Annotated in this window: 148 protein-coding genes, 1 tRNA gene and 2 pseudogenes (1 of these 151 cut by a window edge); 60 read left to right on the plus strand and 91 right to left on the minus strand. The window is 70.3% G+C overall.

The window, feature by feature from the left end:
- From ACFW9O_RS15185 to ACFW9O_RS15235, 11 genes and pseudogenes are all read right to left on the minus strand, one after another.
- A protein-coding gene (locus ACFW9O_RS15185) for an aKG-HExxH-type peptide beta-hydroxylase (protein WP_384609313.1) crosses the window boundary here: on the minus strand, nucleotides 1-1,040 show its 5' portion. The gene continues 34 nt to the left of window position 1, outside the view; the window shows 1,040 of its 1,074 coding nt (coding positions 1-1,040); it begins with the start codon at nucleotides 1,038-1,040; its stop codon lies beyond the left edge, outside the window.
- A complete protein-coding gene (locus tag ACFW9O_RS15190) occupies nucleotides 1,037-2,284 on the minus strand; it encodes an FxsB family cyclophane-forming radical SAM/SPASM peptide maturase (RefSeq protein WP_384609316.1) in 1,248 nt (415 codons plus the stop codon). The genes ACFW9O_RS15185 and ACFW9O_RS15190 overlap by 4 nt, the downstream gene beginning before the upstream one ends.
- Nucleotides 2,281-2,499, minus strand: coding sequence for an FxSxx-COOH cyclophane-containing RiPP peptide (gene fxsA, locus ACFW9O_RS15195; protein WP_351172670.1), 219 nt, complete (start codon nucleotides 2,497-2,499; stop codon nucleotides 2,281-2,283). Before fxsA ends, ACFW9O_RS15190 begins: the two co-directional genes overlap by 4 nt.
- Before the next feature lie 379 nt (nucleotides 2,500-2,878).
- Nucleotides 2,879-3,457, minus strand: coding sequence for a hypothetical protein (locus tag ACFW9O_RS15200; protein WP_384609320.1), 579 nt, complete (start codon nucleotides 3,455-3,457; stop codon nucleotides 2,879-2,881).
- A 202-nt stretch (nucleotides 3,458-3,659) separates the two neighbouring features.
- Nucleotides 3,660-4,874 carry an MFS transporter gene (locus ACFW9O_RS15205; RefSeq protein ID WP_384609322.1) on the minus strand — a complete coding sequence of 405 codons (1,215 nt, stop codon included), beginning with the start codon at nucleotides 4,872-4,874 and terminating at the stop codon, nucleotides 3,660-3,662.
- Nucleotides 4,875-4,881: 7 nt separating this feature from the next.
- Entirely contained in the window at nucleotides 4,882-5,343 is a 462-nt protein-coding gene (locus ACFW9O_RS15210; RefSeq protein WP_384609325.1) for an ArsI/CadI family heavy metal resistance metalloenzyme, read from the minus strand.
- 33 nt (nucleotides 5,344-5,376) lie between these two features.
- Complete coding sequence (locus tag ACFW9O_RS15215; protein ID WP_384609327.1) at nucleotides 5,377-6,753, minus strand: NAD(P)-binding domain-containing protein; 1,377 nt, start codon at nucleotides 6,751-6,753, stop codon at nucleotides 5,377-5,379.
- 180 nt (nucleotides 6,754-6,933) lie between these two features.
- Nucleotides 6,934-7,176, minus strand: a pseudogene (locus tag ACFW9O_RS15220) (pyridine nucleotide-disulfide oxidoreductase); the annotation flags it as partial.
- Entirely contained in the window at nucleotides 7,143-7,328 is a 186-nt protein-coding gene (locus ACFW9O_RS15225) for an FAD-dependent oxidoreductase (protein WP_384609330.1), read from the minus strand. The gene ACFW9O_RS15225 and the pseudogene ACFW9O_RS15220, both read right to left, overlap by 34 nt.
- On the minus strand, nucleotides 7,325-8,404 hold the full coding sequence (gene arsB / locus ACFW9O_RS15230) for an ACR3 family arsenite efflux transporter (RefSeq protein WP_384609332.1): 1,080 nt from the start codon (nucleotides 8,402-8,404) through the stop codon (nucleotides 7,325-7,327). The genes ACFW9O_RS15225 and arsB overlap by 4 nt, the downstream gene beginning before the upstream one ends.
- Nucleotides 8,401-8,709 (minus strand): ArsR/SmtB family transcription factor, encoded by a 309-nt coding sequence (locus tag ACFW9O_RS15235; RefSeq protein ID WP_384609334.1) that lies wholly within the window; start codon nucleotides 8,707-8,709, stop codon nucleotides 8,401-8,403. Before ACFW9O_RS15235 ends, arsB begins: the two co-directional genes overlap by 4 nt.
- 89 nt (nucleotides 8,710-8,798) lie before the next feature.
- Here ACFW9O_RS15235 and ACFW9O_RS15240 point away from each other — a divergent pair, with 89 nt between their 5' ends.
- The 3 genes from ACFW9O_RS15240 to ACFW9O_RS15250 all read left to right on the plus strand — a co-directional run bounded on the left by ACFW9O_RS15240 (nucleotide 8,799) and on the right by ACFW9O_RS15250 (nucleotide 10,642).
- A complete protein-coding gene (locus tag ACFW9O_RS15240; protein WP_351172687.1) occupies nucleotides 8,799-9,212 on the plus strand; it encodes an arsenate reductase ArsC in 414 nt (137 codons plus the stop codon).
- A gap of 592 nt (nucleotides 9,213-9,804) precedes the next feature.
- Nucleotides 9,805-9,877, plus strand: a tRNA-Arg gene (locus ACFW9O_RS15245).
- Between the two features lie 345 nt (nucleotides 9,878-10,222).
- Nucleotides 10,223-10,642 (plus strand): hypothetical protein, encoded by a 420-nt coding sequence (locus ACFW9O_RS15250; RefSeq protein ID WP_384609336.1) that lies wholly within the window; start codon nucleotides 10,223-10,225, stop codon nucleotides 10,640-10,642.
- Between the two features lie 323 nt (nucleotides 10,643-10,965).
- Here the strand turns inward: ACFW9O_RS15250 and ACFW9O_RS15255 are convergent.
- The 5 genes and pseudogenes from ACFW9O_RS15255 to ACFW9O_RS15275 all read right to left on the minus strand — a co-directional run.
- Nucleotides 10,966-11,145: pseudogene (locus ACFW9O_RS15255) on the minus strand (plasmid transfer protein); the annotation flags it as partial.
- Between the two features lie 67 nt (nucleotides 11,146-11,212).
- Entirely contained in the window at nucleotides 11,213-13,501 is a 2,289-nt protein-coding gene (locus ACFW9O_RS15260) for a rhamnogalacturonan lyase (RefSeq protein WP_384609339.1), read from the minus strand.
- Between the two features lie 304 nt (nucleotides 13,502-13,805).
- Nucleotides 13,806-14,216, minus strand: coding sequence for a hypothetical protein (locus ACFW9O_RS15265; protein ID WP_384609342.1), 411 nt, complete (start codon nucleotides 14,214-14,216; stop codon nucleotides 13,806-13,808).
- Nucleotides 14,217-14,425: 209 nt separating this feature from the next.
- Nucleotides 14,426-15,184 (minus strand): GAP family protein, encoded by a 759-nt coding sequence (locus ACFW9O_RS15270; RefSeq protein WP_384609345.1) that lies wholly within the window; start codon nucleotides 15,182-15,184, stop codon nucleotides 14,426-14,428.
- Nucleotides 15,185-15,338: 154 nt separating this feature from the next.
- A complete protein-coding gene (locus ACFW9O_RS15275) occupies nucleotides 15,339-15,635 on the minus strand; it encodes a hypothetical protein (protein ID WP_384609347.1) in 297 nt (98 codons plus the stop codon).
- 226 nt (nucleotides 15,636-15,861) lie between these two features.
- Between ACFW9O_RS15275 and ACFW9O_RS15280 the strand changes: the two genes are divergently transcribed.
- Together ACFW9O_RS15280 and ACFW9O_RS15285 are read left to right on the plus strand one after the other, a co-directional pair.
- Complete coding sequence (locus ACFW9O_RS15280) at nucleotides 15,862-16,215, plus strand: hypothetical protein (RefSeq protein ID WP_384609349.1); 354 nt, start codon at nucleotides 15,862-15,864, stop codon at nucleotides 16,213-16,215.
- Nucleotides 16,216-16,350: 135 nt separating this feature from the next.
- A complete protein-coding gene (locus ACFW9O_RS15285) occupies nucleotides 16,351-17,694 on the plus strand; it encodes a lipase family protein (protein ID WP_384609350.1) in 1,344 nt (447 codons plus the stop codon).
- A gap of 52 nt (nucleotides 17,695-17,746) precedes the next feature.
- On the opposite strand, the gene ACFW9O_RS15290 is transcribed toward ACFW9O_RS15285, so the two are convergent.
- Nucleotides 17,747-18,205, minus strand: coding sequence for a hypothetical protein (locus ACFW9O_RS15290; RefSeq protein ID WP_384609353.1), 459 nt, complete (start codon nucleotides 18,203-18,205; stop codon nucleotides 17,747-17,749).
- Here ACFW9O_RS15290 and ACFW9O_RS15295 point away from each other — a divergent pair.
- Nucleotides 18,198-18,425: a hypothetical protein gene (locus ACFW9O_RS15295; protein WP_384609355.1), complete on the plus strand. Its 228-nt coding sequence runs from the start codon at nucleotides 18,198-18,200 to the stop codon at nucleotides 18,423-18,425. The two genes, ACFW9O_RS15290 and ACFW9O_RS15295, sit on opposite strands and share 8 nt — an antisense overlap.
- A 294-nt stretch (nucleotides 18,426-18,719) precedes the next feature.
- Here the strand turns inward: ACFW9O_RS15295 and ACFW9O_RS15300 are convergent, their stop codons facing one another.
- The gene (locus ACFW9O_RS15300) at nucleotides 18,720-19,253 is read right to left on the minus strand and encodes a GNAT family N-acetyltransferase (RefSeq protein WP_384609357.1); all 534 of its coding nucleotides are present in this window, start codon (nucleotides 19,251-19,253) and stop codon (nucleotides 18,720-18,722) included.
- On the opposite strand from ACFW9O_RS15300, the gene ACFW9O_RS15305 reads away from it, so the two are divergent.
- Together ACFW9O_RS15305 and ACFW9O_RS15310 are read left to right on the plus strand one after the other, a co-directional pair.
- Complete coding sequence (locus tag ACFW9O_RS15305; RefSeq protein WP_384609359.1) at nucleotides 19,252-19,851, plus strand: helix-turn-helix domain-containing protein; 600 nt, start codon at nucleotides 19,252-19,254, stop codon at nucleotides 19,849-19,851. The two genes, ACFW9O_RS15300 and ACFW9O_RS15305, sit on opposite strands and share 2 nt — an antisense overlap.
- The gene (locus ACFW9O_RS15310) at nucleotides 19,848-21,125 is read left to right on the plus strand and encodes an MFS transporter (RefSeq protein WP_384609360.1); all 1,278 of its coding nucleotides are present in this window, start codon (nucleotides 19,848-19,850) and stop codon (nucleotides 21,123-21,125) included. The genes ACFW9O_RS15305 and ACFW9O_RS15310 overlap by 4 nt, the downstream gene beginning before the upstream one ends.
- Before the next feature lie 12 nt (nucleotides 21,126-21,137).
- On the opposite strand, the gene ACFW9O_RS15315 is transcribed toward ACFW9O_RS15310, so the two are convergent.
- On the minus strand, nucleotides 21,138-21,578 hold the full coding sequence (locus ACFW9O_RS15315) for a hypothetical protein (protein WP_384609363.1): 441 nt from the start codon (nucleotides 21,576-21,578) through the stop codon (nucleotides 21,138-21,140).
- A gap of 136 nt (nucleotides 21,579-21,714) precedes the next feature.
- Nucleotides 21,715-22,056, minus strand: coding sequence for a hypothetical protein (locus ACFW9O_RS15320; protein ID WP_384609365.1), 342 nt, complete (start codon nucleotides 22,054-22,056; stop codon nucleotides 21,715-21,717).
- 88 nt (nucleotides 22,057-22,144) lie between these two features.
- On the opposite strand from ACFW9O_RS15320, the gene ACFW9O_RS15325 reads away from it, so the two are divergent.
- Entirely contained in the window at nucleotides 22,145-25,054 is a 2,910-nt protein-coding gene (locus tag ACFW9O_RS15325; RefSeq protein WP_384609368.1) for a BTAD domain-containing putative transcriptional regulator, read from the plus strand.
- Between the two features lie 30 nt (nucleotides 25,055-25,084).
- Here ACFW9O_RS15325 and ACFW9O_RS15330 read toward each other — a convergent pair whose 3' ends face one another.
- Nucleotides 25,085-25,447: a DoxX family protein gene (locus tag ACFW9O_RS15330; RefSeq protein ID WP_384609371.1), complete on the minus strand. Its 363-nt coding sequence runs from the start codon at nucleotides 25,445-25,447 to the stop codon at nucleotides 25,085-25,087.
- A gap of 105 nt (nucleotides 25,448-25,552) precedes the next feature.
- Between ACFW9O_RS15330 and ACFW9O_RS15335 the strand changes: the two genes are divergently transcribed.
- Entirely contained in the window at nucleotides 25,553-25,930 is a 378-nt protein-coding gene (locus ACFW9O_RS15335) for a winged helix-turn-helix transcriptional regulator (protein ID WP_384609374.1), read from the plus strand.
- 56 nt (nucleotides 25,931-25,986) lie between these two features.
- Here the strand turns inward: ACFW9O_RS15335 and ACFW9O_RS15340 are convergent, their stop codons facing one another.
- On the minus strand, nucleotides 25,987-26,421 hold the full coding sequence (locus ACFW9O_RS15340; RefSeq protein ID WP_351176885.1) for a hypothetical protein: 435 nt from the start codon (nucleotides 26,419-26,421) through the stop codon (nucleotides 25,987-25,989).
- Between the two features lie 256 nt (nucleotides 26,422-26,677).
- Between ACFW9O_RS15340 and ACFW9O_RS15345 the strand changes: the two genes are divergently transcribed.
- Both ACFW9O_RS15345 and ACFW9O_RS15350 read left to right on the plus strand, forming a co-directional pair.
- Entirely contained in the window at nucleotides 26,678-27,178 is a 501-nt protein-coding gene (locus tag ACFW9O_RS15345; RefSeq protein WP_384609377.1) for a GNAT family N-acetyltransferase, read from the plus strand.
- A gap of 166 nt (nucleotides 27,179-27,344) precedes the next feature.
- The gene (locus tag ACFW9O_RS15350; protein WP_384609380.1) at nucleotides 27,345-28,094 is read left to right on the plus strand and encodes an ATP-grasp domain-containing protein; all 750 of its coding nucleotides are present in this window, start codon (nucleotides 27,345-27,347) and stop codon (nucleotides 28,092-28,094) included.
- Nucleotides 28,095-28,112: 18 nt separating this feature from the next.
- On the opposite strand, the gene ACFW9O_RS15355 is transcribed toward ACFW9O_RS15350, so the two are convergent.
- The 3 genes from ACFW9O_RS15355 to ACFW9O_RS15365 form a co-directional block, all read right to left on the minus strand.
- Entirely contained in the window at nucleotides 28,113-29,000 is an 888-nt protein-coding gene (locus ACFW9O_RS15355) for an adhesin (protein ID WP_384609382.1), read from the minus strand.
- A gap of 130 nt (nucleotides 29,001-29,130) precedes the next feature.
- Nucleotides 29,131-30,954 carry an MFS transporter gene (locus ACFW9O_RS15360; RefSeq protein WP_384609385.1) on the minus strand — a complete coding sequence of 608 codons (1,824 nt, stop codon included), beginning with the start codon at nucleotides 30,952-30,954 and terminating at the stop codon, nucleotides 29,131-29,133.
- A gap of 221 nt (nucleotides 30,955-31,175) precedes the next feature.
- Nucleotides 31,176-34,013, minus strand: coding sequence for a D-alanyl-D-alanine carboxypeptidase (locus tag ACFW9O_RS15365; RefSeq protein ID WP_384609388.1), 2,838 nt, complete (start codon nucleotides 34,011-34,013; stop codon nucleotides 31,176-31,178).
- 164 nt (nucleotides 34,014-34,177) lie between these two features.
- Here ACFW9O_RS15365 and ACFW9O_RS15370 point away from each other — a divergent pair, with 164 nt between their 5' ends.
- From ACFW9O_RS15370 to ACFW9O_RS15385, 4 genes are all read left to right on the plus strand, one after another.
- A complete protein-coding gene (locus ACFW9O_RS15370; protein ID WP_351176867.1) occupies nucleotides 34,178-34,891 on the plus strand; it encodes a GPP34 family phosphoprotein in 714 nt (237 codons plus the stop codon).
- 218 nt (nucleotides 34,892-35,109) lie between these two features.
- On the plus strand, nucleotides 35,110-35,967 hold the full coding sequence (locus ACFW9O_RS15375) for a helix-turn-helix domain-containing protein (RefSeq protein ID WP_384609390.1): 858 nt from the start codon (nucleotides 35,110-35,112) through the stop codon (nucleotides 35,965-35,967).
- A 258-nt stretch (nucleotides 35,968-36,225) separates the two neighbouring features.
- Complete coding sequence (locus ACFW9O_RS15380; RefSeq protein WP_351176861.1) at nucleotides 36,226-36,432, plus strand: DUF397 domain-containing protein; 207 nt, start codon at nucleotides 36,226-36,228, stop codon at nucleotides 36,430-36,432.
- A gap of 579 nt (nucleotides 36,433-37,011) precedes the next feature.
- Nucleotides 37,012-38,595, plus strand: a complete 1,584-nt coding sequence (locus ACFW9O_RS15385; RefSeq protein WP_384609392.1) for a sodium:solute symporter family protein — start codon at nucleotides 37,012-37,014, stop codon at nucleotides 38,593-38,595.
- 97 nt (nucleotides 38,596-38,692) lie between these two features.
- Here the strand turns inward: ACFW9O_RS15385 and ACFW9O_RS15390 are convergent, their stop codons facing one another.
- On the minus strand, nucleotides 38,693-39,808 hold the full coding sequence (locus ACFW9O_RS15390; protein WP_351176855.1) for an ADP-ribosylglycohydrolase family protein: 1,116 nt from the start codon (nucleotides 39,806-39,808) through the stop codon (nucleotides 38,693-38,695).
- Nucleotides 39,809-39,939: 131 nt separating this feature from the next.
- Nucleotides 39,940-40,413, minus strand: a complete 474-nt coding sequence (locus ACFW9O_RS15395; protein ID WP_384609395.1) for a carboxymuconolactone decarboxylase family protein — start codon at nucleotides 40,411-40,413, stop codon at nucleotides 39,940-39,942.
- 201 nt (nucleotides 40,414-40,614) lie between these two features.
- Between ACFW9O_RS15395 and ACFW9O_RS15400 the strand changes: the two genes are divergently transcribed.
- Nucleotides 40,615-41,550: an SDR family oxidoreductase gene (locus ACFW9O_RS15400; protein ID WP_384609398.1), complete on the plus strand. Its 936-nt coding sequence runs from the start codon at nucleotides 40,615-40,617 to the stop codon at nucleotides 41,548-41,550.
- A 25-nt stretch (nucleotides 41,551-41,575) separates the two neighbouring features.
- Here ACFW9O_RS15400 and ACFW9O_RS15405 read toward each other — a convergent pair whose 3' ends face one another.
- Complete coding sequence (locus tag ACFW9O_RS15405; RefSeq protein WP_384609401.1) at nucleotides 41,576-44,158, minus strand: bifunctional FO biosynthesis protein CofGH; 2,583 nt, start codon at nucleotides 44,156-44,158, stop codon at nucleotides 41,576-41,578.
- A 120-nt stretch (nucleotides 44,159-44,278) separates the two neighbouring features.
- On the opposite strand from ACFW9O_RS15405, the gene ACFW9O_RS15410 reads away from it, so the two are divergent.
- Both ACFW9O_RS15410 and ACFW9O_RS15415 read left to right on the plus strand, forming a co-directional pair.
- Nucleotides 44,279-44,968, plus strand: a complete 690-nt coding sequence (locus tag ACFW9O_RS15410) for an HAD family hydrolase (RefSeq protein WP_384609650.1) — start codon at nucleotides 44,279-44,281, stop codon at nucleotides 44,966-44,968.
- 155 nt (nucleotides 44,969-45,123) lie between these two features.
- A complete protein-coding gene (locus ACFW9O_RS15415; protein WP_384609403.1) occupies nucleotides 45,124-46,329 on the plus strand; it encodes a hypothetical protein in 1,206 nt (401 codons plus the stop codon).
- A 49-nt stretch (nucleotides 46,330-46,378) separates the two neighbouring features.
- Here the strand turns inward: ACFW9O_RS15415 and ACFW9O_RS15420 are convergent, their stop codons facing one another.
- Nucleotides 46,379-47,863 (minus strand): peptidoglycan D,D-transpeptidase FtsI family protein, encoded by a 1,485-nt coding sequence (locus ACFW9O_RS15420; protein ID WP_384609406.1) that lies wholly within the window; start codon nucleotides 47,861-47,863, stop codon nucleotides 46,379-46,381.
- A 175-nt stretch (nucleotides 47,864-48,038) separates the two neighbouring features.
- On the minus strand, nucleotides 48,039-48,884 hold the full coding sequence (locus tag ACFW9O_RS15425; RefSeq protein ID WP_384609409.1) for an LLM class F420-dependent oxidoreductase: 846 nt from the start codon (nucleotides 48,882-48,884) through the stop codon (nucleotides 48,039-48,041).
- A gap of 211 nt (nucleotides 48,885-49,095) precedes the next feature.
- Between ACFW9O_RS15425 and ACFW9O_RS15430 the strand changes: the two genes are divergently transcribed.
- Nucleotides 49,096-50,631, plus strand: coding sequence for a CehA/McbA family metallohydrolase (locus ACFW9O_RS15430; protein WP_384609412.1), 1,536 nt, complete (start codon nucleotides 49,096-49,098; stop codon nucleotides 50,629-50,631).
- 102 nt (nucleotides 50,632-50,733) lie between these two features.
- Nucleotides 50,734-51,465 (plus strand): siderophore-interacting protein, encoded by a 732-nt coding sequence (locus ACFW9O_RS15435; RefSeq protein ID WP_384609414.1) that lies wholly within the window; start codon nucleotides 50,734-50,736, stop codon nucleotides 51,463-51,465.
- Nucleotides 51,466-51,560: 95 nt separating this feature from the next.
- On the opposite strand, the gene ACFW9O_RS15440 is transcribed toward ACFW9O_RS15435, so the two are convergent.
- Complete coding sequence (locus ACFW9O_RS15440) at nucleotides 51,561-53,483, minus strand: AMP-dependent synthetase/ligase (protein WP_384609416.1); 1,923 nt, start codon at nucleotides 53,481-53,483, stop codon at nucleotides 51,561-51,563.
- Nucleotides 53,484-53,623: 140 nt separating this feature from the next.
- On the minus strand, nucleotides 53,624-54,901 hold the full coding sequence (locus tag ACFW9O_RS15445) for an acetyl-CoA C-acetyltransferase (RefSeq protein ID WP_384609418.1): 1,278 nt from the start codon (nucleotides 54,899-54,901) through the stop codon (nucleotides 53,624-53,626).
- A gap of 75 nt (nucleotides 54,902-54,976) precedes the next feature.
- On the opposite strand from ACFW9O_RS15445, the gene ACFW9O_RS15450 reads away from it, so the two are divergent.
- Both ACFW9O_RS15450 and ACFW9O_RS15455 read left to right on the plus strand, forming a co-directional pair.
- Nucleotides 54,977-56,296 carry a 3-oxoacyl-ACP reductase gene (locus ACFW9O_RS15450; protein ID WP_384609421.1) on the plus strand — a complete coding sequence of 440 codons (1,320 nt, stop codon included), beginning with the start codon at nucleotides 54,977-54,979 and terminating at the stop codon, nucleotides 56,294-56,296.
- A 4-nt stretch (nucleotides 56,297-56,300) separates the two neighbouring features.
- A complete protein-coding gene (locus ACFW9O_RS15455; protein WP_384609424.1) occupies nucleotides 56,301-57,152 on the plus strand; it encodes a MaoC family dehydratase in 852 nt (283 codons plus the stop codon).
- Here ACFW9O_RS15455 and ACFW9O_RS15460 read toward each other — a convergent pair.
- Nucleotides 57,149-57,763, minus strand: coding sequence for a TetR/AcrR family transcriptional regulator (locus ACFW9O_RS15460; RefSeq protein ID WP_351168602.1), 615 nt, complete (start codon nucleotides 57,761-57,763; stop codon nucleotides 57,149-57,151). The genes ACFW9O_RS15455 and ACFW9O_RS15460 overlap by 4 nt on opposite strands.
- A gap of 233 nt (nucleotides 57,764-57,996) precedes the next feature.
- Here ACFW9O_RS15460 and ACFW9O_RS15465 point away from each other — a divergent pair, with 233 nt between their 5' ends.
- Both ACFW9O_RS15465 and ACFW9O_RS15470 read left to right on the plus strand, forming a co-directional pair.
- The gene (locus ACFW9O_RS15465) at nucleotides 57,997-59,199 is read left to right on the plus strand and encodes an alpha/beta hydrolase family protein (RefSeq protein WP_384609427.1); all 1,203 of its coding nucleotides are present in this window, start codon (nucleotides 57,997-57,999) and stop codon (nucleotides 59,197-59,199) included.
- A 163-nt stretch (nucleotides 59,200-59,362) separates the two neighbouring features.
- On the plus strand, nucleotides 59,363-60,790 hold the full coding sequence (locus tag ACFW9O_RS15470) for a recombinase family protein (protein WP_384609429.1): 1,428 nt from the start codon (nucleotides 59,363-59,365) through the stop codon (nucleotides 60,788-60,790).
- Nucleotides 60,791-60,867: 77 nt separating this feature from the next.
- Here the strand turns inward: ACFW9O_RS15470 and ACFW9O_RS15475 are convergent, their stop codons facing one another.
- The 5 genes from ACFW9O_RS15475 to ACFW9O_RS15495 form a co-directional block, all read right to left on the minus strand.
- Nucleotides 60,868-62,223: a dicarboxylate/amino acid:cation symporter gene (locus ACFW9O_RS15475; protein WP_384609431.1), complete on the minus strand. Its 1,356-nt coding sequence runs from the start codon at nucleotides 62,221-62,223 to the stop codon at nucleotides 60,868-60,870.
- A 435-nt stretch (nucleotides 62,224-62,658) separates the two neighbouring features.
- The gene (locus tag ACFW9O_RS15480; RefSeq protein WP_351168508.1) at nucleotides 62,659-62,955 is read right to left on the minus strand and encodes a DUF4229 domain-containing protein; all 297 of its coding nucleotides are present in this window, start codon (nucleotides 62,953-62,955) and stop codon (nucleotides 62,659-62,661) included.
- A 93-nt stretch (nucleotides 62,956-63,048) separates the two neighbouring features.
- Nucleotides 63,049-63,627 carry a GNAT family N-acetyltransferase gene (locus ACFW9O_RS15485; RefSeq protein WP_384609434.1) on the minus strand — a complete coding sequence of 193 codons (579 nt, stop codon included), beginning with the start codon at nucleotides 63,625-63,627 and terminating at the stop codon, nucleotides 63,049-63,051.
- A gap of 146 nt (nucleotides 63,628-63,773) precedes the next feature.
- Nucleotides 63,774-64,937 (minus strand): aminofutalosine synthase MqnE, encoded by a 1,164-nt coding sequence (mqnE, locus tag ACFW9O_RS15490; protein WP_351168512.1) that lies wholly within the window; start codon nucleotides 64,935-64,937, stop codon nucleotides 63,774-63,776.
- A gap of 52 nt (nucleotides 64,938-64,989) precedes the next feature.
- A complete protein-coding gene (locus ACFW9O_RS15495) occupies nucleotides 64,990-65,445 on the minus strand; it encodes an Lrp/AsnC family transcriptional regulator (protein ID WP_329209980.1) in 456 nt (151 codons plus the stop codon).
- Between the two features lie 121 nt (nucleotides 65,446-65,566).
- Between ACFW9O_RS15495 and ACFW9O_RS15500 the strand changes: the two genes are divergently transcribed.
- Nucleotides 65,567-65,713, plus strand: a complete 147-nt coding sequence (locus ACFW9O_RS15500) for a hypothetical protein (protein WP_329215560.1) — start codon at nucleotides 65,567-65,569, stop codon at nucleotides 65,711-65,713.
- Between the two features lie 4 nt (nucleotides 65,714-65,717).
- Here the strand turns inward: ACFW9O_RS15500 and ACFW9O_RS15505 are convergent, their stop codons facing one another.
- Complete coding sequence (locus ACFW9O_RS15505) at nucleotides 65,718-66,398, minus strand: UbiX family flavin prenyltransferase (RefSeq protein ID WP_384609437.1); 681 nt, start codon at nucleotides 66,396-66,398, stop codon at nucleotides 65,718-65,720.
- A gap of 114 nt (nucleotides 66,399-66,512) precedes the next feature.
- On the opposite strand from ACFW9O_RS15505, the gene ACFW9O_RS15510 reads away from it, so the two are divergent.
- Complete coding sequence (locus ACFW9O_RS15510) at nucleotides 66,513-67,109, plus strand: rhomboid family intramembrane serine protease (protein WP_351168517.1); 597 nt, start codon at nucleotides 66,513-66,515, stop codon at nucleotides 67,107-67,109.
- Here ACFW9O_RS15510 and mqnP read toward each other — a convergent pair.
- Both mqnP and ACFW9O_RS15520 read right to left on the minus strand, forming a co-directional pair.
- Nucleotides 67,099-68,004 carry a menaquinone biosynthesis prenyltransferase MqnP gene (gene mqnP / locus ACFW9O_RS15515; RefSeq protein WP_384609440.1) on the minus strand — a complete coding sequence of 302 codons (906 nt, stop codon included), beginning with the start codon at nucleotides 68,002-68,004 and terminating at the stop codon, nucleotides 67,099-67,101. The two genes, ACFW9O_RS15510 and mqnP, sit on opposite strands and share 11 nt — an antisense overlap.
- Nucleotides 68,001-69,458, minus strand: a complete 1,458-nt coding sequence (locus ACFW9O_RS15520) for a menaquinone biosynthesis decarboxylase (protein ID WP_351168521.1) — start codon at nucleotides 69,456-69,458, stop codon at nucleotides 68,001-68,003. Before ACFW9O_RS15520 ends, mqnP begins: the two co-directional genes overlap by 4 nt.
- 89 nt (nucleotides 69,459-69,547) lie before the next feature.
- On the opposite strand from ACFW9O_RS15520, the gene ACFW9O_RS15525 reads away from it, so the two are divergent.
- Nucleotides 69,548-69,943, plus strand: a complete 396-nt coding sequence (locus ACFW9O_RS15525; RefSeq protein ID WP_384609443.1) for a PLD nuclease N-terminal domain-containing protein — start codon at nucleotides 69,548-69,550, stop codon at nucleotides 69,941-69,943.
- Here the strand turns inward: ACFW9O_RS15525 and ACFW9O_RS15530 are convergent.
- Nucleotides 69,938-70,378, minus strand: a complete 441-nt coding sequence (locus ACFW9O_RS15530) for a MarR family winged helix-turn-helix transcriptional regulator (RefSeq protein WP_384609446.1) — start codon at nucleotides 70,376-70,378, stop codon at nucleotides 69,938-69,940. The two genes, ACFW9O_RS15525 and ACFW9O_RS15530, sit on opposite strands and share 6 nt — an antisense overlap.
- A gap of 170 nt (nucleotides 70,379-70,548) precedes the next feature.
- On the opposite strand from ACFW9O_RS15530, the gene ACFW9O_RS15535 reads away from it, so the two are divergent.
- The 3 genes from ACFW9O_RS15535 to ACFW9O_RS15545 are packed head-to-tail and all read left to right on the plus strand — an operon-like array spanning nucleotide 70,549 to nucleotide 73,003.
- Nucleotides 70,549-71,244, plus strand: coding sequence for a type 1 glutamine amidotransferase domain-containing protein (locus ACFW9O_RS15535; RefSeq protein ID WP_384609449.1), 696 nt, complete (start codon nucleotides 70,549-70,551; stop codon nucleotides 71,242-71,244).
- Entirely contained in the window at nucleotides 71,241-72,557 is a 1,317-nt protein-coding gene (locus ACFW9O_RS15540; protein WP_384609452.1) for an aldehyde dehydrogenase family protein, read from the plus strand. The genes ACFW9O_RS15535 and ACFW9O_RS15540 overlap by 4 nt, the downstream gene beginning before the upstream one ends.
- Nucleotides 72,554-73,003 (plus strand): nucleoside deaminase, encoded by a 450-nt coding sequence (locus ACFW9O_RS15545; RefSeq protein ID WP_384609455.1) that lies wholly within the window; start codon nucleotides 72,554-72,556, stop codon nucleotides 73,001-73,003. The genes ACFW9O_RS15540 and ACFW9O_RS15545 overlap by 4 nt, the downstream gene beginning before the upstream one ends.
- Before the next feature lie 53 nt (nucleotides 73,004-73,056).
- On the opposite strand, the gene ccsB is transcribed toward ACFW9O_RS15545, so the two are convergent.
- From ccsB to hemL, 7 genes are all read right to left on the minus strand, one after another.
- Nucleotides 73,057-74,139 carry a c-type cytochrome biogenesis protein CcsB gene (gene ccsB, locus ACFW9O_RS15550; protein WP_384609456.1) on the minus strand — a complete coding sequence of 361 codons (1,083 nt, stop codon included), beginning with the start codon at nucleotides 74,137-74,139 and terminating at the stop codon, nucleotides 73,057-73,059.
- Entirely contained in the window at nucleotides 74,136-75,830 is a 1,695-nt protein-coding gene (locus ACFW9O_RS15555; protein ID WP_384609458.1) for a cytochrome c biogenesis protein ResB, read from the minus strand. The genes ccsB and ACFW9O_RS15555 overlap by 4 nt, the downstream gene beginning before the upstream one ends.
- Before the next feature lie 4 nt (nucleotides 75,831-75,834).
- On the minus strand, nucleotides 75,835-76,572 hold the full coding sequence (locus tag ACFW9O_RS15560) for a cytochrome c biogenesis CcdA family protein (protein ID WP_384609652.1): 738 nt from the start codon (nucleotides 76,570-76,572) through the stop codon (nucleotides 75,835-75,837).
- 31 nt (nucleotides 76,573-76,603) lie between these two features.
- On the minus strand, nucleotides 76,604-77,209 hold the full coding sequence (locus tag ACFW9O_RS15565; protein WP_351168538.1) for a TlpA disulfide reductase family protein: 606 nt from the start codon (nucleotides 77,207-77,209) through the stop codon (nucleotides 76,604-76,606).
- Between the two features lie 67 nt (nucleotides 77,210-77,276).
- Nucleotides 77,277-78,533, minus strand: coding sequence for a hypothetical protein (locus tag ACFW9O_RS15570; RefSeq protein ID WP_384609461.1), 1,257 nt, complete (start codon nucleotides 78,531-78,533; stop codon nucleotides 77,277-77,279).
- A gap of 175 nt (nucleotides 78,534-78,708) precedes the next feature.
- Nucleotides 78,709-79,404: a histidine phosphatase family protein gene (locus ACFW9O_RS15575; protein ID WP_351168542.1), complete on the minus strand. Its 696-nt coding sequence runs from the start codon at nucleotides 79,402-79,404 to the stop codon at nucleotides 78,709-78,711.
- Complete coding sequence (hemL, locus tag ACFW9O_RS15580; protein WP_384609464.1) at nucleotides 79,401-80,708, minus strand: glutamate-1-semialdehyde 2,1-aminomutase; 1,308 nt, start codon at nucleotides 80,706-80,708, stop codon at nucleotides 79,401-79,403. Before hemL ends, ACFW9O_RS15575 begins: the two co-directional genes overlap by 4 nt.
- 295 nt (nucleotides 80,709-81,003) lie before the next feature.
- On the opposite strand from hemL, the gene ACFW9O_RS15585 reads away from it, so the two are divergent.
- From ACFW9O_RS15585 to ACFW9O_RS15605, 5 genes are all read left to right on the plus strand, one after another.
- Nucleotides 81,004-81,588 (plus strand): hypothetical protein, encoded by a 585-nt coding sequence (locus tag ACFW9O_RS15585; protein ID WP_351168546.1) that lies wholly within the window; start codon nucleotides 81,004-81,006, stop codon nucleotides 81,586-81,588.
- A gap of 384 nt (nucleotides 81,589-81,972) precedes the next feature.
- Nucleotides 81,973-82,329: an ArsR/SmtB family transcription factor gene (locus ACFW9O_RS15590; protein ID WP_384609467.1), complete on the plus strand. Its 357-nt coding sequence runs from the start codon at nucleotides 81,973-81,975 to the stop codon at nucleotides 82,327-82,329.
- On the plus strand, nucleotides 82,326-82,583 hold the full coding sequence (locus ACFW9O_RS15595) for a hypothetical protein (RefSeq protein ID WP_351168550.1): 258 nt from the start codon (nucleotides 82,326-82,328) through the stop codon (nucleotides 82,581-82,583). Before ACFW9O_RS15590 ends, ACFW9O_RS15595 begins: the two co-directional genes overlap by 4 nt.
- Nucleotides 82,584-82,806: 223 nt before the next feature.
- Nucleotides 82,807-84,927: an MMPL family transporter gene (locus ACFW9O_RS15600; protein WP_384609470.1), complete on the plus strand. Its 2,121-nt coding sequence runs from the start codon at nucleotides 82,807-82,809 to the stop codon at nucleotides 84,925-84,927.
- A 76-nt stretch (nucleotides 84,928-85,003) separates the two neighbouring features.
- Nucleotides 85,004-85,363: an ArsR/SmtB family transcription factor gene (locus ACFW9O_RS15605; RefSeq protein WP_384609472.1), complete on the plus strand. Its 360-nt coding sequence runs from the start codon at nucleotides 85,004-85,006 to the stop codon at nucleotides 85,361-85,363.
- A gap of 4 nt (nucleotides 85,364-85,367) precedes the next feature.
- Here the strand turns inward: ACFW9O_RS15605 and ACFW9O_RS15610 are convergent, their stop codons facing one another.
- Nucleotides 85,368-86,870: a SulP family inorganic anion transporter gene (locus ACFW9O_RS15610; RefSeq protein ID WP_351168556.1), complete on the minus strand. Its 1,503-nt coding sequence runs from the start codon at nucleotides 86,868-86,870 to the stop codon at nucleotides 85,368-85,370.
- Nucleotides 86,871-87,762: 892 nt separating this feature from the next.
- Here ACFW9O_RS15610 and ACFW9O_RS15615 point away from each other — a divergent pair.
- A complete protein-coding gene (locus tag ACFW9O_RS15615) occupies nucleotides 87,763-88,026 on the plus strand; it encodes a hypothetical protein (protein ID WP_384609473.1) in 264 nt (87 codons plus the stop codon).
- Between the two features lie 28 nt (nucleotides 88,027-88,054).
- Here the strand turns inward: ACFW9O_RS15615 and ACFW9O_RS15620 are convergent, their stop codons facing one another.
- On the minus strand, nucleotides 88,055-88,627 hold the full coding sequence (locus ACFW9O_RS15620) for a TIGR03086 family metal-binding protein (protein ID WP_384609475.1): 573 nt from the start codon (nucleotides 88,625-88,627) through the stop codon (nucleotides 88,055-88,057).
- A gap of 83 nt (nucleotides 88,628-88,710) precedes the next feature.
- Here ACFW9O_RS15620 and ACFW9O_RS15625 point away from each other — a divergent pair, with 83 nt between their 5' ends.
- The 3 genes from ACFW9O_RS15625 (at nucleotide 88,711) to ACFW9O_RS15635 (ending at nucleotide 91,025) form a co-directional block, all read left to right on the plus strand.
- Nucleotides 88,711-89,523 (plus strand): DUF6597 domain-containing transcriptional factor, encoded by an 813-nt coding sequence (locus tag ACFW9O_RS15625; protein WP_384609477.1) that lies wholly within the window; start codon nucleotides 88,711-88,713, stop codon nucleotides 89,521-89,523.
- Nucleotides 89,524-89,564: 41 nt separating this feature from the next.
- Nucleotides 89,565-90,134, plus strand: a complete 570-nt coding sequence (locus ACFW9O_RS15630; RefSeq protein WP_384609480.1) for a GNAT family N-acetyltransferase — start codon at nucleotides 89,565-89,567, stop codon at nucleotides 90,132-90,134.
- A 141-nt stretch (nucleotides 90,135-90,275) separates the two neighbouring features.
- The gene (locus ACFW9O_RS15635; RefSeq protein WP_384609483.1) at nucleotides 90,276-91,025 is read left to right on the plus strand and encodes a Mut7-C RNAse domain-containing protein; all 750 of its coding nucleotides are present in this window, start codon (nucleotides 90,276-90,278) and stop codon (nucleotides 91,023-91,025) included.
- Between the two features lie 81 nt (nucleotides 91,026-91,106).
- Here ACFW9O_RS15635 and ACFW9O_RS15640 read toward each other — a convergent pair whose 3' ends face one another.
- Nucleotides 91,107-91,682 carry a TetR family transcriptional regulator gene (locus ACFW9O_RS15640; protein WP_384609486.1) on the minus strand — a complete coding sequence of 192 codons (576 nt, stop codon included), beginning with the start codon at nucleotides 91,680-91,682 and terminating at the stop codon, nucleotides 91,107-91,109.
- A 106-nt stretch (nucleotides 91,683-91,788) separates the two neighbouring features.
- Here ACFW9O_RS15640 and ACFW9O_RS15645 point away from each other — a divergent pair, with 106 nt between their 5' ends.
- The 3 genes from ACFW9O_RS15645 to ACFW9O_RS15655 all read left to right on the plus strand — a co-directional run bounded on the left by ACFW9O_RS15645 (nucleotide 91,789) and on the right by ACFW9O_RS15655 (nucleotide 94,518).
- Nucleotides 91,789-93,255: an FAD-dependent oxidoreductase gene (locus ACFW9O_RS15645; protein WP_384609489.1), complete on the plus strand. Its 1,467-nt coding sequence runs from the start codon at nucleotides 91,789-91,791 to the stop codon at nucleotides 93,253-93,255.
- 106 nt (nucleotides 93,256-93,361) lie between these two features.
- Nucleotides 93,362-93,697 (plus strand): YnfA family protein, encoded by a 336-nt coding sequence (locus tag ACFW9O_RS15650; protein ID WP_351168574.1) that lies wholly within the window; start codon nucleotides 93,362-93,364, stop codon nucleotides 93,695-93,697.
- 62 nt (nucleotides 93,698-93,759) lie between these two features.
- A complete protein-coding gene (locus tag ACFW9O_RS15655; protein ID WP_351168576.1) occupies nucleotides 93,760-94,518 on the plus strand; it encodes an SDR family oxidoreductase in 759 nt (252 codons plus the stop codon).
- Between the two features lie 114 nt (nucleotides 94,519-94,632).
- Here ACFW9O_RS15655 and ACFW9O_RS15660 read toward each other — a convergent pair whose 3' ends face one another.
- Nucleotides 94,633-95,826, minus strand: coding sequence for an RtcB family protein (locus ACFW9O_RS15660; protein ID WP_384609493.1), 1,194 nt, complete (start codon nucleotides 95,824-95,826; stop codon nucleotides 94,633-94,635).
- 173 nt (nucleotides 95,827-95,999) lie between these two features.
- On the opposite strand from ACFW9O_RS15660, the gene ACFW9O_RS15665 reads away from it, so the two are divergent.
- The 3 genes from ACFW9O_RS15665 (at nucleotide 96,000) to ACFW9O_RS15675 (ending at nucleotide 99,365) form a co-directional block, all read left to right on the plus strand.
- The gene (locus ACFW9O_RS15665; protein WP_384609496.1) at nucleotides 96,000-96,809 is read left to right on the plus strand and encodes a DUF3558 domain-containing protein; all 810 of its coding nucleotides are present in this window, start codon (nucleotides 96,000-96,002) and stop codon (nucleotides 96,807-96,809) included.
- A 182-nt stretch (nucleotides 96,810-96,991) separates the two neighbouring features.
- On the plus strand, nucleotides 96,992-97,813 hold the full coding sequence (locus ACFW9O_RS15670) for a DUF3558 domain-containing protein (protein ID WP_384609499.1): 822 nt from the start codon (nucleotides 96,992-96,994) through the stop codon (nucleotides 97,811-97,813).
- A 199-nt stretch (nucleotides 97,814-98,012) separates the two neighbouring features.
- The gene (locus ACFW9O_RS15675) at nucleotides 98,013-99,365 is read left to right on the plus strand and encodes a DUF2637 domain-containing protein (RefSeq protein ID WP_384609501.1); all 1,353 of its coding nucleotides are present in this window, start codon (nucleotides 98,013-98,015) and stop codon (nucleotides 99,363-99,365) included.
- 66 nt (nucleotides 99,366-99,431) lie between these two features.
- On the opposite strand, the gene lysS is transcribed toward ACFW9O_RS15675, so the two are convergent.
- On the minus strand, nucleotides 99,432-101,183 hold the full coding sequence (gene lysS, locus ACFW9O_RS15680) for a lysine--tRNA ligase (RefSeq protein WP_351168586.1): 1,752 nt from the start codon (nucleotides 101,181-101,183) through the stop codon (nucleotides 99,432-99,434).
- A gap of 147 nt (nucleotides 101,184-101,330) precedes the next feature.
- On the opposite strand from lysS, the gene argS reads away from it, so the two are divergent.
- The 4 genes from argS (at nucleotide 101,331) to ACFW9O_RS15700 (ending at nucleotide 108,301) form a co-directional block, all read left to right on the plus strand.
- Nucleotides 101,331-103,100 (plus strand): arginine--tRNA ligase, encoded by a 1,770-nt coding sequence (gene argS / locus ACFW9O_RS15685; protein WP_384609505.1) that lies wholly within the window; start codon nucleotides 101,331-101,333, stop codon nucleotides 103,098-103,100.
- A 763-nt stretch (nucleotides 103,101-103,863) separates the two neighbouring features.
- Nucleotides 103,864-106,860, plus strand: a complete 2,997-nt coding sequence (locus ACFW9O_RS15690) for a BTAD domain-containing putative transcriptional regulator (protein ID WP_384609508.1) — start codon at nucleotides 103,864-103,866, stop codon at nucleotides 106,858-106,860.
- A 181-nt stretch (nucleotides 106,861-107,041) separates the two neighbouring features.
- The gene (locus ACFW9O_RS15695) at nucleotides 107,042-107,224 is read left to right on the plus strand and encodes a hypothetical protein (RefSeq protein WP_351168592.1); all 183 of its coding nucleotides are present in this window, start codon (nucleotides 107,042-107,044) and stop codon (nucleotides 107,222-107,224) included.
- Nucleotides 107,225-107,452: 228 nt separating this feature from the next.
- A complete protein-coding gene (locus tag ACFW9O_RS15700) occupies nucleotides 107,453-108,301 on the plus strand; it encodes a 4'-phosphopantetheinyl transferase family protein (protein WP_384609511.1) in 849 nt (282 codons plus the stop codon).
- 61 nt (nucleotides 108,302-108,362) lie between these two features.
- On the opposite strand, the gene ACFW9O_RS15705 is transcribed toward ACFW9O_RS15700, so the two are convergent.
- From ACFW9O_RS15705 to fabG, 18 genes are all read right to left on the minus strand, one after another.
- Nucleotides 108,363-110,231: a BTAD domain-containing putative transcriptional regulator gene (locus tag ACFW9O_RS15705; RefSeq protein ID WP_384609514.1), complete on the minus strand. Its 1,869-nt coding sequence runs from the start codon at nucleotides 110,229-110,231 to the stop codon at nucleotides 108,363-108,365.
- A gap of 209 nt (nucleotides 110,232-110,440) precedes the next feature.
- Complete coding sequence (locus ACFW9O_RS15710) at nucleotides 110,441-113,287, minus strand: amino acid adenylation domain-containing protein (protein ID WP_384609517.1); 2,847 nt, start codon at nucleotides 113,285-113,287, stop codon at nucleotides 110,441-110,443.
- A complete protein-coding gene (locus ACFW9O_RS15715) occupies nucleotides 113,284-124,215 on the minus strand; it encodes an amino acid adenylation domain-containing protein (protein ID WP_384609520.1) in 10,932 nt (3,643 codons plus the stop codon). Before ACFW9O_RS15715 ends, ACFW9O_RS15710 begins: the two co-directional genes overlap by 4 nt.
- A gap of 85 nt (nucleotides 124,216-124,300) precedes the next feature.
- A complete protein-coding gene (locus ACFW9O_RS15720; RefSeq protein WP_329209918.1) occupies nucleotides 124,301-124,516 on the minus strand; it encodes an MbtH family NRPS accessory protein in 216 nt (71 codons plus the stop codon).
- Between the two features lie 219 nt (nucleotides 124,517-124,735).
- Entirely contained in the window at nucleotides 124,736-127,225 is a 2,490-nt protein-coding gene (locus ACFW9O_RS15725) for an ABC transporter permease (RefSeq protein WP_384609523.1), read from the minus strand.
- Entirely contained in the window at nucleotides 127,222-128,001 is a 780-nt protein-coding gene (locus ACFW9O_RS15730) for an ABC transporter ATP-binding protein (RefSeq protein ID WP_384609526.1), read from the minus strand. Before ACFW9O_RS15730 ends, ACFW9O_RS15725 begins: the two co-directional genes overlap by 4 nt.
- Nucleotides 127,994-129,352: an MFS transporter gene (locus ACFW9O_RS15735; RefSeq protein ID WP_384609529.1), complete on the minus strand. Its 1,359-nt coding sequence runs from the start codon at nucleotides 129,350-129,352 to the stop codon at nucleotides 127,994-127,996. Before ACFW9O_RS15735 ends, ACFW9O_RS15730 begins: the two co-directional genes overlap by 8 nt.
- Nucleotides 129,349-130,266: an ornithine carbamoyltransferase gene (locus tag ACFW9O_RS15740; RefSeq protein WP_351171565.1), complete on the minus strand. Its 918-nt coding sequence runs from the start codon at nucleotides 130,264-130,266 to the stop codon at nucleotides 129,349-129,351. The genes ACFW9O_RS15735 and ACFW9O_RS15740 overlap by 4 nt, the downstream gene beginning before the upstream one ends.
- A 25-nt stretch (nucleotides 130,267-130,291) precedes the next feature.
- On the minus strand, nucleotides 130,292-135,160 hold the full coding sequence (locus tag ACFW9O_RS15745; protein WP_384609532.1) for an amino acid adenylation domain-containing protein: 4,869 nt from the start codon (nucleotides 135,158-135,160) through the stop codon (nucleotides 130,292-130,294).
- Between the two features lie 65 nt (nucleotides 135,161-135,225).
- Nucleotides 135,226-136,227, minus strand: a complete 1,002-nt coding sequence (gene sbnB, locus ACFW9O_RS15750; protein WP_384609535.1) for a 2,3-diaminopropionate biosynthesis protein SbnB — start codon at nucleotides 136,225-136,227, stop codon at nucleotides 135,226-135,228.
- Nucleotides 136,221-137,234 (minus strand): 2,3-diaminopropionate biosynthesis protein SbnA, encoded by a 1,014-nt coding sequence (gene sbnA / locus ACFW9O_RS15755; protein ID WP_351171574.1) that lies wholly within the window; start codon nucleotides 137,232-137,234, stop codon nucleotides 136,221-136,223. Before sbnA ends, sbnB begins: the two co-directional genes overlap by 7 nt.
- Nucleotides 137,231-138,628: a condensation domain-containing protein gene (locus ACFW9O_RS15760; RefSeq protein ID WP_384609538.1), complete on the minus strand. Its 1,398-nt coding sequence runs from the start codon at nucleotides 138,626-138,628 to the stop codon at nucleotides 137,231-137,233. The genes sbnA and ACFW9O_RS15760 overlap by 4 nt, the downstream gene beginning before the upstream one ends.
- Nucleotides 138,629-138,631: 3 nt before the next feature.
- Nucleotides 138,632-138,877 (minus strand): phosphopantetheine-binding protein, encoded by a 246-nt coding sequence (locus ACFW9O_RS15765; RefSeq protein ID WP_329209902.1) that lies wholly within the window; start codon nucleotides 138,875-138,877, stop codon nucleotides 138,632-138,634.
- An 83-nt stretch (nucleotides 138,878-138,960) separates the two neighbouring features.
- Nucleotides 138,961-139,923, minus strand: coding sequence for a beta-ketoacyl-ACP synthase III (locus tag ACFW9O_RS15770; protein WP_384609541.1), 963 nt, complete (start codon nucleotides 139,921-139,923; stop codon nucleotides 138,961-138,963).
- A 40-nt stretch (nucleotides 139,924-139,963) separates the two neighbouring features.
- The gene (locus ACFW9O_RS15775) at nucleotides 139,964-140,878 is read right to left on the minus strand and encodes a TauD/TfdA family dioxygenase (RefSeq protein ID WP_329215254.1); all 915 of its coding nucleotides are present in this window, start codon (nucleotides 140,876-140,878) and stop codon (nucleotides 139,964-139,966) included.
- Nucleotides 140,879-140,990: 112 nt separating this feature from the next.
- Entirely contained in the window at nucleotides 140,991-141,926 is a 936-nt protein-coding gene (locus tag ACFW9O_RS15780) for a TauD/TfdA family dioxygenase (protein WP_384609545.1), read from the minus strand.
- Between the two features lie 37 nt (nucleotides 141,927-141,963).
- Entirely contained in the window at nucleotides 141,964-142,731 is a 768-nt protein-coding gene (locus ACFW9O_RS15785; protein WP_384609548.1) for a thioesterase II family protein, read from the minus strand.
- A complete protein-coding gene (fabG, locus tag ACFW9O_RS15790) occupies nucleotides 142,728-143,474 on the minus strand; it encodes a 3-oxoacyl-[acyl-carrier-protein] reductase (protein ID WP_329209894.1) in 747 nt (248 codons plus the stop codon). Before fabG ends, ACFW9O_RS15785 begins: the two co-directional genes overlap by 4 nt.
- Before the next feature lie 152 nt (nucleotides 143,475-143,626).
- Between fabG and ACFW9O_RS15795 the strand changes: the two genes are divergently transcribed.
- A complete protein-coding gene (locus ACFW9O_RS15795; RefSeq protein ID WP_384609655.1) occupies nucleotides 143,627-144,289 on the plus strand; it encodes a 4'-phosphopantetheinyl transferase in 663 nt (220 codons plus the stop codon).
- A gap of 41 nt (nucleotides 144,290-144,330) precedes the next feature.
- Here ACFW9O_RS15795 and ACFW9O_RS15800 read toward each other — a convergent pair whose 3' ends face one another.
- Both ACFW9O_RS15800 and ACFW9O_RS15805 read right to left on the minus strand, forming a co-directional pair.
- A complete protein-coding gene (locus ACFW9O_RS15800) occupies nucleotides 144,331-145,524 on the minus strand; it encodes a phosphatidylserine/phosphatidylglycerophosphate/cardiolipin synthase family protein (RefSeq protein ID WP_384609552.1) in 1,194 nt (397 codons plus the stop codon).
- Nucleotides 145,525-145,581: 57 nt separating this feature from the next.
- Nucleotides 145,582-146,934 carry a helix-turn-helix domain-containing protein gene (locus ACFW9O_RS15805; protein ID WP_384609555.1) on the minus strand — a complete coding sequence of 451 codons (1,353 nt, stop codon included), beginning with the start codon at nucleotides 146,932-146,934 and terminating at the stop codon, nucleotides 145,582-145,584.
- Between the two features lie 339 nt (nucleotides 146,935-147,273).
- On the opposite strand from ACFW9O_RS15805, the gene ACFW9O_RS15810 reads away from it, so the two are divergent.
- On the plus strand, nucleotides 147,274-148,014 hold the full coding sequence (locus tag ACFW9O_RS15810; protein WP_384609558.1) for a DUF4232 domain-containing protein: 741 nt from the start codon (nucleotides 147,274-147,276) through the stop codon (nucleotides 148,012-148,014).
- 75 nt (nucleotides 148,015-148,089) lie between these two features.
- Nucleotides 148,090-148,845: a DUF4253 domain-containing protein gene (locus ACFW9O_RS15815; protein WP_384609561.1), complete on the plus strand. Its 756-nt coding sequence runs from the start codon at nucleotides 148,090-148,092 to the stop codon at nucleotides 148,843-148,845.
- Nucleotides 148,846-148,876: 31 nt separating this feature from the next.
- On the opposite strand, the gene ACFW9O_RS15820 is transcribed toward ACFW9O_RS15815, so the two are convergent.
- On the minus strand, nucleotides 148,877-149,164 hold the full coding sequence (locus ACFW9O_RS15820; protein WP_384609564.1) for a hypothetical protein: 288 nt from the start codon (nucleotides 149,162-149,164) through the stop codon (nucleotides 148,877-148,879).
- A gap of 31 nt (nucleotides 149,165-149,195) precedes the next feature.
- Nucleotides 149,196-149,516 carry a hypothetical protein gene (locus ACFW9O_RS15825; RefSeq protein ID WP_384609567.1) on the minus strand — a complete coding sequence of 107 codons (321 nt, stop codon included), beginning with the start codon at nucleotides 149,514-149,516 and terminating at the stop codon, nucleotides 149,196-149,198.
- A gap of 125 nt (nucleotides 149,517-149,641) precedes the next feature.
- Between ACFW9O_RS15825 and ACFW9O_RS15830 the strand changes: the two genes are divergently transcribed.
- From ACFW9O_RS15830 to ACFW9O_RS15845, 4 genes are all read left to right on the plus strand, one after another.
- Nucleotides 149,642-150,013, plus strand: coding sequence for a hypothetical protein (locus ACFW9O_RS15830; protein ID WP_384609570.1), 372 nt, complete (start codon nucleotides 149,642-149,644; stop codon nucleotides 150,011-150,013).
- 148 nt (nucleotides 150,014-150,161) lie between these two features.
- Nucleotides 150,162-150,998, plus strand: a complete 837-nt coding sequence (locus tag ACFW9O_RS15835) for a CPBP family intramembrane glutamic endopeptidase (protein ID WP_384609572.1) — start codon at nucleotides 150,162-150,164, stop codon at nucleotides 150,996-150,998.
- The gene (locus ACFW9O_RS15840; protein ID WP_384609575.1) at nucleotides 150,995-152,155 is read left to right on the plus strand and encodes a sensor histidine kinase; all 1,161 of its coding nucleotides are present in this window, start codon (nucleotides 150,995-150,997) and stop codon (nucleotides 152,153-152,155) included. Before ACFW9O_RS15835 ends, ACFW9O_RS15840 begins: the two co-directional genes overlap by 4 nt.
- On the plus strand, nucleotides 152,152-152,811 hold the full coding sequence (locus tag ACFW9O_RS15845; RefSeq protein ID WP_384609578.1) for a response regulator: 660 nt from the start codon (nucleotides 152,152-152,154) through the stop codon (nucleotides 152,809-152,811). The genes ACFW9O_RS15840 and ACFW9O_RS15845 overlap by 4 nt, the downstream gene beginning before the upstream one ends.
- A gap of 92 nt (nucleotides 152,812-152,903) precedes the next feature.
- On the opposite strand, the gene ACFW9O_RS15850 is transcribed toward ACFW9O_RS15845, so the two are convergent.
- The 7 genes from ACFW9O_RS15850 to ACFW9O_RS15880 form a co-directional block, all read right to left on the minus strand.
- A complete protein-coding gene (locus ACFW9O_RS15850; RefSeq protein WP_384609580.1) occupies nucleotides 152,904-153,860 on the minus strand; it encodes a MarR family transcriptional regulator in 957 nt (318 codons plus the stop codon).
- 399 nt (nucleotides 153,861-154,259) lie between these two features.
- Complete coding sequence (gene hemB, locus ACFW9O_RS15855; RefSeq protein ID WP_384609583.1) at nucleotides 154,260-155,255, minus strand: porphobilinogen synthase; 996 nt, start codon at nucleotides 155,253-155,255, stop codon at nucleotides 154,260-154,262.
- 113 nt (nucleotides 155,256-155,368) lie between these two features.
- The gene (locus ACFW9O_RS15860) at nucleotides 155,369-157,036 is read right to left on the minus strand and encodes a bifunctional uroporphyrinogen-III C-methyltransferase/uroporphyrinogen-III synthase (RefSeq protein ID WP_329209874.1); all 1,668 of its coding nucleotides are present in this window, start codon (nucleotides 157,034-157,036) and stop codon (nucleotides 155,369-155,371) included.
- Complete coding sequence (gene hemC, locus ACFW9O_RS15865; protein WP_351171627.1) at nucleotides 157,033-158,019, minus strand: hydroxymethylbilane synthase; 987 nt, start codon at nucleotides 158,017-158,019, stop codon at nucleotides 157,033-157,035. Before hemC ends, ACFW9O_RS15860 begins: the two co-directional genes overlap by 4 nt.
- Nucleotides 158,016-159,509, minus strand: coding sequence for a glutamyl-tRNA reductase (locus ACFW9O_RS15870; protein ID WP_351171630.1), 1,494 nt, complete (start codon nucleotides 159,507-159,509; stop codon nucleotides 158,016-158,018). The genes hemC and ACFW9O_RS15870 overlap by 4 nt, the downstream gene beginning before the upstream one ends.
- On the minus strand, nucleotides 159,506-160,279 hold the full coding sequence (locus tag ACFW9O_RS15875; RefSeq protein WP_351171633.1) for a redox-sensing transcriptional repressor Rex: 774 nt from the start codon (nucleotides 160,277-160,279) through the stop codon (nucleotides 159,506-159,508). The genes ACFW9O_RS15870 and ACFW9O_RS15875 overlap by 4 nt, the downstream gene beginning before the upstream one ends.
- 272 nt (nucleotides 160,280-160,551) lie before the next feature.
- On the minus strand, nucleotides 160,552-160,827 hold the full coding sequence (locus ACFW9O_RS15880; RefSeq protein WP_384609588.1) for a glutaredoxin family protein: 276 nt from the start codon (nucleotides 160,825-160,827) through the stop codon (nucleotides 160,552-160,554).
- Nucleotides 160,828-160,953: 126 nt separating this feature from the next.
- On the opposite strand from ACFW9O_RS15880, the gene ACFW9O_RS15885 reads away from it, so the two are divergent.
- The 3 genes from ACFW9O_RS15885 (at nucleotide 160,954) to ACFW9O_RS15895 (ending at nucleotide 164,541) form a co-directional block, all read left to right on the plus strand.
- Nucleotides 160,954-161,916 carry an HAD-IB family hydrolase gene (locus ACFW9O_RS15885; protein WP_351171639.1) on the plus strand — a complete coding sequence of 321 codons (963 nt, stop codon included), beginning with the start codon at nucleotides 160,954-160,956 and terminating at the stop codon, nucleotides 161,914-161,916.
- A 424-nt stretch (nucleotides 161,917-162,340) separates the two neighbouring features.
- Nucleotides 162,341-163,117 carry an ECF subfamily RNA polymerase sigma factor, BldN family gene (locus ACFW9O_RS15890; protein ID WP_351171642.1) on the plus strand — a complete coding sequence of 259 codons (777 nt, stop codon included), beginning with the start codon at nucleotides 162,341-162,343 and terminating at the stop codon, nucleotides 163,115-163,117.
- 233 nt (nucleotides 163,118-163,350) lie between these two features.
- A complete protein-coding gene (locus ACFW9O_RS15895) occupies nucleotides 163,351-164,541 on the plus strand; it encodes a DUF5667 domain-containing protein (protein ID WP_384609592.1) in 1,191 nt (396 codons plus the stop codon).
- A gap of 71 nt (nucleotides 164,542-164,612) precedes the next feature.
- Here ACFW9O_RS15895 and ACFW9O_RS15900 read toward each other — a convergent pair whose 3' ends face one another.
- The 8 genes from ACFW9O_RS15900 to ACFW9O_RS15935 all read right to left on the minus strand — a co-directional run bounded on the left by ACFW9O_RS15900 (nucleotide 164,613) and on the right by ACFW9O_RS15935 (nucleotide 171,414).
- A complete protein-coding gene (locus ACFW9O_RS15900) occupies nucleotides 164,613-165,662 on the minus strand; it encodes a lysophospholipid acyltransferase family protein (RefSeq protein ID WP_384609595.1) in 1,050 nt (349 codons plus the stop codon).
- A gap of 16 nt (nucleotides 165,663-165,678) precedes the next feature.
- The gene (locus tag ACFW9O_RS15905) at nucleotides 165,679-166,761 is read right to left on the minus strand and encodes an NAD-dependent epimerase/dehydratase family protein (protein WP_351181499.1); all 1,083 of its coding nucleotides are present in this window, start codon (nucleotides 166,759-166,761) and stop codon (nucleotides 165,679-165,681) included.
- 179 nt (nucleotides 166,762-166,940) lie between these two features.
- Nucleotides 166,941-167,039: a 30S ribosomal protein bS22 gene (locus tag ACFW9O_RS15910; RefSeq protein WP_003948845.1), complete on the minus strand. Its 99-nt coding sequence runs from the start codon at nucleotides 167,037-167,039 to the stop codon at nucleotides 166,941-166,943.
- Nucleotides 167,040-167,149: 110 nt separating this feature from the next.
- Nucleotides 167,150-167,362, minus strand: a complete 213-nt coding sequence (locus tag ACFW9O_RS15915) for a helix-turn-helix domain-containing protein (RefSeq protein ID WP_014046653.1) — start codon at nucleotides 167,360-167,362, stop codon at nucleotides 167,150-167,152.
- A gap of 128 nt (nucleotides 167,363-167,490) precedes the next feature.
- Nucleotides 167,491-168,306, minus strand: a complete 816-nt coding sequence (locus tag ACFW9O_RS15920) for a phosphatase (RefSeq protein WP_384609598.1) — start codon at nucleotides 168,304-168,306, stop codon at nucleotides 167,491-167,493.
- 76 nt (nucleotides 168,307-168,382) lie between these two features.
- Complete coding sequence (locus tag ACFW9O_RS15925; RefSeq protein WP_384609601.1) at nucleotides 168,383-169,555, minus strand: acetoin utilization protein AcuC; 1,173 nt, start codon at nucleotides 169,553-169,555, stop codon at nucleotides 168,383-168,385.
- Nucleotides 169,524-170,723, minus strand: a complete 1,200-nt coding sequence (locus ACFW9O_RS15930) for an MFS transporter (RefSeq protein ID WP_384609604.1) — start codon at nucleotides 170,721-170,723, stop codon at nucleotides 169,524-169,526. Before ACFW9O_RS15930 ends, ACFW9O_RS15925 begins: the two co-directional genes overlap by 32 nt.
- A 43-nt stretch (nucleotides 170,724-170,766) precedes the next feature.
- Nucleotides 170,767-171,414: an HAD family hydrolase gene (locus ACFW9O_RS15935; RefSeq protein WP_384609607.1), complete on the minus strand. Its 648-nt coding sequence runs from the start codon at nucleotides 171,412-171,414 to the stop codon at nucleotides 170,767-170,769.
- Nucleotides 171,415-171,527 lie beyond the last annotated feature (113 nt).

A 171,527-nucleotide genomic window follows, 5' to 3' on the forward strand; every position in this document is an offset into this window, starting at 1 on the left:
CGGCTCAACTCCTCGACGAACTGCTTTCCTTCGTCGTTGAGTTCACCGCTGTCCAGCAGGGTCCGCGCGGCGCCGGCGGTCCGCTCCCGCCAGTGGCTGTACTGGCCGTCGGCGTAACTCCGGGTCAGCGGCCCGGGCCAGTACCCCCTGCCCCGTTCCACGCGCCAGAAGTCCGACACCCCCAGATGCGCGTACGTCCCCTGAAGCAGGGCGCCCGCAGGGCGCGGATCCGTGCGCCAGGGCGCGTGGTAGCGCGCCCCCGAGTCCGGCCCGTGCAGCGGTACGAGATCGAGCAGCGCGCCCAACTGGATGTGCAGGAACTCATGGACCAGCGCGAGCGCGAGCCTCTCGGCATCGGCGGGCAGGGACACGCCCACCGCACCGTATCCGCGTCGCACCACCGACGACACCGCCGTGCCGTCGGGCTTCGGCAGGAGCGGCACCAGGGTGGACACCCCGGCGCCGACGGCCTCCGCGTGCCAGGGATGCCGCTCGACCAGCAACTGCCACGCATCGGTCAGCAGTTCCTCCCAGCGGCGCACCGCTGCGCCGTCGAGGGGCCCCGGCACCGGGTCACCGTGCGCCTCCCGGTACGGCCCGCGGTCGTCGATCCGCACCGTGAGACAGCGCCCCCGCGACTCCACCTGGAGGACCGGGCCGCCCGGATCCAGCAGCCGGGCCAGCCCGGCCGGCGCAGGATCCACCTCGCCGCCGCCGGTATCCCCGTACAGCGCGCGCAGCGCACCGGCCGCCCACAGGTCCAGATAGGGATGCAGGAGCACCGACTCCCATCGCTCCGTGGACTCCTGGCGCAACTCCTCGATCCGGTCGTACGTCTCCGCCAGCCGCATCTGCCGCACCACGCGCGGCGCACGCTCCTGCGCGATCCGGCGCACCGCACTCAGCAGCAGCCTGCGCTTGCTCAGCTGTCCGGCCCGCAGCACGGCCACGGCAGAGGCCCCGCCCCGCCCCCGGGCCAGCGCCAGGAAGGTGTCGCGCGGAATCAGATGCCGGGCAGGCGCGGCCTCCGGCCCCTTCACCGGGCCGCCGAACCGGCCGGGCGGCGCTCCCTCAGCCCGGCCAGATCGTGCTCCAGCCTGCGCCGGATGTGCCCGATCAGGGCGGCCATGTCCGCGCAGTAGACCGTCGGATGAGCGAACGGATCACCGGGCCCATGACTGGTGTACCGGTGGGCGTACAGCCCTCCGCCGCAGACCGCCACCAGCGGGCAGGAGGCACAGACGGGCGACAGCTGCGGACCACGGAAGGCCGGATGCGCCTCGGCCACGGCGAACGGATCACGGAACACGTCCAGCGGGGTGGCCGCCGCACCGTCGTACGACACCTTCAGACTGTCGGCCAGTTCCAGCGAGCCGTCCGTCTCCACGACGACGAGGTCCAGCGGACCGTTGCCCACCATCTCGCTGCTCGCCCGGCCGCCCAGCAGCAGCATGATCAGCTCCTCGAAGAGCCGGATTCCGGTCTCACGCCGGGGCGCCCCGTACCAGCGGTCGAAGACGGCACACAGCCAGTCGGCGTACGGGGTCGCCTCCGGACCGCCCTGCGCCCCGTCCCGCGGACGGCCTCTCGGACCGGGCGGCCTGCCCGGAGGAACGCGCCGTGCCGCAAGGCCCGGCGGGGGAACGTCCCATGTGCCGTGCGGGAGCAGGAGATCCATCCGCGGCGGCGAGAACTCGAGCAGCGCCTCGTAGGTCTCCACGGGGTCGGCGTCGAGGTCGATGGTGCACAGGACCCCGCTGAAGAGCTCCCGGTCCGCCCCGTCCCCGAGGATGCGCAGCGCCCGGGCGACGGCCCCGTAACTGCCTCGTCCGTCGGCGAACTTCCTGTACCGGTCATGGCCCGCGGCCGTCCCGTCGAGGCTGACCCCGACGCGCACGCCGTACCGGCGCAGCACCCTCAGCAGCTCCGGGTCCTGGCCCAGCAGCACCCCGTTGGTCTGCATCCCCCAGGCGACCTCGCCGGTGCCCTCCAGCGCGTCGCGCAGGATCTTCAGCGTCCCGTCGAGATGCCGGTGCCCGACGAGCAGGGGCTCACCGCCGTGCAGGATCACCGAGATCGGCCCACCGGACCGTTCCGCCCCGGTCCCGTCCCCCGGCGACCTCCGGTAGTCGGCGATCCGGGTGGCCACCTGCCGCACGGTGGAGTGTTCCATCCGCCGCGCCTTCGTCCGCCAGCTCTGATCAGCGGCCTCGTACACGTAACAATATGTGCATGCCAAGTTGCATCGCGTATGCAACTTGAGGAGGAACTGGCGGAACGTCATGACCGCTCGCGGGTCCGCTCCCGTTTCCCGGCCGCAGGGTCGAGCGCCGATGTGAACGCGGACACCGGCTCGCTGGAGGGGGTGAGCACTTCTTCCCTGAGCCGCGACACCATGTCGGCGAATACGGTGTCCGGCAGCTCGGCCAGCTCCGCGTCACTCAGCCCGCTGACATCTGCCAGGACCGAGACCAGCGGGGCGGAATTGATTGACTTCATGCTCCCCTGCCATCGCTTTTCGCGCGAATATAACACAGCGTCAGTGATCGTTTACGCGTACCGGCCCGTCCCCCGGCCTCACCCCGGGGCACCCGCCACGGACGGCCCAACACCGTTACACCCAGACCTCGCTGACCAGCCTCGGCCCGTGCGCACACCCATTCAGCAGCCCCACGGAATCGGCCTCGCTCCGGGCGCGGCGGACAACCGGAGAGAGGGACCCAAGGGCTCTTTTATGGTTATTTCTTTCGATCCGGTCAAATCATTCAACAGAGGACGGGATCCAAAGGCTTTACGTCTCACGCATTACCGGAAATAGACGGACCCTGCTTTCCTTCCGCCCGATCCGCAGACACGGGAGCGCACACCGAAGCGGTCTTCAGCTGCCCAGGCGCTCCTGCCCGCTGCCCCCGCAGTGCGAGCAGTCCATTCCGAGACCACACTCGGCACACCGCCTGCCGTCCACGAAGCCCAGGCCCCCGCATTCGCCGCATGTCCCCCAGCCGTCGCACATGCGGCACAGCCGGTATCCGGGCGCCGTCGCCTGAGGCGTGGCCGCGCGCGGCGGACGTATCCAGCGGTCGTGGAACCACACCGTGGGCGCCTCGCCCCACAGGACCGGCCCGCCGACCGGCCGGCTGAAGAGACCCGCCTCGAAGCCGTCGCGCCGCGCCTTCAGCGAGAGTCCCCCGGGGCGCGCACCGGCGTCGAAGGGGCACCAGCCTGCTGCGGCCATGGCGTCGGAGGCGGCGGCAGCACGGGAAGCCCCCGCAACGGTCAAAGCCACCGAGAACTGCCTTCCCATCGCCCCGCGGGTGGTGCGCCGCTCCTGGATCCGCTCCTCGACCACCGGATCCACCCCGGGCGCGACGACGGCCGCGAGGGCCCTCAACTCGTTCCGCAGCCAGTTCTTGGAGCGTTCGAACTCCTCGGCCGCACCCTCGATTTCCTCGCTCAAGGCCTCCTCCGCCTCTCTGTGCGACTCGGAGCACCCATAGCTTGACTAAGCGTCAATGGATAGACAGATATTGCCACTTGGTGCGAGGTCGGGTGCCGCGGCGGAGGGGTTCGACCCCATCGGGAACAGCAGGCCGGAGCCCCGCAGCCTGCATCCGGAAGTGCGGCGCGTGGGCGCCGGGTTCGAGTCCCCTCGCGCTCCGTCAGCGGTGCGAGGGGCGGAGCCCCGATGCCGCGGCCAGAACGGCCGCAAGGGCGGAGCCGACGGCAAGGGCGAGGAAGAGCTTGCTGTGGCCGCCCAGCGAGCCGGCCAGTGCGGCCCCGGCCCAGGGAGCGAGGGCCCCGGCCACTGTGGCGGGAGCGGACAGCAGGCCGGACAGACGACCGTAGTCGGCGGTGCCCCAGCGGTCGGCGACGGCGGTGGCCTGGAGCAGGGTGAGATTGCCGCGTACGACTCCGGCCAACACGGCGAGCAGGATCAGCAGCGGGATCGGACCGGTGACGACGGCGAGTGCCGCCGTGGTCGCGCCGCCCGCAGCGATCAGGATCGCGGTGCGGGTGGTGACACCGGTTCGGCGGGCGAGCGTGGCGTAGAGCGTGCGCCCCAGGGTCTGGCCCGCTCCGCCGAGACCCAGTGCCCATGCCGCCGTTGTCGGGTCCGCGCCGCGTTCGGTCAGCAGCGGGACCAGCCCGAAGACCACTGCGTACAGGGCGAAGCCGGAGAGGGTGAAGGCAAGCATGAGGAGGAGGAAGGAGCGGCTGCGGGCGATCGGCGTGCGGGTGGTCGTGAGCTCGGCTCGCGGGGCGGGGGGCCAGGGTGCGCGCAGGGCCAGGGCGTGGGCAGGGATGGTTACGGCGGCGAGGATCACAGCGAGCACGACGTAGGTGGTGCGCCAGCTGAGGTGATCGGCCAGTGCGGCTGTGAGAGGGGCGAACACCGTGCTCGCCAGACCGCCGGCGAGGGTGACGATCGTCAGGGCTCGGATGCGGTCCGGGCCCCACCAGCGGGTCAGCGCCGCGAAGGCGGGCTGGTAGAAGGTGGCGGCCATGGCGATGCCGGCCATGAGCCAGCCGGCCGTGAACACGTAGAGGTTGGGGGCCACGGCGATGACCAGTACTGCGGCGACTGCGAGCAGCGAGCCGGCCGTCATCACGGCGCGGGGGCCTCGGCGGTCGAGGATGCGGCCGACGGGTATCCCGGCGACGGCGGAGATCAGCAGCGCTGCGGAGAACGCGGCGGTAGCGGCGCTCGTGGACCAGTCGGTGTCCGCGGTCAGGTGCGGGAGCAGGACGGGGAAGGCGTAGTAGACGACGCCCCAGCCGGTGATCTGGGTGGCGCACAGGGCGGGGAGAGCGGCGCGAGGCCGCGACCGGTCCCCGGTTCCGGTCGCGGCCTCGCGGGTGTGGAGGTCGGGCATCTTCGGGTCAGCAGCAGCCCGAAGCGGTGGCGCCTTCGCTCACGCGGGCGTCGGCACTATCCGTGCCGCAGCAGGTGCTGCCTTGCTGCTTGGCCAGGGAGTCGGCGTCGGCCTTGACGACGTACACCTCCCAGGGTTCCTGGCCGGGGCCGTGGACCCAGACCTTGTCCTGGAGGGCGTAGCAACAGGTCGTGTCGTGTTCCTCTGCCGTGGCCAGACCTGCATCGGACAGGCGGGCCGTGGCAGCGAGCACGGCTTCGGTTGTGTCGACCTCGACACCGAGGTGGTCCATGCGGGTGTCCTCTCCCGCCTTCCCTTCGATCAGGACGAGCTTGAGCGGGGGCTCAGCGATGGCGAAGTTGGCGTAGCCGTCGCGGAGTTTGGCCGGCTCGGTGCCGAAGAGCTTGGTGTAGAAGGCGATGGACGCGGCAAGGTCGGGGACGCGGAGGGCGAGTTGTACGCGTGACATGGGGTGCCTCCTGCTGTGTGGGTGGGTGAGGGCTCAGCAGCCGCCGGAACTCACCGGGGCTCCTACGCCGATCTGCAGGGTGGTCGGGGTGGCGCAGCAGCCGCCGCCCTCCTCGGGCTCGGCCGCACCGGGATCGTCGAACAGGCCTGCGCCGCCGCAGACTCCGGTCTCGGGGAGCGTGAGCTCGACGCGTTCCGCCGCCTCCTGGTCCCCGGCGAGCGCGGCCGCGATGGAGCGGACCTGCTCGTAACCGGTCATGGCGAGGAACGTCGGCGCCCGGCCGTAGCTCTTCATGCCGACGAGATAGACGTCCTTCTCCGGATGGGAGAGCTCGTTGACGCCGTGCGGGTAGACGGTGCCGCAGGAGTGGACGTTGGGGTCGATCAGCGGGGCCAGTTCGACCGGAGCCTGGAGACGGTCGTCGAGACCGAGACGGAGCTCTTGGACGAAGGACAGGTCGGGGCGGAAGCCGGTGAGGACGATGACCTCGTCGACCGGGTCGAGACGGCGGCCGTCTTCGGCCACGAGCACCAGGTGCTCGCCGCTCCGCTCGACCGCTGTGGTGCGGAAACCGGTGACTGCGTCGGCGTAACCGTCGTCCACGGCGGCCTTGGCAGCGAGGCCCAGCGCACCGCGGGCGGGGAGCTGGTCGGCTTCGCCGCCGCCGAAGGTGGAGCCGCTTATGCCGCGCCGCAGGACCCACACGGCGTGCGTGTCCGGGACGTCCCTGGCCAGGTCTGCCAGGTAGGCGAGGGCGGTGAACGCGGAGGCGCCGGAACCGATGACGGCGGTGCGCCTGCCTGCGTAGCGGGCGCGTACGGACGGATCCCTGAGATCGGGGACGCGGTAGGAGACGCGGTCGGAAGCCGTGCGCTCGCCGAGGGCAGGCAGGCCGTCGCCGCCGATGGGGCTGGGTGTGGACCAGGTGCCGGAGGCGTCGATGACGGCTCGGGCGGTGATCCGTTCCTCGGTCCCGTCGGTGTTGAGGATGTGCACGGTGAAGGGCTGCTGCTCACGGTCGGCATCCACGACCCGGTCGCGGCCGAGGCGGGACACACCGGTGACGCGGGCGCCGAAGCGGACCGTGTCGCCCAGGGTCTCGGCCAGCGGCTGCAGGTACTGCTCCGCCCAGTCGCCGCCGGTGGGGTAGGTGGCGCCGTCCGGCCTCACCCAGCCGGTGGGGGCGAGAAGCTTCTCGGCTGCCGGGTCGACGAGCTCGGCCCAGGTCGAGAAGAGGCGTACGTGGCTCCATGCCCGGACCGCGCTGCCCGCACCGTCTCCGGCCTCCAGGACCAATGCTTCGATGCCCCGCTCGGCGAGGTGGGCTGCGGCGGCCAGGCCGATCGGGCCGGCACCGATCACCACGGTGGGCAGGTCGTTGGTGGGCACCCCATGGATCGGCGCAGTCACGATGGCTCCCGTTGTTTCGATGTCTGTCGATCTCTTGTGCCACCAGGATGGCACCTGTTTCGATGAACGTCAACATAGACATGTATCGAATTAAAGAGGTACTGGAAGCCTCGGGCTCGTTGCCCGGCCTGCCCGCCGGGGAGACCGGGGGCGACACCCGCACCGCGACGAGGTGGTCGCCCACCCGAGCGGGTGGAGGCGGGGTTCGTCCGTGGCCCGGGTGCCGGTGGTGGGGATGTGGCCACGGAGCCCGCGCAGTCCGAGGGGCGCGAGGTGGGAGAGGGCGGGCCGGAAACCGGTGCACCAGATGATCGCGTCCGTGTCCGCCCGGGTGCCGTCGGCCCATTCGACACCGGTCGCGGTGACTCGGGTGAACATGGGGGAGGCTTTCAGCCGTCCGGCGTCGCGGGTCTCCCGTACGGGCGCAGCGCGTCCCAGGTGTGCCGCCAGGCGCCGCCAGATGTGGCCCGGGCGTCAAGAATGGCGAAGTCCACGCCGAGGCGGCGCAAGTGGTGACCGGCGGCGAGCCCTGACCGACCGCCGCCGATCACCACCACATCCACGTCAGGGGTCACGACGTGGCGAACCTCCGCCGCCAGGCAAGCGACACGTACACGAGGGCGATCAGCACCGGGACCTCGATCAGCGGGCCGACGACGCCGGACAGGGCCTGCCCGGAGGTCACGCCGAAGGTGGCGATGGCGACGGCGATCGCCAACTCGAAGTTGTTGCCGGCTGCGGTGAAGGCGAGGGTCGTGGTGCGCTCGTAGTTCAGGCCGATCGTCTTGCCGAGCAGGAAGGTGCCGAACCACATCACCGCGAAGTAGACCAACAGCGGCAACGCGATGCGGACGACGTCCAGCGGCTGCGAGGTGATGGTCTTCCCCTGCAGTGCGAACAGGACGACGATCGTGAACAGCAGGCCGTACAGCGCCCAGGGACCGATCTTCGGCAGGAAGGTGCTCTCGTAGGACTCACGGCCGAGCTTCTTCTCGCCGATGCGGCGGGTCAGAAAGCCGGCGAGTAGGGGCACGCCGAGGAAGATGACGACGTTCAGTGCGATCTTCCACATGGAGATGTCCAGGGACTCCCCGTCGCCGAGACCGAGCCAGCCGGGCAGCAGGTCGAGGTAGAACCAGCCGAGCACACCGAACGCGATGACCTGGAAGACGGAGTTCAGCGCCACCAGCACGGCCGCCGCCTCGCGGTCCCCGCAGGCCAGGTCGTTCCAGATGATGACCATGGCGATGCAGCGCGCCAGGCCGACGATGATCAATCCCGTGCGGTACTCGGGCAGGTCCGCGAGGAAGATCCACGCGAGGGCGAACATCACGGCCGGGCCCAGGACCCAGTTGATGACCAGCGAGGAGATCATCAGCCGGCGGTCGCCGGTGACGGCGTCGAGGCGGTCGTAGCGGACCTTGGCGAGGACCGGGTACATCATGATCAGCAGACCGACGGCGATCGGCAGCGAGATGCCGCCGATCTCGACCCTTGCCAGGGCGTCGTTCAGGCCCGGGATCAGCCGGCCGAGACCGAGGCCGAGGCCCATGGCGATCAGGATCCAGACGGCGAGGAAGCGGTCGAGCGTCGACAACCTGGCGACGACCGAGGGGTCCTCGGTCGTCGCAGCTGATTCGGTACGGGTCACGGACAGGCCCTCTTGTTCTCTGCGGCGGTGCGCGCGGTGGCGGCCAGCGCGGCGAACTGGTCTGCGAGCTGCGTGATGACGTCGGGGCGCAGCTTGTAGTAGGTGAAGCGTCCGCACGGCTCGGTCTCCACGATCCCCGCCTCACGCAGCACTCTCAGATGGTTCGAGAGGTTGGTCTGCTTGGCACCGGTCTCCTCCACGAGGTGGGTGGTGCACAGCGTCTCGCGGGCGAGCAGGGTCACGATCTGGAGCCGCAGGGGGTCGCCCAGAACTCGGATCAGTTCAGTGTCGACTGACGTCATCATGTACTGATACTTTCACATCAGTGGTTGCTGATACCACCGGATGCTGATGCGAGTCGGTTCCGACCCGAAACGAAGCAAGCGAGACTCCGATGCCCGACAAGCCCTCAGTGCTGTTCGTCTGCGTCCACAACGCAGGCCGTTCCCAGATGGCCGCCGCATGGCTGAACCACCTGGCCGGGGACCGCGTCGAGGTCCGCTCGGCCGGATCCGCCCCCGCCGGCTCCGTGAACGCGGCAGCCGTCGAAGCGATGCGTGAGGTCGGCATCGACATGTCCGCAGAGACCCCCAAGATCCTGACCGTGGACGCGGTGAGGGAGTCGGACGTCTGCATCACGATGGGCTGCGGCGACACCTGCCCCGTCTTCCCCGGCAAGCGCTACCTGGACTGGAAGCTGGACGACCCGGCCGGCCAGGGCGTCGAAGCCGTGCGACCCATCCGCGACGAGATCAAGAAGCTCGTCGAAGGACTCATCGAAGAGATCGCCCCGGAGGCTGTGAAGTGACCGCTGAGAACGAGATCCGCAACCGGACGTTCGGCGGCGCCAAGCCGAAGGCCGCCATCGTGCGCGACCTCGAGACGTTCATCGGCGACTGATCCGCCGGTCACCACCCGTCCACCGAACAGAATCCGAATGCCGGACGAACAGATTGCGAAGGCCGGAGCCTTGGCGCACGGGGTGCGGAAGTCCACCTCGACGAAGTCGAGCTCCATCGCGAAGCACCTGAGGCAGATCCCGCCAGACACCCACGCCGGCGCCGCCTCAGAGGGCTTCCGCCAAGGCCGCGAATCCCAGCACTCCCGCAGCGGCCGGAGCCACCACCACAAGACAGTCCCCGCCTCCGGGGCGAACACGGCCCCGCTGATCCACATCGGCGACATCTGGCTGAGCCACCCTGCCGCACAAGCCAAGATCGCCCATCCGCTCGCAGCCCGAGCCGGCGCTCACCTCTCTCCGCCCTCGGACCGGACGCCACCCGCTACACTGACCGCGGTGGCTGCGCCTTCACAGGCCGCGCCACCGCGACTGTCGCTGATCAAGCCTGAGCGTCCGCCTGTCCGGGCAGACTTTCGGACACGTTTTCCGACAGATCCCCGCCTTCGTAGCTCAGGGGATAGAGCACCGCTCTCCTAAAGCGGGTGTCGCAGGTTCGAATCCTGCCGGGGGCACAAGCGAAAAGACCCCGGACCGATCATGGTCCGGGGTCTTTGACATCCACGTCTGACATCAACGGCGGCGGTCAGTCACGGCCGGGCCGCCTCTTGAGCAGCCTGTCCTGGCTGATGGCTTCGCGCTGGGTGTCCTGGACAACGTGGAACTAGCAGGTGACGTAGCACCAGGTCAGCCGCGTGGTGCGTACCAGGTCTTCCAAACTGGTGCTCTAAAACCTGTGCACCGAGTAAGGGCCAGCGGGGCCGAGAGCGGTATCGTCTTCGCCGCCGCCTCCAGAAAGCGACGCCCGCCGACAACGCTCCCGCACGCTCACAGGCACAGCAGTAGCCGGAAGGTTCTCCATGATGAACGCTTTCGATGAGTACCTCATGGACTGGGAGTTCGGGGAAGAGTGGCGCCCCGTCGTTGAGCGGCTTGGAGCGCGTTGCACGACCTGGCCGAGGGCGGCGCCGGAGCCGGATGACTTCTGCGTCGACTTCCCCGTCGACGTACTTTGGCGCGACGGCCTGCTCGTGTGGGTTGATCTCGTCGACCCGGTACGCAACGTCGTCGACTGCTGCCTGGGCGGCCAGTTCGACCGGACGGGCCTCCGGTGCGGGACCCTGAACCCACACAACCCGGGGGATCATCTGGACTGCCACTTCATGCGCCCGGGCGACATGGGTTCACTCAAGGCCCTTGCCGACGAGTTCGTCGACTGGATCACCCGTGAGACCGAGCTTTGGCGGAGGAATCATCCAGTGCTCCCAGAGTCGGCCTGATCGTGCCGTCACCATGCTGAGGTGGACAGGCGTGCCCTCCAGAGCTGACATCAACAGTGGTGCACGACGGCGGAAGTCGGCATGCGCCGATGGAGGTCTACCGTGTGCATAGGGGCCTGACAGGCGCCCGGGGATCGAACTCCCAAAGCGGGTGTCGCAGGTTCGAATCCTGCCGGGGGCACAGCGCCAAGGGCCAGTGCCGGAGGCTTGATCCTCTCGAACTGGCCCTTTCGCATGCCCCGTCTCTGCCACACACGTGCCACTACGCCCCGACGTCCCTCCGTTGTTTGCGGATCATCGCCCCCAGCCGATCAGCGGTCGCTTGGCATCTTCACCCGGCGGAGCACGTCGTACCCGGTTATGGGGAGTTCGACGAAGCCGGGCTTGATCTCTACGACGTGGAGGGAGTGGACGCCCGAAACGTGCCGAAGCCGTTCCGAGGCTGCGGCAGCGTCGGCGGGTTCCAGGCCGCCGTACAGTGGCGCGCTCCACCCGGACGCCATGAACCACGCCCGCTCCACGCCAGTACGTTCCTCACGTCGGCTCCACCGGAGCCGCCGTACCGCCGGTTCAGCGCCGTCGACCCGGCAGCGGGACCTCGGACCAGTCGGTGTCCGAGGCCAGGTAGAAGCCCGGATACGCCGGCTGGTTGTACGCGGTCTGCTGCCGCGCCACCTCGGCGCGGTACTGGGCGTCGTGCATCAGCGTGTACATCTTGTGCCCGGTGACCTCGGTGCTGAGATACATCCTGATCGCCGAGCTGTCCGCCGTGCGCACCAGCATCTCCTCACGCCAGTCGCCGAGGACGTCGGCCACCAGCGAGGGGTTGCCCTTGGTGCCGTTGTTGGTCCTGGTGTCCGTGGCGGTCAGCACGGTGCCGCGCTGCCAGTCGTTCACCGTCGGCGTGGCATCGCCCGAGCCGTCGACCAGCTGGGTGGTCAGATCGCCCGCCCACCTGATGCTCATGTTGGTGCCGGGGGTGGCCGTTCCGATCGCATCTCCGGCCGCGGTCCACAGCCCGGAGCCGTCCGAGCCGCCCGGCATCGAGGCCCAGGTCTCAAGACCCGGGTGACTCGGGTCCACATCGCCGACCATGCCGCGCCCGGTGTCCCTGCCGCTGTACGCGCCGTACAGCACCTCGCCGGTCGCGGCGTCGCGCAGCGCGTAGCCGTAGGGCGCCCAGGTGCCGCCCTCGTGCACGGTGTAGATCTCCATGCCGGGGCGATCGGGGTCGATGTCGGTCACGTGCATGGCGTCGCCGTGGCCGAGGCGTGCGTTCTGGCCGGGGGCCGAGCTCTGGGGCGGCATCGTGTCGAAGGAGCTGTAGAGCAAGCTGCCGTCGTCATCGATGGCGGCCGAGCCGTAGACGATCTCCTGGCGGCCGTCGCCGTCCACGTCGGCGGCGCTGAGGGAGTGGAAGCCCTGGGTGGTGAGGGTGCCGAACTCCGGGTCCGTGCCGTCGACGCCATGGGGTGAGTCGTTGAACGGGTTGGACATCGGGGCGAAGCCGCTGTCCACGTCCCAGTCCTTGCGCAGGCTGCGGCCGTCCCAGCGGTAAGCGATCATGGTGGTGCGGGTGTAGTAGCCGCGGGCGAACACCGCGGAGGGGTGCCGGCCGTCGAGGTAGGCGACACCGGACAGGAAACGGTCGACCCGGTTGCCGGGCTCGATCCGGCTCATGGCGTAGTCGCCCCACATCAGCCCGTCGTCGTGCCGTCCGGGCTCGTAGCGGACGGTGTCCAGTTCGCGGCCTGTGGCGCCGTCGAAGACGGTCAGGTACTCGGGCCCGTCAAGGATGAACCCCTCGAAGGCGCGCAGATTGTTCCTGGTGCTGCGGCTGGGCGCGTAGACATCGATGAAGTGGTCGGCCAGCGCCTCGGCGTCCGTCTGGGAGAGCGGGTAGGCGTAACGGTCCTCGATGCCGAACGCCGACTCCAGGGTCGAGGGCCAGTTACCGGCGACAACCTCGGGGTGCTCGTGCCAACCGCGGAACATTTCGACCAGGTGGTCGTAGTAACCGGCCGCGCTCAGGCGGTAGTCGTCGGTGTGCCCGTACCCGGCCCTGACGTCGGCGCGGGGCATGGTGATGTACCGCTCGGAGGCGACGCTGCCGTCCTCGCGGTAGCGGATGCTCTTGGTGCCGGGGGCGGTCTTGAACATCATCTCCGAGCGGCCGTCGCCGTCGAAGTCGTAGACCAGGAACTGGGTGTAGTGGGCGCCCGCCCGGATGTTGGGTCCCAGGTCGATACGGTTCAGGAGCGTGCCGTCGAGGCGGTAGGTGTCGATATAGGTACGGCCGGTGTACCCGACCTGGGAGACGTCCTTCGCGTTGGACGGGTCCCACTTGACGACGTACTCGTACTGGCCGTCGCCATCCACATCGCCGACGCTCATGTCGTTGGCGGAGTAGGTGTACGCCTCGCCCGCGGGCGTGACGCCGTCGGCGGGCTTGCGCAGCGGCAGGTCGTAGTACCCGTCGCCCCACGGCGAGACCGGGTCGCTGCGCCGGGCGTCCCGGCCGTCGACGATGGCGGCGACGCGGTACTCGGCGGAGGAAGTGCCTTCCCGGTCAAGGTAGTTGGTGCTGTCGGTAACGGTCGCTACGGGCCTGCCGTCACGGTAGACGCGGAAGTCGGCGCCGGCCAGACCGGTGTCGGTGTGCCCGGTGGCCTCCGGGCCGAGCAGCCGCCAGCTCAGGAACACTCCCTCGCCGCTGGAGACGGCGACCAGTCCCCGGTCCAGCCGCTCCAGCTGTGCGCCCTTTGCCCCCTGCCCGGGCTGGCCTGCCTGCGCGTCGACTCCCATGCCGACGGCCAGCACCCCCGTCAGCAGCGCGACTGCCCATCTCCGTGTCTTCATCGACAGCCTTCTTCCGCTGGGGGGATGGGTGTTGATTCGTTTCATTGAGACGTTTCAATGCGGGCCAGGCGCGACAGTACGAGGGCACCTGGCACCCGTCAAGACTTCGACCGCGATCGGGGGCCACCGACACCTCGGAGTCACCGAACAGCCCGGGGCACGCCCTTCCGGGCAGCAACTGACCCGGTTCGCCGGCCGGGCCCCACATGAAAACGGCCCCCGACCGATTCACCTGGTCAGGGGCCGTTCATCTGCGGCGGGTGCGGGAGTTGGACCCACGGTCACATCGCTGCGACGACGGTTTTCAAGAGCGCTGCCGAGTTGAGTCGGCCCTTTTCTTCACGGAGGCGATCACGGCGGTGGCGACGCCGGTCACCACGAGGCTCCCCATCATGATCATCAATACGCCGACCATGAAGAGGCCGCTGGAGTCGTCCGACCAGTCGTAAGCGGCGGCAACGGTCAGGCCGAGTGGGACACCGAGCACGGCGCCTGCGAGGTAGCGCCGGGATGCCGCCCAGTACACCGGTGCCAGCAGAGTCAGCACCAGCCCGATCACCTGCCACGCCTCGTACGGGCCGGTCTCCGAACCATCAGGGTGCACGTCGCGGTGCTGGTCCCAGCCCAGCCAGGCGGCCCACACCGCTAGCGTCATCACGGCCAGCACGAGGATCGCTGTCAGCTGGGGAACGAGTTTCAGAGGTCGTTGTGCCATGACTCAATCGTTCCGGCTCACCCTGGAACCGGCCAGAGTCCACGTACTCACCTCCGCTTGAGTCATTCGCCCCCGGATCACACGTTCCCCGTGCCACGACCGCGCCAGATCGGTCGGGGGGTTCACGGGGAACTGCGGCTGCTCGACCTTCGTGGGGCTTCCCTGAGGTGGGGTTTCCCTGAGGTGGGGCCGTCCTGTGATGCGAGGCCTCACCGACCGAGTCCGGTGAGGCCGTCGCCGAGGATGTTGGCGCCCAGCAGGAGAAGCACCATCGCGGTGATCACGGCGCTGTTCGTGATCATGAATTGCCTGACACCGTCCAGGAACGACTCCGCTCGCCGTCCGCCCGCGAGATGGATGATGACAGCGCCGAGGACAGTGCAGGAGCCGACGAGAACGAAAACGGTGACGGCCACGGCGAGATCGCCGTTCTGAGCCCCCGCTTCGACGATCGACGTGGCGGCCGAGGCGGTCAGGACGATGTTCTTCGGGTTGGCGCCCGACAGCAGCGCACCCAGGAACAGCGCCCGCAGGGCCGAGACGTCATCGAGTGACGCCATCCAGCGTGGCTTGGCGGCCTCGTTGCCGGCACGCGGACGCTGCCACCATGTGCGCGCCCCCAGCACGATGAGGGCCACTCCGGCGAGTACCCGTCCCCAGTCCGCGATCGCTGACGACGGACTTTCGGGGTCGTCGGCTCCACCGAACACGACCACGACGAGCGTTGCCACGATCCCGAGCCCGGCGATCCATCCGGCCGTGAACAGCAAGCCGTTGCGTCTGCCCTGTGGGCCGGCCAGGATCAGTACGATCCCGATCAGGGGGAAGGGGCTGAGCGCGACCGCCAGCGCCGCCGGCAGGACGGCTCCAATTGCCTGGATCAGCACCGGTTCCCCTTCCAGACTCCACGGCCGGGGCGCTGCGGAGTCCCCTTCCCGGGACGGCACCGAGCGCACCATCGGCGGCATGCCCGGCACTTTGCACCTGGAGCATCCCGATGGTGCCCCGGCAGGGGCTGCCATGCCTCCCGATCTCGTCAAAATCACCCGACCGTGGATCGGGGCGCCACCCAAACCCGTCGACAGGTGACGTCACCACTGCTGCTCACCGAGCACCACCGGCCTACCCCTGAATCGGCAGGTCCGGATGCGTGAACACAAAGATCATGTACGCGACCGCCGCCGCCGTCCCTACCGTCGCGAGCGCCAAGCCGATCAAGGGCTCGGCACGGCCGACGCCCTCACGGGAGGCGGCTCGCCACTCGATGAATCCCCGGACAACGCCTGTCAGACCCATGGGCAGGGCAAACGCCCACACCATCATCCAGAAGGGGCAGCAGAACCAGCACGCAACGGACGCTCCGCCGAAAACGACGGCCAGTCTCGCCCTGCCGCCAGTCACATCATCAGTCCGGGTCACGCGCTGATCAAAGCAGCACAGGTGTGCAGATCAACAACCACCCCGACCATTGGCTCACCCGTCCTGAACAGCGCATCAACGGCGGCGAACGGCGGCACCGAGCGACGGCTACAGCCCAGGTGCCCACGATGGCCCTCGGCGCCCCAACACCGACTCGCGCCGCCGCTCGCCCCTCGACGGGTGCACGTCGCCGGCCGCCGACCAGCCGCCTGGCAGGGTGTTCGCCATGGACCACGCTCTGCAGACCCTGGGCCACGAGTTCCGTTCCGAGCCCGGAAGCTTCCTCCTGGGGTTGCGAAGTGATCTGGCCTGGAACCGAGTTGCCTTCTCCGAGCTGGATAGGGCCATGCGCACCGTCTGCGAAGCCGTGCAGGGGACCGAGGAGCTTCCCCGATGGCTGGCGGAGGGTTTCTACCACGTCGCCACGGACGTCCCTTCGTGGACGGCCCACCCCGACTTCCCCAGGCCGGAGCCGGCGGACTGCTACGCCGCGTGCAACGAACGGCTCACGGACCTGGCGGACTGGTTCTTCCGCGGGGAGCACTTCTACCTGGAGCCGCACACCTGGCCGGAGCTGTAGAGAACCGGGCGCGGCGGCCCCTCCGGTGCGGGACCTGAAAACTCTGCTGACGCGCCTATGTACAGGCGATGTTTACCACCAGTAACTTACTGCGGAGTAATAACACCTGTCCTGCTGCACGCATCGGGGGAAGTCATGAACCGGATCACCGTCAGCCTGTTGGCCACCGCCGCCGTCACCGCCCTCACCGTCGGTACGGCACCGGCCGCGACGGCCGCGCCCACCGCGGGTGAACAGGTGAACGCCACGGCGTCCGACCCGTTCTACCGCTACGACGGCAGCAAGCCGCTGTCCTCGTACCGGCCCGGCGACGTGCTGAAGAAGCGCACGCTGGACTACCACATCGTCGGCATTCCGACGCCGGTGAAGGCCATCCAGCTGCTCTACCGCTCGACGGACGCCCAGGGCCGGCCCTCGGCAAACGTGACCACGGTGGTCCGCGGGCACCGCAGCGACGGCAGCAAGGCAGTGTCGTACCAGTCGTTCTACGACTCCCTCGACCCGGAGGACGGGCCCTCCCGCGCCATCGCCGGGGACGTCTCCCTCGGCGGAATCATCGCCAACGTCGAGACCATCGTTCTGGCGCCGCTGCTTCTCCGGGGCTATGACGTCGTCATCCCGGACACCGAGGGGCAGAGCGCCGACTTCGCGGCCGGTCCGGGATACGGGACGAACACGCTCGACTCGATCCGCGCGAGCACGCGCGCCGAGGGGACCGGCCTGAACAGCACCACACGGTTCGGCCTGTTCGGCTACTCCGGCGGGGCCATCGCCACCAACTGGGCGGCGGCCCTGGCCCCCGAGTACGCGCCGGAGGTGAACCGGCAGTTGGTCGGCTTCACCGAGGGCGGGCTGCTCGTCGATCCGGCGCACAATCTGAAGTACGTCGACGGCGCCCTGGCATGGAACGGCGTGATCCCGATGGCGGTCATCGGCGTCACCCGCTCGTACGGCATCGACATCAAGCCCTACCTCAGCGAAAAGGGCCTCAAGGTCTACGACGAGCTCGAGTACGGCTCGATCGTCGATGCGCTGGGCCGCTACCCGGGGATGACCTGGAAGGACATGACGAAGCCGGAGTACAAGGACCCCAACTCCATTCCTGCCTTCGTCGAGGCGGTCAACAAGATCAACCTCGGTCAGGCCGCCACCCCGACCGTCCCCGGGCTCATCGGGCAGGGGAACGCGGGCGTCCTCGAGGGAACGTTCAACAAACCGGTCGGCATCGGCACCGGTGACGGTGTCATGGTCGCCGGCGACGTGCGGGCGCTGGCCCGGCAGTACTGCGCCACCGGCAACAAGTCGATCAAGTACGAGCAGTACAACCTGCTCAGCCACGTCGGTTCCATGCTGTACTGGGCGCCGCGCGCGATGACCTGGCTGAACGACCGCTTCGCGGGCAGGACCGCCCCCACCAGTTGCGGCAGGATTCCCGCGGGCAACTCGCTGGAGCCGGAGATCCCGACCGTCACGAAGTGACCGGCCGGGCCGCCGGAGCGCGGCCCCGCCTTCCTCGGCCCGGCTGCCGCGATCAGCCCCGGCGCGTGGTGTGGGGAATGCTGAACGACGCGGGGCGTACCCGGTGGAGCGGTGCTCCCTCGGGTGCGCCGGTGTCGATCAGGCTCACCATCAACGGGGTACTTCCGGTCGGTCCGGCGCCCAGTGCGCGCAGGCGGTACCGCTCGGTTCGCACGGTGTCCCGGGCCAGGGCGAATCCGCCGGTGTACGAGCCGTAGGGCAGGGCGTCGTTGGCGATCCGCAGCTCCTCGCGACGCCACGTCCCTGTCGTCCGGTCCCAACGCTCCAGCGTGAATCCGTCCTGCGGAGGGCGTTCGGCGGCCGGGGTTCCGTCCACCAGGACCTCCATCTGGAAGACCAGCCGCAGGTGGCTGTACGCACGGCTGTTGCCGTTGCGGAGGGTGAACGTCAGCTCTTGGGGCGCTCCGCCGCGCACGAGGCCGATGCTGCCGCCGGGCGTGGCCATGGACATGGAGAGCAACGTCGGCACGGGGGCCGCCGTGGCAGCCGCGGGCGCCGGACCCGGCGAGGTGGGCGCGCCGGTGGCCGTCCGCCCGGCACTCGGCGAAGAGGGCGCCGAAGGATGGGGGGAGCCGCTTCGCTCCGGGGTCGAGGAGGAATCCGGCGACGAGGAACCAGGGGCGGCAGCCGTCGCCGCGGCGGGTCCGGAACGGCTTCGCGAGGCGTCCTGATCGTCGCAGCCGGTGGCCGCGACGGCCAGCAGGGCCGCGGTGGTCAGGCCTGTGATGACGCCGCGTCCGAGCCCCATGCCGTCTCCCCCTGAAGTGCGCTCTCGAGTTGCGTCGCGAACCTAGCCCGGGCAGGCCGCTTCGCAGGAGAGGGAACGGGTAACGATCGTGCTCCGGTGGTCAACGGGGTACGCCGGGTGGCGAACCGTCCCACGTCCGTCCGCGGACCGGTCCTGCGCTTGGTACGGGGCGAGGGCCGACTCCGGGGGGCGAGGGCCGGCTGCGCCGTCGCCCTCGTCAGAATTCGGCATCAGGGTTCAGGGGCAGCCGCATGATCGTCAGGTCGAGCCATCGCCCGAACTTGATTCCGGCTTCCCGCACCGTGCCGACATGCTGGAACCCGAACCGTTCGTGCAGCCGGACCGACGCGGTGTTGCCGGCCTCGATATCCGCGATCATGACGCGATGGCCCGCCGCACGCGCCGAGGCGATGAGAGCGGTCATCAGCGCGGTGCCGACGCCGAGCCCGTGCCGGCCCTCGCGAACGTAGACCGAGTCCTCCACGGTATGGAGGAATCCGTCGAGTTCCCGCCACTGGCTGTAGACGGCGAATCCGGCGACTTCTCCGCCCACTTCGGCGACCACCGCCGAGCCGCGCTCCAGGTGGACGGCGAGCCAGGCGGCGCCCTCGGCGGGGGACTGCGGGGTCTGGGTCCACAGGGCCGTCGAGTGCTCGATCGCATGATTGCGGATGGCGAGGACGGCCTCCGCGTCGCCGGAGTACGCCGGTCGGACCACCGCCGCCCGAGTGGTTTCGTATATTGGATTCATGTCCAACATGATAGACAGCCATCCTCTGGTGGGCCTGATCGCTGCCCGCGTCCGCACGGAACGGGACCGCCGCCGGTGGACCCTCGCCCAGCTCGCGGAAGCCTCCGGCGTCTCCCAGGCCATGATCAGCAGGATCGAGCGCGGCGAGAGCAGCCCCACCGCCGTCGTGCTCGGCAAGCTGTCCGCCGCCTTCCGGCTCAGCGTCTCCTCCCTGCTCGCCCTCGCCGAAGGAGCCACCGACGGGGCAGCAGGCGAACCCGCGGGGCTGCGCCGCGCGGCCGACGCGGCCGAGTGGCGCGATCCCGACACCGGTTACCGGCGCCGTCAGATCACCGGACCGCACTTCCCCACGGAGATCGTCGAGATCCGCCTGCCCGTCGGCGCCCGGGTGCCGTATCCGGCGGCGGCCTTCGCGTTCGTCCGTCAGGTCGTCTGGGTGCTCGACGGACACCTGACCTTCCACGAGGGCGACACCGTGCACGAACTCGGCACGGGCGACACGATCGAACTGGGCGAGCCCGCCCCCTGCGTCTTCGCCAACGACAGCGGCTCCGAGTGCCGTTACGCCGTCGTCCTCACCCGGGACCAACGGCCGTGACCGGCGGGATACGCCGCGGACCAACCGCCCTGGCCGACGGAACACTCTCGGGGCCGGCGGGCGTACCCGCCGGGATGAGCCGGGGCCGCACGTTCCTTCTCGCCGCGATCGCCGGGACGGCAATCGCGAACAACTACGCCATCCAGCCCGCACTCACCGACGTCGCCGCCCGGCTCGGCGTCCCGCTCTCCGTGATCGGCCTCGTGCCCACCGCCGCACTCATCGGCTGTACGAGCGGATTCGCGCTGCTGCTCCCCCTGGCCGACCGCCTCGCCCCCAACCGCCTGATCGCCGGCCAGCTCACCGCTCTGGCCACCGCCCTCGTCGTGGCCGCGACCACCACCGGCGCGGGCGTGCTCCTGGCCGCCTACGTGTTCGTCGGAGCCGCGGCCGGCGTCGCGGCGCAGGCCGGCAGCATCGTCGGCCGCCACGCCCGGCCCGAACGCCGCGCCGCCGCCGTGGCCACCGTGGCCGCCGGTATGTCGGCCGGCATCCTGCTCAGCCGACTGGCCGGAGGCACGCTCGCCGACGTACTCGGATGGCGGCGGATGCTGCTCGTCTTCGCCGCCCTCGCCCTGCTCGGCGCGCTCGCCGCCTGGATGCTCCTCCCGTCCGGGCGGCCACCGCTGCGCCACGGATACCTGGCCGTCCTCGGCTCGCTCCCCCGCCTGCTGCGGCTCCAACCCGACCTGCGCCGCGCCGTGGCCGCCGGCGGCCTGTGGTACTTCGCCTTCAACCTCGTCTGGGTCACTCTCGTCCTCGCCCTCGGCCGGCCTCCCCACTCGCTGACCTCCACCGACATCGGGATGTACAGCCTGGCGGGCGCCCTCGGCTTCGCCGTTCTCCCGCTCACCGGGAGGCTCGCCGACCGCTACACCCCCGGCATGGTGATCATCGCGGGCATGCTGGTCGCCGCGGCCGGGACCGCCCTGCTCGCCACGGGCCTGGACACCCCGCCGGTCACCGCGCTCGGACTCGCCCTCTTCGACGCCGGCTGCTTCGCCGCCCAGGCGGCCAACCAGAGCCGTGTCATGGCCATCGACCCCGAACGCAGCGGCAGCCTCAGCAGCGTCTACCTGGTGCTCTACTTCATCGTCGGAGCCATCGGTACGGCGCTGGCCGCGCCCCTGCTCGAAGCCATCGGCTGGCAGGGCACCTCGCTCACCGCTCTCGCCGTCCTGCTCGCCGCCGCCCTCGTCGGGCACACCGGGATCCGTCGGACCCACCGTGACGCGCCACGCGCCGCCGCGGTCGGTCCCGAGCACGGGCGCTGAACGCCGGCACACTCAGGGGCGGTGAGTCTCCCACCAGCGGGTCAACTCCCCCACTCGACCGACGAAACGGCGGTCGAGGAAGGACATCGGGGCCGGCAGGGTCAGGCGTTCGCCGGTGACCAGGGAGATGTGCACCGACGTCACCCCGAAGGTGCGGCGGACGTCGATGCCCGAGACATCCGCCCAGCTGATGCGGCGCTCCTGTCGGCCGAAGGGCGCGAAGGTCACCAGGTGCCCGGGGGTGAGCCGTACGCCGGTGGGACGGGCCAGGACCAGGGCACCGAGGACGCCCGCCCCGGCCGCGTACGCGCAGTCGCGCAGTTCCGCGGCCGTCATCGGGTCGGCCGTCCACCGCAGGCCCAGGAAGAGCAGGCCCGTCGCCAGGGCCATTCCCAGGACGAGCGGCACAGCCATCTGCGCGGTGCCGACCCGGAATTCAACGCCTTGCTCCATGCGCCGCACGCGACCTCGCACCCTTCTTCGATCACTTCACCGGCGACCACCCTCTCCCTCATGACGGTGGCCGGTAAGTGGCTGAGAGGTCACGCTTTCCGCCGATGGGTCGCAGCTCTGCCCAAGGGCCTCCCGGTCAGGGACGGACCGGCCGGGCAGGCACGGGGATGTGCCCCGCCGGGCGCTCCGCGCGGAGCACGGCGCGGGCCGCCGCGAGGATCTCCTCGTCCGTCTCCACGCCGGAACCTGCCAGCACCTGGAGCAGCCGGGTCCGCCACACATCGGGGTCCGTCTCGTACGCGTCCAGCACCCGTACGCCGTAGCCGCCCCCGCCCAGTCCCCCGGCCCCGGCCAGCCTCCGGCGGACCGACTCCCTCAGCCCGGCGTAGAGGTCGTGGACGGTTCCGCGGGCAGAGCCCGTGAGCCCTGCCGCCGCCCCTGTCGCGAACGCGGTGGCCACCAACTCCACTTCCGTCACTGGGACTCCCCCTTCAGTTGTGCGGGTTGTGCGATCTCGTACACGCCACCATGGCCGGAGGTGCTGCAATGCTGATGAAATTCCGATGATGTACGGGAGCGGAGGCTTCGCGGTGGACGGGGGAACTCCTCAGGGGCTCCGGGTCGGCCTGCTCGGGCCGCTCCTGGCCTGGCGGGGCGGAACACCGGTGGACCTGGGGCCGGTCCGGCGCCAGGCCGTATTCGCCGCGCTGGTGCTGCGTGTGGACACCCGGGTGAGCCACGAGCAGTTGCTCGACGACCTGTGGGACGGGCAGGTGCCGGGGTCCGGACACAAAGTTCTGCCGAGCCACGTCCACCCGCTGCGCAAGGCGCTCGACGTGACGGGCACCGGACCGGCGGAATCGGTGATCCGCAGCGGCAAGGGCTGGTACAGCTTCGGCGGCGACGGGGTCCGGCTCGATGTGACCGAGCTGGACGAACGGGCCGGCGGGGCACGGCGGGCGAAGGTGTCCGGCGACTTGGGCACCGCGATGGACGGGTACTCCGAGGCGCTCTCCCTGTTCCGTGGCGAGCCCCTGACCGGCCTGCCGGGACAGCGCGCGCAGGCGGAGCGCCGGCGGCTCCTGGAGCGACGGCTCTCGCTCCGGCTGGAGAGACTCGAGTGCCTGGTGCTGCTGGGCCGGTCCGCCGAGGCGCTGGACGAACTCGCCGCACTGTCCACGTCCGACCCTCTCAACGAGTCGGTACTGGCCCTGCGTATGCGCGCCCTGTACGGAAGCGGGCGCCAGGCGGAGGCCCTGAACTCCTTCCAGGGCATGCGGGGGCGCCTGCGCGACGAACTCGGCGTCGATCCCGGCGAGGAACTGCGCCGGATGTACGACGCGGTGCTGCACCAGGACGACGAACGCCTCCTCGGTCCGGCCACGGGCCGTGCCACCGCTCCCGCGGTCCGGCCCCCGTTCCGCCGCACGGTGAACGACCTGCCGGGTGACGCCGGCCACCTGATCGGCCGGGAGGCGGCGCTGGAACAGCTGATCGCGCCCGCTCCGCCCGGATCCGTATCGATCATGACGGTGGACGGTACGGCCGGGGTCGGCAAGACCGCGCTCGTCGTACGCGCGGCCCGTGAGCTCAGCGACCGGTACCCGGACGGCTGTCTGTTCGTGGACCTGCGCGCGCACAGCACACAGCGGCGGCAGGTGCCGGAACGAGCACTGCAACGCCTGCTGCGCTCGCTCGGCGCGGCCACGGGCGAACTGCCGGACGACCTCGAAGAACTCACCGCTGTCTGGCGCGCGACGACCAGCCCGCTGCGGCTGCTGCTCGTGCTGGACGACGCCCTGGACGCCGACCAGATACGGCCCCTGCTGCCCGCGGGAGCGGGAAGCAGGGTGCTGGTGGCCGGCCGACGGCGGCTGGCCGAACTGGACGCCGACCGCCGGGTCACCCTGGAACCCCTGGAGAGCGGGGACGCCGTCTCCCTGCTCACGCACATCATCGGAGAGGACCGTACGAGCAGCGAACCGGAGGCGACGCGTCAGCTGGTCGGGCTGTGCGACGGGCTGCCGCTGGCCCTGCGCATCGCCGGGTCGCGGCTGCAGAACCGCGGCGCGTGGACGGTGGAATACCTGGTGAGCCGCATGGCCGGCGACGAGGACCGGCTCGGCGAACTGAGCGTCGGCGACCGCAGCGTGGAGACCGCCTTCCGCCTGTCGTACGACCAGCTCGCACCCGAGCAGCAGCGCGGGTTCCGCGCCCTGGGCATGGCGCCGACGGTCGAGTTCGACGTGCTGACGGCGGCGACCATGCTCGACGGTCCGTCGCACGACACCGAGCGGATCCTGGAAAGCCTCGTCGATACGAGCCTCCTGCAGCATTCCCGTCCGGGGCGCTACCGGTTGCACGACCTGGTCCGCGTGCACGCGCGACGCCTCGCGGAAGGCGCGCCCGCCGAGGCCGCCGCCGCACGCAGGGCCGCGCTCCGCCTCTTCCTGGACGCCGCCAGGATCACGAGCGACTTCGGACCGGCCGGATTCCCCACCGGACCCGAGCCCGCCGACCCACCGTTCAAGAACTGGCAGGACGCGGAGCATTGGCTGGACGCGGCCGGTGGGGAGCTGGCCGACGTCGTCGGACACGCCGCGGCCCTCGGTGAGGCCGACCACGCCTGCTGGATCGCCGAGGCCCTGGTCGACTACTTCGTACGGCAGGGCCGCTACCACGAGAGCCAGACGGTCCTGGAGATCGCCCTCACGCACGCGGACGAGGCCACGGACGGGCGGATGGCCACCGCGCTGCGGAACTGCCTGGGCTACACCGGGGTGTACCAGCGCCGGTACCGGCGGGCCCGCACCAGCATCACCGAGGCACTGGACCTCAGCCGGCACCGCGGCGACCCGTTCGAGGAGGCCCGGGCCCTCGCCGCGCTGGGGGCCGTCGACCTGAGCGTGGGAGAGGACGACAGGGCGATTCGCCATCTCACGAGGGCGGTTGACCTGGCCCGGACGCTGCGCAACGACTGGATCGCCTCGATAGCACTCGTCACCCTCGGCCTCGCCCACCAGTTCCGGCGACGCAACGAGGAGGCGCTGGCCTGCTTCGCCGACGCCCACGCGCACGCCGAGAGGGACGGCAGGCCGCGCGTCCTCGGCAGGACCCTGACCTGCGCCGCCGACGTCCACCTCCGCCTCGGCCACTACGGTGAGGCCAGGAGCCGGTTCCGTCAGGCGGTCGAACTGGGTGAGCAGGTCGGGGACGTCTTCCTCTGCGCACGCAGCCTGACCCGGCTGGGCACGGCGGAGCGGGGTGAGGGAAACCCGGGCGCGGCCGTAGCGCTCCACCACCAGGCCCTGCTTCAGCACCAGTTGCTGTCCCCGCTCACCGACCCCAGTTACCACTGGCTGGAGATGGACATCCGCAGCCGTCTCGGCCACGCCTACCTGGCCACGGGCCGCGTACCGGAGGCGCGCCGGCAGTTCCAGGCCGTGCTCGACGTGCACGAATCCCGCTCGCCGTAGCGCTGAACGTACGCCGGGCGACCGGGACCCTCACCAGGTCGTGGCGAGCCACGCGGCCACGCCGGCCAGCACGATGAGGGCGACGTTGAGACCGGTTTCCCTGACCTCGCCCCGTGACAGGTGCAGACCCGTCGCCAGTACCTGCAGCACGAGGAAACCGAGCGCGGCCACGACGGCGAGGACCGGCGCGATCCCCGTGAGCGGTGGCAGCACGAGGCCGGCGGCACCCAGGATCTCGACGACTCCGATGATCCGGACCAGCCGCATCGGGACCGTGTCCACCCAGCCCATCATGGGCGCGAGCTGCTCCTTGCGCTGCGCGACCTTCTTGCCGCCCGCGTACAGGTAGAAGACTCCCAGCAACCCGGCGACGATCCAGTAGGCGATCTCCATGTTCGTCCTCCGTCATGGTTACGACTTGTAAGCAACCACATGATCGGTGACTATGGAAAGCCTTACAAAAGGCACACCGGTGTGCGTTGCGAACAGGGGCCGCCGATGTCGAAGTACCGCAACAGCTGCCTCATCCGCGGCGACGGCGGCCGCGCCGTCCGAGGCATCCTGGACCGCATCGGCGACAAGTGGACCCTGCTGGTGGTGGCCACACTCGACGGTGAACGCATGCGCTTCACCGAGCTCCAGCAGCGGATCCCGGGCATCTCGCAGCGCATGCTCACCCGCACGGTCCGGCACCTCGAGCGCGACGGCCTCGTCACCCGCACAGCGTTCCCCGAGGTCCCGCCGCGCGTCGAGTACGAGCTCACCGCGAGGGGTCGCACCCTGATCGAACCCGCGGTGAAGCTGGCCGAGTGGGCCGTCGACAACAACCCCGGCATCGAGCTGAGCCAGGCGGACTACGACTCGGAACATCCCTGAGCCGCCACTCCGCCCGGCCGCCGACCCGATCCGGGAAGACCCGTTCCGGGGAGAGGTCAGCCTGCCAGGGGCAGGGCCGCCGCTATCGCGTTCCGTTCCTTGCGCCCGGCCAGCGGAAAGACGATCTTCAAGCCTTGCTCGTCGTCCGGCGAGGACACGACGAAGGACGAGTTGAGCAGCCGCTCCTTGATCTCCGAGCGGACGAGACCGGCGCGCGGAATCGTCATCAGGTGCTCCTCGGGCCGGGCGAACGTCGGGTTCGCCCGGAAGACGAAGAGACGACGGTCGGTCATCACCAGGTACATGGGGACCGGTACCGGGATCACGGCCATGCCACCGCCGCTCATGATCACCGAGGCCGCCGCGAACGCCGCTGTGCGGCGCACGGAGACCGAACTCAGGTTCACGATGGACGTCACCTCGACCCGCTCCTCGGGCTCGAGCATGGGGTCGACGGCGGCCAGCAGCAGCCGGCGGCGCTTTCCGTTCACGGGTGTACTCCTACGAGGTTGGATGCCTGGGCCCGGACGGGACACTCCTCCCGCCGGGGTTTCGGCAGCCCCGCCCCGGACACCACCGCGGGTCCCGGAGCCCGGCGATCAGCCGTCGGCCGGACCATCTCGCGAGGCCCGGCCGGCGTGAGCTGTCGGCACACCCTGGCACACGCGTTCCCACGACCTCCACGGGCACCCCGTGACGGCCCCGTACACCGCACCGACCTGGGCCTGGTCCTGCGATGCTGGTTCCATGACTGACCGAGGCGAGATCGCCATCGTTCCGTGGCCCGGCCGGGGCCCGTCCGCGGAGGACGGACTGTCCGGGCTGCTGGCGGCTTACCACCTGCGCACCGAGGAGGAGAAGGGCGAGGCCGTTCCCGACGTGGGAGCGCTGCCGGACCGCTACCGAGCGGAGGTCCTGGATCCGCGGACCGCGTTCGCGAACGATGCCGTGCTGGTGGCACTGAGCGGGGCAGAAGCGGTGGGCTGCCTGGTGGTGACTGCCCCCTTCGAGGAGCGGTCCGAGGTCAAGCGGCTCTGGACCGCGCCGTCCTTCCGGGGCCGAGGCGTCGCTTCGGAGCTGATCGGTGCCGCGCTCGCGCGATGTGCGCAGGACGGCGTGAGTACGGTGGGGCTGTCCGTGTGGAAGTGGCGGACGGACGCCGTCGCCCTGTACGAGCGGCTCGGCTTCGCCGTCACCGAGTCCTGGGACGAGCGGGGCGATCTGGTGTGCATGGAGCGCGCAGTCTGAGTGCTCACGCGGTCCGGTCGCCGGGCAGTGCGGGCCGAGAGCCACCCGGACGACGCCCGCGGGTACGCCCCGGGAGCACCTCCGCAGACGGCGAAACGCGGTGCGGCGGCGTGCTGCGGCGAAATCCGGTGGGGCACACGGGTCCGCTGCTGAATGATCGGTGCCCATGACCCTCGTGCTCCCTCCCCGTCTCACCGCCTCGGCACGGACCCTCGGCGACACCGCCCGGCGGCGCGGCCTGCCGACCGTGCAGCTGCCGGACTTCGACGTGCCCGAGGAACTGCGCGGCGGGGGCGCCCATCTGCATGCCGGACCGTCCTTCGCCGACGCCGTGGCACCCGCGCTGGGCATCGCGCCGCTGGAGGCCCCCGCCGACTGGCTGGCCCGGCTGCCCGTCGCGTTCACCCGGCGTGAGGTCCGGGCCGTGCCCATCCGTGAGGCGTACGGGCTGCGCCGCCCCGCGTTCGTCAAGTCGCCGAACGACAAGAGCATTCCGGCCCTGGTGTACACGGACGAATCCCGGCTGCCCGGGCCGGACGCGGTCGATCCCGGGACCGTGGTGCTGGTGAGCGATGTCATCGTGTTCGCCGCCGAGTACCGCCTGTACGTGCTCGACGGCCACGTGGTCTGCGGAAGCCGGTACGCCGAGGGCGGCCGGTTCCGCCCGGCTCCCCTGCCGGCCGGGGCGCTCGCGTTCGGCGCCGACCTGCTCGCCGCCGTCGGACACACCCTGCCGTCCGCGATCGTCGTCGACGCCGGCACCACCGACGCCGGCCGGTGGGCCGTCATCGAGGCCAACGCGGCGTGGGCCAGCGGCTGTTACGCCTCCGATCCGGACCGCGCCCTGGACGTCGTCCTCCGGGCCGCCGGCCCGGTCGGCCAACTCACCGAACGGGACCGCGCGTTCGTTCGCTGACCCGCACGGCCGCCCGGCTCAGCGGCACGAGGCCTTCACCTGAGCCGCCGCGTGGTGCGCGCCCACCAGGTCCGTGTCGCCCCAGTCCCGGCCCCGGTCGATCAGCTGGACGGCGAAGGTGTCGCCCTTCACCGGGTAGCTCTTCACGTCGACCGGCTCACCCCGGTGCTCCGGCTGGCGCACGGCGAAGCCCGTATAGGCGGAGTCCGCGTCGCCGGGGTCGGAGAGAACCCGGTACACGCTGGGGTTCCCCGCCACATCGTTGTCGCGGACGCTCGTCGGCACGAAAACGGTCAGCGTGCACTCGCTGAAGCCCTCACCCAGATACCAGGACCAGACCGCGCTGCCGCCCCGGTCCTCGGACGGACTGCCGGACATCGGGACCGCGCTGAACCGGCCGTCGCACGAACCGTCCCTGAAACCACCCGACTCGACGGTGTACCAGCCCGCGTCACCGTTCTCGAAGCGGCCGTGCTCGGCGTAGTCGCCCGTCGTGCAGCCGGGGCCGGCCCACGCCGTGTAGCGGTACCCGCCCGCCTCCGCGGGACTGCTCGGGTTACCCGCGGGCCCCGAGGGTTCCGGGAAGCCCGGAGAACTCGGGGATTCCGTCCCAGGGGTGTCCGGGCTCTCCTCGCCTCCCGGACCGATCCGGGTCGGAGCACCGCCGCCGATCGGAGCAGGTACGGCGCCGGCCCGGCCCGCGGCCTCGGGGCGTCCTGCTCCGTCCCCCGAGGCGAGCAGCGACACGGCGGTGGCCAGGCTCCCGGCCGCGACCACAACTCCGGCCGCCAGCAGGACTTTTCGCCTCCGGGGCAGGGTGGAGACCCGGCCCATCAGGGTCTCTTGGGCGATCCAGGAACCGCTCCCGGCCGAACGCGCCACCGAACCGCACCGGGGACAGACCATCCCCGGCAACGGGCCTATGTGTTCGCCCCCGCAATGTTGGCACCTCATGGCAGCACACCTTGCCAGTGCGGCGCCCGCAGAGGGAGAGTTCCCGCACTATTTGCTCGACCGGGGACCGGGCGCGAGCCCGTCAGCGCAGTTCCTCCGGACACGGCGTACCCGGCTTCAACTGGTACGGCGCGGCGAGCCGGTAGACCCCGGGCCGGGGCGCGAGCAGCTCCGTCCACTCGTCGCCGTCCGGGTCCTCCTCCACCTTGATCAGGCAGCCGTGCGCGTTGGTGAAGTCCTTCGGGGCTTCATCGTCCTGCTCCGAACGCTGCTTGGAGGCCGCCGTCTCCTGCGGACGCTCCACGCCCTTGCCCTCGTCGTCCACGACGGCGAGCCAGCGCGAGTACGGAATCCGGATCAGTACCCGGCCCGCCGACTTCACCCGGATCGTCAGCTCGTCGTCGCCGGCCCGTTCCACCGTCGCGGGCGGATCCGCGAGCGGCACCGGGTCCAGGACCCGGAACAGTTTCCAGTTGGCGTCGCTCCAGACCGCCTTCAGATACGGCTGGCCCTTCTGGACGAGCTCCGCCTCCTGCAGCGCCCCGCTGGAGTCCGGCTTCCCCGTCGGCAGCACGACGTAGTGCACGGCCCAGCGGTCGAGCCACTCCCGGTAGTTCACGGCGTTCAGGGTGTCGTCGTAGAAGAGCGGGTTGCGCTCCATGTCGGCCTGCCGGATCCAGCCGCGGGCCAGGTTCACGTACGGCGCGAGCGCCGACGCCTCCCGGTGGCTGCTGGCGGGTACCACTTCGACCCGGCCCCGCTCCGCCCCGGCCTTCTGGAGCTGGTTGATCAGAGGGGCGAGCTCGCGGTTCCAGGACGCGGTCGGAGCCGTGCGGACGATGTCGTCGACGCCCTTGAAACCGATCCAGAAGTTCAGGCCCGCGAAGGCGATGACCAGCGCGTACCAACGGCGGGTGCGCGGCGCCGTGTACGGCAGGGCGGCGAGCAGCACGACACCGGCGAACAGCATCGCCATGCGCGACACGTTCGAGCCGATCTGCGAGTCGATCACGAACGTCAGCAGCGTGCCGACGCCGTACACCGCGGCGGCCGTGCGCACGGTGGACCAGTCCCGGGGCACGAGGAGGAACACCAGGACGGCGAAGACGAACGGCAGGGACAGCGTCCCGATCGACATCGGCTGCGTACCCGAGAAGGGGAACATCCACGCGGACAGGACCACGACCACGACGGGAGGCAGACCGATCGCGTACGCCCCGGGGCGCCGCTTGTTCAGGAAGAGTGCCGCGGCGACCACGCCGAGGAAGAGCCCGGCGACCGGGCTGCCGGCCGTCGCCAGGGCGGCGAGCGGCGCGGCGGCGACTGCCTTCGCCCACCGCCTGTACCGCCACCGGTACGGCCAGCAGAAGACCGCGGCGACCGCACCGAGGGCGAACATCATGCCGAGCCCGAAGGTCACCCGACCGCTCAGGGCGTTGCACAGGTACGCGAACGCACCGGCGAGCGCGCACGCGAGGGGGTTACGGACGACAGGCACCCGGACCAGGATCAGCGCGGTGAGCGCCGAGGAGACCGTACCGGCGATCATCATCGTCGTCCGGACGCCGAGCACCGACATCAGATAGGGCGACACCACGCTGTACGAGACGGGGTGGACGCCCCCGTACCAGGCGAGGTTGTACGCAGTGCCGGGGTGGCGGCCCACGAACTCCGCCCAGGCGTCCTGGGCGGCGATGTCGCCGCCGCTGTTCGCGAAGAAGAAGAACCACAGCAGGTGCACGGCGGCTGCGACCGCGGTCGTCAGCAGGACCGGATGGCGCAGGAGGCGGTCCCGCAGGGACGTGTCGGACCCGTCCTGCCGGCCGTCGCGCGGCGCCGGAATCCGGACCCGTAGATTTCCGGCAGCCGTACTGTCGTTCGCCCGCGTCGGCTCAGCCGTCGTCACTGCGACTCTCCCCGTCCTCGCCCGGGCCTGCCGAACCGTCGATGTACCGCACGGGCCTCGTTCGTACCCGGAGGGACGCGTCCCGGCGCCCGACCGTTGCTTCCGGGACGCTAGCACGCACGTTTTTCTCCGCGCTGCCCCATTTCCTGCCCCGCACCTCCTGCTCCGTGCCCCTGCCCGCCGCTGTGCGCGGCAGGGCAGGGACACGGGCAGGACCGCCGTCAGGTGATCCGGGTCAGCCTGTCGCCGAAGGCCGGTTCCGTCGTCCCGCTCTGGAGCGCGACGGGGGCCGAGACCTTCCCCGGGCCGGTACCGACCGTCAGTTCACCGACGACCGTGCCCGCCTTCGCCACGTGCGGGAGCGTTTCCCCGCCGTCACCGAGGTCGAGCTCCACCTGGAGCCCGCCCCAGCCGACCGCCTTCAGGTCCTTGGTGGAGACCACCGGTGTCCTCCCGCCGAGCCCGTCGTCGACGTAGCCGACGACCTGGCCCTTCTTGACGACGGTGGCGGAGTCGACGCCCTTCTGCGCGGCCTGGATCAGGCCGAGGCTGCTCTGTATGGCGCGCTGCAGTTTGGCGTCCAGCGTGCCGTCGACGTCCGCGCCCATCACCGCGCCGATGATCCGCCGGCTCTTCCCGTCGATGACCGTGTCCGCGGTCCAGATGAGGTTGCCGCCGGCCGGGGTGGAGGAACCGGTCTTGATGCCGCTGACACCGGGTTCCAGCAGGATGTTGTTGTTGTTGTAGATGGTCTTGCCGATGCCCGGGATCTCGGCCTGGGGCATGTTCACGATCTCGCGGAAGACGTCGTACTGCAGGACCGCCTTGGCCAGCTTGAGCTGGTCGGCGGGTGTGGACTCGGTCGAGGACTCGAGACCGCTCGGGTCCGTGTACGTCGACTTCGTCATCCCCAGGTCCTCGGCCGCCGCGTTCATCTTGTCGACGAAGGCCTCCACCGTCGTGGCGTCCCAGCGGGCGAGCAGCCGCGCCACGTTGTTCCCGGAGGGGATCATCAGGAGTTGGAGCATCTGACGCTCCGTGTACTTCTGCCCCTCCTGGATGGGCGCCGTCGACTCGTCGGGGCGGTTGGCCTCCTCGCCCGCCTTCTTGTCGACCTCGATCTGCTCACCGTCCTGCTTGCCGGTGATCGGGTGCTCCTTGAGGATCACGTACGCCGTCATGATCTTCGCGACGCTCGCGATCGGGGCGGTCTTCTCCGTGCCGTACGAGCCGATCGTGCCGACGCCCTCGACCTCGACGACGCCCTGGCCCTCTTCCGGCCACGGCATCTCCAGCTTGTCGCCGCCGAAGGTGTACGTGGGGTCGGCGGAAAGCGTCAGCGTGGGCTCGGGAAGGGGACGCACCGCCTGCGCGATCGCAAAGACGATCACGACGAGCAGCAGCAGCGGCGTCCAGATCTTGACCCGCCGGACCGCCGTGCGGACCGGGGTCTGCGGGGGCGGCGGGGTGTTCGTCAGCTCGGCGAGCAGGTCGAGCGGCGGCAGGGGCGGCATGGGCTGCTGCCGGGTGCGCTCGGCCTCGGTGAGCCCGGGAACGGCGCCGCCGGTTGGCCGGCCTGGCTCCGTCGTGCGGCCCGGGGCGAGGTCCGGGGTGACCGTGGGGCCGATGCGGGGCGCCGACGCGGACGCATCGGGCCGGCGGGGGGCGGGCGCCGGCGGCGGGCCCGCGTCGTCCGACCGCAACGGTACGAATTTGCTGGTCCGCTCGGCGGGGGCCTCGGGGGCGTCCCGCCGGGTGTCCCGGGGGAGCTTCAGCGCGGTCGTCGGCTGGTCGACCCGGCCGGGCCGCAGCGCCTTGAAGGCGGTGGTCGGCTGATCGATTCCTCGCTTGTCCTCGGCGGGCTCCGCCGGAACGGCCGCGTCCTCGGACTCGGCCTTCTCGCCCTGCTTCGCCTTCTCGGGGGTCTCGGCCTTCTCCGAGGTCTCGGCCTTCGCGGGGGTGGCCTCCTCGCGGGTCCTGGGCACGCGGGGCGCGTCGGAGGCCGCGCCGGTGTCCGCCGCCTCGTCCGTGTCCGACCCGGTCACAGCCTGGGACGCTTCGCCCGATGCGGGCTCGGCGTCCTGCTCGGGCGCGGAGTCGCCGGACTCGGAGTCCTCAGGTGCGGAGTCCTCGGGCGCGGAGTCCTCGGGCGCCGAGTCCTCGTCGCCGCCGCTCGCGACCCACGCCGCGACGGCGGCGCGCAGCCGCGCGTCGTTCGGCTCGGCCGCGGCGGAGGACTCGGAGGTGGTCCCACCAGCGGTTCCTGAGGCGGCGTCGGCGCCAGCCTCCGCGCGGGACTCCGGCTCGGCGTCGGACCCGGAAGCGGCTTCGGCTTCCGCTTCGGCTTCCGCTTCGCCTTCGGTTTCCGCTTCGGCTTCGGTTTCGGCTTCGGAGCGGGGTTCCTGCGCAGGTTCGGAGTCGGACGGGTCGGTCGGCGCCTCCGACCCGGCACCGCTGCCCGAACCGGCCTCGGCGGCCGGCGCGGAATCGGCGTCGGAGCCCTCGTCGTCCGAGGACCCGGCGTCGGCGTCGGCGTCGGTGTCGGAACCCTCAGGCGTGGGTTCGATCTCGGCAGCAGCGGCCTCGTCCGTCCCGGAGGGCACAGACGCCCCGTCCGGCCCGCCAGCCTCCTCGACCGCCTCGCGGGGCTCGGAGTCCTCCACAGGGGCCTTCACGCCCTCCACAGAGCCCGCTGAGCCCTCTGCGGCCCCGGAGTCGGAGCCGTCGGAGTCCTGAGCATCCGTTCCGGCCGCGTCCGTCTCGCTTTCGGTAACTGCCGGAGCAGCCGCAGACGCGTCCGCAGACACATCGCCGGACGCACCGCCGGACGCATCGGCCGGATCGTCGGCAGCGTCCGCGGAAAACGGCGCACGGAAGACCGCTGTCGCGGTGTCCGTCGCGGTGTCCGTCGTACTCCCGGTCTCCGCCGGAGCGTCCGGTTCGCGGAACACGGCGAGACGCGGATCGCGTCCCTCAGCCGTCCCCGACGACTTCCGCTGCTCCGAATTGTCGGGGGACTCGCCCGCCACCGATGCCTCCTCCATGCGCCGCGGGGACATGCCCGCACTGTCCGAACCATCTACCAGTGTCCTGTGTGAACCCTTGGCTGGGCCGCTAGACGAGAACGACATACCTAACGGTTCCCTCACAAAGCACCCAGGCGCCCTCGACAGACCAATGTGAGAGGGGTCACCCTGTCATTCATCCACGCGGGGAGGCATGGATGGGCAGGAGCCGCAGAACAATTCCGGAGGAGCTTCTGTTGCTCGCTCTGGACCCGACCACGGGTACCACAGCGCAGCCGCAGTCGCTCGACCTCGGCCTGGCCGGGGCACAGCTAGTAGAGCTGGCTCTGGCAGGACGGATAGCCCCTGACGGGGATCGTATCGCCGTGGTGATGCCACGGCCGACAGGAGATCCGACTCTGGACTCCGCACTGGAACTGCTGCGCCGTCGCGGCAGCCCGGTCCGGGCCGTCCACTGGATCGGCGGACCCCGACTGGGGCTTCGCCAGATCTACCTCGCTCATCTGGAGCGGTGCGGCATGGTGCATGCCGTGGCGGGCCAGATGTGCGGAGTGCTGCCGACGACTCGCTACCAGGCGACGGACACGGCAATAAGCCGGGACATCAGAAACCGGCTGGACAGTGCGATCCGCACCGGCGTACCGCCGGACCCGCGGACCGCGGCGCTCGCCGCGCTGGCCCATGCGGTCGGACTCGGCAAGCACCTGTACCCCGGGAACGAGGGGCGCTCTTCGCGCTCCCGGCTCCGGGACCTGATCAGACACGACCCGATGGGCGGCCTCGTGGCGCATGCCGTGATGGACGTCCAGAACGGCGTGGCCGTACAGCCGCGCCGTAATCAGCAAGCGGCAGGCGTGCCGTTGCAGCCGCAAGCGCGTCGCGGCAGCATGGCGCACACCTCCGTGCACTGACCGCGCGGAGCATCTCGCGGAGAATCGAATACCGCCGCACCGACGTCCCCACAGACCCGGTTCGGGAGCCGCACCACGCGCGGGGCAGCCGGATCCACCGGCTGCCCCGCGCGCTTGTGTGTGGCCGTTTTCCAGCGCGCCCACGGCCAGGGGTGGCAATCTGCTGAGCAGTAGATACGCACAGCTACAAGAGCTGCATAGCCGGAGGTGCCGTTTCCGTGCCGACCAACGTCAATCCCACCGTCAGGCGACGCCGGTTGGGCCAGGAATTGCGCCGCCTTCGCGAGATCAAGGGCATGACGGCCGAGGAGGTCGCGGAGAGGCTGCTGGTCTCCCAGTCGAAGATCAGCCGCCTGGAGAACGGCCGCCGTTCGATCAGCCAGCGCGATGTCCGGGACCTCTGCGGCGTGTACGAGGTCGAGGACCACCGGATCGTCGACTCGCTCATGCAGATGGCCAAGGACTCCCGCCAGCAGGGCTGGTGGCACGCGTTCGGCGACATCCCGTACAGCGTCTACATCGGCCTGGAGACGGACGCCGAATCGCTCCGGGTGTACGAGCCCCAGGTCGTCCCCGGCCTGCTGCAGACCAGGCAGTACGCAGAGGCGCTGATCACCGGAGCGCTCCCCGAGGCGCCGCCGACCGACATCGAGAAGCGGGTCAACGTCCGGGCCAGGCGCCAGGACCGCATCAACGCTCCCGAACACCCCCTGAGGCTGTGGGCGGTGATCGACGAGTCGGCGCTGCGCCGGCTGGTCGGCGGCAAGCAGGTGATGATCGAGCAGCTCGAGCACCTCATCGAACAGTCTCAACTCCCGCACGTGACCGTACAGGTGCTGCCGTTCGAAATGGGAGCACATCCGGGCATCAACGGGCAGTACGCCATTCTGGAATTCCCGGACGCCGCGGACTCCAGCGTGGTGTACATCGAAGGCGTCACCAGCGACCTGTATCTGGAGAAAGCGAATGACGTGCAGCGATACAGCGTCATGTACGAGCATTTGCGGGCCCAGGCACTGAATGTGGAGCAGACCCGCCAATTCATCAGCGGCATTGCCAAGGAGTACACCGGCTGAACAACCATCGGGGCCCCGCCGGGGACCCATCGAAATCAGACACGGCCATGAAGTCTGATTTGCGAGAAATGCAGGGATGTAAGGGAGGCGGCGGCGGGAATATACACCGCCACCGCCTCACCCCGGAAGACCTGCATGGAATATGCCATCCGGTCGAGTGAACGGCCGCGCCACTCAGCGATGTTGGCGAGTAGCGTCGATCACGCCAACAGGAACGAAGTTGGTGTCCCTCACACAACTCTCTGAACCGGAGTGAACATGGCTATTCTTCAGGGTGCTACGGAAATGTGGACAAAGTCGTCGTACTCCGGCGGCAACGGAGCATGCGTCGAGGTCAAGTCCCCCGTCGCGCGGGCCATTGCCGTACGCGACTCGAAGGCCCCCGAGGGCCCTTCGCTCACCTTCGTCCCCGGCGCGTGGAACGCATTCGTGCGCGATGTGGCAGAGGGTGCCGTCGGCGCCTGACCGGCGTCGGACCGGCGCCTGCGCCGGTCGCCGCGCACCACTGACAGGAGCCCTCTCGACTGGTCCGCCGTCCTGGCCGAGGGGGCTCGGCCCGCTCGACGCCTCGACCCGCTCCACATCGCGACCTGCTGGAACATCTCGGCCGCCCCCACGTTCGCGCGGCCGATCGGTGTCAAGCACGTCAGCACTCGAAGGCCTCCGACACGCAAGACCTTCAGCGCTTCGGACCCCGGTTCTTCAGCTCTCCTCCTTCTCCGGCCGCACGGGACCCGCATCCCGTGCGGTCGTTCTGCGTTCTCTGCGCTCCTGCTTCGTTCCTGTCTCTGCACAGCCTGACGAAGTGCCCGCTCATCGTGTGGCCGCTGTCACGTTCACTACAACGCCCCGCAAGGTCAAGAACGAGTAAAATCGTTCGCCTTACTGATCCGCGTTCACATCCCTGATCACGAAAAACCTTGACCGAGGACCCGAACAGGCGGTTCAATCCCCAAAGTCCCCGTTCCCGCACGGGGGCCCCGCTGAACGGCCGTACTGACGAAGTGCGTTCCCGTTCACAAGGCGGACCCCTGGAGGGGGCACATGAACAGTCTCGACTGGGCCGTGCTCATCGGATACTTCGGTGTGATGGTCGCGATCGGACTCTGGTCGCACAAGCGCGTGGACAATGTCAGCGACTTCTTCACGGCCGGCGGCAAGATGCCGTGGTGGCTGTCGGGCATCTCGCACCACATGTCCGGCTACAGCGCGGTGATGTTCACCGGCTACGCCGGCATCGCGTATCAGTACGGTGTCACGTCCTTCGTGACCTGGTCGCTGCCGATCGCCATCGGCATCGGCATCGGCGCGAAGCTCTTCGCACCGCGGCTCAACCGGCTGCGCTCGCGGCTGCATGTCGCATCGCCGCTCGAATACCTGAAGAACCGCTACAACGTCCAGACCCAGCAGGCCCTGGCCTGGTCCGGTCTGCTGCTGAAGATCGTGGACGTCGGAGCCAAGTGGGCGGCCATCGCCACGCTGCTCTCGGTCTTCACGGGTATCTCCCTGACCCAGGGCATCTTCATCACCGGCGCCATCACGGCCGTCTACTGCACGGTCGGCGGACTGTGGGCCGACGCGCTCACCGAGCTCGGGCAGTTCATCATCCAGCTGTTCGCCGGTATCGCCATGCTGGTGATCGTCATGAACGAGCTGGGCGGCTTCAGCTCCCTGTGGACGGTCTGGGACAAGCTGCCCGAGGGGCACACCGACCCGACGGCCGGCCCGTACACCACGACCTTCCTGCTGGCGTACCTGTTCATCAAGACCTTCGAGTACAACGGCGGCATGTGGAACCAGGCCCAGCGCTACATGGCCACGGACTCCGCACGCTCCGCGACCCGTTCGGCACGTCTGTCCGCGATCCTGTGGCTGGTCTGGCCGGTCATCCTGTTCTTCCCGATGTGGGTGGCACCGCTGCTCGTCGAGGCCAAGAAGCCCGACGCCTCGGACAGTTACGCCCTGATGACCGAGCAGCTGCTGCCGCACGGTCTGCTCGGCCTGGTCGTCGTCGGCTTCTTCTCGCACACGATGGCCATGTGCTCCTCCGACGCCAACGCGATCTCGGCGGTCTTCACCCGGGACATCGCGCCGGTCTTCTCCAAGGCGGCCCGCACCTGGAGCAATCGCAGCGGTCTGCTGGCCGCGCGGCTGTCCACGCTCGCCTTCCTCGGCCTGTCGATGGCGCTGGCGACGCAGATCAACTCGCCGACGTTCAAGGACATCATCTCGGTCGTCATCAAGTGGGTCGCCGGTCTGATGGGCCCGATCGCCATCCCGTTCATGCTGGGCCTGCTGCGCAGGTTCCGCAGGTCGGGGCCGACGGCGGCGCTCACGAGCTGGGCAGCCGGTCTGCTCGCCTTCTACCTCACCAACTACAACTTCGACGGCTCGGTGAAGACCGACGTCGCCCTGCAGTACCAGGTGGCGCTGCCGCTGGCGATCTCACTGGTGCTCTACATCGTCATCGGGTTCATCAAGCCCGAGGACACCCCTGAGCGCGACGCGCTCATCGAGATGATCAACACGGATGGCGGGGGCCCGGACGGCGAAGCCGGCGCAGTCGCGGTTCCGGCGCAGAAGACGGGTCCGGACGGCACGGCGGTCCCGGAGGCTGTGAAGGACTGACCGTCGTCCCGGCAGGGACGCACGAACGGTGGGCGGGCGCGGCGGCGTCCGCCCACTGCTGTCCGCCCGCAGCTGTCGGCGCTTCCTCCCGCTTCCCTCAGTCCCGCGGGTAGCGGCTCAGCCAGCCGGGAGCGACAGCGGTCGGACTGTGCAGGGCGGGCCCCTGCGTCATCTCCATCGCGAAGTCGTCGGCGAGCTCCAGCACGGTCGAGCGCCCCTCGAGTTCGGCCAGCCAGGCCGGCGGCAGCGCCGTCTCGCCGTGCAGCGCCCCGAGAAGGGCCCCGCAGACGGCCCCGGTGGCCGCGGACGGCCCGGAGTGGTTCACGGCGAGGCGCAGCCCGTGCCGCACGTCCTCGCCGACCAGCGCGCAGTACAGCGCCACGGCGAGGACCTCCTCCGCGGAGTCCGTGTCGCCCAGCGCCTCGATGAGGGCGGGCCCGGGAATGCCCTGCCGTACGGATCCGAGGGCCTGCCGCAGGGCTTCCGTGACCTGCTCGTTGCCCGGCCGGTCGGCGAGCAGCGCGAGCGCGTGCTGGACCGAACCGTCCAGGGTCTCGCCGCGCGCCAGGCCGTGCACCAGGACGGCGAGGGCTCCGGCGGCCAGCTGGGCGGTGGCATGGCCGTGGGTCTGGGCAGCGCACTCGACGGCCAGTTGGAGGACGAGATGCGACTCCCACCCCACGAGCAGCCCGAAGGGCGCGGAGCGGGTGAGGGCGGCCGAGTCTCGGGCCGCGGGGTTCTTGGGCACGGCGAGCGTGCCCATGGTGCTGTCGCCGAGACCGACGAGGCACTCCCGGGTGGGTGCGCGGCGGGTGTACAGCCACTCCTCCCGGGCGAGCCATCCGTTGTCCTTGCGGCGTTCGTCGGGTCCCCAGGCGCTCTGCGTGGCCGCCCAGCGCAGATGCGCGCGGTGCACGTCGGTGGGCGGGTGCCAGGCACCGGTGTCACGTCGGACCTGGGCGCGTATCAGCCCGTCGACGGTGAAGAGGGTGAGCTGCGTGACGGCGGTGACTGCCCCGCGCCTGCCGTGCGCGGGGACGAAGTCCACGACGCCGTCGACACCGTGGGCGGCACGGATCTGTTCCAGGGTGAGCCCGGCGACACCCGCCCCGAGCGCGTCGCCGACGGCACCTCCGAGCAGCGCCCCGCGCACCCGGCTGCGGAAGTCCTGCTGCTCCGCACGGCCCCAGACAGCTGTGGTCCCTGTGCTCACCGTGCCCCTTCCCATCCGTTCACCGGCGTGCGACTGCGCAAGCACTGTAATCGAACTGGAAGAGCTGGTTCAGGGCCGGAACGGTATGTGCGGAGAGTGCGGCGCCGGCCGGCGGCGCCGCACTGTCCGGGTTATCCGAACTGCCCGGGCTGGTAGTCACCGGCGGGCTGCTGGACCATGACGTTGATGCGGTTGTAGGCGTTGATGACGGCGACCAGGGACACCAGGGCGGTGAGCTGCGCCTCGTCGTAGTGCTTGGCGGCGTTCGCCCATGCCTCGTCCGTGACGCCTCCGGCCGCGTCGGCGATGCGGGTGCCCTGCTCCGCCAGCTCCAGGGCGGCGCGCTCGGCGTCGGTGAACACCGTGGCCTCCCGCCACGCCGCGACGAGGTGGAGCCGCGTCGGGGTCTCCCCCGCGTGCGCCGCGTCCTTGGTGTGCATGTCGGTGCAGAACCCGCAGCCGTTGATCTGGCTGGCGCGGATCTTCACCAGTTCCTGCGTCGTGGCCGGCAGCGGCGAGTCCGCGACCACCTTTCCCGCCGAGTTGATGTGCTTCAGGAACGTGGCCACGTCCGGGTTGCCGAAGAGGTTCAGTCGAGCGTTCATCGTGTCCTCCTGCGCTGTTGCTGATGTCTGCACCTCTGTGACGGATTCAGCCCGGCGGGATGTGACACGCCCGGATGTGATGCCGGACACCGAAGAAACAGGACACAAGGCGTCGGGTTTCACGTCGAGCATGGTTTCACCGGCCGTCGACGACGGACCCGGACCGGGCCGTACAGGCAGATCAGGACCTCAAGGGGATTCATGTCCGACACATCGACCACATCGGAACCGCCGCTCCGAGGGAAGATCGCCCTGGTCGCAGGGGCCACCCGGGGCGCCGGGCGCGGCATCGCGGTCCAGCTCGGCGCGGCAGGTGCGACCGTCTACGTCACCGGCCGCACGACTCGGGAGAGGCACTCGGAGTACGACAGGCCGGAGACGATCGAGGACACCGCGGAGCTCGTCACCGCGGCGGGCGGAACCGGCATCGCCGTGCCGACCGATCACCTGGTGCCCGAGCAGGTCCGTGCGCTGGCCGGGCGCATCGACGCCGAACAGGGGCGGATCGACGTGCTCGTCAACGATGTCTGGGGCGGCGAGCGGCTGTTCGCGTTCGACAAGCCGGTCTGGGAACACGACCTCGACGACGGACTGCGCCTGCTCCGGCTGGGCGTGGAGACCCACGCGATCACCAGCCATTTCGTGCTGCCCCTGCTGGTGCGGCAGCCGGGCGGGCTCGTGGTCGAGATGACCGACGGGACAGCCGAGTACAACGCGGCGAACTACCGCAACTCCTACTTCTACGACCTGGTCAAGAACAGCGTGCTGCGTACGGCGTTCGTGCTCGCCCACGAGCTGGGACCGCATGGCGGGACGGCGGTGGCCCTCACCCCGGGCTGGCTCCGCTCGGAGATGATGCTCGACACCTTCGGCGTGGCCGAGGAGAACTGGCGCGACGCGCTGGGCGACGTGCCGCATTTCTGCGTCTCGGAGAGCCCGGCGTACGTCGGGCGCGCGGTCGCGGCCCTGGCCGGTGACGCCGGCCTCGCCCGCCGGAACGGACAGTCGCTGTCGAGCGGGCAGCTCGCCCGGGAGTACGGCTTCACCGACCTCGACGGGTCCCGCCCCGACTGCTGGCGCTATCTGGTCGAGGTCGTCGACGCGGGCAGGCCGGCCGACGCGACGGGGTACCGGTGACGCCCGTACGCCGGCCGGCAGAGCCTCAGCCCTCCAGCACCGGCAGAAGTTCGGGCAGGTGCCCGTCCGACGCCGCCGCGGCCCGGACGCGCTCCTCGGGCACCTCGCCGTACAGCGTCGTACGCGGCTTCGCCGGCCGCCCCGCGAGGTCGGCGATGGCGACGAGGTCCTGGACGGACCGGTACGAGCCGTAACCGGAGCCCGCCATCCGGGAGATGGTCTCCTCCATCAGCGTGCCGCCGAGGTCGTTGGCCCCCGAGCGCAGCATCTCGGCCGCGCCCTCGGTGCCGAGCTTCACCCAGCTGGTCTGGATGTTGGTGATGTGCGGGTGGAGGAGCAGGCGGGCCATCGCCGTGACGGCCCGGTTGTCACGGTCGGTGGGACCGGGGCGGGCGATCCCGGCCAGGTAGACCGGGGCGTTGGTGTGGATGAAGGGCAGCGTCACGAACTCGGTGAACCCGCCGGTCTCCTGCTGGAGGCGGGCGAGCGTACGGAGGTGGCCGAGCCAGTGCCTGGGCTGGTCGACGTGCCCGTACATCATGGTCGAGGACGACCGCAGCCCGACCTCGTGGGCGGTCCTGATGACGTCCAGCCAGGTGGCGGTCGGCAGCTTGCCCTTGGTGAGGATCCAGCGGACCTCGTCGTCGAGGATCTCGGCCGCGGTGCCGGGGATCGAGCCGAGTCCGGCCTCCTTGGCCGCGAGCAGCCAGTCGCGGATGGACATGCCGGTGCGGGTCGCGCCGTTCACGACCTCCATCGGCGAGAACGCGTGGACGTGCATACCGGGGACGCGCTCCCGTACGGCCCGCGCGATGTCGAAGTACGCGGTGCCCGGCAGGTCCGGGTGGATCCCGCCCTGCATGCACACCTCGACCGCGCCGACGTCCCAGGCCTGTGCGGCACGGTCGGCCACCTGGTCCAGGGAGAGGGTGTACGCGTCGGCGTCCGTACGCCGCTGCGCGAAGGCGCAGAAACGGCAGCCGGTGTAGCAGACGTTGGTGAAGTTGATGTTCCTCGTGACGATGTACGTGACGTCGTCGCCGACCACGTCACGGCGCAGCGTGTCCGCGATCCGGCACAGCTCGTCCAGCGCCGGCCCGTCCGCGTGGAGCAGGGCGAGCGCCTGGTCGTCGGTGAGCTTCGTCGGGTCGTCGGCGGCCTGGCCGAGCGCCTGGCGCACGTCGGCGTCGATGCGGGACGGGACCATGCCGGGGGCGGCGGCCTCCCGGAGCGCCTCCCAGTCCCCGTACACCTCGTCGAAGTCGTCACGCCGGTCGCCGGTGCGGCCCTCGGTGTCGATGGTGCGGTGCAGGTCGGTGCGGCCGGAGGCGTTGAAGCCCTCGTCGGGCTCCTGCCAGGGCAGCCCGGCGGGAATCACCCCTTCCTTCGCCAGCCCGGTCTCGGGGTCGGCGAGCGCCCGTACGTGCGGGACGAGGCGGGGGTCGAGCCAGGGCTCGCCCCGCTGGATGAACTCCGGGTAGATCGTGAGACGTTCACGCAATTGAAATCCGGACTCGGCGGTACGGGCGGCGAGTTCGTCGATGTGCGGCCAGGGCCGCTCCGGGTTCACATGGTCGGGCGTGAGCGGTGACACGCCGCCCCAGTCGTCGATGCCCGCGCCGATCAGCAGGGCGTACTCGGCGTCGACGAGGTTCGGCGGGGCCTGGATGCGGGCGGAGGGGCCCAGGATGTGGCGGGCGACGGCGATCGCCGCGGCCAGCTCCTCCAGTTCCGCGTCCGGCATCCCGCGCATCGCGGTGTCCGGCTTCGCGCGGAAGTTCTGGACGATGACTTCCTGGATGCCGTGATAGGCGCGGGCCGTCCTGCGCAGCTCGAACAGGGAGTCGGCGCGCTCCTCGTACGACTCGCCGATCCCGATCAGGATGCCGGTGGTGAACGGGACGTTGGAGCGTCCGGCGTCCTCCAGTACCCGCAGCCGGACGGCCGGCTCCTTGTCCGGGGACCCGTGGTGCGGGCCGCCCTTCTCGGACCACAGCCGGGTCGCCGTCGTCTCCAGCATCATGCCCATGGACGGCGCGACGGGCTTGAGCCGCTGCAGATCGGTCCAGGTCAGCACCCCGGGGTTGAGGTGCGGCAGCAGCCCCGTCTCCTCCAGCACCCGGATCGCCATGGCGCGGACGTAGGCCAGGGTGTCGTCGTACCCCTCGGCCTCCAGCCACTCCCGCGCCTCGGGCCAGCGGTCCTCCGGCCGGTCCCCGAGCGTGAACAGTGCTTCCTTGCAGCCCATTTCGGCACCCTTGCGGGCGATGTCGAGAACCTCGTCCGGCGACAGGAACATCCCGTGGCCGGCGCGCTTGAGCTTGCCGGGCACGGTGACGAAGGTGCAGTAGTGGCAGGTGTCGCGGCAGAGCCGGGTCAGCGGGATGAAGACCTTGCGGGAGTACGTGATCACTCCCGGGCGGCCCGCGGCGTCGAGCCCCGCGTCCCTCACCCGGGCCGCCGACGCGGCGAGATCCGTGAGGTCGTCCCCCCGCGCCTGGAGCAGTACGGCGGCCTCGGCCATGTCGAGGGCGACTCCGTCGCGGGCGCGGCGGAGGGCGCGCCGCATGGCGTTGGTGGTCGGGCGTCCGAGCTGGGGATCGGTCATGAACCGAGCATACGAGCGACGTACCCCGCCCGGATCAGGGCCTCGGTCCGCAGCAACCGTCCGGCCCCTCCTGGCGCCTTGACCGTTATGCCGTACTTGCCCCGTAGGGTCGGTCCGGTGATGGAAACGATCGTCTTCGACATCGGCGAAACCCTCGTCCGCGACGACCGCCACTGGGCCTCCTGGGCCAACTGGCTCGGCGTCCCGCCGCACACCGTCAGCGCACTGGTCGGCGCCGCGGTCGTGCAGGGCCGCGACAGTTCGGACGCGCTGCGCATCCTGCGCCCCGACATGGATGTCACCGAGGCCTACCACGCCCGCGCGGCAGCCGGCCGCGGCGAGCACCTGGACGAGACGGACCTCTACCCCGACGTCCGCCCGGCCCTGGCGGAACTGCGCGCGCTCGGCCTACGGATCGTGATCGCCGGGAACCGGAGCGTCCGGGCCGGGGAGCTGCTGCGCGCCCTGGACCTTCCCGCGGACCTGGTCGTCACATCGGAGGAATGGGGTGCGGCCAAACCGGACCGGGAGTTCTTCGAGCGCGTACTGGAGGTCTCGGAAGCGGCCCCGCACGCCACCCTGTACGTCGGCGACCACCCGGCCGAAGACCTGTTCCCGGCCAAGGCCGCGGGCCTGCGGGCGGCGCACATCCGCCGGGGCGCGTACGGGCACTGGTGGGCGGACCACCCCGACGTGACGGAGACGGCCGACTGGTGCGTCAACGCGCTGACGGACCTGCCGGCACTCGTGAACGCGGCACCGTCCGGCACGGCGCCCCGCATCGGAACCGGCCTCCGCTCGGTCCCGTGAGCGGAGCCTGAGCGGCCGGCCCCGCCACGTGCCGAGGACGCGGGACAGCCCGCGGTCCAAGCCCTCACCGGCCGTGATCACCGCGTGATCACCACCCCGTAACCTCCAACCCGCCAGGGGATTGACGGGGTGTGCGATCAAGGCGGGGGCAGTACATGACATACCGGCGCGCAGCAGTACCGGCACTGGTCGGAGGGCTGCTGCTCACAGCCCTCCTGTGGTGGGCGGGGGCGAGCGTGAACGCCCTGCACCTGGCGGGTACCACCGAGGTGCTCGGCGGCCGGGCGGCCGCCGAACTCGAACACTGGCTCGCCCCCTGGTCGTACGACGCTCCGGACTCGCTCCGGTTCGGCATCGGGGTGTCAGGTGGGACCGGGGACGCGGCCGGTACCGACGGCAGCCGCTACCTCTCGCTGTACACGACCTCCATGCAGATACGGTTCGGCGCCCTCCTCGCCGTCTTCGTTCCCGGGGCGCTGCTCCTCGTCCGCAGGCTGCCCCCGGTGCGCGGCCGGACGACGGCCGCGTTCCTCGCGGTGTGGGCCTGGGGCCTGGTGGCCGGAATGCTGGCGGCGACCGTCTCCGCACCGTGGTCGATCGCCTCGCGGGGGCACGGCAGTTACCGCTTCCTGCCCCAGCTGGCTTCCTCGAGCTCGTACGGGCAGCAGATCACGGTGCTGGCCGCGCTCGTCGCGGCGGCGGGGACCGTGCTCGCGGCACGGATCACCACCAAGGGCGCCGGACCGCTGCCGTTGAGGCAGGTTCCGGCCCGCGCTGCCCGCCTGGCCGCCACCGTCGGCACCGCCGTGGTCGCGCTGTCCCTGCTGGTCCTCTCGTACCAGCCCGTCGCCGCGGCCGTCCAGACGGTCTCCCTGTCCGGTCGGCTGCTCGCCGAACCGGGCGAGTTCCTCCGCACCTGGCTGCTGCTCGGCGGCTGGGCGGGCCCGGCGGGCGCCCCGCTCGGCGACTGGTTCCTGTACCGCGTCGCGGACGCGCTGCTGCTCGCCGTGGTGTGGTGGGCGCTTCGGAAGCTTCCCGTGCTGCTCGCCCCCGCCACCGTTCCGGCGATGGCGGTCGGCGCGGTCTGCGCGACCGTGATCGGACTGCTGGCGAGACAACTGCTGCAGATGGCGCTGACCGGTGCGGACTCGGGCATGCGCTGGGGGCTGGTGCAGTTGTCCGGCGGCCTCGGCGGCGGCGTCCCGGCCGCCCTGACCTGGGGGCTGGTGGCCGGCCTCCTGACCGCCCTGACACTGCGGCTGGCGGGCGGTGGCGCCGAGGCCGACAACGGCTCGGGCCCCGCCGCCCTGCCGGACCCGCCCACCACGGCCCCCACGCTGCCGGACCGGTCCGCCGGATGACGTCGGCCCCCGCCCGGCGACGTGCCGGGCGGGGGCCGAAGGGTCCGGTCTACTTGCCGAGGACCGCCTTCATCACGTCCCGCGCGATCGGGCCGCCCAGGCCGCCGCCCGAGATGTCCTCGCGGGAGATGTCCATCGCCGTCGGGTCGATGAAGACGGCGACCGCCACCGACTGGCCGTCGGGCTTCTTGCCGTACGAGACGAACCAGCCGTACGGCACCTCCTTGGTCACATCGTCACCGCGCTGCGCCGTACCGGTCTTGCCGCCCACCGTCACACCGTCGATCAGCGCGCGCTTCGCGCTGCCCTCACGGGCGGTGAACTCCATCATCTCCTGGACCTTCTTCGCCGTGTCCTCGGAGACCGCCTGGCTCTTGAGCTTCGGCTCGTGCTTCTCCAGCGTGGACACGTCCGGGCCGCGCAGTTCGTCGACGATGTACGGCTGCATCAGCTTGCCGTCGTTGGCGAGGGCGGCGGTCACCATCGCCATCTGCATCGGGGTGCTGGTCAGGCTGCCCTGGCCCATGCCGGTCAGGGCCGTGCCCGGCTTGTCGAGCTCCGCGGGGTAGAGGCTCTTCGTGGCGAGCATGTCGCCGAAGTCCTCGGAGTAGACGTCGGAGTTGAAGCCGAACTTCTCCGCCGTCTCCCGCATCCTGTCGTCGCCCAGTTCGGAAGCGGCGTCGAGGAAGACGTTGTTGCAGGAGAACTGCATGGCCGTCTTGAACGAGGCCTTGTTGCAGGTACGGTCGCCCGCCTCGCTGCTGATCGTGTTCGAGGAGAGCGGAAGCTTGTACGGGGAAGCCGCGTCGGTCGCCGCGTCCACGTCCGTGACGACGCCGTGCTCCAGGGCGGCCGCGGCCGTGAGGATCTTGAACGTGGAGCCGGGCGGGAAGGTCTCGCGCAGCGGGCGGTTGGCCAGCGGCTTGCTCTTGGCGTCGACGAGCGACTGGAACGTGTCGCCCTCCTTGAAGGAGTTGCCGGCGAAGACCGAGGGATCGTACGAGGGGGTCGAGACCAGGGCGAGCACCTTGCCCGTCGCCGGGTCGAGAGCGACGACCGCACCCCGCGCGTCGAGGTCGGTGAGGCCCTTGTACGCGGCCTTCTGCGCCTTCGGGTCGATGGTCGTGATCACATCACCGCCGCGCCGCTCCTCGCCCGTGAGGATGTCCTTGGCGTTCGAGAAGGCGAAGCGCTCGTCCTGGCCGCTGAGCACGCTGTCGTACGTCTTCTCCAGCAGGGACATGCCCTGTGCCTGGGAGGCGTAGCCGGTGACCGGGGCGTACATCGCACCGTCCTTGAAGGTGCGCTGGTACTTGAAGTCGGTCCCGGAGACCTCCTTCGAGCCCGTGATCGCCTCGCCGTTCACGATGATGTCGCCCCGCGGAGTCGCGAACTGGGTGATCTTGACCCGGCGGTTGTGCTCGTGGGTGGCGAGCTCCTCGCTCTTGGCGAACTGCAGCCAGTTGGTCCGGATCAGCAGGGCGAGCATCAGCAGCCCGCAGAAGATGGCTATGTGCCGCAACGGCCTGTTCATCGTGCTCCCGCTCCCCGGCAGCCGAGCACACACGCACACGGGCCGCACCATCGATGTCCGTTGGTGAAAGATGCAACTTTAGCGTCGGTGGTTGCATCCGAAGATCGCCACCGGACGATCCCGGCCACCTGATCGCCCGGCTACCCGGCCTCCCGGCTGCTCGGCTGTCGGGCCGTCAGAGATACGCGGCGTACGCGTCCAGTGCCCGCAGAACCTCCGCCTCCCCCGCCGGTGGCAGCTGCAGCACGACCTCCTCGACGCCCAGGTCCGCGTAGTGCGCCAGCTTCCCCGGGCTGGGCACCACCGCGTACGGCACCACCTGGAGCTGCTTCGGATCGCGTCCGGCCGACTCCCACGCCGCGCGCAGCTGCGGTACGGACTCCGAGAGGCCGCGCCCGCCGATCGGCAGCCAGCCGTCCGCGTCGCCGGCGATCTGCGCGAACAGTTTCGGTCCCGCCGCGCCGCCGATCAGGGTGCGCGGGCCGTTCACCGGGCCGCGCGGCTTCCGTACCGGTTTCGGATACGCGTGGCTCGCCCTCACCGACGCGAACTCCCCTTCGTACGCCGTCGGTTCGTCGGCCCACAGGGCGCGCATCAGCGCCATCCGGTCGCTCGCCAGCGCCCGCCGTGTCGACCAGGCGACCCCGTGGTCCGCGGCCTCCTCCACATTCCAGCCGAAGCCGATGCCGAGCGTGAACCTGCCATCGGAGAGGTGGTCGAGCGTCGCCGCCTGCTTCGCCAGGACGATCGGGTCGTGCTGGGCGATCAGGGTGATGCCGGTGCCGAGGGACAGGCGCTCCGTGACCGCCGCCGCCTGGCCCAGGGCGACGAACGGGTCGAGGGTGCGGCCGTACTCGGGCGGGAGCTCGCCGCCCGCCGGGTACGGGGTGTCCCTGCTCACCGGGATGTGCGTGTGTTCGGGCAGGTACAGCCCGGCGAACCCGCGCTGCTCCAGCTCCCGCGCGAGCCGTACGGGCGTGATCGTCTCGTCGGTGAGGAAGATCGTTGTCGCGATCCGCATGCGCGGACACCTCCGTCGTCGTCCGGTGACGGCACCAAGGTATGCGGTCGCGTGCCGTCGGGTGCGCGAAGCGGCGCTTCCGGTCGCACCCCGGGTCGTGCGGCTTCGCGAAGGCCGTTCCCCCTCTTGCGTTTCCCCGGAGTTCACGGCCTCATACGAGAGTTCGAGTACGTCACCCTCGTCACTCACGACACCCTGGGGAGCCACTCGTATGACCGGATCGATAGCCAGGCGCGGCCTTCTCGTCGGGACTGCCGCCACCGCTCTAACGTTGGGCCCTGTGAGCTTCGCCGACGCAGCCCCCACGCCCGCGCCCGGGAACGCGAACGGGGACGCGAACGGGGACGGCCCGGTCACGGCGGTGCGGACCGTGCGCGGCACCCTGCCCGCCGGATGCCCCGACTTCGTCCACCTCCCCGTCGAAGTGCCGCGCGGGGTACGGGAGATCGCCGTCTCGTACACGTACGTGAAGACGCCCGTACCGGCCGGCACCCAGGGCAACGCCCTCGACATCGGGATCTTCGACGAGCGCGGCACCGAGCTGGGCGGGCGCGGCTTCCGCGGATGGTCCGGCGGGGCGCGCGGCAGCTTCTTCATCCGGGCCGAGGAAGCGACACCCGGCTACATCCCGGGGCCGGTACGGGCCGGGACCTGGCACATCGCACTGGGCCCGTACACCGTCGCCCCGGAGGGCCTCCCGTACGAGGTGACCGTCACCCTGACCTTCGGGCCCACCGGCACCACCCCCGAGCCCGTCTACCCGCCCGAGCGCGCGAAGGGGCGCGGCAGGGCCTGGTACCGGGGCGACTGCCATCTGCACTCCGTCCACTCCGACGGCAGGCGTACCCCGGCGGACATCGCTGCCGCCGCGCGTGCCGCCGGGCTCGACTTCATCAACAGCAGCGAGCACAACACCCACTCCGCGCACAGCGCCTGGCAGGGGCTGTGGGGTGACGACCTGCTGATCCTGACGGGCGAGGAGGTCACCACCCGCAACGGGCACGTCGTGGCGCTCGCCACCGACCCGGGCACGTTCGTCGACTGGCGCTACCGGGCGCGCGACAACCGCTTCGGGCACTTCGCGAAGGCCGTGCGACGGGCCGGCGGCCTGGTCGTGCCCGCGCATCCGCACGCCACCTGCATCGGCTGCCACTGGAAGTTCGGCTTCGGCGAGGCGGACGCGGTGGAGGTGTGGAACGGCCCGTACACGCCGGAGGACGAGATCGCGCTCGCCGAGTGGGACAACTCCCTCGTCGCGGCCGTCCGCGCGTCGAAGCCGTGGATCCCGGCCATGGGCAACAGCGACGCCCACCGCGAGCCGGACAAGGTCGGCCTGCCGCAGACCGTCGTCCTGGCCGACGAGCTGTCGCGGAAGGCGATCACCGCGGGCATCCGGGCGGGCCGCTCGTACATCGCCGAGTCGTCCGCCGTCTCACTCGCGTTCGGCGTGTCGGGCGGGCGCGGTCTGCATGCCGGGATCGGTGAGCGGCTGCCGGCCGAGGACGACGCGCCCGTCACCGTACGGCTGGAGGTCACCGGTGCGCTGGGGTGCACGGCGCACATCGTCACGGACCAGGGCACGCTGTTCACGGCCGCGCTGCCGGAATCCGGGTCGGGCACGGTCGAATGGCGCACCACTCCCTCGTACGCGGCCTACGTACGGGCCGAGGTGCGGCACCCGGCATCGGTGCCGGGGCTGCCGGGAGCACTGGCGGCGCTCACCAACCCGGTGTTCCTGGGCCGTTAGCCCGCTTCCGCGACCGCCCCTCTCGGTGCGGCACCACTCCCCGGAGCCGATAATTTAGGTTAGCCTAACCTCAATTATTCTTCGGGTGAGAGGGGCACGGTCGTGGGTCATGGCTGGGAGGGCGTCGTCCTCAAGCTTTTCCGGGGGCGTGACTTCACGTTCACCGTCACCGGGACCGAACAGGTCACCGAGAACTTCCGGCGGGTGCACCTGACCGACGGCGGCCTGCTCGAAGCGACGGGCGGCGCGCACCCGACGATGTGGGTCAGGATCTGGTTCGAGCACGACGGCAGACCCCACCAGCGCGCCTACACCCTCGTCGACCCCGACCGGGAGGCCGGGACGTTCAGCCTGGAGTTCGCCCTCCACGACGGGGCCGCGAGCACCTGGGCCCGGACCGTCCAGCCGGGCGACACGGTCGACGCCACCCTTCAGGGCACCGGCTTCACCCTGCCCGAACCGCGGCCCGCCCGGCTCTTCGTGATCGGCGACGCCGCCTCGCTGCCCGCGGTCAACTCCCTGCTGGACGCGGTCCCGGAGACACCGGCGACGATCTGGTTCGAGAACGCGCACGCCGCCGACGAGAAGCTCCCCCTGCGCCTGGACCCGGCCCGCCACACCCTGCACACGGTCCCGCGGCGCGACGCGGGCAAGCACCTGGTCGCCGAGGTGAAAGCCGCCCTGCCGGACCTGCTCGGCGACGACGCCTCGGACGCCTACCTCTGGATCGCCTGCGACACGGCGACGACCCGGGCCCTGTCCTCGTACGCCCGCAAGGAGCTCGGCCTCGCCAAGGACCGGGTGAACGCACTGGGCTACTGGCGCGCCGCCTGAGACGCGGTGGCGGGTGACCGCTTCGGCCGTGCCGGCCCGGCACGGAAGCCAGGGCGACCCCAACCGGGGCCGCCCTCACACGCGTTGACCGGCATCTACCTGCGGTACAGGTCCTCGATCTCCGCATCGAAGTCACGGGTGATCGCGTCCCGCTTCAGCTTCAGGGACGGGGTGAGGTGGCCGCTCTCCTCGGTGAAGTCCCTCGGCAGGACCGTGAACTTGCGGATCGACTCGGCACGCGAGACGAGCCGGTTGGCCTCGTCGACCGCGCGCTGCAGCGCCGCGCGCAGCTCCTCGTCGTCGACGAGTTCACGCATCGGCACGTCGACCTTCTTGCGCATCCGGCGCCAGTGCGCGAGCCCGTCCGGCTCCAGGGTGATCAGTGCCGTGACGAACGGACGGTTGTCGCCGACCACCAGACACTGGCCGACCAGCGGATGGGCGCGCAGCCAGTCCTCCAGCGGAGCCGGAATGACGTTCTTGCCGCCGGACGTGATGATGATGTCCTTTTTGCGGCCGGTGATCGTGAGGTAGCCGTCCTCGTCCAGTGCGCCGAGGTCACCGGTCGGGAACCAGTTGCCCTCCTCCAGATACGGGACGGCCTCGCCGCGCTCGGCGTCCCAGTAACCCTGGAAGACCTGGCCGCCGCCGAGGAGTACCTCCCCGTCGTCCGCGATCCGTACGGCGGTACCGGGCAGCGGCCAGCCCACCGTGCCCAGGCGGGGCTTGAGGGGCGGGGTGACGGTGGCGGCCGCGGTGGTCTCGGTGAGGCCGTAGCCCTCGAAGATCTCGATGCCCGCGCCCGCGTAGAACGCGGCGAGCCTGTGCCCCAACGGGGAGCCGCCGCAGATCGCGTACCGGACGTGGCCGCCGAGCGCGGCCCGGATGCGGCGGTAGACCAGCGGGTCGTACAGGGCCCGGGCGAGGCGCAGGCCCGGTCCCGGGCCGGGGCCCGTGCCGTGTTCGGCGGCCTCGACCGCCTCGCCGTAGCGCTGGGCGATGCGGGCCGCACGGTCGAAGGACGAGGCGCGGCCCATCTTCTCGGCGGTGGCCCGGCCGGTGTTGAAGACCTTCTCCAGCACGTACGGGATCGCCAGCAGGAACGAGGGCTTGAAGCCCGCCAGGTCCGCCAGCAGGTCCTCGGTCTGGATCGAGGGCGCGTGGCCGAGCCGGACCCGGGCGCGCAGGCAGCCGACCGCCACCATCCGGCCGAAGACATGGGAGAGGGGCAGGAAGAGAAGGGTGGAGGCGGGGTACTTGGAGACGGACTTGAAGACCGGGTGCAACAGCTCGATCGCGTTGTCGACCTCGGCGAAGAAGTTGCCGTGGGTCAGGACGCAGCCCTTGGGCAGGCCCGTGGTGCCCGAGGTGTAGATGAGGGTGGCGGGGCTGTCCGGCCCCAGGGCCGAACGCCGTGCGGCGACCTCCGCGTCGGGAATCTGCCTGCCCAGCGACTTCAGGCGGCCGATGGCACCGGTGTCGAACTGCCAGAGGTGGGCGAGATCGCCGAGCTGCTGCCGCTCCTGGCTGACCAGCCGGCCCTGTTCCTTCGTCTCCACGGCGCAGGCCACGGCGCCGGAGTCCTGGAGTATCCAGCGGGTCTGGAAGGCGGACGAGGTGGGATAGACGGGCACGGTGACCAGCCCGGCCGCCCAGGCGGCGAAGTCGAGCAGCGTCCATTCGTAGGTCGTACGGGCCATGATCGCGACCCGGTCACCGGCCTTGAGGCCTTCGGCGACGAGGCCCTTGGCGACCGCCTGCACCTCCTCGGCGAACTCCGCGGCCGTCACGTCCTGCCAGGTGCTGTCGGACTGCTTGCGGCTGATCACGGCCTCGGACGACGCCTCGCGGGCGTTGTCGAAGGGGATGTCCGCGAGCGATCCGCGCCGCACGGTCGGCGCGAACAGGGGTACGGAGACCTCCCGTACCGTGCCGTCGGCGTCTCTGACCTTCGTGGGCTCGACCAGAACGGGCACGGTGGGGGCCGCGGGTGCGGCGGCAGCGGCTGACGTGGACACGAGCGGCTCCTCGGCGTGGGGTGCGGCACCGGGCTCGTCCGTGGGTCCGGTGCCGGTGCGGGCTGTGGGGTGCGCGGGGTCGTGCGGTGGCAGATGCGGGGTGCGTCGGGCGGGTCGGCGCCCGGTCCCGGCCGGCGGGGTCAGGGGCGTTCCAGAACGGCGGTGACTCCCTGGCCGCCCGCGGCGCAGACCGAGATCAGGCCCCGTCCCGGAGCGCCCCGTTCCGCGAGGAGTCCGGCCAGGGTCGCGACGATCCTCGCGCCGGTCGCGGCGAACGGATGCCCCGTGGCCAGGGACGATCCCGCCACGTTGAGCTTGTCGCGGTCGATCGCCGGCAGCCCCTGCTTCTCCCAGGAGGCGAGCGTGGCAAGGACCTGGGAGGCGAAGGCCTCGTGGATCTCGAAGAGGTCGAAGTCGTCGAAGGTGAGCCCGGCGCGCTCCAGCATGCGCGGTACGGCGTACGCGGGCGCCATCAGCAGTCCGTCCTCGCCGCTCACGTAGTCGACGGCCGCGGTCTCGTACAGCGACAGGTACGCGAGTGGCTCCAGGCCGTGCGCCTGCGCCCACTCCTCGCTCGCCAGCAGCACGGTGGCCGCACCGTCGGTGAGCGGCGTCGAATTGCCCGCGGTCATCGTCGCGTCGGGGTGCCCGGCTCCGAACACCGGTTTCAGCGTGGCGAGTTTCTCGACCGTGGATCCGGGGCGCAGGTTCTGGTCACGCTCCAGACCGCGGTACGGGACGACGAGGTCGTCCAGGAAGCCCCGCTCGTACGCGGCGGCGAGCCGCTGGTGGCTGGTCGCCGCCAGCAGGTCCTGATCGGCGCGGGTGATACCCCACTTCAGAGCGGTGACCGCGGCATGTTCGCCCATCGAGAGTCCGGTGCGGGGTTCCTCGTTGCGCGGGATGTCCGGGACGAGGTGCCGGGGACGTACGCCCGCCAGGGCCTTGATCCGGGCACCCGTCGACGTGGCGCGGCGGGCCTCCAGGAGCAGCCTGCGCAGTTGGTCGTTGACGCCGAGGGGCGCATCGCTCGTGGTGTCGGCGCCGCCGGCGATCGCCGAGTCGACGGCCCCGAGCATGATCTTGTTGGCGGCGGCGACGACGGCCTGCAGGCCCGTTCCGCACGCCTGTTGGATGTCGTACGCCGGTGTCCGCGGGTCGAGCGCGGAGCCGAGGACGGTCTCGCGGGCCAGGTTGAAGTCCCGGCTGTGCTTGAGGACGGCCCCCGCGACGAACTCTCCGACCTGCTGCCCCCGCAGGCCGAACCGCTCGACCAGTCCGTCCAGTGCCGCGGTGAGCATCTCCTGGTTGGAGGCCTGCGCGTACGGGCCGTCGGAGCGTGCGAACGGAATGCGGCTGCCGCCGATGACCGCGACCCTGCGCGGCTGCGGAAGTGCCAGGGGGATCAACTCGACCAACTCATCTCGACCAACTCCTGACTCCAGAGTAACCTTACTCCGGAGTAAATCTACGACCGAGCAGGAGTCTGGACAATGGCCGACCACTATCTGCACCTCACCGGCACAGCACCCGGCCGCTTCCTGACCCGCAGGCTCGGCCTGCCGCAGCCTCAGCGGCTGCGGCGCTGGACGCTGGAGAATCCCACACTCGTCGGGCCGTTGCTGCACCTCACAGCGGGTGAATCGGCGATCTCGGACATGCTGAGCACGATTCTCGCGAAGATCGGCCCGCAGGCCACCGGACAGACCGGCCACCCGGCGGGCATCGTCCTGGACGCGACCGGGATCACCACGGTCACCGGACTCGGAAAGGTGCACGCCGCACTCCATCCCGTCGTACGCTCGCTCGCCGCAGGAGGCCGCGTCGTCGTCATCGGCACCCCGCCGTCCCCCGACGACCACCACCAGGCGGCCGCCCAGCAGGCACTCGAAGGGTTCGTGCGCTCGCTCGGCAAGGAGATCGGCAAGGGCGCCACCGCGCAGCTGCTACGGATCCCGCCGGGTGCCGCCGCGTCGGCGGAATCCACGCTCCGCTTCCTGCTCTCCCCCCGGTCCGCCTACATCAGCGGCCAGGTCATCGAACTCACCGACGCCGCCCCGGACCCGGTCGCCGACTGGGCGGCGCCGCTGTCCGGGCGCACCGCGCTGGTGACCGGCGCGGCGCGCGGCATCGGAGCGTCGGTCGCCTCCGTCCTGGCCAGGGACGGCGCCACGGTGATCTGCCTGGACATCCCGCAGGCCGAGGAGGAGCTTGCCCGTACCGCCGCCCGGCTCGGCGCCACCGCCCTGCCGCTGGACATCACCGCCCCCGACGCCGCCGACCTGATCGCCGCAGCCGCACCCGAGGGTCTCGACATCCTCGTCCACAACGCGGGCATCACCCGGGACCGCAGGCTCGCCAACATGCCGGCCGAGCGCTGGGCCTCGGTGATCGAGGTCAACCTGGACAGCGTCCTGCGCACCACCGACGCCCTCCTGAAGGCGGGCGCCGTCAACCGCGGCGGCAGGATCGTCGCCACCGCGTCCATCGCCGGGATCGCCGGGAACAACGGCCAGACCAACTACGCGGCCAGCAAGGCGGGCATCATCGGCCTCGTCCGCTCCCTGGCCCCGCACGCCGCCGCCGACCACGGCGTCACCGTCAACGCGGTCGCCCCCGGCTTCATCGAGACGAAGATGACCGCCGCCGTGCCGCTCCTCATCCGGGAGGCCGGCCGCCGGATGAACTCCCTTTCCCAGGGCGGACTTCCGGTCGATGTCGCCGAGACGACCGCCTGGTTCGCCCAGCCCGCTTCGAGCGCCGTCAACGGCCAGATCGTGCGGGTATGCGGCCAGAGCCTGCTGGGAGCCTGAGACCGTGTCCAGTCTGAGCATGTCCCTGCTGCGCGGGGCCGTCACCTCCCCGTTCAAGCGGGCGGGACGACCCGGCGCCACGCTCCCCACCGGCCGGGCGTCGCTCCCCCCGGCCCGCAGCGCACCTGGCCCCCTCGCCTCGTACAGCAGGGTCTGCGGGTTCACCGAGCCGGGAGTACTGCCGCTCACCTATCCGCACGTCCTGGGCTTCCCCCTGGCCATGCGCGTCATGACGGGCCGGGCCTTCCCCCTGCCGGTCCTGGGACTCGTCCACACCTGGATCGACATCACCCGGCACCGCGTCCTGCACCCGGAGGACCGGCTCGAACTCAGCGCGTACGCGGCCGGCCTGACGGACCGTCGCCGCGGCACCGAGGTCACGATGGTGACGGAGGCGCGGCTGGCGGGCGAGCTGGTGTGGGAGTCGCGCAGCGGATACCTGTCCCGGCACACCACCGGCGCCACCACCGCACCGGCCGCCCGAACGGCGGCGGTCACCGAGGACCTCCCCGCCGTGGCCGAGTGGCAACTGCCCGGCGACCTCGGCCGAAGGTACGGTGCCGCGTCGGGTGACCGGAACCCCATTCACCTGCACCCGCTGACGGCACGGCTGTTCGGCTTCCCCCGGCACATCGCGCACGGCATGTGGACCGTCGCCCGGTGCCTCGCCGAGGCCGGGACCGGCCTGGGCGCCGACGCCGTCGAACCGGGCCGGATCCGTTCCGTACGGGCCGACTTCAGAGCCCCCCTGCCGCTGCCGGCCACCGTCACGTACGCGGCCGCCGGCGCCGCCTTCGAGGTACGCGGTGCACACCGCGTCCACCTCACCGGCCGCGTGACCCTGGACGGCAGCTAGCGGGACTGCCACCCGCGGCCGTGCATGAGGTTCTCCAGGCCCGCCCAGGAGAAGTTCATCAGGGTGCCCGCCGCCTCCTTGGCCGAGACACCCGGAGTCTCGTTCGCCCACCCCGCGAGCGCCTCCGCAGCCCCCACGAGCGCCTGTGCGAGCCCGGCCACATCGCGGTCGGGGAGCGCGGGATCATGGTGCGCCTCGCGCGCCGCCGCCCCGATCAGACCCGTCACGAACGCAACGATCTCCTCCCGCAGCACACTGACCTCGCTGACGAACGGCTCCCCCTGCGACCGCGCCTGCTGGTGCAGGACCGCCCAGCCGTCCGGGTTGTCCGCGGTGTGCGTGAAGAACGCCCGCAGCCCCGCCCACAGCTGGCGATCCGCCGGCAGCCCCGGCTCCACCGCCGCCTGCACCGCTTCCACCAGCGCCTTTGCCTCACGGCGGATACACGCGGTGAAGAGTTCTTCCTTGGAATTCAGATACAGATAGACCAACGGCTTGGACACACCGGCCAGCTCCGCGATCTCGTCCATCGAAGCGGCCCGGTACCCGCGCTGCCCGAAGGTCTGCACCGCGGCATCCATCATCTGCTTCTCACGGACCGCGCGCGGCATCCGTTTGCTCTTCACTGCACTCACGTCAGACGTCCCTCCCGCCCCCACTGCGCTACTCCTCGGTAAGAGTACGGCGCGGGTTCCGCCCCCGTCGTACGGAAGGGGCGCGACCCGGCCACGATGACCGGTAGTCGCCCACCGACCCCGTCGGGCGCCCGTACACCTCAGGTCCCCCACGGGATCACACCTGGGTCCGATGCTGTCGTCCGCTCCCGCCGCCTAGTGTCCCCGACATGACGCTCAGACTCCCTGGACGAACGGCCGTCGTCGCCCTCACCGCCCTGGCGCTGTCGGCCGCACCCGCCGTCACCGCCCACGCCTTATCCGGCCCCGCGCCCATCCCTGCCGCATCCGCCGCCACGCTCGAACTGCCCCGCCCTACCGGCCAGTACGCCGTCGGCGCCGACGTTCTCCACCTCACCGACCACGACCGGACCGACCCCTGGGTGCCCGACGCCGGGAACCGCGAACTGGTGGTGTCGGTCCACCACCCCGCCCGGCCCGGCGGTGAAAGCGGCCCCGCCCCCTACATGAGCACCGAAGAGGCCCGGCTGTTCCTGGCACAACGGGGACTGGACGGCATCGTGCCGGCCACCGTCGTCAGCTCCACCCTCACCCATGCCCGTACCGATGCCCGGGCCGCCCGGGGCCGGTTCCCGCTGGTGCTGCTCTCCCCCGGCTTCGGTACCCCCCGCGCCACCCTGACCTCCCTCGCGGAGGACCTCGCGAGCCGCGGCTACGTCGTGGCGAGCGTCGATCACGCCTACGAGTCCACCGGAACGGCCTTCCCCGGCGGACGCATGCTCACGTGCGCGGCATGTGACGCGGTCGAGGCGGCACCGGACGAGGCGGCCGAGCGGAAGGTGCTGAAGGCTGTCTCCACCGGACGGGCCGACGACCTCACCTTCGTACTCGACCGGCTGACCGGTCCACGCCCCGCCTGGGACAAGTCCCGGATGATCGACCGACGCCGGGTCGCCGCCGCGGGCCACTCCATCGGCGGCAGCGCCGCGGCCTCCACGATGCTCGCCGATCCCCGCGTCGACGCGGGGATCAACATGGACGGCACCTTCTTCGAACGCGTTCCCCGCGCGGGCATCGGCGAGCGCCCGTTCCTGATGCTCGGCACCGACGCGGGCCACCGTCCCGGAGGTGCGGACGGCTCCTGGGACAAGGGCTGGAAGCGCCTGGACGGCTGGAAGCGGTGGCTGACCGTCAAGGACTCCGGCCATTTCACGTTCACGGACATCCCGGAACTCGGCGAACAGCTCGGCCTGCCGGTCGACCCCGCGGCCGCACTCTCCGGCGACCGCTCGACACGGATCACCCGGGACTACGTGGCGGCATTCCTCGATCTGCACCTACGGGGCCGGGAACAGCCACTCCTCGACGGCCCGTCGCCGGACAACCCCGAGGTCGTCCTGCAGCATCCGTGACCGCCCGGCGGACACAGAAGCGCCCTGGACACGGATGTCGGTCCGGGGGCGCTCTCTTCTCTCGCGCCGCGGAGATCAACGGCACCTGCATCTGGTCGACACGTGCGTAACCGCGAGGCATGCATACACGTTGTGCAGCGCGGTACGACAGTCGGAGGATTTCATGACCAAGCCGCAGCGAGTGGCGATCTACGCCCGTATCAGTAAGGACCGCAAAGGTCAGGAGCTCGGAATCCTGCGCCAGGAGGCGGCGTGCAGGGAGTTGTGCGCCAGGCTCGGATGGAAGGTCCACAAGGTCTATCCGGAGAACGACACATCCGCATCCACCACCAGCAAGCGAAAGCGTCCCGCCTACGCGGAGATGCTGCGCGACGCTCGAGATGGGGTGGTGGACGCCGTCGTCGTGTACTCGATCGACCGCCTGACCCGACGCATCACCGAGCTGACGAGCTTCCTCGAGGAGCAGAAAGAGCACGGTTTCTCCTTCGCGACGACGGAAGGCGAGGACACCGCAACAGCCAGCGGCCGCATGATCCTGACGATCAAGGGGGCGGTGGCCCAGCAGGAGACCGAGCGCATGTCGGAGCGAATCAATAGTTCGTTGCTCCAGCGGCGCGAGGAGGGCAGACCGCACGCGGGGGGTCCGCGTGTCTTCGGTTTCGATCCGGATTCGGGCTTTCAACGGATCGTGCCCGAGGAGGTGAAGCTGATCCGGCGCGGCTATGACATGCTCGTCGGCTCCCCGGCACGGACACCCGGAGATGTGGCCCGTCTGTGGAACGGGGCGGGTGCGCGATCGCCGGGTGGAACAGCGTGGTCCATTCAGAAGGTCAAGCGGGTGTACCGATCTGAGCGGACCGGGGGGATCATCACGTACAAGGGTCAGGACATCGGCGACAGCGTCTACCCCCACCCGCTCACTCGCGCCGAGTGGACCACCGTCCAAGCCGTGCTGGACGGTCGGGCAACGCCGTCCGCGCAAGGCTCGGGCAAGCGGAAGCACTTGTACTCAGGTTTCCTCAAGTGCGGGTACTGCGGGTCGACCATGCGGGTCCAGTGGGCCACCATCCAGGGCCGTACGTTCCGGCGGACGCTCTGCCACTCAGGCCAGGTGGGGCACAACGGTGAGTTGGGGTGCGGGAAGGTCAGCCGCTCGTACGCGTGGATCGAGGAACAACTCAATGCGGTGATCGAAGCTTCCTTGAAGGAGCTTCGGCCCCGACCTCAGGAGGCACCTGCTGAGGATCTGACCAGGCCGATCGCGGTGCTGGAGGAGCGAATCCGGGTTCTGCGTCAGCGGTGGAAGGACGGGAACATGGAGGACGAGGACTACTTCGACGCCCTCGGCCACCTTCGCACCACCGTGCAAGCCCTCCGCTCACGCGAGTCTGCAGCGGTTGTCAGGCGGACGCACCGGGTGATGGACACCCTGACGGTGTGGAACGACGACTCCGCCGAGAACCTTGAACGTCGCAGGGTGGTCGTTGGCATGGTTGTGGAGAAGGTCGAGGTGTTCAGTGTCGGGCGGGGACGCCGGAAGCCGCCGGAGCCGGACTCGATCAGGATTACCCGGTCGCACGCTGACCCATGACACGAAGAAGCCCCCTACCGGAGCGCAGGCTCGGTAGAGGGCTTCTTCATGAGCACCAGAGACTGTTCGGTCCTGCCTCAGGCAGCGACTTCCACGCGCCCCTTGGAAATCTGGGGCTCGGTCCCGAACTCCTCAAGAGGCGAGGCACCGGCTGAGTTGTACGCGTCGCGGTCGAGGATTCCCTCGCGTGCGGCCACGATCAACGGAGATACAACCTGTCCCGCCACGTTCGTGGCGGTGCGCATCATGTCCAGGATCGGGTCGATGGCGAGCAGCAGACCCACGCCCTCCAGCGGCAGGCCCAGCGTCGACAGGGTCAGCGTCAGCATGACCGTGGCGCCGGTGAGGCCGGCGGTGGCGGCCGAGCCGATCACCGAGACGAACGCGATCAGGATGTAGTCACCGATGCCCAGCTGGACGTCGAAGATCTGCGCGATGAAGATCGCCGCCAGCGCCGGGTAGATCGCGGCGCAGCCGTCCATCTTCGTCGTGGCGCCGAACGGGACGGCGAAGCTGGCGTACTCCTTCGGGACACCGAGGCGCTCGGTGACCTTCTGGGTGACCGGCATCGTGCCGACGGAGGAGCGGGAGACGAAGGCCAGCTGGATCGCGGGCCAGGCGCCCTTGAAGAACTGCAGCGGGCTGACCTTGGCGACCGTGGCGAGGAGCAGCGGGTAGACGCCGAACATCACCAGGGCGCAGCCGATGTAGACGTCGGCGGTGAACGTGGCGTACTTGCCGATCAGGTCCCAGCCGTAGTCGGCGATCGCGTAGCCGATGAGGCCGACGGTGCCGAGCGGGGCGAGGCGGATGACCCACCACAGGGCCTTCTGGAGGAGCTCCAGGATCGACTCGCTGAGGGAGAGGATGGGCTTGGCCTTGTCGCCGAGCTGGAGCGCGGCGATACCGGCGACGGCGGCCATGAAGACGATCTGCAGCACGTTCAGCTCGGTGAACGGCGTGATGACGTCCGTCGGGATGATGCCGGTCAGGAAGTCGATCCAGGAGCCGGCGTGCTCGGGCTTGGCGCCGTCCTTCGGGGTGAGGCCGGTGCCGGAGCCCGGGTTGGTGACCAGACCGATCGCGAGGCCGATGGCGACCGCGATGAGCGAGGTGATCATGAACCAGAGCAGCGTGCGGGTCGCCAGCCTCGCGGCGTTGTTGACCTTGCGCAGGTTGGTGATCGACACCAGGATCGCGAAGAAGACGAGGGGCGCGACGGCCAGCTTCAGCAGCTGGACGAAGATGCTGCCGACCTGGTCGAGCGTGGTGTAGAGCCAGCTGATGTCCTGGCTGCGGGCGAGCCAGCCGAGCAGGACACCCAGGACCAGACCGGCGACGATCTGGACCCAGAACGGGACCTTGGGTATGCGGAAACCGGAGCCGGTGGGCTTACCGGCGTCGGTCGCGGGGGACGCGGAATTCGCGGACACGGACACACTCCTGATGTGCGCATCGGGACGTACGGAAACGGACGTACCTACGTGCGGTCGAACGGGGACGGGGGTGCGGCGCCCGCGTCAGGGGCGGCGCCGCTGCATGATGCCGGTTCAGACGTTGCGGCAACAGACCGCGGACATACAGCGGCAGAGATCGACATGCAGGCGCGCCACGAGCGGGGGGCTCATGGTGTGAAAGGGGCGCACTGCTGCGTTCATGTCGAACACGTTAACACTTGTACTTTGAGAACCTCAAAGGTCTGCTTTGACGAAAGGGCGCGGCACGGTCGCCGTCGGCGCTCGCCCGGCGGGCTCGAATGCGTCGCGTACGGCCCGGAAACGCCGAAACCCCGGCACTGGAGCGAGTGCTCCGGTCCGGGGGGCTTCGTGCGTACGGGGCCGCGGGGTGTGAGGAACCTTACGCGGCGCTTACTGGGTGACGCCGTCCTCGCGCGTACGGTTCGCCTCGAGCTTGGCCTTGGTCCGGTCGACCGTGGAGATGAGCTGGGCGGACATCTCGTCGCGCTGCTTGCGCAGGAGGACGAAGCTGAGGGGCGCGGAGAGGAGCAGGCCGAGCAGGATGACCCAGACGAGGTTGGATCCGCCGAGTCCCGCGGGCAGCACGCCGAAGTGGACGGCCACACCGGAGACGAAGAAGCAGCCCACGAAAATCAGCAGGCGCATCGCGGTGTAGCGGATCGTTGCGCTCGGCTTGGCAGCGGACACGGCTGGCCTTCTCTCTACGTCCGACGTTCCTGCGGTCGCGCGGTCTGCGGTTCCACGGTTCTGCCCGACCAGTGAAGCATGCCCCGAATTCGATCAGTTCGCAGGGCTCCCGGTTTCCACGAGCCGTCCCGTGGAGGGGCTGTCCTGCCGGAGGAGCGGGAGCAGCATGATGATGTCGTCGCGGTAGTCGTTCTCGGACACCCTGATCGCGTTCGGGACGCGGCCCACCTCCTGGTATCCGCAGGAGGTGTAGAAGCGGTCGGCCCCGGTGCCGCCGCGGCAGGTGAGCCGGATGGCGTCGATGCCGTCGATGGCGCGGGCGGCGTCGGCCGAGGCGGTCATCAGTTCGCGTCCGAAGCCCCTGCCCTGGTGGCGGGGGTGGACCATCACCGTGTAGAGCCCGATCCAGTGCCGCATCAGCCGGTGGGAGTTGTGCGTGAGGAAGGCGGTGGCGGCCACGGCGCCGTCCTCGTCCCGTCCGACGACCAGGTGGGTGCCGCCCTCCGCCATCCCTGCGAGGTGCCTGACCAGCTCGGGCCTGACCTCCTCGGCGGTGACGGGTGGTACGAAGCCGACGGCTCCGCCCGCGTTGGTGACGTCGATCCAGAGCGCGGTGATGCCGTCCCGCAGGGCCCGGTCGAACGGGGGATCCACCTCAAACGTAAGTGTCATAACAGCAGATTAGCTATTACACACCTGCCCCTCAACCGGTGTCCACCACGCGAGAAGGCCCATGCGCCAGCCATGCGGAAGCCCCGGCCGGGGACGGCGGGCCGGGGCTTTCACGCAACGGGAACAGGATCGGAGAGCGGACCGTCTCAGACGCGCATCGGCTGCGGCGACTCGCGGCGGCCCGCGTCCGGACCCGGGTACTCGCGGAGGATCTCGTACCGGGTGTTGCGCTCCACCGGCCGGAAGCCGGCGTCCCGGATCAGGTCCAGGAGGTCCTCACGGCCGAGCTTGCTCGGCGTGCCGTAGTCGTCCGCGTCGTGCGTGATCTTGTACTCGACGACCGAGCCGTCCATGTCGTCCGCGCCGTGCTGGAGCGCGAGCTGCGCGGTCTGCACCCCGTGCATCACCCAGAAGACCTTGACGTGGGGAACGTTGTCGAAGAGCAGCCGCGAGACCGCGAAGGTCTTCAGCGCCTCCGCGCCGGTCGCCATCGACGTCCGCGCCTGGAGCGTGTTGCGGACCTTGCCGTCCTTCATATCCACGAAGTCGTGCTGGTAGCGCAGCGGGATGAAGACCTGGAAGCCGCCGGTCTCGTCCTGCATCTCCCGCAGCCGCAGCACGTGGTCGACGCGGTGACGGGGCTCCTCGATGTGCCCGTACAGCATCGTCGCCGGGGTCTTGAGCCCCTTCTCGTGCGCGAGACGGTGGATGCGCGACCAGTCCTCCCAGTGGGTGTTGTGGTCGACGATGTGCTGACGGACCTCCCAGTCGAAGATCTCCGCGCCACCGCCGGTCAGCGACTCCAGGCCGGCCTCGATCAGCTCGTCGAGGATCTCGGACGCCGAGAGCCCCGAGATCGTCTCGAAGTGGTGGATCTCCGTCGCCGTGAACGCCTTGAGCCCCACGTTCGGCAGGGCTTCCTTGAGCGCGCTGAGCGAACGGGGGTAGTAGCGCCACGGCAGGGTGGGGTGCAGCCCGTTGACGATGTGCAGCTCGGTGAGGTTCTCGTTCTCCATCGCCTTGGCGAGTCGGACGGCCTCCTCGATGCGCATCGTGTACGCGTCCTTCTCGCCCGGCTTGCGCTGGAACGAGCAGTACGCGCAGGACGCGGTGCACACGTTGGTCATGTTGAGGTGGCGGTTGACGTTGAAGTGGACGACGTCGCCGTTCTTCCTCGTACGCACCTCGTGGGCCAGCCCGCCGAGCCAGGCCAGGTCGTCGGACTCGTAGAGCGCGATCCCGTCCTCGCGGGTCAGCCGCTCGCCGGCCCGGACCTTCTCCTCCAGCTCGCGCTTGAGTCCCGCGTCCACCAGTGCCCCTCCCATATCTCTACGTAACAGACTCCGGCAGCCAACCGTACGCCTATGCCTCGTCGGGCAGTTCCCCGACCCGGTTCTCCCACTTGGTGGAGAGCACGATCGTGGTACGGGTCCGGGAGACCCCCTTCGTACCACTGAGCCGACGGATCGTCTTCTCGAGGCCGTCCACGTCACCGACCCGGACCTTGAGCATGTACGAGTCGTCGCCCGCGATGAACCAGCAGTCCTCGATCTCGGCGAGGTCCTTCAGCCGGTGCGCCACGTCCTCGTGGTCGGCGGCGTCGGAGAGCGAGATGCCGATGAGCGCGGTGACCCCGAGTCCCAGCGACGCGGAGGCGACCGTCGCGCGGTAGCCGGTGATGACACCGGCGGTTTCCAGCCGGTTGATCCGGTCGGTGACGCTGGGCCCGGAGAGCCCCACGAGCCGCCCCAGCTCGGCATACGAGGCCCTGCCGTTCTCTCTGAGGGCCTGGATGAGCTGCCTGTCCACCGCGTCCATATGACTGAAACCTTCCATTGTTCAGCAGTACCGCGAGTTTAAGTGTAGAATCTAAGGCATGCAGGGCCCAGACCCTGCAAATCTTTCAGAACATCCAAGAAATGCTTTCGAATCTTCAGGAGTGAACTTCACCGTGTACACGATCGAGATGGCCTACGCCCGGATGCGCGAGCTGCAGGACCTGGCCAACCGCTCGCGTGCCCACCAGCCCGCCGCCGCGCACCGCGTCGACAAGACCCGCGCCCCGCGCACGCCCAAGAAGCGCTGACCGGCTAGGGCCTTTCACGGGAGCCCCCACCGAGCTCTCCTTCCCATCGGCGGTACAGCTGGTGCGGCACACCTGCCGCGTCCAGCACCCGCCCCGCGACGAAGTCCACCAGGTCCTGGATGTGCGTCGCACCCGCGTAGAACGCCGGAGAGGCGGGCAGCACCACTGCGCCCGCCTCGTCGAGCGCGACCATCTGCTTCAGCGTCTGCCCGCTCAACGGGGTCTCGCGTACCGCGACGACCAGCCTCCGCCGCTCCTTGAGCGTGACGCTCGCGGCCCGCTGCAGCAGGTCCTTCGAAAGTCCGAGTGCCACCCCGGCCACGCAGGCCGTCGACGCCGGCACGATGAGCATCCCCTTCGCCGGGTAGGACCCCGAGGACGGCCCGGCCGCCAGATCGCCGGCCGCCCAGTGCCGTACGCGACCGAGATCCGTCCCGCTCACCCCGAAGGTGTGCGGCTTCCCGTCGGCCCCCCGAGCCAGCCAGTCGCCCAGGTCCTCCCGCCAGTGCGCGTCACGGAAGGCGATCCCCGTCTCGTCCAGGAGGGTGAGGCGCGAGGCTCGGCTGACCACCAGGTCGACGCTCTCCCCCGCGGCCAGCAGCCCCCGCAGGACCGAGGCGGCGAACGGCGTCCCTGACGCGCCGGACACCCCGACAATCCAAGGCTTGCGCTGCTGCTGACTCACTGAAGTCCCGGAATCCACACGACCGAGCCTATCCGGCGCCCCCGGTCAGGAACCGCGCCAGGTACTCCGTACGTTCCGTCAGGTGAAGGGACAGCCATGGACCAGGGGGTGACCATGACCGGTACGCGCACAGGCGCCACCGCACGGGCCGTCACGGCGGGTGCCGTGATGCTGGGCTGGATCGCGCTGCTGTGGGTGCTGGAAGGCGTCGACACGGCGACCGGCCACTCCCTCGACACGTACGGCATCAGCCCGCGTGAGCCCGCGGAGCTCGCCGACATCGTGCCGTCCGCGTTCCTGCACAGCGGCTGGGAGCACGTGGCCTCCAACAGCGTCCCGCTGCTGGTGCTCGGCTTCATCGCGGCTCTCGCCGGGATACGCAGGTTCGCCGCCGTGGTCCTGATGGTGATCGTGACGGGCGGCATCGGCGTCTGGCTCACCGCGCCCCCGGACACGGTCACGCTCGGAGCGTCCGGTGTCGTCTTCGGTCTCTTCGGCTATCTGCTGGTCCGCGGCTTCGTGGACCGCCGGCCGCTCGACATCGTGGTCGGCCTGATCATCGCCGCGGTCTACGGCTCACTGCTCTGGGGCGTGCTGCCGACCGACTCCGGCATCAGCTGGCAGGGCCACCTCTTCGGCCTCATGGGCGGGGTGGCGGCGGCCTTCGCCCTCCGCCGCCCCCGCCGTTCGGCCGGTGCCGTCACGGTGTGAGACCGCGCACCAGCAGGTCGAGCAGCGCACAGGCGAACAGCGCCATCCCGATGAACCCGTTGACCGAGAAGAACGCCCGGTTCAGCCGTGACAGATCGTGCGGCCGCACCACCCGGTGCTCGTACACGAAGGCCGCGGCGACGATCGCCATGCCGACCCAGTAGAAGGCCTCGGCGTCCGTCGCCAGGCCGAACCAGACCAGCAGCCCGGTCGTCACGACGTGGCAGACCCGCGCCCCCCACAGCGCGGCCGGGATTCCGAAGCGCGCCGGGAAGGAGAGCACCCCGTGGGCCCGGTCGGCCTGCACGTCCTGGCAGGCGAAGATCAGGTCGAAGCCGCCGATCCAGATCCCGACGGCCAGGCCGAGGATCACCGCGTCCCACGACCAGCTGCCGGTCACCGCGAGCCAGGCACCGATCGGCCCGATGGCCTGGGCGATGCCGAGGATCGCGTGCGGGAAGTTCGTGAACCGCTTGCCGTACGGGTAGACGACCATCGGGACGACGGCGACGGGCGCCAGCACCAGACAGAGCGGGTTCAGCAGGGCTGCCGCGCCGAGGAAGACGACGACGGCGATGATCGCCCCGGTCCACGCCGACTTCACCGATACCGCACCGGTGACCAGTTCACGGCCCTCGGTGCGGGGGTTACGTGCGTCGATCTCCCGGTCGATGATCCGGTTGGCCGCCATGGCGAACGTCCGCAGCCCGACCATGGCGACGGTCACGAGCAGCAGGGTGCCCCAGTGGATGTCCTTGTCCAGCTGGAACATCGCGGTCAGGGCGGCGATGTACGCGAACGGCAGGGCGAACACGGAGTGCTCGATCATCACCAGCCGCAGGAACGCGCGGGGCGTGCTGCGGGGCTGCGGCACCGCAGCGGCGGAGGCGCTCACAGGCCGTACTCCTTCCAGCGGCGGTCGACCTTCGCCGCCGTGTCGGGGTCGGACTCGACCATCTCCGGCCAGCCGCCGTCCCGTGTGTAGCCCTCCTCGGGCAACTTCCGCGTGGCGTCGATGCCTGCCTTGCCACCCCAGAACTGCTGGTAGGAGGCGTGGTCGAGATGGTCGACCGGTCCCTCGGTGAGGAGCAGGTCGCGGGCGTAGTCGGTGTTGCCGAGTGCCCGCCAGGCGACCTCGTGGAGGTCGTGGACGTCGCAGTCGGCGTCCACGACCACGATCAGCTTGGTCAGCGACATCATGTGCGCGCCCCAGACCGCGCTCATCACCTTCTGGGCGTGCTTCGGGTACTTCTTGTCGATCGAGATGATCGCGCAGTTGTGGAAACCGCCCGCCTCGGGCAGGTGGTAGTCCACGATGTCCGGGATGATGATCTTGAGCAGCGGGAGGAAGAACCTCTCGGTGGCCCGCCCCAGCGGCCCGTCCTCCGTGGGCGGCCGGCCCACCACGATCGACTGCAGCAGCGGACGCTTCCGCATCGTCACGCAGTCGATCGTCAGCGCGGGGAAGGGCTCCTGCGGTGTGTAGAAACCGGTGTGGTCGCCGAAGGGCCCTTCGGGCAGCATCTCGCCCGGCTCCAGCCACCCCTCGATGACGACCTCGGCCTGCGCCGGCACCTGGAGCGGGACGGTCTTGCAGTCGACCATCTCGATCCGCTTGCCCTGGACGAAGCCGGCGAAGAGGTACTCGTCGATGTCCCCCGGCAGCGGCGCCGTGGAGGCGTACGTCACCGCGGGCGGCGCCCCGAACGCGATGGCGACGGGCAGCCGTTCACCGCGCTTGGCGGCGACCTGGTAGTGGTTGCGGCTGTCCTTGTGGATCTGCCAGTGCATGCCGATGGTGCGCTTGTCGTGACGCTGCAGCCGGTAGAGCCCGAGGTTGCGGATGCCGGTCTCGGGGTGCTTGGTGTGCGTGAGGCCCAGGTTGAAGAACGAGCCGCCGTCCTCGGGCCAGGTGAAGAGCGCCGGCAGCTGTTCCAGGTCCACGTCGTCACCGGTCAGGACGACTTCCTGGACGGGCGCGCTCCCGGACTTCACCTTCTTCGGCGGCACATGGACCATCGAGCCGAGCTTCCCGAACGCCTCACGGATCCCGACGAAGCCGTTCGGCAGCTCCGGCTTGAGCAGACCGCCGATCTTGTCGCTGATGTCCGCGTAGGACTTCAGCCCGAGCGCCTTGAGCAGCCGCCGGTCGGTCCCGAAGACATTCATGGCCAGGGGCATGGACGCCCCCTTGACGTTCTCGAAGAGCAGCGCGGGCCCGCCCGCCTTGTTCACCCGGTCGACGATCTCGCCGACCTCCAGATACGGGTCGACCTCGGCCTTGATGCGCTTGAGATCGCCCTCGCGCTCCAGAGCCCGGAGCAGGGAGCGAAGATCGTCGTAAGCCATGGGGACAAGTATCGGCCACCCGCTACCCTGGGCCCGTCACCGGGGCGGGACAGAGCGCCCCTCACCTTTTCTCGGGGGACCCGTCCACGATGCTCAGGGCCTTGATCTACCTTCTGCCGCTCGCACTGACGATCTACGCGTTCATAGACTGCCTGAACACGCCGGAGGACGAGGCCAAGCACCTGCCGAAGCTGGCCTGGGTCTTCATCATCCTGCTGTTCTGGATCGTGGGCCCGATCGTCTGGTTCGCCGCGGGCAAGCTGCGGGTGCCGCCCACCGGAGGCCGTACGCCCTCCGAGTGGCACCGCAACCACCGCACCACATGGGTGGCGCCGGACGACAATCCTGACTTCCTGAAGTCGATCAAGGAAGAGAACAAGAAGGACGAGTCGCTCCTCAAGGACTGGGAAGCGGATCTGCGCCGCCGCGAGGACGAGATCAAGCGACGCGAGGGCGGTTCGGGCTCCACAGACGCCTCCTCATGAGGACAGCAGCTGCCCCAGCCGGTTGAGCAGAGGCAGCAGTGCCGTGCGCTCCTGGGGGGTGAGTGCCTCCAGGGCGCCGTGCACGACGCGCATCTCGGCGCGGATGCGGTGGGCCAGCTCGGTGCCGTCCGCGGTGCGGGCGGCGACCTTGGAGCGGCGGTCGTCGGGTGCGGGAGTACGGGTGACCAGGCCCCGGGTCTCCATGCGGCCGATGAGACCGGTGGCGTTGGACGCGTCGCAGACCAGGTGATGGGCCAGGGCGCTCATCGGCATGGGTTCGTTCAGGGCGATCAGCGCGCGCGCCTGCGAGGTGCTGAGCCCGTGACGGGCGGCGACGGCGGTGAGGTCGTCGTGGTGGCCGCGGACGACGACCGCGAGGGGTTCCAGCAGTTCGTCCGGAGTAGGGACGGCGCGGGGTGCCGGTTCCGTCGTCATGGTCGGTCATCCTTCGATCTGTACGCGTGGCCCGAGGCCCGGAACCGTGTCCGCCACGCGACGCATTCATTTGACATGCTCAACTTTTCACCGTTACATGAACCGTATTGCTTGAGCATATCAAGCTTTATTCATGTCTTGCGTCTCGCGTCTCGTAGGGAGCACCCCCCATGCCCTCCGTACTGTTCGTCCTCACCGGTGCCGACCACTGGACCCTCAACGACGGCACCACCCATCCCACCGGCTTCTGGGCCGAGGAGCTCGCCGCCCCGCACCGCGTCTTCACCCAGGCCGGATTCGACATCGCCGTCGCCACCCCGGGCGGCGTGGCCCCCACCGTCGACACGGCGAGCCTGGCGGCCGAGGCCAACGGGGGCCAGGAGCAGGCCGACGCCGTCGCCTCGTACCTCGCCGCGATCGACGAGACGCTCCGCATCCCCGCCCGCCTCGAGGACGTCGTCCCCACCTCGTACGACGTGGTCTTCTACCCCGGCGGCCACGGCCCCATGGAGGACCTGGCCGTCAGCGAGGTGTCCGGCCGCCTCCTCACCGCCGCCCTGGACTCCGGCACGCACCTGGGCATCCTGTGCCACGCCCCCGCCGCGCTGCTGCCCGCCCGCCGCGAGGACGGCAGCTGGCCCTTCGCCGGCTACCGCCTGACCGGATTCAGCAACACGGAGGAGACCCAGGCCGGCCTGGCCGCCAAGGCGCCCTGGCTGCTGGAGAACCGGCTCGTGGAACTCGGCGCCGACTACTCCGCCGGGGACCCCTGGGGACCCCACACCGTGCACGACCGCAACCTGCACACCGGACAGAACCCGGCCTCCTCGGAACAGCTGGCCCGCGAGATCATGGCGGCCCTGTGAGCGGCGCGGAGACGCCTGGCGAGGTGGTCGCCCGCCTCCGCGGCACCTTCCGTACCGGACGCACCAAGGGCCTCGACTGGCGTACCTCCCAGCTGACACGGCTCCGCGCCCTGCTCACCGAGTCGGGTGACGAGCTGGCCGAGGCGCTCCGTGCCGACCTCGGCAAGAGCCGCAAGGAGGCCTACCGGACCGAGATCGACTTCACGGTCCGCGAGATCGACCACACGCTGGAGCGTCTGGAGGGCTGGCTGCGGCCCGAGCCCGCCCCCGTGCCGGCGGCGCTGGGCGGAGCAACCGCCCACACCGTGCAGGACCCGCTGGGCGTGGTCCTCGTCATCGCCCCCTGGAACTACCCGGTGCAGCTGCTGCTCGCTCCACTGGCCGGTGCGCTGGCCGCGGGCAACGCCGTCGTCGCCAAGCCCAGCGAGCTGGCGCCCGCGACCTCCGCGGCCGTGGCCCGGCTGCTGCCGCGGTATCTGGACATCGACGCGGTCGCCGTGGTCGAGGGCGGCGTCCCGGAGACCACCGCGCTGCTGGCCGAGCGCTTCGACCACATCTTCTACACCGGCAACGGCGCGGTCGGCCGGATCGTCATGACCGCCGCGGCCCGCCACCTCACCCCGGTCACCCTCGAACTGGGCGGCAAGTCTCCCGTCTTCGTCGACCGCGACACGGATCTGCCGACGGTGGCCGCACGGCTGGCCGCGGGCAAGTTCCTCAACGCGGGCCAGACCTGTGTCGCCCCGGACTACGTCCTGACCGACCCGGAGACCGCGCCCGCCCTGGCGGACGCGCTCGCGACGGCGGTCGAGGGGCTGTACGGAAAGGACGCCTCCTCCCACCCCGAGTACGGGCGGATCGTGAACGAGCGCCACTTCGACCGGCTGGTGGGGCTGCTGGACTCCGGCCGTACGGTCACGGGCGGCACCCACGACCGTGCCGACAAGTACATCGCGCCGACCGTGCTGGCCGATGTGGCGCCTGACGCCCCCGTCATGGGCGAGGAGATCTTCGGCCCCGTACTGCCGATCGTGACCGTCGACGGGCTCGACGAGGCCATCGGTTTCATCAACGACCGGGACAAGCCGCTGGCGCTGTACGCCTTCACGCACTCCCCCGCCGTACGGGAGCGGCTGCTGGCCGAGACGTCCTCGGGCGCGGTGGGCCTGGGCCTTCCGCTGGCCCATCTGACCGTGTCCGACCTGCCGTTCGGCGGGGTCGGCGAGAGCGGCATGGGCAACTACCACGGCCGGTACTCCCTGGAGACGTTCAGCCACCGCAAGGCGGTCCTCGACGCCCCGCCGGCCCGGTGAGCCGGCCGTACGCCGACTGGCTGGCGGTCGCACGCGCCGAGGCCGCGGAGGGCCTCGCGGAGGGCGGCGTCCCCGTCGGCGCCGCGCTGTACGGGGCCGACGGAACCCTGCTCGGCCGGGGCCGCAACCGCCGGGTCCAGGACGGCGATCCGTCCCTGCACGCGGAGACGGCGGCGTTCCGGGCGGCCGGCCGGCAGCGCTCGTACCGGGGCACGACGATGGTGACCACGCTCTCGCCGTGCTGGTACTGCAGCGGTCTGGTCCGGCAGTTCGGGATCTCCCGGGTGGTGATCGGCGAGGCCGAGACCTTCCACGGCGGCCACGACTGGCTGGCCGGGCACGGTGTGGAGATCGTGCTGCTCGACGACCCGGAGTGCGTCGCGCTGATGCGTGCGTTCGTCCGTGACCGTCCGGAGCTGTGGAACGAGGACATCGGCGAGGGATGAGGAAGCACGAAGGGCGCGGTCCGCAGATGCGGACCGCGCCCTTCGTTGTGTTCTCAGACGCCGGCGTAGGAGTGCTTGCCGGTGACGAAGATGTTGACGCCGTAGTAGTTGAAGAGCCAGCAGCCGAAGGCGATCAGCGCCAGGTAGGCGGCCTTGCGGCCCTTCCAGCCGGCCGTCGCGCGGGCGTGCAGGTAGCAGGCGTACGCGACCCAGGTGATGAAGGACCAGACCTCCTTGGGGTCCCAGCCCCAGTAGCGGCCCCAGGCGTCGCCCGCCCAGATCGCGCCCGCGATGATCGTGAACGTCCACAGCGGGAAGACGGCCGCGTTGATGCGGTACGAGAACGTGTCCAGGGACTTCGCCGAGGGCAGCCGCTCCAGCACGGAGCTCGCGAACCTTCCGGGCGTGCCGCCGCCCGCGAGCTTGTTCTCGTAGCTGTCGCGGAACAGGTAGAGCAGTGTGCCGACGGCACCGAGGTAGAAGACGGCGCCGCAGATGATGGCCGTGGAGACGTGGATCCACAGCCAGTAGGAGTGCAGCGCGGGCACGAGCTGGTCGCTGTCGGTGTACAGCGTCGTGGTGGCGATGCCGAGGTCCAGCAGGACCGTGGTGACCAGCAGCAGGCCGATCCAGCGGACGTTCTTCCGCAGGGCCAGCAGGAGGAGGTAGGCGCCGACCGCCACGGTGGAGAAGGTGATCGAGAACTCGTACATGTTGCCCCAGGGGGCGCGCTGCACCGATGCCGCCCGGGCGACGACGCCGCCGGCCTGGACGGCGAAGGCCACCACGGTCAGGGAGACCGCGATCCGTCCCCAGAGGTCGCCCTTGAACGTGCCGCCCGCGGCTCCGGGGCCGTCCGGGACGTCCCGGGTGCCCGCGGCGGAGCGGGTGACGATCCTGGGTCGGTCCAGCACGGCCGTGCCGCCGGCGTTCTGCGCGGCCTTCACCTTCACCGTGGAGTCCGCGGTGGCGGACCCGGTCAGCGCGGCGGCCGTGCGGCCGACCTTGCTGCGGCTGCCGAACACCCACTCCGCGATGTGGGCGAAGAAGGCCAGGGTGTAGACGGCCATCGACGAATAGATCAGCGTGTTGCTGATGTTCGCCAGGCTCTCGTTGGTTGCGGCGGCGAGACTCACTTCTCAGCCCCTTCGGCAGGTTCTTCGGAAGGTTGTTCGGGCTCGGGATCGGGATCGGGCGCCGTGGGCGCCTCGGTGTGGAGCGCGTCCGCGAGACCGGCCAGCTCCTCGGGAAGCCTGGCGGACTCGCTGCGGCCCAGGCCGGCCATCTCGACGACGGTGACGCCGTCCGTTCCCCGTACGGCCTTCACCCACACCCGGCGCCGCTGGATGAAGAGCGACCCGGCGAGTCCGGCGATGGCGGCGATGGCGCCGGTGAGCGCCCAGCCGCTGGCGGGCTGGCGCGAGATCTGGAAACTGGCCCATTCCTCGACGCTCTCGAAGGTGACCGTGCCCGCCCCGCCGGGAAGCTTCATGGTCTCGCCGGGGCGCAGCCGCTGCTTGAGCTTGTCCCCGTTGCTGTCCTTGAATTCCTTCATCTGGGACGTGTCGAGCTGGTACACGTTCTGCGGCAGTCCCGAGTCGACGCCCAGGCTGCCGTAGTAGCCGTTGAGCGCGAGGACCGGATAGTCGGCGCCGGGGAACTGCGAGAACATCGTGCCCTGTCCGGCACCGGCGAAGGTCGGGACGAAGAAGGCCTGGAAGCCGAGCTGGGTCTTCTTGCCGTCGGCGCCGCGGTAGCCGTCCATCACCTTGATCGCACCGGTCGAGGTGACGTTGTTGTCGATGGGCAGCAGCGGCACGGCGGTCCTGTAGACCTCCTTGCCCTTGCCGTCCTTGACGGAGATCACCGGGGCGTAGCCGTGCGCGTTCAGGTAGACCTTGGTGCCGTCCACGACGAGCGGCTTGTTGACCTCGATGACCTTCTTCTTCGGCGCACCGTCCGTGCCCTCGGAGTACGTCACCCGGGCCTCGTAGGTCCGGGGGGTGCCGCGCTGGGGGCCGCTGCGCTCGTACGTACCGACGAAGTCGTCCAGCGTGAAGCTGAACGGGGTGAGGTCGTCGGTGTCGAAGAGCGAGCCCGACTTGAAGTTGTCGTACTGGGTGAGGGTGTTGGAGAAGCCGTCGTTCTCGACGACGAGCTTGCCGCCCTCGGACTTGAAGAGCTGTCCTCCGGCGAAGGAGACCAGCATGACGATCAGCGCGATGTGGAAGATCAGGTTCCCGGCCTCGCGCAGATACCCCTTCTCCGCGGCGACGGCGTCACCCACCGTGTGCGAGCGGAAGCGGCGCTTGCGCAGGATGGCGAGGGCTGCCTCACGGACCTGCTCGGGTTCGGCGTCGGTGCGCCACGTGGTGTACGCGGGCAGCCGGGTCAGCTTCTTCGGGGCGCCGGGCGGGCGGCCGCGCAGCTGGCCGACGAACTGGCCGGTGCGCGGGACGATGCAGCCGACGAGGGAAATGAACAGCAGGATGTAGATCGCGGAGAACCATACCGAGCTGTAGACGTCGAAGAACTGCAGCGTCTCGTAGATCGGGGTGACCGTCGTGTGGGCTTCCTTGAAGGTCTGCACCTTCAGTTCGTCCACGCTGTTCTGCGGGATCAGCGAGCCGGGAATGGCTCCGAGCGACAGCAGGAACAGGAGGATCAGGGCGACCCGCATCGAGGTGAGCTGCCGCCAGAACCAGCGGGCCCAGCCGATGACGCCCATCGCGGGTACGGAGGAGGCGGACTCCTCGCGCGGGGCGGTGGAGAGCTGTGCTCCGGCCTCGCCGAGGTCGCGCTCTTCCTTGGTGTTCGTGTTGCTCATGGACTCAGATCCCCACAGTGAAGCCGTTGGACCAGACCTGCATCTCCTGCATGAGCGCGTCCCAGGCGCCTGTCAGGAGGAGCACGCCGGTCGCGATCATCATGCCGCCGCCGATGCGCATGACCCATACGTAGTGGCGCTTGACCCAGCCGAACGCGCCGAGTGCCTTGCGGAAGGCGACCGCCGCCAGCACGAAGGGGATACCGAGTCCGAGACAGTACGCCACGGTGAGCACCGCCCCGCGCCCCGCGGTCCCCTGGTCGATCGCGAGCATGCTGACCGAGGTGAGCGTCGGGCCGAGGCACGGGGTCCAGCCGATCCCGAAGAGGGCGCCGAGCACGGGTGCGCCCGCCAGTCCGGTCACCGGCCTCTTGTGGATGCGGAACTCCCGCTGCGTCATCCACGGCATCAGCCCCATGAAGAAGATCCCCATCAGGACCATCAGCACGCCGAGGACCTTGGAGAGCACCTCGCTGTGTGCCTGGAGCCGGTCGCCGAAGTAACCGAAGAGCGCGCCGCCGGAGACGAAGACCGCGGTGAAACCGAGGACGAAGAGCGAGGCACCCGCGACGATGCGGCCGCGCCGGGCTTCCGCCAGATCGGTGCCGCTGACCCCGGTGACGTAACTGAGGTAGCCGGGCACGAGCGGCAGGACGCACGGCGAGAAGAAGGAGACGAGTCCGCCGAGAAGGGCGATGGGCAGGGCGACCAGGAGGGCCCCGCTGAAGACCGTCTCGTTCATTCCGGTGGTCGCGGCGAGCTGGAACACCGGATCACTTCTCCGCGATCAACGGGTCGATCATCTCGCGCAGCTTCTCGGCGTCGACGGCTGCGAGCGTACGGGCGGCGATCTTCCCGTCGCGGTCCACGACCACGGTCGACGGGATCGCCTTCGGGTTCAGGGTGCCCTTGGGGAAGCGGAGGAGAAGCTTTCCGGTCGGGTCGAAGAGGCTCGGGTAGGTGACGCCGTAGTCCTGCTCGAAGTTGATCGCGGCGGCCTTCTGCGGGTCCCGGGTGTTGATCCCGACGAACTGGACACCCTGGTCCTGGGTCTCCTGGGCGACCTTCGCGAAGTGCTTGGCCTCGGCGCGGCAGGGGGCGCACCACGATCCCCAGACGTTCAGGACGACGACCTTGCCCTTGTAGTCGGCGATGTCGAGGGCCTTGCCGTCCAGGGTCGTGCCGTCGAGCTTCGGCACGTCCGTGCGGTCACCCTTGGCCACGGTGGAAATGCCGCCGCTGCCGGTGACGAAGTTCGTGTTGCCGCCACCACCGGCCTTGGTGCCGTCACCGCTGCATGCGGACAGGGTCAGTGCACCGGCCACTGCTGTGGCGGCGAGCAGGGTGAAGCGGCGTCGGGATGCGCGGCCAGAGCTCATGTGAAAAGTTTCGCATGGCAGTTCCAGGGATCTTCCGCACCCCCCTCGATGCCCGTAAAGCCCCTTGTCAGGCCTGTTTAAAGAAGGTGTTCCAGCCGCCGTCCGGAGACTGGCCGACCTCGAGGGTACGAAGCTTCGCGAGCACCGCCGGGTCCTGCACGTCGAGCCAGTCGACGAACTGCCGGAAGGAGACGAGGCGCACATCCGGCTTGTCCGCGATCTTTTTGATCACTTCCTCGACGGCGTCCATATAGATACCGCCGTTCCACTCCTCGAAGTGGTTGCCGATGTAGAAAGGCGCGCGGTTCGTCTCGTAGGCGCGATCGAAACCGGCGAGGTAGGCGCCGGTGGCCTGGGTGCGCCAGCCCGGATAACGCGCGGGCATGCCGTTGGTCGAATTCATCGACTGGTTGGCGAGGATGTTGTAGTCCATGGAGAGAACTTCGAAGCTGTGGCCGGGGAACGGCACGCCCTGCAGCGGAAGATCCCAGATGCCCTGGCGTTTCTCCGGCCACATCTGCCGGCCGCCGGGCGAGCTCGCGTCGTAGCGCCAGCCCAGCTGTTTCGCGGTCGGCAGGAGATTGTCCTGGCCGAGCAGACAGGGGGTGCGGGCGCCGACGAGTTCCTTCCGGTAGTCGAACGGCAGTGGATCGAGGTCTGTCCAGCCGGTGTTCGTCCGCCATTCGGTGACGAAGGAGATCGCCTGGTCGATTTCGCTCCGCCATTGCTCGGCCGACCAGTTGCCGACGGATCCCGAACCGCCGCAGAAATGCCCGTTGAAGTGCGTGCCGATCTCGTGCCCGTCGAGCCAGGCCTGGCGGACGTACTTCAGCGTCTGCTTGACGTGGTCGTCGGTGAGGTAACCGATGTCGGAGGCGCCCCTGGGGTTGTTGGGCGGGCGGTACAGGGACTTCTTCGACTCGGGCAGGACATACAGCCCGGAGAGGAAGAAGGTCATCCCGGCGTTGTGTTCCTCGGCGATTTCGAGAAAGCGGGGGAAGAGACCGTTGCCGACTTCGCCGGCCCCGTCCCAGGAAAAAATCACGAACTGCGGCGGTTTCTGGCCGGGTTCGAGCGGGACGGGGGCGGCGGGCTGATTCGGCTGCTTTCCGGTATCGGCGGTGGAACCGTCACCGATGAGCCTGACATTCGTCTTGGGAGAGCCTCCGCCGTTCCCGTGCGTTCCCTTGTCGCCTTTGGGGATCTTTCCGGGGCCGGAACGTCCGCTGTCCGACGATCCCGGGGTGCCGCAGCCGTTCATGGAGAGAGCGGCTGCGGCGCCGAGCCCCGCCCCGAGCAGGCCCCTTCGGTTGATCTCACGCATGGCGTCCCCATCTGCGGTCGTTTTACCTCAAGCCCATACAAACTGGCGAAGGCTTAGATGAGGAAAGCAACACGACGGTTCCGCCGATAATCACAAAAGTTGTTACGTGATCAGACCCTTACAGGTACTGCACATGACGCGGCCGCGAAGGAGTGACGCCCGGGTCGTACGGGGCCTATGCCCCGAACGCCTTGGACTTCCCCTTCACCGGCTTCGCGCCCGCGAGCAGATGCGGGGGCACCAGGTCCCGGGCCGGCTCGGTGTACCCGACGGACACGATCTTGTCGCCCTGGTACGTGAAGGTGGTGAGCGAGGCCAGCGTGCACTGCCGCTTGCGCGGGTCGTGCCACAGCCTGCGCCGCTCCACGAAGCTCCGCACGATCCAGATCGGCAGCTGATGGCTGACGCACACCGCCTCGTGCCCGCGCGCGGCGTCGCGTGCCGCGTCCAGGGCGCTCATCATCCGTACGACCTGCTCGACGTACGGCTCGCCCCAGGACGGCTTGAACGGATTGGTGAGGTGCTTCCAGTTGTCGGGCTTGCGCAGCGCGCCGTCGCCGACCCCGAACGTCTTGCCCTCGAAGACGTTGGCCGCCTCGATGAGCCGCTCGTCGGTGGCCAGGTCCACGCCGTGCGACTTGGCGATCGGGGTGGCCGTCTCCTGGGCGCGCTCCAGCGGCGAGGCGACGACATGGGTGATGTCGCGCTTGTCCAGGTGCTCGGCGACCCGGTCGGCCATCCGGCGGCCGAGTTCGGAGAGGCCGTAGCCGGGGCGCCGCCCGTACAGCACGCCCTCCGGGTTGTGCACCTCACCGTGGCGCATCAGGTGGACGACGGTGATGTCCTTGCTGCGCGCGCTGGTCTCGCTCATGCGGTGGCCTCCGATGCGGCACGTGCGGCGGCGGGCAGGGCTGCGGAGATCCGCTCCACCGCCCGCGCGTCGTGGGCGGTGGAGACGAACCAGGACTCGAACGCGGACGGCGGCAGATAGACGCCCTGCTCCAGCATCGAGTGGAAGAAGGCGGTGAAGCGGAAAGCTTCCTGCTTCTTCGCGTCCTCGTAGTTGCGTACCGGCTCGTCGGTGAAGAAGACGGAGAACATGTTGCTCGCCGCCGACACGGTGTGCGCGACACCCTCCTTGGTGAGCGCCTCGCCCACCAGCGCCCGCAGCTCCGCGGAGACCGCGTCGACCTTCGCGTACGCCGCGTCGTCGAGCAGCCGCAGCTGGGCGAGGCCGGCAGCGGTGGCGATCGGGTTCCCGGAGAGGGTGCCCGCCTGGTAGACGGGGCCGACGGGGGCCAGGTGCGCCATCACATCGGCACGGCCGCCGAAGGCCGCGGCCGGGAAGCCGCCACCCATGACCTTGCCGAAGGTCATCAGGTCGGGACGGACGCCGTCGATGCCGTACCAGCCGGCCCTGGACGTACGGAAGCCGGTCATCACCTCGTCGGAGATGTACAGCGCGCCGTCGGCCGCGCAGATCTCCTTCAGCCCGGCGTTGAAGCCGTCCAGCGGCGGTACGACGCCCATGTTGCCCGGCGACGCCTCGGTGATCACACACGCGATCTCGCCCGGCTGCGCGGCGAACGCGGCGCGTACGGCCTCCAGGTCGTTGTACGGCAGCACGATCGTGTCGCCCGCCTGGGCGCCCGTGACACCGGGCGTGTCGGGAAGGCCGAACGTGGCGACACCGGAACCGGCGGCGGCCAGCAGCGCGTCGACGTGCCCGTGGTAGCACCCGGCGAACTTCACGATCTTCGCGCGCCCCGTGAATCCACGGGCGAGCCGGATCGCGGACATGGTCGCCTCGGTGCCCGAGGACACCAGCCGCACCTGTTCCACGGGCTCGATCCGGGCGACGATCTCCTCGGCGAGCGCGACCTCGCCCTCACCCGGCGTACCGAACGAGGTACCCCGGGCGACCGCGTCCTGGACGGCCGCGATGACCTCGGGGCGGGAGTGGCCGAGGATCATCGGCCCCCACGAGCACACGAGGTCGACGTACTCACGGCCATCGGCGTCCGTGAGGTACGGACCCGTACCGGACACCATGAACCGGGGCGTACCGCCCACGGCCCGGAAGGCACGCACGGGGGAATTCACGCCGCCGGGCGTCACGAGGGACGCGCGGTCGAAAAGCGTCTGCGAAACTGGGGCTTCGTATGAATACGCCACTTTGGTCCTGATCTGCGATTCGGGGTTCGGGGGGTCCGGCCGGATTTCTCGGCCGCCGGTGAGCAGGGAGCGCGCTCTCCCCGTATGAGGCTCGTACAACGAAAGGGCTTCAGTCTCCTCGCGTCTGCGAAACTGGGGCGTCATAGGGAAAGCTCACACATGCCATGGTGTCAGAGGCACCGACGGTCTTGCGGACAGGTGTTTCACCGCACGCTCGTGGGGGAGGTCACTGACACGATGATCGGGTTGCGCGGCGGGGGCTGTGTCTCCTAAGAAGTAGTCGGGTGGATGAGATATGCATCGCGGTGGCGGAGTGGGCGAAGGGACCGACGACCTGGGGCCCGAGCCTGCCCGACGAGGGCGGCACCGGCGCGAGGGCGAACGCGTACGGGACGCCCAGGCGGGTAGCGCCGGGAGTACCGGGAGCAGGAGCAGTGGACTGGTGGGGGTGACCTACAAGTACTTCGGCGCCCCTGACGGCGCCACTGCCGCACGTGTGCCCATTTCGATGCGCCCGGAGGAGCTGGGCGGCGACGAGCTGGGCATGGGCGGCATGTTCAGCAAGATCAAGCCCGAGACGGTGGCGGCCATGGTCCTCACCGGCATACAGGGCATACCCCTGAACAAGGTCCCCCCGCTGGAACTGGTCGTGCTCCATCCCGACTACGCGGTGGTCAAGCTTCCGATGACGGTCGTCGACCCGCTGCGGGGCGTCGGCGAGGAGTCGGTCGGCGCGGCGGCCTTCATCTGGTCCACGGTCCCGGACCGCGGCGGCCCGCGCGACGCGTTCAACGTGTACCAGCTGCTCCACGAGTGGCAGGACTTCTCCCACCGGCTGCATGACGCGGGACACCAGGCGTACTGCCTGGTCTGGCCCTGACCCGGCCTTCCTCGACTGACGGGCGGCCCTCCGAGAGGGCCTGAACGTCCTCGGCCGGGCTGCCCCATCCATGCCGCAGGCGCGCGTCCAAGCCGGGAGCGCCGGGGAGTGCCGGGAGCACAGCTGTCATGCGCCCGCCGGGTGGCCGGCACCGTGGGCGGTCTCCGGCCTGCTGCGGAACCCTTCGTGCGGCCCTTCTTTCGCGCGCCCTCCTCCTTCGCGCTGCCGCCCTCCTCGCGCCTCATCGCCGCCGGCTCCGCGTATTTCACCCCCGACCTCACCCCGAGGCACCCTTAGATCTCCCTGAGATGTGTCAGGTTTCTTTGACAGGTCCCCAGGAGGGGTGTCAGCTTTGAGTGACAGGTACGCAGGAAGGTGGCAGCGATGACCGGAGCCCCGGCCCCGCAGCCGAGCGGGGACGAGCTGCTGAAGGTCTTCGCGGCGCTCGGAAATCCGCATCGCATGCGGATCGTCGCGGCGCTCGTCGACGGCGGCCGCAACTACGTGAGCCGGCTCGCCCGCGAACTGGGCATGGGCCGTCCGCTCCTGCACATGCACCTGCAGCGGCTGGAGGCGGCAGGACTCGTCACCGGCGAGCTGGAGGTGTCGCAGGACGGCAAGGCCATGAAGTACTTCGAGGTCACCCCGTTCTGTTACGGACTGACCCCCCAGGCCGTGGCACAAGCTGCCCGGACGATCACCGACGAAGGCAAAGAGACCGTGAAGGAGACTGCGCGATGAACGGAGCGGACTGGGCAGGAGTGGTCGGCGCCGCCGGTGTCTTCCTCCTCATGATCGTGGTCGTCTGGCAGGTGGCCGCGACCTGGCGGGCCCGCATGCTGGCGTCGCGCGAGGAGCAGTACAAGCGCCTGGCGTCGAAGTACGCGGAGCTCCTCGAGGACAACGTCGAGCTGCACCGCCGCACCCTCGACGAACTGACACAGGCCCGTGCCTCGATCACCTCGATGGAAAAGATGATGCGCGAGATCGAATAGCGCGCCGGCCGGGCACTCGGGAGGCCGGGCGCCGGGCTCGTACAGGCGGACGAGGAGCGGTACGGCCGGGAGCGGTAACTCCCGGCCGTACCCATGCAGAACACATTCCAGGCACATCCCACCCGGACACCGCGGCAGGTCGGCAAACCTGCACGCCGCGGTGCGGGTCCGTGCGTCCCGGGCCGGTCGGCGACCGGCCGCATTCCACACCAGGAGACTACTCATGAGAACGCTGCTCAAGCGGGCCGCGAGCGCCCCCGGCAGTCGCACCTCGAAATGGCTCGTGCTCGCCGCGTGGCTGATCCTCGCCGTCGCGCTGGGACCGCTGGCAGGCAAGGTCGGCGACGTCGAGGAGACCGGCCCCAACGCCTTCCTGCCGCGTGGCGCCGAATCCGCGCAGGTCAACACGGAGCTGGAGAGGTTCCGTGACGACGCCGTCATGCCGGCCGTCATCGTCTACACCGGCCAGGACTCGGCCGCTGCCGCCTCCAAGGCCGCAGCCGACCGTACGGCCCTCGACCGCTTCGCCGCCGAGGGCGAGCAGGTCTCGCAGCCCCTCCCGTCCGAGGACGGCGAGGCGCTGATGACCGTCGTCCCTCTCGACACCAAGGGCGAGGTGACCGACGCGGTCAAGGAACTGCGCGACATCGCCGGTTCCAACGCTCCGCCCGGCGTCGCCATCGAGGTCGGCGGTCCCGCGGGCTCCCTCGTCGACCAGGTCGCGGTCTTCGCCTCCCTCGACTCCACCCTGATGATCGCCACCGGCCTCGTCGTCGCCGTGCTGCTGCTGATCACCTACCGCAGCCCGGGCCTGTGGCTGTTCCCCCTGCTTTCCGTCGGCTTCGCCGCCGTGCTCACCCAGGCCTGCACCTACCTGCTGGCCACGTACGCGAACCTGCCCGTCGATCCGCAGAGCGCGGGCATCCTGATGGTGCTCGTCTTCGGGGTCGGCACGGACTACGCGCTGCTCCTCGTCGCCCGGTACCGCGAGGAACTCCACCGGCACGAGGACCGGCACGCGGCGATGAAGATCGCCCTGCGCCGGTCCGGCCCCGCGATCCTCGCATCGGCCGGCACGGTCGCCGTCGGCCTCGCCTGCCTCGCGCTGGCCGACATCAACTCCTCACGCTCCATGGGCCTGGTCGGCGCCGTCGGGGTGATCTGCGCGTTCCTCGCGATGATCACGATCCTCCCGGCCCTGCTGGTGATCGCGGGCCGCTGGGTGTTCTGGCCCTTCGTCCCCCGGTCCGGAACTCCCGCCCACAGGGCCACGACGATCTGGTCCCGCATCGGGTCGGCCGTCGCCCGGCGTCCCCGCTGGTCCTGGATGATGTCGGTCGCCGTCACCGGAGTGCTCGCGCTCAGTGCCACCGGCATCAACATGGGCCTCACCCAGTCCGAGATGTTCCAGGACAAGCCCGAGTCGGTGCTCGCCCAGGAGAGGATCTCCGCGCACTACCCGTCGGGCGCCTCCGATCCCGCCAAGGTCATCACGGCCGCCGGAAAGGCGGCCGAGGTGAAGGCAGCCGCGTCGGACGTCGACGGCGTGGCCCGCGTCGAGGAGACGGACCGTACGGCCGACAGTGAACTGAGCACCCTCTCCGTGGTGCTGGAGGACGCCCCGGACAGCCCGGCCGCCAAGGACAGCATCGACAGACTCCGCGAGGCCGTCCACGCGGTCGGCGGCGCGGACGCGCTGGTCGGCGGCACCACCGCCCAGACACTGGACACCCAGCGGGCCGCCGACCGGGACCTGAGGACCGTCATCCCCGTGGTCCTCCTGGTCGTGCTCCTCGTCCTGATCCTGCTGCTCCGCGCCCTGGTCGCCCCGCTGCTCCTGCTGGCCACCGTCGTGCTCTCGTACTTCGCGGCACTCGGCGCCTCGAACCTCCTGTTCGAGCACGTCCTCGGCTTCGCGGGAGTCGACTGGTCCATTCCGCTCATGGGCTTCGTCTTCCTCGTCGCCCTGGGCATCGACTACAACATCTTCCTGATGCACCGGGTCAGGGAGGAAGCCCTCGGGCTCGGCCACGCTCGCGGCGTGCTGGAGGGCCTGACCAGCACCGGAGGAGTCATCACCTCCGCCGGAGTGGTGCTCGCGGCGACCTTCGCGGTGTTCGCCGGACTGCCTCTGGTGACGATGGCCCAGATGGGCGTCATCGTCGGCATCGGCGTGCTGCTCGACACCTTCCTCGTACGGACCGTCCTGGTACCGGCCCTCGCTCTGGACCTGGGGCGGTGGTTCTGGTGGCCGGGCCGGCTCTTCCGGAGCACGGAGCGCCGCTCCGCCGGGCAGCCGGCCGTTACGGACGCCCTTGCGGAGCGGATCAGCAGCCGGTCGTGACCGCCGGGGGCACCGGTACCGGTCGCAGGGTGGGCGGGGCAGGGCCGCCTGATTAGATGTGTGTCAACATAGACGTATGTCGAATACGCAGGCGTTGCCGATGCTGGAGCCGGAGACCGTGCCCTGCTGCCCGCCCATGACCGAGCGCGCCCTCACCTCCGAGGAAGCCGTACGCACGGCCGCGATGTTCAAGGCGCTCGGTGACCCGGTCCGACTGCGGCTGTTCTCGCTGGTCGCCTCCCACGAGGGCGGCGAGGCCTGCGTCTGCGACATCTCCGACGTCGGCGTCTCCCAGCCGACCGTCTCCCACCACCTGAAGAAGCTCAAGGAGGCCGGCCTGCTCTCCTCCGAGCGGCGCGGCACCTGGGTCTACTACCGGGTCGAGCCCTCCGTGCTGGCCGCGATGGGGCAGCTCCTGCGCACCACCGGGGCCTGAGACGTCAGTGGCTGCCGGTCAGCTCACCGCTGAGTGAGTCGTGGATCCGGGCGCTCGGTTCGTTGAGCCCGGTGATCTCCACGCTCTTCCCGCGCTGTTCGTACTTGGTGGTGATGGCGTCCAGGGTCGCGACCGAAGAGGCGTCCCAGATGTGCGCGGCGGTCAGGTCGATGACGACCTTGTCCGGGTCGCCCACGTAGTCGAACCGCCCGACCAGGTCGTTGGACGACGCGAAGAAGAGCGCCCCGGTGACGGAGTAGACGACCCTGCTGCCGTCCGGGTCGGTGACCGCGGTGACGTCGGCGAGGTGGGCGACCCGTTTGGCGAAGATGACCATCGCGGTGACCGAACCGACGACGACACCGATCGCGAGGTTCTCGGTGGCGACCACGCAGACGACCGTGATGACCATGACCGTGATCTCACCGGCGGGCATCCGCTTGAGGGTCCTGGGCGCGATGGAGTGCCAGTCGAACGTCGCGAAGCACACCATGACCATGACCGCGACGAGGGCGGCCATCGGGATGTCGGAGACGACCGGCCCGAAGACGATGCACAGGACCATCAGGAACGTACCGGCGAGGAAGGTGGACAGTCGGGTACGTGCCCCCGAGACCCGTACGTTGATCATGGTCTGGCCGATCATGGCGCACCCGCCCATGCCACCGAAGAACCCGGTCACGATGTTGGCGATGCCCTGGCCGATGGACTCGCGGGTCTTGCTGGAACGGGTGTCGGTGATCTCGTCGACCAGCTTCGCCGTCATCAGCGACTCCATCAGGCCGACGAGCGCCATGGCCAGCGCGTACGGCGCGATCGTGGTCAGCGTGTCCAGGGTGAGGGGCACGTCGGGCAGGCCGGGAACGGGCAGCGACGAGGGCAGCTCGCCGTTGTCGCCGACCGTCGGGACCGCGATGCCGGCCGCGACGGTGATCACGGTCAGGATGATGATGGAGACCAGCGGGGCCGGGACCGCCTTGGTGATCCTCGGGAAGAACACCATCATCGCCAGCCCGGCGACGACCAGCGGATACACCGGCCAGGGGACATCGGTGATCTCGGAGATCTGCCCCATGAAGACCAGGATGGCCAGCGCGTTGACGAAGCCGACCATCACACTCCGGGGCACGAAACGCAGCAGCCTGGCGACTCCGAGCGCCCCGAGGACGATCTGGAAGACGCCGCCCAGGATGACGCCCGCGACCAGGTAGCCGAAGCCGTGCTCGCGGTTGAGAGGGGCGATGACCAGCGCTACCGCTCCCGTCGCGGCGGAGATCATCGCGGGCCTGCCGCCGACGAAGGAGATGACGACAGCCATGGTGAACGAGGCGAACAGACCGACCGCGGGGTCGACACCGGCGATGATCGAGAAGGAGATCGCCTCGGGAATCAGCGCCAGGCCCACGACGAGGCCGGCCAGGGCCTCCGTCCGGAAGACCTTCGGGGACAGCCAGGACGGGCGGTGACCGCGCAGCAGGCCGGCCACGGAAAGCACGGAAGAGGGCAAGGGGAGCGACACCTGTCGTACTCGGGCACGCCCGGCAGCACCGTGGGACATGCGTGGACCGCGGAACCGGGACGGCTTTCCGCGGATCGTCCGCTGCGGCGGACGGAAGTCTCGGGGGCAGCAGCACCGAGGGCTGCTGTCAGGGTGGGGTCGCGCGGCGAGAGGCTTCGCCGGCCGCGGTCCGCAACTCCCCGGCACCGGATTCCGCCGGGGGCATCGTCGGCCCCGTCCCGCACCTGGGAGCTCAGCAACTCTACCGGTCCCGGCCGGTGCGCCCGAGTGGATCATGGACATGCTGGTGCGTTCCCGGGCGCATCCCGAGCCCGCTGGAGGCGCCGGATTCCGGCTTTCACGCCCCGTCGGGGGAACGCTTCCGGGGTGTGATCCGCCCCGCCCGTGACGAGGACCTCACGGCAGCCCGAGCGCACCGCCCGTGGAACGGGCATGCGCCCGGCCGGGGCGTCGCGCGCCGTGTCAGCTCTTCTCGCGGGGACGGGCGAGGGGGGGTGGGGGCAGGGGCCGGCGCACGGGGGTGGGGGCACGGGGGCGGCGAGCGGGGCCGGGGCGGGGTCGAGGTCGGGGTCGGAACCTCCGCCGGCACGCCAGGGACACGTACACGAGCACGATCAGTGCCGGGATCTCGATCAGTGGGCCGACCGCACCCGACAGCGCCTGCCCGGAGGTGTGGCCGAAGATGCGGTCGAGCACCTGATCGGGGAGATCGCCCCGGTCGGCACGGCCGGAGGAAGCGGCAACGGATGACGGGGTGGGCCGCCCGCCCCACCCCGCGCAGGTCACGCCCTCATTCAGCCATTCATTGTCCGAAGAGGATCTCCAGCCACCCCGTCGGCTGTGCCGATGCAAGAGGCATCGACGTCGGAGGAGGCCCGGCATGGGCGACATTCTGCTGGCCCTGTCCATCCCGGCCCTGACCTTCGCCGGCGGCATCCACGCAGCCTGCGACTGCTGGTGGCGGCGCAGATATCCGACTCCGCCGTCCCCGTACACCCGTGACGCGGCCCGTCTCGCCGAACTGGAACTGCTGACGCGGGCCGAGGACATCGTCGACCGCTCGTACGCCTCCCTCGGCCACCTCTACGTAAGCCCGCCCGGCATGCGGCCCCCGGCCGGAACGGTCGCAAGCGGCCGACCATGAGCGGCGCCCGCGGAGAAGGCCGGCGGTGTCACGGCCGGGGCGGGTACCAGCCCGGATCACGGCCCGTCACAGCCAGTACCTGCTCGAAGGCTCCGGCCTCGGGCGGTACGGGAAACGGCTCGCCGAACACCTTCATCTCCCGGGCCTGCGGCGCCATCCCGGCCAGACCCGGTCCCAGCTCCCGCACCACGGCCGGGTCGGGCACAAAGTCCTGACCCGTCGCGCGCGCCAGATCCCAGGCGTGCACGGTCAGGTCCCCCAGCACCATGAGCCCCACCGTCCTGGCCGGGAGTCCCATGCCTCCGGCCACACCGTCCTCGGCGCCGGGCTCGTCCCAGGCCTTCACCAACCGCGCCGTCTCGTCCCCGAACCTGCCGCGCCAGTCGCCCGTGACGACATCCGGCGTCCGGCTGAAGTCGACGGGCTCCCGGGCCGCCAGGGCTCGGAAGTTGGCGACCACCAGGAACAGATGGTTCAGCAGGGCCCGCACGTCGTACTCGCTGCACGGCGTGGGGTCCGCCAGGTCCCCGTCGCCGATCCCCCGCACGACGGGACATGCCTGTGCGGCGGAAACGTCCAGAAGTTCACTGATCTTCTTCATGCTCCCGACGATGCCCCCGCCCGGGCACGCCCGTCTTGAAGAAACGCGACAGTCGCGCCGGGGCCCGCCATAGGATCCGGACCATGGCCGGTCCCGCACGTGACACACGGGGCATCGTCGACGCCCCCGACCTGTTCACCCGCGTGCAGTTCCGTCTGCGCGAACCCGCCCCGCCGCTGCGCCCCTGGCTGGAGCACTACTGGCTGATCGACTGGGACCTCACGGAGCCGTACACCTCGCATGTGGTCCCCCACCCGTCGGTCCATCTCGTCCTCCAGCGGCACGAGTCCGGCAACAGGACGGAACGGGCCGGTTTCGCCGAAGTCGTCGGCATCGTCCAGGGACTGTTCAGCCAGCGGCTGGAGGGCAGGGGACGCGTCTGCGGCGTGAAGTTCCGGCCCGGCGGATTCCGGCCGTTCGCACCGGACCGGCCCGTCTCGGCGTGGACCGGGCAGCGGCTGCCGGCGCAGGAGGTGCTCGCGGCACCGGCGGTCGGCGCCGTTCTCGATCCTTCCGAGGAGGACGCCCGGGTCGCGGCACTCGACGCGTACCTGCTGCCGCTCGTGCCCCCGCCGGACCCGCAGGCCGAGCGCGCGATGGCACTCGTCGAACTCGTGCGCACGGACCGCTCGCTGCTCCGCGTCGACGCGCTGGCCAGGGCCGAGGGCCTGTCGGCACGCTCTCTGCAGCGGCTCTTCTCCACGTACGTGGGTGTCGGGCCGAAGTGGGTCATCCTGCGGTACCGCATCCACGAAGCGCTGCAGCGCGCCGAGACGGAACCCGAAACCGACTGGGCCGCGCTGGCCGCCGATCTCGGCTACAGCGACCAGGCGCACCTGGTCAGGGACTTCACGGCGACGGTGGGCGTGCCACCGACGGCTTTCGCACCCCGCTGACGTCCGGCCCGGTGTGATGGCCGCGCACTACAGTCGCCCCCATGGAACGCACTGCACCGGTCCCCGCGCCCGTGCGGATCGAGCCCTGGTCGGACGGCGACCTCGAGCTGCTCCGCCTGGCCAACGCCCCCGAACTGATGGACCACCTCGGCGGCCCCGAGACCCAGGAGCAGCTCGAAGCCCGCCACGAACGGTACGCGGCGCTCAGCGCCGACCGGACGGGCAAGGGCCGCATGTTCCGGATCTCCCTGGCCGGCACGGGCGAGGGGGTGGGGACGATCGGCTTCTGGGAGACGACCTGGCAGGGCGAGCAGGTGTACGAGACGGGATGGGCGGTCCTCCACGGCTTCCAGGGGCTCGGCATCGCCACGACCGCCACGAACGCCGTTGCCAGGCAGGCACGTGCCGAGCACAAGCACCGCTTCCTGCACGCCTTCCCGTCCGTCACCAACGCGGCGTCGAACGCGGTGTGCCGCAAGGCGGGCTTCGTGCTCCTCGGCACGTGTGACCTGGAGTACCCGCCGGGCCGCCCGATGGTGGCCAACGACTGGCGGCTGGACCTGCACCGGATCGCTGACCACGGCACCCCCGCCCGCGCCGTGGCACCCTGACCCGGACCGCTGACCGCGGCCACCCCGAGACCCCGGCCGCCCCGACCCGCGCCGGCGCCCTCGACCCGCACCTGTCCCCGAACCGGGTCCGCGCCCGGAAACCTCTCGCTGCCGCGCCCCGCGCAATGGCATCCTGGCCAGGTGAACGGACCCGAGATCGCCCTTGAAGTAGCCCCGGAACTGCGGCTCTTCGTCGCCCACGAGCGCCGGCAGGGGCGCACCGGCGTCATCACCGACGGCTCCTCGACCCTGGGACACGTCGTGGAATCCCTCGGCATCCCGCTCACCGAGGCCGGGCAGCTCCTCGTCGACGGCCGCCCCGTGCCCGTCTCACACATCCCCGGTCCGGGCGAGCTGGTCGAGGTGCGGGCCGTTCGACGCCCGCAGCAGATCCCCGGCGCCCCGCTCCGCTTCCTGCTGGACGTCCATCTGGGCACGCTCGCACGCCGGTTGCGGCTCCTGGGTGTGGACGCGGCGTACGAGAGCAGGGACATCGGCGACCCGGCACTGGCGGCCCTGTCGGCGAAGGAGCAGCGGGTGCTGCTCTCCCGCGACCGGGGGCTGCTCAGGCGGCGGGAGATCTGGGCGGGGGCGTACATCTACAGTGACCGCCCGGAGGAGCAGCTCCGCGATGTCCTGGGCCGTTTCGCCCCGGTGCTCGCGCCGTGGACCCGCTGCACCGCCTGCAACGGGCGGCTCACGGCGGCCGACAAGGACTCCGTGAGCGCCCGTCTGGAACACGGAACGCAGGAGACCTACGACGTGTTCGCTCAGTGCACGGACTGCGGGAGGGTGTACTGGCGGGGCGCCCACCACGCCCGCCTGGAGGCCGTCGTGGCCGACGCCGTGCGTGAGTTCGGCGAGCTCCGCAACGAGGCGCCGACCGCGTAGCCGCCTCGTCGGGACACCACGGGCCGCCCCCTCCCGCGCACACTCGCCCGGGGCCACCGACCCGTCCGCACCCGCCTGCCCCTACGGCTGCTCGGCCGTCAGATAGCGCTGGACCGTCGGCGCGAGCCAGGCGACGATCTCCTGCCGGGACATCGAGACGGCGGGCCCGATGCGCAGGACGTACCGCGCGAGCGCCATCCCCAGGATCTGTGAGGCGACGAGGGCCGCACGGCGCGGCGCATCGGCCGGGTCGGGGCAGACGCCGGCTGCTACCGGCCCGAGCTGTTCGGCGAAGACGGCCCGCATCCGCTCGGCTCCCGCTTCATTGGTGACACCCACCCTGAGCAGGCCCGTGAGCACATCGTCCTGCTCCCAGCGGTCCAGGAAGTGCTCGACGAGGGCCGCGCCGATGTGCTTTCCGGGCAGGGCGCCCAGACCGGGAATCCGCAGATCGATCTCCGACGCCGCAGCGAACAGCCCCTCCTTGGAACCGTAGTACCGCATCACCATCGACGGGTCGATGCGCGCGTCGCGGGCTATGGCGCGGATGGTGGCGCGCTCGTACCCGTCGGCGGCGAAACGCTCGCGCGCGGCTTCGAGGATCGCGGCCTTGGTGGCGTCCGAGCGGCGCGGGGAGGAAGGGGCTTGCGCTGTCATGCCAACAATCGTAGGCCAACAAGCGTTGACACGCCATATCCGCGCGTTCTATGTTTGCCAACAAGCGTTGACCCACAACCGTTGGCACTTGGCACGGGAGGCCGTCATGACCGGCACGTCCAGCTCCGAATCCAGCAGCTCCGGCACCCTCGACGTGGTCGTCGTGGGCGCAGGACCCACCGGCATGCTCCTGGCGGGCGACCTCGCCGCCCAAGGTCTGTCGGTCACCCTCGTCGAGCGCCGCCCGCAGGAGACGGGCAACATGACGCGCGCCTTCGCCGTCCACGCACGCACCCTCGAACTGCTCGGCATACGGGGTCTCGCCGACGAACTCATCGCGACCGGCACCCTCCTCAGCCGGATGCGGCTCTTCGGCAGGCTCTCGCTCGACCTGTCACGGCTGCGGACCCGTCACCCCTACCTCCTCATCACCCCGCAGTACGAGGTGGAACGCCTGTTGGAGCGCCGCGCACGGGAAGCGGGCGTGACCTTCCGGTACGGGACGGAGCTGCTGGGCCTGAGCCAGTCCGCCGAGCAGGGCACGGTCACCGCCGAGATACAGGACACCGACGGGACCCGCTCCACTCTCGAAGCGAAGTACCTCGTCGGCACCGACGGAGTCCGCAGCGCCGTCCGGCACGCCCTCGGGCTGCCCTTCCCGGGTGAATCCGTGATCAGGTCCATCGTCCTGGCCGACGTCCGCCTGGCGGAGGAACCCCCGAGCCTCCTCACCGTCAACGGGGTGGGAGACGCCTTCGCCTTCATCGCCCCCTTCGGCGACGGCTGGTACCGGGTGATGGGCTGGAACCGCACCCGGCAGGCCTCTGACGACGAGCCCGTGGAGCTCGACGAACTGCGCGAGACCGCCCGCCTCGCGTTCGGCACCGACTACGGGATGCGGGACGCCCGCTGGATCTCGCGCTTCCACAGCGACGAACGCCAGGTGCCCGCCTACCGCACCGGCCGGGTCTTTCTGGCCGGCGACGCCGCCCACGTCCACTCCCCGGCCGGCGGCCAGGGCATGAACACCGGGCTCCAGGACGCCGCGAACCTCTCCTGGAAGCTCGCCGCCGTCCTGCACGGGCACTCCGCCGGCCCCGAAGCGCTCCTCGACAGCTACCACGCCGAACGGCACCCGGTCGGCACGAAGGTCCTCCGCGCCAGCGGTTCGATCATCCGCCTCGCCATGGCCAGGACCCCGCTGCAACGGGCCGCGCGCACCGCCGTCACCCGCCTGCTGTCCGCCGTGCGACCGGCCTCGGACAAGGCGATCGGGATGATCACCGGCATCGGAATCTCCTACCCCGCGCCTCGGGGCAGCCACCGCCTCACGGGCACCCGGGCCCCCGACCTGAAGCTTCTCGAAGGCCGGCTCCACGACCTCCTGAGCGACGGCGCCTTCACCCTGATCACGCCCCCGGACACGCCTACCCCGGCGACCCCGGCCCCGCTCGTCCACGCGCACTGGACCGGAGACCGCACCATGACGCTGCTCGTCCGCCCCGACGGATACATCGCCTGGGCCGGCGAACACCCCGACCCCGAGGCGCTGCGCCACGCAGTAGCCCGATGACCCGATGCCCGACGGGAGGACGGAGCGCTGTGTGCGGCACCTCGTCGCGGCCCACAGCGGACCGGTCCCGCAGAGCACCGTCCGGCTGCCGTGAAACGCTGCTCCCATGCTGATCGCCCGTTCCGTCGCGCTCTTCGCCGTTGCCGCGCTCTTCGAGATCGGTGGCGCCTGGCTCGTCTGGCAGGGTGTGCGCGAGCACCGCGGCTGGATCTGGATCGGCGCGGGCGTCATCGCCCTCGGCGCCTACGGCTTCGTGGCGACGCTCCAGCCGGACGGGGAGTTCGGGCGCATCCTCGCCGCGTACGGCGGGGTGTTCGTCGCCGGTTCGATCGCCTGGGGCATGGTCGCCGACGGCTACCGACCCGACCGCTGGGACGTGATCGGCGCGCTGGTCTGCCTGGCCGGCATGGCATTGATCATGTACGCACCCCGCAACCCCTGAATCCGCGCTCCGGCCGACTGCCTATTCTTGGCCGTACCGATCAACTGTCCGAGGAGTTCGCCATGGCCGCCACCCCCATCGCCGTCATCACCGGCGCGAGCAGCGGCATCGGCGCCGCGACCGCCCGGCAGCTGGCCGCCGCCGGATACCGCGTCGTGCTCACCGCCCGCCGCAAGGACCGCATCGAGGCGCTCGCCGCCGAGCTGACCGAGGCGGGCCACCAGGCAACGGCCTACGCCCTGGACGTCACCGACCGCGCCGCGGTCGACGAGTTCGCCACCGCGTTCCGCTCCCTCGCCGTCCTCGTCAACAACGCCGGCGGCGCCCTCGGCGCCGACCCCGTCGCGACCGGCGACCCCGACGACTGGCGCCAGATGTACGAGACGAACGTCATCGGCACCCTGAACGTCACCCAGGCCCTGCTCCCCGCCCTCACCGCGAGCGGCGACGGCACGATCGTGATCCTCTCCTCCACGGCCGCGCTCTCCTCGTACGAGGGCGGCGGTGGTTACGTCGCGGCCAAGCACGGCGAGCACGTCCTGGCCGAGACCCTTCGCCTGGAGATCGTCGGCACCCCGGTCCGCGTCATCGAGGTCGCGCCCGGCATGGTCAAGACCGAGGAGTTCGCCACCACCCGCTTCCGCGGTGACACCGAGAAGGCGGCCAAGGTCTACGCGGGCGTCGACGCCCCGCTCACCGCCGACGACGTGGCCGACACGATCACCTGGGCCATCACCCGCCCCAGCCACGTCAACATCGACCTCCTGGTGGTCCGCCCGCGCGCCCAGGCCTCCAACTCCAAGGTCCACCGCACACTCTGACGGCAGCGAGCGGCAACGGCGAGCAGCCCGCCCACGCAGCTGAGCCCCCGGACCGCCGCGATGCGGTCCAGGGGCTCAGCCCGCGTTCAGGAATCCAGGGCTCGGCACCAGGGCTCAGCCCTTCACGCACACGACCTGCTTCAGCTTGGCGACAACCTCGACCAGGTCGCGCTGCTGCTCGATGACCTGCTCGATCGGCTTGTACGCGGCCGGGATCTCGTCCACGACACCGGAGTCCTTCCGGCACTCCACGCCCCGCGTCTGGTCCTCCAGGTCCTTCGTCGAGAAGCGGCGCTTCGCGGCGTTCCTGCTCATCCGACGGCCGGCGCCGTGCGAGGCGGAGTTGAACGACTTCTCGTTCCCCAAGCCCTTCACGATGTACGAACCGGTTCCCATGGACCCCGGGATGATCCCGAAGTCACCGGATCCGGCACGGATCGCGCCCTTCCGCGTCACCAGCAGATCCATACCCTCGTACCGCTCCTCCGCCACGTAGTTGTGGTGACAGGAAATGACCGGCTCGAAGGCGACTTTCGCCTTCTTGAATTCCTTCCGGACCACGTCCTGGAAGAGGCCCATCATGATCGAGCGGTTGAACTTCGCGTACTCCTGCGCCCAGAACAGGTCGTTGCGGTACGCCGCCATCTGCGGGGTGTCCGCGATGAAAACTGCCAGGTCACGGTCGATGATGCCCTGGTTGTGCGGAAGCTTCTGCGCCTGCCCGATGTGGAAGTCGGCAAGCTCCTTGCCGATGTTCCTGGATCCGGAGTGCAGCATCAGCCATACCGATCCCGCCTCATCGAGACAGAACTCGATGAAGTGGTTTCCGCTTCCGAGCGTTCCCATCTGCTTCGTGGCGCGGTCCTGCCGGAATTTGACCGCGTCGGCGATCCCGTCGAACCGCGACCAGAAGTCGTCCCAGCCCGCCGTCGGGAATCCGTGCAGCTTTCCCGGGTCCACGATGCTGTCGTGCATCCCGCGGCCCACCGGGATCGCCTGCTCGATCTTCGACCGGAGCCGCGACAGGTCCCCCGGCAGGTCGTTGGCCGTGAGCGAGGTCTTCACCGCGGACATCCCGCAGCCGATGTCCACGCCCACCGCGGCCGGGCAGACCGCTCCGTGCATCGCGATCACCGAGCCGACGGTCGCGCCCTTGCCGAAGTGGACGTCCGGCATGACGGCCAGACCCTTGATCCACGGCAGCGTGGCCACGTTCCGCAGCTGCTGCATCGCCACGTCCTCGACCGAAGCCGGGTCGGCCCACATGCGGATGGGAACCTTCGCACCCGGCACCTCTACATACGACATAACCCCTCAATTCCCCCGAAAAAGATTCAAAGCGCAAAACCGGTGCCGAGGTCGGCAAACAGGTCGGCCGACCGGCATTCACAGCGGCGCGTGCGATACACATTGTGTCCACCGGCCGCCAACGAGCGGCAACCTGTTTTCCGTACCGAAGGGAGCCTGGGACCGTGCGACACATGGCGTACGTACCCGGCGTCGCGCTTCTCGCAGCGCTCGTCGCCGGCTGCAGCGCCGGCTCCGGCGCCGACGACCCCGCCGCCGACAGCAAGCCCGGAAGCCCGACGGTCTCGGCCGCGCCCCCGGGCAAGTACCGGACACTGCCCGAGTCCTGCAGGGCGGTGCCGCGTTCCACCCTCAAGGACCTGCTGCCGGGCGCCGCCGAGCTGCCCGAGGAGCAGCAGGACAAGGTGTACGGGGGCACGGCCTCCGTCACGTTCGACACCGACCGCAAGGTCGGCTGCAGCTGGAAGTCCGAGGCCCCGGACGCGTCCCGGAATCTGTCCATCGACTTCGAGCGCGTCGTGTCGTACGACCCCGCGGTGAGCGACGACGACCGGGCGCAGGACGTGTACACGAAGAAGGAGAGCGCCGCCGGACTGTCGGGCGGGCCGAGCAGTTCCGTGTCCGGGACGCCCACGGGGTCGCCCAGCGGGAAGCCCAGCGCCTCCCCCTCCGGCACACCCGGCGGGTCGGCCTCCGGCGCACCCGCGACCCCGTCCGCCCCCTCCACCGGTTCCGACGAGGACCTGCGGCCACGTCTGCTCGACGGCCTCGGCGACGCCGCATTCCTGGACGACGCGCTCACCAGGGCAGGTTCCACCGCACAGCACCGCACCGTGAGCGTGGTATTCCGCACATCGAACGTCATAGTGACCATCGAGTACACCGAGCAGTCCGCCCTCGTCACCGAGGTTCCCGACAGCAAGGAACTCCAGGAGAAGGCGCAGGCCCTGGCCCGGAAGCTGGCCGAGACCCTCAGCGAGTAGCCCGGGTCCGTACGGCCCCGTCGGGGCCGTACGGTGCTCCCCCGGGACATGCGACCGAGGCGGCATCCGGCCGCCTTCCGTCGTACCGTGGCCCTTCGGTACGACGGCCGGCCAGGCCGACGTACCCGCCCGCCCGACCATCCGCACGACCGAGACCGCCGTGCCGTCCGAGTGAAGGAACCATGCACCGATCCGCCCCGCGACTGTCCCGCATACTCGTCTGCGCCGCTGTTCCGGTGATGCTCGTCGTCGCCGGCTGCTCGTCGGACTCCGACGACACGAAGGGCTCGGGCTCCTCCACCTCCCCGGGTGCGAAGAAGTCGCAGCCGAGCGTCGAGCCTGCGAAGTTCGCCGCGCTGCCCGACGCCTGCGCGTCGATCGGCAAGAAGACGATCGAGAGCCTGGTCCCGAAGACGAAGAACAAGGGCGGCACGCCGGGCCGGTCCAGCGACACCGCGACCCGCGGCAGCTGCTCCTGGAACGGCCTGGACGACAACGGCGTCAAGGGTTCGCAGTACCGCTGGCTCGACGTCGGCTTCACCCGCTTCGAGTCGGACGACGCCCTCGGCAGCGGTGCCAAGCGGGCGACGGACGACTACACGAAGCAGATCGCCAAGGCGCAGGCGACCGAGGGCGCCCAGAAGGTCTCGGCCGCGCCCGCCGCCGGCATCGGCGAGCAGGCGACCGCCGTCACCTACGACCTCACCAAGACGAGTGAGGACTTCAAGTACGCGACGATCGTGGCCCGTACGGGCAACGTCGTCGTCACCCTCACCTACAACGGTGCGGGGTACGCGGGCGCCAAGGCACCCTCCGCCGCCGACATCCTGAAGGACGCCCAGACGGCGGCCAAGGAGGCGGTCGCCGCGGTCGCCGCCGACAAGGACGACGACGACGCGTCGGCGAAGCCCTCGGCCAAGCCGTCCGCCAAGCCGTCGGCCAAGGCTTCGGCCAAGCCGTCCGCCAAGACCTCCGCCAAGGCCTCGGCCAAGACCTCCAGGTAGGCCGACACCACCTCGTGACCCAAGCCCGGCGGGGACACGAACACACCTGCCCAGAGGCGTCCTTGCCCCGCCCGGTCCTCCCCCGAGGACCGGGCTTCGCACCCTCCCCGCGCAACATCACTCGCACGCATGTGCCAGGCTGTGCCCGCGCCGGATGCCGAAGCAGGGCCGGTCCATCGAAGTCGGGAGGGGAACGCGGGTGGCCGCAATGCAGCTGACACGCACGCACCGCGTACTCATCGGGGTTGTCGTCGCCGGTGCTGTACTCATTGCCGCGATCGGGTTCGCAGGCTCCTACGCCGCGGTGCGCGAGCTCGCGGAGGAGAAGGGCTTCGGCCAGTTCTCGATCGTCTTCCCGATCGGCATCGACGCCGGCATCTGTGTCCTGCTGGCACTGGACCTGCTGCTGACCTGGATGCGCATCCCGTTCCCGCTGCTGCGCCAGACCGCGTGGCTGCTTACGGCGGCGACCATCGCGTTCAACGGTGCCGCCGCGTGGCCCGACCCGCTGGGCACCGGGATGCACGCGGTGATCCCGATCCTGTTCGTCGTCTCCGTCGAGGCCGCCCGGCACGCCGTGGGCCGGATCGCGGACATCACGGCCGACAAGCACATGGAGGGCGTGCGCCTCACCCGCTGGCTGCTCTCCCCCGTACCCACGTTCAAGCTGTGGCGCCGGATGAAGCTGTGGGAGCTGCGCAGTTACGAGCAGGTCATCAAGCTCGAACAGGACCGGCTGATCTACCAGGCCCGTCTGCAGGCCCGCTTCGGCCGCAACTGGCGCCGCAAGGCGCCCATCGAGTCGATGATGCCGCTGCGTCTGGCGAAGTACGGTGTTCCGCTCGCCGAGACCGCTCCGGCCGGCCTCGCCGCCGCGGGCATCGAGCCGGCCCTGCTGCCACCGGCCCCGGCAGCCGTCGAGGCGGGGCAGCAGCCCCAGCTCGCCTACGCCCCGCAGGCGGCGGAGCAACAGGTGCAGGAACAACCCGCCCGGTACGACGCGTACGACGCGTACGACCAGCAGCACCAGCAAGCTCAGCAGCAGTACCAGGAGGATCCCGGCTCGCACGACAGCCCCTGGTTCGCAGCTCCGAAGGTGCTGGACGAGGCGTACGAGGGCGCCTATGACCCCGGGTACGACGAGGGCATGGACCCCGGCCCGGTCATGATCCCCTCCGGCCCGGGCGGCCGGACCCGCCCGCTCGGCAACGTAGGCACGATCGGCGCGTTCCCGCACCCGCGCAACGGTGAACCGGAGCCCGTGCCGGAGCAGGCACCGGCACGCCGGGGCCCGGAGCAGGAGGACGCTGCTCAACAGGACGACACGGCCGAATGGGCCGAGGCCGAGGCTCAGTTCAGCAAGTTCGCGTACGAGGCGTACGCCGAGTACACACACCAGCACCAGAACCACCCGAGTGCCGAGGCGCTCGACATCACCCTTTCGGACGTCCACAACGTCCACCACCCGCGCAGCGCCGCCCTGCTCCGCCGGCTGCTGCCCAGCTTCAAGCAGCGCTTCGACAACGAGATGGCCGCGGACCACATCGCGTAGACAGCGGCAGCGGAAGACGGAACGGGCGGGCCGCTGAGCGGCCCGCCCGTCCTCACATCCGCGGTGCTACGCGCCGAGCAGCGTCCGCACCCGGTCCGCCCCGACCGCGAGGAGCAGCGTGGGCAGCCGCGGCCCGGTGTCCCGGCCGACGAGCAGCCGGTACAGCAACGCGAAGAAGGAGCGCTGGGCCACCTTCAGCTCCGGCGTCGGCTTGGCGTCAGGCGCCAGGCCCTCCAGCACCTTCGGGACTCCGTAGACGAGTGTCGTCAGCCCGTCCAGCGACCAGTGCGAGTCGAGCCCTTCGAGCAGCAGTCGCAGCGACTCGCGGCCCTGCTCGTCCAGGGAGCCCAGAAGCTCCTTGTCCGGCTCGTCCCGGACGATGGTGCGGGCCTCGGCCGGCACCTGGGTGGTGATCCAGTTCTCGGCGCGGTCGAGCCGGGGCCGCGCCTCGTCGAGCGAGGTCAGCGGGTTCTCGGGGTCGAGCTCACTGAGGATGCGCAGCGTCTGGTCCTGCGCACCGGCGGTGATGTCGGCGACCGAGGCGAGGGTGCGGTACGGCAGCGGGCGGGGGGTGCTGGGCAGGTCCCCGGCGGCCGTACCGACGGCCCGCGCGTAGGCGGCGGCGTCGGCCGGCAGCACCGTGCCGTCGGCCACCTTGCGGGCCAGCGAGTCCCACTCGTCGTAGAGCCGCTGGATCTCCTGGTCGAAGGCGATCTTGAAGGACTGGTTGGGCCTGCGGCGGGCGTACAGCCAGCGCAGGAGCGGCGCCTCCATGATCTTCAGCGCGTCGGCCGGGGTCGGCACTCCGCCCTTGCTGGAGGACATCTTCGCCATGCCGGAGATGCCGACGAACGCATACATCGGGCCGATCGGCTGGACGCCGTCGAAGACCTCGCGCACGATCTGGCCGCCGACGACGAAGGAGGAGCCCGGCGAGGAGTGGTCCACGCCGCTGGGCTCGAAGATCACACCCTCGTAGGCCCAGCGCATCGGCCAGTCGACCTTCCAGACCAGCTTGCCGCGGTTGAACTCCTTCAGCCGGACCGTCTCGGCGAAGCCGCAGGCCGAGCAGGTGTAGTTCAGCTCGGTCGAGTCGTCGTCGTAGGAGGTGACGACGGTGAGGTCCTTCTCGCAGTTGCCGCAGTAGGGCTTGTACGGGAAGTAGCCGGCGGTGTTGCCGCTGCCGTCGTCCTCGTCCGCCGCGCCGGAGCCCTCGGCGGCCTCCAGCTCGGCCTCGTCGACCTTCTTCTGCTGCGGCTTCTTGCCCCCCGCGGCACCGTCCTTCTTGGTCCGGTAGCGGTCCAGGACGGCGTCGATGTCGCCACGGTGCTTCATCGCGTGCAGGATCTGCTCGCGGTACGTGCCGGCCTGGTACTGCTCGGTCTGGCTGATGCCGTCGTACTCGACGCCGAGCTCGTCCAGCGCCTGGGTCATGGCGGCCTTGAAGTGCTCGGCCCAGTTCGGGTACGCGGACCCGGCGGGGGCGGGCACCGAGGTCAGCGGCTTGCCGATGTGCTCGGCCCAGGACGCGTCGACGCCCGCGACCCCGTTCGGGACCTTGCGGTAGCGGTCGTAGTCGTCCCAGGAGATCAGGTGCCGCACGGTGTGACCGCGGCGGCGGATCTCGTCGGCGACGAGGTGCGGGGTCATGACCTCGCGGAGGTTGCCCAGGTGGATCGGGCCGGACGGGGAGAGGCCGGACGCGACGACGACCGGTTTGCCAGGCGCACGTCGCTCCGATTCGGCGATGACATCGTCCGCGAAGCGGGAGACCCAGTCGGTCTCGGTGCTGCTCTGACTCGAAGCCACGGTCGGCACGTCCTTCTCTCGTGTAGGACTCGTAGGGGCGACCCCTCGCGGGGGCACCCCCATTCTCCCAGCTACCGCCCACAGCGCGAAAACGGCTTTACGCCCCGTGGGATACTTGGGTGATCTCTTGTCCTCTACGGAAACGGCAGCCGGCTCATGGCTTCGGTCAATTCCCTCGCTTCCACGCTCCAGCAGCAGCTGGCGGACGCCCTGACGGCAGCTCTGCCGGAGGCCGGCACCGCGGACCCGCTGCTGCGCCGAAGCGACCGGGCCGACTTCCAGGCCAACGGGATCCTGGCCCTCGCCAAGAAGCTCAAGGGCAACCCGCGCGAGCTGGCCTCCCAGGTCACGGCTGCCCTCCCGACGGGCGAACTGATCAAGGACATCGAGGTGTCCGGCCCCGGCTTCCTGAACGTCACGCTCACCGACGGGGCGATCATCCGGACGCTTGCCGCGCGCGCCGCCGACGGAGACCGTCTCGGTGTCCCGCTGAAGGCCGCCCCCGGCACGACCGTGATCGACTACGCCCAGCCGAACGTGGCCAAGGAGATGCACGTCGGCCACCTGCGGTCGGCGGTCATCGGTGACGCGATGGTCCAGATCCTCGAGTTCACCGGCGAGAACGTCGTCAGGCGCCACCACATCGGCGACTGGGGCACCCAGTTCGGCATGCTCATCCAGTACCTCTTCGAGCACCCGGACGAGCTGAAGCACGAAGGCGGCCAGGCGGACGGCGAGGCGGCCATGTCGTCGCTGAACCGCGTCTACAAGGCGTCGCGGGTCCTCTTCGACTCCGACGAGGAGTTCAAGGCCCGCTCCCGTGACCGGGTGGTGGCCCTCCAGGCCGGCGACCCGGAGACGCTGGCGCACTGGCAGCGGTTCGTCGACGAGTCGAAGATCTACTTCTACTCCGTCTTCAACAAGCTCGACATGGAGGTTCGCGACCCCGACATCGTCGGCGAGTCCGGCTACAACGACATGCTCGAGGAGACCTGCCGGATCCTGGAGGAGACGGGTGTCGCCGTCCGCTCCGAGGGTGCGCTGTGTGTGTTCTTCGACGATGTGAAGGGCCCGGACGGCAATCCCGTCCCGCTGATCGTCAAGAAGACGAACGGCGGTTACGGCTACGCGGCGACCGATCTCTCCGCGATCCGCGACCGGGTGCAGAACCTCAAGGCGGACACCCTGGTCTACGTGGTCGACGCCCGTCAGTCCCTGCACTTCAAGATGGTCTTCGAGACGGCCCGCCGGGCGGGCTGGCTGAACGAGGACGTCCATGCGCACCAGTTGGCGTTCGGCACGGTCCTGGGCAAGGACGGCAAGCCGTTCAAGACCCGTGAGGGCACGACGGTGCGGCTGGAGGACCTGCTGGACGAGGCCGTCGAGCGGGCCACCGCCGTGGTGCGCGAGAAGGCCGTGAAGGTGGGCCTGTCCGAGGACGAGATCGTCGAGAACGGCCGGTACGTCGGTGTCGGCGCCGTGAAGTACGCGGACCTGTCGACGTCGGCGGTGCGGGACTACAAGTTCGACCTGGACCAGATGGTGTCGCTGAACGGCGACACGTCGGTGTACCTCCAGTACGCGTACGCCCGTAGCCGCTCGATCCTGCGCAAGGCGGGGGACGCGAAGCCCGTCGCGCACCCGGAGCTGGAGCTGGCTCCGGCCGAGCGGGCGCTCGGCCTGCACCTGGACCAGTTCGGCGAGGTCCTGGCCGAGGTGGCGTCGGAGTGCGAGCCGCACAAGCTGGCCGCGTACCTGTACCAGCTCGCCTCGCACCTCACCACGTTCTACGACCAGTGCCATGTGCTGAGCGACGAGAACCCGGCGGAGGTCGTCGAGAACCGGCTGTTCCTCGTCGACCTGACGGCCCGGACCCTGCACCAGGGCATGCGGCTGCTGGGCATCCGGACGCCCGAGCGCCTCTGACCGTACGACTGCCGGGGCTGCCCGGGGCTCACGCCCCGGGCAGCCCCCTGTCATGCCCCGGCAGCTCCCCCGGCAAAGGCGGCCCGGAGCGCGCCGCGGGAGCACGGCGCCCGCTCTCCGGCGTGTATTGCCGGTAACTGTTCGCCGGATGCGTGACCTGCACCACATTCGACGCGAATCCGCTCTTCCCCCGGCATTGCGTGGTTGATTCGCAACAGCCGTGACTGGCGAATTGAGTACGGGGGAAAACATGAACAGGGCTCACATTAGAACGGCCGCCGCGCCGCCCGAAATAGTGTTACCGACGGACGCACCACGGATTCGACGCGGGGTCACGCGGCATCCCTGGACGGGAACACGGGGAAGCCACGGGACCGCCGTGCCGGAGTCATTTGCCGCCATCCGCGAGCAATACGCCGCGAGTCCACTTGCCGGAAACCCACGCGGCTTTTAACGGCGCACTTGACCGAGCACCATGGCATTCCGGCCGGAGAGTTGGTACTTACTCCGGAGTAGTGCCCGCCGTACTGGGCGGTAGATCGTCAGGTCGCCGTATCGTGGGATCACAGGACTGACTCAGGAAATGCAACAGAACACGGTGCGACGGCACCCGTATTCCTGTCCGTTGCGCTGATCATCCCGGCAGGACTCCCGGGATCGCGTGCCCGGCGGAACGGGTGCGGGGGTAGTGAGCGGCAGGCCGGGCGGCCCTGCCGGGCGACAGGATCAATTGCCTCCACCGTTCGGGAGGCAAGGGGGATACGTGGAGAAGCGGCTGACCTTCAAGGTGTTAGGGCCCCTGGAAGTGACCTCAGGGGCCGAGCAGGTACCGGTGGGAGGGCCACGGCACCGGACCATTCTTGTCGTGCTGCTGCTCAGCCCGGGCAGGATCGTGCCGGTCGACACCCTGATCGAGGCCGTGTGGGGCAACCACCCGCCGGCCACCGCCCGTACCCAGGTGTCGATCTGTATCGCCGCGCTGCGCAAGACGTTCAAGGCCGCCGGTTTCCCCGGCGAGGTCATCGTCACCGCCCATCCCGGCTATCTCCTCCAGGTCGGCATGCACCAGCTCGATTCGGAGGAGTTCTCCGCACTGGTCTCGGCGGCAGAACTCGCGGTCAGGAACAACAAGTTCGCCGAGGCCGCCCGTTGCTATGCGGACGCGCTGAAACTGTGGCGCGGCCGACCGCTTGCGGGCGTGACGGGCCGGCTGGTGGAGGACGAGGCACAGCGGCTCGAGGAACTGCGGCTCGACACCTACGAGAACGCCACGGCCGTGCACCTGCAGCTCGGCGACCACCAGAAGATCCTTCCCGACCTGGCGGCGATGGTCCGCGAGCATCCGCTGCGCGAGCGGGCGCGGCATCAGCTGATCACCGCCCAGTACCACTCGGGCCGGCGGGCCGAGGCCCTGGAGACCTTCCGGGACGGGCGCCGCTGGCTCATCGACGAACTCGGCCTGGAACCGGGCCCGGCCCTGTCCGAGCTGCACAACGCGATCCTGCAGGACGAACCCTCGCTGGCCGCACGCGGCCCCGAGGGCGCGGGCGGCGAACCGCTGCTGCTGTCGAAGCCTGTCGGCGACCCGCTGGAACTGCCTCCCGACGTGTCGGGGCTGGCCGGCCGCAAGGAGGAGCTGGCCCAGCTCGACGAACTCCTCGAACTCGGCGCGGTGGCACACGGCCCGGCCACGGGGCTGATCACCGGTGTCGGCGGGGTCGGCAAGACGTGCCTGGCGGTCCGCTGGGCGCACAGCGTCTCCGACCGCTTCCCCGACGGCCAGCTCTTCGCCGACCTCCGCGGCTACGACGAGCATCTGGAGCCCACCACGGCGGGTGAGATCCTCGGCAGGTTCCTGCGCTCGCTCTCGGTGCCCATCGGGCAGATCCCGGCCGAACCCGAGGAGCGCGCCGCCCTCTATCGCAGCCTGCTCGCCGACCGCCGGGTCCTGGTGGTGCTGGACAACGTGCGGACCTTCGCCCAGGTGCGTCCGCTGCTGCCGAGCAGCGGAGGCTGCTGTGTCCTGGTCACCAGCCGGGAGCAGCTGTCCGAGATGGTCGCCTGGCCGCCGCAGGCCTGGGTGCGGCTCGGCCGGCTGTCACCGTACGAGGCGGTCGAGCTCCTCGGGAAGATCGTCGGCGAGGACCGCATCGCCGCCGATCCGCCGTCCGCCGCCCGGCTCGTGGAGCTGTGCGACCTGTTGCCGCTCGCCCTGCGGATCGCCGGGGCACGTCTCGCCTCCAAACCGCACTGGACGGTGTCGCGCCTGGTGCGCCGGCTGAGCGACGAGCGGCTGCGGCTGGACGAGCTCAGCTCGGGAGAGTCGCAGGTGCGCGCCAGTTTCACCCTGACGTACCGCGGTCTCTCCGCGCCGACGGCGCTGCTGTACCGGAGTCTGGGACTGCTCGATGTGCCCGATTTCGGCGCCTGGGTCGCCGCCGCGCTCCTGGACACCGACCTGCTGACCGGGGAGCGGCTCATCGAGCAGCTGGTCGACGCCCAGTTCCTGGACGTGGTCGGCCTGGACGCGACCGGGCATCCCCGCTACCGGTTCCAGAACCTGCTGCGGCTGTTCGCCCGTGAACGCGCCGAGGCGGAGGAGACCCCCGAGGAGCGGCAGGCCGCACGGCAACGCGCCTTCCGGGCCTACCTCTCGCTCGCCGAACAGGCTCACCGGCGTGCCTACGGGGGCGACTTCAGCATCATCCACAGTTCGGTGCCCCGCCATCCGCTGCCCGACGAGCTCGGTGCCGGACTGCTCACCGCTCCGCTCGACTGGCTGGAGACCGAGCGGCTCTCCCTGGTCGCGGTGGTCGACCAGGCCGCCGCGCTCGGTATGGACGAACTCGCCTGGGATCTCACGATGTCCGTCGTGGTGCTCTTCGAGACCCGCAACTACCTCGACGACTGGCGCGAGTGCAGCGAGCGGGCGCTCGCCGCGACGAGAGCTGCCGGCAACGCCCGTGGCCAGGCCGCGATGCTGCACAGTCTCGGCGCTCTGGAGATGCGGCAGCGCAACTTCGGTGAGGCGTACACGTCCTTCACCGAGGCTCTCGCGCTCCATGACCGGGCGGGCGAGGAGCACGGACACGCCCTCGTACTGCGCAACATGGCCATGATCGACGAGATGCGCGGGGATCTGGAGACCGCCATGGACCGCAGTGCACAGGCCCTGGCGACGTTTCGGGCGGTCGGCGACCTCTCCTCGGAGGCCCATGTCCTGAACAACATGGCGCAGATCGAGCTGGACCGCGGCCGTACGGATTCGGCGCAGCGGCTGAGCCTCGAGTCGCTTCGGGTCTCCACGGCGATCGGTGAGGGCGGGGCCCGCAGCCTGGCGCTCGGGACCCACCGGCTGGCCCGGGTGTACCTCGCGCAGAACGAGTACGGCCTGGCCGAGGAAGCGTTCCTGCGGATGATCAGGATCGTCCGGGCCAAGGCCGACATGTTCGGTCTGGCCCATGGGCTCCTCGGTCTGGGCGAGGCCAGGCTGGGCGCGCGGAGCTGGGCGCAGGCCAGGGGAACCCTGCTGCATGCCCTGGAAATCGTCGGACTGGTCGACAGCGCTCTGGTCGAGGGAAAAATCAAACTGGCCCTCGGTGAAGCGTGCTGGGAATGCGGTGAGCACTCCGCCGCCCGACAGTATTTCGCCGATGCCAGGGACGACTTCACCCGGATCGGTGTCGAGACGTGGGTGGAGCGGGCGCATCTGGCACTTGCCGGAACGCTTCCCCGGGACGAGACGCCGGAAATCCCCTGACGGTTCCTCAATCCGCTGTTGGATCCACCACTCTCCCCCGAGCTCAATCCGGCCGCCGGAATCCCTGAATCCCTTTCCCCTGATATCTGCCGCCCGGAAAACCGAAAACGGAGCGATAATGAGCCGAAACCCTTGTGGCATACCGTTCATCGCATAGCAGGTTGACGACATGGGGGAAGAAATGCAGAACGTCCGTAACACCATCGCCACCGTCGCGGTCACCACCGTTCTCGTGGGGCTGTGCGCATTCGCGGGGGCCGGATCCGCTGCTGCCGCGCAGTCCGCCGGCAACGGGCTTGCCGTATCGGCCGCCGGTGCCCCCGCCCAGGCTGCCGACGGCACGAACGACGAGAGCTGGCACTGAGCATCCGCGGGCCGGAGCGGTACGCCCGGCCCGCGCAGGTGAACAGCGGGCGCCGGAGCACCGGCGCCCGCTCCGTGTGTCCGCTCCCGGAGACCGCTTCCGCCGCCCTTCCCACGCCCGTTCTCCGGCGGCCCGGGCGGCCCGGGCGGCGAAAAAATATATCCGCGATATACGGGGACGGTACGGTCCGCGCCACGCAGTCAGCAGTCGAAATGACAGAGAGTGCCCATGGCGCCCCCTTACAACATGTTCGAGAACAGCGGCGGCCGCGGGGCTGAGGACAGCTCCGCGGCCGTGTTCCACGCGCTCCGCGCCGGTGGAGACACGCATGTCTGGTGGTGGCGCCAGCCGTTGCGCACCGACCCCGCCGATCTCGCTCTGCTCAACACCGAGGAGTTCCGGCAGGCCCTGTGCCTGCACTCGGAGCGGGATGCCGCGGCGTACGTCCACACGAGGGCGGCGGCCCGCCGGGCCATCGGCGAGCTCCTCGACGTCGTACCCGAGGACATCGACATCGAGAAGCCGCTGTGTCCCTCCTGCGGGGACCCCGGGCACGGGCCCACGCGTCTGAGTCGCCCCGAGGTGCCCCTCGCCATCAGCCTGGCCCGTACCGGCGGTCACACCGTCCTTGCGGTGGGGACCGGAGCCACGATCGGCGTGGCCGCGGAGCGCCTGCGGCCCGTGCGCCAGGACGTGCTGACCGAGTCGTGGCTCACCGCGGACGAGGCGCTCCATCTGCTGGAGCTACCGCGGGGCGCCGTCCGGGACGAGGTCTTCTACCGATGTTGGACCCGGAAGGAGGCCGTCCTCAAAGCCTTGGGGCACGTACCGGACGGAGTCCGGCCGGACCAGATCGAGTCCTACCCGGCCACGACGGACACCGTGTTGATGCACTGCCCCGGCACCCCCGACGAACAGCACCCCGACGGTCGGACCGCCTGGGTCGTACGGGATCTCGCGCTCTCCGGTCGCGCGGCCGCGGCTGTCGCCCAGCCCGCCGAGACCGAGCCGGCCTGCGGCCCGGTACGGACGCACCTGCCCGGTGGCACGGCGCGCCCCCTTCCCGGCGCGCCGTGACACCGCACGTACCGCGACACCGCACGTTCAGCAGCACCGCACGTTCAGCAGCACCGCAGGCTCAGCGGGCGGCGGTGGCTTCGGGCTGTCCCCGGTGCGCGGTCTCCTTCACCGTCTCCTTCAGCAATCCGGCGAGGAGCAGCACCAGTTCGTGGAAACGGTAGAGCGGCCTGCCCTGGCGGTCGACACCGCAGATGTCGAGCAGCGCACCGTCCACCAGCTGTTCCAGGCGCTGCTCCGCGGCAGACTCCCGGGTCCCCAGATATGTGGCCGCCCGCTGCGCCGGGAACGAATCCACGCCGATGTCTGCCAGCTGGACCAGCGTGGCCCGTGCCTGGTCCGGTTCGGGCAGCTGCCGCAGTGCCGGCATGAGCGCACCGACCACGTCGATCCCGCCGAAGGACAGCTCCTGGAGCCGGGCCTCCGGATCCGCCAGCCGGTCGGCGAGCCGTGCGACGGGCCAGTAGGGGCGCGCCGCGAGCCTGCAGCCGGTGATGCGCAGCGCGAGCGGCAGCCCCGCACAGTAGGCGAGCACATCGTCCGTCGCGTCGGGTTCGGCAAGCAGCCGTGCGCGGCCTGCGGACGCGGCCAGCAGGTCGAATGCGGCGCCGTCGCCGAACGGGGCGAGCGCGGTCGTTCTCGCGCCGGTCACCTGGGTGAGCCGGGCGCGGCTCGTGATCAGGACGACCGCGTCCGGTGATCCGGACAGCAGCGGGTCGAGCCCGCGGCTGCCGACAGCGCCGTCGAGGACGACCAGGAGGCGCCTGCCCGCCGTGCGCGCCCGGTAGAGGCGCACCAGCTCGTCCAGTTCCATGTGCCCGTCCGCGCCGCTGCCCGGGCCGCCTGTGCCGACGTGTTCACCCAGCCCTCGCAGGAGCGTCGTGAGGACCTCGGCGGGCGGTCTCGCCCTGCCGTCGGGCCGGGCGAGCTCGGCGAAGAGGAAACCGCCGGGATAGTGCGCCGCGCTCGTGTGGGCGGCGTGCAGGGCCAGCGCGGTCTTGCCCACGCCCGCCATACCGGTGACCAGCAGGTGGCGCGGTCCCCGCCCGGCCGCGGAGTCCGCCAGTTGGGTGCGCAGGGCGGCGAGTTCGGCCTGGCGCCCGATGAACTCCTCGGTGTCCGGGGGCAGCATCGCCGGGGCGTCGTCGTCCTCGTAGTCGGAGTGGCCGGGCTGCTGGATCCTGCTTCCGGGCCCGGGTCCACGGTTGCCGGCGAGCACGGCCTCGTACGTTGATCCGAGGGCCTCGCCGGGGTCGATGCCCAGCTGGTCGGCGAGCAGGCTGCGGCCCTCGTAGTAGCTCTGCAGCGCGTCGCTCTGGCGCCCGCCGCGGTAGTAGGCCGTCATCAGCTGCGCACGGAGCTTCTCCCGGAGCGGGAACTGTGCGACGAGTCCGGTGAGTTCGGCGGTCAGCTGCTCGTGCCTGCCGAGGGCGAGGTCCGCCTCGATCCGGCTTTCGAGCGCGTGCATCCGCGCTTCCTCGAGCTGGGGAAGCTCGGCGTCGGCGAGGTGTTCGGTGACGTTGGAGAGCGCGCTCCCCCGCCAGTGCCCCAGTGCCTCCGTGAGCAGCGCCCCGGCCTCGCCGAACCGCTTGCGGCGCAGCGCGGCGCGCCCCAGTTTCTCCAGCCGCTCGAACTCCAGGAGGTCGACCCTGCAGTGCGGCGCCGCGAGCAGGTAGCCGGGCTGGCGGCGCTCGATCCTGACCTCGTCGCCGAGGAGTTTGCGCAGTCTGGACATGTACGTATAGATCTGTGCGCCGGACGTCGCCGGCGGCTCCCATCCCCACAGGAGCGTATTGAGTCGGGTGTCGGACACCACGCGGCCTCTGGCGAGCAGCAGAGTCGCGAGCACCGTGTGGACCTTGGAACCGGACAGCGCAACACGTGTGCCGTCCTTGTGAGCTTCAACCGGGCCGAGGACTCGGAAGTCCATTCGGCACCCCCCGTCTGGCTAATACGAACGTGTGCTCGCTGCAGAAGCTATGCGGGGGCTTTATTCGCGGGTTATCCGTTCGGTAACGCCGTGGCCTTGGCCTTGTGACGAGGGGGTGGAAGCCTTGCCCCCGCGCCGGGTCGCGGGGGCCGGAACGGGCCGCGCGGATGAACCGGCGACCCGTCACCTCCAGCGTTCCGACGTGCGGTTCAGCCCGCGCTGACCTCGACGTCACGGCCGAGGAGCGCCGCTACGACCTTGTGCACATGCTTGCCGTTGTCGGAGTTCGTCATCACCACACAGCCGTTGCCGGACCGCAGTTGCAGCGAGGTCAGCGCGCGGAACCCGGCCGTCTGCCCGCCGTGCCCGAACTCCGGGTCGGCCATCGAGCCGTCGACCACGGTGCCCAGGCCGTAGAAGCTCCCGGGGAACGCCTCCGTGAGCATGACCCCGGCGGACTTCGCGGACAGCAGGTCCGAGAAGCCGAGATGGGCCTGCCGGATCTCCACCGCCAGCTGGGCCAGATCGGAGGGCGAGGACCACAGCCCGCTGCCCGCGAGCACCGGACGTACCCGGTAGCCGTCCAGGAGCGCACTGCCGTGCTGGTCGTGACCGTCCGCGATGTCCCGGCCCACGGCGTGCGGGTCCTCGGGAGCCAGGAAGGAACTGTCCCGCATGCCCAGCGGACCGAACACGAGCTCTGCCGCCAACTCCTGGAACTCCTGTGCGGTCACATCCGTCAGCAGCTGCTCGATCATGGCCCACTGGCTGCCCGCCTTGCGGAACAGCGCCCCGGGCTCGTGCTCGGCCCCCACCTCGTCCAGTACGGCGGTCAGCTTCGGCATGGCCTCACCCGGCCGCCACCAGGTGCCGGGGGTCTGTGACAGGCCGGCCGTGTTCGACAGCAGGTGGCGCAGCGTCAGCGGGCTGCCGCCCGCCGCTCTGGGGGCGCGGCGGTCCGCCAGATAGCCGTCGATGTCCGCGTCCAGGTCGAGCACCCCCCGGTCGACGAGACGCAGCGCGGCGAACGCCGTCACGTGCTTGCTGATCGAACCGGCCTGGAACCGGGTCCGCAGCGTCACCGGAGCACCGGTCCCGGTCGCCCGGATCCCGTAGGCCTGCAACCCGACCAGCTGGCCGTCCCTGAGCAGCGCGACCGCGGCACCCGGCACTCCGTGCGCCTCCATCGCCCCGGTCACGTCGGACGCGGCCTGCGGTCCTCCTGCGGTAGCAACCGTCATCGGCCTGCTCGCTCCCCCTTCGGTCTCACCGGACCCATCGGTCCCCTCCGCCTTCGCGCCGTCGATCGTCAGCGCGAGATCCTCGATCGTCTCGCTGTCCAGCAGCATGCGCAGGGTGAGGTCGAGCCCGGCCTTCCGGGCGGCGGCCATCACATGGACGATGCGCATCGAGTCGGCTCCCAGGTCCAGCAGCCGGTCCCGTACGCCCACTTCGGGCACCTGGAGCACCTCGGCGCACGTCTCCACCAGCAGCCGCTCGGTCCTGGTGCGCGGGGCCACGTACTCCCGGTCGGCGACCAGTGCCGTACGGCCGGGTGCGGGCAGTGCCTTGCGGTCGACCTTGCCGGCCGCGTTCAGCGGCATCGCGTCGAGCAGGACGAACGCGGCGGGCACCATGTACGAGGGCAGAGACGCGGCCAGATGCGCCCGCAACTGCGCCTGTCCGGCCGGCCCGTCGGTGACCGCGTAGGCGACGAGCAGCTTCTCGCCGTTGCCGTCCTCGCGTGCGATCACCGTCGCGTCCTCGACCTCGGGGTGGGCCAGGAGCACCTCCTCGATCTCACCCAGTTCGATGCGGTAGCCCCGGATCTTCACCTGGTTGTCGATCCGGCCGAGGCACTCCAGCTCCCCGTCCGCCCTGAACCGCGCCAGGTCACCCGTCCGGTACATGCGCGAACCCGGCTGGCCGCCGAACGGCTCCGGGAGGAACCGCCCGGCCGTCAGTCCCGGCCGGCCGACGTACCCGCGGGCCACACCGGCGCCCGCGATGTACAGCTCCCCGACCACACCCACCGGTACGGGCTGCTGCACGGCATCCAGCACGTACGCCCGGTAGTTGTGGATCGGACGCCCGATCGGCACACTGCCGGCGTCCGGCGCGACCTCCCAGGCCGTGGCCCAGACGGTCGCCTCGGTCGGACCGTACTGGTTGACCAGCCGGTCCACCCGGCCGCCCAGATCACGGGCCAGCGCGGGTGGGCAGTCCTCACCGCCGGTGATGACGGTCAGCGGGACACGGCCGAGCCCGGCGGCGATGAGGAGCTTCCACCCCGCCGGGGTCGCCTGGGCATGCGTGACCCCGGCGGTTTCGATCAGCCGCAGCTGAGCGGCCGCGTCGTGCACCTCGTCGTCATCGGCGAGGACCACCCTGCCGCCCGTGATCAGCGGAAGGTAGAGCTCGGTCGTCGAGATGTCGAAGGACAGCGACGTGGGCGCCAGCCAGACGTGCTCCGGGCCCGCCCCGTACCGCTCCCGCATCGAGAACAGGACGTTCAGCAGGGAGAAGTGCGCGATCTGCACACCCTTGGGGCGTCCGGTGGAGCCGGAGGTGAACAGCGTGTACGCGAGCCGGTGCCTGCGGGACGGGTCCTTCGGATCCCGGTCCGCCGACACGTCCGGACGCGTGTCCGGCCGGGCCGCGATCAGGGCGCGGTCACGGTCGAGATCGACGACCTCACCGTCGTACCCTCCGCCGAGACGCTCGTGCAGGCCTCCCTGCGTCACGATCAGCCGGGCTCCCGCGGCGCCGAGCATGTAGGTCAGCCGGTCCGCCGGCAGCCCTGCGTCCAGCGGCAGGTGGGCGCCGCCCGCCTTCCAGATCCCCAGCAGGCAGGGCAGGGTGTCCGGCCCGCGCTTCAGCAGGACACCGACCACGGACTCGGGCCCCACCCCGGCCTCGCGCAGCCGGTGCGCGATCCGGTTGGCCCGGACGTCGAGCTCGCGGTACGTGAGGGTCTCGGCGCCCACCTGCACGGCGACGGCATCGGGGGTGGCCGAGACGGTCGCCTCGATCACCTCGTGCACGTATCTGCTCATCCCCACTCCACCTCGGTGTCGTTCCAGTCCTCGAGCACCTGGGTCAGCTCCGCCGTGGACAGGAGCGCCGCGTCCACGTCTCCGTCGGGGTCGGCCGCCATGGCCTCCAGCACCGCCCGGTACATGCCGGCGAGCCTCTCCGCGTTCGCCCGGTTCAGACCGGTGCTGACAGCCCGCAGGACCAGCCGCCCGGGCACATTGGCGATCGACAGCGTGAACTCGTTGGAGCTGTCACCCGCCCCGCCCTGTACATCGACCGTCCCGGTGTCCACCTGATGGAAGTCCTGGTAGCGGTACATGATGTCGAACAGCCTTCGCCCGCCGGCCAGGCGTTGCACAGCGGGAAGCGGATGGCGCCGGTGGTTGTACACCTCGGCCTCGCGGTCGAAGACCTGCCGGACCAGTTCGCTCCAGGTCCTCGCCGTGCGGTCGTGGGCGAACGGCAGCGTGTTGAGGTACATGCCGTAGACCCGCTCGGCCCCGGGAACCTCCGGGCGTGCGCTGTACAGCACTCCCGTGTGGAAGGCCGGCTCGTTGGTCACCGTGCTGAGCACCTTCAGGTGCGTGGCCAGCAGGACCGCCTTGAACGACGTGCCGCTGGACGTGGCCAGGGCGCGCAGGGCCGGCTCGATGTCGCGGAACTCCACCGACAGCTTGAAGTCCTCCCGCGGGGCGCCGTTGCCGTCGCCCCAGTCCGCGGGAAGTACGCACATGGAGTGCCTGTCGACGATCCCCTGCCAGTAGTCCCGGTCCTCGTCCGACTTCAGGGACTCCTGTTCCGCGGCGATGAAGTCGGCGTAGCGCACGGCCGTCGGCTCCGGCTGCTCCGGCTCCTCACCTGCGGCGTACGCGTGGTAGACGTCGAGCACCTCCATCAGAAGCGACTGCTGGCTCCACCCCTCGGTGATGGCGTGGCAGTGCGTGAAGCCGAGGTGCCAGGCCTCGTCGGACTCGACGAGCGCGGCGATACGGAGCAGCGGAGGCCGCCCGAGCTCGAACAGCTCGGCACGTTCTGCCGCGATGTGCGCCCGGCGGGACTCCGCGAACTGCTCGGCGTCCAGGCCCCGCAGATCCTGCACGCTCACCGGGATGACGGCGTTCGCACGGACCAGCTGGAGGGGGATGTCGAACTCCTCCAGGGAGAACGACGTACGCAGCATCTCGTGGCGTTCCACGATCGTCTGCCCGGCGCGGCGCAGGGCGTCGGCGTCGAAGGGCCGGCCGTCCTTGATCCGGAACGTGGACGTGTTGTGGTACTTGTTCAGCCCGTCGTCGGCGAGCATCTCGACCAGCATGCCGAGCTGCACCTTGGAGATCGGGTACGCGTCGACCAGGCCGTCCGGCAGCGTCGCCCGGATCTTGTCCGACACCTGGGCGAACGGTGTGACCGCCACATCCTCCTGGCCGGGCTCCGTTCCGGTGAGCGCGATGGCGAGCCCGGCGACCGTGCGGTGCTGGAAGACGTCCCGGACACCGGCTTCGAAGCCCTCGGCGCGCAGGGCACCGACCAGGGCGATGGCCTTGATCGAGTGACCGCCCAGATCGAAGAAGTTGTCCTCGACCCCGACCCTCTCCAGCCCCAGAACACGACGCCAGACAGCGGCGATGCGTTCCTCGGTGGGGTTGCGGGGGGCGAGGTAGGTGTCCTCCGCCGATCCCTCGGGGTCGGGGAGCGCGCGGCGGTCGATCTTGCCGTTCGCGGTCAGCGGGAGCGCGTCGAGCCCGACGAAGACGGACGGGACCATGTACTCGGGGAGCGAAGCCCTGAGCCCCTCGGCCAGGTCGTCGGTGCTGCCGACGACGTACGCGATGAGGCGCTGGTCCTCGGACACCACCACGGTGGCGTCGGTGACCTGCGGATGTGCGACCAACGCGGCACGGATCTCACCGAGCTCGATGCGATACCCCCGCACCTTGACCTGGTCATCGATACGGCCCAGGAACTCGACCGCACCATCACTACGCCACCGCACCAAGTCACCCGAGCAATACAGACGCGCACCCGCCGGCCCGAACGGGTCGGGCACGAACCGCTCTGCGGTGGCGCCTGGACGGTATGCGTAGCCGCGTGCCACACCGGTACCACCGACGAACAGCTCACCCACCGCACCCACAGGGACCGGCTGCAGACCCGCGTCCAGGACCCGCATGGTCATGTTCGGCAGCGGACGCCCGATCGGCACCACACCCTCGAACGCCTCAACGAGCGGGAAGACACAGGTCCCCACGGTGGCCTCGGTCGGACCGTACTCATTGAGTACACGGCCCTCACCGAGCAACACCCGCCAGCGCTCCACCAGACCACCCGGCAACGCCTCACCCGCCACGACGACACGCGACGTCAGGGCCTGGATCTGCTGGTCGGACAACTGGCCGGACAGCACTTCGAGATGGCCCGGAGTCAGCTTCATGAAGGAGAACGGACCGGCTTCCGCCAGGCTCTCGCCCAGCTCCGTCAGCTCCCCGTCCCACAGCCACGCCCGCTGACCCGCAGCCAGCGGCGCCCACACATTCGGCACCACCAGGTCGAAGGCCACCGACGAGAACACCGGCGCACCACCCGAACCCGATCCCACCAACTCCCGCACCGCCCAGTCCACATGATTCACCAGACTGCGATGCGAAACCTGCACACCCTTCGGCCGCCCCGTCGAACCCGACGTGAACACCGTGTACGCCACCGAATCCAGATCCAGCACACCAGAAGGAACCGAACCCGGGAACGACGACACATCCCCTTCGGCCAGCACCGTCTCCACGCCCGGGAAACGATCCGCATACGCACCAGAGGTCAACGCGACCGTCACCCGGGCGTCCTCGACCATCCCCGCGATACGACCCGCCGGCAGCACCGGGTCCATCGGAACGAAGCCGCCACCCGCACGCCACACCGCCAGCAACGACACCACCAGATCCACCGAACGATCCAGCAGCACCGCAACCGTCGACTCCGGGCCCACACCAGCCGCACGCAAACGATGCGCCAACCGATTCGCCCGCACATCCAACTCGGCGAACGACAACGACCGCCCACCGGCCTCCACAGCCACCGCATCCGGCACCGCGGAAACCCAGCGGCCCACCAGCTCAGGCACCGACACCTCCGGCACCACCACCGCCGAGTCGTTCCACCCGGTCAGCACCAGATCGCGCTCACCACCGGGCAGGAACACCTCACGGGCATCACCCTCCACATCCGCGGCCATCGACTCCAGCACCGACCGGTACATCGCCGCGATCCGCTGTGCGCCGGCGTCGCCGAGCACCTGGGGGTTGACCGTGAGAAGCAGACCGCTGCCACGGGCGGCGACGGCGAGACCGAACTCCGTGGCACCCTCACCGTCCCCGGAGTCGGTGTCGACGACGTCCGACTCCGCCTGGGCGTCCGCCAGGTCGAGATAGCTGAAGCGCACGTCGAGGAGGCGCGTGCCGTCGCTCAGTTCGCGCTGCATCACCGGCATCGGGAAGCGACGGTGCGGCCAGAGCGCGCCTTCCTGGTCGAAGACCTGGCGGATCAGCTCCCGCCAGGTTCGTGCGCCGCGCTCGTAGGCGAACGGCACGGTGTTGAGGTACATGCCGTAGACCCGCTCGGCGCCCACGACCTCGGGCCGGCCGCTGGAGACCAGGCCGGTGCAGAAGGAGTCCTCGGCCGTCAGCTGGCTCATCACCTTCAGGTGCGCCGCGTGCAGCACAGCCTTGAGTGACGTTCCGGTGCCGCTCGCGGCAGCCCGGAGCGCCGGGGTGAGGTCGCCGAGCGGCACGTGCACGGTGTTCGCCCGGTGCCCCGGCTCGGGGTCGCCCCAGCCGGAGGGCAGCTCGAACTTGGCGTGCGAGCCGAGTACGTCCTGCCAGTAGTTCCTGTCCTCGTCCGAGGCCAGCGACGCCAGCTCGGCGGCCACGAAGTCCGCGTACCGCACGGCGGGGACCGGCACCTCGGGCAGGGTCTCGCCGCCGCGCACCCGCAGGTAGCCCTCGACGATGTCGCTGAGCAGGGTGCGGTGACTCCAGCCCTCCGTGATCGGGTGGCAGACACTGACCGACAGCCACCAGGCCTCGTCGGACTCGACGAGTGCGGAGATGCGGAGCAGCGGGGCGCGGGACAGGTCGAACGTCTCGGCCCGCTCGGCGGTGATGTGCGCCCGGCGCGCTGCTGCCTGCTGTTCGGCGTCGAGTCCTCGCAGATCCTGCACGGTCACCGGGATGACGGTGCTCGCGTGGATGAGCTGGAGCGGAACGGCGAAGCCTTCGAGGTCGAAGGACGCGCGGAGCATCTCGTGGCGTTCCACCACGGCCTGCCCGGAGCGGCGCAGGGCCTCGACGTCGAACGGGCGGCCGTCCTTGATCCGGAACGCGGTCGTGTTGTGGTACTTGTTCAGGCCCTCGTCGGCGAGCATCTCGACCAGCATGCCGAGCTGTACCTGTGCCAGCGGGAAGGCGTCCACGAGGCCCTCGGGCAGCTTCGCCCTGTCCTCGTCCCCGATCAGCGCGAACGGCGCGACGACGGCGGACTCGGTGACAGGTTCCGTTCCCGTGAGCGCGGTGGCGAGCCCGGCGACCGTGCGGTGCTGGAAGACGTCCCGGACACCGGCTTCGAAGCCCTCGGCGCGCAGGGCACCGACCAGGGCGATGGCCTTGATCGAGTGACCGCCCAGATCGAAGAAGTTGTCCTCGACCCCGACCCTCTCCAGCCCGAGAACGCCACTCCACACTGCGGCGATGCGTTCCTCGGTGGGGGTACGGGGTGCCACGTAGGTGTCCTCCGCCGACCCTTCGGGGTCAGGGAGCGCACGCCGGTCGATCTTGCCGTTGGCCGTCAGCGGCAGGGAGTCGAGCCCGACGAACACCGAGGGGACCATGTACTCCGGCAGCGAGCCGGCCAGCCAGGCCGAGAGGTCATCGGTGCTGCCGACCACGTACGCGATGAGGCGCTGGTCCTCCGACACCACCACGGTGGCATCGGTGACCTGCGGATGTGCGACCAACGCGGCACGGATCTCACCGAGCTCGATGCGATAACCCCGCACCTTCACCTGGTCATCGATACGGCCCAGGAACTCGACCGCACCATCACTACGCCACCGCACCAAGTCACCCGAGCGGTACAAGCGCGCACCCGCCGGCCCGAACGGATCAGGCACAAACCGCTCAGCCGTCGCCCCCGGACGGTATGCGTAACCGCGTGCCACACCCGTTCCACCGACGAACAGCTCACCCACCGCACCCACAGGCACCGGCTGCAAACCGGCATCCAGAACGCGCATGGTCATGTTCGGCAGCGGACGCCCGATCGGCACCACACCCTCGAACGCCTCCACCAGCGGGAAGACACAGGTCCCGACGGTGGCCTCGGTCGGCCCGTACTCATTCAGTACACGACCCTCACCGAGCAACACCCGCCAACGCTCCACCAGACCACCCGGCAGCGCCTCGCCGGCAACCACCACACGCGACGTCAGAGCCTCGATCTGGGCGTCGGACAACTGGCCCGACAGCACTTCCAGATGGCCCGGAGTCAACTTCATGAAGGAGAACGGACCGGCTTCCGCCAGGCTCTCGCCCAGCTCCGTCAGCTCCCCGTCCCACAGCCACGCCCGCTGACCCGCAGCCAGCGGCGCCCACACATTCGGCACCACCAGGTCGAAGGCCACCGACGAGAACACCGGCGCACCACCCGAACCCGACGCCACCAACTCCCGCACCGCCCAGTCCACATGATTCACCAGACTGCGATGCGAAACCTGCACACCCTTCGGCCGCCCCGTCGAACCCGACGTGAACACCGTGTACGCCACCGAATCCAGATCGACAACCACATCCGGAGCCGACTCCGGGAACGACGACACACCGTCCTCGTCGTCGACCCGCACCACGGTCACATCGAACCGGTCCGCGTAAGCACCCGACGTCAAAGCGACCGTCACCCGGGCGTCGGCCACCATCCCCGCGATACGCCCCGCCGGCAGCACCGGGTCCATCGGAACGAACCCACCACCCGCACGCCACACCGCCAGCAACGACACCACCAGATCGACCGAACGATCCAGCAGCACCGCAACCGTCGACTCCGGGCCCACACCAGCCGCACGCAAACGATGCGCCAACCGATTCGCCCGCACATCCAACTCGGCGAACGACAACGACCGCCCACCGGCTTCCACAGCCACCGCACCCGGCGACTCGACCACCCGACGCGCCACCAGCTCAGGCACCGACACCTCCGGCACCACCACCGCCGAATCGTTCCACCCGGTCAGCACCAGATCGCGCTCACCACCGGGCAGGAACACCTCACGGGCATCACCCTCCACATCCGCAGCCATCGACTCCAGCACCGACCGGTACATCGCGGCGAGGCGGTCCGTGCCCTCCCTGCCGATGAGGTGCCGGTTCGCGGTGATCACCATGAACCCTGCGCGGGTGGAGACACCCAGCGGGAACTCGGTGGGGCTGTCGTCGAGCGTGGCCGGGTAGTCGACGAGGTCCTGGTCGACCTGCCGGAAGTTCTGGTAGCTGAAGCGGACGTTGACGAGCCGGTCGCTCGTGCTGAGCTCGCGCTGCATCACGCCCAGCGGGTACCGGCGGTGCGGCCACACCTCGATCTCCTGGTCGAAGACCTGGCGCACCAGATCGCGCCAGGTCTCGGCGCCACGGGTGAAGGCGAAGGGCAGCGGGTTGAGGTAGACCCCGTACACCCGCTCGGCGCCCACGGCCTCCGGCCTGGCGTTGGTGACGAGGGCGGTGAAGAAGGACTCCTCCGGCGTGAGCTGGCTCATCACCTTGAGGTGCGCCGCGTGCAGGACGCTCTTGATCGGTACCTTCGCCTTGCTGGCCAGGGTCCGCAGTCCGGCGTCCAGGTCGTGGTATGGCACCCAGGCGCGGTGCAGTCCGCGCGGGGTCTCCTCCGGGTCGTCGCCCCAGCCGGCGGGGAGTTCGAAGGAGGCGTTGTTCTCGAGGACCGTCCGCCAGTAGTCGCGGTCGTCGTCCCCGGCCAGGGAGACCAGTTCGGCGGCGACGAAGTCCGCGTACCGCACGGCGGCGGGTGCGGGTTCCTCGACCGGCGTCCCGTCGCGCAGCGCGCGGTAGGTCGTGGCCAGTTCCATCAGCAGGGAGTGGTGGCTCCATCCCTCCAGTACCGCGTGGCACTCGGTCAGGGTCAGCCACCAGGAGCCGTCGTCGCAGGCGTGTCCGGTGAAGCGGATGAGCGGGGCCCGGGTCAGGTCGAAGAGCTGGGTGCGCTCCTCGGCCATGAAGGCGCGCAGCGACGCCTCGACGGCGGCGCCGTCGAGGCCCCGCAGGTCCCGTGCGTCGACCGGCGAGGTGACATCGGACGGGGCGTGGACGAGCTGCAGCGGTACGGAGTAGCCCTCGATCGCGAACGAGGAGCGCAGGATCTCGTGCCGGGCCAGCACCGTGTCCACGGCCTGCTGGAGCAGCTCGCGGTCGAAGAGCTGGTCGTCGAGGATCCGGAAGCAGGTCGAGTTGTGGTAGTGGTTGCGGCCGTCGTCGGCGAGCATCTCGACGACCATGCCGAGCTGCACCTGCGCCAGCGGGTAGGCGTCGACGAGGCCGGCCGGAAGCCGGTCGAGGTCTTCCTGCGCGAGCAGGGCGAAGGGCTCGACGGCCGGTTCGGCCTTGGCCGGGGCGGGGCGTCCGGTGATGAAGGCGACGAGCTCGGCGGGGGTCCGGTGCTCGAACACGTCGCGGACCGTCACGTCGTACTCGCCGTCGCGCAGTGCGCCGACGAGCGCGACGGCGCGCAGCGAGTCGCCGCCCAGGTCGAAGAAGTTGTCCTCGACGCCGACCTGCTCGACCCCGAGGACCTCGCGCCAGACCGAGACCATCTCCTCCTCGGCCGCGGTGCGCGGCGCGACGTGGGCGGCCTCGACCCCGAGTGCGCTGCGGTCGGGGGCGGGCAGTGCGGCCTGGTCCAGCTTTCCGTTGACGGTCAGCGGGATCTTCCCGACGACGAGGAAGGCCGTCGGAATCATGTAGTCGGGGAGTGACCCGGCCAGCAGGGTCCGCAGCTCGCTGGGTGCGGCCACGGCATCGCTGGTGGGTACGACGTACGCCACGAGCCTGCGGTCTCCGGGGGTGTCCTCCCGGGCGACGACGACGGCGTCCCGTACGCGCGGGTGGGTGGTCAACGCGGCCTTGATCTCGCCCAGTTCGATGCGGTGGCCGCGGATCTTCACCTGGTGGTCGATGCGGCCCAGGTAGTCGAGGCTGCCGTCGGGCCGCCTGCTCGCGAGGTCACCGCTGCGGTAGAGCCGGGAGCCGGGCTTTCCGTACGGGTCGGGTACGAAGCGTTCGGCGGTCAGGGCCGGCCGGTTGAGGTACATGCGGGCGACGCCGGGACCGCCGACGTGGATCTCACCGGGCACTCCGACGGGTACCTGCTCGCCGTGCGGGCCGAAGAGGTGCACCTGCAGGTCGCGCAGCGGTACCCCGATCGCGTTCCCGGTGTCGGACTCCAGGTCGGACTCGGTGAGCAGGTGGTACGTGGTGTGGACGCAGGTCTCGGTGATGCCGTACAGGTTGGCCAGCGCGGTCTGCTCCAGGCCGCGGCGGGCGACCCAGGGCTTGAGGCCCGGGATGTCCAGCCGTTCGCCGCCGAACGACACGACACGCAGGGAGAGTTCGTCGAGCAGCCGGTGTCCGTCGGCGGCGAGGGAGACCAGGCTGCGGAAGGCGGACGGGGTCTGGTTGAGGACGGTGACCCGCTGCTCGGTGAGGAGGCGCAGGAAGTCCTCGGGGGCGCGGGCCACGTCCGGCGGGACGACCACGAGACGGCCGCCGTAGGCGAGGGCGCCCCAGATCTCCCAGACCGACATGTCGAAGGCGTAGGAGTGGAAGAGCGTCCAGACGTCGTTCTCGTCGAAACCGAAGTGTTCCTCGGTCGCGGTGAACAGGCGCAGCACGTTCGTGTGGCTGAGGCCGACGCCCTTGGGGCGGCCGGTGGAGCCGGACGTGTAGATGGTGTAGATCAGGTCCTCGGGTACCGCCCCGGACTCGGGGTTGCTGTCCGGGGCCTCGGCCAGGGCGGCGGTCTCCGCCTCGCCGTCCAGCACCACGAGCAGGCCGTCGACGACGTCGGTCAGGTGCGCGGCGTGCGCACCGGAGGTGACGACGATCCGGGCGCCCGCGTCCTTGAGCGTGTAGCCGATGCGCTCGGCCGGGTGCTCGGGGTCCAGGGGCAGGTAGCCGGCGCCCGTCTTGAGTACGGCGAGGAGGGTCGGCACCAGGTCGAGGTTGCGGTCCAGGCTGACGCCGACGAGGCCGCCGGGGCGGGCTCCGTGGGCCCGCAGGTGGTGGGCGAGCCGGTTGGCCCGTGCGTTGAGTTCGGCGTAGCTCAGCTGCTGGTTGCCGAAGACGAGGGCGATCGCGTCGGGGGTGGCCGCGGCCCGGTCCTCGACGAGCTCGTGGACGCAGCGGTCGGGCGCTTCGAAGTGCTCCGGCTCGGGCAGCAGGACGGCCAGATCGGATGCGTCCAGCATGTCGAGGCGGGAGAGCCGCAGGTCCGGGTCGGCGGCGGCCGATTCGACCAGACGCACGAAGTGCCGGGCCATGCGCTCGGCGGTGGCCCGGTCGTAGAGGGCGGTGCTGTACTCCAGCGTGCCCCGGACGCCGCCGTCCGCGGATTCGCTCAGCTGGAGGGTGAGGTCGAAGCGCGAGACGCGCGAGGTCGCGTGCAGGGACTCCGCCTCGACGCCGGGCAGCCGGAAGTCGCGGGTGCGTTCCCGGTGCATGGTGAAGGCGACCTGGCACAGGGGCGTGCGGGACATGTCCCGCACCGGCACGAGTTCGTCCGCGAGACGCGCGAACGGGAACTCCTGGTTGTCGAAGGCGTCGAGCACGGTCTCGCGGGCGCCGACGAGCAGTTCCCGGAACGTCGGGTCGCCCTGCCACTGTCCGCGCAGGACGAGGGTGTTGATGCCGTAGCCGATGAGCTGTTCGAGTTCGGGGCGGCTCCGGCCCGACACGACGGTGCCGACCGCGATGTCGTCGCGACCGGTGTACCGGGAGAGCAGCGCCTGGTAGCCGGCCAGCAGGGTCTGGAACGGGGTGGCGCCGTGCGCGGACCCGAGCGTGCGGAGCTTCTCCGCCAGCGGGGCCGGGATCTCGATGGGCACCGCGTCGCCGTCGAAGCTGCGGGAGGCCGGGCGGCGCCGGTCGGTGGGCACCTCGAGCGGGGTGCTGCCGGCCAGCTGACCGCGCCAGTAGTCGAACTGCTTGGTCAGGCCGTCACCGGCCAGGCGGGTGTGCTGCCAGGCCGCGTAGTCGGCGTACTGGACGGCCATCGGCGCCAGGGGTGACGGCTTGCCCTCGCCGAACGCCCCGTACACCTCGGAGAGTTCGGACATGAACAGGCCGACGGACCACTCGTCGCAGGCGACGTGGTGGAAGACCACGACCAGCAGGTGGTGGTCGTCGGCGATCCGGATGAGCCGGGCCCGCAGCGGCGAGCCGTTCTCCAGGTCGAAGGGGCGGCCGGGCTCCGCCTCGGCCAGTGCGAGGGCGCGCTGCTCCCGCTCGGCGATGTCCGCCGTGCCCGTGAGGTCGTCGACCGGAAGGCCGAACGGGGCGGGAGGGTCGATCAGCTGGACCGGCTCGGCGCCTTCGAGGCGGTACCGGGTGCGCAGGATCTCGTGCCGCGCCACCAGTTCCTCGAAGCTGCGGCGCAGCACCGAGGTGTCGAGCGGCCCGTGCAGCCGCAGGGCGACCGGGACGCTGTACTCCCAGCTGTCCGGGTCGAGCCTGCTCAGGAACCACATCTGCTGCTGACCGTGGGAGAGCGCCAGCGGTCCGCCCCGCTCGACCGGCACCACTGCGGCACGCCGGCCGCTGCGGCCTCCGGCGAGTCGGGCGCGCACCAGTTCCTCGCGCCTCTCCTCGGCCTGTCCGCCCGTGCGAACTTCGCCAGTACTCATGCTGAGCGCCCCTCCCGACCTTCGTTCCGTACGTCTCACTGGGTGTCCTGCGTGGTGCTGCGCCGGTCCTGCCGGCGGTTCCTGCTCAGGCGCCGGACTTCTCCATGCGGCGGCGCAGGCTCGCGGGCCGCATGTCCGTCCAGACCTCTTCGATGCGGTCGAGGCAGACCTGCCGGGCACCCTCGGTGCCCTCGGTGTGCCAGCCGGCCGGCAGCTCCCGGTCCGCGTCCCAGATCGAGTACTGCTCCTCGTCGTTCAGGACGACCCGGTAGACGCGGTTGTCGGTCTGCTCGTCAGCCATGTCGGTTTCCCTTCGGTGGTCGGATTCGCACTCAGCTTCGGACGCCCGCCTATATCGGCCCTCTACTGAACGCATCCGTACACACGCGGCCACAACGCAGCACGCGGCCCGGTCCCGTCGGGGGAGGCGGGACCGGACCGCGTGGGTCTCGGGGTGCTGCGGGTGGGGGGCGCCCTGCTGCCGGAAGGCTGTGGGGCGCCCCTGGAAGGCGTGGCCGGGCTACTCGCGCGAGCCGAGGAACTGGACGGTCCGCGCCCGCAGTGCCGCGCCGACGGGCAGCACCGTGCCGATCACGGCAAGGAGCGTGGACACCACGGCGACGGCGATGACGATGACGTACGGCACGACGATCGGTGTCGTACCGAACAGCTGGAGCAGCGCACCCCACAGGCCGGTCAGGTTGACCGCGGTGGCCGCGAGTGCCAGTGCCACCCCGATGGCGGACACCAGCAGGGACTCGGCGACGAAGAACCGGACGACCTGTTTCGGCGTGGCACCCGCCATCCGCAGCACCGCCAGGTCGCGGCGCCGGTCGGCCGTCGCCATGAGGAGCGTGTTGAGGATCGCGATGAAGCAGAAGATCATGATGATCAACGCGGTGGAACGCTGCCGCACCTCCGTGAGATGGCGTGCGTACGCGCTCTCGGAAGCGACCAGTTGGTCCCTCGTCATGAACTCGGCTCCGCCGCCGGCCACCGCCTTGCGGATCTGTGCGGTGATCGCGGCGTGATCGGCGCCGTCGTCCAGCGTGATGTAGGCCCTGCGCGCGAGACCGTCCCGTGCGTAGACGGCCGACGGGGCGAACCGCTGCGGCAGGTACGCCACGTCCTCGCCCCGCAGCGCCTTGTACGTCGCCGCGACCCGCAGTTCGACGCGCTCGCCGTCGGGCATCTCCACGGCGAGCCGGGAGCCGACGTCCATGCCCCACAGGTCGGCCACGGCCGTGCTGTTGTCGTCGAGGTCGTCCAGGGACCCGTCGATGACCTTCAGGTCCATCGTCTTCTTCAGCGCGACGGGATCGACGACGAGGCCGTCGTTCTCCTCGTACCGGTCCTCGTCCTTGGTGTAGACGGTGGTGAGGATCGGCGCCGCGATGTGCACGCCGTCGATCGCCGCGACGCGCTCGATCACCTGCGGGCTGATGCCCGGGGTTCCGTCGGGTGCGAGCGCGTACTGCGAACTGACCCGGTTCTGCAGCCCGTTGTCACGTGCGGCACCGAGCGAGTCGGTGGCCGCCAGCAGCGAGAAGGCCAGCCCGACGGTGAGCAGGACGGGGGCCGCGGTGGCAGCGGTACGCCGCCGTGAGGTCAGCGCACTCTCGCGCACCAGCATCGCGGTGGGCCCCGAAGCACCCCGGAAGGGCAGCATGAGCAGCTTGGTGAGCGGTCCGACGACCAGCGGCGCGAGCACCGCCGCGGCCAGTACCGGCACCATCAGCGACACGACGTAGACCGTGGGCGAGAGCACGCTCGTCGGGGACGCGACGGCGATCCACGCCGTCCACCCGACACCGCCCACCAGGGCGACGACACCGAGCAGCGCCCTGCCGGGCGTCACCCCCGTGTCGTCGACCGAGGCTTCGCGCAGCGCCTCGATGGGACGGATGCTGCCGGCCCGGCGTGCCGCGGCCGCCGCACCGCCGACCGCCACCAGGAGGCCGACCAGGAAGGCGGCGGCGAGCGGCGCCAGAACGGTCCAGTGCAGCGAGGGCTCCACGGTGAACCACTCGGGCGAGACGTCCATCGCGATGAGCATGTCGGCGAGGAGCTGCGCGCCGAACAGTCCGAGGACCGTGCCCACCGCGGAGGCGACGACGCCGACGAGCAGCGCCTCGTTGCGGACCATCTTGCGCACCTGTTTGGGGGTGGCGCCGACGGTACGCAGCAGTGCGACCTCCCGGCGGCGCTGGACCACCGCGAAGGCGAAGGTGGAGGCCACCACGAAGATCGCGGTGGTGCCGGCCACGCTGGCCATCACCGGAACCAGCGTGATGGTGTTGTCGAGCGTCTCGCGGTCGGCCGCCTCACTGGCATCGGCCTTGTGCCGGTCCTGGCCGGTGAGCACCGCGGCGCTGTCGCCGACGGCGGCCCGTACGTCGGCGACCGGGCCGAGCGCCACCAGGGACTCGATGCGCGGGGAGAGCCTGGCGGCCTCCGCCTCGGTGAAGAAGACGGCGTCCTCCCAGCCGACCGGGGAGACGGTGCCGCTGACCGTGTACTGCTCGACGCCGGAGGCGGTCAGGACCGTCACCTTGTCGCCGGTACGGGCCTGGTCCGACGGGACCACGACGTCCTTCGCGCCGGACGGCTCCTTGCCGTCGGCCAGGTCGTAGCCCCCGAACCGTGCCACCGGCCAGGGGTGGCCCACCTGGTCGGCGGGGCCGCCCTCGATCTGGGCGTAGAAGGCACGGTCGACCACGGTCTCGCCGGTGGCGGCGACCTTCTCGCTCAGCTCGGCCGAGATGCCCTGGGCGGCCGCGAGCGACCGGATCCCGAGGTCGTGATGGGCCGGGTCCCAGTCCGGGTCGGACGCCTGCACCACGGCGGGTGCCTCGGCGAACCGTTCCACCGGCCGGTCCGGCAGGTCGAGCATGGTCATGATGAGTACGCCCATGGCCGCGACCTGCGCGACCCCGAGCACCAGCGCCACGACGGTGCCGAGGAACGACACCCACCGTGCCCGCAGGGTCTGGAAAGCAACCCTGATCACCGCGACACCGCCAGGTCCGTCATCCGCGCGGCGACCGCCTCGGCGGTGGGCGAACGCAGCTCGCCCACCAGGCTGCCGTCGGCGAGGAACAGCACTCGGTCCGCGTACGCGGCCACGTTCGGGTCGTGCGTGACCATGACGATCGTCGTCGTCACCCGCTCGCCGTGACCGGGAGCGGGCACGACGCCGGCATCCGACACCGGCGCACCGGCCAACTGCCGTAACGTGTCCAGCAGTTCGCGCCCCGTGGTGAGGTCGAGCGCGCCGGTGGGCTCGTCGGCGAAGAGCACGGCCGGCCGGGCCACCAGCGCACGGGCGATGGCGACACGCTGCTGCTGACCACCGGAGAGCTGGCTCGGCCGGCTGCCCGCCTTGTTCTCCAGTCCCACCTGGGCGAGCGCCTGCTGCACGGTCCGGCGCTTGGGCTTGCGCCCGGCCAGCCGCATCGGCAGCGCCACGTTCTGCTCGGCAGTGAGCGAGGGCAGCAGGTTGAAGGCCTGGAAGATGAACCCCGTGGTCTCGCGGCGGAGTTCGGTGAGCTGGGTCTCGTTCAGCCCGACGATGTCCTTGCCGTCGATGAACACCCGCCCCGATGTGGGCTTGTCGAGCCCGGCGGCACACTGCAGGAGGGTCGACTTGCCGGAGCCCGACGGGCCCATGATGGCGGTGAAGCTCCCGCGGGGAAAGGACAGACCGATCTCGCGCAGCGCCGTCACCGCGCTGTCCCCGGATCCGTAGGTCTTGGTCAGCGACTCGAGCCGCACTGCGTCATCCATCGATTCTCCGCAATTCCAGGGTGGTGAGGGGATCGGCCGTCGACCCGTCCGCGATGGCAACCGGCTCGGGCTGTGGGGGCGGTGCACTGTCCTGCCGGTCCTCGAGCGCCGCACCCGGCCTGGTGAAGACCACCGTGGCGACCAGGGCGAGCACCACCATCACTCCCGACACGACCATGAGCGTGTGCCGGGTGCCGACCGCCTCCAACAGGTACCCGGTACCGAGCGCACCGAGTGAACTCGCCCCCGACACAAGGAGCATGACGACACTGCCGACCCGCCCCTGCATGTTGTTGGGGGTGATGCGCACCTGGTAGGACATGCCGGAGACAGTAACAGCGGCTCCTATATGAGACGTTATGAAGAAGAGCACACCGAGTGCCACGGGTTGTCTGAAAAATACCGCTGCGGGCATGACCAGCGCCCAGGTCACATGCGCCAGGATCATGATCTGACGCATCGCCAGCCTCTTGTTCAGCCAGCCGCCGACCAGGGCCCCGAACAGCCCTCCCATACCGCCGGACGCCATGATCAGCCCGATGGTGCCGGCGGCGCCGCCGTCCTCCCTGACCACGACGGCGACCGTGAGGATGAGCCCCTGGAAGACCAGATTGCTTCCCGCGATGATCAACAGCGCCGTACGGAAAAAGGCGCGATCCCATACCCACCGCAGCCCGACCGCGATGTCGGCCCGCATGTTGCGGCGCTTGTTGCCCGGCCTGGGAGGCGGCTCCTTCTCCCCCCGCAGCCGCACGAGCGTGATCAGCGAGAGCAGGTACAGCCCGACGCTCGACATGAACGGCATCCACGCCGAGAGACCGAACATGGCACCGCTCACCGGATGCCCGATGAAGTTGACGCCCCGTGAACGCGCCTCGTTCGTCGCCATCGCCGCCCCCAGCTGACTGGGCGGCACTACACCGCGGACCATGGCCCGCTCGGACAGCTGGTAGAAGACCGTCATGCTGCTCTGGATGAACGCCACCGTCGCGATGTGCCAGACCCAGACGGTGTCCCCCAGCAGCGACACAGCCACCGTGGCGACCGCGACCATGCGCACGATGACGCACGTCATCATCACCCGGCGGCGGTTCAGCCGGTCCACCATGACACCGGCAGGCAGCTGGACCAGCAGCGCCGGCAACAGCCCCGCGAAGCCCACGAGTCCGGCCGCGCTCTCCGATCCGGTGTCCCACAGCACGAGCAGCGTGAACGCCATGCCCGAGCAGCGCTCCGCCATGACGGACATGGCGGAGCCGGTCCACAGCAGCCGGAAGTCGCGGTAACTGCGCAGCGTCGGCAGCGCGTGCTTGCTTCTTCGCCGTACCCGATACCCCCCCTCGTCACTCATGGCCGATCGGCCCAGCACCATTCCAGGACAGCCATCGCGCTGTGCAGCTTGTGCGTGGCCTGGGTGAAGGCGATGCTCGCCGGCCCGTCCAGCACCTCGGCGGTGACCTCCTGGCCGCGATGGGCGGGAAGGTCGTGCAGGAAGACGGCGTCCGGACTCTCCTCCCACAGCTCGCGGGTGACCTGGAACGGTGCGAAGACCTCCCGCCAGTCGGCGGTCGGCTTGCTGGTTCCGGTGGTCTGCCAGCGCGTGGTGTAGACGGCGTCGACACCCGCGGGCAGGACGTCCATGTCGTGCTGCTCGGACACCTTCGACCCGCTGCGCGCCGCCTGTTCGGTGGCGGTGGCGAGAATCTCCGGCGCCAGCCCGTATCCGGGCGGCGTCCGCAGTTCGAGCTCCGTCCCGGGGAACCGGGTCAGGGCGAGAGCCAGGGCCGCGGCACTGTTGTTGCCCTCGCCGACGTACAGGACCCTCAGTCCCTCGACGCGGCCGAAGTGGTGCTGCAGCGTGGTGAGATCGGTGAGCCCCTGGGTGGGGTGCTCCTCCGCGCTCATCGCGTTGATGACGGACATCCGCCCGCCGGCCGCCCAGGTCCGCAGCTCCTCGGTGGCGTCCGCGGTGCGGGCCACCAGCAGGTCCAGCATGCCGGAGAGCACCCTGCCGGTGTCCTCGGTGGTCTCCCCGGTGTTCAGCTGCAGGTCGTCGGGGCCGAAGGTCACCACCTTCGCCCCGAGCCGCAGGGCACCACTGGTGAACGCGGTACGGGTACGGGTGGACGTCCGCCGGAAGTAGACGCCGACGATCGCGTCCTCCAGGGACTTCGCCCGGGCCCCGGCGGCGAATTCCGCCCCCCGCTCGACCAGGCCCCGCAGGTCGTCGTCGGTCAGGTCGCTGATGGAGATGAGGTGTCGCATGGGCACGTCCTTCGTCTCGACGGAATCAGTGGGACTCGGTGAGTACGGCGTCGATCTCGGCCCGGATCCGGTCCTCGATCTCCACGGCGAGCTGCGCGATCGTCGGGCTCTCGAAGGCGACGCGCATCGGCAGGTCGAGGTCGAACTCGTTCTGCAGGCGCGAGACCAGCCGGACGGCGAGGATGGAGTGCCCGCCCAGGTCGAAGAAGCTGTCCTGGGTGCTCGCTTCCTTGCCCAGCAGATCGCGCCAGACGGCGGCGATGCGTTCCTCGGTGGGCGTAGCAGGAGCGATGAACGCGTCCGCGGCCGTGGCCTCGGGGTCGGGGAGGGCGCGGCGGTCGATCTTGCCGTTGGCCGTCAGCGGGAGCGCGTCGAGCCCGACGAAGACGGACGGGACCATGTACTCGGGGAGCGAAGCCCTGAGCCCCTCGGCCAGCGCGTCCGTGGTGCCGACGACGTAGGCAATGAGGCGCTGGTCCTCGGACACCACCACGGTGGCGTCGGTGACCTGCGGATGTGCGACCAACGCGGCACGGATCTCACCGAGCTCGATGCGATACCCCCGCACCTTCACCTGATCATCGATACGGCCCAGGAACTCGACCGCACCATCACTACGCCACCGCACCAAGTCACCCGAGCGGTAAAGACGCGCACCCGCCGGCCCGAACGGATCAGGCACGAACCGCTCTGCGGTGGCGCCTGGACGGTATGCGTAGCCGCGTGCCACACCGGTACCACCGACGAACAGCTCACCCACCGCACCGACAGGCACCGGCTGCAAACCGGCATCCAGAACGCGCATGGTCATGTTCGGCAGCGGACGCCCGATCGGCACCACACCCTCGAACGCCTCCACCAGCGGGAACACACACGTGCCCACGGTCGCCTCGGTCGGCCCGTACTCATTCAACACCCGGCCCTCGCCGAGCAACACGCGCCAACGCTCCACCAGACCACCCGGCAGCGCCTCGCCGGCAACCACCACACGCGAGGTCAGAGCCTCGATCTGCTGGTCGGACAACTGGCCCGACAGCACTTCGAGATGGCCCGGAGTCAGCTTCATGAAGGAGAACGGACCGGCTTCCGCCAGGCTCTCGCCCAGCTCGGTCAGCTCGCCGTCCCACAGCCACGCACGCTGACCCGCGGCAAGCGGCGCCCACACATTCGGCACCACCAGGTCGAAGGCCACCGACGAGAACACCGGCGCACCACCCGAACCCGACGCCACCAACTCCCGCACCGCCCAGTCCACATGGTTCACCAGACTGCGGTGCGAAACCTGCACACCCTTCGGCCGGCCCGTCGAACCCGACGTGAACACCGTGTACGCCACCGAATCCAGATCGACAACCACATCCGGAGCCGACTCCGGGAACGACGACACATCACCTTCGGCCAGCACCGTCTCCACACCCGGGAAACGATCCGCATAGGCAGCCGACGTCAAAGCGACCGTCACCCGGGCGTCCTCGACCATCCCTGCGATACGCCCGGCCGGCAGCACCGGGTCCATGGGGACGAAGCCGCCACCCGCACGCCACACCGCCAGCAACGACACCACCAGATCGACCGAACGGTCCAGCAGCACCGCAACCGTCGACTCCGGGCCCACACCAGCCGCACGCAAACGATGCGCCAACCGATTCGCCCGCACATCCAACTCGGCGAACGACAACCGCTGACCACCGGCCTCCACAGCCACCGCACCCGGCACCGCGGAAACCCAGCGGCCCACCAGCTCAGGCACCGACACCTCCGGCACCACCACCGCCGAGTCGTTCCAGACCCGCAGGAGCCGGTGCTCGTGCACCGAGGTGATGTCGATGGCGGACAGTGCCGCCTCGGGTGCCGCCACCACGCCCTCGACCAGCCGCACGAAGTGGTCGGCCATACGCTCCACGGTGGGCCGGTCGAACAGTGAGGTCGCGTACTCCAGCGCACCGTTCAGCGAGCCGTCGGCCTGGCGCCACACGAACATCGTCAGGTCGGTCTTCGCCACCCGCCAGGCGCCCTGGAAGGCGTCCATCAGCACCCCGTCGGCGGCCACCGAGGTGGCGCCCTCGTCCTGGAGGTCGAAGGCGACCTGGTAGAGCGGGGTACGGGACAGGTCGCGGACCGGCTGCAGCTCGTCCACCAGCCGTTCGAACGGCAGCTCCTGGTGCGCGAAGCCGGCCATGGCCGTGTCCTTCGTGCGTCCCAGCAGCTCACCGAAGGTCGGGTCGCCGGTCAGGTCGCAGCGCATGACGAGCGAGTTGAGGAAGAAGCCGACCGTGCCCTGGGTCTCGGGCCTGAGCCGCCCGGTGACCGGGCTCCCGATGCCGAAGTCGTCCTGTCCGCTGTGCCGCGAGAGCAGTGCGGCAAAGACGGCCAGCAGGGTCGCGTACTGGGTCGCGCCGTGTTTCCGCCCGATGCCGCTGAGGGCGTCGGCGAGCCCGGCCGGCACGGAGAAGCGCACGCCCTCGCCCCGCCCGTCGCGCCGGGCCGGGCGCAGCCGGTCCGTGTGCAGCTGCAGCTCGGGCATGCCGCGCAGCGCGTTCTTCCAGTAGTCGAGTTCGCGGTCCAGGACCGTGTCGTCGGACCGGGCGGCCTGCCAGGCCGCGTAGTCCGCGTACTGCACAGGGAGTTCGGCGAGTTCCGGTGTCCGGTCCTCGGCGGCGGCGGCGCACAGCTCGCGGATCTCACGGTCCATCAGCACCGTCGACCAGCCGTCGCTCGCGATGTGGTGGGTCGTGACCAGCAGCACGGGGCCGCCGAGGGGAACCCGTACGAGCAGAGCCCGCCACAGCGGCCCGTCGCTCAGGTCGAAGCCCCGGGCGAACTGCTCCCCGAACAGGTCCTCGATCTCCGCCTCGCTCGCGTCCACCACGCGCAGCTCGACCGGCTGGGGCGGGGCCACCACCTGGCGGGGCTCCTCACCCTGGAGGACGTACCGGGTGCGCAGGGATTCGTGGCGGGTCTCCAGCGTGTCCAGTGCGGACTGGACCGTGTCGGCGGCCGTGCCGGCGGGCAGCCGGAGGAACAGCGGCGCGACCCATTCGGCGCTGCCCGGGTGCATGCGGTCCAGGAACCACAGCCGGTGCTGTCCGAAGGAGAGCGGCAGAGGGGTGTCGCGTCCCACCGGTACCACCTCGGGTACGGCGGGCCGCGCCTCCTCCAGGAGCTTGGCCTGGGCCTCGACCGTGGAGGCCGCGAAGAGCCCGCGCAGCTGGATGCTGTCCCCGGAGGCCCTGCCCAGTGCGTCGGCCAGCCGGGTCAGGACGAGGGAGGAGCCGCCGAGGGCGAAGAAGTCGTCGTGCACGCCGACCCGTTCCACCTGGAGCAGCTGCTCCCACACCTCGGCCACGAGGCGTTCCGCGACGGTGCGGGGAGCGGTGTACTCCGGCCCCTCCCCCGCGGTCCGCGTGCCGGGCTGCTCGGGGTCCGGCAGTGCCTTGCGGTCGATCTTGCCGTTGCTGGTCAGCGGGAAGGCGTCGACGGGTACGAAGAGGGCCGGGACCATGGGCTCGGGGAGCCGCTTGCGCAGGAAGCTGCGCAGTTCGTCCCGGGGTATGCGGCGGGCGGTCACCAGATGGGCGACGAGCCGCTTTCCGCCGCCGACGGTGTACGCGCCGACCACGGCGCCCCGGATGTCGGGGTGCGCGTTGAGTGCGGCCTCCACCTCGGCGGGCTCGATGCGGACGCCGTTCACCTTGACCTGGTGGTCCACGCGGCCGAGGTAGGCGAGTGCGCCGTCGGAGCGCCAGCGCGCGAGGTCGCCGGTGCGGTAGATGCGGCTGCCCGCCGGGCCGTGCGGGTCCGGTACGAACCTCTCCGCGGTCTGCGCCGGGTTGCCGACGTAGCCGCGTGCCACGCCGATGCCCCCGGCGTACAGCTCGCCGACGACACCGATCGGGACCGGGTCGAGCTCCTCGTCGAGCACGTACACACGCATGTTGTCGACCGGCCGGCCGATCGGCACGGCCTCGGTGTGCAGCTCCGGGTCGAACTCCTGGCCCGTGACGTCGATGGAGCACTCCGTGGGGCCGTAGGTGTTCCACACCTTGGCACCGGTGGGTTCGCCGAGCCTGCGGCACAGTTCGGCGTCGAGCGCCTCACCCGCGGACAGGACGAGCCGCAGCCCGGTGCACTCGGACCAGGCGGGTTCCTCGGCGAGCAGCCGCAGCACGGAGGGCACGCCCTGCAGGACTGTGATGTTCCGGTCGGCCACCGTCCGTACGAGGAGCGCGGGGTCCGATTCGGCGCCTTCGGGGGCCATCACGACGGTGCCGCCCGCGACCAGCGGCGCGAAGAGCTCCAGGGCCGCCGCGTCGAAGGTGAGGACGGTCTTCTGCAACACCCGGTCGTCCGCGGCGAGTTCCTGGCGGGCGACCGACCAGGCCACCCGGTTGGCGATCCCGCCGTGCTCGACGAGCACGCCCTTCGGGCGGCCCGTCGAGCCCGAGGTGTACGTGATGTACGCGGCGTGCTGCGGGCCCGTTTCCACCGGTTCGGCGTCGGCGTCGCCGCCGGCCGCGTCCAGGAGCACGACACCGTCGGGTACGACACCGTCCAGAACCCCGGCCGACTCGCCGACGGTCAGGACCGTCCGCGCGCCGCTGTCCGCGACCATCCAGGCGATGCGCTCGGCCGGGTGGCCGGCGTCCAGCGGCACGTAGGCCGCGCCGGCCTTCCAGACGCCCAGGAGCGCCGCGACGAGCTCACGCCCGCGCGGCAGGCAGACGGCCACCCTCGTCTCGGGGAGGACACCGCGCCCGCGCAGCAACCGCGCGATCCCGTTCGCGCGGCGGTCCAGCTGCGCGTACGTCATCGACCCTTGTGCGTCGTCGACCGCGATGGCGTGGGGGGTACGGACGGTCTGCTGGGCGATCAGTTCGTGCAGCGGGACAGACATCTCTTCTCCAGAGGTGTTGATCAGTTGCAGCGTTCAGTGGCGGTGACCCGGGTCCGGGAGCCTTCCTAGGGCGTCGGCGCAGGAACGAACCCGTCGATACGGGTGCCGATGCCGCCCTTTCGCGCCTCGTCCCGGACGAAGCCGGCCAGCGCCAGGTCCAGGACGCCGAGGCCGAACGGCGAGTACACGAGCGGCTTCCCGGCTTCCGGTTCCAGCCGGGCGGTGCCCCGCAGCAGCGCGCCGATGGAGGCGTCGACGAAGTCGCGCCCTCCGGTGTGCTGCTCCGCGAGGTGCGGTGAGGTCTGCTCACGGCACACGTGGTCGGGGTCGTCGACGATGTTGTGCGCGCCCAGTACGGCGGGCACTGTGAGGTCGCGCAGCGAGATGTGGAGCACGACGGTGCCGGGCGGGCAGGCGTCCAGGCCGGTGTACGGCGAGGCCGACGTCGTCGCGAAGGACACCAGGTCGTGGGCGGCCAGTGCCTCGTCGAGCGTGGCGCAGTGGCGGATCTTCGCGCCCGGCAGCAGCCTGGCGTGATCCGCGGTGAAGCGCCTGGCCCGCTCCATGTCCGTGTCGTGGACGGCCAGGGAGTCGAGCTCGGGCCGCTCGGCGGCCAGGAAGCGCAGCACCTCACGGTTGATGACACCCGTGCCGATGAGCGTGATCCCGGACGGCCTGCGGTCGCCGAGCAGCATCCGCGCGCCGAGCGCGGCCGAGGCCGCGGTGCGCCTGGCCGAGATCAGCGAGCCCTCGATGAGCGCCTCGGGGTGTCCGGTCTCCAGCGAGTTCAGCAGGATTGCGGCGCTGGCCCGCTGCAGGCCGGCGGCGACGTTGCCGGGGAAGGAGGAGATCCACTTCATCCCGGCGACTTCGGTGTCGCCCCCGAGGTAGCCGGGGAGGCCGATGATCCGGTCCCTGGGACGCTCGGGGAATCGCAGGAAGACGGAGTGCGGCAGGGCCGTGCGGCCTTCGTCGTGGCGCTTGTACGCCTCGGCGACGAGGTCGATGACCTCCTTCTCACGTCCGGCCAGCAGCCCGGCCACTTCACCGTGCTTGATGATCAGCATGCGCCCACCGCCAATGTGTGTTCGGGTTCGTTCCACAGGTGTGAGACCTCTCCGAAGTGGGCGCGCACCCAGTCGTCGGAGTAGATGGTGTCGAGATAGCGGTCGCCGCGATCGGGGAAGATCATCACGCAGTTACTGCCGGCCGGAATGCGGTCGGCCATCTTCCCGAGTGCGGCGGTCACCGCTCCCGACGAGCCGCCCGCGAGGATCGCCTCACGGTGCGTCAGGGTCCGGCAGGCGACGACGCAGTCGAGGTCGTTGACGAGCACGACCTCGTCGGCCAGCGTCGGATCGAACAGCGGGGGCTTGATCGCCGCCCCGTGTCCGGGCAGCAGCCGCGGGCCCGAAGGGCCGCCGAACAGCACGCTGCCCATCGCGTCGACCCCCACCAGCGTGGTGGGGAGTCCGCGTTCCCGGATGTACTGGGCGCAGCCGGTCATGGTGCCGCCGGTACCGGTCGAACAGAACAGGTAGTCCACCCGGTCGTCCAGTGCCTCGGCGATCTCCCGCATGGTCTGCACATGGGCCCGGGGGTTGAGCGGGTTGGCGTACTGGTTGGGCCAGTACGCGCCGGGTGTCGCGGCCACGAGCTCGCGTACCCGCGCCAGGCGCACGGGCAGATAGGCGCGGGTGTCCGGGTCGACCTCGGTCACCATCTCGACCGTGACCCGGTAGGCGCGCAGGATCGCCAGGTTCTGCTGGGTGGTCTTGGGGTCCACGACGCAGATGAAGTCGATCCCGAAGTACCGGCAGATCTGTGCGATGCCGATCGCCAGGTTCCCGGAGCTCGACTCCACGACCGTGGACCTGCCCGGTACCAGTTCCCCGCTGCGGATCCTGCCGAGCAGCATCGACAGCGCCGACCTGTCCTTGACGCTGCCGCCGGGGTTGAACGCCTCGAGCTTGGCGAAGACGCGGGACCCGAAGCGGGGCAGCAGCCCGCCCAGTTCGACGAGGTGCGTGTTGCCCACACCGTCGAGAATGCCGCGGAGCACGGGTTGCTTCATGATCCGTCGCCGGAGTTGCTGCCCAGGGCGAGCAGGGAACGCTTCTGGGCGGCGTCCGTCAGCGGGATCCGGGAGACCGGGCGCTCGGGTGTGTCCCCGGCGGCGGTCATGAAGCGGATGAGCTGGTCGAACAGCCGGTCCATGGTGTCCCGCTCGAAGAGCGCGGTGTCGTAGCGCAGGGCGATGGTGAGCCCCTGCGCGTCACGGGTGACTTCGAAGGTGATGTCGCACTGGCCCTCGAGGTGCGGGATCTCCAGGTAGGTGGTGGTCAGACCGGCCACGTCGAGGGGTACGCCGGCGACCGCACCGGCCAGCTCGGAACCGAAGCGGTCCGTGGTGACCATGGTCATGGAGATCCGGAACAGCGGCCCGGAGGCCGCCGCGGCCTGCGCGACCAGGGGGAACGGGTACGTGGCCCGGGCGGTCGCCTGCCTGAGGCGCTCGTTGGCGGCGGCCGTCACCTCGCCCAGCGGGGTGTTCCTGTCGAACACGGCCCTGATGAGGACCGGGTTGACGTAGTAGCCGACGACGTCCTTGGCGGCCGAGCGGCGCACCGAGGCCGGGCAGGCGACGAGGAAGTCGGTCTGTCCGGTCCAGCGGTTCAGCAGGGCCTGCAGGGAGCCGAGCGCCAGGGCGAACTGCGAGATCTCCTGCTCGGCGGCGGCACGCCTGAGCCGCTCCGCGAGCTCGTCGGGCAGCCGGCGCACGAGGCTGGCACCGGTGAACGACGCGACGGCCGGCCGGGGCTTGTCGGTCAGCAGTTCCGCGGGTGCGGAACCTTCGACCTGCTCCTGCCAGAACTCCGCCTGCCGCCTGCCGCGCGAGGATTCGAGCAGGGCGCGCTCGCTCTCGACGAAGTGGTCGTAGTCGACGGCGACGGGAGCCCAGCCGGGTTCCCTGCCCTCGGCGAACGCCTCGTACGCGGCCAGCAGGTCGCGCCACAGCATCCACTGCGAGATGGCGTCGGTCGCGATGTGGTGGGTGAGCGCCAGCAGTACGGCGTCGGTACGGCGGCGCCACAGCACCACCCGGAACGGCCCGTCCTCCGAGAGCCGGAAGGGGGTGCCCGCCTCCGCCGCGACGAGTCGCCGCAGCTCGTCGTCGTCCGCGTCAGGTACGTCACGCACGACGAGTTCGCCGATGTCGCCGGGGTTCTTCACCAGCCGGCGGGGACTGCCGTCGGCCTCGACGTACACCGAACGCAGCATCGGATGCCGTTCGGTGAGCGCCCGGGCCGCCCGCGCCAGGACCTCCGGGTCCGGCGCGGGCTCCATCCGGACACCACCCGCGAGGTTGTAGGTCGCGCTGTCGGGAGCCAGTTTGTGGAGCAGCCATAGCCCCTCCTGGCCCACCGACAGAGGCATCGCCCCGCCTATGGGGTCCGTGTGGCCCATGGGTCAGACTCCTGCCTTGTTTGCCGTCAGGAAGTCCGCGACGTCACTGACGCGCAGCAGGTCGCCGACCCGCTCGTCGGGCACTGTTTGGTTGAAGGCCTTCTCCACGGCGGCCAGGAGGTCGATGCGGGTGAGGGAGTCCATGCCGAGCTCGTCGAAGCTGGAATCGGCGGTGACCTCGCCCTCCAGGTCCGGCGCCGTACGCAGCGTGAGGTTGATGATCTCGACAATCAGTTCGTCTCTGGTCATGGCCTTCGTCTCTCCATAGGTGTGTGCGCGTGGATGTGCGTGCGGGGGGAGTGCGGGGGTTCTGGGGGGTTCGCCGGTGCCGGTCACGGCATCCGGACGACCTGGCCGGCGTACGTCAGGCCGGCACCGAAGCCGAGCAGCAGGACGTTCTCGCCGGGGGTGCTGCGGCCGCTGTCCTTGAGCCTGCTCAGGGCCAGGGGCACGGAGGCCGCCGAGGTGTTCCCGGTGTCGACGACGTCGTTGACGACGCGCTCAGGCGGGAGGTCCAGGTTCGCGGCGAGCGTCTTGATGATGCGGTTGTTGGCCTGGTGCGGCACGAACCAGTCGATGTCCTGCATCGTGATCCCGGCGGCGGCGCACGCCCGGTGGGCGACCTCCGGCATGGTGGCCGTGGACCACTTGTAGACGAGCGGGCCGTTCATGGTGACGTACTCCCGGCCGTCCGCCTTCTCGGTGATGCCGAGCACGTCGTGCCGTGCGCCGTCGCTGCCCCAGACCGCCGGGCCGATGCCGGGCTGGTCCGAGCGGGACACCACCGCGGCTCCGGCACCGTCACCGAAGATGACGAACGTGTCGGGGTCGGCGGGGTCGATCCACTCACTCGTCCGCTCGGCGCCGACGACCAGGACGTTGCGCGCCTCGCCGAGACGCACGGCGTTGGACGCCATGGCCAGCGAGTAGGTGAAGCCGGCACAGACCGCGTTGAGGTCGTACGCACCGGAGTTGGGCAGTCCGATACGGCTGGCCACCTCGGGGGCGATACCGGGCATACGGCGGCGGCGGGTGGCGCTGGCGACGATCGTCAGGTCGATCTCGCCCGGGTCGATGTCGGCCGAGACGACGGCCTTCTCGCCCGCGGCCGCCGACATCGTGACCAGGTCCTCCTCGTCGGAGGCGTGGTGACGGGTCCTGATGCCGGTCCGGCTCTCCATCCACTGCGGCGAGACCGTCGTCAGCGGTGCCAGTTCCTCGTTGGACACCAGCCTGGCCGGCCGGTACACGGCCAGTCCGGAGATCCGTGATCCGTACGTCTTGAACTCGAACATGTCTCCCTCAACTCCCCATAGGTCCGACAGCCGTCGGGCTTCAGGCGTCGGACGGCTCTGCCATGGCCACGGCGATGCGCCGCGGTCCGGTGAACGGCTCACGCGCGTGCGCGGCGAGCATGTTGTCGACGACCAGGACGTCGTCGCGCTGCCAGTCGAAGCGGACCGCCGCCGAGCGGTAGGCGGCGCGCAGGTGGTCCGTCACCTCGTCGGGGATGACCCCGCCGTCCCCGTAGAACGTGTTCGTCGGCAGGTCCTCGTCGGCGAAGATCGCGCGCAGACCTGCGCCGACCTCCGGGGCCAGGGTGCTGACGTGGAAGAACGTCGCGTGGTTGAACCACACTTCCTCGCCGGTGACCGGATGACGGTGCACCGCCTGCCGTACCGCGGTGGTGCGCAGACCACCGTCGGGCCGCCACTCCGCCTCGATCCTGCGTTCCTTGCAGTACGCCACGACGGCGTCCTTGTCCGAGGTGTTGAAGGCCTCCTGCCAGGGCACTCCGAACCCGGCGTGGAAGTTGCGCACGACCTGCCAGCCACGTGCCTCGAACTCCGCGCGCACCTGCGGGTCGACCGACCTGAGCACCTGCCGGATGTCGGCGAGCGGGGTGGCGCCCTGCGTGACGGGCGGCTCGACGCAGAAGAAGTACAGCGTCCGCGGCCAGACCGCCTGGTAGGAGTTCTCGTTGTGGAGGAAGATCTCCTCGTTCTGCGGATAGTCGGTCGAGGTGTAGACCTGCCCCTTGATGGTGCTGCGGGGCGAGGAGCGCTCGGCGTACGCCAGCGGCGGCGTGCCGGAGAACGCCCGGACGGTGCCGTCGAAGCCGTCGACACCGCCGACCTCGAATCCGCGCAGCAGCAGTGCGCCGCGCTGGGTGAGCAGCTCGCGCAGCTCCGCCCGGTTCTCGGTGATGTAGCCGTGGATGCCGGTGCCGGGGGCCGCGGGACGTCGCATCCCGGGCACGGTCCCGCTCCCCACCCAGCCGGCGGGTGTCTCTTCCGAGGTGATGGTCATGGTCAGCTCGCTCCGTGGTCGAAGAAGTCGGGGCAGCCCCGGGGCCGGGGCGTCAGTCGGACATCGCCACGAGGACGCGGCGGTCCCCGGTGAACGGCCGCCGGCCGTGGGCCAGCAGGACGTTGTCGATGAGCAGCAGATCGCCCGTGCGCCAGTCGACGTCCACGGCTGCCTCCAGCCCGCGGTCGCGGACCTGGGCGACGTACTCGGGAGGAATGGGGCTGCCGTCGGCGAACCGCACCGACTGCGGCAGCTCGTCCTCGGACAGGATCTGCGCGAGCTCGGCCGCGGTGTCGTCGCCGAGCCCGGCCGGGTGCCACTGGTCGGCCTGGTTGAACCACACCTCGGTGCCGGTGACGGGATGCCTGGTCGTGGACGGACGGTGGGACTCCACGCGCAGACTCCCGTCGCGCCGCCAGTCCCACTCGGCTCCGGCGTTCTTCAGGAACGCCTCCACGTCGGCCCGTTCGCCGGTCTCGAAGGTGTCCTGCCAGCTCTTGCCGAGGCCGTAGCCGTCGTGCAGGTTCTGCACGTAGCGCACACCGCCGGCGAAGGCCTCACGCACCTCCGGGTCCAGGACGGCGAGCCAGCGCTCGGCGTCCAGTACCGGGGTGGCCCCGCCGGAGCCCGGCTGGACCTGGCAGAAGAAGGCCAGCCGGGAGGGCCAGGCGTGGGCGTAACTCATCTCGTTGTGCATCGAGATGGTGAATTCCTGCGGGTACTCCGTCGAGGTGTAGACGTTGCCGCCGACCTTGGTGCGCGGCGAGTTGCCGTGCACGTACGCCAGCCGGTTCGGCAGCAGCCGGTCCAGGGCCGTGTCCAGCGTCTGCGGGGTGATCCCGAAGCCGCGGAAGACGAGTGCCTTCTCCTTGACCAGGGTCCCGCCCAGGCCGAGTTCCAGTTCCTCCAGGCGGCTCAGCAGTTCGCCGGTCCCGCCCTCACCCTTCGCTTCGATCTCCAGTGGTGCCCAGGACGTCGGACTCGTCACGGCGCCGCTCCTCTCGCTGTTGTGGTGAAGCCTTCGGCTATCCGGCCTGCATGCCGGTCGGGATCCGAGCCAGCCGCCCCGCGATGTCCGCGGTCAGCTCCGCCTCCCGGGGGGCGAGGTAGAAGTGGTCCCCGGGGAACGACCGCACCGCGAAGGACCCGGTCGTCAACTCCCCCCAGGCCAGCAACTGTTCGTAGGAGGTGCCCGGATCCCTGTCGCCCTGGTACGCGACGATCGGAGCGCGCAGCGCCACCGGGCTGTGCGGGTGGTAGGTCTCGATGAGCCTGTAGTCGGAGCGCAGTACGGGCAGCAGCAGCTCACGCAGTTCCGGGACCGCGTACGGGTCGCCGCCCAGGGTGCCCAGCCGGGACACCCCGGCGACCAGGACGTCGTCGGCGGCCCTGTGCAGGGTCGTGGGAGAGGTCCGGTGCGGGGCGTTGCGCCCCGAGAGCAGGACCCGGACCGGGCCCTCGCCCGCGCCGGCCTCCTGCCGCACCGCCACCTCGTAGGCCACCGCGGCGCCCATGCTGTGGCCGAAGAGGGCCATCGGCAGGTCGCCGTACGGGATGAGCGCCTCGGAGATCCGGCCGGCCAGCTCGTCCATCGACTCGACGCACGGCTCGCCCATCCGCTCCTGCCTGCCCGGGTACCGGACCGCGAGGACCTCGATGTCGGCGGGGAGCCGCGAGGGCCAGCCGTGGAACAGCTGGGCGTTGCCGCCGGCGTGCGGGAAACAGACCAGCCGCAGCCGCGGTTCGCCCGTCCGCGCGTACCTGCGGAACCAGGTCTCCGAGGAGGCGGTCACAGTGCCATGCCCCCGTCGATCCGGACCACCTGGCCGGTGATGTACTCGGCCTGCGGGGAAGCCAGGAAGGAGACCAGCGAGGCCACTTGCTCGGGAGTGCCGAAGCACCCCATCGGGATGCGGGTCAGGGCGTCCTTCGCGACGGCCTCCGGCACACCGGCGACCATCTCCGTGTCGATGAAGCCCGGTGCGACGGCGTTGGCACGCACTCCGTAGCGGCCGAACTCCTTGGCCAGCGCCTGCGTCAGTCCGATGATCCCGGCCTTCGAGGCCGAGTAGTTCGTCTGTCCCGCGTTGCCGACGACCCCTGCCACGGACGAGAGGGTCACGACCGTGCCCGCCCGCCGCCGGATCATCGAACGGACCACCGAGCGCAGCAGGTTGTACGTTCCGTCGAGGTTGGTGCGCAGCACCGAGTCCCACTCGTCGTCCGACATCAGCGCCAGCGGCCTGTCGCGGGTGATCCCCGCGGAGGTGACGACCGCGGACACCGGTCCCAGCCCCGCCTCGACGTCCGCGACGAACGACCGGACACCGACCCGGTCGGCGACGTCGACGCGGCGGATCAGCGCCCGCCGTCCCGCCGCCAGGATCTCCTTCTCGACCTGCTCCGCCGCCGCGTCGTCGGAGCGGTAGCAGATGGCCACGTCGAAGCCGTCCCGTGCGAGCCGGGTGGCCACCGCCCGCCCGATCCCGCGCGACCCCCCGGTCACCAGTGCCACCTGTGCCTCTTGGTCCGGCATGCTGCCCCCATCCGTTCGAATGAGTCGAGCGTGCGTTCACTGGCTATATCTGGCCTATACGGCCTCCAGCGCCGCTCGAGGGCGCGTGCCGGGCACCGGTACCGTGACCGTCCATGACCCTGCTTCCGACCGGTGGCCCCGCTCTCGCGGGCCTGCTCGCCCCGCTGCTTCCCCCGCTGGTCACCGCCGTCGACACCTTCCACGACAGCGCCGAGCCCTTCCTGTTCCCCGAGGAGGAGGCACTGGTCGCCAAGGCCGTGGCCAAGCGGAGGCACGAATTCACCACGGTCCGCCACTGCGCACGCACCGCTCTGGCCAGTTATGGCCGACCTCCCGCACCGATCCTCCCCGGCACCGGGGGCGCGCCCCGCTGGCCCGACGGCATGGTCGGCAGCCTCACGCACTGCGACGGATACCGGGCGGCGGCCGTCGCCGAGAACACGACGGTGGCCTCCCTCGGCATCGACGCCGAACCGGCCGCACCACTGAACGACGAGGGCTCACTGAACCTCGTCACGCTCCCGGCCGAACGCGCCGCACTGCGCGAACTCACCGCCCACCGGCCCGACGTCCCCTGGGACAGGCTGCTGTTCAGCGCCAAGGAGTCCGTCTACAAGGCCTGGTCCCCGCTCACCGGCCGCTGGCTCGGCTTCCAGGACGCGCACATCACCCTGCGCCTGGACGGCACCTTCGCCGCCCGCCTGCTCGTCCCGGGCACCACGACGGCCGGCCCCCCGCTCACCGGCTTCGACGGCCGCTGGCAGGTACGCGACGGGCTCGCGCTCACCGTCGTCACCGTGCCCCCGCGCGGCTGAACCGGCCCGGCGCGACGACTCCGGCGCCGAGGCGCCTCAGGTCACAGCCAGCGGCGGATCGGCAGGACCGCCGCCTCACGGATCCGCTGCACCGGCGAGCGGCGCTTCCACCGGGCGCCGTCGATCAGCACGCTGTCGGCACGGTCGTCCTCGAAGTGCTCGTCCAGCGTCGCGGTGAACGCCGGGTCCAGCACGGCGAGCATCACTTCCTCGTCGTGGTCCAGCGAGCGGCGGTTGAAGTTGGTCGAGCCGATCAGCGAGGCGACCCGGTCCACGGTCACCGCCTTGGTGTGCATCATCGTCGGCTGGTACTGGTAGATCTTCACGCCGCAGGCGACGAGGTCCTCGTAGTGGTGCTGCCCCGCCAGCTGGCACACCCGCTTGTCCGTGTGCGGCCCGGGCAGCAGGATCTCCACGGTGACGCCCCGCGCCGCCGCCGCACAGAGCAGTTCGACGAAGTACGTGTCGGGCGCGAAGTACGCCGTGGTGAGCCGCACCCGCTCCTCGGCGGACTCCAGGACGACCCGGAGCAGGGTCTGCATGTCCTGCCAGCCGAAGCTTGCCGAACCCCGCACCACCTGCACGATCGCGTCGCCCTGCGGCCGGAGCTCGATGAAGCGGTCGCGCTCGGTGAACAGCTCGTCGTGGCACTCGGCCCAGTTCTGGGCGAACGCGGCGGCGAGACCGTCCACCGCGGGGCCGCGCACCTGCACATGGGTGTCGCGCCACTCGCGCTCGTTACGGGCGTCGCCGCACCACTCCTCCGCGATACCGACGCCACCGGTGAACGCCGTCTCCTCGTCCGTCACGAGGACCTTGCGGTGGCAGCGGTGGTTCTGCTTGAGCGGCGACAGGTACAGCGGCTTGCGGAACCACGCCACCTCCACCCCGGCCTCGCCCATCATCGCCAGCTGGTCCTTCTCGATCAGCCGGCTGCCGAAACCGTCCAGGAGCAGCCTCACCCGCACTCCGGCGCGGGCCCGCTCCGACAGCGCCTCCGCGAAGTCACGGGCGATGTCTCCGCGCCAGTACACGAACGTCATCATGTCCACGGTGTGCTCGGCATCACGGATCGCGCCCAGCATCGCGGCGAATATCTCGTCGCCGTTGTGGAGGGGGACGAGGGCGTTGCCCTCGGTCGCGGCGATGCCGATCAGCCGCTCCAGCCGCCGCCGCAACCGCAGGATGCGCTCGGCGTGCCCGGCGACCGGCCTTTCGTCTGTGTCAATGGACATCGTTCACCTGACCGAAGCGAGGGGGCGGGGACCCGCCGACTGTACTCCGTGTCCGAATCAGTGTTCGGGTTCCACCCACTGGGCCGTATCCGCCCGGTAGCGGTACTCCGGCCGCCCCGTGATGCTGCTCGTACGGAACGGCCGGCCGTTGTCGTCGACGCGCAGGGTCCCGCTCCGGGCGCCGCTGCTCCACTCCAGCTCCAGGTACCAGGTCACATCGTGCCCCTCCACATGCGCGTCGAGGTGGAACACCTCCACATCGGTGGAGCTCACCCGGTACGGGAAGTCCTTCGCCGGCACGACCACGCCGGCGTCCTGCCCCGCGACCGGCTGCGTCCGGGGTTGGCCGTCGTCCAGGTCGATGTCGAAGGACTGCGGGGTGATACCGCTCCCGCAGCCCTCCCCCATCGAGTACGCGGACCAGCCGAGCGCCGGTGCGCGCCCCACGACCCGCACCTGCAGCCCCTTGAGCACGACCGCTTCCTGGGACGCCCCCTGGAGGGTGATTTCGAGCATCATGTCGCCCCCGTCCACACCGCCGAGCGCCCTCGCCCAGTTGCGGGCTTCCCGGGGGTCGGTCGGCGGCGGTGGCACGGTGCCCGGCTCACGGTCGAGCAGGTAGTACTGCCCGCAGGGCGACTCCCAGTTGTACGAGCTGATGACGGCGCTCACGGGGGCACCGCGGTCATCCGCCCCGCCGCCCTTCCGCGCCGGTGAACCGGGGGAGGCGGAAGCAGTGGCGGTGGCGCTGCCTCCGGCCGACGGAGAAGCCGGGCCGCTCGGCGTCGCGGACGCGCTGCCGGTGCCGCTGCTGCTCGCGCTCGGAACGGCCGGGGCCGATCCGGTGGCCGCATCGGTACGTCTGCCGTCGCCTCCGCCGTCGTCCGTGAGGCCACGGAACGCCAGGGCTGCGGGAACGGTGAGGGCGACGACGGCGGTCGCCGCGAGCAGGACGCGCAGCCGCCGGGACGGCCGACGGCCGGGGGCGGGGGCCGTTACGGCGGTGCCGGACGCCTCGGGCGGCGTCACATCCTCGGCCTCCGGTTCTGATTCCGCTTCCGTGCTCTCCTCCGCAACGGGTCCGGGCTCCGCCGTGCCGGCCACCCCCGCCTTCCGCGCCCCCCGCCGCTTCGCCTCATCGGCCAGGATCCACTTCCGGTGCAGACCGACCAGCTCGTCCGCCGACGCCCGGCACACCCGGGCGAAGCGTTCGACCGGCGCGTAGTCCTGCGGAACGGCGTCGCCGTTGCAGTACCGGTGGACCGTCGACGTGCTCATGTGCAGCTTCCGGGCGAGTGCTCCGTAGCTCAGCCCGGAACGCTCCTTGAGGCCACTGAGCTCTGCCGCGAAGTCTTGGATCTCCGTACCCACGCCGACCGTTCCTCCCACTGATCCATCCCGGAACCGCATTCCAGGGAGGCCTCGTTCCCCCAGGTCAGAGGGCATTCAACCGTTCCACCGTCCCGAACCGCCCGGCAGCCGTTGCCACCGGAAGCAGGCCCCCCACACGATGTGGACACACCGCCGGACCGACCTTCGTCCACACCGGGAGACGCAGTGCGTACCCGCTTCGAACCGAGCCTGACCGACGCGGTCGCCGCAGGAGTGCTGATCGCCGCCACGGCGACCGTCATCACACTCCTGTGGCACCTCTGACCACTCGCCATTGTCCAGTACATCCAGCACCACCCGGCGCGCCCAAGCGGCGCTCCGGACACGACAGACCTTCTGAACGGGGAGAACCACCTCATGCGTAACCGCAACTTCCGCCGCGCCGCCCGCACCACCGCCCTCGGCACCGTCGCACTGCTGGCCGCCCTCTCGCTGACGGCCTGCCAGGAGGACGGCCAGGCAGCGGCGGACACCTCCTCCTCGGCGACAACCTCCCCGTCCGAGCAGCCCTCGGACAGCGCGAAGGCACCCGCGGACAAGGGCAAGGGAGACAACAAGGGGACCAGCGGCCCGGGTGCGGAGTCCGGTTCGAGTTCCGGTTCGGGTTCCGGTTCGACCGACGCCGAGCCCGCCGCGAAGAAGCCGAAGGACACGGGCGACAACAGCGGACCTGTCACCCTCGCCTGCAACGGCGGCAACTCCAAGGTGACGCTCACGGCCGTGACCCGGCCCGTCAACCACATGCTTCTCACCGTGACGAACACCGGCTCGAAGGCCTGCAACGCCTACTACTACCCGTTCCTCAGGTTCGGCGAGGCGCAGGCCGTCCCGAAGACCTTCGAGGAGAGCAAGCCGCAGGCCGTCGTCACCCTCGCCCCGGGAGAGTCCGCCTACGCCGGAATCATGACCGCGTCCGCCGACGGAAGCGGCACGGGCGGCTACTCCACGAAGGACGTGACGGTCAGCTTCCAGGGCCGCGAAGGTTCCGGCTCCAGCGGCCCCTCCTCGGACGTCCCGCTCACCAAGGCCGTCTTCGTCGACAGCACGCTGGCCGTCACGTACTGGCAGACGAGCCTGGACGACGCCCTCATGTACTGACCGCCGCCTGTTCGGCTCCGGGCTGAGCCCGGAGCCGGACAGGGCGTTGTCAGTGCCGGATCCTAGAGTCACTGCATGGCGACGCTCCCGAATCCCCTGCCCCTGCTGGACCTTCCGCCGGGCACACTCGTGGACACCACGATCGACGACCCCTGGCACGAACCCCTGCTCTGGTACGCCGACGAGCCGGCTCAGCCGGGCGACTGGGCCCGGCTGAGGGCGACCGGCAGGCCGCTCGGCCTGCTCCCGGTGCTGGTGGACGGCGGGCGCCGCGCCCAGTGGCCCGAGGACTGGGACCTCAACCCGGCCGGTACCTCGTACCCGGGGGACCATGACGCCGAGGACGTCCTCGGCGAGTTCTGGGAGGAGTACGCCTCCGACGAGCTGGAGGACGGGGCCGAGTGGCCCGGCCTGGCGCCCACCCCGTCCGCGAGCGCGTCCGAGACCCCGGACGAACTGGCCGCGGAGATGGCCGACCAGCTCGCCGAGGGCACACGGTTGGCGCTCGTACCCGCCCGGCGCAGCGCGGACATACCCGCGGCGATCGGCTGGTCGGGCCCGCTCAACTACGAGAGCGACGTGGCCCGGCTCTGCACGGTGCTGCGCTCCTGGGAGGACCGCTTCGACATCCGGGTCGTGGCGCTCGGCTTCGACACCCTGACCGTGTCCGTGGGACGGCCTCCCACGACCGCGGCCGAGGCCGGAGCGCTGGCCGCCGAGCACTTCGCGTTCTGCCCGGACAACATCGACGCGGCCCCTCCGAACGGCCTGGACGCCTACGCCGAGAAGTACCTCCTGGGTCAGGAGACATGGTCGTTCTGGTGGGACTGAGCCTGCTCCACAGGTCAAGGACCCTCGGGAGTCAGCAGAACCAGCCGTTCTGGACCCAGCCCCGTCGGTTGATGTCGCCGTAGGCGAAGCCGTAGACCCAGTCCCCGCCGGCCTCTTCGACCAGGAAGGTCTGCCCGCGGTACAGCGTGCCCATCCAGGCCCCGTGGGGGGCGGTGACCCGGACGAAGAGGTCCTGGGCGCAGACGGTTTCGCGCTGCCCCACGGTGCCGTTGGCGGCGGTGGCGGGGTTGACGGTCAGGGCGGCCATGGCAGCGGTCAGGGCCAGGACGAGGGTGGTGCGCGTGCTGGTGCGGGTCATGGGGGGTCCTTCACGGGTGTGGGGTGTGGGGTCACCAGGATCCGAAGCCGCCCAGGCATTCCTGCCTGACGAAGCCCCAGTCGTTGGGGCCGAAGTCGAAGGTGGCCGCCCATCCGTTGTAGACGGGGTGGGCGCCGCGGGTGTGTCCGACCTTGTCACCGCGCAGCAGGGTCCGTTTGAGTCCGGCCGGTCCGGAGGAACTGTCGTAGTTCGCGTAGAAGCTGGCGCTGTCGCAGACGATGACGGCGTGTTCCGGCACCGTCGGATCCGCGTGCGCGGATCCGGAGGAGATCACGGCAAGGGCGAGGGCAGCGGTCAGGGACAGGGCGGAACCCAGTCGTGTCGTGGCCATGACAGTCATGATGAGGTGTGGCCGCCGCCCCGTCGAGAGGGCCTGGCATCGCGTCCCCGCCCTCGGGCCGGTCTTGAGTAGGAGCACTCATGTGCCGCGGCCGGGTGCCGCGTTGAATCGGCTGCATGCTGGATGACACGCCCGACGACATGCCCGATCTGCTCGACACCCGCGCCCCCCGGGCCTGGGCAGCCCCTCTGGTCTCCACGGTCGTCACACTGCCCGGAGCAGCCCTCGCGCTGTTCTTCGGCGGGCTCTCACCCATGGCCTGCGACTCGTGCGACGGTGCCCGGGCAGACCGGTTCACCCGTAGTTTCGACTCCGGCTGGGCGGTGCTGTGCACAGGCCTGCTGCTCGCGCTGGCCGTGCTGGTGGCGAGCTGGGCCCTGCCGTGGCGTCAACAGCACTCCGCCAGGCGCGTGTTGCTCGCAGTGACCGCGCCTGCCGTCGTCGTCTGCGCCTTCATCGCGTTCGTGGGTCTCGTCGACTGGCCCTGACGACCGAACCGCCCCCACATCCAAGGGACTTGTCCCCCATGCGAGCTACGCGCAGGTGTCCACCACGAGGTGACGATTCGAAGCCGCCCGATCCGTAGCGTTCGAAGCGTCGCGGCACCCCGGCCGCGGCTCCCGCAAAGGAGCGCTCATGAGATTCGTATGGCAACTGGCGGCAGTCGTGGCGGTCTCCTTCGTCGGCAACCAGGCCGTCGCAGCCGTACAGGACGACCCGTGGCTCAGCCTCGCCGTGGGACTCCTGGTGTCCGTACTCGCGGTACTCGTCTACGGCTGGGTGGTGCGGCGGACCGAACACCGCCCCTCCACCGAGGTGGCCCGGACCGGCGCCGGGTCCGCGATCGGCCGGGGTGCGCTGATGGGGGTCGCCATGTTCGGGGCCGTCATAGCGAACATCGCCCTCCTCGGACACTACGAGATCGACGGCCTGGCCTCCGTGCAAGGCGCAGTCGGGCTGTTCGGCCTCATGGCGGTCGCGGCCGTGGCGGAGGAACTGCTCTTCCGCGGCGTCCTGTTCCGGATCGTCGAGGAGTACGCCGGCACGTGGATCGCACTGACCCTGACCGGAACGCTGTTCGGCCTCATGCACCTGCTGAACCCCCACGCCGACCTGTGGGGCGCCATCGCCATCGCCATCGAGGCCGGCGGCATGCTCGGCGCCGCCTACGCCGCCACCCGCACCCTGTGGGTGCCGATCGGCCTCCACTTCGGCTGGAACTTCGCGGCGGCCGGCATCTTCAGCACCGAGGTCTCCGGCAACGACACCCCGCAGGGACTGCTGGACACCATGACCTCGGGACCGAAGCTGATCACCGGAGGCGACTTCGGCCCCGAAGGAAGTGTGTACGCGGTGCTGGCCGGCGTCCTGATGACGGCCGCGTTCCTGTGGCTCGCCCACCGGCGCGGCAACCTGGTGCCCCGCCGCGGGCGCGCCGACAAGGCCGCCGCCCCCACTACACTTCCCCGATGAACGGTCCTCGGCGGCTCCGGGAACTGTGGCGCCGCTCGGGCACCACCGGCTGGTACCTCCCGCTCGCGCTGCTGCTCTTCGCCGCGTCGTTCCTCCCGGTGCTCCGCAGCAACGGCACGGAGGTCGGCGGCCTGCCGAACCGCCCGTACGACGCCCTGGCCGTGGCGGCCATCGCCCTGCAGTGCCTCCCGCTCGCCGGGCGCCGGCGGTGGCCGGCCGTCTCCCTCACCCTGGTGTCGCTCGGTTTCGCCGTCGACCAGCTCCGCGGCTACCACTCGCTCGCGGGCGCCGCGCTGGTCATCGCACTGGTGGGCGTGGGATCCCGCCTGGAACACCACCGGCGCGCCACCGCGATCCTCTTCACCGCGGCGTACGTGCCGCTGGCGGTCGCGCTCCACCAGCTCGGCCCGGGTGATCCGCCGAGCGAGTTCGTGACGTTCTACCTGCTCCTGGCCCTCACGTGGGCCGCCGGGACGTGGTACCGCTCCACCCGGATCGCCGAGGCCGAGCACCGCCGCCGCGTCGCCGAGGACACCCGCACCGCCGAACGTGCCCGCATCGCCCGCGAACTCCACGACGTGGTGACCCACCACGTGACGGCGATGGTCGTACAGGCCGAGGCGGCACGCTACCTGACCGCCGCGCCCGACCGTCTCGACCAGAGCCTGACGGCCGTCACGGAAACCGGCCGTGCGGCCATCACCGATCTGCGGCACCTGCTCGACCTGCTCGACCCCGGCCACGGCACCGAGCCCAGGACACCGCACGCCGGGCGGCTCCTCACCCTCGTCGAACAGACGCGGCAGGCCGGGCAGCCCGTGGAGTTCACGGAGGAGGGCGCCCCGGCCCGGTCGGCCGGCAGCGCCGACCTCGTGGCCTACCGGGTGGTGCAGGAGACCCTGACCAACGCCCTCAAGTACGCCCGGGGCAGCCGTACTTCGGTCCGGGTGCACCACGACGAGAAGGAGATCACCGTGGAGGTCGGCACGGACGGCCCCGGCCCGAAGGGGCAGGGCGCGCTCCCCGGCGGAAGCGGGCGGGGCCTGGCCGGTCTCCGCGAACGGGTCGACGTCCTGGGCGGCGACTTCCACGCGGGCCCGCACCCGGACGGCGGCTTCGTCGTCCGGGCCCGTATACCTGCCGGGAGCCCGTCATGACCCCACCGATCCGGGTCCTGATCTGCGACGACCAGGTACTGGTGCGCACCGGGCTCTCGACGATCGTCGACGCCCAGCCGGATCTCGAGGTCGTCGGCGAATGCGGGGACGGGCAGACCGCCGTCGACCTCGCCGGCCGGCTGCTCCCCGACGTCGTGGTGATGGACATCCGTATGCCGGTCCTCGACGGCATCGAAGCCACCCGCCTACTGGCCGGCGCCGGAGTCCGACAGCCCGTCAAGGTGCTCGTGGTGACGACGTTCAACCTCGACGAGTACGTCTACACGGCGTTGCGTGCAGGCGCGAGCGGCTTCCTCCTCAAGGACGCACCGCCCTCCCAACTGCTGCACGGCATCCGGACCGTGGCCTCCGGCGCCGCCCTGCTGGACCCCGAGGTGACGCGACGGCTCGTCGGCAGGTACGCGGCCCGCATCCGGCCCTCCGATTCCACGGAACCCGACAGCCCTCTGACCCCCCGTGAACAGGAGGTCCTGCGCCTCATCGCAGACGGCCTCTCCAACAACGAGATCGCCGCGACCCTCGTGATCAGCCGTGAGACGGTCAAGACCTTCGTCTCCCGCATCCTCACCAAGCTCGGCCTCCGCGACCGCGTCCAGGCGGTCGTCTACGCCTACCGCCACGGCCTGGTGTCCTGAATCATCAGGGTCACGCCCGGCCGGCGAGGTCCCATGAACGCGCACCGCACGACCTTCCTGGGAGCGTTCGCCGCCCGGCACCGACCGGGCGGTCAGGGGGCTTTGAGCAGATCGCGAAGCCCGGCGACGTAGGTACGCACATCCCGTTCGGCGGGCAGTTCCACAGCGGCCTCCTGCGCCTCGCGCCCTGGCACCCGGCAAGCGCGGCAGAGGCCGTCGGGAAGCGCCTCGGCGCGGCCGGGCACACCGCACTTGGTGCATTCCATCATCATTTGCCGGACGGGCGTTCCGGGCGCGGGCGGCACCGGGGCGGCGGACAGCTTGGGCGGGATCTTGTCCGTGAGACGGCGGCGGACGAGCCCGACCGGTGAGTCGACCCCGGCGGGAAGCCCGGCGACAAGCGCCTGGACGAGGTAGTCGGCGTCCACACCGCGCGTGAACCACTCGGCGGCCAGCGGCTCCAGGACCGCGCAGTCGGCGGCGGAGAGCGCCAGACGGGCATCGACGCGGCCGAGTCGCGCCAGGGCGGCGTACGCGGGCGAGTCACCCTCCGGCACGGGCGGAGCCGGCTCCGGCGTCCGCTGCTGCGGTACGACGGGGGCGACCGGCTGAACGACCACGGGCTCGACAGCCGTCGGCTGCCTGCGCGCGGCGCCCACGAGATTCCCCCACCACTCGTTGTCGCGGGCGGTGCGGGACCAGAACGTGCGGAAGACCCAGCGCACTTGCCCGCCCTCATCGGTCAACAGGCAGCGCACGCGCCGCAGATACCCGGCGACGGACAGGGCTTTCAGGGCCGAGCCGACCGCCTGCTGCCCGTAGAGCGGCAACTGCTTGGCCAGCCCCTTGACGTCCATGGCCGCACCGTCGGGCAGCTGGTCGATGAACCCGGCGATGTGCCGCTCCCGCAGCGGCAGCAGCATGAAGTCAGCGCTGCAACGGGGCTGTTGGTCCGGGGCCGATCGCTTGCCGTATCCGGGATTGGCCATCGGGTACGGGCGCGAGGATGCGGGTGCGCGCAGGGCGGAGCTAAGGTGCTCGGTAGCCACGGGATCGCTCGATTCGATCTTGAGGTGAGACCCCGGCACGGTGTTGTCAGCACCGCGTCGGGGTCGTTCGTTTCCGGCACCGTAAGCAGTCGCGACTCTCCGCCGCAAGTCGGCCACAATTAGTCATACTTGCTGGCCGTGGCGGGTCAGGGAGGTCGGGGAGGTGTACCCAAACCTTCTTCTGCCTACCGGCCATAAGAAGACGCTCGAATCCCGAAGCCCGCATCCCGGCCCCCGAGTCCCGAAGCTCGAGCTTCGGGCCCGCCGCCTTCCCGGCACCCCTCGAACGAGTGACCCGACCGGTCCCGGCACTCGGAGCCCGAGCGCCGGGCGCCGAGCACCGGGGGACCCCCGACCGAATTGACCACCGGCGAGGGTTCCGCCCGGCACGGGACCGGGTCAGCGCCCCAGCCGCTGCGCGACCTCGGTCGCCCAGTACGTCAGGATCATCTGCGCGCCCGCACGCCGGATCCCCGTCAGGCTCTCCAGGATCGCCGCGTCCCGGTCGATCCAGCCCTTCTCCGCGGCGGCCTCGATCATCGAATACTCACCGCTGATCTGGTACGCCGCGACCGGCACGTCCACCGACTCGGCGACCTTGGCCAGAACGTCCAGGTACGGACCGGCGGGCTTGACCATGACCATGTCGGCGCCCTCCTCCAGGTCGAGCGCCAGCTCGCGCATCGACTCGCGAAGGTTCGCCGGGTCCTGCTGGTACGTCTTGCGGTCGCCCTGGAGCGAGGAGCCCACCGCCTCACGGAACGGCCCGTAGAACGCGGAGGAGTACTTCGCCGTGTAGGCGAGGATCGACACGTCCTCGTACCCGGTCTGGTCCAGCGCGTCGCGGATCACCCCGACCTGGCCGTCCATCATGCCGCTGGGACCCACCACATGGGCGCCCGCGTCCGCCTGGACCTGGGCCATCTCGGCGTACCGCTCGAGCGTGGCGTCGTTGTCGACGCGGCCGTCCTCGGTCAGCACCCCGCAGTGGCCGTGGTCGGTGTACTCGTCCAGACAGAGGTCGGACATGACCACGAGGTCGTCGCCCACCTCTTCCCGTACCGCCCGCAGACCGACCTGGAGGATGCCGTCCGGGTCGGTGCCGGCGGTGCCGCGGGCGTCCTTCTTCTCGTCCAGCGGGACACCGAAGAGCATGATCCCCGAGACCCCGGCCGCTACCGCGTCGACTGCGGCCTTCCGCAGGGTGTCCAGGGTGTGCTGCTGCACGCCGGGCATGGCCGAGATGGCGACCGGGGCGTCGATGCCCTCGCGCACGAACGCGGGAAGGATCAGATTCGCGGGGTCCAGCCGGGTCTCGGCGACCATGCGCCGCATGACGGGGGTCGTCCGCAGTCGGCGGGGCCGCGAACCGGGGAAGTTTCCGTAATCGGTCATCCTTCGAGACTAGACCCGCACACATCACCGGTTTACCGACAGCCCAGCCGGAAAAACGGGGCCCGGCCGCTCCACCAGGAAGCGACCGGGCCCCGCACATTCACGCCGACCTGTCAGGTGGTCGTCCGACGGCGTCTCGCGCCCGGGCGCCGCTCGCTCGGACGCGTCACCGGGTCGCCGGCCTCCTTGGCCGCGTCCCTGCGCTGCGCACCGAAGTCCGCCAGCGCCTGGGCCAGCTTGTGGACCGACGGCTCCGGAGACAGGACGTCGACCCGCAGGCCGTGCTCCTCGGCGGTCTTCGCCGTGGCGGGACCGATGCACGCGATCACCGTCACGTTGTGCGGCTTGCCCGCGATACCGACGAGGTTGCGGACCGTCGAGGACGAGGTGAAGAGCACCGCGTCGAAGCCGCCGCCCTTGATCGCCTCACGGGTGTCGGCCGGCGGCGGCGAAGCGCGGACCGTGCGGTACGCGGTGACGTCGTCGACCTCCCAGCCGAGCTCGATCAGCCCGGCCACCAGCGTCTCCGTGGCGATGTCGGCACGCGGCAGGAACACCCGGTCGATCGGGTCGAAGACCGGGTCGTAGGGCGGCCAGTCCTCCAGCAGACCGGCGGCGGACTGCTCGCCGGAAGGCACCAGGTCCGGCTTCACACCGAAGTCGACCAGCGCGGCGGCGGTCTGCTCACCGACGGCCGCGACCTTGATCCCCGCGAAGGCACGGGCATCGAGCCCGTACTCCTCGAACTTCTCCCGTACGGCCTTCACCGCGTTCACCGAGGTGAAGGCGATCCACTCGTACCGGCCCGTGACCAGACCCTTGACCGCGCGCTCCATCTGCTGGGGCGTACGCGGCGGCTCGACGGCGATCGTCGGGACCTCGTGCGGTACGGCACCGTACGAACGCAGCTGGTCGGAGAGCGACGCCGCCTGCTCCTTCGTACGCGGCACGAGCACCTTCCAGCCGAACAGCGGCTTGGACTCGAACCACGACAGCTGGTCGCGCTGGGCGGCAGAGCTTCGCTCCCCGACCACGGCTATGACGGGCTGGTGCCCGTCCGGCGAGGGGAGGACCTTCGCCTGCTTGAGGACCTGCGCGATCGTCCCGAGCGTCGCCGTCCAGGTGCGCTGACGCGTCGTCGTTCCCGCGATCGTCACCGTCAGCGGGGTGTCGGGCTTGCGGCCCGCCGAGACCAGCTCCCCGGCAGCCGCGGCCACCGAGTCCAGCGACGTGGACACGACGGCCGTCGCGTCGCTCGCGCCGACCTCGGACCAGCAGCGGTCCGAGGCGGTACGGGCATCGACGAAGCGCACATCGGCGCCCTGCGCGTCACGCAGCGGCACACCGGCGTACGCGGACACGCCGACGGCGTTCGCCACACCGGGAACGACCTCGAAGGGCACGCCCGCGGCGGCACAGGCGAGCATCTCCACGCCCGTGTTGCCGTCCAGGCCGGGGTCGCCGGCGACGGCACGGACAACCCGCCTGCCACCCTTCGCGGCCTCCATGACAAGATTGGCGGCGTCCCTGAGAACGGGTACCCCGACGGCTGTTGACGACATGTCAACAACCGTCAGCTCAGGGGTGCTTACCCCTGCCCGCGCATGGCCGCGAACGACGTCGAGAACGTCGGGTTCGGCCACAAGGACGTCCGCGCTCGCGAGCGCCTCGACGGCGCGCAGGGTCAGCAGTCCCGGGTCGCCGGGACCGGCGCCGAGGAAGGTGACGTGCCCTGCGGACAGGACCGGAAAATCGGATGCGGCGGGGCCGTTGGGGCTCAAAGTGCTCGCTCCCCCATAAGACCGGCCGCACCCTTGGCAAGCATCTCGGCCGCGAGCTCGCGACCGAGGGCCGCCGCGTCGTCGTGCGACGTGGGGACGGGACCGGTGATGGACAGCTGCACCAGGGAAGCGCCGTCGGTGGAACCGACGACACCGCGCAGGCGCAGTTCGTTGACAGTCTGCCCGTCGACCAGGAGGTCGGCCAGCGCACCCACAGGTGCGGAACAGCCGGCCTCCAGGGCGGCGAGCAGGGCGCGCTCGGCGGTCACGGCGACCCGGGTGTACGGGTCGTCGAGCTCGGCGAGCGCTGCGGCGAGGTCCGCGCTGGTTGCAGCGCATTCGATCGCCAGTGCTCCCTGACCGGGAGCAGGCAGGACGGTGTCGACCGGCAGGAAGTCGGTCACCTCACCGGTCCGGCCGAGGCGGCTGAGCCCGGCAGCGGCAAGTACCACCGCGTCCAGCTCACCGCTTCGTACAAAACCGATACGCGTATCGACGTTGCCCCGTATCGCCACGGTCTCGATGTCGAGGCCGTGCGACCGGGCGTACGCGTTGAGCTGCGCCATGCGGCGCGGCGAGCCGGTGCCGATACGGGCACCGGACGGCAGTTGCGCGAAGGTCAGCCCGTCCCGGGCCACCAGCACGTCGCGCGGATCCTCGCGCTCCGGTACGGCGGCCAGGACGAGGCCCTCCGGCTGTGCGGTCGGCAGGTCCTTGAGCGAGTGGACGGCGAAGTCCACCTCGCCGCGCAGCAGCGCCTCGCGCAGCGCGACGACGAACACGCCGGTCCCGCCGATCTGCGACAGGTGCTCCCGGGACGTGTCTCCGTACGTGGTGATCTCGACGAGCTCGACGGCGCGCCCGGTCACCTCACGGACCGCATCAGCGACCATGCCGGACTGCGCCATGGCTAGCTTGCTGCGCCGGGTGCCGAGCCGGAGCGGCTTCGTGGTCTCCCCACCCAGGGGTGAGTTGTCGGTCATGACCGCCCTCTATTCGGGTCGTTCAGGTCTGCCCGGGAGACGGCGGCCACCGTCTGCGGGTCGAGGTCGAAGAGTTCGCGCAGCGCATCGGCGTACCCGGCGCCACCGGGCTCGCTGGCGAGCTGCTTGACCCGCACGGTGGGCGCGTGCAGGAGCTTGTCGACGACGCGGCGCACGGTCTGCGTGATCTCGGCGCGCTGCTTCTCGTCCAGGTCGGGAAGGCGTCCGTCGAGCCGCGCGATCTCGCCGGCCACCACATCGGCGGCCATCGTGCGCAGGGCGACGACGGTCGGGGTGATGTGGGCGGCACGCTGGGCGGCACCGAAGGCCGCCACCTCGTCGGCGACGATGGTGCGCACCTGGTCCACATCGGCGGCCATCGGGGCGTCCGCGGACGCCTCGGCGAGCGACTCGATGTCGACGAGGCGCACACCGTCGATGCGGTGGGCCGCCCCGTCGATGTCCCTCGGCATGGCGAGGTCGAGCAGGGCGAGCCTCGCGGAGCCGGAGGCCGGGGCCTGCACGGGTACCCGGCGCACGGCCCGGTCCTGTGCGGCGGCGGTGGCGGAACCGTTCTCCACCCACGCGGCGTGCTGGTCCAGGTCCGCGGGGGCGGCCGCGGCGCGGGCCGCGGACGGCTTCGCGGCGGTGTCGAAGTCGACGCCGAGCGCCCCGGCGACGGCCTCGGCGGTCAGGACGAGCCCGGTCGCGCCGGTACAGGAGACGACCACATCGGCACGTGTCAGTTCGTCCGGCACTGCGGTCATTTCCACGGCCCGCGCCGTCGCCCCGCCGCTCTGGGCGAGGATCTCGACGAGCCGGTCGGCACGGCCCCGGGTCCGGTTGGCGACGATGATCTCGGCGACACCGGTACGGACCAGGGTGGCGGCGGCCAGGGAGGACATCGAGCCCGCGCCGATCACCAGGGCGCGCTTGCCCGCAGCCCATTCGGTGACCTCGGCACCGTCCGCGAGCTGCTCGAGACCGAACGTGACGAGCGACTGCCCGGCCCGGTCGATCCCGGTCTCGCTGTGGGCGCGCTTACCGACCCGCAGCGCCTGCTGGAACAGGTCGTTCAGCAGCCGTCCCGCGGTGTGGAGCTCCTGGCCCAGTGCGAGCGCGTCCTTGATCTGGCCGAGGATCTGGCCCTCGCCGACGACCATCGAGTCCAGCCCGCACGCCACCGAGAAGAGGTGGTGGACGGCACGGTCCTCGTAGTGCACATAGAGATAGGGAGTGAGCTCGTCCAGGCCCACGCCGCTGTGCTGCGCGAGCAGCGTGGACAGCTCGGCGACACCCGCGTGGAACTTGTCCACGTCCGCGTACAGCTCGATGCGGTTGCAGGTGGCCAGCACCGCTCCCTCGGTCGCGGGTTCCGCGGCGAGGGTGTCCTGGAGCAGCTTCGTCTGCGCCTCGGGCGACAGCGACGCCCGCTCCAGCACGGAGACGGGGGCGCTGCGGTGGCTCAGTCCTACGACAAGGAGGCTCATGCCGGCATCACGGCGGGCATGTCCCCGTCGGGTCCCTTCCGGCTCACGGGAGTGGCGCGCATCGGCGGCGCGTCGTCCGCGGCGTCGTCGCCTTCGGCGGCGGCTCCCTCACCGGCCTTGCGCTGCTCGTGGAAGGCGAGGATCTGCAGCTCGATCGAGAGGTCGACCTTGCGCACATCGACGCCTTCGGGCACGGAGAGCACGGTCGGCGCGAAGTTCAGGATGGAGGTCACACCCGCGGCGACGAGCCGGTCACAGACCTGCTGGGCCGCGCCGGGCGGAGTGGTGATGACACCGATCGACACACCGTTGTCGCTGATGATCCGGTCCAGGTCGTCGGTGTGCTGGACGGCGATGCCGGCAACGGGCGTACCCGCCATGGCGGGGTCGGCGTCGATCAGCGCGGCGACCCGGAAACCACGGGAGGCGAAGCCGCCGTAGTTGGCGAGCGCGGCGCCGAGGTTACCGATACCGACGATGGCGACCGGCCAGTCCTGGGTGAGCCCGAGTTCACGGGAGATCTGGTAGACGAGATACTCGACGTCGTACCCGACTCCACGCGTGCCGTAGGACCCCAGGTAACTGAAGTCCTTGCGCAGCTTCGCGGAGTTGACCCCCGCCGCCGCCGCGAGCTCCTCGGAGGAGACCGTGGGCACAGAGCGCTCGGAGAGCGCCGTCAGTGCGCGGAGGTACAGCGGAAGCCGGGCGACGGTGGCCTCGGGAATTCCTCGGCTACGGGTCGCCGGTCGGTGAGTTCGGCCAGTTGCCACGGTGCTCCTGCGGGATGAGCGGGGCTGCAGGCGGCCGTATGTCCCAAGACCGCCCCGTCGAATGCAGGCTATGTCTTTGTGAACGCGTGCACAAAGATAGTGTCCGTTTTGTCTGGTCAAAGTGACCGGGGTCACGCATATTCCTCGCGCGGTCCCGGAACCCGGGGCCGCATCACCCCGTTGCGGGCTCGAAGGGGGCAAAGCGGTACACACTCCTCATGTCCACGCCCCCGAGACCACTCAAAACGCCCATGATGTTAACCGGGTTTCGACTAGGTACCCAGTGCCGTGCGCAACCTCGCCGGGTCCACCCGCCAGAACGTGTGCTGTTCGTCATCGATCAGGACCACCGGAATCTGCTCCCAGTACTCCTTGTAGAGGGCCTCGTCCTGGGTGATGTCCTTCTCCACCCAGGACGCGCCGGTCTCCTCGCAGACGGCGCGCACCACCAGTCGCGCATCGTCACAGAGGTGACAGCCGGGCTTGCCCACGAGGGTCACCACCCGGTCGGCAGGCTTCTTCTTCGTACGCCGCAGCAAGGCACTCATGCCTCCATTCTGCGCCGCTCCGCACCACTCCCGGCGTCACCCGTTTAACGCGGCGGTCCCGGAGAGTTCACACGGTCGCATCCCGCCAGGTCGGGAAGCACCGAACAGAATCGCTATGCTCACGACATGGCCGCTCTTGGATGGCTCACACCCCGCAGGCGCCCCGCGACAGCACGGAGCGTGCTGGCAGGCGAGGCAGCAGCCGAGGCAGCGCGGAAGTCGACGCTTCCCGCCGACGAGTCCCTTCTTCCCGCAGACGCCGCGGATCTGCTGACCGCGGCCGAAGGCGCCGGGGAGCCCGTGTTCCCGGTGGCCGGGGACGACCGGGCCGCCGCCTTCTTCGACCTCGACAACACCGTGATGCAGGGCGCCGCGATCTTCCACTTCGGCCGCGGCCTCTACAAGCGGAAGTTCTTCCAGCGCCGCGAACTGACCCGGTTCGCCTGGCAGCAGGCCTGGTTCAGGCTGGCCGGCGTCGAGGATCCCGAGCACATGCAGGACGCCCGCGACAGCGCCCTGTCCATCGTCAAGGGCCACCGCGTCTCCGAGCTGATGTCCATCGGCGAGGAGATCTACGACGAGTACATGGCCGACCGCATCTGGCCCGGCACGCGCGCCCTCGCCCAGGCCCACCTCGACGCGGGGCAGAAGGTCTGGCTGGTCACAGCCGCCCCGGTGGAGACCGCCACGATCATCGCCCGCCGCCTCGGCCTGACCGGCGCACTGGGCACCGTCGCCGAGTCGGTGGACGGCGTCTACACCGGCCGCCTGGTCGGCGAACCCCTGCACGGTCCGGCCAAGGCCGAGGCGGTACGCGCACTGGCGGCGGCCGAGGGCCTGGACCTCGACCGCTGCGCGGCGTACAGCGACTCGCACAACGACATCCCGATGCTGTCGCTGGTCGGCCATCCGTACGCGGTCAACCCGGACACCAAGCTCCGCAAGCACGCCCGCGCCCTGGACTGGCGCCTGCGCGACTACCGCACCGGCCGCAAGGCCGCAAAGGTCGGAATCCCGGCCGCCGCCGGTGTGGGCGCCCTGGCCGGTGGCACCGCGGCCGCGGTCGCACTCCACCGCCGCCGCCGCTGACCTTCCGCCACAGGCCCGTCTCCACCGCCGGCCCGCCGCTGCCCCTGCCCCGTCGCCCGCCTACGGCCCGAGGCTGCGGGCTGCGGGCTGCGGGCCACGCCCGGGGACGTACGGCCAATCGGGAGGGGGCGGCCGCCCGCACCCGCTCACCCCTCCGGCCAGTCGGATTGACGTCGAGCGACCACAACCCGTCGCCCCCGCAGGCAGATCACGAAGCATTTCGATCAATAAGCGGTCACGATGTGCGACTTACTCCGTCACTTAGAGGTTACAGAAGCGACGGAATCGATGATTTGAGCAACTGGGTGTAGCCCGGCCTGTACGAAGCGTTATTCTCCTCAGACGCACAAGGAGCCCGCCACCCGCTACCACGAGTGACGGTTTTCGAACTGCACGTGATGGAAGCTCTGCCTCTGGGAGTCCCGTGTACCCACACGTCGGGGTTGACACCTCGGGCCTGGCTACGCTGCGCGCAACGGTCCTCGACCACTTGCGCGGCTTCGTCCCCACCGCGTACGCCGTCCCCGCATTTGCCACCCCTGCACCTGCCGGCCCTTGCTACGCGTTGGCCGAACGCAGCGCGGCGGTCGGAAGACGCAGCACCCGCGGCGCCACGACCACGTCAGCCGTTCGCCGGCCCACAGCCGACAGCGACAGCGCGCGCATGATGGATCTTGTCGAGCGCGCACAGGCCGGTGAGGCCGAGGCCTTCGGCCGCCTGTACGACCAGTACAGCGACACCGTGTACCGGTACATCTACTACCGCGTGGGAGGGAAGGCGACAGCGGAGGACCTCACCAGCGAGACGTTCCTGCGCGCTCTGCGCCGCATCTCCACCTTCACCTGGCAGGGCCGCGACTTCGGTGCCTGGCTGGTCACGATCGCCCGGAACCTGGTCGCCGACCACTTCAAATCCAGTCGTTTCCGACTGGAAGTGACCACCGGCGAAATGCTCGACGCGAACGAGGTCGCGCGCAGCCCCGAGGACTCCGTCCTGGAGTCCCTCTCCAACGCCGCACTGCTGCAAGCCGTGCGACGACTCAATCCACAACAGCAGGAGTGCGTCACCCTCCGGTTCCTGCAAGGGCTCTCGGTCGCCGAGACGGCCCGTGTCATGGGCAAGAACGAGGGCGCGATCAAGACCCTGCAGTACCGCGCCGTCCGAACACTCGCCCGACTCCTGCCCGACGACGCCCGTTGAGATCACTTCGGGTGAGGATGAGATCACCATTGGTGACGGGTACGTGACACACTGGTCCGATCATCCTTCGTCCGTAACCCAAACGCCGCGCCACTCGTTGTGCCGGATGCAGGCCCCCTGTCGTCGCACCGCGACTCGTAGTCCACTCGCTCGATCGTGTGGAAACGCGTCCGGTGCGCAACCTTCCGGACGCTCAGGGGAGTCGACCGTCATGACGAGAGGAGGTGCCGCCAGTGATCGCAAACGTTTCGGCACACCGGCGGGCGAACGCCTTCGCCCAGGCCCTGGAGGAGCAGTCGTCCCAGGGTGCGGCGGCCGTACAGCCCGAGGAACCGGCCGAACCGGCCGACCACGGAACGCTGTTGGCCCTGGCGAACGGCCTCGGTGAGCTACCGAAGCCGCAATTGGATCCCGAGGTCAAAGTGGTGCAGCGAGCGCAGCTCGTCGCGGCCATGGAGACCATGTTCGCCGAGGGCGGTGCGTCCACGGGCCCTACCGTGCCCGAACAACGGGGCAGGGGGGCCCACCGGGCCTCCCCGCTCCGGAAATTGCGCCCCCGCTCCCGCTGGGCGAAGGGACTCACCGCGGGAGGACTCACCGTCGGTGTGGCCGCCGGAGCTTTCGGCGGAGTGGCCGCTGCCAGTTCCGACGCCCTGCCGGGTGATTCCCTCTACGGGCTGAAGCGCGGCATGGAGGACATCAATCTCACCATGGCCAACGGCGATGCCGACCGGGGCGAGGTCTACCTCGACCAGGCATCGACCCGCCTCAGCGAAGCCCGCCGTCTCATGGAGCGGGGCCGCTCGGGCGAGATGGACCACGAGTCGCTGGGGGAGGTCAGACGCACACTCAACGGCATGACGCACGACGCCACCGAGGGACACCGGCTGCTCCACTCCGCCTACCGGCGGGACGGCTCCATCGGGCCGATCCAGACACTGGACTCCTTCTCCCGCTCGCACCGCGAGAGCTGGAGCAGTCTCCGTGACCGGCTGCCCGTCCAGCTGGCCGACATCGGCGACAAGGTCAGTTCCGTCTTCGACGCCATGGACCAGGAGGTCGCGCCGCTCCAGGCCCTGCTCCCCCGTACCCCGGGCACGAGCAGGGAAGGGGCGCAGTCCGAATCCGCGGACGGCACCGGCCCCTCCGGCACGGACCGCCCGGCACCGTCGTCCACCGCCCCGGACGGCAGCCCTGCGGGCAGCACCACGCCCGAGCCGTCCGGATCCGGCAGCACTCCGGCCGACGGCCTGATCAACGGCGGTACGGACGGCCTGCTCGACGACCTCCCGACGGACGACGGCACCCCGTCGTCCCCGGGCGACGAGGACGGCACGTCCGAGGAACCGGATGTGACCCTGCCGCCCCTTCTCCCCGGTCTGCTACCGGGCCTGGGCATCGACGGCGAGGACCTCAAGCCGTAGACGAGGCACAGGAAAGCGCATGTGAAGGGGGGCCGCCCGGATCCGGACGGCCCCCCTTCACATGCGCTTCGTCAGAAGAAGACCGACCTGCGCTGCACGAGCAGCTTGTACAGCGTGTGCTGGATCTGCTCCCGCACCTGGTCCGTCAGGTTGAACATCAGCATCGGGTCCTCCGCCGCCTCCGGCGGGTACCCGTCCGTCGGAATCGGCTCCCCGAACTGGATCGTCCACTTCGTCGGCAGCGGCACCGCACCCAGCGGTCCCAGCCACGGAAACGTCGGCGTGATCGGGAAGTACGGAACGCCCAGGACCCGCGCCAGCGTCTTCGAGTTGCCGATCATCGGATAGATCTCCTCCGCGCCGACGATCGAGCACGGCACGATCGGCACCCCGGCCCGCAGCGCCGTCGACACGAAGCCGCCCCGCCCGAAGCGCTGCAGCTTGTACCGCTCGCCGAACGGCTTGCCGATGCCCTTGAAGCCCTCCGGCATCACCCCGACGACCTCGCCGCGCTGCAGGAGCCGTTCCGCGTCCTCCGCACACGCCAGCGTGTGCCCGGCCTTCCTGGCCAGCTCGTTGACCACCGGCAGCATGAAGACCAGATCGGCGGCGAGCAGCCGCAGATGCCGCTCGGCCGGGTGGTTGTCGTGCACCGCCACCTGGAGCATCAGCCCGTCCAGCGGAAGCGTCCCCGAGTGGTTCGCGACGATGAGCGCCCCGCCGTCCGACGGGATGTTCTCGATGCCCTTCACCTCGACCCGGAAGTACTTGTCCGCGAGGGGCCGCAGCATCGACATGAGGACCTGGTCGGTCAGCTCCTTGTCGTACCCGAACTCGTCGATCTCGTAGTCACCCGTGACGCGTCGTCGCAGGAACGCGAGCCCACCCGCGATCCGCCGGTCCCAGCCGGCCCGCCCGGAGACCTCGTGCGCCTCCTCGGGAGGCGCGGCCTCCTGCGCACCCACCACGGGCGTCTGCGATCCCCGCAGGGCGCTCACAGGCGCCGCACCGGGGCCGGCCGGGGCCTGACCCCGGCCGCTCCCCGGCAGCACGCTCCTGCGCCGCGCAGCGCCTGAGCGCGAACGGTCGTCGTCGAACGGAATGACCTTGGCGTCCGCCATCGTCGGTCGCGCTCCTCTACCTGGCGCCGTGAGTCGAATGTGTCGCATCGGTCCCGCCCCCGGCCGGCCCCCCGGCGAAAGGCAGGTCCGCCAGCCGCCCGACGGCCCTGCTCATCAACTCGGGCGGCAGCAGCCCCGGTCCACGGCTGCGCGCGAACTCGGCGAAGGTCTCCGCGGTCGTGAACCTGGGGCGGAAACCCAGCGTCTCGCGCATCTGCACGGTCGAGACCACCCTGCCGTGGGTGAGCAGCCGGATCTGTTCCGGCGAGAAGTCGGTCATACCGATCGTGCGGAGCGCCGAGCCGACCCAGGTGACGGCGGGCAGCAGCACCGGAACGGTCGGCCGGCCCAGCCGCCGCGAGCACTGCGAGAGCAGCAGTACGCCGTCACCCGCGATGTTGAAGGTGCCGCTGTTCAGGGTTCCGCGCCGCGGTTCGCGGGCCGCGATCTCCAGGACCGCCATGACGTCGTCCTCATGGACGAACTGCAGCCGCGGGTCGTACCCGAAGACGGTCGGCAGGACGGGCAGGGCCAGGTAGTCGGCAAGCGGCGAGTCCGGCTCGGGGCCCAGGATGTTCGCGAACCGCAGCACGCAGACGGCGACGTCCGGCCGGCGGCGGGCGAAGCCGCGTACGTACCCCTCGACCTCCACCGCGTCCTTGGCGAAGCCCCCGCTGGGCAACGACTTGGGCGGGGTCGTCTCGGTGAAGACCGCGGGGTCGCGGGGCGCGGAGCCGTACACGCTCGTACTGGACTTGACCACGAGCCGCTGGACGGTCGGTGACTTCTGGCAGGCACCCAGCAGCTGCATGGTGCCGATGACGTTGGTCTCCTTGACCGTCGTCCGGCCGCCGGCGCCGAGCGCCTTCCCCGAGACATCCAGATGAACGACCGTGTCGACCGAGTGTTCGGCGAGGACCCTGGCGATCGCGGGCTGTCTGATGTCCGCCGTGACGAATTCGGCGTCACCCAATTGGTGCTCCGGCGCGACCGCGTCGACGGCGATCACCCGGTCCACACCGGGGTCGCGCTGGATACGCCGTACGAAGCGGCCCCCGAGCTGCCGGGCCACTCCTGTGACGAGCACGACCTTCCCCAAGATCAGCGCCTTCCGTCGTTCGTTCGCCGAGCGGGGTCTTCCCCTGGCCGTCACCGTAGCCGGTGGATGTTGCCCTGTGATGACCCCATGGCGGGCTTTGCCGAAGTCATGGCCGGAAAAACACCGAAGCCCTTCCGCCGGAACGGCGGAAGGGCTTCGGATGCACGAACTGCGTTCGCCTACTTCTTGTTGCGACGCTGAACGCGCGTGCGCTTGAGCAGCTTGCGGTGCTTCTTCTTGGCCATCCGCTTACGCCGCTTCTTGATAACAGAGCCCACGACTACCCTCGCTCACTTCTTCTTCACTGGTGCGGGGCGTCTGGGCCCACACGACCTACGTCGGCCTAGCCTACCCGCCACTGGGTGAGGGGCGTAATCCGAGGGCAACGTCAGGCTGACTCCACCCCCACAAAGGACTCGCGGAGATACTCGTGAACCGCTTGCTCCGGGACCCGGAAGGACCTGCCCACCCGGATCGCCGGCAGATGACCGCTGTGCACCAAGCGGTACACGGTCATCTTCGACACTCGCATGACCGAGGCGACTTCCGCCACGGTCAGAAACTTGACCTCGTTGAGAGGCCTCTCGCTGCCAGCAGCCATGACCCACCTGTACCTTCCGCACGAGACGCGCACCGGCTTCCCCTCCGGTGACTCTTCGTCGTTGTGCGCTCACTCCCCAGATTAGGGGCGGGTGATGCGAGTGGGGAAGAGGTGAGACGACAGGCCGCCTACTGTGACAGACACGCCCGATTGAGTACATAGCGAGTAAGCGGGCGGTAGTAGTCCGACCGCACGGCGTCATCAAGCGGAACGGCGACGGACACCCGCCCCTCGGCCTCGCCCACGAACAGCGCGGGATCGTCCGTATCGGCGAGACCGATGGCCTCGATGCCCAGCTGACCTGCCCCGCAGACCCATCCGTGGTCCCCGACCACCAGCTCGGGCAGAGCCCCGCAGGTCTCCGCGATCCCCTCCAGCACGGCCCGAACCGGCAGCGGCGAATGGGTGTGCGCGCCGGTCGCACTCCCGGGGGACCGCACGCCCGGTTCGCGCACCAGCGCGACTCCCCGTACGTAGTCGAGGTTGTACGTGCGTACGCCGAACCGGGTCGTTATGTCGATACATCGGCCCCTCGCGGGGGTGAGCACCGCGCACCCTGCCGCCGACAAGGCGTCTGCCAGCCCTGCGTAGAACCCCAGCAGCCGGTGCGGATGACCGGTCCCGAACAGCACCGGAGCCCGCCTCTCCGCAGCCGCCCCGAGCCGCTCCGCGAACGCGTCCAAACCTGCCAGAGTCCGCTCCGGGTCGATCACATCAAGACCGGAGACATGATCAGGATCGTCCGACACGCCGCACTTCTCCGCCATGAGCCGCAACAGGTCGCGCTCACCCCAGACCCGGTCCGGATCGAGGCCCAGCGTCACGCGCGGATCCCTCGCCGCGAAGAGCCGGTAGCTCTGCAGACTGTTCTGCCGCGAGGTGGCCACAGGCCCGGCCAGCCTGGCCGCCAGCAGATGGGCGCGCAGCGCCCCGGTGCTCAACACCCTCCCGATGCTCCCGCACCGGGCACACCGCAGCACCAAAACGCCGATTGCGCCCCACCGTTGGCGTAACCCCTACTCAGGCCAGCAGCCCCCGCAGCGGAAACGCCGCCCGCCTGGTCGCCAGCACCGCCTGGTCCAGCCGGTCCGCCGGGTCGTACCCGGCGTCCCACGACTGCCACGACGGGGTACGGCCGTCCGTCATCCGGGCCGGACCCAACTGCCGCGTCCGGGCGTAGACCTCGTCCCGCCACGACGACGGAATCACCGACTCCGGGTCCACCGGCGCATGGGCGGCGATCCCCACAAGATGCGTCCAGGACCGCGGAACCACATCGACCACCGCGTACCCGCCCCCGCCGAGCGCCACCCAGCGCCCGCCGTCCGTGTACTCGTGGGCGAGCTCGTGACACGACGCCATGACCGCCCGCTGCGCATCCAGCGACACCGCCAGATGCGCCAACGGATCCTCGAAGTGCGTGTCGGCCCCGTGCTGGGTCACCAGAACCTGCGGCCGGAAGTCCGCCAACAGCTCGGGCACCACCGAATGGAACGCCCTCAGCCACCCCGCGTCCCCCGTACCGGCGGGCAGCGCCACGTTCACCGCACCGCCCTCACCCGCCCCGCCCCCGGTCTCCTCCGGCCACCCGGTCTGCGGGAACAGCGTGCGCGGATGCTCGTGCAGCGACACGGTCAGCACCCTCGGATCCTCCCAGAACGCGGCCTGCACCCCGTCCCCGTGGTGGACGTCCACATCGACGTACGCCACCCGTTCGGCCCCCAGTTCCAGCAGCCGGGCAATGGCCAGCGCGGGATCGTTGTAGATGCAGAAGCCCGCGGCACCTCCCGGCATCGCATGGTGCAGCCCACCGGTGAAGTTCACGGCGTGCGCACTCTCCCCGCGCCACACCGCCTCCGCAGCCCCCACCGAAAGCCCGGCGATGAGCGCGGACGCCTCGTGCATCCCCGCGAAGGCGGGATCGTCCACCGTCCCCAGTCCGTACGTCTGGTCGGCCGCCGCAGGATCCGCGGAAGCGGCCCGTACGGCCGCAACGTAGTCCTCGCGGTGCACCAGCCGCAGGGTGGACGCACCGGCGGCCTTGGCCGACCTCACGTCCACCGCGGAATCGAGCCCGAACGCCCGCACCAGCCCCATCGTCAGGTCAAGCCTGACCGGATCCATGGGATGACTGTCACCGAAGTCGTATCCCGATACTGCGTCATCCCACATCAGCCGCGCGCGCCCGCTCATGCCCGCCACCGTATCGGGCGGGCTCGGAGCCGAACGACCGGGCATACACGAGCGTCGCGAGAACCAGCACCATCGGCACGAGCATCGCTCCCCGATAGCTCCACGCGTCACCGAGGCCCCCCACCAACGGCGATCCGACCAGGAACCCCACGTAGTTGAAGACGTTCAGCCGGGCGACAGCCACATCGCTCGCCCCCGGGAACATCCGTCCCGCGGCAGCGAAGGTCTGCGGCACGATCACACAGAGCCCCAGCCCCAGCATCGTGAACCCGAGCATCCCCCACCACGCCCCGGGCGCCACGGCAACCACCCCGAAGCCCGCCGCCGCCAGCACACTCCCGAACCGCACGACGGCCACCGCCCCGAACCGCCGCACCCCCAGGTCCCCCACGGCGCGACCCAGCAGCGTGGTCACCATGTAGACGTTGTACGGAACGGTCGCCAGCTGCTCCGAACCGCCCAGCACGTCCTGCAGGTACTTCGCGCTCCAGTTGGAGACCGTCGAGTCCCCTATGTACGCGAAGGCCATCACCAGACAGAGCGGCATCAGCAACTTGAACGGGACGGAACCACCCTTCCCCGGACCCGCCGCCACTTCCTGCGCCGTCTTCCCCTCCGCGTACCACCGGCTCCCCAGCAGCGCCGCGGGCAGCAGGACGACCACGGCCGGCAGGTAGGACACGAGCAACGACAGATCCCAGTGCGCGCCTGCCCAGGCCATGGACGCCCCGGCTATGCCGCCCAGGCTGTAGGCGGCATGGAACCCGAGCATGATGCTGCGCCCGTACGCCCGCTGAAGGCTCACGCCCATCATGTTCATGGACGCGTCCAGCGCACCGACAGCGAGCCCGAACGCACCGAGCGCCAGGGCCACCTGCCACAACTCGGTGCCCGCACCCACCCCCAGCAACGCCAGCAGCACGACGGGCTGCGCCCACCTGAGCACGATTCCCGGCCGCACCCGCGCGACCACCTTCTCGGTGGCCACGCTGGCAACCCCCGCGAGGATCGGGACAGCGGCAAGGAAGGCGGGCAGCAGCCCGTCGGATATCCCGTACCGGTCCTGAATCGCGGGGATGCGCGTCACGAGCAGAGCAAAGGTCACCCCTTGCACCAGGAAGCTCAATGCCAGCGAAGCCCTGCCGTGCCGCAACCGCGCATCCGTCATGGCCGCGAGCGTAGAGCCATCGATCTACCCCTGGGTAGATCGATCAGGCGAGCAGTTTGGGCAGCTGCGACATGTCGGAGAAGTGCCCGGTGACCCCGACGAGCCGATCCGCCGGCATCATCGAGGTGAATCCGTACACGTCCATCCCCGCGGCACGTGCCGCCTCGACGCCGAGCGGGCTGTCCTCGATCACGACACACCGCTCGGGGGCGACGCCCATCCGTTCGGCGGCGTGGAGGAACAGGTCCGGCGCCGGCTTGCCCTTCCCGACGTCCTCGGAGCTGAAGATCCACTCCTCCTCGAACCACTGGTCGAGCCCGGGCTTCCGGTGCCCGGCCGCGATTTTCTGGTGGCTTCCGGACGAGGCGACGCAGTACGCCACCCCGTCCGCGACGAGTTCGCCCAGCAGCTCCTCGACCCCGTCGACCGCGAGGACCTGCTCCTGCTGGAACGCGGCGAGCGTCCGGCGGTGCAGCTCCTCGTCGAAGTCCGCGGGCAGTTTCTGACCCGTCCGCTCCTCCACCAGATCGTGCACCCGGTGCACTGCGGCACCCATGTAGTCGCGGACAGACTCCTCGTACGAGGTGGGGTGACCGAGCTCGGTGAGGTAGCCGGCTAGGACGGTGTTGGAGATCGGCTCACTGTCGACGAGCACACCATCGTTGTCGAAGATGACCAGTTCGTAGCGCATGGTCCGACCCTAGACGCTCAGAACGCAGAAAAGCCCCGTGCCACAAGGGCACGGGGCTTTCCCGGAATAATTGTTCGGCGGCGTCCTACTCTCCCACAGGGTCCCCCCTGCAG

The sequence above is a fragment of the Streptomyces sp. NPDC059499 genome (genome assembly GCF_042749285.1).
In the GTDB taxonomy this organism is placed as follows: Bacteria; Actinomycetota; Actinomycetes; order Streptomycetales; family Streptomycetaceae; genus Streptomyces.

Excerpts from the sequence above, each read along its gene's own strand:
- ACFW9O_RS15425 (WP_384609409.1), bottom strand. The coding sequence starts at position 48,884 with ATGCGGATCGCGACAACGATCTTCCTCACCGACGAGACGATCACGCCC.
- ACFW9O_RS15285 (WP_384609350.1), top strand. The coding sequence starts at position 16,351 with ATGAACCGGATCACCGTCAGCCTGTTGGCCACCGCCGCCGTCACCGCC.
- ACFW9O_RS15235 (WP_384609334.1), bottom strand. The coding sequence starts at position 8,709 with ATGATGACGTCAGTCGACACTGAACTGATCCGAGTTCTGGGCGACCCC.
- ACFW9O_RS15450 (WP_384609421.1), top strand. The coding sequence starts at position 54,977 with ATGGCCGACCACTATCTGCACCTCACCGGCACAGCACCCGGCCGCTTC.
- ACFW9O_RS15870 (WP_351171630.1), bottom strand. The coding sequence starts at position 159,509 with ATGAGCCTCCTTGTCGTAGGACTGAGCCACCGCAGCGCCCCCGTCTCC.
- ACFW9O_RS15715 (WP_384609520.1), bottom strand. The coding sequence starts at position 124,215 with ATGAGTACTGGCGAAGTTCGCACGGGCGGACAGGCCGAGGAGAGGCGC.
- ACFW9O_RS15660 (WP_384609493.1), bottom strand. The coding sequence starts at position 95,826 with ATGTCGTATGTAGAGGTGCCGGGTGCGAAGGTTCCCATCCGCATGTGG.
- ACFW9O_RS15765 (WP_329209902.1), bottom strand. The coding sequence starts at position 138,877 with ATGACCAGAGACGAACTGATTGTCGAGATCATCAACCTCACGCTGCGT.
- ACFW9O_RS15470 (WP_384609429.1), top strand. The coding sequence starts at position 59,363 with ATGACCAAGCCGCAGCGAGTGGCGATCTACGCCCGTATCAGTAAGGAC.
- ACFW9O_RS15650 (WP_351168574.1), top strand. The coding sequence starts at position 93,362 with ATGCTGATCGCCCGTTCCGTCGCGCTCTTCGCCGTTGCCGCGCTCTTC.
- ACFW9O_RS15525 (WP_384609443.1), top strand. The coding sequence starts at position 69,548 with ATGCTCAGGGCCTTGATCTACCTTCTGCCGCTCGCACTGACGATCTAC.
- ACFW9O_RS15395 (WP_384609395.1), bottom strand. The coding sequence starts at position 40,413 with ATGAACGCTCGACTGAACCTCTTCGGCAACCCGGACGTGGCCACGTTC.
- fabG (WP_329209894.1), bottom strand. The coding sequence starts at position 143,474 with ATGCCGGACCAAGAGGCACAGGTGGCACTGGTGACCGGGGGGTCGCGC.
- fxsA (WP_351172670.1), bottom strand. The coding sequence starts at position 2,499 with ATGAAGTCAATCAATTCCGCCCCGCTGGTCTCGGTCCTGGCAGATGTC.
- ACFW9O_RS15520 (WP_351168521.1), bottom strand. The coding sequence starts at position 69,458 with ATGGCTTACGACGATCTTCGCTCCCTGCTCCGGGCTCTGGAGCGCGAG.
- ACFW9O_RS15380 (WP_351176861.1), top strand. The coding sequence starts at position 36,226 with ATGGCTATTCTTCAGGGTGCTACGGAAATGTGGACAAAGTCGTCGTAC.
- ACFW9O_RS15695 (WP_351168592.1), top strand. The coding sequence starts at position 107,042 with ATGCAGAACGTCCGTAACACCATCGCCACCGTCGCGGTCACCACCGTT.
- ACFW9O_RS15400 (WP_384609398.1), top strand. The coding sequence starts at position 40,615 with ATGTCCGACACATCGACCACATCGGAACCGCCGCTCCGAGGGAAGATC.
- hemB (WP_384609583.1), bottom strand. The coding sequence starts at position 155,255 with ATGACCGATTACGGAAACTTCCCCGGTTCGCGGCCCCGCCGACTGCGG.
- ACFW9O_RS15805 (WP_384609555.1), bottom strand. The coding sequence starts at position 146,934 with ATGCGGTTCCGGGATGGATCAGTGGGAGGAACGGTCGGCGTGGGTACG.
- ACFW9O_RS15335 (WP_384609374.1), top strand. The coding sequence starts at position 25,553 with ATGTCGAAGTACCGCAACAGCTGCCTCATCCGCGGCGACGGCGGCCGC.
- ACFW9O_RS15615 (WP_384609473.1), top strand. The coding sequence starts at position 87,763 with ATGGGCGACATTCTGCTGGCCCTGTCCATCCCGGCCCTGACCTTCGCC.
- ACFW9O_RS15645 (WP_384609489.1), top strand. The coding sequence starts at position 91,789 with ATGACCGGCACGTCCAGCTCCGAATCCAGCAGCTCCGGCACCCTCGAC.
- ACFW9O_RS15770 (WP_384609541.1), bottom strand. The coding sequence starts at position 139,923 with ATGTTCGAGTTCAAGACGTACGGATCACGGATCTCCGGACTGGCCGTG.
- ACFW9O_RS15265 (WP_384609342.1), bottom strand. The coding sequence starts at position 14,216 with ATGGCACAACGACCTCTGAAACTCGTTCCCCAGCTGACAGCGATCCTC.
- ACFW9O_RS15530 (WP_384609446.1), bottom strand. The coding sequence starts at position 70,378 with ATGACGACGGAACCGGCACCCCGCGCCGTCCCTACTCCGGACGAACTG.
- ACFW9O_RS15575 (WP_351168542.1), bottom strand. The coding sequence starts at position 79,404 with ATGAGCGAGACCAGCGCGCGCAGCAAGGACATCACCGTCGTCCACCTG.
- ACFW9O_RS15830 (WP_384609570.1), top strand. The coding sequence starts at position 149,642 with ATGCTGGATGACACGCCCGACGACATGCCCGATCTGCTCGACACCCGC.
- ACFW9O_RS15210 (WP_384609325.1), bottom strand. The coding sequence starts at position 5,343 with ATGTCACGCGTACAACTCGCCCTCCGCGTCCCCGACCTTGCCGCGTCC.
- ACFW9O_RS15585 (WP_351168546.1), top strand. The coding sequence starts at position 81,004 with ATGCATCGCGGTGGCGGAGTGGGCGAAGGGACCGACGACCTGGGGCCC.
- ACFW9O_RS15260 (WP_384609339.1), bottom strand. The coding sequence starts at position 13,501 with ATGAAGACACGGAGATGGGCAGTCGCGCTGCTGACGGGGGTGCTGGCC.
- sbnA (WP_351171574.1), bottom strand. The coding sequence starts at position 137,234 with ATGAAGCAACCCGTGCTCCGCGGCATTCTCGACGGTGTGGGCAACACG.
- ACFW9O_RS15720 (WP_329209918.1), bottom strand. The coding sequence starts at position 124,516 with ATGGCTGACGAGCAGACCGACAACCGCGTCTACCGGGTCGTCCTGAAC.
- ACFW9O_RS15510 (WP_351168517.1), top strand. The coding sequence starts at position 66,513 with ATGACCGGTACGCGCACAGGCGCCACCGCACGGGCCGTCACGGCGGGT.
- ACFW9O_RS15885 (WP_351171639.1), top strand. The coding sequence starts at position 160,954 with ATGGCCGCTCTTGGATGGCTCACACCCCGCAGGCGCCCCGCGACAGCA.
- ACFW9O_RS15825 (WP_384609567.1), bottom strand. The coding sequence starts at position 149,516 with ATGGCCACGACACGACTGGGTTCCGCCCTGTCCCTGACCGCTGCCCTC.
- ACFW9O_RS15555 (WP_384609458.1), bottom strand. The coding sequence starts at position 75,830 with ATGAGCAACACGAACACCAAGGAAGAGCGCGACCTCGGCGAGGCCGGA.
- ACFW9O_RS15700 (WP_384609511.1), top strand. The coding sequence starts at position 107,453 with ATGGCGCCCCCTTACAACATGTTCGAGAACAGCGGCGGCCGCGGGGCT.
- ACFW9O_RS15735 (WP_384609529.1), bottom strand. The coding sequence starts at position 129,352 with ATGAGTGACGAGGGGGGGTATCGGGTACGGCGAAGAAGCAAGCACGCG.
- ACFW9O_RS15800 (WP_384609552.1), bottom strand. The coding sequence starts at position 145,524 with ATGTCCATTGACACAGACGAAAGGCCGGTCGCCGGGCACGCCGAGCGC.
- ACFW9O_RS15240 (WP_351172687.1), top strand. The coding sequence starts at position 8,799 with ATGCCCGACAAGCCCTCAGTGCTGTTCGTCTGCGTCCACAACGCAGGC.
- ACFW9O_RS15495 (WP_329209980.1), bottom strand. The coding sequence starts at position 65,445 with ATGGACGCGGTGGACAGGCAGCTCATCCAGGCCCTCAGAGAGAACGGC.
- ACFW9O_RS15810 (WP_384609558.1), top strand. The coding sequence starts at position 147,274 with ATGCGTAACCGCAACTTCCGCCGCGCCGCCCGCACCACCGCCCTCGGC.
- ACFW9O_RS15485 (WP_384609434.1), bottom strand. The coding sequence starts at position 63,627 with ATGACACTTACGTTTGAGGTGGATCCCCCGTTCGACCGGGCCCTGCGG.
- ACFW9O_RS15290 (WP_384609353.1), bottom strand. The coding sequence starts at position 18,205 with ATGTCCATGGCCACGCCCGGCGGCAGCATCGGCCTCGTGCGCGGCGGA.
- ACFW9O_RS15820 (WP_384609564.1), bottom strand. The coding sequence starts at position 149,164 with ATGACCCGCACCAGCACGCGCACCACCCTCGTCCTGGCCCTGACCGCT.
- ACFW9O_RS15930 (WP_384609604.1), bottom strand. The coding sequence starts at position 170,723 with ATGACGGATGCGCGGTTGCGGCACGGCAGGGCTTCGCTGGCATTGAGC.
- ACFW9O_RS15460 (WP_351168602.1), bottom strand. The coding sequence starts at position 57,763 with ATGCCGCGCGCGGTCCGTGAGAAGCAGATGATGGATGCCGCGGTGCAG.
- ACFW9O_RS15250 (WP_384609336.1), top strand. The coding sequence starts at position 10,223 with ATGATGAACGCTTTCGATGAGTACCTCATGGACTGGGAGTTCGGGGAA.
- ACFW9O_RS15705 (WP_384609514.1), bottom strand. The coding sequence starts at position 110,231 with ATGGACTTCCGAGTCCTCGGCCCGGTTGAAGCTCACAAGGACGGCACA.
- ACFW9O_RS15205 (WP_384609322.1), bottom strand. The coding sequence starts at position 4,874 with ATGCCCGACCTCCACACCCGCGAGGCCGCGACCGGAACCGGGGACCGG.
- ACFW9O_RS15325 (WP_384609368.1), top strand. The coding sequence starts at position 22,145 with ATGTACGGGAGCGGAGGCTTCGCGGTGGACGGGGGAACTCCTCAGGGG.
- ACFW9O_RS15640 (WP_384609486.1), bottom strand. The coding sequence starts at position 91,682 with ATGACAGCGCAAGCCCCTTCCTCCCCGCGCCGCTCGGACGCCACCAAG.
- ACFW9O_RS15740 (WP_351171565.1), bottom strand. The coding sequence starts at position 130,266 with ATGCGACACCTCATCTCCATCAGCGACCTGACCGACGACGACCTGCGG.
- ACFW9O_RS15620 (WP_384609475.1), bottom strand. The coding sequence starts at position 88,627 with ATGAAGAAGATCAGTGAACTTCTGGACGTTTCCGCCGCACAGGCATGT.
- ACFW9O_RS15840 (WP_384609575.1), top strand. The coding sequence starts at position 150,995 with ATGAACGGTCCTCGGCGGCTCCGGGAACTGTGGCGCCGCTCGGGCACC.
- ACFW9O_RS15405 (WP_384609401.1), bottom strand. The coding sequence starts at position 44,158 with ATGACCGATCCCCAGCTCGGACGCCCGACCACCAACGCCATGCGGCGC.
- ACFW9O_RS15430 (WP_384609412.1), top strand. The coding sequence starts at position 49,096 with ATGACCGGATCGATAGCCAGGCGCGGCCTTCTCGTCGGGACTGCCGCC.
- ACFW9O_RS15880 (WP_384609588.1), bottom strand. The coding sequence starts at position 160,827 with ATGAGTGCCTTGCTGCGGCGTACGAAGAAGAAGCCTGCCGACCGGGTG.
- ACFW9O_RS15305 (WP_384609359.1), top strand. The coding sequence starts at position 19,252 with ATGTCCAACATGATAGACAGCCATCCTCTGGTGGGCCTGATCGCTGCC.
- ACFW9O_RS15560 (WP_384609652.1), bottom strand. The coding sequence starts at position 76,572 with ATGAACGAGACGGTCTTCAGCGGGGCCCTCCTGGTCGCCCTGCCCATC.
- ACFW9O_RS15590 (WP_384609467.1), top strand. The coding sequence starts at position 81,973 with ATGACCGGAGCCCCGGCCCCGCAGCCGAGCGGGGACGAGCTGCTGAAG.
- ACFW9O_RS15670 (WP_384609499.1), top strand. The coding sequence starts at position 96,992 with ATGCACCGATCCGCCCCGCGACTGTCCCGCATACTCGTCTGCGCCGCT.
- ACFW9O_RS15410 (WP_384609650.1), top strand. The coding sequence starts at position 44,279 with ATGGAAACGATCGTCTTCGACATCGGCGAAACCCTCGTCCGCGACGAC.
- ACFW9O_RS15270 (WP_384609345.1), bottom strand. The coding sequence starts at position 15,184 with ATGCCGCCGATGGTGCGCTCGGTGCCGTCCCGGGAAGGGGACTCCGCA.
- ACFW9O_RS15570 (WP_384609461.1), bottom strand. The coding sequence starts at position 78,533 with ATGCGTGAGATCAACCGAAGGGGCCTGCTCGGGGCGGGGCTCGGCGCC.
- ACFW9O_RS15345 (WP_384609377.1), top strand. The coding sequence starts at position 26,678 with ATGACTGACCGAGGCGAGATCGCCATCGTTCCGTGGCCCGGCCGGGGC.
- ACFW9O_RS15300 (WP_384609357.1), bottom strand. The coding sequence starts at position 19,253 with ATGAATCCAATATACGAAACCACTCGGGCGGCGGTGGTCCGACCGGCG.
- ACFW9O_RS15350 (WP_384609380.1), top strand. The coding sequence starts at position 27,345 with ATGACCCTCGTGCTCCCTCCCCGTCTCACCGCCTCGGCACGGACCCTC.
- ACFW9O_RS15370 (WP_351176867.1), top strand. The coding sequence starts at position 34,178 with ATGGGCAGGAGCCGCAGAACAATTCCGGAGGAGCTTCTGTTGCTCGCT.
- ACFW9O_RS15355 (WP_384609382.1), bottom strand. The coding sequence starts at position 29,000 with ATGGTCTGTCCCCGGTGCGGTTCGGTGGCGCGTTCGGCCGGGAGCGGT.
- ACFW9O_RS15630 (WP_384609480.1), top strand. The coding sequence starts at position 89,565 with ATGGAACGCACTGCACCGGTCCCCGCGCCCGTGCGGATCGAGCCCTGG.
- ACFW9O_RS15710 (WP_384609517.1), bottom strand. The coding sequence starts at position 113,287 with ATGAGCAGATACGTGCACGAGGTGATCGAGGCGACCGTCTCGGCCACC.
- ACFW9O_RS15385 (WP_384609392.1), top strand. The coding sequence starts at position 37,012 with ATGAACAGTCTCGACTGGGCCGTGCTCATCGGATACTTCGGTGTGATG.
- ACFW9O_RS15420 (WP_384609406.1), bottom strand. The coding sequence starts at position 47,863 with ATGAACAGGCCGTTGCGGCACATAGCCATCTTCTGCGGGCTGCTGATG.
- ACFW9O_RS15595 (WP_351168550.1), top strand. The coding sequence starts at position 82,326 with ATGAACGGAGCGGACTGGGCAGGAGTGGTCGGCGCCGCCGGTGTCTTC.
- ACFW9O_RS15535 (WP_384609449.1), top strand. The coding sequence starts at position 70,549 with ATGCCCTCCGTACTGTTCGTCCTCACCGGTGCCGACCACTGGACCCTC.
- ACFW9O_RS15315 (WP_384609363.1), bottom strand. The coding sequence starts at position 21,578 with ATGGAGCAAGGCGTTGAATTCCGGGTCGGCACCGCGCAGATGGCTGTG.
- ACFW9O_RS15730 (WP_384609526.1), bottom strand. The coding sequence starts at position 128,001 with ATGGATGACGCAGTGCGGCTCGAGTCGCTGACCAAGACCTACGGATCC.
- ACFW9O_RS15915 (WP_014046653.1), bottom strand. The coding sequence starts at position 167,362 with ATGGCTGCTGGCAGCGAGAGGCCTCTCAACGAGGTCAAGTTTCTGACC.
- ACFW9O_RS15900 (WP_384609595.1), bottom strand. The coding sequence starts at position 165,662 with ATGGCGGACGCCAAGGTCATTCCGTTCGACGACGACCGTTCGCGCTCA.
- sbnB (WP_384609535.1), bottom strand. The coding sequence starts at position 136,227 with ATGCTGATCATCAAGCACGGTGAAGTGGCCGGGCTGCTGGCCGGACGT.
- ACFW9O_RS15600 (WP_384609470.1), top strand. The coding sequence starts at position 82,807 with ATGAGAACGCTGCTCAAGCGGGCCGCGAGCGCCCCCGGCAGTCGCACC.
- ACFW9O_RS15625 (WP_384609477.1), top strand. The coding sequence starts at position 88,711 with ATGGCCGGTCCCGCACGTGACACACGGGGCATCGTCGACGCCCCCGAC.
- ACFW9O_RS15190 (WP_384609316.1), bottom strand. The coding sequence starts at position 2,284 with ATGACGTTCCGCCAGTTCCTCCTCAAGTTGCATACGCGATGCAACTTG.
- ACFW9O_RS15815 (WP_384609561.1), top strand. The coding sequence starts at position 148,090 with ATGGCGACGCTCCCGAATCCCCTGCCCCTGCTGGACCTTCCGCCGGGC.
- ACFW9O_RS15565 (WP_351168538.1), bottom strand. The coding sequence starts at position 77,209 with ATGAGCTCTGGCCGCGCATCCCGACGCCGCTTCACCCTGCTCGCCGCC.
- ACFW9O_RS15280 (WP_384609349.1), top strand. The coding sequence starts at position 15,862 with ATGGACCACGCTCTGCAGACCCTGGGCCACGAGTTCCGTTCCGAGCCC.
- ACFW9O_RS15330 (WP_384609371.1), bottom strand. The coding sequence starts at position 25,447 with ATGGAGATCGCCTACTGGATCGTCGCCGGGTTGCTGGGAGTCTTCTAC.
- ACFW9O_RS15935 (WP_384609607.1), bottom strand. The coding sequence starts at position 171,414 with ATGCGCTACGAACTGGTCATCTTCGACAACGATGGTGTGCTCGTCGAC.
- ACFW9O_RS15925 (WP_384609601.1), bottom strand. The coding sequence starts at position 169,555 with ATGAGCGGGCGCGCGCGGCTGATGTGGGATGACGCAGTATCGGGATAC.
- ACFW9O_RS15605 (WP_384609472.1), top strand. The coding sequence starts at position 85,004 with ATGTCGAATACGCAGGCGTTGCCGATGCTGGAGCCGGAGACCGTGCCC.
- ACFW9O_RS15775 (WP_329215254.1), bottom strand. The coding sequence starts at position 140,878 with ATGCGACGTCCCGCGGCCCCCGGCACCGGCATCCACGGCTACATCACC.
- ACFW9O_RS15760 (WP_384609538.1), bottom strand. The coding sequence starts at position 138,628 with ATGGGCCACACGGACCCCATAGGCGGGGCGATGCCTCTGTCGGTGGGC.
- ACFW9O_RS15845 (WP_384609578.1), top strand. The coding sequence starts at position 152,152 with ATGACCCCACCGATCCGGGTCCTGATCTGCGACGACCAGGTACTGGTG.
- ACFW9O_RS15295 (WP_384609355.1), top strand. The coding sequence starts at position 18,198 with ATGGACATGGAGAGCAACGTCGGCACGGGGGCCGCCGTGGCAGCCGCG.
- ACFW9O_RS15415 (WP_384609403.1), top strand. The coding sequence starts at position 45,124 with ATGACATACCGGCGCGCAGCAGTACCGGCACTGGTCGGAGGGCTGCTG.
- ACFW9O_RS15665 (WP_384609496.1), top strand. The coding sequence starts at position 96,000 with ATGGCGTACGTACCCGGCGTCGCGCTTCTCGCAGCGCTCGTCGCCGGC.
- ACFW9O_RS15655 (WP_351168576.1), top strand. The coding sequence starts at position 93,760 with ATGGCCGCCACCCCCATCGCCGTCATCACCGGCGCGAGCAGCGGCATC.
- ACFW9O_RS15835 (WP_384609572.1), top strand. The coding sequence starts at position 150,162 with ATGAGATTCGTATGGCAACTGGCGGCAGTCGTGGCGGTCTCCTTCGTC.
- ACFW9O_RS15465 (WP_384609427.1), top strand. The coding sequence starts at position 57,997 with ATGACGCTCAGACTCCCTGGACGAACGGCCGTCGTCGCCCTCACCGCC.
- argS (WP_384609505.1), top strand. The coding sequence starts at position 101,331 with ATGGCTTCGGTCAATTCCCTCGCTTCCACGCTCCAGCAGCAGCTGGCG.
- ACFW9O_RS15365 (WP_384609388.1), bottom strand. The coding sequence starts at position 34,013 with ATGTCCCCGCGGCGCATGGAGGAGGCATCGGTGGCGGGCGAGTCCCCC.
- ACFW9O_RS15745 (WP_384609532.1), bottom strand. The coding sequence starts at position 135,160 with ATGTCTGTCCCGCTGCACGAACTGATCGCCCAGCAGACCGTCCGTACC.
- hemC (WP_351171627.1), bottom strand. The coding sequence starts at position 158,019 with ATGACCGACAACTCACCCCTGGGTGGGGAGACCACGAAGCCGCTCCGG.